206 protein-coding genes, 6 tRNA genes, 1 other RNA gene and 2 pseudogenes (1 of these 215 running past the window's edge) are annotated in these 216,587 nt (G+C 71.1%); 87 read left to right on the top strand and 128 right to left on the bottom strand.

Annotation, left to right across the window (positions count from 1 at the left end):
* On the top strand, window positions 1-994 hold the end of the coding sequence (gene acs / locus ACHAAC_RS08770; RefSeq protein WP_435715746.1) for an acetate--CoA ligase. The gene continues 998 nt to the left of window position 1, outside the view; the window shows 994 of its 1,992 coding nt (coding positions 999-1,992); its start codon lies off the left edge, out of view; it ends in the stop codon at window positions 992-994.
* Window positions 995-1,121: 127 nt separating this feature from the next.
* The gene (locus ACHAAC_RS08775) at window positions 1,122-1,538 is read left to right on the top strand and encodes a phage holin family protein (RefSeq protein WP_435715747.1); all 417 of its coding nucleotides are present in this window, start codon (window positions 1,122-1,124) and stop codon (window positions 1,536-1,538) included.
* Window positions 1,539-1,551: 13 nt separating this feature from the next.
* Here ACHAAC_RS08775 and ACHAAC_RS08780 read toward each other — a convergent pair whose 3' ends face one another.
* From ACHAAC_RS08780 to nth, 5 genes are read right to left on the bottom strand one after another with little or no spacing between them, the layout of a single operon-like run.
* Window positions 1,552-2,361 (bottom strand): hypothetical protein, encoded by an 810-nt coding sequence (locus ACHAAC_RS08780; RefSeq protein ID WP_435715748.1) that lies wholly within the window; start codon window positions 2,359-2,361, stop codon window positions 1,552-1,554.
* Window positions 2,361-3,536 (bottom strand): MarP family serine protease, encoded by a 1,176-nt coding sequence (locus tag ACHAAC_RS08785; RefSeq protein WP_435715749.1) that lies wholly within the window; start codon window positions 3,534-3,536, stop codon window positions 2,361-2,363. Before ACHAAC_RS08785 ends, ACHAAC_RS08780 begins: the two co-directional genes overlap by 1 nt.
* Entirely contained in the window at window positions 3,533-4,177 is a 645-nt protein-coding gene (locus tag ACHAAC_RS08790) for an NUDIX hydrolase (RefSeq protein WP_435715750.1), read from the bottom strand. The genes ACHAAC_RS08785 and ACHAAC_RS08790 overlap by 4 nt, the downstream gene beginning before the upstream one ends.
* The gene (locus tag ACHAAC_RS08795; protein WP_435715751.1) at window positions 4,174-4,791 is read right to left on the bottom strand and encodes a TlpA family protein disulfide reductase; all 618 of its coding nucleotides are present in this window, start codon (window positions 4,789-4,791) and stop codon (window positions 4,174-4,176) included. The genes ACHAAC_RS08790 and ACHAAC_RS08795 overlap by 4 nt, the downstream gene beginning before the upstream one ends.
* Window positions 4,788-5,531 carry an endonuclease III gene (gene nth / locus ACHAAC_RS08800; RefSeq protein ID WP_435715752.1) on the bottom strand — a complete coding sequence of 248 codons (744 nt, stop codon included), beginning with the start codon at window positions 5,529-5,531 and terminating at the stop codon, window positions 4,788-4,790. The genes ACHAAC_RS08795 and nth overlap by 4 nt, the downstream gene beginning before the upstream one ends.
* 102 nt (window positions 5,532-5,633) lie before the next feature.
* Here nth and ACHAAC_RS08805 point away from each other — a divergent pair, with 102 nt between their 5' ends.
* Window positions 5,634-6,314: a Crp/Fnr family transcriptional regulator gene (locus ACHAAC_RS08805; protein WP_435715753.1), complete on the top strand. Its 681-nt coding sequence runs from the start codon at window positions 5,634-5,636 to the stop codon at window positions 6,312-6,314.
* A gap of 12 nt (window positions 6,315-6,326) precedes the next feature.
* Here ACHAAC_RS08805 and ACHAAC_RS08810 read toward each other — a convergent pair whose 3' ends face one another.
* Genes ACHAAC_RS08810 through ACHAAC_RS08825 form a run of 4 tightly spaced genes read right to left on the bottom strand, consistent with a single transcriptional unit; the run spans window position 6,327 to window position 8,513 of the window.
* Window positions 6,327-7,088, bottom strand: coding sequence for an MBL fold metallo-hydrolase (locus ACHAAC_RS08810; RefSeq protein WP_435715754.1), 762 nt, complete (start codon window positions 7,086-7,088; stop codon window positions 6,327-6,329).
* The gene (locus ACHAAC_RS08815; protein ID WP_435715755.1) at window positions 7,085-7,903 is read right to left on the bottom strand and encodes an NUDIX hydrolase; all 819 of its coding nucleotides are present in this window, start codon (window positions 7,901-7,903) and stop codon (window positions 7,085-7,087) included. The genes ACHAAC_RS08810 and ACHAAC_RS08815 overlap by 4 nt, the downstream gene beginning before the upstream one ends.
* A complete protein-coding gene (locus ACHAAC_RS08820; RefSeq protein ID WP_435715756.1) occupies window positions 7,903-8,358 on the bottom strand; it encodes a RidA family protein in 456 nt (151 codons plus the stop codon). Before ACHAAC_RS08820 ends, ACHAAC_RS08815 begins: the two co-directional genes overlap by 1 nt.
* Window positions 8,355-8,513, bottom strand: coding sequence for a DUF4177 domain-containing protein (locus ACHAAC_RS08825; protein WP_435715757.1), 159 nt, complete (start codon window positions 8,511-8,513; stop codon window positions 8,355-8,357). The genes ACHAAC_RS08820 and ACHAAC_RS08825 overlap by 4 nt, the downstream gene beginning before the upstream one ends.
* Window positions 8,514-8,662: 149 nt before the next feature.
* On the opposite strand from ACHAAC_RS08825, the gene ACHAAC_RS08830 reads away from it, so the two are divergent.
* Window positions 8,663-9,634: an ArsA-related P-loop ATPase gene (locus ACHAAC_RS08830; protein WP_435715758.1), complete on the top strand. Its 972-nt coding sequence runs from the start codon at window positions 8,663-8,665 to the stop codon at window positions 9,632-9,634.
* Window positions 9,631-10,842 (top strand): ArsA family ATPase, encoded by a 1,212-nt coding sequence (locus ACHAAC_RS08835; protein WP_435715759.1) that lies wholly within the window; start codon window positions 9,631-9,633, stop codon window positions 10,840-10,842. Before ACHAAC_RS08830 ends, ACHAAC_RS08835 begins: the two co-directional genes overlap by 4 nt.
* A 15-nt stretch (window positions 10,843-10,857) precedes the next feature.
* On the opposite strand, the gene ACHAAC_RS08840 is transcribed toward ACHAAC_RS08835, so the two are convergent.
* Window positions 10,858-11,115: a WhiB family transcriptional regulator gene (locus ACHAAC_RS08840; RefSeq protein WP_435715760.1), complete on the bottom strand. Its 258-nt coding sequence runs from the start codon at window positions 11,113-11,115 to the stop codon at window positions 10,858-10,860.
* A 200-nt stretch (window positions 11,116-11,315) separates the two neighbouring features.
* Between ACHAAC_RS08840 and ACHAAC_RS08845 the strand changes: the two genes are divergently transcribed.
* Window positions 11,316-13,478, top strand: a complete 2,163-nt coding sequence (locus ACHAAC_RS08845) for a transglycosylase domain-containing protein (RefSeq protein WP_435715761.1) — start codon at window positions 11,316-11,318, stop codon at window positions 13,476-13,478.
* 9 nt (window positions 13,479-13,487) lie between these two features.
* On the opposite strand, the gene ACHAAC_RS08850 is transcribed toward ACHAAC_RS08845, so the two are convergent.
* Window positions 13,488-13,949 (bottom strand): GatB/YqeY domain-containing protein, encoded by a 462-nt coding sequence (locus ACHAAC_RS08850; protein ID WP_435715762.1) that lies wholly within the window; start codon window positions 13,947-13,949, stop codon window positions 13,488-13,490.
* Window positions 13,950-14,024: 75 nt separating this feature from the next.
* Here ACHAAC_RS08850 and ACHAAC_RS08855 point away from each other — a divergent pair, with 75 nt between their 5' ends.
* Both ACHAAC_RS08855 and ACHAAC_RS08860 read left to right on the top strand, forming a co-directional pair.
* Window positions 14,025-14,951, top strand: a complete 927-nt coding sequence (locus tag ACHAAC_RS08855) for a metallophosphoesterase (protein WP_435715763.1) — start codon at window positions 14,025-14,027, stop codon at window positions 14,949-14,951.
* A 12-nt stretch (window positions 14,952-14,963) separates the two neighbouring features.
* Window positions 14,964-15,037: transfer RNA gene (locus ACHAAC_RS08860), tRNA-Pro, on the top strand.
* A 106-nt stretch (window positions 15,038-15,143) separates the two neighbouring features.
* On the opposite strand, the gene ACHAAC_RS08865 is transcribed toward ACHAAC_RS08860, so the two are convergent.
* The gene (locus tag ACHAAC_RS08865; protein ID WP_435715764.1) at window positions 15,144-15,965 is read right to left on the bottom strand and encodes a hypothetical protein; all 822 of its coding nucleotides are present in this window, start codon (window positions 15,963-15,965) and stop codon (window positions 15,144-15,146) included.
* 279 nt (window positions 15,966-16,244) lie between these two features.
* Between ACHAAC_RS08865 and ACHAAC_RS08870 the strand changes: the two genes are divergently transcribed.
* Both ACHAAC_RS08870 and ACHAAC_RS08875 read left to right on the top strand, forming a co-directional pair.
* A complete protein-coding gene (locus ACHAAC_RS08870; protein WP_435715765.1) occupies window positions 16,245-16,985 on the top strand; it encodes a hypothetical protein in 741 nt (246 codons plus the stop codon).
* Window positions 16,982-18,955 (top strand): acetoacetate--CoA ligase, encoded by a 1,974-nt coding sequence (locus tag ACHAAC_RS08875; RefSeq protein ID WP_435715766.1) that lies wholly within the window; start codon window positions 16,982-16,984, stop codon window positions 18,953-18,955. The genes ACHAAC_RS08870 and ACHAAC_RS08875 overlap by 4 nt, the downstream gene beginning before the upstream one ends.
* Here ACHAAC_RS08875 and ACHAAC_RS08880 read toward each other — a convergent pair.
* The 19 genes from ACHAAC_RS08880 to ACHAAC_RS08970 all read right to left on the bottom strand — a co-directional run bounded on the left by ACHAAC_RS08880 (window position 18,936) and on the right by ACHAAC_RS08970 (window position 40,038).
* Window positions 18,936-20,324, bottom strand: coding sequence for a serine hydrolase domain-containing protein (locus ACHAAC_RS08880; protein ID WP_435715767.1), 1,389 nt, complete (start codon window positions 20,322-20,324; stop codon window positions 18,936-18,938). The two genes, ACHAAC_RS08875 and ACHAAC_RS08880, sit on opposite strands and share 20 nt — an antisense overlap.
* Window positions 20,325-20,401: 77 nt before the next feature.
* Window positions 20,402-20,860, bottom strand: coding sequence for a GNAT family N-acetyltransferase (locus ACHAAC_RS08885; RefSeq protein ID WP_435715768.1), 459 nt, complete (start codon window positions 20,858-20,860; stop codon window positions 20,402-20,404).
* Between the two features lie 10 nt (window positions 20,861-20,870).
* On the bottom strand, window positions 20,871-21,905 hold the full coding sequence (locus ACHAAC_RS08890) for an aspartate-semialdehyde dehydrogenase (protein ID WP_435715769.1): 1,035 nt from the start codon (window positions 21,903-21,905) through the stop codon (window positions 20,871-20,873).
* On the bottom strand, window positions 21,902-23,227 hold the full coding sequence (locus ACHAAC_RS08895) for an aspartate kinase (RefSeq protein ID WP_435715770.1): 1,326 nt from the start codon (window positions 23,225-23,227) through the stop codon (window positions 21,902-21,904). The genes ACHAAC_RS08890 and ACHAAC_RS08895 overlap by 4 nt, the downstream gene beginning before the upstream one ends.
* Before the next feature lie 210 nt (window positions 23,228-23,437).
* Window positions 23,438-24,541: a S1 family peptidase gene (locus tag ACHAAC_RS08900; protein WP_435715771.1), complete on the bottom strand. Its 1,104-nt coding sequence runs from the start codon at window positions 24,539-24,541 to the stop codon at window positions 23,438-23,440.
* 188 nt (window positions 24,542-24,729) lie between these two features.
* The gene (locus ACHAAC_RS08905) at window positions 24,730-25,719 is read right to left on the bottom strand and encodes a LysR family transcriptional regulator (protein ID WP_435715772.1); all 990 of its coding nucleotides are present in this window, start codon (window positions 25,717-25,719) and stop codon (window positions 24,730-24,732) included.
* Between the two features lie 88 nt (window positions 25,720-25,807).
* Window positions 25,808-26,407 (bottom strand): recombination mediator RecR, encoded by a 600-nt coding sequence (recR, locus tag ACHAAC_RS08910; RefSeq protein WP_435715773.1) that lies wholly within the window; start codon window positions 26,405-26,407, stop codon window positions 25,808-25,810.
* A 52-nt stretch (window positions 26,408-26,459) separates the two neighbouring features.
* Complete coding sequence (locus tag ACHAAC_RS08915; protein WP_435715774.1) at window positions 26,460-27,074, bottom strand: TetR/AcrR family transcriptional regulator; 615 nt, start codon at window positions 27,072-27,074, stop codon at window positions 26,460-26,462.
* Window positions 27,075-27,079: 5 nt separating this feature from the next.
* Window positions 27,080-28,873, bottom strand: coding sequence for an N-acyl-D-amino-acid deacylase family protein (locus ACHAAC_RS08920; RefSeq protein WP_435715775.1), 1,794 nt, complete (start codon window positions 28,871-28,873; stop codon window positions 27,080-27,082).
* 49 nt (window positions 28,874-28,922) lie between these two features.
* Window positions 28,923-31,574, bottom strand: coding sequence for a chorismate-binding protein (locus tag ACHAAC_RS08925; protein ID WP_435715776.1), 2,652 nt, complete (start codon window positions 31,572-31,574; stop codon window positions 28,923-28,925).
* Entirely contained in the window at window positions 31,555-33,705 is a 2,151-nt protein-coding gene (locus ACHAAC_RS08930; RefSeq protein WP_435715777.1) for a DNA polymerase III subunit gamma and tau, read from the bottom strand. Before ACHAAC_RS08930 ends, ACHAAC_RS08925 begins: the two co-directional genes overlap by 20 nt.
* Window positions 33,706-34,066: 361 nt before the next feature.
* Window positions 34,067-34,693, bottom strand: coding sequence for an LON peptidase substrate-binding domain-containing protein (locus ACHAAC_RS08935; RefSeq protein ID WP_435715778.1), 627 nt, complete (start codon window positions 34,691-34,693; stop codon window positions 34,067-34,069).
* A gap of 60 nt (window positions 34,694-34,753) precedes the next feature.
* Window positions 34,754-35,443 carry a hypothetical protein gene (locus ACHAAC_RS08940; protein ID WP_435715779.1) on the bottom strand — a complete coding sequence of 230 codons (690 nt, stop codon included), beginning with the start codon at window positions 35,441-35,443 and terminating at the stop codon, window positions 34,754-34,756.
* A 30-nt stretch (window positions 35,444-35,473) separates the two neighbouring features.
* Window positions 35,474-36,463 carry an alpha/beta hydrolase gene (locus tag ACHAAC_RS08945; RefSeq protein ID WP_435715780.1) on the bottom strand — a complete coding sequence of 330 codons (990 nt, stop codon included), beginning with the start codon at window positions 36,461-36,463 and terminating at the stop codon, window positions 35,474-35,476.
* A 219-nt stretch (window positions 36,464-36,682) separates the two neighbouring features.
* A complete protein-coding gene (locus ACHAAC_RS08950) occupies window positions 36,683-36,964 on the bottom strand; it encodes a DUF7218 family protein (protein ID WP_435715781.1) in 282 nt (93 codons plus the stop codon).
* Between the two features lie 10 nt (window positions 36,965-36,974).
* Complete coding sequence (locus ACHAAC_RS08955; RefSeq protein WP_435715782.1) at window positions 36,975-37,829, bottom strand: SDR family oxidoreductase; 855 nt, start codon at window positions 37,827-37,829, stop codon at window positions 36,975-36,977.
* Window positions 37,826-37,951 carry a hypothetical protein gene (locus ACHAAC_RS08960; protein WP_435715783.1) on the bottom strand — a complete coding sequence of 42 codons (126 nt, stop codon included), beginning with the start codon at window positions 37,949-37,951 and terminating at the stop codon, window positions 37,826-37,828. Before ACHAAC_RS08960 ends, ACHAAC_RS08955 begins: the two co-directional genes overlap by 4 nt.
* 74 nt (window positions 37,952-38,025) lie before the next feature.
* Window positions 38,026-39,522: a fused MFS/spermidine synthase gene (locus tag ACHAAC_RS08965; protein WP_435715784.1), complete on the bottom strand. Its 1,497-nt coding sequence runs from the start codon at window positions 39,520-39,522 to the stop codon at window positions 38,026-38,028.
* A gap of 45 nt (window positions 39,523-39,567) precedes the next feature.
* Window positions 39,568-40,038 (bottom strand): hypothetical protein, encoded by a 471-nt coding sequence (locus ACHAAC_RS08970; protein WP_435715785.1) that lies wholly within the window; start codon window positions 40,036-40,038, stop codon window positions 39,568-39,570.
* 86 nt (window positions 40,039-40,124) lie between these two features.
* Here ACHAAC_RS08970 and ACHAAC_RS08975 point away from each other — a divergent pair, with 86 nt between their 5' ends.
* From ACHAAC_RS08975 to ACHAAC_RS08990, 4 genes are all read left to right on the top strand, one after another.
* Window positions 40,125-40,673, top strand: a complete 549-nt coding sequence (locus ACHAAC_RS08975) for a hemerythrin domain-containing protein (RefSeq protein WP_435715786.1) — start codon at window positions 40,125-40,127, stop codon at window positions 40,671-40,673.
* A gap of 67 nt (window positions 40,674-40,740) precedes the next feature.
* Window positions 40,741-42,042: a threonine/serine ThrE exporter family protein gene (locus ACHAAC_RS08980; RefSeq protein WP_435715787.1), complete on the top strand. Its 1,302-nt coding sequence runs from the start codon at window positions 40,741-40,743 to the stop codon at window positions 42,040-42,042.
* 84 nt (window positions 42,043-42,126) lie between these two features.
* Window positions 42,127-43,281, top strand: coding sequence for an acyl-CoA dehydrogenase family protein (locus ACHAAC_RS08985; protein ID WP_435715788.1), 1,155 nt, complete (start codon window positions 42,127-42,129; stop codon window positions 43,279-43,281).
* Window positions 43,282-43,288: 7 nt separating this feature from the next.
* Entirely contained in the window at window positions 43,289-44,404 is a 1,116-nt protein-coding gene (locus ACHAAC_RS08990; protein ID WP_435715789.1) for an acyl-CoA dehydrogenase family protein, read from the top strand.
* Window positions 44,405-44,559: 155 nt separating this feature from the next.
* Here the strand turns inward: ACHAAC_RS08990 and ffs are convergent.
* Window positions 44,560-44,656: signal recognition particle sRNA small type (gene ffs, locus ACHAAC_RS08995), an RNA gene on the bottom strand.
* A 61-nt stretch (window positions 44,657-44,717) separates the two neighbouring features.
* On the opposite strand from ffs, the gene ACHAAC_RS09000 reads away from it, so the two are divergent.
* Window positions 44,718-44,802, top strand: a tRNA-Ser gene (locus ACHAAC_RS09000).
* Window positions 44,803-44,974: 172 nt separating this feature from the next.
* Here the strand turns inward: ACHAAC_RS09000 and ACHAAC_RS09005 are convergent.
* The 6 genes and pseudogenes from ACHAAC_RS09005 to ACHAAC_RS09030 all read right to left on the bottom strand — a co-directional run bounded on the left by ACHAAC_RS09005 (window position 44,975) and on the right by ACHAAC_RS09030 (window position 51,085).
* Entirely contained in the window at window positions 44,975-45,682 is a 708-nt protein-coding gene (locus tag ACHAAC_RS09005) for a DUF4396 domain-containing protein (protein ID WP_435715790.1), read from the bottom strand.
* A gap of 116 nt (window positions 45,683-45,798) precedes the next feature.
* A pseudogene (locus tag ACHAAC_RS09010) lies at window positions 45,799-46,302 on the bottom strand (DUF3152 domain-containing protein); the annotation flags it as partial.
* A gap of 241 nt (window positions 46,303-46,543) precedes the next feature.
* On the bottom strand, window positions 46,544-47,368 hold the full coding sequence (locus ACHAAC_RS09015; RefSeq protein ID WP_435715791.1) for a hypothetical protein: 825 nt from the start codon (window positions 47,366-47,368) through the stop codon (window positions 46,544-46,546).
* 53 nt (window positions 47,369-47,421) lie between these two features.
* On the bottom strand, window positions 47,422-47,961 hold the full coding sequence (locus ACHAAC_RS09020) for a DUF305 domain-containing protein (protein WP_435715792.1): 540 nt from the start codon (window positions 47,959-47,961) through the stop codon (window positions 47,422-47,424).
* Window positions 47,962-48,585: 624 nt separating this feature from the next.
* A complete protein-coding gene (locus tag ACHAAC_RS09025; protein ID WP_435715793.1) occupies window positions 48,586-48,732 on the bottom strand; it encodes a heavy-metal-associated domain-containing protein in 147 nt (48 codons plus the stop codon).
* Window positions 48,733-48,985: 253 nt separating this feature from the next.
* The gene (locus ACHAAC_RS09030) at window positions 48,986-51,085 is read right to left on the bottom strand and encodes a heavy metal translocating P-type ATPase (RefSeq protein ID WP_435715794.1); all 2,100 of its coding nucleotides are present in this window, start codon (window positions 51,083-51,085) and stop codon (window positions 48,986-48,988) included.
* A 246-nt stretch (window positions 51,086-51,331) separates the two neighbouring features.
* Between ACHAAC_RS09030 and ACHAAC_RS09035 the strand changes: the two genes are divergently transcribed.
* From ACHAAC_RS09035 to ACHAAC_RS09045, 3 genes are all read left to right on the top strand, one after another.
* Complete coding sequence (locus tag ACHAAC_RS09035; RefSeq protein WP_435715795.1) at window positions 51,332-52,570, top strand: MFS transporter; 1,239 nt, start codon at window positions 51,332-51,334, stop codon at window positions 52,568-52,570.
* Between the two features lie 133 nt (window positions 52,571-52,703).
* On the top strand, window positions 52,704-53,006 hold the full coding sequence (locus ACHAAC_RS09040) for an ArsR/SmtB family transcription factor (protein WP_435715796.1): 303 nt from the start codon (window positions 52,704-52,706) through the stop codon (window positions 53,004-53,006).
* Window positions 53,007-53,495: 489 nt separating this feature from the next.
* Window positions 53,496-53,966 carry a CAP domain-containing protein gene (locus ACHAAC_RS09045; RefSeq protein WP_435715797.1) on the top strand — a complete coding sequence of 157 codons (471 nt, stop codon included), beginning with the start codon at window positions 53,496-53,498 and terminating at the stop codon, window positions 53,964-53,966.
* Between the two features lie 5 nt (window positions 53,967-53,971).
* On the opposite strand, the gene ACHAAC_RS09050 is transcribed toward ACHAAC_RS09045, so the two are convergent.
* The 4 genes from ACHAAC_RS09050 to ACHAAC_RS09065 all read right to left on the bottom strand — a co-directional run bounded on the left by ACHAAC_RS09050 (window position 53,972) and on the right by ACHAAC_RS09065 (window position 58,323).
* The gene (locus ACHAAC_RS09050) at window positions 53,972-54,607 is read right to left on the bottom strand and encodes a LysE family translocator (RefSeq protein ID WP_435715798.1); all 636 of its coding nucleotides are present in this window, start codon (window positions 54,605-54,607) and stop codon (window positions 53,972-53,974) included.
* Window positions 54,608-54,665: 58 nt separating this feature from the next.
* Window positions 54,666-55,742 (bottom strand): SDR family oxidoreductase, encoded by a 1,077-nt coding sequence (locus tag ACHAAC_RS09055; RefSeq protein ID WP_435715799.1) that lies wholly within the window; start codon window positions 55,740-55,742, stop codon window positions 54,666-54,668.
* 129 nt (window positions 55,743-55,871) lie between these two features.
* Window positions 55,872-57,509, bottom strand: a complete 1,638-nt coding sequence (locus tag ACHAAC_RS09060; protein ID WP_435715800.1) for an acyl-CoA dehydrogenase family protein — start codon at window positions 57,507-57,509, stop codon at window positions 55,872-55,874.
* Between the two features lie 55 nt (window positions 57,510-57,564).
* Complete coding sequence (locus ACHAAC_RS09065) at window positions 57,565-58,323, bottom strand: PaaX domain-containing protein, C- domain protein (RefSeq protein ID WP_435715801.1); 759 nt, start codon at window positions 58,321-58,323, stop codon at window positions 57,565-57,567.
* A gap of 94 nt (window positions 58,324-58,417) precedes the next feature.
* Here ACHAAC_RS09065 and ACHAAC_RS09070 point away from each other — a divergent pair, with 94 nt between their 5' ends.
* Window positions 58,418-59,239, top strand: a complete 822-nt coding sequence (locus ACHAAC_RS09070) for a TrmH family RNA methyltransferase (protein WP_435715802.1) — start codon at window positions 58,418-58,420, stop codon at window positions 59,237-59,239.
* 41 nt (window positions 59,240-59,280) lie between these two features.
* On the opposite strand, the gene ACHAAC_RS09075 is transcribed toward ACHAAC_RS09070, so the two are convergent.
* Complete coding sequence (locus tag ACHAAC_RS09075) at window positions 59,281-59,607, bottom strand: histone-like nucleoid-structuring protein Lsr2 (protein ID WP_435715803.1); 327 nt, start codon at window positions 59,605-59,607, stop codon at window positions 59,281-59,283.
* 73 nt (window positions 59,608-59,680) lie between these two features.
* Entirely contained in the window at window positions 59,681-60,436 is a 756-nt protein-coding gene (locus ACHAAC_RS09080; protein WP_435715804.1) for a 2-phosphosulfolactate phosphatase, read from the bottom strand.
* A gap of 108 nt (window positions 60,437-60,544) precedes the next feature.
* On the opposite strand from ACHAAC_RS09080, the gene ACHAAC_RS09085 reads away from it, so the two are divergent.
* The 3 genes from ACHAAC_RS09085 to ACHAAC_RS09095 all read left to right on the top strand — a co-directional run bounded on the left by ACHAAC_RS09085 (window position 60,545) and on the right by ACHAAC_RS09095 (window position 62,292).
* On the top strand, window positions 60,545-60,877 hold the full coding sequence (locus ACHAAC_RS09085) for a type II toxin-antitoxin system VapB family antitoxin (RefSeq protein WP_435715805.1): 333 nt from the start codon (window positions 60,545-60,547) through the stop codon (window positions 60,875-60,877).
* On the top strand, window positions 60,874-61,401 hold the full coding sequence (locus tag ACHAAC_RS09090; protein ID WP_435715806.1) for a LytR C-terminal domain-containing protein: 528 nt from the start codon (window positions 60,874-60,876) through the stop codon (window positions 61,399-61,401). Before ACHAAC_RS09085 ends, ACHAAC_RS09090 begins: the two co-directional genes overlap by 4 nt.
* Before the next feature lie 69 nt (window positions 61,402-61,470).
* On the top strand, window positions 61,471-62,292 hold the full coding sequence (locus ACHAAC_RS09095; protein ID WP_435715807.1) for an alpha/beta hydrolase family protein: 822 nt from the start codon (window positions 61,471-61,473) through the stop codon (window positions 62,290-62,292).
* 10 nt (window positions 62,293-62,302) lie between these two features.
* Here the strand turns inward: ACHAAC_RS09095 and ACHAAC_RS09100 are convergent, their stop codons facing one another.
* The 3 genes from ACHAAC_RS09100 to aroQ form a co-directional block, all read right to left on the bottom strand.
* Complete coding sequence (locus ACHAAC_RS09100) at window positions 62,303-62,893, bottom strand: hypothetical protein (RefSeq protein WP_435715808.1); 591 nt, start codon at window positions 62,891-62,893, stop codon at window positions 62,303-62,305.
* A gap of 74 nt (window positions 62,894-62,967) precedes the next feature.
* Complete coding sequence (locus ACHAAC_RS09105) at window positions 62,968-63,336, bottom strand: hypothetical protein (RefSeq protein WP_435715809.1); 369 nt, start codon at window positions 63,334-63,336, stop codon at window positions 62,968-62,970.
* 6 nt (window positions 63,337-63,342) lie between these two features.
* The gene (gene aroQ / locus ACHAAC_RS09110; protein WP_435715810.1) at window positions 63,343-63,789 is read right to left on the bottom strand and encodes a type II 3-dehydroquinate dehydratase; all 447 of its coding nucleotides are present in this window, start codon (window positions 63,787-63,789) and stop codon (window positions 63,343-63,345) included.
* Between the two features lie 124 nt (window positions 63,790-63,913).
* On the opposite strand from aroQ, the gene ACHAAC_RS09115 reads away from it, so the two are divergent.
* Window positions 63,914-64,309 (top strand): universal stress protein, encoded by a 396-nt coding sequence (locus ACHAAC_RS09115; protein ID WP_435715811.1) that lies wholly within the window; start codon window positions 63,914-63,916, stop codon window positions 64,307-64,309.
* Here ACHAAC_RS09115 and ACHAAC_RS09120 read toward each other — a convergent pair.
* Together ACHAAC_RS09120 and ACHAAC_RS09125 are read right to left on the bottom strand one after the other, a co-directional pair.
* Window positions 64,293-64,511, bottom strand: a complete 219-nt coding sequence (locus ACHAAC_RS09120) for a hypothetical protein (protein WP_435715812.1) — start codon at window positions 64,509-64,511, stop codon at window positions 64,293-64,295. The two genes, ACHAAC_RS09115 and ACHAAC_RS09120, sit on opposite strands and share 17 nt — an antisense overlap.
* Before the next feature lie 294 nt (window positions 64,512-64,805).
* Complete coding sequence (locus ACHAAC_RS09125) at window positions 64,806-66,011, bottom strand: 4-hydroxybenzoate 3-monooxygenase (protein ID WP_435715813.1); 1,206 nt, start codon at window positions 66,009-66,011, stop codon at window positions 64,806-64,808.
* Window positions 66,012-66,141: 130 nt separating this feature from the next.
* On the opposite strand from ACHAAC_RS09125, the gene ACHAAC_RS09130 reads away from it, so the two are divergent.
* Window positions 66,142-67,602 (top strand): aldehyde dehydrogenase family protein, encoded by a 1,461-nt coding sequence (locus ACHAAC_RS09130; RefSeq protein ID WP_435715814.1) that lies wholly within the window; start codon window positions 66,142-66,144, stop codon window positions 67,600-67,602.
* 15 nt (window positions 67,603-67,617) lie between these two features.
* Here the strand turns inward: ACHAAC_RS09130 and ACHAAC_RS09135 are convergent, their stop codons facing one another.
* Window positions 67,618-68,364, bottom strand: coding sequence for an IclR family transcriptional regulator (locus ACHAAC_RS09135; RefSeq protein ID WP_435715815.1), 747 nt, complete (start codon window positions 68,362-68,364; stop codon window positions 67,618-67,620).
* A gap of 81 nt (window positions 68,365-68,445) precedes the next feature.
* On the opposite strand from ACHAAC_RS09135, the gene pcaH reads away from it, so the two are divergent.
* The 14 genes from pcaH to ACHAAC_RS09205 all read left to right on the top strand — a co-directional run bounded on the left by pcaH (window position 68,446) and on the right by ACHAAC_RS09205 (window position 82,081).
* The gene (gene pcaH / locus ACHAAC_RS09140) at window positions 68,446-69,237 is read left to right on the top strand and encodes a protocatechuate 3,4-dioxygenase subunit beta (protein WP_435715816.1); all 792 of its coding nucleotides are present in this window, start codon (window positions 68,446-68,448) and stop codon (window positions 69,235-69,237) included.
* Window positions 69,237-69,794 carry a protocatechuate 3,4-dioxygenase subunit alpha gene (gene pcaG / locus ACHAAC_RS09145; protein WP_435715817.1) on the top strand — a complete coding sequence of 186 codons (558 nt, stop codon included), beginning with the start codon at window positions 69,237-69,239 and terminating at the stop codon, window positions 69,792-69,794. The genes pcaH and pcaG overlap by 1 nt, the downstream gene beginning before the upstream one ends.
* Window positions 69,795-69,944: 150 nt before the next feature.
* Window positions 69,945-71,153: a lyase family protein gene (locus ACHAAC_RS09150; RefSeq protein WP_435715818.1), complete on the top strand. Its 1,209-nt coding sequence runs from the start codon at window positions 69,945-69,947 to the stop codon at window positions 71,151-71,153.
* Between the two features lie 175 nt (window positions 71,154-71,328).
* Entirely contained in the window at window positions 71,329-72,117 is a 789-nt protein-coding gene (locus ACHAAC_RS09155) for an alpha/beta fold hydrolase (protein WP_435715819.1), read from the top strand.
* Window positions 72,104-72,514, top strand: a complete 411-nt coding sequence (gene pcaC / locus ACHAAC_RS09160) for a 4-carboxymuconolactone decarboxylase (protein ID WP_435715820.1) — start codon at window positions 72,104-72,106, stop codon at window positions 72,512-72,514. The genes ACHAAC_RS09155 and pcaC overlap by 14 nt, the downstream gene beginning before the upstream one ends.
* 21 nt (window positions 72,515-72,535) lie before the next feature.
* Window positions 72,536-73,330: an IclR family transcriptional regulator domain-containing protein gene (locus tag ACHAAC_RS09165; protein ID WP_435715821.1), complete on the top strand. Its 795-nt coding sequence runs from the start codon at window positions 72,536-72,538 to the stop codon at window positions 73,328-73,330.
* Between the two features lie 138 nt (window positions 73,331-73,468).
* Window positions 73,469-74,653 carry a thiolase family protein gene (locus tag ACHAAC_RS09170; RefSeq protein WP_435715822.1) on the top strand — a complete coding sequence of 395 codons (1,185 nt, stop codon included), beginning with the start codon at window positions 73,469-73,471 and terminating at the stop codon, window positions 74,651-74,653.
* 85 nt (window positions 74,654-74,738) lie between these two features.
* The gene (locus tag ACHAAC_RS09175) at window positions 74,739-75,422 is read left to right on the top strand and encodes a 3-oxoacid CoA-transferase subunit A (RefSeq protein ID WP_435715823.1); all 684 of its coding nucleotides are present in this window, start codon (window positions 74,739-74,741) and stop codon (window positions 75,420-75,422) included.
* Window positions 75,419-76,060, top strand: a complete 642-nt coding sequence (locus tag ACHAAC_RS09180; protein ID WP_435715824.1) for a 3-oxoacid CoA-transferase subunit B — start codon at window positions 75,419-75,421, stop codon at window positions 76,058-76,060. Before ACHAAC_RS09175 ends, ACHAAC_RS09180 begins: the two co-directional genes overlap by 4 nt.
* Before the next feature lie 115 nt (window positions 76,061-76,175).
* Entirely contained in the window at window positions 76,176-78,611 is a 2,436-nt protein-coding gene (locus ACHAAC_RS09185) for an ATP-binding cassette domain-containing protein (protein ID WP_435715825.1), read from the top strand.
* A gap of 130 nt (window positions 78,612-78,741) precedes the next feature.
* The gene (locus ACHAAC_RS09190; RefSeq protein ID WP_435715826.1) at window positions 78,742-80,274 is read left to right on the top strand and encodes a serine/threonine-protein kinase; all 1,533 of its coding nucleotides are present in this window, start codon (window positions 78,742-78,744) and stop codon (window positions 80,272-80,274) included.
* A gap of 72 nt (window positions 80,275-80,346) precedes the next feature.
* The gene (locus ACHAAC_RS09195; protein ID WP_435715827.1) at window positions 80,347-80,877 is read left to right on the top strand and encodes a hypothetical protein; all 531 of its coding nucleotides are present in this window, start codon (window positions 80,347-80,349) and stop codon (window positions 80,875-80,877) included.
* Between the two features lie 8 nt (window positions 80,878-80,885).
* Window positions 80,886-81,533 carry a hypothetical protein gene (locus ACHAAC_RS09200; RefSeq protein ID WP_435715828.1) on the top strand — a complete coding sequence of 216 codons (648 nt, stop codon included), beginning with the start codon at window positions 80,886-80,888 and terminating at the stop codon, window positions 81,531-81,533.
* Window positions 81,534-81,670: 137 nt separating this feature from the next.
* Complete coding sequence (locus ACHAAC_RS09205; protein ID WP_435715829.1) at window positions 81,671-82,081, top strand: glyoxalase superfamily protein; 411 nt, start codon at window positions 81,671-81,673, stop codon at window positions 82,079-82,081.
* 22 nt (window positions 82,082-82,103) lie between these two features.
* Here the strand turns inward: ACHAAC_RS09205 and ACHAAC_RS09210 are convergent, their stop codons facing one another.
* Window positions 82,104-83,177 carry a hypothetical protein gene (locus tag ACHAAC_RS09210; protein WP_435715830.1) on the bottom strand — a complete coding sequence of 358 codons (1,074 nt, stop codon included), beginning with the start codon at window positions 83,175-83,177 and terminating at the stop codon, window positions 82,104-82,106.
* Between the two features lie 153 nt (window positions 83,178-83,330).
* On the opposite strand from ACHAAC_RS09210, the gene ACHAAC_RS09215 reads away from it, so the two are divergent.
* Complete coding sequence (locus ACHAAC_RS09215) at window positions 83,331-84,548, top strand: alpha/beta hydrolase fold domain-containing protein (RefSeq protein ID WP_435715831.1); 1,218 nt, start codon at window positions 83,331-83,333, stop codon at window positions 84,546-84,548.
* Between the two features lie 39 nt (window positions 84,549-84,587).
* Here the strand turns inward: ACHAAC_RS09215 and ACHAAC_RS09220 are convergent, their stop codons facing one another.
* Window positions 84,588-86,096 carry a hypothetical protein gene (locus tag ACHAAC_RS09220; RefSeq protein WP_435715832.1) on the bottom strand — a complete coding sequence of 503 codons (1,509 nt, stop codon included), beginning with the start codon at window positions 86,094-86,096 and terminating at the stop codon, window positions 84,588-84,590.
* Between the two features lie 255 nt (window positions 86,097-86,351).
* On the opposite strand from ACHAAC_RS09220, the gene ACHAAC_RS09225 reads away from it, so the two are divergent.
* Window positions 86,352-88,094 (top strand): CapA family protein, encoded by a 1,743-nt coding sequence (locus tag ACHAAC_RS09225; protein ID WP_435715833.1) that lies wholly within the window; start codon window positions 86,352-86,354, stop codon window positions 88,092-88,094.
* A gap of 136 nt (window positions 88,095-88,230) precedes the next feature.
* The gene (locus ACHAAC_RS09230) at window positions 88,231-90,267 is read left to right on the top strand and encodes a hypothetical protein (protein WP_435715834.1); all 2,037 of its coding nucleotides are present in this window, start codon (window positions 88,231-88,233) and stop codon (window positions 90,265-90,267) included.
* Between the two features lie 93 nt (window positions 90,268-90,360).
* Here ACHAAC_RS09230 and ACHAAC_RS09235 read toward each other — a convergent pair whose 3' ends face one another.
* The 4 genes from ACHAAC_RS09235 to ACHAAC_RS09250 are packed head-to-tail and all read right to left on the bottom strand — an operon-like array spanning window position 90,361 to window position 92,210.
* Window positions 90,361-90,783, bottom strand: coding sequence for a hypothetical protein (locus ACHAAC_RS09235; RefSeq protein WP_435715835.1), 423 nt, complete (start codon window positions 90,781-90,783; stop codon window positions 90,361-90,363).
* Window positions 90,784-90,811: 28 nt separating this feature from the next.
* On the bottom strand, window positions 90,812-91,210 hold the full coding sequence (locus ACHAAC_RS09240; protein WP_435715836.1) for a hypothetical protein: 399 nt from the start codon (window positions 91,208-91,210) through the stop codon (window positions 90,812-90,814).
* A 37-nt stretch (window positions 91,211-91,247) separates the two neighbouring features.
* Complete coding sequence (locus tag ACHAAC_RS09245) at window positions 91,248-91,685, bottom strand: hypothetical protein (RefSeq protein WP_435715837.1); 438 nt, start codon at window positions 91,683-91,685, stop codon at window positions 91,248-91,250.
* Between the two features lie 27 nt (window positions 91,686-91,712).
* Complete coding sequence (locus ACHAAC_RS09250) at window positions 91,713-92,210, bottom strand: hypothetical protein (protein WP_435715838.1); 498 nt, start codon at window positions 92,208-92,210, stop codon at window positions 91,713-91,715.
* Between the two features lie 278 nt (window positions 92,211-92,488).
* Between ACHAAC_RS09250 and ACHAAC_RS09255 the strand changes: the two genes are divergently transcribed.
* Window positions 92,489-92,860, top strand: coding sequence for a PH domain-containing protein (locus tag ACHAAC_RS09255; protein WP_435715839.1), 372 nt, complete (start codon window positions 92,489-92,491; stop codon window positions 92,858-92,860).
* A 224-nt stretch (window positions 92,861-93,084) separates the two neighbouring features.
* On the opposite strand, the gene ACHAAC_RS09260 is transcribed toward ACHAAC_RS09255, so the two are convergent.
* Entirely contained in the window at window positions 93,085-94,422 is a 1,338-nt protein-coding gene (locus ACHAAC_RS09260) for a hypothetical protein (protein WP_435715840.1), read from the bottom strand.
* Window positions 94,423-94,661: 239 nt separating this feature from the next.
* Complete coding sequence (locus tag ACHAAC_RS09265; RefSeq protein ID WP_435715841.1) at window positions 94,662-95,081, bottom strand: hypothetical protein; 420 nt, start codon at window positions 95,079-95,081, stop codon at window positions 94,662-94,664.
* 296 nt (window positions 95,082-95,377) lie between these two features.
* Between ACHAAC_RS09265 and ACHAAC_RS09270 the strand changes: the two genes are divergently transcribed.
* From ACHAAC_RS09270 to ACHAAC_RS09285, 4 genes are all read left to right on the top strand, one after another.
* Window positions 95,378-96,085 (top strand): excisionase family DNA-binding protein, encoded by a 708-nt coding sequence (locus ACHAAC_RS09270; protein WP_435715842.1) that lies wholly within the window; start codon window positions 95,378-95,380, stop codon window positions 96,083-96,085.
* Complete coding sequence (locus tag ACHAAC_RS09275; RefSeq protein WP_435715843.1) at window positions 96,082-96,795, top strand: hypothetical protein; 714 nt, start codon at window positions 96,082-96,084, stop codon at window positions 96,793-96,795. The genes ACHAAC_RS09270 and ACHAAC_RS09275 overlap by 4 nt, the downstream gene beginning before the upstream one ends.
* Before the next feature lie 109 nt (window positions 96,796-96,904).
* Window positions 96,905-97,099 (top strand): helix-turn-helix transcriptional regulator, encoded by a 195-nt coding sequence (locus tag ACHAAC_RS09280; protein ID WP_435715844.1) that lies wholly within the window; start codon window positions 96,905-96,907, stop codon window positions 97,097-97,099.
* 116 nt (window positions 97,100-97,215) lie between these two features.
* The gene (locus ACHAAC_RS09285; protein WP_435715845.1) at window positions 97,216-98,211 is read left to right on the top strand and encodes an Arm DNA-binding domain-containing protein; all 996 of its coding nucleotides are present in this window, start codon (window positions 97,216-97,218) and stop codon (window positions 98,209-98,211) included.
* Between the two features lie 196 nt (window positions 98,212-98,407).
* On the opposite strand, the gene ACHAAC_RS09290 is transcribed toward ACHAAC_RS09285, so the two are convergent.
* From ACHAAC_RS09290 to ACHAAC_RS09300, 3 genes are all read right to left on the bottom strand, one after another.
* Window positions 98,408-98,494: transfer RNA gene (locus ACHAAC_RS09290), tRNA-Ser, on the bottom strand.
* A gap of 37 nt (window positions 98,495-98,531) precedes the next feature.
* The gene (locus ACHAAC_RS09295; RefSeq protein ID WP_435715846.1) at window positions 98,532-99,512 is read right to left on the bottom strand and encodes a permease prefix domain 1-containing protein; all 981 of its coding nucleotides are present in this window, start codon (window positions 99,510-99,512) and stop codon (window positions 98,532-98,534) included.
* Window positions 99,513-99,535: 23 nt separating this feature from the next.
* Window positions 99,536-99,877 (bottom strand): PadR family transcriptional regulator, encoded by a 342-nt coding sequence (locus tag ACHAAC_RS09300; protein WP_435715847.1) that lies wholly within the window; start codon window positions 99,875-99,877, stop codon window positions 99,536-99,538.
* Between the two features lie 78 nt (window positions 99,878-99,955).
* On the opposite strand from ACHAAC_RS09300, the gene ACHAAC_RS09305 reads away from it, so the two are divergent.
* On the top strand, window positions 99,956-100,585 hold the full coding sequence (locus ACHAAC_RS09305; RefSeq protein WP_435715848.1) for a nucleoside/nucleotide kinase family protein: 630 nt from the start codon (window positions 99,956-99,958) through the stop codon (window positions 100,583-100,585).
* 110 nt (window positions 100,586-100,695) lie between these two features.
* Window positions 100,696-102,066, top strand: a complete 1,371-nt coding sequence (locus ACHAAC_RS09310; protein ID WP_435715849.1) for a DUF222 domain-containing protein — start codon at window positions 100,696-100,698, stop codon at window positions 102,064-102,066.
* Between the two features lie 85 nt (window positions 102,067-102,151).
* Here ACHAAC_RS09310 and ACHAAC_RS09315 read toward each other — a convergent pair whose 3' ends face one another.
* The 5 genes from ACHAAC_RS09315 to ACHAAC_RS09335 all read right to left on the bottom strand — a co-directional run bounded on the left by ACHAAC_RS09315 (window position 102,152) and on the right by ACHAAC_RS09335 (window position 106,768).
* Entirely contained in the window at window positions 102,152-103,015 is an 864-nt protein-coding gene (locus ACHAAC_RS09315) for a hypothetical protein (protein ID WP_435715850.1), read from the bottom strand.
* Entirely contained in the window at window positions 103,012-104,181 is a 1,170-nt protein-coding gene (locus ACHAAC_RS09320; protein WP_435715851.1) for a MalY/PatB family protein, read from the bottom strand. The genes ACHAAC_RS09315 and ACHAAC_RS09320 overlap by 4 nt, the downstream gene beginning before the upstream one ends.
* A gap of 76 nt (window positions 104,182-104,257) precedes the next feature.
* Window positions 104,258-104,941 carry a hypothetical protein gene (locus ACHAAC_RS09325; protein ID WP_435715852.1) on the bottom strand — a complete coding sequence of 228 codons (684 nt, stop codon included), beginning with the start codon at window positions 104,939-104,941 and terminating at the stop codon, window positions 104,258-104,260.
* A gap of 118 nt (window positions 104,942-105,059) precedes the next feature.
* On the bottom strand, window positions 105,060-105,671 hold the full coding sequence (locus ACHAAC_RS09330) for a CE1759 family FMN reductase (RefSeq protein WP_435715853.1): 612 nt from the start codon (window positions 105,669-105,671) through the stop codon (window positions 105,060-105,062).
* Complete coding sequence (locus tag ACHAAC_RS09335) at window positions 105,668-106,768, bottom strand: LLM class flavin-dependent oxidoreductase (protein WP_435715973.1); 1,101 nt, start codon at window positions 106,766-106,768, stop codon at window positions 105,668-105,670. The genes ACHAAC_RS09330 and ACHAAC_RS09335 overlap by 4 nt, the downstream gene beginning before the upstream one ends.
* A gap of 216 nt (window positions 106,769-106,984) precedes the next feature.
* Here ACHAAC_RS09335 and ACHAAC_RS09340 point away from each other — a divergent pair, with 216 nt between their 5' ends.
* Window positions 106,985-109,726 (top strand): glycosyl hydrolase family 95 catalytic domain-containing protein, encoded by a 2,742-nt coding sequence (locus ACHAAC_RS09340; protein WP_435715854.1) that lies wholly within the window; start codon window positions 106,985-106,987, stop codon window positions 109,724-109,726.
* 108 nt (window positions 109,727-109,834) lie between these two features.
* Here ACHAAC_RS09340 and ACHAAC_RS09345 read toward each other — a convergent pair whose 3' ends face one another.
* The 15 genes from ACHAAC_RS09345 to ACHAAC_RS09415 all read right to left on the bottom strand — a co-directional run bounded on the left by ACHAAC_RS09345 (window position 109,835) and on the right by ACHAAC_RS09415 (window position 122,957).
* Entirely contained in the window at window positions 109,835-110,161 is a 327-nt protein-coding gene (locus tag ACHAAC_RS09345; RefSeq protein WP_435715855.1) for a muconolactone Delta-isomerase family protein, read from the bottom strand.
* Window positions 110,158-111,150, bottom strand: a complete 993-nt coding sequence (locus tag ACHAAC_RS09350; RefSeq protein ID WP_435715856.1) for a LacI family DNA-binding transcriptional regulator — start codon at window positions 111,148-111,150, stop codon at window positions 110,158-110,160. The genes ACHAAC_RS09345 and ACHAAC_RS09350 overlap by 4 nt, the downstream gene beginning before the upstream one ends.
* A gap of 21 nt (window positions 111,151-111,171) precedes the next feature.
* Window positions 111,172-111,630, bottom strand: a complete 459-nt coding sequence (locus tag ACHAAC_RS09355) for a VOC family protein (protein ID WP_435715857.1) — start codon at window positions 111,628-111,630, stop codon at window positions 111,172-111,174.
* On the bottom strand, window positions 111,630-112,610 hold the full coding sequence (locus ACHAAC_RS09360) for an alpha-ketoacid dehydrogenase subunit beta (RefSeq protein WP_435715858.1): 981 nt from the start codon (window positions 112,608-112,610) through the stop codon (window positions 111,630-111,632). Before ACHAAC_RS09360 ends, ACHAAC_RS09355 begins: the two co-directional genes overlap by 1 nt.
* The gene (locus ACHAAC_RS09365; RefSeq protein WP_435715859.1) at window positions 112,603-113,574 is read right to left on the bottom strand and encodes a thiamine pyrophosphate-dependent dehydrogenase E1 component subunit alpha; all 972 of its coding nucleotides are present in this window, start codon (window positions 113,572-113,574) and stop codon (window positions 112,603-112,605) included. Before ACHAAC_RS09365 ends, ACHAAC_RS09360 begins: the two co-directional genes overlap by 8 nt.
* Window positions 113,571-114,956, bottom strand: a complete 1,386-nt coding sequence (locus tag ACHAAC_RS09370) for a class-II fumarase/aspartase family protein (protein ID WP_435715860.1) — start codon at window positions 114,954-114,956, stop codon at window positions 113,571-113,573. The genes ACHAAC_RS09365 and ACHAAC_RS09370 overlap by 4 nt, the downstream gene beginning before the upstream one ends.
* On the bottom strand, window positions 114,956-115,738 hold the full coding sequence (locus ACHAAC_RS09375; protein ID WP_435715861.1) for an SDR family NAD(P)-dependent oxidoreductase: 783 nt from the start codon (window positions 115,736-115,738) through the stop codon (window positions 114,956-114,958). The genes ACHAAC_RS09370 and ACHAAC_RS09375 overlap by 1 nt, the downstream gene beginning before the upstream one ends.
* On the bottom strand, window positions 115,735-116,823 hold the full coding sequence (locus tag ACHAAC_RS09380; protein WP_435715862.1) for a Gfo/Idh/MocA family protein: 1,089 nt from the start codon (window positions 116,821-116,823) through the stop codon (window positions 115,735-115,737). The genes ACHAAC_RS09375 and ACHAAC_RS09380 overlap by 4 nt, the downstream gene beginning before the upstream one ends.
* Window positions 116,820-117,683, bottom strand: coding sequence for an amidohydrolase family protein (locus ACHAAC_RS09385; protein WP_435715863.1), 864 nt, complete (start codon window positions 117,681-117,683; stop codon window positions 116,820-116,822). Before ACHAAC_RS09385 ends, ACHAAC_RS09380 begins: the two co-directional genes overlap by 4 nt.
* The gene (locus tag ACHAAC_RS09390; protein ID WP_435715864.1) at window positions 117,680-118,012 is read right to left on the bottom strand and encodes an L-rhamnose mutarotase; all 333 of its coding nucleotides are present in this window, start codon (window positions 118,010-118,012) and stop codon (window positions 117,680-117,682) included. Before ACHAAC_RS09390 ends, ACHAAC_RS09385 begins: the two co-directional genes overlap by 4 nt.
* On the bottom strand, window positions 118,009-119,283 hold the full coding sequence (locus ACHAAC_RS09395) for an ABC transporter permease (protein ID WP_435715865.1): 1,275 nt from the start codon (window positions 119,281-119,283) through the stop codon (window positions 118,009-118,011). The genes ACHAAC_RS09390 and ACHAAC_RS09395 overlap by 4 nt, the downstream gene beginning before the upstream one ends.
* The gene (locus ACHAAC_RS09400) at window positions 119,276-120,805 is read right to left on the bottom strand and encodes a sugar ABC transporter ATP-binding protein (RefSeq protein ID WP_435715866.1); all 1,530 of its coding nucleotides are present in this window, start codon (window positions 120,803-120,805) and stop codon (window positions 119,276-119,278) included. The genes ACHAAC_RS09395 and ACHAAC_RS09400 overlap by 8 nt, the downstream gene beginning before the upstream one ends.
* A gap of 64 nt (window positions 120,806-120,869) precedes the next feature.
* Window positions 120,870-121,847: a sugar ABC transporter substrate-binding protein gene (locus ACHAAC_RS09405; protein ID WP_435715867.1), complete on the bottom strand. Its 978-nt coding sequence runs from the start codon at window positions 121,845-121,847 to the stop codon at window positions 120,870-120,872.
* A gap of 202 nt (window positions 121,848-122,049) precedes the next feature.
* Window positions 122,050-122,499, bottom strand: coding sequence for a tRNA adenosine(34) deaminase TadA (tadA, locus tag ACHAAC_RS09410; RefSeq protein ID WP_435715868.1), 450 nt, complete (start codon window positions 122,497-122,499; stop codon window positions 122,050-122,052).
* On the bottom strand, window positions 122,496-122,957 hold the full coding sequence (locus tag ACHAAC_RS09415) for a tRNA adenosine deaminase-associated protein (protein WP_435715869.1): 462 nt from the start codon (window positions 122,955-122,957) through the stop codon (window positions 122,496-122,498). The genes tadA and ACHAAC_RS09415 overlap by 4 nt, the downstream gene beginning before the upstream one ends.
* A 157-nt stretch (window positions 122,958-123,114) precedes the next feature.
* Here ACHAAC_RS09415 and ACHAAC_RS09420 point away from each other — a divergent pair, with 157 nt between their 5' ends.
* The 3 genes from ACHAAC_RS09420 to ACHAAC_RS09430 all read left to right on the top strand — a co-directional run bounded on the left by ACHAAC_RS09420 (window position 123,115) and on the right by ACHAAC_RS09430 (window position 126,605).
* Window positions 123,115-124,353: an FAD-binding protein gene (locus tag ACHAAC_RS09420; protein ID WP_435715870.1), complete on the top strand. Its 1,239-nt coding sequence runs from the start codon at window positions 123,115-123,117 to the stop codon at window positions 124,351-124,353.
* A 92-nt stretch (window positions 124,354-124,445) separates the two neighbouring features.
* Window positions 124,446-125,087 (top strand): uracil phosphoribosyltransferase, encoded by a 642-nt coding sequence (gene upp / locus ACHAAC_RS09425; RefSeq protein WP_435715871.1) that lies wholly within the window; start codon window positions 124,446-124,448, stop codon window positions 125,085-125,087.
* Window positions 125,088-125,144: 57 nt separating this feature from the next.
* Entirely contained in the window at window positions 125,145-126,605 is a 1,461-nt protein-coding gene (locus tag ACHAAC_RS09430) for an MFS transporter (protein ID WP_435715872.1), read from the top strand.
* A 16-nt stretch (window positions 126,606-126,621) separates the two neighbouring features.
* Here the strand turns inward: ACHAAC_RS09430 and pntB are convergent, their stop codons facing one another.
* Together pntB and ACHAAC_RS09440 are read right to left on the bottom strand one after the other, a co-directional pair.
* Window positions 126,622-128,010, bottom strand: coding sequence for a Re/Si-specific NAD(P)(+) transhydrogenase subunit beta (gene pntB / locus ACHAAC_RS09435; protein ID WP_435715873.1), 1,389 nt, complete (start codon window positions 128,008-128,010; stop codon window positions 126,622-126,624).
* A 4-nt stretch (window positions 128,011-128,014) separates the two neighbouring features.
* On the bottom strand, window positions 128,015-129,634 hold the full coding sequence (locus tag ACHAAC_RS09440) for a Re/Si-specific NAD(P)(+) transhydrogenase subunit alpha (protein WP_435715874.1): 1,620 nt from the start codon (window positions 129,632-129,634) through the stop codon (window positions 128,015-128,017).
* Between the two features lie 212 nt (window positions 129,635-129,846).
* Between ACHAAC_RS09440 and ACHAAC_RS09445 the strand changes: the two genes are divergently transcribed.
* On the top strand, window positions 129,847-130,212 hold the full coding sequence (locus ACHAAC_RS09445) for a cupin domain-containing protein (protein WP_435715875.1): 366 nt from the start codon (window positions 129,847-129,849) through the stop codon (window positions 130,210-130,212).
* A 16-nt stretch (window positions 130,213-130,228) separates the two neighbouring features.
* Here ACHAAC_RS09445 and ACHAAC_RS09450 read toward each other — a convergent pair whose 3' ends face one another.
* Window positions 130,229-131,542 (bottom strand): hemolysin family protein, encoded by a 1,314-nt coding sequence (locus ACHAAC_RS09450; protein WP_435715876.1) that lies wholly within the window; start codon window positions 131,540-131,542, stop codon window positions 130,229-130,231.
* Between the two features lie 124 nt (window positions 131,543-131,666).
* On the opposite strand from ACHAAC_RS09450, the gene ACHAAC_RS09455 reads away from it, so the two are divergent.
* Window positions 131,667-132,566 carry an SDR family oxidoreductase gene (locus ACHAAC_RS09455; protein ID WP_435715877.1) on the top strand — a complete coding sequence of 300 codons (900 nt, stop codon included), beginning with the start codon at window positions 131,667-131,669 and terminating at the stop codon, window positions 132,564-132,566.
* A 9-nt stretch (window positions 132,567-132,575) separates the two neighbouring features.
* Here the strand turns inward: ACHAAC_RS09455 and ACHAAC_RS09460 are convergent, their stop codons facing one another.
* Window positions 132,576-133,217 carry an ACT domain-containing protein gene (locus ACHAAC_RS09460; RefSeq protein ID WP_435715878.1) on the bottom strand — a complete coding sequence of 214 codons (642 nt, stop codon included), beginning with the start codon at window positions 133,215-133,217 and terminating at the stop codon, window positions 132,576-132,578.
* A 56-nt stretch (window positions 133,218-133,273) separates the two neighbouring features.
* Here ACHAAC_RS09460 and ACHAAC_RS09465 point away from each other — a divergent pair, with 56 nt between their 5' ends.
* The 5 genes from ACHAAC_RS09465 to ACHAAC_RS09485 all read left to right on the top strand — a co-directional run bounded on the left by ACHAAC_RS09465 (window position 133,274) and on the right by ACHAAC_RS09485 (window position 137,999).
* Window positions 133,274-133,612, top strand: a complete 339-nt coding sequence (locus ACHAAC_RS09465; RefSeq protein ID WP_435715879.1) for a DUF3817 domain-containing protein — start codon at window positions 133,274-133,276, stop codon at window positions 133,610-133,612.
* Between the two features lie 19 nt (window positions 133,613-133,631).
* Window positions 133,632-134,021: a hypothetical protein gene (locus tag ACHAAC_RS09470; protein ID WP_435715880.1), complete on the top strand. Its 390-nt coding sequence runs from the start codon at window positions 133,632-133,634 to the stop codon at window positions 134,019-134,021.
* 84 nt (window positions 134,022-134,105) lie between these two features.
* Window positions 134,106-134,624 (top strand): hypothetical protein, encoded by a 519-nt coding sequence (locus tag ACHAAC_RS09475; protein WP_435715881.1) that lies wholly within the window; start codon window positions 134,106-134,108, stop codon window positions 134,622-134,624.
* A gap of 135 nt (window positions 134,625-134,759) precedes the next feature.
* On the top strand, window positions 134,760-135,599 hold the full coding sequence (locus ACHAAC_RS09480; protein ID WP_435715882.1) for a Ku protein: 840 nt from the start codon (window positions 134,760-134,762) through the stop codon (window positions 135,597-135,599).
* 3 nt (window positions 135,600-135,602) lie between these two features.
* Window positions 135,603-137,999 carry an ATP-dependent DNA ligase gene (locus ACHAAC_RS09485; protein ID WP_435715883.1) on the top strand — a complete coding sequence of 799 codons (2,397 nt, stop codon included), beginning with the start codon at window positions 135,603-135,605 and terminating at the stop codon, window positions 137,997-137,999.
* A 143-nt stretch (window positions 138,000-138,142) separates the two neighbouring features.
* On the opposite strand, the gene ACHAAC_RS09490 is transcribed toward ACHAAC_RS09485, so the two are convergent.
* From ACHAAC_RS09490 to ACHAAC_RS09500, 3 genes are read right to left on the bottom strand one after another with little or no spacing between them, the layout of a single operon-like run.
* A complete protein-coding gene (locus ACHAAC_RS09490) occupies window positions 138,143-139,579 on the bottom strand; it encodes a GntP family permease (protein WP_435715884.1) in 1,437 nt (478 codons plus the stop codon).
* A 48-nt stretch (window positions 139,580-139,627) separates the two neighbouring features.
* Window positions 139,628-140,593 carry a non-homologous end-joining DNA ligase gene (ligD, locus tag ACHAAC_RS09495; protein WP_435715885.1) on the bottom strand — a complete coding sequence of 322 codons (966 nt, stop codon included), beginning with the start codon at window positions 140,591-140,593 and terminating at the stop codon, window positions 139,628-139,630.
* A 1-nt stretch (window position 140,594) separates the two neighbouring features.
* Window positions 140,595-140,972: a LapA family protein gene (locus ACHAAC_RS09500; protein WP_435715886.1), complete on the bottom strand. Its 378-nt coding sequence runs from the start codon at window positions 140,970-140,972 to the stop codon at window positions 140,595-140,597.
* Window positions 140,973-141,180: 208 nt separating this feature from the next.
* Here ACHAAC_RS09500 and zwf point away from each other — a divergent pair, with 208 nt between their 5' ends.
* Both zwf and ACHAAC_RS09510 read left to right on the top strand, forming a co-directional pair.
* Window positions 141,181-142,605, top strand: a complete 1,425-nt coding sequence (gene zwf / locus ACHAAC_RS09505) for a glucose-6-phosphate dehydrogenase (RefSeq protein WP_435715887.1) — start codon at window positions 141,181-141,183, stop codon at window positions 142,603-142,605.
* A complete protein-coding gene (locus ACHAAC_RS09510) occupies window positions 142,598-144,406 on the top strand; it encodes a glycoside hydrolase family 15 protein (RefSeq protein ID WP_435715888.1) in 1,809 nt (602 codons plus the stop codon). The genes zwf and ACHAAC_RS09510 overlap by 8 nt, the downstream gene beginning before the upstream one ends.
* A 3-nt stretch (window positions 144,407-144,409) precedes the next feature.
* Here ACHAAC_RS09510 and ACHAAC_RS09515 read toward each other — a convergent pair whose 3' ends face one another.
* Together ACHAAC_RS09515 and ACHAAC_RS09520 are read right to left on the bottom strand one after the other, a co-directional pair.
* Window positions 144,410-146,311, bottom strand: coding sequence for a LuxR C-terminal-related transcriptional regulator (locus ACHAAC_RS09515; RefSeq protein WP_435715889.1), 1,902 nt, complete (start codon window positions 146,309-146,311; stop codon window positions 144,410-144,412).
* Between the two features lie 23 nt (window positions 146,312-146,334).
* A complete protein-coding gene (locus tag ACHAAC_RS09520) occupies window positions 146,335-147,672 on the bottom strand; it encodes an Hsp70 family protein (RefSeq protein WP_435715890.1) in 1,338 nt (445 codons plus the stop codon).
* Between the two features lie 298 nt (window positions 147,673-147,970).
* Here ACHAAC_RS09520 and ACHAAC_RS09525 point away from each other — a divergent pair, with 298 nt between their 5' ends.
* From ACHAAC_RS09525 to ACHAAC_RS09535, 3 genes are all read left to right on the top strand, one after another.
* Entirely contained in the window at window positions 147,971-150,193 is a 2,223-nt protein-coding gene (locus tag ACHAAC_RS09525; RefSeq protein ID WP_435715891.1) for an IniB N-terminal domain-containing protein, read from the top strand.
* A gap of 164 nt (window positions 150,194-150,357) precedes the next feature.
* Window positions 150,358-152,205 (top strand): dynamin family protein, encoded by a 1,848-nt coding sequence (locus tag ACHAAC_RS09530; protein WP_435715892.1) that lies wholly within the window; start codon window positions 150,358-150,360, stop codon window positions 152,203-152,205.
* Window positions 152,202-153,701: a dynamin family protein gene (locus ACHAAC_RS09535; RefSeq protein ID WP_435715893.1), complete on the top strand. Its 1,500-nt coding sequence runs from the start codon at window positions 152,202-152,204 to the stop codon at window positions 153,699-153,701. Before ACHAAC_RS09530 ends, ACHAAC_RS09535 begins: the two co-directional genes overlap by 4 nt.
* Here the strand turns inward: ACHAAC_RS09535 and ACHAAC_RS09540 are convergent.
* Window positions 153,688-154,446 (bottom strand): hypothetical protein, encoded by a 759-nt coding sequence (locus ACHAAC_RS09540; protein WP_435715894.1) that lies wholly within the window; start codon window positions 154,444-154,446, stop codon window positions 153,688-153,690. The two genes, ACHAAC_RS09535 and ACHAAC_RS09540, sit on opposite strands and share 14 nt — an antisense overlap.
* Window positions 154,443-155,213 carry a DsbA family protein gene (locus ACHAAC_RS09545; RefSeq protein ID WP_435715895.1) on the bottom strand — a complete coding sequence of 257 codons (771 nt, stop codon included), beginning with the start codon at window positions 155,211-155,213 and terminating at the stop codon, window positions 154,443-154,445. The genes ACHAAC_RS09540 and ACHAAC_RS09545 overlap by 4 nt, the downstream gene beginning before the upstream one ends.
* A gap of 128 nt (window positions 155,214-155,341) precedes the next feature.
* Between ACHAAC_RS09545 and ACHAAC_RS09550 the strand changes: the two genes are divergently transcribed.
* Window positions 155,342-155,824: a pyridoxamine 5'-phosphate oxidase family protein gene (locus ACHAAC_RS09550; protein WP_435715896.1), complete on the top strand. Its 483-nt coding sequence runs from the start codon at window positions 155,342-155,344 to the stop codon at window positions 155,822-155,824.
* A 215-nt stretch (window positions 155,825-156,039) separates the two neighbouring features.
* Here ACHAAC_RS09550 and ACHAAC_RS09555 read toward each other — a convergent pair whose 3' ends face one another.
* Complete coding sequence (locus tag ACHAAC_RS09555; RefSeq protein ID WP_435715975.1) at window positions 156,040-157,299, bottom strand: ATP-binding protein; 1,260 nt, start codon at window positions 157,297-157,299, stop codon at window positions 156,040-156,042.
* Window positions 157,300-157,510: 211 nt separating this feature from the next.
* Here ACHAAC_RS09555 and ACHAAC_RS09560 point away from each other — a divergent pair, with 211 nt between their 5' ends.
* On the top strand, window positions 157,511-158,719 hold the full coding sequence (locus ACHAAC_RS09560; protein ID WP_435715897.1) for a DUF222 domain-containing protein: 1,209 nt from the start codon (window positions 157,511-157,513) through the stop codon (window positions 158,717-158,719).
* A 14-nt stretch (window positions 158,720-158,733) separates the two neighbouring features.
* On the opposite strand, the gene ACHAAC_RS09565 is transcribed toward ACHAAC_RS09560, so the two are convergent.
* Both ACHAAC_RS09565 and ACHAAC_RS09570 read right to left on the bottom strand, forming a co-directional pair.
* Window positions 158,734-159,507, bottom strand: coding sequence for a sulfite exporter TauE/SafE family protein (locus ACHAAC_RS09565; protein WP_435715898.1), 774 nt, complete (start codon window positions 159,505-159,507; stop codon window positions 158,734-158,736).
* A gap of 27 nt (window positions 159,508-159,534) precedes the next feature.
* Window positions 159,535-161,583: an MMPL family transporter gene (locus ACHAAC_RS09570; RefSeq protein WP_435715899.1), complete on the bottom strand. Its 2,049-nt coding sequence runs from the start codon at window positions 161,581-161,583 to the stop codon at window positions 159,535-159,537.
* A 60-nt stretch (window positions 161,584-161,643) separates the two neighbouring features.
* Here ACHAAC_RS09570 and ACHAAC_RS09575 point away from each other — a divergent pair, with 60 nt between their 5' ends.
* The gene (locus ACHAAC_RS09575; RefSeq protein WP_435715900.1) at window positions 161,644-162,087 is read left to right on the top strand and encodes a MarR family winged helix-turn-helix transcriptional regulator; all 444 of its coding nucleotides are present in this window, start codon (window positions 161,644-161,646) and stop codon (window positions 162,085-162,087) included.
* A 23-nt stretch (window positions 162,088-162,110) separates the two neighbouring features.
* Here the strand turns inward: ACHAAC_RS09575 and fahA are convergent, their stop codons facing one another.
* Both fahA and ACHAAC_RS09585 read right to left on the bottom strand, forming a co-directional pair.
* Window positions 162,111-163,325, bottom strand: coding sequence for a fumarylacetoacetase (gene fahA / locus ACHAAC_RS09580; RefSeq protein ID WP_435715901.1), 1,215 nt, complete (start codon window positions 163,323-163,325; stop codon window positions 162,111-162,113).
* A complete protein-coding gene (locus ACHAAC_RS09585; protein WP_435715902.1) occupies window positions 163,322-164,533 on the bottom strand; it encodes a homogentisate 1,2-dioxygenase in 1,212 nt (403 codons plus the stop codon). The genes fahA and ACHAAC_RS09585 overlap by 4 nt, the downstream gene beginning before the upstream one ends.
* Window positions 164,534-164,639: 106 nt before the next feature.
* On the opposite strand from ACHAAC_RS09585, the gene ACHAAC_RS09590 reads away from it, so the two are divergent.
* Window positions 164,640-165,098 carry an SRPBCC family protein gene (locus tag ACHAAC_RS09590; protein ID WP_435715903.1) on the top strand — a complete coding sequence of 153 codons (459 nt, stop codon included), beginning with the start codon at window positions 164,640-164,642 and terminating at the stop codon, window positions 165,096-165,098.
* Window positions 165,099-165,237: 139 nt separating this feature from the next.
* On the opposite strand, the gene ACHAAC_RS09595 is transcribed toward ACHAAC_RS09590, so the two are convergent.
* The 3 genes from ACHAAC_RS09595 to ACHAAC_RS09605 form a co-directional block, all read right to left on the bottom strand.
* Window positions 165,238-167,376 (bottom strand): DEAD/DEAH box helicase, encoded by a 2,139-nt coding sequence (locus tag ACHAAC_RS09595; protein WP_435715904.1) that lies wholly within the window; start codon window positions 167,374-167,376, stop codon window positions 165,238-165,240.
* Between the two features lie 273 nt (window positions 167,377-167,649).
* Window positions 167,650-168,378: a TSUP family transporter gene (locus ACHAAC_RS09600; protein WP_435715905.1), complete on the bottom strand. Its 729-nt coding sequence runs from the start codon at window positions 168,376-168,378 to the stop codon at window positions 167,650-167,652.
* Between the two features lie 12 nt (window positions 168,379-168,390).
* Window positions 168,391-169,794 carry an FAD-binding oxidoreductase gene (locus ACHAAC_RS09605; RefSeq protein ID WP_435715906.1) on the bottom strand — a complete coding sequence of 468 codons (1,404 nt, stop codon included), beginning with the start codon at window positions 169,792-169,794 and terminating at the stop codon, window positions 168,391-168,393.
* A 32-nt stretch (window positions 169,795-169,826) separates the two neighbouring features.
* Between ACHAAC_RS09605 and ACHAAC_RS09610 the strand changes: the two genes are divergently transcribed.
* Window positions 169,827-170,771, top strand: coding sequence for a bile acid:sodium symporter family protein (locus ACHAAC_RS09610; RefSeq protein WP_435715907.1), 945 nt, complete (start codon window positions 169,827-169,829; stop codon window positions 170,769-170,771).
* 3 nt (window positions 170,772-170,774) lie between these two features.
* On the opposite strand, the gene ACHAAC_RS09615 is transcribed toward ACHAAC_RS09610, so the two are convergent.
* The 6 genes from ACHAAC_RS09615 to ACHAAC_RS09640 form a co-directional block, all read right to left on the bottom strand.
* Window positions 170,775-171,233 (bottom strand): hypothetical protein, encoded by a 459-nt coding sequence (locus tag ACHAAC_RS09615; RefSeq protein ID WP_435715908.1) that lies wholly within the window; start codon window positions 171,231-171,233, stop codon window positions 170,775-170,777.
* 71 nt (window positions 171,234-171,304) lie between these two features.
* Entirely contained in the window at window positions 171,305-173,104 is a 1,800-nt protein-coding gene (locus ACHAAC_RS09620) for an alpha/beta hydrolase (protein ID WP_435715909.1), read from the bottom strand.
* Window positions 173,101-173,508 (bottom strand): hypothetical protein, encoded by a 408-nt coding sequence (locus ACHAAC_RS09625; RefSeq protein ID WP_435715910.1) that lies wholly within the window; start codon window positions 173,506-173,508, stop codon window positions 173,101-173,103. The genes ACHAAC_RS09620 and ACHAAC_RS09625 overlap by 4 nt, the downstream gene beginning before the upstream one ends.
* Window positions 173,505-173,972: a hypothetical protein gene (locus tag ACHAAC_RS09630; RefSeq protein WP_435715911.1), complete on the bottom strand. Its 468-nt coding sequence runs from the start codon at window positions 173,970-173,972 to the stop codon at window positions 173,505-173,507. The genes ACHAAC_RS09625 and ACHAAC_RS09630 overlap by 4 nt, the downstream gene beginning before the upstream one ends.
* A gap of 273 nt (window positions 173,973-174,245) precedes the next feature.
* Window positions 174,246-174,869 carry a hypothetical protein gene (locus ACHAAC_RS09635; RefSeq protein ID WP_435715912.1) on the bottom strand — a complete coding sequence of 208 codons (624 nt, stop codon included), beginning with the start codon at window positions 174,867-174,869 and terminating at the stop codon, window positions 174,246-174,248.
* A 228-nt stretch (window positions 174,870-175,097) separates the two neighbouring features.
* On the bottom strand, window positions 175,098-175,343 hold the full coding sequence (locus ACHAAC_RS09640) for a hypothetical protein (RefSeq protein WP_435715913.1): 246 nt from the start codon (window positions 175,341-175,343) through the stop codon (window positions 175,098-175,100).
* Window positions 175,344-175,542: 199 nt separating this feature from the next.
* On the opposite strand from ACHAAC_RS09640, the gene ACHAAC_RS09645 reads away from it, so the two are divergent.
* Window positions 175,543-177,903: a fibronectin type III domain-containing protein gene (locus ACHAAC_RS09645; protein ID WP_435715914.1), complete on the top strand. Its 2,361-nt coding sequence runs from the start codon at window positions 175,543-175,545 to the stop codon at window positions 177,901-177,903.
* A 60-nt stretch (window positions 177,904-177,963) separates the two neighbouring features.
* On the opposite strand, the gene ACHAAC_RS09650 is transcribed toward ACHAAC_RS09645, so the two are convergent.
* Both ACHAAC_RS09650 and ACHAAC_RS09655 read right to left on the bottom strand, forming a co-directional pair.
* A tRNA-Arg gene (locus ACHAAC_RS09650) sits at window positions 177,964-178,039 on the bottom strand.
* Between the two features lie 61 nt (window positions 178,040-178,100).
* Window positions 178,101-178,676, bottom strand: coding sequence for an N-acetyltransferase family protein (locus ACHAAC_RS09655; RefSeq protein WP_435715915.1), 576 nt, complete (start codon window positions 178,674-178,676; stop codon window positions 178,101-178,103).
* 245 nt (window positions 178,677-178,921) lie between these two features.
* Between ACHAAC_RS09655 and ACHAAC_RS09660 the strand changes: the two genes are divergently transcribed.
* Window positions 178,922-180,742, top strand: a complete 1,821-nt coding sequence (locus ACHAAC_RS09660) for a phosphoenolpyruvate carboxykinase (GTP) (RefSeq protein WP_435715916.1) — start codon at window positions 178,922-178,924, stop codon at window positions 180,740-180,742.
* A 139-nt stretch (window positions 180,743-180,881) separates the two neighbouring features.
* Window positions 180,882-181,928, top strand: a complete 1,047-nt coding sequence (locus ACHAAC_RS09665) for an AbrB family transcriptional regulator (RefSeq protein ID WP_435715917.1) — start codon at window positions 180,882-180,884, stop codon at window positions 181,926-181,928.
* Window positions 181,929-182,021: 93 nt separating this feature from the next.
* Here the strand turns inward: ACHAAC_RS09665 and ACHAAC_RS09670 are convergent, their stop codons facing one another.
* Window positions 182,022-183,062: a zinc-binding dehydrogenase gene (locus tag ACHAAC_RS09670; protein ID WP_435715918.1), complete on the bottom strand. Its 1,041-nt coding sequence runs from the start codon at window positions 183,060-183,062 to the stop codon at window positions 182,022-182,024.
* 132 nt (window positions 183,063-183,194) lie between these two features.
* On the opposite strand from ACHAAC_RS09670, the gene ACHAAC_RS09675 reads away from it, so the two are divergent.
* The 3 genes from ACHAAC_RS09675 to ACHAAC_RS09685 all read left to right on the top strand — a co-directional run bounded on the left by ACHAAC_RS09675 (window position 183,195) and on the right by ACHAAC_RS09685 (window position 186,644).
* On the top strand, window positions 183,195-184,124 hold the full coding sequence (locus tag ACHAAC_RS09675; protein ID WP_435715919.1) for a helix-turn-helix transcriptional regulator: 930 nt from the start codon (window positions 183,195-183,197) through the stop codon (window positions 184,122-184,124).
* 13 nt (window positions 184,125-184,137) lie between these two features.
* Window positions 184,138-185,130: an aldo/keto reductase gene (locus ACHAAC_RS09680; protein ID WP_435715920.1), complete on the top strand. Its 993-nt coding sequence runs from the start codon at window positions 184,138-184,140 to the stop codon at window positions 185,128-185,130.
* Window positions 185,131-185,282: 152 nt separating this feature from the next.
* Complete coding sequence (locus tag ACHAAC_RS09685; protein WP_435715921.1) at window positions 185,283-186,644, top strand: DUF222 domain-containing protein; 1,362 nt, start codon at window positions 185,283-185,285, stop codon at window positions 186,642-186,644.
* Between the two features lie 65 nt (window positions 186,645-186,709).
* Here ACHAAC_RS09685 and ppc read toward each other — a convergent pair whose 3' ends face one another.
* Window positions 186,710-189,550: a phosphoenolpyruvate carboxylase gene (gene ppc / locus ACHAAC_RS09690; RefSeq protein WP_435715922.1), complete on the bottom strand. Its 2,841-nt coding sequence runs from the start codon at window positions 189,548-189,550 to the stop codon at window positions 186,710-186,712.
* A gap of 128 nt (window positions 189,551-189,678) precedes the next feature.
* Window positions 189,679-191,499 (bottom strand): phosphoenolpyruvate carboxykinase (GTP), encoded by a 1,821-nt coding sequence (locus ACHAAC_RS09695; protein WP_435715923.1) that lies wholly within the window; start codon window positions 191,497-191,499, stop codon window positions 189,679-189,681.
* A gap of 129 nt (window positions 191,500-191,628) precedes the next feature.
* Here ACHAAC_RS09695 and ACHAAC_RS09700 point away from each other — a divergent pair, with 129 nt between their 5' ends.
* A complete protein-coding gene (locus ACHAAC_RS09700; protein WP_435715924.1) occupies window positions 191,629-192,456 on the top strand; it encodes a DUF1206 domain-containing protein in 828 nt (275 codons plus the stop codon).
* Between the two features lie 50 nt (window positions 192,457-192,506).
* Here ACHAAC_RS09700 and rfbB read toward each other — a convergent pair whose 3' ends face one another.
* The 3 genes from rfbB to ACHAAC_RS09715 all read right to left on the bottom strand — a co-directional run bounded on the left by rfbB (window position 192,507) and on the right by ACHAAC_RS09715 (window position 195,961).
* Window positions 192,507-193,505, bottom strand: coding sequence for a dTDP-glucose 4,6-dehydratase (gene rfbB / locus ACHAAC_RS09705; protein WP_435715925.1), 999 nt, complete (start codon window positions 193,503-193,505; stop codon window positions 192,507-192,509).
* A gap of 53 nt (window positions 193,506-193,558) precedes the next feature.
* Window positions 193,559-194,998 carry an MFS transporter gene (locus ACHAAC_RS09710; RefSeq protein ID WP_435715926.1) on the bottom strand — a complete coding sequence of 480 codons (1,440 nt, stop codon included), beginning with the start codon at window positions 194,996-194,998 and terminating at the stop codon, window positions 193,559-193,561.
* A 174-nt stretch (window positions 194,999-195,172) separates the two neighbouring features.
* Window positions 195,173-195,961 carry an MBL fold metallo-hydrolase gene (locus ACHAAC_RS09715; protein WP_435715927.1) on the bottom strand — a complete coding sequence of 263 codons (789 nt, stop codon included), beginning with the start codon at window positions 195,959-195,961 and terminating at the stop codon, window positions 195,173-195,175.
* Window positions 195,962-196,164: 203 nt separating this feature from the next.
* Here ACHAAC_RS09715 and ACHAAC_RS09720 point away from each other — a divergent pair.
* A tRNA-Ser gene (locus ACHAAC_RS09720) sits at window positions 196,165-196,251 on the top strand.
* A 286-nt stretch (window positions 196,252-196,537) separates the two neighbouring features.
* Here ACHAAC_RS09720 and wrbA read toward each other — a convergent pair.
* From wrbA to ACHAAC_RS09750, 6 genes are all read right to left on the bottom strand, one after another.
* Window positions 196,538-197,131, bottom strand: a complete 594-nt coding sequence (gene wrbA, locus ACHAAC_RS09725) for an NAD(P)H:quinone oxidoreductase (protein ID WP_435715929.1) — start codon at window positions 197,129-197,131, stop codon at window positions 196,538-196,540.
* 109 nt (window positions 197,132-197,240) lie between these two features.
* Window positions 197,241-197,951, bottom strand: a complete 711-nt coding sequence (locus ACHAAC_RS09730; protein WP_435715930.1) for a hypothetical protein — start codon at window positions 197,949-197,951, stop codon at window positions 197,241-197,243.
* A 148-nt stretch (window positions 197,952-198,099) separates the two neighbouring features.
* Window positions 198,100-198,513: a hypothetical protein gene (locus ACHAAC_RS09735; protein ID WP_435715932.1), complete on the bottom strand. Its 414-nt coding sequence runs from the start codon at window positions 198,511-198,513 to the stop codon at window positions 198,100-198,102.
* A 1-nt stretch (window position 198,514) separates the two neighbouring features.
* Window positions 198,515-198,603, bottom strand: a tRNA-Ser gene (locus tag ACHAAC_RS09740).
* Window positions 198,604-198,693: 90 nt separating this feature from the next.
* Window positions 198,694-199,743 carry a hypothetical protein gene (locus tag ACHAAC_RS09745; protein WP_435715933.1) on the bottom strand — a complete coding sequence of 350 codons (1,050 nt, stop codon included), beginning with the start codon at window positions 199,741-199,743 and terminating at the stop codon, window positions 198,694-198,696.
* Window positions 199,740-200,522: a carbon-nitrogen hydrolase family protein gene (locus tag ACHAAC_RS09750; protein WP_435715934.1), complete on the bottom strand. Its 783-nt coding sequence runs from the start codon at window positions 200,520-200,522 to the stop codon at window positions 199,740-199,742. Before ACHAAC_RS09750 ends, ACHAAC_RS09745 begins: the two co-directional genes overlap by 4 nt.
* 103 nt (window positions 200,523-200,625) lie before the next feature.
* Here ACHAAC_RS09750 and ACHAAC_RS09755 point away from each other — a divergent pair, with 103 nt between their 5' ends.
* The gene (locus ACHAAC_RS09755; protein WP_435715935.1) at window positions 200,626-201,597 is read left to right on the top strand and encodes an NAD(P)H-quinone oxidoreductase; all 972 of its coding nucleotides are present in this window, start codon (window positions 200,626-200,628) and stop codon (window positions 201,595-201,597) included.
* Window positions 201,598-201,615: 18 nt separating this feature from the next.
* Here ACHAAC_RS09755 and ACHAAC_RS09760 read toward each other — a convergent pair whose 3' ends face one another.
* Window positions 201,616-202,647, bottom strand: coding sequence for an acyltransferase family protein (locus tag ACHAAC_RS09760; protein ID WP_435715937.1), 1,032 nt, complete (start codon window positions 202,645-202,647; stop codon window positions 201,616-201,618).
* 92 nt (window positions 202,648-202,739) lie between these two features.
* Here ACHAAC_RS09760 and ACHAAC_RS09765 point away from each other — a divergent pair, with 92 nt between their 5' ends.
* Together ACHAAC_RS09765 and ACHAAC_RS09770 are read left to right on the top strand one after the other, a co-directional pair.
* Window positions 202,740-203,237 (top strand): bacterial proteasome activator family protein, encoded by a 498-nt coding sequence (locus ACHAAC_RS09765; RefSeq protein WP_435715939.1) that lies wholly within the window; start codon window positions 202,740-202,742, stop codon window positions 203,235-203,237.
* Between the two features lie 33 nt (window positions 203,238-203,270).
* Window positions 203,271-203,825: a WhiB family transcriptional regulator gene (locus tag ACHAAC_RS09770; RefSeq protein WP_435715941.1), complete on the top strand. Its 555-nt coding sequence runs from the start codon at window positions 203,271-203,273 to the stop codon at window positions 203,823-203,825.
* A 33-nt stretch (window positions 203,826-203,858) separates the two neighbouring features.
* Here ACHAAC_RS09770 and ACHAAC_RS09775 read toward each other — a convergent pair whose 3' ends face one another.
* The 5 genes from ACHAAC_RS09775 to ACHAAC_RS09795 all read right to left on the bottom strand — a co-directional run bounded on the left by ACHAAC_RS09775 (window position 203,859) and on the right by ACHAAC_RS09795 (window position 207,519).
* The gene (locus ACHAAC_RS09775) at window positions 203,859-204,032 is read right to left on the bottom strand and encodes a hypothetical protein (RefSeq protein WP_435715943.1); all 174 of its coding nucleotides are present in this window, start codon (window positions 204,030-204,032) and stop codon (window positions 203,859-203,861) included.
* A 29-nt stretch (window positions 204,033-204,061) separates the two neighbouring features.
* Window positions 204,062-204,469 carry a YjbQ family protein gene (locus tag ACHAAC_RS09780; protein WP_435715945.1) on the bottom strand — a complete coding sequence of 136 codons (408 nt, stop codon included), beginning with the start codon at window positions 204,467-204,469 and terminating at the stop codon, window positions 204,062-204,064.
* A gap of 224 nt (window positions 204,470-204,693) precedes the next feature.
* The gene (locus tag ACHAAC_RS09785; protein ID WP_435715947.1) at window positions 204,694-205,488 is read right to left on the bottom strand and encodes an HAD family hydrolase; all 795 of its coding nucleotides are present in this window, start codon (window positions 205,486-205,488) and stop codon (window positions 204,694-204,696) included.
* Window positions 205,485-206,750 carry a serine--tRNA ligase gene (serS, locus tag ACHAAC_RS09790; RefSeq protein WP_435715949.1) on the bottom strand — a complete coding sequence of 422 codons (1,266 nt, stop codon included), beginning with the start codon at window positions 206,748-206,750 and terminating at the stop codon, window positions 205,485-205,487. Before serS ends, ACHAAC_RS09785 begins: the two co-directional genes overlap by 4 nt.
* 145 nt (window positions 206,751-206,895) lie before the next feature.
* Complete coding sequence (locus ACHAAC_RS09795; RefSeq protein ID WP_435715950.1) at window positions 206,896-207,519, bottom strand: TetR/AcrR family transcriptional regulator; 624 nt, start codon at window positions 207,517-207,519, stop codon at window positions 206,896-206,898.
* Window positions 207,520-207,626: 107 nt separating this feature from the next.
* Here ACHAAC_RS09795 and ACHAAC_RS09800 point away from each other — a divergent pair, with 107 nt between their 5' ends.
* From ACHAAC_RS09800 to ACHAAC_RS09825, 6 genes are all read left to right on the top strand, one after another.
* Window positions 207,627-208,406, top strand: a complete 780-nt coding sequence (locus ACHAAC_RS09800) for an ABC transporter ATP-binding protein (protein WP_435715952.1) — start codon at window positions 207,627-207,629, stop codon at window positions 208,404-208,406.
* Window positions 208,407-208,629: 223 nt separating this feature from the next.
* The gene (locus ACHAAC_RS09805) at window positions 208,630-209,415 is read left to right on the top strand and encodes an ABC transporter ATP-binding protein (protein ID WP_435715954.1); all 786 of its coding nucleotides are present in this window, start codon (window positions 208,630-208,632) and stop codon (window positions 209,413-209,415) included.
* On the top strand, window positions 209,412-211,265 hold the full coding sequence (locus tag ACHAAC_RS09810) for an AMP-dependent synthetase/ligase (protein WP_435715955.1): 1,854 nt from the start codon (window positions 209,412-209,414) through the stop codon (window positions 211,263-211,265). Before ACHAAC_RS09805 ends, ACHAAC_RS09810 begins: the two co-directional genes overlap by 4 nt.
* Window positions 211,262-212,158 (top strand): branched-chain amino acid ABC transporter permease, encoded by an 897-nt coding sequence (locus ACHAAC_RS09815; RefSeq protein WP_435715956.1) that lies wholly within the window; start codon window positions 211,262-211,264, stop codon window positions 212,156-212,158. The genes ACHAAC_RS09810 and ACHAAC_RS09815 overlap by 4 nt, the downstream gene beginning before the upstream one ends.
* A gap of 79 nt (window positions 212,159-212,237) precedes the next feature.
* On the top strand, window positions 212,238-213,365 hold the full coding sequence (locus ACHAAC_RS09820) for a branched-chain amino acid ABC transporter permease (RefSeq protein ID WP_435715958.1): 1,128 nt from the start codon (window positions 212,238-212,240) through the stop codon (window positions 213,363-213,365).
* Between the two features lie 88 nt (window positions 213,366-213,453).
* On the top strand, window positions 213,454-214,740 hold the full coding sequence (locus ACHAAC_RS09825) for an ABC transporter substrate-binding protein (RefSeq protein ID WP_435715960.1): 1,287 nt from the start codon (window positions 213,454-213,456) through the stop codon (window positions 214,738-214,740).
* Between the two features lie 51 nt (window positions 214,741-214,791).
* On the opposite strand, the gene ACHAAC_RS09830 is transcribed toward ACHAAC_RS09825, so the two are convergent.
* Together ACHAAC_RS09830 and ACHAAC_RS09835 are read right to left on the bottom strand one after the other, a co-directional pair.
* Window positions 214,792-215,352, bottom strand: a complete 561-nt coding sequence (locus ACHAAC_RS09830; RefSeq protein ID WP_435715962.1) for a dihydrofolate reductase family protein — start codon at window positions 215,350-215,352, stop codon at window positions 214,792-214,794.
* Between the two features lie 32 nt (window positions 215,353-215,384).
* On the bottom strand, window positions 215,385-216,317 hold the full coding sequence (locus ACHAAC_RS09835) for a DUF808 domain-containing protein (RefSeq protein ID WP_435715963.1): 933 nt from the start codon (window positions 216,315-216,317) through the stop codon (window positions 215,385-215,387).
* Between the two features lie 86 nt (window positions 216,318-216,403).
* Between ACHAAC_RS09835 and ACHAAC_RS09840 the strand changes: the two are divergent.
* Window positions 216,404-216,587, top strand: a pseudogene (locus tag ACHAAC_RS09840) (hypothetical protein); the annotation flags it as partial.

Below are 216,587 nucleotides of genomic sequence, written 5' to 3' on the forward strand. Positions count from 1 at the left end.
CTATGAGGGCACGCCCGACACGCCGGACAAGGGTCGCTGGTGGGAGATCATCGCCGACAAGGGCGTGACCCTGTTCTACACCGCCCCCACGGCGATCCGCACGAGCATGAAGTGGGGCGACGAGATCCCCGCCCGGCACGACCTCTCCTCGCTGCGCATCCTCGGCACCGTCGGTGAGTCGATCAACCCCGAGGCCTACGTCTGGTACCGCGACACCATCGGCGGCGGGTCCACGCCGATCGTCGACACCTGGTGGCAGACCGAGACCGGGGCACACATGATCACCCCGCTCCCGGGCGTCACCTCGGCCAAGCCGGGCTCGGCCATGACGGCGTTCCCGGGCATCGCGGCCGACGTCGTCGACGACGCCGGGACCCCGGTCGGCAACGGCGAGGGCGGCTACCTCGTGCTCACCGAGCCGTGGCCGGCCATGCTGCGCACGATCTGGGGCGACGACGAGCGGTTCAGGGAGACCTACTGGGCACGGTTCGAGGCCCAGGGCTACTACTTCGCCGGCGACGGCGCCAAGAAGGACGCCGACGGCGACATCTGGCTCCTCGGCCGCGTGGACGACGTCATGAACGTCTCCGGGCACCGCCTGTCCACCACCGAGATCGAGTCCGCGCTGGTCTCGCACCCCAAGGTCGCCGAGGCGGCGGTCGTGGGTGCTGCGGACGACACCACCGGCCAGGCCGTGTGCGCGTTCGTCATCCTGCGCGACAGCGCCGGGGCCAGTACCGATGAGCAGGGCGGCGAGGACGTCGTCCAGGAGCTGCGCACCCACGTCGGCAAGGAGATCGGTCCGATCGCCAAGCCGCGCAAGGTGCTCATCGTGCAGGAGCTGCCCAAGACGCGCTCGGGCAAGATCATGCGGCGCCTGCTGCGCGACGTGGCCGAGAACCGCGAGGTCGGCGACGCGTCGACGCTCGCCGACTCCTCGGTCATGGACCTCATCACCTCCGGGATGAGCGACACCAAGAACCAGGAGGACTGACCAAGATTCGTGAGCCGGTGCACCCAGCTCCGTCTTCTGGACGGCAAATGGGTGCACCGGCTCACGAATCTGGTGGGCGGCGGCGGCTCGGGAGGCACCGCTGTCGGCACCGGATAGAGTCGCGGACATGAGTCAGCAGCACGACGACCCGACCATCGGCAGGATCGTCGCGGACATCACGCGCGACCTCAACACGATCGTCCAGTACCAGGTCGACCTCGCCAAGACCGAGCTCAAGACGAGCGCCAAGGCCGGCGGGATCGGGTTGGCGATGTTCGTCGTGGCGGCCTTCCTCGGCCTGATCGTCATCATCTTCGTCTCGATCTCGCTGGCGTTCCTGGTCTCGATGACGGGACTGCACCTCGCGTGGAGCTTCCTCATCATCGCCGGTCTCTACGTCCTGCTCGCCGGGGTGCTCCTGCTCGTGGGCTACCGGCTGCTGCGCAAGGTCCGGGCGCCGCGGAAGTCGCTGGAGACCGCCAAGCAGATCCCTCCGGCGCTGCGCGGCCACGCGCCGTCCGAGCGGCTCGACGCCAGGAACTGAGCCTTCGGCCGGCTCAGCGGCTCAGGATCCGGGAGCCGAAGCCGACCAAGGTGGCGGCCCCGCCGACCACCACCGCGACGAGCAGCCACTCATCGAAGGACGTCGTGGCGCGGGCGACCAGCAGGTCCCGCATCGTGGTGCCGAGCTCGCTGTCGGTGGGCTGGCCGGACAGCAGGTCCGGTACCGCACGGTTCGTCGCCAGCATGAACGTCCCGCCGATCCCGGCGACCCCCAGGCCCCACCAGCCGAGCGCGGTCGAGCGGCGGCGGGCCAGCAGCAGCGATCCGAGGGTCGCGACCACCGCGACACCTCCGCCCAGGAGTGCGGACCCCGGCGCGTCGCGGACGGTCTCGATGGTCTCGGGCTCCACGGTCTGTGTCACCGGGACGATGATCTGCTCGGGCGTCTCGATGGAGACGGGCACGTCGTCGGCCAGCGACTCGCCCACGAGGGCGACCAGCGGCGCCACGTCCAGCACGATGCGCGGCTCGGCCCCGTCCTCGAAGGTCGCTCGGTGGGAGGCCCGCTGCGTCTCCTGCCACGCGTCGGGGAAGCTCGGGTCGTCCAGGATGCGGGTGAACGCGACGGCGACCAGCTCACGGACGACGCCTTCGCCGATCGGCAGGTCGACCGACGCCACCAGGGAGTCGGACACGCCGGTCGTGAGGGCGTCCTGCAGCTCGGTGTCGGTGGCGAAGGGAGCGGTGAAGGAGACGTAGCCGTCCTCGTCGGCGACGTGGGTGGCGACCCACGCCGTCGGCAGCGTCACGCCGATGGCGACGACGGCGACCAGCCACAGCACCGCGGAGCCGAACGTCCTCATCAGGTGCACCCGCCGGTGTCGACCGGCTGCGTCGCGCGCTGACCGTCGCCGGCGTTCTCGGCCGCCTGCTCGGCCGTCACCGCGTAACCGGTGGCACTGTCGGAGATCGAGGCGGCGAAGATGACGCCCAGGACGTCACCCTCCGGCGAGATGAGCGGTCCGCCGGAGTTGCCCGAGCGCACCAGTCCTCGGATCGAGAAGGTCTCCCGCAGCACCTCGCCCCGGTCGTAGATGTCGGGGCTGCGCAGGGTGAGCTGGTCGCGGATGCGGGCTGATCGCGCGTCGAACGGGCCGTTCTCCGGATAGCCGAGCACGGCGGCGGTCTGCCCCGGGGCCCCGGACTCGTCGAACTCCAGCGCCGGGAGCCCGAGGTCCTGCGTCGCCACCACCGCGAGGTCCAGCTCCGGGTCGAAGACCACGACCCGTCCGGAGACCCGGCGGTCGTCGATCTCCACGAACGGCTCGTCGACGCCGGCCACCACGTGGGCGTTCGTCATGACGCGACCCGGTGCGTAGACGAAGCCGGACCCCTCGATGCCCTTGCCGCACTCGGCGGCGCCCAGGATCTTCACGACGCTGCGCGAGGCCTCCTGCACGCCCGGCTCCTGCAGGGTCGCGTCGTCCGGGGGCCCCACGGCCTCGATCTGCTCGGAGTCGAACGGGTCGATGTAGCGCGGGAAGAGGTTCGCGTCCAGCACCCGGTTGAAGGCGCGCAGGGTGGACGAGGCGCGATCGGGCATGACCTGGTCGACGCTGCCGAGGATGGCCGAGTCCCGGGCCGCCGTGGACAGGTAGGGGATCGAGGTCCCGCTGACGGAGTAGCCCAGCGCCCAGGAGGCCACCAGGACCGCCACGATGCTCAACGCGCCACCGCCCACCGCGTCGACCGCCCGCGCAGGGCCGGACCGCAGCCCGCCCCGCAGGTCCGTCCCGATGTAGGTGCCCACGGCTTGGCCGATCGCGGCCGCGCCGATGACCAGGGCGAGCGCGAGCAGGGAGACCTGCAGGGAGGACTCCTCACGCGAGTCGAGCAGGCGTGGCACGAAGAAGATCGCGGCCACACCACCGACCGCGAGTCCGATGGTCGCGATGAGGTTGACCACGAACCCCTGGACGTAGCCGGAGACGGCGTACGCGCCGAGGATCAGCAGCAGGATGATGTCAAGAGAGCTCATGTGAGCTCCGGGAGGTCACGGGTGAGGGTCTCGTCCCACGGCTGCGCCCAGCCGACGCGGTCGAACAGGCGCGCCACCACACCGGCGGTGAAGCCCCACAGGGGCACCTCGGTGCCGATCTCGAACGCCGGCCCGCGCCAGCCCGACGGGTGCACGACGCTGAACCGGCGGCCGGGGTCGACGAGGTCGCTGATCGGGTGGTGGATGACGGTGCGGACCTCGGCCGGCGAGCGCGGCTCGAGCGATCGCGGCTGTCCCCAGTAGCCCAGCACGGGGGTGACGGCGAAGTTGCTGGGTGGCAGCCAGAGCCGTGGCAGCACGCCGAACACCTCGACGTCGGACGGCTCGAGACCCACCTCCTCCTCCGCCTCCCGCAGGGCGGTGGCGACGGCGTCGACGTCCTCGGGGGCGCTGGCCCCGCCGGGAAAAGAGATCTGGCCGGCGTGGTTGCGCAGCGTGACGGCTCGCTCGGTGAGCAGGAGCTCGGGGCCACGCGGGCCGTCGGCGAAGCAGATCAGCACGGCGGCGGGCCGTGCGTCCTGCGGTGGGTGGGGGAACCGCGGAGCCAGCTGCTCGGCCTCGACGGACGACGCGAGCTCGGCCAGTGGCTGCAGCCACTCCGGCAAGGTCGTGCTGGTCATGGTCGTGCTCCCAGGTGTCGTTCCACCGCGGCGGTGAGGTCGGCATAGGAACGGTAGGGCACGCGCTCCGTCGCGACCATGGTCCCCTCCTCGTCCACGAAGACCGTCTGCGGCAGTCCCGCGACCCGCAGCGGGCCCTTGGTGAGCTGGTCGGGGTCGAACAGCTGCGGGTAACGGACGCCGCTGCGCTCGGCCAGCTCCAGGGCGGCCTCCGGGTCGCCGTCGGCGACGTCGATGCCGACGACCTGCACCTCGTCCCCGAGCTCCTCGTCGAGCCGGGCCAGCAGCGGCAGCTCCTCGCGGCACGGCTTGCACCAGCTGGCCCACAGGTTGATGACCGCCGGACCCTCGATCGAGGCGAGGTCCGTGCGCTCGCCGGTGCGCAGGCAGGCCAGCGGCACCGACGGCAGGGCGTCGTCGGCCGCGCCGCCCGACGGCTCTCCGGCCGGGCACGCACGCAGGCCGACGTCCTCCGCCTGTGCGGCGAGAGCGGCGAGGTCGGCGTCGCGCTCGGACGCATCACCCCCGCCGAACGTCGGCGTGCCGCCGCCGGACGGTGCTCCGCAGCCCACCAGCAGCAGGGCCGCCGCCAGCGCCGTGGCGGCCCGCCTCACGCGCGCCCCTGCGTCGTCACGAGGGCCTCGGCGACCTCAGGGTCGGTGGGTCCCTCGCCGAACGCCGGGCACCAGTGCGCCACCGGGCACGCCCCGCACGCCGGGCGACGAGCGTGGCAGCGACGCCGACCGTGCCAGATCAGCCGGTGGCTCAGCATCGTCCAATCCCGCCGCTCGAAGAGCTCCCCGACGGCGTGCTCGGTGCGCACGGGGTCCTTCAGGGAGTCGGCGTCGATCCAGCCGAAGCGGCGGACGAGCCGGGCGAAGTGCGTGTCCACCGTGAGGCCGGGGACGTCGAAGGCGTTGCCAAGCACGACGTTGGCGGTCTTGCGGCCCACTCCGGGGAGCTTCACGAGGTCGGCGAGGCGACGCGGCACCTGCCCGTCGTGGTCGGCGACGAGTGCGGCCGAGAGCCGCAGGATGCTGTCGGTCTTGGCGCGGTAGAAGCCGGTGGAGCGGATGACCTCCTCGACCTCGGCCCGGTCGGCGCCCGCGAGAGCGCCGGCGTCCGGCCACCGACCGAAGAGCGTCGGGGTGGCCGCGTTGACGCGCCGGTCGGTGGTCTGGGCGGACAGAACGGTGGCCACGAGCAGCTCGAACGGATCCTGGAAGTCCAGCTCGCAACCGGCCTCGGGGTAGGTCTGGGCCAGCACCCGGTTGATCTTCCTGGCGCGCCGCACGAGGGCCGTCCGGGACCGGTCGGGGCGGTCCGCCGGTGCGCTCGGGACTGGACTCGACACCGGGCCAGAGTACGTGGCGGTGCGACAGGCGGCCCGGCGTGTGGAATTCTTGCGTGCGGTAGGACAGACTGTGAGCGATCTGACAACCCTCGAAGGATACCTGTGAACGACGACGACGTGCTGCGCCGAGCCCCGCTCTTCTCCGGACTCGACGACGCTGCTGCTGGCGCGCTCGACGCGTCGATGTCCACCGCGACCCTGCGCCGCGGCGAGGTGCTCTTCAACGAGGGCGACGACGGCAACCAGCTCTACGTCGTCATCGAGGGCAAGATCAAGCTCGGTCGCACCTCCCCCGACGGCCGCGAGAACCTCCTCGCGATCCTCGGGCCCGGCCAGATGTTCGGCGAGCTCTCCTTCTTCGATCCCGGTCCGCGCTCGGCCACCGCCACGGCGGTCACCGATGTGGACATCAAGGGCTTGGGCCACGATGCGCTCAGCCCGGTGATCAACGCCCACCCGGACGTGGCCCACGCTCTGCTCAACCAGCTCGCCGGTCGCCTGCGCCGCACCAACGAGGTCGTGGGTGACCTCGTGTTCTCCGACGTCCCCGGCCGCGTCGCCAAGGCCCTGCTCGACCTCGCCTCCCGCTTCGGGCGCAAGGCCGACGACGGCGTGCACGTCAACCACGACCTCACCCAGGAGGAGCTCGCCCAGCTGGTCGGCGCCTCCCGCGAGACGGTCAACAAGGCGCTGGCCGACTTCGCCTCCCGGGGCTGGCTGCGTCTGGAGCCGCGCAGCGTCGTGGTCCTGGACCTCGAGCGCCTGCAGCGCCGCGCTCGCTGACCGTCCTGCTGGCTAGCCCTGCAGGTGGTCCAGCTGGGCCTTGACGCTCAGCTCTGCCGCCGGCCACAGCACGGGGTCGACGTCGGCGTAGACCCGGCGGACCACGTCCTCGGCGCTCCGGTCACCCGCCGAGAGCGCCGCGCGCACCTGATCGAGACGCTCGTGCCGGTGGTCGATGTAGTGGTCCACGACGGCGAGCGCCTGCTGGATCACCGGCCCGTGTCCGGGCAGGATCCGAGCGACCACGCCCTCCTCGACGAGCTCACGCACCCGGGCCAAGGAGTCGAGGTAGGCCCCGAGCACGCCGTCGGGATGCGCGACGACCGTCGTGCCGCGGCCGAGGATCGTGTCCCCGCTGAGCAGGACGGGCTCGTCCACCAGGCGGAAGCACGTGGAGTCACTGGTGTGTCCCGGCGTCGCCACGACCTCCAGTCGCAGCCCGTCGACGTCGAGCACCTCGCCGTCGACGAGCGGCTCGGCGTCGCGGCAGAACTCCGGGTCGGTGGCCCGGGCGGGTGCTCCGACGAGCTCGGTGAACTCATCGATCGACTCGGTGTGGTCGGCGTGCCGGTGGGTGAAGAGCACCAGCGCCACGTCCTGCGCGGCGGCCTGCACGACGCGGAGGTGATCCGCGTGCGCCGGGCCCGGGTCGACGACGATGGTGCGGCCGGCGCCCGGCTCGCGAAGGATCCAGGTGTTGGTGCCGTCGAGGGTCATGATCCCGGGGTTCTCGGCTCGGACGAGAACGGCCCGCTCGCTCACGCTCTGGCTCACACCGGCTCCTCCTCGACGGGGTTCTCCAGGAACAGCTCGCCGTCGACCTCCACGAGCCGCGGCTCGATCGGGGTGATGGCGCGTCGCGCGGCCACCTCCAGCAGTGCGTCGACGTCGACCTCGGCCAGCTCGCGACAGGTGATCCAGGTCGGCGGCAGCATCGCGGATCCGCCCTCGCTGACCGAACGGAGCACGTCGTCCAGGGGCAGCCACGCGGCGTGGTCGGCCTCGTCGGGCAGTGAGCCGACGACCTGGCCGGGCGGCACGGCAGCGACCAGGAACCGGGTGTCGTAGCGACGGGGCTCGAAGGCCGGGGTGATCCAGTGCGCCCAGGCGCCGAGGAGGTCGGCGCGCAGCACGAGGCCGCGCGAGCCCAGCAGGTCCGCCAGGCCCGTGCGGCCCGCCTCGAGGTCGAGCCTGGCCTGCTGCGCCCAGTCCGCGGAGGCATCCGCCACGACCTCGTCAGGGCCCGGGCCGGCCAGCAGGATGCCGGACTCCTCGAAGGTCTCACGCACGGCGGCCACCACGAGGGACCTGGCGACGGCGGGCTCGCACCCGAAGCGCTCCGCCCACCACGTCTCGGGCCGGCCGACCCACGGGACGTCGTCGTGGTCGGACTCCTGCACCTTCCCGCCGGGGAAGACGTACTGCCCGGGGGCGAAGGCCATCGTGGGCTGACGTCTCAGGAGGTAGGTCTCCGGAGAGGTGCGTCCGGGGCGCAGCAGGGCGATGGTGGCGGCGTCGCGGGTCGGCGAGGCCGTGCCGTCCCCGGCCGCCGCACGCTCGGCGAGCGCCGCGGGGACCGGGATGCGCATCAGGCCAGCTCGACGACGAGCTCGACCTCGACGGGCGCGTCGAGGGGAAGGACCGGAACGCCGACGGCGCTGCGCGCATGCTTGCCGGCCTCGCCGAAGGCCCGCCCGAGCAGCTCGCTGGCTCCGTTGGCGACCGCCGGCTGCCCGGTGAAGTCAGGCGTGCTGGCGACGAACACGGTGGCCTTGACCACGCGCACGACGTCGGAGAGGTCCGCAACCGACCCGATCGCGGCGATGGCGTTGAGGGCGCACTGGCGGGCGCAGTCCTGGGCCTCCTCTGCGGAGACCTCGCCCCCGACCTTGCCGGCCACCAGCAGCTCTCCCTCACGCAGGGGGAGCTGGCCGGCGGTGAAGACGTGCTGCCCCGACCGGACCGCGGGGACGTAGTCGGCGACGGGTGCGGCGACGTCGGGCACGGTGAGGCCCAGCTCCGCCAGACGTGCCTCGACGGTCATGCCGAGACCGGCCGCTTGAAGTAGGCGACGAGGTTCTCCGGGTTCATGCCCGGCACGATCTGCACGAGCTCCCAGCCGTCGGAACCGAAGTTGTCGAGGATCTGCTTCGTCGCGTGGACGAGCACGGGCGCGGTGAGGTACTCCCATTGCTGCATGGGTCGACTCTAGGCCACCGCCCCGCTCCCCGGGGCCGGCGGTTTACCACGGTCCCTCGGCAAGCACGCACTGTTCTGTGACAGTTCACCGAGGGACCGTGGTAAACCAGCGCCGGGCGGGACGGCGCGGGTCTCGCTAGGCTCGTGGGATGAGCGAGAACCCGCCCCTGCACATCGTCAGCGGCAAGGGCGGCACCGGAAAGACCACCGTGGCGGCGGCCCTCGCCATCGCACTCGCCGAGGGCGGCCGGCGCGTGCTGCTCTGCGAGGTCGAGGGACGCCAAGGCCTCGCACAGCTCTTCGACGTCGCCCCCCTTCCGTACGAGGAGCGACGGGTCAGCGTCGGTCTGGACGGAGGCGAGGTCTACGCACTCGCCATCGATCCGGAGTCGGCCCTGCTGGAGTACCTGCAGATGTTCTACCGGCTCGGCCGCGCGGGCAGAGCTCTGGACCGCTTCGGCATCATCGACTTCGCCACCACGATCGCCCCGGGCGTGCGCGACGTGCTGCTCACCGGCAAGGTCTACGAGGCGGCCGCCCGCACCGGCGAGGGCGCGTACGACGCCATCGTCATGGATGCCCCGCCCACCGGTCGGATCACCCGGTTCCTGAACGTGAACGCCGAGGTGGCCGGGCTCGCCAAGGCCGGCCCCATCCGTCGACAGGCGGACTCGATCATGAGCATGCTGCGCTCCGGGACCACGCGGGTGCACCTCGTCTCGGTCCTGGAGGAGATGCCCGTGCAGGAGACCCTCGACGGCGTCGCCGACCTCATCGCGGCCGACCTTCCCGTCGGTCACGTCATCCTCAACCTGGTGCGGTCGCAGCTGCTCTCGGCCGGCACCCGCTCGGCGCTGGAGTCCGGCGCCCTCGTCACGGCCGACGTCGCACGTTCCCTGGGTTCCGCGGCCCTGGACCCCGCGGCGGCCGACGCTCTCCTCGAGAGCGGGCTCGCCACCGTGGAGCGCCAAGAGCTGCAGGCCGCGCAGCGTGAGGCGATCGAGGCGGCGGACCGCCCCACGGCCGAGCTTCCCTACCTCCCGGACGGGATCGACCTCGGCGCCCTGTTCGACCTCGCGCAGCGCCTGCGCGACGAGGTGCTCGTGGAGCCGGCTCGATGACCGGGCGCCCGAGCACCAGCCCGAGCGGCCGCCGACCGCGCAGCGGGGCACGCAACCGTGGTGCAGCCGCGAGAGGCGCCACGTTCGACGTCGACGCCCTGCTCGCCGACCCGGGGACGCAGATCATCGTGTGCTGCGGCTCCGGTGGCGTCGGCAAGACCACCACCTCGGCAGCGCTGGCCCTGCGCGCCGCCGAGCAGGGCCGCAACGTCTGCGTCCTGACGATCGACCCCGCCCGGCGCCTGGCCCAGGCGATGGGCCTGTCCGAGCTGGACAACACCCCCCGCCCGGTCGAGGACGTCGACACGTCTGCCGGCGGCTCGCTCGACGCCATGATGCTTGACATGAAGCGGACCTTTGACGAGGTCGTCGAGGCGCACGCCTCGCCCGAGAAGGCCCGCCAGGTCCTGGCCAACCCCTTCTACATCGCGCTGTCGAGCTCCTTCGCGGGCACCCAGGAGTACATGGCGATGGAGAAGCTCGGACAGCTGCACGCCGAGTCCGTCGCCGACCGGCGCCGGTGGGACCTCATCGTCGTCGACACCCCGCCGTCTCGCTCGGCGCTGGACTTCCTGGACGCGCCGGAACGGCTCTCCTCGCTTCTCGACGGCCGCTTCATCAAGCTGCTGCTGGCCCCGGCGAAGGGGCCCGCCCGCCTGCTCAGTGCCGGGTTCGGCGTCGTCACGAGCGCCCTCAACAAGGTGCTGGGGGCGCAGGTCCTCACCGACGTGCAGACCTTCGTCGCCGCCTTCGACACGCTCTTCGGCGGTTTCAGACAACGGGCCGAGGCCACATACGCGCTGCTGCAGGCGGGCGGCAACGCCTTCGTGGTGGTCGCCGCGCCCGAGCCCGACGCGATGCGTGAGGCGGCCTACTTCACCGAGCGGCTCGCAGGAGAGTCGATGCCGCTGGCCGGCCTGGTGGTCAACCGGGTCCACGAGTCCACCCCCGAGGGCCTCACGGCGGCCGACGCCGAGTCCGGAGCCCGGCGCCTGCGGCGCACCGACGACCCCGCCGCCGAGGCGACCGCCGAGCTGCTGGACGTGCACGCCGAGCGGGCGCGGGTGTCGGCCCGCGAGAGCGCGCTGCGACGCACCTTCGCCGCGGCCCATCCGGGCGTCGGCAGCGTCGCGGTCGCGGCACTCAGCAGCGACGTCCACGACCTCGACGGCCTGCGCCGGATCGGGGACCTGCTCACCGGGCGATGAGACCGACGTCGGGGGTCAGGCGGACTGCAGGACCGTGCGCCAGGTGGGCACGTTCGGGCGGCGACGCAGCAGGGCGCGACGTTCGCGCTCGGTCATGCCACCCCAGACGCCCCACTCGATGCGGTTGTCGAGGGCCTCGGCCAGGCACTCGGCGCGGACGGAGCAGCCGCCGCACATCTGCTTGGCCCGGTTCTGCTCCGCGCCCTTGACGAAGAGTGCGTCGGACTTGCCGCGACATGAGGCCTCAGCGGCCCAGTTCTCGTTCCACACCATGATCGAACCTCCCGAGATCCCGGTCGAGTGACCGGAGGTACATCGTTGACATGTCAACGGTAGGGTCCGCGGATGCGCACCGGCAGACTCCGTCGGTGCCACTTCCGACTAGTCACATCGGGTCACCCGCCTGGTTCGCCACGGCACGTCGAGGGCCCACGCCGGCAGCACTCCTCAGGATGTGCCCGTACTCTTGGTCCATGTCGTGGGACGCCTTCACCTCCTCAGCGCGCCGCCTCGCCCAGAAGGAGCCGAAGCATGGCTCCCGGACCTCGGTGATCGGGGCGATGGTCGTGCTCGCCGCCGGCATGGGGGTGCTCGCGGCAGTCGCTGTCGTGCCCGGCACGGCGTTCGTCGCCGCCACCGCGAGCGACGTCAGCCGCGACGCGGTGGAGCTCCCGCTCGATCTCGCCGAACAGCCGAACCCGCAGACGACCCGGCTCCTCGCCACCGACGGCAGCCTCCTGGCGTACTTCTATCAGGAGAACCGTCAGGACGTGCCCCTGGAGGACATCTCCGACAACGTCAAGGACGCCCTCATCTCCATCGAGGACAACCGGTTCTACGAGCACGGCGCGCTCGACCTCGAGGGCACGATGCGCGCCCTGGTCAACAACGCCGCGGCTGGGCAGACCCAGGGTGGCTCCACGCTCACCCAGCAGCTGGTGAAGCTGACGCTCGTGCAGCAGGCCACCACCGAGGAGCAGATGCGCGCCGCGACCGAGACGTCGGTCGCACGCAAGATCCGCGAGCTCAAGCTCGCGATCAACGTCGAGGAGAAGCTCACCAAGGACGAGATCCTCGAGCGGTACCTGAACATCGCCTACTTCGGCGACGGCGCGTACGGCATCTCCGCTGCCGCCAACCACTACTTCTCCAAGAGCCCCGACGAGCTCAACATCCGAGAGTCCGCATCACTCGCCGGACTGGTCCAGAACCCCGACGAGTTCAACCCGCGGGTCTTCCCCGAGCGCGCTCTGCAGCGCCGCAACACCGTCGTCAACGTCATGGCGGGTCAGGGCAAGATCGATCAGGAGACGGCCGACGCCCTCCTGGCCGAGAAGCTGCAGCTGGAGATCACCAGCTTCCCCAACGGCTGCGTGGAGTCCGTCGCCGCCTTCTCCTGCGACTACATCCGCCGTTACCTGCTGGAGGAAGAGGCACTCGGCGACGACGTCGAGGAGCGTCGCGCCCGCCTCGAGCGGGGCGGGCTCACCATCCAGTCCACGATCGACGTCCGGATGCAGGAGTCGATCAACGGTGCCGTGCGAAAGCGCGTCGGCGCCAAGGACGGCGCAATCGGCTCGCTGGCCCTCGTCGAGCCGGGCACGGGCAACGTGCGCGGTGTCGCCCAGTCCCGCCCGATGGGCACCGACAAGGGCGCCGGTGAGACCTTCCTGAACTTCTCGGTCCCCGGCCGCTATGGCGAGTCCGGTGGCTTCCAGGCCGGCTCGACGTTCAAGATCTTCACTACGGTGGCTGCTCTCAAGGAGGGCATCCCGGTGAACAAGTCCTACAACTCACCGCAGACGATGACGGTTCCTGCGGGCACCTTCTTCACGTGCGAGGGCCTGGGCACCTCGTCGTGGGACGTCAAGAACTCCACCGGCGCCGGCAACTTCAACATGTACACGGGCCTGCGCCAGTCGGTGAACACCTACTTCGCCCAGCTCGAGCGCGACGCCGGGCTGTGCAACACGGTGCGGGCCGCTGAGGCGATGGGCATCCAGGTGCCCGACAATGACAAGGTCGGTCCGTTCACCCTGGGCGTCACGTCCGTCAGCACGCTGGACATGGCCGCGGCATACGCCACGGCGGCCTCCGGCGGCGAGTACTGCGAGCCGCGGCCCGTCGCGGAGATCCTCGACACCAACGGCGAGGTGGTCAAGGAGTACCCCACCGAGTGCGAGCGGGTCATGAACAAGGAGCAGGCCGCCCAGGTCAACGACATCCTGCGGGGCCTGCAGCAGCCCGGGGGCTTCGGGTTCAGCAATGGCACCGGCCTCGACGTCGACTCCGCAGGCAAGACCGGCACGACCAACTCCAGCCAGGCCGTCTGGTACGTCGGGTACACTCCTGAGCTCGCAGCAGCGTCGATGATCGCCGGCGCCAACCGCCAGGGCGAGCCGCAGGGACTCGTGGGTGTGACACTGCGCGGCCAAGGAATCAGCTTCTCCCAGGCGGGAGGCAGCTCGCTGTCCGGCCCGATGTGGAAGGACGCCATGGGCACGATCCAGAACTACCTCGACGGTCGTCGCTTCGCCGCCCCGCCCCAGCAGGCGCCCGCGCGCCCCCAGGCACAGCCGAACACCGCCGGCGGGAACGATGACCCCGGTGGTGGTGGCGACGACGATGACGACTGAGGCAGGGCGTCAGGCTCCGAGCTGACGCTTCACCTCGGCCGCCACGACGCCGCCGTCGGCACGACCCTTGGTCCTGGGCTGGACCGCCCCCATGACCTTGCCCATCGCCTTCATGCCCTCCCCGCCGGCGCCGGCGGACTCGATGGCCTCCCGCACGATCTGCGCCACCTCGTCGGCGTCGAGCTGCTCGGGAAGGTACTCCGCGAGGATCTCGGCCTCTTCACGTTCCTTGGCCGCGAGCTCGTCGCGACCCGCGGAGGAGAAGGCCTCGGCGGACTCCCGTCGCTTCTTGGACTCAGACGTCAGGACGGTCAGCACGTCGTCGTCGGTGAGCTCCTTGGCCTGCTTGCCGGCGACCTCCGCGTTCGTGATCGCCGCCAGCACCATGCGCAGGGTGGACGATCGCAGCGCGTCACGCGCCTTCATGGAGGCCGTGAGGTCGGCGCGGAGTCGGTCCTTGAGCTCAGACATGGGGCCATCGTCTCACTCCCGCCGGCACGACGACGCCGTGCGGACAGACCCCGGGTCGCGCCCTAGGCTGGAGCGATGAAGCCGATCACTGCCGTGCCGCTCGGGCTGGTCGCGGCCGGGGCCGCCGGGCTGGGCTACTCCGTCCTGGAGACCCGCTGGTTCGCCCTGCGGCGCGCGACCGTCCCCGTGCTGCCGCCCGGGTCGCGCCAGCTGAAGGTCCTGCACCTGTCCGACGCGCACATGCGCCCGTCCCAGCACCGCAAGCAGGACTGGCTGCGAGGACTCGCTGCCTTGGAGCCGGATCTCGTCGTCAACACCGGCGACAACTTCGCGCACCTCGAGGCGGCGCCGGCAATCCTCGCGGCCTACGGCGACCTCCTGGACGTCCCGGGCGTGTTCGTGTTCGGCTCGAACGACTACTTCGCACCGGTGCGCAAGAATCCGGCGAAGTACCTGACCGGCGGCACCGGCACCGCCACCGAGGGTGACTGGCGGCGGCCCGCGACGCTGCCCTTCGACGCACTGCGGGCCGCGTTCACCGAGCGGGGGTGGGTCGATCTCAACAACCGCCACGGCGAGCTGACCGTCGACGGTCGTCGACTGTCCTTCGTCGGGGTCGACGACCCCCACCTGGAGCGTGACGTCCTGGACACCGCGCCAGCCGATGTCGACGCCGACCTCGCGATCGGTGTCGCCCACGCCCCGTACCTGCGCGTGCTCGATCAGTGGAACAGCCTCGGCTACCCGCTGATCCTCGCCGGCCACACCCACGGTGGGCAGCTCCGCGTGCCCGGCTTCGGCGCCCTCGTCACCAACTGCGACCTTGACCGCAAGCGTGCCCGCGGCCTGCACACCCACCGGGTGGAGGGTCACGAGCCGTCGTGGATGCACGTCTCAGCCGGCCTGGGCACCTCGCCGTACGCACCGGTGCGCTTCGCCTGCCGCCCCGAGGCCACCCTGCTCACCCTCACTGGGATAGACTCAGCAGGGTTGTCCGCCTGAGGGTGGACATTCCGGGGTGTGGCGCAGCTTGGTAGCGCGCGTCGTTCGGGACGACGAGGCCGCAGGTTCAAATCCTGTCACCCCGACGCGGTGTCCTTCGGACACGAGGAAGCTCCCGAACCCTCCAGGGTTCGGGAGCTTCCTGCATCCCGTGGCCGGCCTTCGCGACCGGTCAGCGTCTCCGCAGGACGATCAGCGACCGCCGCCGAGGAGGCCGTCGACGAGGCCGCCGAGGGCGTCATCGTCGTTGTCGTTGTCGTCGTCGCGCTCGCTCTGCTGGCTCTCGGACTTCTTCTCCTCGTTGTTCTCCGAGGACACGTTCGGGTCCGCCTCGAGGCCACCAAGGGTGCCCGAGGAGCTCGAGCTGTCGTCCCGCTCCTGGGCGGAGCTGCTGCTGGAGCTCTCCGTGCGGCTCTGCTCGTCGCGGTTCGCGTCGTGGCGCTGGTCGGTCTGCTCACGCTCGGCCTGTGCGGCCTCGCGCTCGGCGGACTGCGACTCCGAGGAGAACGACAGGCCACCCACCTCGATCGGTGCACCGGCGTCGACGCCGTTGCGAGCACTGCTGCTCTCGCTCTGCGACGACTCGCGGTCACCGTCATCCTGGCTGGACTGGCCCTGCTGGACCGACTCCAGCTGGTTCAGGACCGACAGGGTCGGGTCGATGGACGCCCCGCCGAAGGAGAACTCCTGGGCGCGCTGGTCCTCACGCTCGGACGCGGACTCCGAGGAGCTCGACTCCGAGGAGCTCGACTCCGAGGAGCTCGAACCGTCGTCTCCGCGGTTCTCGTCGACGGACCGCTCGAGCTGCTGGGCGACGCGCTCGGTGCTCTCGCTCGCGGAGCCGAAGGAGCTCTCGCCGAAGGACAAGGGAGCCCCGGCAGAGAAGTCGGAGGAGCGATCGGTGCCCTTCGAGGACTGGGAGTCGGAATCGGCCATGGCGGCAGCGCCGCCACCCAGGACGAGTGCGCCGGTGACGGCGGTGATGCTGAGGGAACGACGGATGTTCGTGTTCATGATGGTGACCTCTCGTAGACGATGTCGGTCAGACCGTCCCGCGAGCGGGACGAGGCGCCTTGGTTCGCGCCACCACCCACACTGCGTCGGTGAGAACCTCACACAACCCCTGCACCGAAAGACTCACTGCACGGTCAGGTTCGGCCGATCTTGTTCACGACTTCTTGGCACTCGGGACCCATCACCGCCCGGCTCGGTCGCGAACGGGTCGCCCCGGGAGCCGCTCGCCCGTCCTGCGGACCGGCCGCCGAGCCTCGTGTGCTGTGACACACTGGGGCAGTGAACGACGAGGATCCCCAGGCACCGGTGCCGGGGCAGCCGCGCGTCGTCAAGAAGGTCGTCAAGCGCACGGTGGTGCGCCCCGCACGACCGTCGTCGTCGGCCTCTCGCACCTCCCAGCGTCCGGGTCCCCCGACCACCCGCGCCCCCGGGACCGAGTCGCCCGCGACGCCCGGAACCTCTCGCCGTCCCGCCGTCGACCTCGGCGCCGTCCGCCAGCGCAGCCAGCAGTGGGGCCAGCGCGCCGGCCAGGCCGCAGGCGGCAGCCTGGGTCTCGTGCAGCGTGCCACGTCCGGCAGCAAGAACTTCGTGGCCGATCGCTACTGGGACGCCCGCACCTACCGGCTGCCACCCCAACCACCGGTGCGCTCGACCATCGTCGTCGGCCTGCTCCTCGGGCTGGTCGCCGTCGTCGTCGGGTGGATCTCCGGCCTGGTCTTCACCGAGCTGCGTGGCACCACGTCCGGGGGCGGACTGTGGGGCGGGCTGGTGGTCGTCGTCCTGGCCGTCCTCGCCGTCTGGGCCGGCGCGCGGCTGCTGGGTGCCTTGGGCGTCGAGAACCCTGGCACGGTCTCGGTCCTCGCCGTGATCCTGCTCCTGATCGTCGTCCTGCTGCTCTTCATCGACCTCGCGTCCGGCGCCTGGGCCTGGCTGCTCGTGCCTGCTCTCGGGGCCGGTTGCTTCGCGGTGGCCCACCTGCTCACGGACCTCGCCGCCCACGACCCGGGAGAGGTGGGGTGACGGACGTCCTGTGGCGCCCGGCCCCCGACGCACGTCCGCGGCTGCTGGACTTCGCCGAGCACGCCGCCCCCGCGGGCGCACCGACGCACGGGACCTATGAGGAGCTCTGGCGCTGGTCCATCGAGAACCTCGACGCCTTCTGGGGCTCGCTCTGGCGCTACTTCGACGTCCCGCACGACGGGGAGGCTTCACCTGCCCTGGCCGACGTCTCCATGCCCGGTGCGGTCTGGTTCCCGAACGCCCGGCTCAACTACGCCGAGGCCATGCTGCGGCTGCCGGGGCGCGCCGACGACGACGTGGTCGTGCGCGCCCGCTCCCAGTCTCGTGACGACGTCCACCTCACGGCCGCCGGGCTGCGCGACGCCGTGGCGCGGGCCCGCGCGGGCCTGGTGCGCCACGGCGTGCAGCGGGGCGACCGTGTGGCGGCCTACTCCCCCAACGTCCCCGAGACCCTGGTGCTCCTGCTCGCCTCCGCCAGCCTCGGAGCGATCTTCAGCTCGTGCGCACCGGAGTTCGGCGTCCAGAGCGTCGTCGACCGCTGGCAGCAGACCGAGCCCGTCCTCGTGCTCGCGGTCGACGGCTATCGCTACGGCACCAAGTCCGTCTCGCGCCACGAGGAGGTGGCGCGGATCGTGCAGGCGCTGCCCAGCGTCCGCACGCTCGTCTGGCTGCCGTACCTCGACCCCGAGGCGCCACCGCCCGACGGCGCGGTGACCTGGGCGGACCTGCTGGCCGAGTCCGGGCCGCTGGAGTTCGAGCGCCTCCCGTTCGCCCACCCGCTCTACGTCCTGTACTCCTCAGGCACCACCGGCCTGCCCAAGCCCATCGTGCACGGCCACGGCGGCATCACCGTCGAGCACCTGAAGTCGCTCGGTCTGCACCACGACTTCGGACCCGACGACGTCTTCCTGTGGTTCTCCACCACCGGCTGGATGATGTGGAACCTGCTGGTCTCCGGGCTGCTCGTGGGCTCCACCGTCGTCCTGTGGGACGGCAACCCGGCCCACCCCGACCTCGGTGCCCTGTGGCGCGACGTCGCGGACCTCGACGTCACCTACTTCGGGACCAGCGCACCGTTCCTGCTGCAGTGCCGCAAGGAAGGCATCGTCCCGCGCGAGCTCGCCGACCTGTCGCGGCTGCGCGGCGTCGGCTCGACGGGCGCTCCACTGCCCGCGGAGGGCTTCCGCTGGGTCTACGACACCGTCGGCGACGTCCACCTGCAGTCGGTCTCCGGCGGCACCGACGTGTGCGCCGCCTTCGTCGGCGCCGCCCCCACCGTGCCCGTGTACGCGGGCGAGATCTCCTGCCGGACGCTCGGCTCGGCCGTGGACGCCTTCGACGAGCAGGGCCGTCCCGTCGTGGGCTCCCTCGGGGAGCTAGTCATCACCCGGCCCATGCCCTCGATGCCGGTCGGCTTCTGGGGCGACACCGACGGCAGCCGCTACCGCGCGGCGTACTTCGAGGACATCGAGGGCGTCTGGCGTCACGGCGACTGGATCACGATCACCGAGCACGGGACCAGCACCATCACCGGGCGCAGCGACGCCACCCTGAACCGCGGCGGGGTACGGCTGGGCACGAGCGAGTTCTACGCCGTCGTCGAGAGCCTGGCGGAGGTGCAGGACAGCCTCGTGGTCCACCTGGAGGACGCTGTGCAGGATGGCTCGGGGGGCTCTGCCGACGGGACAGGGGCCGGCACGCTGCTGCTGTTCATCGTGCTGGCCGACGAGCACACCGATGTCGACGCGCTGCGCGCCACCGTCGCCCGCGAGCTGCGGACCCGGCTCTCGCCGCGTCACGTCCCGGACGAGCTGCACGTCGTGCCCAGGCTGCCGCGCACCCTGTCGGGCAAGAAGCTCGAGGTGCCGGTCAAGAAGATCCTGCAGGGCGTCCCGGCGGAGCAGGCCGCCACACGGGGCGCGCTGACCGATCCGTCCGCCCTGGACGTCTTCACCGACCTGGTGCGCTGACGCCGGGCGGTCGGCGCCGTGGCACGAGCAGGAGCAGTCCGACCGTCACCCAGGCCGCCACCGCCGTGGCGAGCGAGAGGGCCACGTCCGGGGCCCACGTCATGAGGGTCGGGACGCTCGTCCCCAGAAGCGTGGGCACGAGAGCCAACGCGACGACGAGCAACGCCACACCTCCGGCGGTGACCCACCGGCGCCGAGCCGCGCGCCATGCAGCGACTGCCGCGACCAGGCCGGCGAGCCCAAGGGCCACGAGCACCCACGGCGCGCCACCGAGGAAGGGATCCACCCCGCCCGGCGTCGCCCGTCCACCGTCGCCGATGGTCAGCACGTCCTCAGCGATGGACGCGAGCGCCGCGGCGCGGTCCTCGCCGTAGGCGTCGGCCAGCACGACGACGGACCGGCCGTCTGCAGGGCGGACCATGACGTGCGCGAAGAAGCCTGGGGTCGCGCCGGTGTGGTGGACCAGCTGCTCCTCGCCCTCGCCGGAGATCCGCCAGCCGAAGCCGTAGTGGTCGTCACTGGAGCGGACCCGCGGGCGGTGCAGCATCTCCAGCATCGCGGGATCCAGCAGGTCGGGTCGTCCACCCGCCTGGGCCGCCGCATAAGTCTCCAGGTCCGCGAGGGTCGAGACGACGTAGCCGTACGGCGCGCCGGACTCGTCGGTCCCGACCTCGTGGGAGCGCGGCCGCCCGAACCACCACTGGTGCCCCGGCGGCAGGCTCGCCCCGCCCTCGGCCAGGCCGGAGGTCCGATCCATGCCGAGCGGCTCCAGCAGGTCGCTCCGGAGGACCTCGCCGAACGGCCGCCCCGCGAGCGCCTCCACGAGGGACCCCAGCACCAGGTAGTTCGCCGAGCTGTAGGCGTACTGGCCCCGGGTTCCGGAGTACGAGAGATCCTGTGCCGCCCGGCGCACCGCGCCGGGCTCGTCGTCGGAGCGCTCCGACACCGCGAGTCCGTCGGTCGTCGCGTAGCCACTGGTGTGGGTCAGCAGCTGTTCCACGGTGGGCTCCCCCTGCTCGAGCCAGGGCAGGTGGTCGCCGATCGGGTCGTCCAGGTCGATGTCCCCCGCCTCGACCCTCTGCAGCACGAGGGCCGCGGTCATCGACTTGGCCACGGAACCGATGACGAAGGGGGTGTCCCGAGTCAGCGGTCGACCGTCGCCGTCGGCACCCTCGACGTCCTCGAGCAGCAGCTCGCCGTCCTCGAGGACGGCGACCGCCGTTCCCGGCACGGCCAGGCTCGACCTGACCTCGGCCAGGTAGTCGACCGTCTCGTCCTGCGTGGTCGCCGCCGCGGCCCCCGTGCCGGCCAGCAGCATCGTCACGACGACGGGCGCGAGCCATCGTCCCCGTCTTGTCCCCCGTGTCATGCCTCGACGCTAGGGATCGGTGACCAGACGGCGCGTCGGTGAGAACCCTCGGCAGACCCTGAGACGTCCCGCCGGTCTCAGGGGGTCCGGACGTGACGGCGGTAGGTGTAGGCCTGTGGCCACGGGCCCTGCTCACTCACCCAGGTCGCCGTCACCGTGCCGGTGCGCTCCCACCCCCGGTGCTCATAGAGCGCCTGGGCATCACTGTTGTGCTCCACGACGTCGAGCGCGAGCTCGACGTCGCGCTCGTCGGCCCAGGCCTCGACGGTGGCCAGCAGCGCCGACCCCGCACCGGTTCCCCGGGCATCGACCGCCACGAAGAAGCGGGTCAGGTGCCAGCAGCCCTCAGCCGGAGCCAGGGCGACATGACCCACGAGGCGGTGGTCGAGCTCGGCCACCCATGCCTCGTCCAGGCCGTCGTACAGCCAGGCAGGCGTCAGGTGCACGTCGTGCAGGGGGTAGCCGTCCTGCACGTGCACCGGCTGCAGCGCTGCCAGCAGTGCTCCGGCGTCCTCGTCGTCGCGCCGGCGGACCACGACCGGCACGTCAGACCAGCAGCTCGGCGATCTGGACGGTGTTCAGCGCCGCGCCCTTGCGCAGGTTGTCCCCGGTCACGAAGAGCACCAGGCCCTTGCCCTCCGGAGCGCTCTGGTCGGCCCGGATCCGACCGACCAGGCTCGGATCGGCACCCGCGGCCTGCAGGGGCGTCGGGACGTCGGCCAGCTGGACGCCCACGGCGTCGGCCAGCACCTCGCGGGCACGCTCGGGTGAGAGGTCACGCTCGAACTCGGCGTGGATCGACAGCGAGTGGCCGGTGAAGACGGGCACACGCACACACGTCCCGGCGACCCGGAGGTCGGGAAGGCCGAGGATCTTGCGAGACTCGTTGCGGAGCTTCTGCTCCTCGTCGGTCTCGTCGCTGCCGTCGTCCACGACGCTGCCGGCCATCGGCAGCACGTTGAAGGCGATCGGTGCGACGTACGCCTGCGGCTCGGGGAACTCGACGGCGGAGCCGTCATGGGTCAGCTCGTCGGCCCTGTCGACGACCGCCAGGGCCTGCCCGTGCAGCTCGCGGACGCCGGCGAGGCCCGACCCGGAGACCGCCTGGTAGGTGCTGACCACCAGGCGGACCAGCCCGGCCTCGTCGTGCAGCGGCTTGAGCACGGGCATGGCGGCCATCGTGGTGCAGTTGGGGTTGGCGATGATGCCGCGGCCACCCGGGCCGTCGCCTGCTGGGATGGCCTCGGGGTTCACCTCGCTCACCACGAGCGGGATGGACGGGTCCTTGCGGAAGGCCGAGGAGTTGTCGATGACGGTGACGCCGGCGTCGACGAACTTCTGCGCCAGGGCGCGGGAGGTGGAGGCTCCGGCCGAGAACAGGGCGATGTCCAGGCCCGTCGGGTCGGCGGTCGTGGCGTCCTCGATGAGGATCTCCCGGTCGCCGAAGGGCACGGTCCGGCCGGCCGAGCGGGCCGAGGCGAACAGCCTCACCTCGTCCGCCGGGAAGCTCCGCTCCACCAGGATGGACCGCATAGCGGCCCCGACCTGGCCGGTTGCGCCGACGATGCCGATGCTGGTCATCGTCCGGTCCCGCCGTAGACGACGGCCTGGACCTCGTCAGTGCCGAGGTCGAACGCCGCGTGGGCGGCGTTCACCGCTGCGTCGACCTGGCTCTCGGCCACGACGACGGAGATCCGGATCTCGGAGGTGGAGATCATCTCGATGTTGACGCCCGCCGCGGCCAGGGACTCGAAGAACGTCGCGGTGATGCCCGGTGAGGAGCGCATGCCGGCGCCGACGATGGACACCTTGCCCACGCTGTCGTCGTACTGCAGCCGCTCGAAGCCCACGCTGTCCTTGAGCCGCGCCAGCGCCGTCATGGCGGTCTGGCCGTCGGCCCGCGGCAGCGTGAAGGAGATGTCGGTGAGCGCCGTGGTGGCCGCCGAGACGTTCTGCACGATCATGTCGATGTTGATCTGCGCGTCGCCCAGCGCACGCAGGATCGAGGCCGCCTCGCCCACCTTGTCGGGCACGCCGACCACGGTGATCTTGGCCTCGCTGCGATCGTGCGCGACTCCGGAGATGATGGCTTGCTCCATCGAGGTTTCCTCACTGTTCGAGCCTGGTCCTGCATCCCTGGCCGGCTTGGTGCCGACCGTCCGGGCGGCCTCCGAGGAGACGACCCAGGTGCCCGTCTTGTCCGAGAACGACGAGCGGACGTGGATGGGCATGGCGTTGCGACGGGCGTACTCGACGCACCGCAGGTGCAGGATCTTGGCTCCGTTGGCCGCCATCTCCAGCGTCTCCTCATAGGAGATGCGCGGGATCTGGCGGGCGTTGGAGACGATGCGGGGGTCGGCGGTGAAGATGCCGTCGACGTCGGTGTAGATCTCGCAGACGTCGGCGTGCAGCGCGGCCGCGAGGGCCACGGCCGTGGTGTCGGAGCCGCCGCGACCGAGCGTCGTGATGTCCTTGGTGGTCTGGGAGACGCCCTGGAAGCCGGCGACGATCGCCACCGCGCCCTCCTGGAGAGCCTTCTCGATCCGTCCCGGCGTGACGTCGATGATCTTGGCCCGCCCGTGCTCTGAGTCGGTGATGACGCCGGCCTGCGAGCCGGTGAAGGAGCGGGCCTCCTGGCCGAGGTTGCCGATCGCCATCGCGAGCACGGCCATGCTGATCCGTTCGCCGGCGGTGAGCAGCATGTCGAGCTCGCGAGCCGGCGGCAGCGGAGAGATCTCGTTGGCGAGGTCGATCAGCTCGTCGGTGGTGTCGCCCATGGCCGAGACGACCACGACGACGTCGTGGCCGGCCTTCTTGGTCGCGACGATGCGCTGGGCGACCCGCTTGACGCTCGTGGCGTCGGCGACGGAGGAGCCCCCGTACTTCTGGACGACAATGCCCACGACGATGTCCTTGGTGGTGCGGGAGGATTGAGGCGGTGGCTCGGGCATCGTTGGCCGGCCACCCGGACATCGTACCGGCCCCGTTCCGGCGGCCTCGACCGTCGTTCCCGTCGTGGGACCTCGAGATCACGCCACCTGGGCAACGGCACGTGGCGCGGACCCCACGGCTCGCGCCATCGGGTCCGCGCCACGTGGGCGGGCAGTGCCTTGTCAGGAGGTCTTCAGCGTGAGCCCGTAGGCACTGAGGATCTCGTTGACCGGCTGGAAGTACGTCGTGCCGCCGACGCTGCAATTGCCGGAGCCCCCGGAGGTGACGCCCTGGGCTTGGTTGCCCGAGAGGGCCGAGCCGCCCGAGTCTCCCGGCTCGGCGCACGCGCTCGTGCGGATCAGGCCGGTGACGGACCCCTCGGCGTAGTTGACCGTGGCACCGCGGGCCTGGATCGTCCCGCACTGCCAGCCGGTGGTGGATCCGGAGCGGCAGATCGACGACCCGATCGGGGCGTCACTGGAGCCGCGGACGGCGACGCTGCCACCGGAGTAGTTGTTGACCGACCCGGTGATGGAGGCCGACGTCGTGACGTAGGCGTAGTCGTTGCCGGGGAAGCTCGAGCCGGCGAAGCGGCCCGACGGGGACGTCGTGCTGGTGCCCGTCGTGCCGCAGTGCCCGGCAGTGATGAACCCACCGTTGACCGCGAAGCCGATCGAGCAGCGGCCACCGCCGATGTAGTAGGCGTCGCCGCCCTGGGCGAGCGGCTGCGGCATCTCGGCGGAGCGCTCGATCGTGACGGCCTCGGCCGGCACGCCCGCATCGGCCACGAAGTCCTCTGCTGCCGCCTCGCCTCGCGTGGAGACGACCACCGAGCTGGACTCGACGTCCGCGAACCAGCTCGCGACGCTGTCCGGCGCCTCGGCCTTGGCGGCGTCGAGCTTCTCGACGTAGCCCTCCAGGTCGTCGTCGGAGCGCTCGACCTGCTGGGCCTCGGCGCCCTCGGCCCGGACCTGCTCGGCTGCGGCGCGATCGGTCACCGCGACCACGAGCGTGCCGGCCTTCTCGTCGTACCAGGACCCGGCGTGGTCGGCGCCGAGCGCGGACCGCAGTGACTCATCGGCTGCCGCGGCCTGCTTCTCGTCGGCGACGCGGTCCTTGGCCTCGGACGAGGACAGCCCGAGGTCGCGTTGCATCGCGGTGTGCATGCTGTCCGCAGGTGGCGTGGCGTCCGGTGCCGGCGCTGCGCTGGCCTGCTGGCCGGCGAGGGTGGCGATGACGGCAACCGCCGCCACCGACCCAAAGACGTTGAGCTTTCGTGTGGCCACTGTGATCTCCTTCGTCGTGGTGCCGGCTGGGGTTCACCGAGCTGGCACCAACCCGCGAGGACGACGTCACGATCGGGACCGGCGCCGTCTCCCGCACTGTTCCGGGGGTGGGTTCACCCCCGCAGCCCCCCCGAGGGGTTGGCCCGACGCTACTGCGTCGGGGAGCGGCGACGGGCATACCGGAACGGTCATACCGCGGGGGTGATGCCCGGATCCTGCTGGACGCCGAAGCCGCGATGGCGCGGCAACCACGCGGAGTACACCGAGCTGCGCTCGACGAGGTCGCGGTGGGCGCGCTTCACCGTGCCGAGCACCGCACCGGCGTGCTCGGCGGCCGCGGAGTCCGACCGCCAGCCGATCACGTGGTTCCACCGCAGCGGGACCCCGGCGAGCGGGACCGTCACCAGACCCGGCAGCACCCGGTTGGCCTGGCAGAGCGCGACGGCGGTGCCGGAGCCCACCAGGTCGACGCAGCTCGCAGCGTCGGCGACGTACAGGCTGCGGGGCGTGAATCCTTCGCGGGCGCACGCGGCTGCGAAGCACTCCTGGAAGCAGCCGTCGCCGGGCGTGGCCGCCCACTCGGCGTCGCCGAGCTCGCGCAGGGAGACCTCGTCACGATCGGCGAGCGGATGCCCCTGCGGGAGCAGGACGAAGACCGGGTCGACGGAGAACGTTCGCCACGTCAGGCCCGCCTCGCTCGGCGTGCCCGCCCCTGCGCAGACACCGATGACACCGAAGTCCAGCCGGCCGTCGGCGAGCTGGCCGGTGACCTCGTCGGCCGACCAGGAGGCCATCGTGGAGACCTTCAGCTCCTCACGCCACTGGGAGAGCCGCTGGATCAGGGGGGCGAGGATCGAGGACGTCGAGGCGCCGATGGACAGGTGCTCGGGTGCGTCCCGGCCTCGCTCGGTGTCACTGAGCCTCGTGGCGTCGTCCATCAGCCCCGACATGGCGGGCAGCAGCATCCGGGCTCGCCCGATGACCAGCTCGCCGAGGGCCGTGGGACGGACGCCGCGATGGTCGCGCTCGAACAGCGGTCCGCCGAGGGTGCGCTCGATGCGGCTGAGCTGCGCGGTGAGGGCGGGCTGCGCGACGCCCAGCTCGGCAGCCGCCTTGGTGACGCTGCCGGCCTCCGCGATGGTCGAGACGACCCTCAGGTGCCGCAGCTCGAGCTCCATCTCCCGATGGTATCCGCGGCCGCGTCGCGGCACCGCCCGAGCGCTCGTCGACGGGCGTGGACCGACGAGTCGGGAGAGGTGGCCGTCGTCAGCCGGCGATGGAGGTGCGGCCCTCGAAGGCGCGGCCGAGGGTCAGCTCGTCGGCGTACTCCAGGTCGCCACCCACCGGCAGGCCGCTGGCCAGCTTGCTGACCCGCAGGCCGAGGCTGCTGAGCATGCGGATGAGGTAGGTGGCCGTGGCCTCGCCCTCGAGGTTCGGGTCGGTGGCGATGATGACCTCGGTGACCGTGCCGTCCTGCAGGCGGCCGAGCAGCTCCTTGATGCGCAGCTGGTCCGGGCCGATGCCGGCGATCGGACTGATCGCACCGCCGAGCACGTGGTAGCGACCGCGGAACTCACGCGTCCGCTCGATCGCGACGACGTCCTTGCTCTCCTCCACGACGCACAGAACCGTGTCGTCACGACGCGGGTCCGCGCAGATGCGGCACTTCTCGTCGACCGTGACGTTGCCGCAGACCGCGCAGAAGTGCACCTTGGACTTCACGTCGACCATCACGGCCGCGAATCGCCTGACGTCCTCGGGGTCGGCGTCCAGCAGGTGGAACGCGATCCGCTGGGCGCTCTTGGGACCGATCCCGGGCAGCTGCCCGAGCTCGTCGATGAGGTCCTGGATGACGCCGTCGTACACCCGCTCAGCCTAGGGCACCGGGGCACAGTCGCAGGCCCGGCGCGCTGGCCCCTCAGGCCTCGAGGCCGCCGATGAACCGGACGAGCTGCTCCAGGCGGCGGTCCTCCTGCTCGGGGTGGGAGAGGACCCCCGCGGTGACGGCCTCGCCATCGAGCAGGTGCACCACGCTCATCAGCAGGGTGTCGAGCTCGTCCGCGGGCACCGTCGCGGCGACGGGCAGCTCACGTCCGATCGCCGCGATCTCCCGGTGGTACCGCTCGACCAGCGGCGCCAGGCCGTCGCGGAGATCGGCGTCGTGCCGGGCGGCGACCAGCAGCTCGTACCAGGCGGCGTTCATCGGGGCCCGGCACGCGCGACGCAGCAGCACGAGACACTCCTGCACCGTGACCTCGGTCGCCGCCAGGAGGCCTTCCCGGAAGTCGTCGAACTGGCGCGCCCGGACGGTGTCGGCGGCGGCGAGCACGAGGTCGAGCCGGGAGGGGAAGTGCCGAAACAGACCACCGGCGGAGACCCCCGCGCGCCGTCCCACCTCGGCCGTCGTGGTGCCGGCGTAGCCCCGCTCGGCCAGGCAGGTCACCGTGGCATCGACGAGGGCGGCGACGGTCGCCTCCCGCCGCTGGGCCTGGGTCCGTCGGACCCGGCCCACCTCGGTCCCGGACGTCGCCACGATGCTCAGCGTGCCACCGCCGCGGCCCTCGCAGCGGCCGGGGTCGGCTCGCCGGCGCGCAGGAAGCGGCCGGGCCCGACCTTCCTCCCGGAGTGCTCCACGAGCTCGCCGTCGAGCCACAGCGGCTCGCCGCCGACGACCGTCGCGGTGATCGCGGCGTCGTTGCGGTTGACCATCCGGCTCATGCCGCCGAACTCCGGCATCACGGCCTCGTGGTACTCGTCGACGCTGGCGTCGAGGCCGGTGGGGGCGATGACGACGAGGTCGGCACGATCGCCGACACGCAGGTGCCCGGCATCGATGCCGTAGACGTCGCCCAGCTCGCCGGTGAGCTTGTGCACGGCGTGCTCGATGCTCATGATCGGGCGCCCCTCACGGTGCGAGCGGTGCACGCGCTCGAGCATGCGGACCCCGAAGTTGTAGAACGCCATGTTCCGCAGGTGCGCCCCGGCGTCGGAGAACCCGATCGTGATGCCGTGCCGGATGAGCATCTTGTCCTGGATCTCGGGCCGCGCGTTGGCGATGTTCGTCTTCCAGCGCAGCTTCGTGCCGTGCTCGACGACGAGGTCGAGGTAGCAGTCGACGGCGTGCAGGCCCCGCTCGCGGGCGACGTCGCCGATGTGGCGGCCGACCAGCGAGGCGTCAGGACACTCGGTGATCTCGGCGTCGTCGAAGTCGCGGTGCCAGACGCGCGGGGAGAAGCGCTTGTCGAAGTCGCGACGGAACCAGCGGCGGTAGGCCTCGTCGGAGAGCAGCTCGTTGCGCCCCATCTCCTCGCGCAGGTGCAACGCCTCCCGACCGCTGCCGAACTCCTCGAAGACGACGAGGTCGATGCCGTCAGCCCAGACCCGGAAGGTGGTGGGCAGGTGCTGCCACACGAAGCGGCCACGGCCGACCCGGTTCGCGAGCCACGCGAGCGGGGCGAAGATGTGCTGGACCCATGGCTCGGCCTTGGTGTCGGCGGCCGCGAGCAGGGAGACGGTGAGCGGCTTGCGGAACAGGCCGGTCGAGGTGGCGAGGTAGAAGGCGACGTCGTACTTGCGGTTGAGGTTCGGGACGCCCTGGAGGACGCGACCGCGACGGCGCAGGATTCGGCTGATGCGACGGAACTCCTTCCAGCTGGCGTAGGTCGAGGGCAGGGAGCGCGAGCGGTAGCGGTCGCCGTCGAGCTTGTCCCACGGGTTCGTCATCGTGGAGATGCCCAGGAAGCCGGCGTCCAGCGCCTCCTCCAGGCGACGCTCGATCTCGACCATCTCCCCGCGCGTGGCCGACTGGCCGGGGTCCGTCGACCGGCCCAGGCCCATCACGCTGGCCCGGACGTCGGAGTGGCCGAGGAACGAGGCGACGTTGGGGCCGAGCGGCATCCGCTCGAGCGCCTCGACCCACTCGGCGGGCGTCCGCCACGTCTTGGCGTCCTCGAGAGCGGCGAGGACGTGGGCGCGGGGCAGCGCCTCGACCCGGCTGAACAGGTCGGCGACGTCCAGGGGCGTGGAGTAGACCGAGGAGAGCGAGCAGTTGCCCACCAGGACCGTGGTCACGCCGTGCCGCACGGACTCCCCGAGCCCGGGTGCCACCTGCAGCTCGGCGTCGTAGTGCGTGTGGGCGTCGACGAACCCCGGGAGGACCCAGCGGCCCTCCGCCTCGACGACGCGGCAGCCGGGGCCGATCGGCAGGTCGGGGGCGACGGCCACGACGTGCCCGTCACGCACTCCCACGTCGGCGCGCACGCCCGGCGCACCCGTGCCGTCGAAGCAGGTGCCGCCTCGCACCACCAGGTCCAGATCGTCCGGAGCATCCATGGGCGTGACCTCTCTCACAGAGGTGCCCAACATAGCGAGTGGTCGCTCGCTATGTCCAGTGATCGGTGCCGAGGAAGGTCGCGAGGACGTCGTGACCCCGGCTGGCGAGGATCGACTCGGGGTGCCACTGGACGCCCTCGACCGGGTGGGTGGTGTGTCGCAGGCCCATCACGACCCCACCGGCGGTCCGGCTGGTGACGACGAGCTCCGGTGGCAGCGTGGCCTCGTCGACGACGAGCGAGTGGTAGCGGCCCACGACCAGGGGGCTGGGCAGGCCGGTGTGCACACCGAGCCCGTCGTGGTGGACCAGTGACGGCTTGCCGTGGACGACGTCGTCGGCTCGGACCACCGCGGCCCCGTAGGCCTCCGCGATGGCCTGGTGGCCCAGGCACACGCCCAGCAGCGGCGTAGTGGGGCCGAGCCGTCGGACCGCCTCCACGCACACCCCGGCGTCGGCCGGGGTGCCCGGGCCCGGTGAGAGCACGACATGGCTGACGGCCTCGTCGGCGCACAGGGCCACGAGGGCGTCGGCGTCGATCTCGTCGTTGCGCAGCACCTGCGCCGTCGCCCCGAGCTCGCGGACGTACTGCACGAGGTTGAAGACGAAGGAGTCGTAGTTGTCCACGAAGAGCACCCGCGCCCCCGCCCGCTGAGTGTGACGTTCTGGCCCCGAACAGCGTCGAAACTGGGCCGAAACGTCCCACTCAAAGGCTCTGCTGGACAGGCGGGCGGTCAGGGGGCCGGGGGCCGGCCAGGTGCCGACGCCGTCGATCGAGCTGACCGGCACGACGCCGCGCAGTGCGTTGACGGCGAAGACCTCCGACGCATCGACGAGGTCGGAGAGCGTGAGCCGGTGCTGCAGCACTGGAACACCCTCGGCCAACAGGCGATCGACGACGGCAGTCCGTCCGGTGCCGGGCAGGATGCGCCCGTCCAGCGCAGGAGTGTGCACCCCGTCGTCGTGAACGACGAAGACGTTCGCCCGCCCGGTCTCCAGCACCGTCCCGTCGACATCGATGACCAGCACGTCGCGACCGTCCTCGCGCTCCATCGCGCGACGATCGACCCACTTGTGCGGGCCCTGGCCGCCCGGCACCACCACTGGTGCGAGCGCCCAGGACTGCGGCGTCTGGCCCAGGGGGCTCGTGCGGATGGAGATGCGCACGCCGTCCGGTCCCGGCACGGCGTCGATGCGAAGGCGGTGGAGCCCACGCAGCGCGGCGGCGCGGCGAAACAGCGCATCCTCCAGGCCGGCGCGCACCGTCTCGCCATAGATGGCGCGGACGCTCGCGTCGAGCCTGGCCACGTGCGCCTCGACGTCGATCGGACGCCCGTGTCGTACCAGCAGCGTGTCGTAGATGCCCAGGGCGACGTCGACGTGACTCGCCGTCGCCACCGCGACGGCGGCCTGCTCCGTCTCGACGGAGGCCGTGGGCTCGACGTCCCCAGCAAGCGTCCCACCGACGGCGTCGATGAGCGGCCGGGCCTTCACCAGGCACTCGACGTACTCGGCCTGCGGCGACGAGTCGGCCACGATGCCCCCGCCGACCCCGAGCCACACCCGGCCCTGCGCGACCTCGAAGGTCCGGATCGCGACGTTGAGCTCGAGCCCCGCGCCCACGCTCGCGTGCCCGATCGCCCCGGTGTAGGTCTCGCGGGCCGTCGGCTCCAGGTCCGCCGCGACCTGCATCGCCCGCACCTTGGGTGCACCGGTGACCGATCCCGGCGGGAAGGTGGCGGCCAGCAGGTCCCCGTCGCGGACGCCGGGCTCCAGGTGGCCGACGACGTCGGAGACGAGGTGCCACACGGCATGTCTCTCGAGCCGCGCGAGCGAGGGGACCCGCACGCTGCCGGGGGCGCAGACGCGGCCGAGGTCGTTGCGCATCAGGTCGACGATCATGACGTTCTCGGCGCGATCCTTGGCCGAGGCGACGAGCTCGCCGGGGTCGCTCGACAACGGTGCCGTGCCCTTGATGGGCGACGTCAGCACCTCGGTGCCGGTGCGCCGCAGGAACAGCTCCGGCGACAGGCTCGCCACCGCGCCCTCGGGGGCGTCGACGAAGGCCGCGTAGGCGGGCGACAGCGCCTCGACGCCGGCGCAGAACAGGTCCAACGGGTCCCCCATGAAGGGCGCCTCGAGCCGCGCGCAGAGGTTGACCTGAAAGATGTCCCCGGCCGCGACGTGCTCCAAGGCGCGACCCACCGCGGCGCGGTGGCCTTCTGGCCCGGGCGTCATCTCGAACGTGCCCACGGCGTGCGGCTGTGGATCCCCCGATGCGGCAAGCGCCGCGAGCACGTCCTCGTCGTCGTCACGACCCAGACCATCGCGGCACAGCGTCTCCAACCACCACACGCCGCCGGTTCGCCGCACGACGCGGTCGTAGAAGGCGATGCGGTGGTCCGGCTGCGGGACGGGACGGACAGCGGGTTCGGGGACCTGCTCGAGCCGCCGCCCCAGGCGGTGGCTCCAGACGCCGATCCACCCACCCCCGAAGCCGTGGTCCGCCGTGGCGGGGACCGGCAGGTCGAACGGGTCATCGGCCACTGCCACGGGATCGAAGGCGATCAGCGCCTCCCCGTGGTGCCAGGCACCGACCAGGCCGACGAGACGGTTCCTGCCCCGGAACCGGCGCAGGACGTCGAGCGGCGCGGCATCGAGGTCCAGCCGCCGGCGGCGGACGTCAGTCGTGGTCGATCTCATCGATCACGCGCGCCCCGAGCTCGCGGCTGAGCAGCTGCTCGGGATCGGCGCCGGCATCGACGACCGGGTCGTCGAGGTCCACGGCGGCATCGGGGTCGACCCGGTCCGGCGCCGGGCCCGTCATGGCTTCCCTGACGGCATCGGGGGCGTTGACCCCCCGAGAGGGCTCGGGGGACTCCGGCGCGGCCGCCGTCGTGCCCTGCTGGGCCGGCCCGCCGGACTCGGTCCTGGTGGCGGCGGGGGGACGCGCGGCAGACTCCTGCTGCGCCACCGACCCGCGCGGGTCGACGGAGGGGTCGACGATCGCGTCGATGCGCCAGGTGACACCGAGGACCTCGTGCAGCGCCTTCTGCACGTAGTCGGCTGACCCACTACCGACGAAGGAGTCCCGGGCGCCGGCGTTGACGAGGGCGATCGTCAGCGTGCCGTTCTCCAGACCGACGACCTGGGCGTTCTGGCTCAGCATGATCCACGTGAACCGACGCAGGTCCTTCACGACGTCGAGCACCTGCGGCCACAGTCGTCGCACGTCGGCGATGCCGAGGGCTCCGGGGTCGGCCGCCGGTGCCTCGGCTGCCGGTGTCCCAGCGGCAGGAGGCGCCTGCGTCGCCGCGGTGGCATCGGGAGTGGTGGCGCGAGGCCGGTCCTCCTCCTGGGCCGACCCGGGCTCGGCGAACGTCTGCCCGGGGGCGCTGGGGGCAGGGTCGGCGTGCTCAGGCTCCGAGGCCTCGGGGGGCACGAACGCGGGCGACTCGACGGGCGGGGCCTCTGGCTGCGGGGCGGCCGGCTCGGCATGGGGGCGAGCCGGGGCGCGTCCAGTCGCAGGCTCGGTCTCCCAGGGAGGACCGGGGTCCGGCTCGGCAGCAGGCTGGGCGACCACCGGTGCGTCGATGGGCGGCTGTGCCGATCGCTCCGGCTCGGCCGACCCCGCCGCCGGCTCCGGAGCCGCGGGGGCCGGCCCGCCCATGGAGAGCCGGCGTTCGATGCGGTCCAACCGGGAGGCGAAGCCACGCGCGCTGTGATCGGCCGAGGGCACGAGGATCCTCGCGCACATGAGCTCCAGCAGCAGCCGGGGCGCCGTGGCGCCGCGGAACTCCATCAGGGCGTCGTTGACGAGGTCCGCGGCGCGGGTCAGCTCGGAGGGACCGAAGCCGGAGGCCTGCTGCTGGAGCCGCTCGGCCCGGTCACCGGGCACCTCCAGCAGACCCGTGGTCAGGGCGTCGGGGACCGCCGTGAGGACGACGAGGTCGCGCAGGCGCTGCAGGAGGTCCTCGGCGAAGCGCCGCGGGTCCTGCCCGGACTCGATGACCTTGTCCACGACGTGGAAGACGGTGGAGCCGTCGGACGCCGCGAAGGCGTCGATGGCCTCGTCGAGCAGGCTGTCGGGGGTGTATCCCAGCAGCTGGACGGCGAGCTCGTAGGTGACTCCGGACGGTCCGGCGCCGCCGAGCAGCTGGTCCAGGACGCTGAGGGTGTCCCGCACCGACCCGGCGCCGGCGCGCACCACGAGCGGGAGGGCCGTCGGCTCGAGCTGCACGCCCTCCGCCTCGCACAGCTGCAGCAGGTAGTCGCCCAGGGTCTTGGGCGGGACGAGGCGGAACGGGTAGTGGTGCGTCCGCGACCGGATGGTCCCGATGACCTTGTCCGGCTCGGTCGTGGCGAAGATGAACTTCAGGTGCGGCGGCGGCTCCTCGACGAGCTTGAGCAGCGCGTTGAAGCCCTGCGGGGAGACCATGTGGGCCTCGTCGATGATGTACACCTTGTAGCGGCTGCTGACCGGGGCGAAGAACGCCCGCTCCCGCAGGTCTCGGGCGTCGTCGACGCCGCCGTGGCTGGCGGCGTCGATCTCGATGACGTCGACGCTGCCCGGGCCCCCGCGAGCGAGGTCGCGACAGCTCTGGCACTGACCGCACGGGTCGGCCACGGGGGCCTGCTCGCAGTTGAGGGTGCGGGCCAGGATGCGAGCGCTGGTGGTCTTGCCGCAGCCGCGCGGGCCGGAGAAGAGATAGGCGTGGTGCACCTTGTTGCCCCCGAGCGCGTGGCGCAGGGGCTCGGTGACGTGGTCCTGCCCGATGACCTCGGTGAAGGTCTCCGGCCGGTATCGGCGGTACAGCGCGAGGGGGGCATCCACACCCAGAGACTATCGACCGGGAGGGACAAGGCCCATCGGCGCCGCTCGACCACACGGATGCGCGAGGTCCCACATGGCTGCACGACCCAGGAGTCCGCCGAGAGGACCGACGCTGCCTGGGGCCGCCTGCAGCACGTGCCACAATCTGGCAGACTCTCCCACTGAGCACGGCAGCGCCTTCTGTTGCACCCTCGGCGCTGATCGTGGCTCTGCCTCGTCTACTCCCGTTGACGGGGCAGAGGCGGCGGTCCTGGGCATCGATAGTGTCCAGGACCGCCGTTCACATACTCGCCGAATGTGGCGCCGTTGGGGGCTTTTCTCGCAAGTTCGTGAGGGTCGGACCTGGAACGCTGCGCCCTTCTCAGAGGCCGTCGCGGCCCGTGCCCCAGGCCTGTCGGACCTCGGCCGCCTCGGTCGTGGCCCGCAGCACCGACGTCAGGAGCTCCTCCAGGCTGGCGGAGCGAAGCAGGCCGAGCTGGTCGAGCGGGCCCAACGGCGCCATGGCCGCCAGCTGCCACGCCGAGGCGACCGTCTCGGCCGAGAGCTCGACGTCCGCCGGCCAGGCCCCGGGACCATCCCCCCGCGCCGCGACCTCTGCGCGGACGACGGCCTCCGTCTCGGTGAGCAGCCCCTCCAGCGAGTCGTCCCAGGCGAGCAGCTCGAGGTCCTCCACCTCCGCCCGCGGGTAGGGGTCCTCAGGAAGCCACCGCGTCACCTCCACGCGCCGCGTCCCGACCGCCACGAGGCCGATGACCCCGTCCTGGGGCTCCACCTGCACCACCCGAGCCATGGTGCCCGTGCTGAACCGCTGGTCGCCGCCGCCGGACTCCAGGCCACGCTCGATGAGCACGACGCCGAGCTCGGGCACGTCACCCTGCAGGACCTCCGTGAGCATCGCGACGTAGCGCGGCTCGAAGATCCGCAGGGCCAGTGGCATGGCCGGGAACAGCACCGTCCCGAGCGGGAACATCGGCAGCGGCTCGGACACGGTCCCAGCGTGGCACCGCAGGGGTGCGCCCGCAGTCCGGCGACGGCGAGCCGGCGGTCGTCAGCGGGGGACGATGCCCGTGCGCCCCTCCCAGCTGCCGTGCTCGGCGACCGGCCGGAACCGCAGGGTCGTGAACTCGTGGTGGAAGTCGCGGCGGTCTCGCTCGGCCATCGCGTCCGCGTGGCGCCGCGGAGCGTCGGCACCGCTGCGCCCGAAGACCATGTCGGTCATGTTCTGCGTCGTCCGCCAGATCGACATCGTCGCCACCGTGTGCGGCGGGCGCATCCCGGCCAGGGCGAGCGTCGTGGCCGGGTCGTCGCGCACGAGCCGCTCCACGGGCCGGCCCCACCGGATGAAGCGGGGCACCTCGCGCCACCGCAGCCGCGCGAGGGTGAAGGCCACGGCGGGCGCCTCGGGGTCGGATCGCTCGGCCACCTCCGGCAGGTCGCCCAGCTCGTTCACCCGGCCCCAACGACGCTGGAACGCCAGCCGGACGTGCCACCCTCCGGAGAGCTGGCGGCCGAGCGGGTCGCGAGCCAGGAAGGCATCGAGCGCCGCCTCGTCGTCCCACGCGCAGAACACCGCCAGGTGTCCCAGCTGCAGACGCCCCGGAGAGACGACCGGTGCGCCCAGGCGCATGCCGGCCAGGCACTCGGCGTGGCGCAGGCCGTCGACCCGGCTCGCCGGAGCGCGGACGAGCGCGGCCGCGCCGGCTGCCGGAGTGACCCGGGCGAGGTGGAGGGAGTGCACGAGCCCAACCTAGGGACGTCGTGGTCCGCGTCAACCGGTCAGGTCGTGGAAGCGCAGCCAGGCGTCGACGGTCTCGTAGGCGAGCTTCCGGGGCCCATCGAGCGAGAGGAAGACGTCGTGCCGGGCGTCGGGGATCGGGATCGACCACACGGCGTCGCCCAGGCACCCCGACCAGCGGGCGATCTGCTTGACGTCGAGAACGGCGTCGGAGACGTCGGTACGGTCCTTCCAGGTGCGGGACAGGTGGGACTTGTCCGAGCGCAGGACCAGCGAGGGGACGCCGATGTCCAGGCCCCGGTGCAGGCGCGCGTGGCCGGCGCGCACCGCCGTGAGCCAGCCGAGCGTGACGGGGAACCCCGCGAGCGGCTTCCAGTCCAGCTCGTACTCCCACTCGCCACGCCCGGTCGCGGACAGGCTGGTGCCGTAGGCGTCGGTGGGCGGGAGGTCGAGGACCCGCAGGGGCCGGACCCGGGCGACGGCTCCGATCACCTGCGTGCCGACGCTGCGCATCCACGCCTGGCCCTGCAGGTCGAACCACGGGCTGTTCAGCACCAGGCCGGACACTCCTGCTCCCTGCGAGCCGCCGTCCTGCTCGTTCATCCGGTGCAGCCACAGCGGCAGCACCAAGCCGCCCGTGGAGTGGGCCGACAGCAGGACGGGGGCGTCGTCGCACTCCTGCCGGACGATCGCGAGGGCCCGGTCGAGCTCAGCGTCGTAGAGGGCGAGGTCGGAGACGTAGTGCGCCGTCTGGTCCGCGCGGCGCGACCTCCCGCACTTGCGCAGGTCGAGGGCATAGAAGGCGAAGCCACGGTCGGCGTAGAACTCGGCCAGCTCACGCTGGAAGAAGTAGTCGCTGAACCCATGGACGTACAGCACGGCCCGCTCCGGCGCCTTCGCGCCCGTCCACGCGCGGCGCACGATCGTCGCAACGATCTCGCCCTCGTCGTCGGGGTCGTCACCGAGGTCGATCGTCTGCTGCTCGTACCCGTCGCCGAGGACATCGGCCTGCCAGTCGCCCACGGGCAGAGGATAGCGGTCGGCACCCCGTCCACGCGGCCATCCTGAGGACCTCGCCACCCACCTGCGACCATCGCCCGGCTCCTCCCCGAGCGTGGGCGGTGAGTGGCTAGTCCTACTGGGCCATCGGCGGTGGATGACTCGTGGAACGACGGGTCATTCCGCGACCTGTCCACCGCCGGGCAGCGGGTAGCACGAGCGACCCACCGCCCAGGGGGACCGTCAGTGGTTGCGCAGCATCTCGATGAGCTCGTCCTTGGTCGCGTCCGAGTACCCCTGCAGGTCCAGCTCCTTGGCCCGGTCCTTCAGCTCCTCGACCGTCCAGTCCTCGTAGGACCCGGACTCGCCGCCACGGCTCCCCACCGTCCTCTCGCCATCACGGGCGGCAGCGTTGGAGATGCGCGCGGCCTTCTCCTTCGACGCGCCGTCCTCACGCAACGACTCGTACATGTCCGGCTTCTTCAGCGACGGGTCGTCGTCGGCATCGTTCTTTCCTGCAGGCATCTGGTCCTCCTCAGAAGATGGGCTTTCCACCGGTGACCCCGAGCACCGTCCCGGACACGTAGCCGGCCTCGGCGTCGCTCGCCAGGAAGACGAACGCCGGCGCGACCTCGGACGGCTGGCCGGCGCGGCCCAACGGGGTGTCCTCGCCGAAGCCGGCCAGGTGGTCCCCCTCCTGGGTCGCGGGCTGCAACGGGGTCCAGATCGGCCCGGGAGCGACGGCGTTGACACGGATGCCGTCCGCGCCGAGCTCGGCGGCCAGGTTGACGGTGAGGTTGTTCAGCGCCGCCTTGGTGGCGGCATAGTCCAACAGGGCGACCGACGGCTCGAAGGCCTGGATGGACGTGTTGTTGATGATCGACCCGGGCCGCTCCCGCAGGTGCGGCACGGCCGCGCGCGTCATCCAGATCGTCGCGTACAGGTTGGTCTTGAGCGTGCGGTCGATGTTCTCGTCCGTCAGCTGCTCGATGCCGGCCTCCCGCGCCATCTGGTAGCCCGCGTTGTTCACGAGGACGTCGAGTCCGCCCAAGGTCTGGACCGTCTCGGCCACGACGCGGTCGCACTCCGACCGCTCCCGCAGGTCCACCTCCATGGCGATCGCCCGGCGCCCCGCCTGCTCGACGAGCGCGACGGTCTCGTCGGCGTCCGCGCTCTCCTCGGCCTGGTACGTGAACGCGACGTCGGCACCCTCTCGGGCGTAGGCGATGGCCACGGCCCGGCCGATGCCGGAGTCGCCACCGGTGACCAGGGTGCGCATCCCGGCGAGCCGGTCGTGGCCGACGTAGCTGTCCTCGCCGTGGTCGGGCCGCGGGCGCATGGCGTCGGTCGAGCCGGGCGGCTGCTGCTCCTGCGGCTCGAACCCACTCATGCTGGTTCCGGCTCGGTCTCGGGCTCGGGGATGCTCGGGCTTCCCGGGACCTCGGGGACGTCGTTGGGGTCGTCCGGGACGATGCTCGGCTCGATGGTCGGTTCGTCGGGCGCGATGGTCATGATCGTGCTCCTCGGGTCGTCCGATGCTGTCCCTTCGACCGTGCCACGGCCTCGGTGAGCGCGCACCCCGGACGTCAGTAGCGCGGCGGCGAGGGCGTGAGGAGCTGGTCGACCGGGGCGTGGTCGTCGGTGAGGACGTCCGCGTCACCCATCCACGCCTGCAGGGACTCGCCGGAGCGTGCCTCCCAGGCGACCTCCCGGTCCTGCAGGGCAGCGCCGAGGGCAGCGGCATCGAGCGGCTCGTCGGACGCGACGGCGACGAGGTTGCCGCCGGCGCCGTCGGCACGCTCGTGCGTCTGCGTCGTCCCGAGCAGCGCCACGTGGTCGAAGACGGTCACCATCGTGCGCAGCTGGGCGCGAGCGAAGCCGAGGTCGCCGTAGTCGATGAGGTTCGCGACGTAGGTGCCCCCGGGCCGCAGCACGCGGTGCACCTGCTCGAGCGCCTCACGCGTCGTGAGGTGCCACGGGACGCTGACCCCACCGAAGGCGTCGCCGACCACCACGTCCCGCTCGCCGTCCGGGAGCCTGTCCAGCCCCAGCCGACCGTCCTCGACCCGCACCTCGAGGTCATCCCCGGTCCGCAGCCCCAGCGCGTCGCGGTCGACCTGCAGCACGCCGGCGTCGATCTCGGAGACCACGCTGGTGCTCCCGGGCCGCTGGTCCCGCAGGTAGCGCGGCAGGGTGAGGCCGCCTCCGCCGAGGTGGTAGGCGTCGACGGCCTCCTCGCCGGGGTGGCGCACGTCGATGGTGGCCGCGATCGCACGGACGTACTCGAACTCCAGCGTGGTGGGGTCGGCGAGGTCGACGTAGGAGTGCCGCAGACCGTCCAGCACGAGCGTCCGGCCCTCGGGCCGATCGGGGTCCGGCACCACCGAGGCGCAGTGGTACGTGGTCTCGACGTCGCAGCCACCCGGCGCGACGGCCGCCGTGAGCCCCCCACCGAGGACGAGCACGCCCGGCAGGATCCCGAAGCGCCAGCCACGGACCCGCACCTCGACGACGACCGCCGCCGCGACGAGCGCGATGCCCAGCCCCACCAGGATCGTGCTGACCCGCACGACCGAGATCAGCACGAAGCCGGTGACCACCGTGCCGACGATGGCCCCGACGGTGCCGATGCCGGACAGGCGGCCGACGATCGTCCCGGTCTGGCCGAGGTCGGTCAGCACCAGCTTGGTGACCATCGGGGTCACGGCCGAGAGCAGTGCACCGGGGACGAGGATCATCACCGCGGCCACGAGGAGCAGGAGACCGCCTTGCGCGTCGACGCTCCCTGCGCTGCGGACCACGAACGGCGTCGCCGCCGTGGCGACGCCGGAGACCGCCAGCAGCGGGCCGATGGCGCGACGCGGGTCGATGCGGTCCGCTGCCTGCCCGCCGGCCCACGAGCCGAGGGCGATCGCCGCGAGGGCGATGCCGATGACGGTGGTGCTCGTCTCGAGCGTCAGGCCGAGGTAGGGGGCGAGCAGCCGCAGGGCGACGAGCTCCACCACCAGGACCGCGGCCGACGAGCCGAAGACGAGCGCGGCGGCGCTGAGGTCACCGAGGGCGGGCCGGTGGTCGGTCGTCATCGTCCGATCATCGCAGGGGCGCTGCGGCCCGGCCGAGCAGTGGGATCAGGACAGGGCCCGCGTGGCTGCTTCCGCATGCAGCTCGGTGAGCCGGTCGAGCTGGCCGACGGCCTGGTCGCGCAGGCGGGTGAGCACCTCGGCGTCGAGCCCGTCGTGCTCGGCCGCGACGGCGAGCATCCCGTCGAAGCCCGACAGCTTGCCGCTCACGGCCGTCCGCAGGCCCTCGAGCTCGGTCAGGTCGGTCATCGCCGTGCGGTGCAGGAGGCTGCCGTGCGGCACCAGCCGACCGACCCGTTCCCCGACGATGCTCGCGACGCCGAGCAGGCGGTTCTCCGACGCGCCGAGGTCGTGCAGCATGACGCGCAGCCGTTCGCGCTCCTCGACGACCTCCACCAACATCTCCTGCAGCGCGGCGCGCGTGGTCGGGTCGCTCTGGCCCTGCGCGCAGCGGGCGAACAGGCGTGAGCCGCCCTCGGCGCCGGCGAGGTGGGTCTGCAGGTAGTTCTCCAGTGACATGTCTCCACTGTGCCGCGCATCGTCCGTCCCTGCGCGCTGAGCGGACCGACGTGCGGCCTGCGGCACACGGTCCTAGCGTGGTCGACATGCCGCAGGACACCACGATCGACCTGGGCCGGCCCGTCGCCGGCGACATCATCGACCTCATCCTCGACGACCACCGTCGCTTCGAGGACCTCCTGCGCCAGCTGCGCAGCAGCGAGGCCGATCGCGACGCCGTGCTCAGGGCCTTCGCCGCCCTCCACGTCGCCCACGCCGAGGCCGAGGAGTCCCACGTCTACCCACAGCTGAAGAAGCGCCGCGCCGTGGACGCCGACGAGGCCGACCACGGCGAGCACGAGCACGCCGAGGGCAACGAGGCACTCCTGGCGGTCATGGAGTGCGCGAGCACCGACACTCAGAAGTGGGCCGACGCCGTGGAGGAGCTCTCCTCGCTGGTCAACCACCACCTCGTGGAGGAGGAGCTGACCATCCTGAACCCCGCGCGCGAGGAGCTCGGGCCGCAGGTGCTCGGCTCGCTCGGCGAGGCGTTCGCCACCGAGCGCAACCGGCAGATCGACGCCGACTGCGGCCGGATCGAGAACGTCCGCCGCATCGTCACCGAGGCCGAGAAGCAGGGCCTGATCGACGACTGAGTCGCGCTTCGCGACGAGCGCCCGACCACCCCTTCGGATGCTTGCGTCCAGGCCCCACAATGTGGGGGTGAGCGACCTTCGTGACACCCAGCGCACCCTCGATCTCGCCCTGCGGATCGGGGAGCTCCTGATGTCCAACGGCGCCGGGGCGGCGGACGTCTCGGCCACGATGTCGTCGGTCTGCCACCACCTCGGCCTGCGCCAGACGCTGGTCGACGTCACCTTCACGACGCTCTCCCTGAGCCACCAGACCTCCGTCGACGACCCGGCGGTCACGATGCGACGCCACGTCAACCACCGCGAGATCGATCACGCCGACATCACCGAGGTGGACCTGCTGGTCTCCGAGCTGCTCGTGGACGGCATCAGCCGCGACGACGCGGCGAGCGAGATCGCCCGGATCTCCTCCACCGGACGCCCGCACCCACGCTGGGTCACGACCCTGGCCTGGGGAGTCACGGGTGCGGGGGTCGGGTTGCTGCTGGGCGGCGACTGGATCGTCCTGCTCGCCGCGGCCGTCGCGGCCAGCGGGATCGAGATGCTGCAGCGACAGCTGGTCAAGCGTCGCATCCCCCTGTTCTACTCCCAGATCGGCGGCGCCCTGCTCGCCACGATGATGGCGGTCGGCATCGCCGCCACGCCCGTGCCCCTGGACCCTTCACTGGTGGTCTCCGCGACGATCGTGATGCTGCTGGCCGGCCTCGGCTTCGTGGGGTCCATCCAGGACGCCCTCACGGGCTTCTACATCACCGCGAACGCCCGAGTGATGGAGGTGATGATCGCCACCATCGGGGTCATCGTCGGCGTCAGCCTGGGGCTGAGCATCGGCGGCATGCTGGGCGTGGACTTCCTGCTCGACCCGGGCACGTCAGGCCTGTCGAGGCTGCCCGAGGTGGTCGCGGGATCCGTCATCACGGCCGCCGGCTTCGCCGTGTCCACCTACTCCCCGCTGCGTGTGGTGGTCCCGATCGGGCTCATCGCGGGCGTCGCCTCGGGACTGTCGTTCGTCATGACCCAGAACGGGGTGGGTCGCGCCGCGGCGGCCGGCGTCGCCGCCATCGCGATCGGACTCGTCAGCTACGCGGTCGCCCGCGCGATCCGGGTGCCCCCACTGGTGCTCGTGGTCTCGTGCATCGTGCCGTTGCTGCCGGGCCTGTCGATCTACCGGTCGCTGTCGCTGCTCGCGAGCGAGGACACCGCCGGCATCCTGCCGATGATCACCGCCGGCGGTGTGGCGATCGCGCTGTCGGCCGGCGTGCTGCTCGGCGAGTACGTCGCCCAGCCGCTCGGCCGCGAGGCCCGGCGTCTGGAGCAGCGACTCGCGGGACCGCGCCTCGTGGGGCCCCTGCGAGCCCGTTCACGACGCTGATCCGACCTCGCCGCTGTGGCCAGCAGTGCCCGCACGGGATACGCTGCGGACTAAGCAGGCGCTTAGTCCCACCGGAGGTAGACCATGAAGCTCCGTCTCTCGGAGGAGGACGCCGCATTTCGCGAGGAGATGCGCACGTTCTTCACCACCGAGGTCCCGCAAGAGATCCGTGACACCGTCGCTGCCCGTCGAGAGCTCTCCAAGGAGCAGATCGTGCAGGCGCAGCAGGCGCTCAACGCCGCGGGCCTCGCGGTTCCCGGCTGGCCCGTGGAGTGGGGCGGCAAGGACTGGACGCCGCTGCAGCGCCACATCTGGCACGAGGAGATGCAGCTGGCCTCGGTGCCGCTGCCGCTCGCGTTCAACGCCAGCATGATCGGCCCGGTGATCGCCCAGTTCGGCTCGCAGGAGATGAAGGAGAAGTTCCTGCCCGCGACGGCGAACCTCGACATCTGGTGGTCGCAGGGCTTCTCGGAGCCGGACGCCGGCTCGGACCTCGCCTCGCTGCGCACCACCGCAGTCCGCGACGGCGAGACCTACGTCGTCAACGGGCAGAAGACCTGGACGACGCTCGGCCAGTACGGCGACTGGATCTTCACGCTCGTGCGCACCGATCCGGGCGTCAAGAAGCAGGCCGGGATCTCGATGCTGCTCATCGACATGACCTCCCCGGGGCTCACGGTCCGACCGATCGAGCTCATCGACGGCGGGGTCGAGGTCAACGAGGTCTTCTTCGAGGACGTCCGCGTCCCGGCCGAGAACCTCGTCGGCGAGGAGAACAAGGGCTGGGACTACGCCAAGTTCCTGCTGGGCAACGAGCGCGTCGGCGTCGCCCCGGTCGGCTCCACCAAGCGCGTCCTGGCCCAGGCCAAGGAGCACGCCGGCGACCGGCTCGCCGAGGACCCCCTGCTCGCCGCCCGAGTCGCCGAGCTGGAGAACGAGCTGCTGGCCCTGGAGCTCACGGCGCTGCGCGTCGTGGCGGACTCCGCCGACGGCAAGCCGCACCCGGCGTCGTCGGTCCTGAAGCTGCGCGGCACCGAGCTGCAGCAGGAGGTCAGCGAGCTGTACGTCGACCTCGCGGGTCCGGCCTCGCTCGCCTCGGGGGCCGCCGAGGGCTCCGACGTGCCCGACTGGGCCCGCGTCAGCACCCCGCAGTACCTGAACCTCCGGAAGGCGTCGATCTACGGCGGCTCCAACGAGGTGCAGCGTCAGATCATCGCCAAGACCATCCTGGGACTGTGAGGCTGCCATGGACTTCACCCTCGACTCCGAGCAGAAGGCACTGCGCGACGCCGTCCGCGGCCTGCTGACCTCGAGCTATGAATCGACAGAGACCCGCCGCGACGTCATCAAGGACGACCCCGGCTTCTCCGAGAAGGTGTGGGGCCGGCTCGCCGAGCTCGGCGCCCTGGGCCTGCCCTTCGCCGAGGAGGACGGTGGCTTCGGCGCCGGTCCCGTGGAGGTCTCGATCGTGGCCGAGGAGGTCGGCCGGACGCTGGCCCCCGAGCCGTACGTCGAGTCCGTCGTGCTGGCCGGTGGCCTCGTCGCCGCCCTGGGCACGTCCGAGCAGCGCCAGGACCTGATCGGCCGGCTCGCGGAGGGCGCGCTCGTGCTGGCCTTCGCCGACACCGAGCTCGGCGATCCGGTCACCGCGGCTGAGTCAGGCGACGGCTGGACGCTCAGCGGCGTCAAGGAGCCCGTCCTGCACGGCGCCCGCGCCGACGTCCTGCTTGTGACCGCCGACCTGCCCGACGGTGGCCGTGGGGTCTTCCTCGTCGACGGGGACGACGCGCAGCGCACCGGCTACCGCACCCACGACGGCAGCCGTGCGGCCCGCGTCGCCCTCGACGGCACGGCCGGCGTCCCGTTGGGCGAGGCCGTCGACGCGACCGACGCGATCGCCGATGCCGTGGCTCGGGCACAGGTGGCGTACGGCCACGAGGCCCTCGGCGCGATGGACTTCGCCCTGCGCGCGACGGTGGAGTACCTCAAGACCCGCAAGCAGTTCGGCGTCCCACTCAGCACCTTCCAGTCCCTGACGTTCCGCGCCGCCGACCTGTACGTGTCGATGGAGCTGGTCCGCAGCACCGTCACCTGGGCGACGATCGTTCTCGCTGACGAACCGTCACGGGCCCGCGAGGCGGCGTCGCGCGCCAAGCTGCAGGTCAGCCGCGCGGCTCGCCACATCGGCCAGGAGACCATCCAGCTGCACGGCGGCATCGGCATGACGGCGGAGTACTCGGTCGGCCACTACGTGAGCCGCCTGACCGCCATCGAGCACACGCTCGGCGCGGGCAGCGACCACCTGCGCACGCTGGCTGCCTCGATCGGGGACCACGGGGTCGTCGACCCCATCGGCGAGTGATCGGGGCTCTGCCCAGAGCGCCCGGTCCCGCGTCAGTCGGTGACTTCTCCACCCTTGGCACTCCGTCGCGGCCCTGGTCGGTGAGTTCTCCACCGTCCCAGCGCTGAGACGGTGGAGAACTCACCGCTCAACGACGGGGCCAGCTCACCCGAGCACGAAAAGACCCCTCGCGCACCCGACAGAGGTCACTGACCCTTGCTGCCTTCCGGCCCTGGGGGAGTTGGGTGATGTGTCGCCGCGCGAGGGGCTGCGCCCATCATACGGAGGGATCCCGGCTGAACCCAAGCGGGGACCGGCAGGTACGCTCGTCGGCGGAGGATTCGCATAGTGGCCTAGTGCGCTCGCTTGGAAAGCGGGTTGAGTGAAAGCTCTCAGGGGTTCGAATCCCCTATCCTCCGCCGAGAGGAGTTCTCGATACTGAACCCCTCCAGTTCTCGAAACCCCGCCCAGGACTCGTCCTGGGCGGGGTTTCTCGATTCAGACCCGTGTGCTTCTGTCGACACGTCTCTGCGAGGCTCCCTGAGACAGGAGGTCGTGGTCTTCCGCCTCGTGACGGCGGTGGGCCCTGCTTCACGCCATCGTCGCTGCGCGATTGCGCCGCGCGAGCCAGGAGACCACCGGGTAGCCGGTCACCAGGCCGAGGATGACGCCGACCTGCATCAGGAACCAGAAGGTGCCTTCGGAGGCGGGGGGCATGTACTCGTTGTAGTGGAGCAAGACCATCCAGCCGCCCATGCCGACATCGAAGGCCAGGACGGTGAGCACGGCGGCTCCTGCAGCGGCTCCGATGCCCATGCGACGTCCTCGAGAGCTCGCGGCCGACCGCTCGAACCCGAAGAGGATGAGGATCGCCAGTGCCCCGATGACCAGGATCATGACCCAGAGATCGATCCCGGCGATGGTGAGCCCGGAGGCCAGGACGAGCGGAACCCCAACCACGTGAGCCAGGGCCGAGGCCGCGCCACCCGGCAGGCCCTGCAACGTGGGCGACGCCTGCGCGCCACCGGTCGGTGCCCCATGTCCGAGCCAGCCATCTCGCTGCCGTCCGTGACGCGCGTAGAGCGGGAGCGCGAAGGGTCCCAGGTACAGGGCCGAGGAGATCCAGACGAGCTCTGAGGCAACCGTCTCGTGCCGTCTGCCGCGCCCGTAGATGTCGAGGGCGATGAGAACCGCGGAGATCAGAGCGCTGCCGATGAAGATCCACGCGACGGGCGTCATCCACCCCGGGACGTTGTTGGCCATGGTCACGATGCAGGGGTCCTGTCCGTCGAGCTCCATCTCGGGTTCATCGCAGGGGATGAGAGTGGGCCACGACAAAGGCTAGGCGCCGCCCCCTCGTTCCACACGACGACTGTCTGGCGCATGAGAGCGCGGCTTGTGCGCGCAGACGGAGGTCAGGGCCAGGGGTTCGGTTCGCACCCCTGGAGACCGAGCGTCTGCTGGAGCATGACGGGCGCGGGGCGACCGGGTGCCGGGCAGGACTCGTGACCGAATCCCAGGGCGTGTCCGACCTTGTGGTTGATGACGTAGTCGCGGTACTCGGCGAGGTCGTCGTAGTGCGGAACACCGCTGGTCCATCGAAGGGCGTTGATGACGACGTCGTTGCCGTTGCGGCACGAGACCTCCCCCCGGGTCTGCAGAGGCGCGCAGAGGAGATCCGTGGTCGCCGGACTCGCCAAGACCACCCGCAACGGGGCATCGCCGGTGCGCCGGAACGAGAAGGCCCCTCCCGCGGTCCACCCTCGCCGCTCCGAGAGCGTCGCGTCGACGGCGCTGGCGAAGTCGTTCTCGTCGATGCCGAGCCCCCCCTCGACTTCGACGCGATAGTCCACCAGACGACCGCCCTCCCCCACGCGCTCCGTCTCCCCGGAAGCCGAGGCGAAGGTCCCCGACCCAGCCGTCGGAACTGCGGTGGGCTCCGCGGACGGCGGCGGGCGGAGGTCGCAACACGAGGCCGTCGGTCGTCGGCACCGCTGGTCTTCGGCGGGCCCGTGCTCACGGCCGTGGCGTCGGACCCGGGTGCGTCATCTGACGGCTACACCGATGCCACGGCGAGGGCACAGACGAAGGCCAAGAGGGCCGTCGCAGCCCACCGCGCACCTCGGCCGCGGGCGGGGTCACGGTGACGCCCTCGGCCACTCACGACACCTTCTCCCACGACACCCCCTGGTCGTCGCTGGCGTGGATGCCGGTGGAGGTCGCCGCGTACCAGCGGCCCTCGCCCGTCTCCAGCGCTGCTGGCGTGCCGTCGAGGCGGCCACGCGTCGTCCAAGTTCGAGCGACACCGTCAGTCGAGGTCCACACCTGTCCGTCGGGTCCGACACCGACGTAGCCGAGCGCGGCTCGGTCGACGTTCACCAGTCCCGGTGCCTCGGAGAGGCTTTTGCTGCCATTCGCGTCCAGGCGTGTGAGGACCCCGTCGACGCCGGCAACCAGGACCGTCTTGCTGTCGAGGAGGATCACGTCGAGGGCATCCATCTCCGCCAGCGTGTCGAAGGTCTGCCCGCCGTCGGCGGAGATGAGGATCCTGCCGCCGACGGAGTCGTGGGCGGCGATGGTGTCACCGTCGACGTCGAGGCTGTGCAGGTCGGCCTCTCCGCCTAGGCTGACCTGTTGCCACGTCGCGCCGGCATCGGTGCTCTGGACCAGGCCCATCGGTTCGGGTAGCGATCCGCCTACGGGGTGGCCGCTGGCGACGAAGCGGTCCTCCCCGACCACGCCGAAGCCCATCAGGTCATGGGTGTTCTCGCCGACATGGCGGAGCTCACGGCCTTCGAGGACGAACAGTCCGTTGTGCGTGGCGACGTGGAGGCGCTCGTCGCCGGGATTGAGGCCGAGGCCATGGACGTGGCCGAGCACCGCCGGTGGGGCGTCGTCGGCTTGGGGCTCGGCGCAGGCGCCGAGCAGCAGGATGAGGAGCGCAGCGGTCAGGATGCTGCGAACGGAGGGTGTCGAGGTGCGCATGATGGTCGCCCGATCCACCCCCGGCCGCTCATGCGGCCGGGAGCGGTGGTCGGTCAGGATCCGAGCAGCTCGCGCATGGTCGCGATCTCGGCCGTCTGGTCTGCCTCGATCGTCTCGGCGAGGGCGACGGCGTCTGGGTTCTCGCCGTTCTCCTGCTCGGCTGCGGCCATCTCGATGGCACCTTCGTGGTGCTCGATCATCATGGTCAGGAACAGCCGGTCGAAGTCGGGACCCTGGGCATCCTCGAGGTCTGCCATCTCGTCCTCGGACATCATGCCCGGCATCGAGTCCATGTCGGACATGGAGCCCATGCCTTCGGGTGCCTCCTCACCCCACGACTCCAACCAGCTCGTCATGGTCGCGATCTCGGGCTCCTGCGCTGCCGAGATCTGCTCAGCCAGGTCGAGGACCTCGGAGCTCTCCGCCCGAGCGGGCGCCAGGGCCGCCATCTCGGTGGCCTGCTGGTGGTGGGGGATCATCTCCTGGGCGAAGGTGATGTCAGCGTCGTTGTGGTCCGCCGACGAGCCATCGCCGTCGTCGTTCGAGCAAGCGGCCAGGACGGCAGCGGCAGCGATGAGGGTCACTGCAAGCATGCGTGTGCGCATAGGTGTTCTCCTGAGGATGTGTGCTGATGGATGGAGGCGTGCCCGCGTCGCGGGGTGGGCCTGCCCTCAGCAGCGGAGAACAGCAGTGCGTTGCAGTGGTGTCAGTAGGTCACGTGGTGGCCGCGCTGATCCGATCCGGAGGCGTGTGGCGCGGGCGCGTTGCCAGAGGACGCGCCACGAACGTCCCCGCCGGCTGCGCATGAGTCCGGCGACGGAGAGCAGCAGCGCCAAGCAGGCTGCGAGCAGCGGGCCACAGTCCTGGGCCATCGACGCGAGCCCACCACCCTCTGAGTCGTGGACGGCGCCCGGGTCGTGGTGACCCGCACCGACGTCGGAGTCGCCGACAGTCGGTGCGCTGGCGGTGGCAGCGTGAGCCGCCGACGTCGGTGCAGTGTGGGAAGTGACCATCAGGCTGTGCATGGCGACGATGCCCAGGATGAGTGCAGGCGCCAGCGTCGCCAGAAGCAGGCGGGACCCCACTGACGACAGCCGGTGTGGACGGCGCGCGCTCATGCTCAAGAGCCTACCGGGGTCATCCGGCAACGGCCGTCGACGACTCTTGCTCCGCCCCCCGGTCGTGACGCTCTCGGAGGTGTTCGGGATGCACTTCGCTCATGCGAGCTGGTAGCCGGCCTCACGCACAGCCGCCTCCAGGGCATCCGCCGGGACGGGCTCATCGGAGTGGACGGTGACCGCGCCGGTCGCCAGATCGACGTCGACCTCGCGCACCCCGTCGATCTCCTGGAGCTCCTCGCTCACCGAGCTCACGCAGTGGCCACAGGTCATGCCGCTTCACGACGAGCTCACGGCGGTGGCCCTCGCCGGTGGTCCCGGTGCTGGCCTCCGTGGTGTCGGTGGTGGAGCAGCTGCAAGCAGTGCACATGGGGTGTTCCTTCCGATGGTGCGCGACGGGTGCCGCGACGAGTAGCCTGGTCAGGTGGTGGTCAGGGGTCCGGAGTCTCGGGCGGCGCGCTGACGGGGTCGCTGGTCGCGCCAGTCGGATCGGTGGTGTTCATGACTTCTCCCTGGAGGGGGCTGGTGAACTAGCGGCGTCCGGGGTGCCGCCGAGCGGGGCGGCGGCAGCCGGTGAGAGGTCGAGGCGCCGCAGCAGCTGGGCGTTGAGGGCGACGACGATCGTGGAGACCGACATCAGCACCGCGCCCACGGACATCGGCAGCACGAACCCGATCGGGGCGAGCACGCCGGCGGCGAGCGGCACGGCGGCGAGGTTGTAGCCGGCGCCCCACGCGAGGTTCTGCACGCTCTTGCGGTAGGTCGCCCGCGAGAGGTCGATCACCGAGAGCACCGAGCGGGGGTCGTCGGAGGCCAGGATGATGCCGGCCGAGGCGATGGCGACGTCGGTGCCGGCGCCGACGGCGATGCCGACGTCGGCCTGCGCGAGGGCGGGGGCGTCGTTGACGCCGTCGCCGACCATGGCGACCTTGCGTCCTTCGGCCTGCAGCTCGGCGACCTTGGCGGACTTGTCCTCGGGACGGACCCCGGCGTAGACGCGGTCGATGCCGAGCTTGGCGCCTACGGTGTTGGCCACGGCCTCGGCGTCGCCGGTGATCATGACGACCTCGACGCCGCGCTCGTGCAGCGCGCGCACCGCGGCGCGGGACTCCTCGCGCACCGCGTCGGCCAGCCGCAGCGCACCGACGACGGCCCCGTCGCGGATGACGTGCAGGATGATCGCGCCCTGGTCACGCCACGCGTCTGCAACCTCGAGCTCGGCGCCGGCGACGTCCTCGAGCAGGGCGGGCCCACCGACGCGGACGGTGTGCCCATCGACCGTGGCCGAGACGCCGATCGCAGGGGCGGATGCGAAGTCGCGCACTGCCGGCACGTGGAGGCCCCGGTCGGATGCGGCACGGACGATCGCTCTGGCGAGCGGGTGCTCGGAGTCGGCCTCGGCGGCGGCGGCCAACGTCAGCAGCCCGTCTTCGTCCAGGGAGGTGTGCTCAGCGGGTGCGACGGCGGTGACGGTCGGCTCTCCCTTGGTCAGGGTGCCGGTCTTGTCGAAGAGGACTGTGTCCACGGTGCGCATCGACTCCATCGCGAGCCGGTCCTTGACCAGCACGCCGCCACGGGCGGCGCGCTCGGTGGAGATGGAGATGACCAGCGGGATCGCCAGACCGAGGGCGTGGGGGCAGGCGATGACCAGCACCGTGATGGTGCGCACGACGCCGTTGTCGGGCTGACCCAGCAGGGCCCACACGGTGAAGGTGACGGCGGCGGAGCCGAGGGCGTACCAGAACAGCCACCCGGCGGCGGTGTCCGCGAGCCGCTGGGCACGGGAGCCCGAGGCCTGCGCGGCGGCGACCAGCTTCCCGATGCCGGCCAGCGTCGTCTCATCGCCCGTGGCGGTGACCTCCACCCGAAGCCCGGAGTCGGTGGCGACGGTGCCGGCGACCACGGCGTCACCCGGGCCGCGGCGGACGGCGACGGACTCGCCGGTGATCATCGCCTCGTCCATCGAGGCCGACCCCTCGACCACGCGACCGTCTGCCGGGACGCTGCCACCGGGCCGGACCACGACGACGTCCCCCACCTGCAGGCTGGACGGGGCGACGACGACTACCTGGTCGCCCTCGACCCGCTCGGCCTCGTCCGGCAGCAGCGCGGCCAGCGAGTCCAGGGCCGAGGTGGTGCGGGCCAGGGACCGCATCTCGATCCAGTGACCCAGCAGCATGATCACGACCAGGAGCGCCAGCTCCCACCAGAAGTCCAGGCCGTGGGCGAGCACGCCGAGGGTGGAGCCCCACGACGCCACGAAGGCCACCGTCAGCGCCAACGCGATCAGCAGCATCATTCCCGGCTGCCGGGAGCGGACCTCTGAAGCGGCGCCGGTCAGGAAGGGCCGACCGAACCAGCCGTAGAGGACCGTGCCCAGCACCGGCGACATCCATTCGAGGGCAGCGATGTCGGGCAGCTCGTAGCCGATGAGGTCGGCGAACATGCCGGAGAGCAGCACCGTCGGCACTGCCAGGACGAGCGAGCCCCAGAACAGTCGCCGGAACTGCGCCACGTGGTCACCGTGGCCACCGTGCTCGTGACCACCGTGCTCGTGACCAGACCCCTGGTCGTCTCGCCCCGTCTGGCTCTCCTGCACGGAATGCTCGTGGCTGTTCACGTCGCTGCCCACCTTCGGTCTCGCTCTTATACCCCCAGGGGGTATCTCTGGACGTTCGAATATATACCCCCATGGGGTATACGTCAACCAATCGGTGCGCCTGGCGCCGGCGATCCCATTCGCTAGCGCAGCAGGTGAGGCTCAGTCGCGCGGCGATGTGACAAGAGCGGCTCAGCGCACGGCACCTCGCAATCATGTGCGCAACTGTGCACTTATAGTGACGGAGTGACCGACCGCCGCCGACTGCTCCACGAGGACGCCTACCGGCGGTTGTTCCTCGCCCAGGTGGTGGCACTGCTCGGGACCGGCCTCCTCACGGTGGCGCTGTCGCTGCTGGCCTACGACGTCGCGCCCGGCTCGGCCGGAGCAGTCGTGGCGACGGCCCTGACCATCAAGATGGTGGCCTACGTCGCCGTCGCGCCCGCCGTGGCCGCTCTGACCTCCGGCCTGCCTCCACGGGTGGTGCTAGTGAGTGCCGACGTGGTCCGCCTGGCGGTGGCGGCGACGCTGCCATGGGTCGATGAGGTGTGGCAGGTCTACGTGCTGATCTTCGTCCTGCAGGCAGCGTCGGCGGCCTTCACGCCTGCCTACCAGGCGCTGCTGCCCGCGGTGCTGCCTCGACGCGAGGACTACACCCGGGCCCTCTCCTACTCGCGCCTGGCCTACGACCTCGAGGCCGTCGCCAGCCCGCTGCTGGCAGCCGCGGCCCTGCTGGTCGTTTCCTACCACGGTCTCTTCGTCGGCACGGCTGTCGGCTTCGCGCTGTCCGCGGTCCTCGTCCTGCGTTCAGGCCAAGGAAGGACGGTGTCGAGGGGGGACGCCGCGGCGTCATCCTTCGGCATGCGGCTGACTGAGGGCGTCAGGCTGTTCGCCGCACGCCCACAGCTCAGAGCCCTCCTGGCCCTGGACCTCGCCGCCGCGAGCGCGACCGCGACGGTCCTGGTGAACACGGTGGTGGTGACCCGCCAGGACCTCGGCCGCGGCGAGGACTCCGTCGCCGTGGCCCTGGGTGCATTCGGTGCCGGCTCGATGCTGGTCGCCCTCGCCCTGCCACGCGTGTTGGACCTTCGCAGTGAGCGTCAGGTGATGCTCACCGGAGGAGTCGCGGTCACCGCGTCCTTGACCGCCGCGGTCGCCGTCACCACCGGGTCGACGTCGTGGGCCGGCATCCTCGGCGTGTGGTTCCTCCTCGGCGCAGCCGGGTCGATGGTCCTGACCCCGGCAGGACAGGTCATCAACACCGCCGTGGAACCGGGGCAGCGGCCGGCCGCCTTCGCGGCGCACTTCTCGCTCTCGCACGCCTGCTACCTGGTCGCCTACCCCGTGGCCGGCTGGGTCGGTCAGCACGCGGGGGTGCCCACCTCGGCCGCAGTCCTCGCCGGCGTCGCCCTGCTCGCCGTCGTCGCGGCAGCGACGGCCTGGCCGCGTCCTCTGGCCGCCGAGCCTCGCTCGCCAGTCTCGTGAGTGGCTCGGCGGCTATCGTCACATCCATCCGGCGCCATGTGGCCGAAGGTCGCTCAGTCGTCGAGGAGGAGGTCGTGTGAGCAGGAGTCATTCCGTCGATGCACCCAGCCTCGACCATCCTCAGCGTCCGGACGTGGCGAGGCTGCGGCACGCTGCCGAGGTGTTCGCCATGCTCGGGGAACCGACGCGGCTCGAGCTCCTGTGGTTGATGACGGAGCAACCCCGGACGGTTGGCGAGCTGGTTGCGGCCGTGGGTGCGTCCCGCCCGTCCGTGAGCCAGCACCTGGCCAAGCTCCGACATGCCGGTGTCGTCGAGGTTGTCCGGCAGGGCCGCACCGCCACGTACTCCCTGCCTGGGGGTCACGTGGAGCGCCTCGTGCGCGAAGGCCTCAACCACGCCGACCACGTCGTGTCAGGCGAAGGACCTCACGCCTGAGAACGTCGCGGGCCGGATCCCGCCGGGGCCGGCCCTTGAGCGAAGCACACCTGCACCCGCCCACCCGGGCGTTCTCTGGCCCCTGTCATCGACACCATTGCTGCGCCGCAAGCAGGGGGTGTGATCAAACAGGGCTCCAAGGTGTGAAGCCTGATCAACAGCAAAAATTACTGATTGCTACGGCGGCAAGAAATGAGAATCGCAAACTCCTCGCCGAGACGTGGGGTGCTGTGATCGCAGCACCCACAGAACAGCCACGCAGGTGGAGCACCGCTGTAGCCGGCGGAGGTTCACCGCCGCCCCGGCAGATCACCGACCACCGCACCCAGCGGCCTCCCCCTCCCAAGAACGCCGACGCGTGACCTCAGCATCCGACAGGGCTTCCCCCACCCTGCCGGCCACGAGCTGCCCGGCCTCGCCGATCATCACCACCGAAGGCCCCGGGGAGGTGCGCCGCGGCCTCGGCTCGCCTATGGTCGGGGACATTCCATGAGCGAGGGAGACGCCATGCGCAAGACCATCATCGTGCTGCTCGGAGTCGTGCTGCTGCTGTCCGCGGCGAGCGTGACGGCCTCGGGAACCATGAACCGGATCGAGCTGAACTCGGCGAGCCTGGTGAACGACGAGCGTCGTGACGCCGGTCTGAGGACGATGACCCGGCAGGCCTGCCTGCAGAAGCATGCCGAGGTGCACGCCAAGCGGATGGCCGACTCGAACCGGCTCTACCACCGCACCGGCTCGGCGCTGCGCACCGTGATGAAGCGCTGCAAGCTGACCTCGATCGGCGAGAACATCGCCCGGGGGACCGCGATGACGTCGCCCACCGTGGTGCGGTCCTGGATGGGGTCCTCGGGGCACCGCGCGAACATCCTGAACTCGAGCTTCAACCGTATCGGCGCGGCCTACAGCAACGGTGACAATCGCCAGCGCTACTGGATCCAGCTCTACGGACGGCACTGAGCGGATCAGCGGCGCGGCGGCTCCGCGAGGGCCAGCGCGCCCCCGAGACCGACGAGCGAGACACCGGCGACCCGATCGATGACCGTGCGGGCCCGGACGTGACCGAGCAGCGCGCGGACGCCACCGACCCCGACGACGAAGACCGCCCACCAGAGCAGTCCGATGGCGATGTCGATCGCTCCGAGGACGAGCACCTGAGCGGCGACGCTGCCGCTCGCGGCCACGAACTGCGGGATGACCGCCAGGAAGAACAGCGCCGCCTTGGGGTTGAGCACGTTGGCCACGGCGGCCTGCCGGTAGACGGTGACCAGGGGCAGCTGCGCGACCGGGGCGTCGTCGCTGTGCTCCTGCCGCACGTACCGAGACTGCAGCAGGGCCTGTCCCCCGAGGTAGACCAGGTAGGCGGCACCGAGGAGCTTGAGCACCGTGAAGGCCTCGGCGCTGGCCACGAGCACGGCCGCGACTCCGAGGGCCGCGGCGGCCATGTGCACGACCAGCCCGGTCTGGACCCCGGCGGCCGCCACGACGCCCGCGCGTCGGCTCGTGGCCGCGTGGCGCATCACCACGAACCAGTCCGGGCCCGGCGTCACGTAGGCCAGGACGGCGACGCCGCAGAACGCGAGCAGCAGCTGGAGACTCATGCCTTCACGGTCCGGCCGGCCCCGCTCCTCCGCAAGCCCACGGGCGTGCGCGGAGCGCTCAGGCCGGCGGGATCAGCTCTCGCTGACGCAGCTCGGCGAAGACCCGCGCGAAGCAGTCGACCGTCGTCCGGTTCCCGTCGAATCCCGCGAGCCGACTGCGCCGCATGTCGGTGACGCACTCGATGTCGCGCCCGAGGTCACCGTCGGTGTGCCACCACGAGGCCAACGCCGACACGTCATCGACGGCCAGGTCATGACGCAGGCTCAGCGCCTTCCACTGGGCAGGTGCGTCGACCATCTGCTCCTGGAGCGGGCGCGGCCGGTCCGCGTAGCCCTCCGGCTCGACGCCGAGCATCTCGGCGATGCGGGGCCACATCCAGCGCCAGCGGAACACGTCGCCGTTGACGATGTTGTAAGAGGTGTTCGCGGCAGCCGGGTCGGTGGCCGCCCACTGCATGTGCTCGGCCAGCAGACCGGCGTCGGTCATGTCGGTGAGGCCGTCCCACTGCGTCTGCGAGCCCGGGAAGACGAACGGGCGGCCCGACTCGCGGCTGATGGCTGCCTGCACTGCGAGGGTCTGGGCCATGTTCATGGCGTTGCCGACCGCCGTCCCGATGACCGTGTGCGCGCGGTGCACGCTCCACGTGAAACCGTCCCGCTCTGCCGCGGCCCACAGCTCGTCCTCCTGCGCGTAGTAGAAGTTCGGGTGCGGCAGGCGCTCCTCGTCCTCGTGGAACGGCGTGTCCCTGACCTCGCCGGCACCGTAGGCGTCGAACGGTCCCAGGTAGTGCTTGAGCCCTGTCATGAGGGCGACGTGCCGGACGGTGCCGGACGCCCGGACGGCGTCGAGCACGTTCCTGACCAGGGCGCTGTTGACGGCGATGTTCTCCTCCTCCGTCTCGCGTCGCACCCAGGCCGTCAGGAACACGTGCGTGAAGGCCGAACCGGAGAGCGCGGCGACCGTGGCCTCGGACGACTGCAGGTCTGCGTGCACCTCCGAGACGCCGGCGATGCCGACGGACTGGCTGCGCGACAGGCCGGTGACCTGCCAGCCGTCGTCGACCAGGCTCCGGGCAAGGGCGCTGCCGGCGATGCCGGTGGCGCCCACGATGAGTGCGTGCGGGGTCGAAGTCACAGGATTTCTACCTTCCGGGAGATGGCGATGCCGCTGGGGTCCGCGAGCGCACGAGGCGCTCGATCGGCGCGCTGGGCATCTCCAGTGACAACCCACGTGGCCGGTCGAAACTTCCGCCGGCCGTCTCGTTCAGCCGGCGACCTTCGGCGTGGCACGTTCGATGATGGCCGCGGTGTCGACGCCGATGGGCAGGGTGCCGAACACGGTGCCCCAGTCGCCGGCCAGCCGGCTGCGGGTGAAGGCGTCGGCGACGGCCGGGTGGCCGTGGCGGACGAGCAGGGCCCCCTGCAGGGCCATCGCCATGTCCCCGACGACCTGGCGAGCCCGGTGCTCGATGCCCTCCGGGTCCCCCAGCGACCGCTTGAGCCGCGCGACGGCCGCGTCGAGGTGCCGGTCGGCTCCCGAGGCAGCGTCGAGCTCCTCGAGGAACGCCTGCACGGTCTGCGGCTGGCGCGCCATCGCCCGGAGCGTGTCCAGAGCGGCGACGTTGCCCGAGCCCTCCCAGATGCTCATCAGCGGGGCCTCGCGGTACAGGCGGGGCATCCCTGAGTCCTCGATGTAGCCGTTGCCGCCCAGGCACTCCAGCGCCTCCGCCGCGTGCATCGGGGCGCGCTTGCAGACGAAGTACTTGCTGACGGCCAGCGCGATACGGCGCAGGTCGGCCGCCCGCTCGTCTCCCGCATGGGCATCGTCGGTGAGGGCGCCCAGCCAGAGCGCGACGGTGGAGGACGCCTCGGCCTCCACGGCGAGGTCGGCCAGCACGTTGCGCATGAGCGGCTGGTCCACCAGCGCGGCGCCGAAGGCGGAGCGGTGCGTGGCGTGGTGCGCGGCCTGCTGGACTCCCACCCGCATCCCGGATGCCGAGCCCAGGGTGCAGTCCAGCCGGGTCATGTTGACCATCTCGATGATGGTGCGGACACCGCGGCCCTCGTCGCCGAGCCGCCATCCGTGCGCCTCGTCGTACTCGATCTCGCTGCTGGCGTTGGAGCGGTTGCCCAGCTTGTCCTTGAGCCGCTGCAGGGCGATGGCGTTGGCGGTGCCGTCGGGCAGGACGCGCGGCACCACGAAGCACGTGAGGCCTTCAGGCGCCTGTGCGAGGGTCAGCAGGACGTCGGACATCGGCGCTGACGTGAACCACTTGTGACCCGTGAGCCGGTAGCTCCCGTCGGCGGCGGGGACGGCCCGGGTGGTGTTGGCCCGCACGTCGGACCCGCCCTGCTTCTCCGTCATCGACATGCCGGCGATGAGCCCACGCTTCTCGGCTGGCGCTGCGACGGTGGGGTCGTACTCGCGGTTGCTCAGCCCCGGCTCGAAGCGCGCGGCCAGCTCGGGGTCGACCCGCAGAGCGGGCACCGCGGCGTAGGTCATCGAGATGGGGCAGACGTGCCCGGCGTCGGCCTGCATCCAGGCGCTGAGGCCGGCCGCTCGCTCCAGGTGGGCGTGGGGCGAGCTCGATGCCCACGGTGCGCCGTGCAGGCCGAAGCCCACGGCCCGCCGCATGAGTGCGTGGTAGGCCGGGTCGTACTCCACCCGGTCGATGCGATGGCCGTGGCGGTCGTGCGTGTGCAGCTGGGGGGTGTGCCGCTCGGCGAGCTCGCCCAGCTCCTGCACCTCCCGTGAGCCGGCCGCCACGCCCACGGCCCGCACGCGCTCGACCGCGTCGGCGGCGCCGTGGCGGTGGAGTGCCTCGATGTACGGCGGGTAGTCGGAGGCGTCGTGCTCGATGAGCGGCGGTGCCTGGTTGGTGACCTCGTGCGTGGGGGTCATGCATCCTCCTGGTGGTGATGGGGTCCCATCGGTGTCTGGGCAACCGAAAGAGACGTCAGACGGTTGCTGGGGCACCGACCCGGGGGTCTGCGGTGTGCAGGGCGCGGAGCTCGGTGCGGAACCCCTCGTACGTCGATCGCAGCTCGTCGGCAGGCCAGTCGGCCGGAAGCAGCTCCGGCGGCAGCCACGGGTCGGCGCGCAGGTGCCGCACGATGGCCGCGTTGGTGACGAAGCGATCGCGCAGGGACCCGGCCGGACCAGCGGCGGCCAGCAGGGCGTGGGCGCGGGTCACCCAGGACGCGGTGTCCCACAGCCGGGCGACCAGCGCCGTGTCGTCGTCGGGGCGGGAGCGCATCCGGACGACGTCGGCGTCCGGTGCGTCGATCGGTCCGGTGTGCGCGACGTTGTCCGGTCGCGTCCAGACCCCCTCGCGCAGCTCGGCCATGCGGCGCTCGGCCATGGCGCGACGCAGGTCCGCTCGGGCGGCGGCGTCGCGACCGGTGCCCGTGACCACGAGCACCGTCCACGTCCCGTCCCAGGGGCGCAGGTCCGGGTGGAGTGCAGCCTCCTGCGCCTCCTGGCGGCGCAGGTGACGAGCGGCAAGGCGGTAGACGGAGTCCCGCGTGACCAGGTCCCCCGTGGCGACCATGCGCGAGAGGGCGGCCCGGACCGTGGTGTCGACGAGCCCGAACTCCCGGCCCATGGCGACGACATCGCGGGCAGCAAGCCCGCGCTCCGGGGCACCGAGCAGCAGGCTCAGGACGACCGACCTCGCGGTCATCGTCTGGTGCCTCGGGGCTGCCTGCAGGCTCATCGCATTACATCCTCACGTCAACCGTTTTGCTATCGTAATGCTACGCCGACCTCGTCGTCCATCGTTCGTCCCGGGCTGCTGGTAGGAACAGACCGTGAGCACCCCACTTCCACGCCGCGTCGAGCGGCGCAACGCGACGTTCCAGCACTGGCAGACCCTGCTGACCAACCGCACCAAGCGGACGCGGGCCCGCGAGGTGCTCGTGCAGGGCGTCCGCCCCATCTCGATGGCCGTGCAGAACGGGCTCGAGCTGACCGCCGTGCTCGTCGACGGACGGCCCCGCCCGTCGGACTGGGCCCGCGAGCTCGCCGGCACGACGACGGCCCCCGTCGTCACCGTCGCCCCGGACCTCATGGCCGAGCTCGGCGACAAGGAGGACGCGGGACCGGAGCTGCTCGCCGTGGTGCGCATGCCTGCCGACGACCTCTCCCGGCTGCCCGCTGCGGACGATGCGGTCGTGCTCGTGCTGGACCGGCCCTCGAGCCCCGGGAACATCGGCACCCTCGTACGGTCCGCCGACGCTCTCGGTGCCCATGCCGTCGTCACGACCGGGCACGCCGCGGACGTGTGGGACCCGCGAGCGGTGCGGGCCAGCACCGGCTCGGTCTTCGCCCTGCCGGTCGTCCGGGTCGACGCCGCCAGTGACGTGCTGGCTTGGGCGCAGCGGCAACGAGACGCCGGGCACGGGGTGACCGTCGTCGGCACCGACGAGGCCGGTCAGGTGCTGCTGTCGGAGGTGCCGCTGGAGGGCGGCCTCGTGCTCGTCGTCGGCAACGAGACCCGCGGCATGAGTCGGGCCTGGGCCGAGGCCTGCGACGTGGTCGCGCGGATCCCGATGGCCGGGTCCGCGAGCTCGCTCAATGCGGCGGCATCGGGATCCATCGCCCTGTACGAGGTTGCTCGCCGCCGGCTCTGAGACCGTGCGGGCAGGTCACGTCGGTTCGACCCGCACCCGGGTCAGTGGGCGGCTTCGTACTTCTCGATGATCGACGCCGGGACCCGTCCACGCGCCGGCACGTCGAGGCCGTTCTCCGACGCCCAAGCCCGGACGGCCTTGGCGTCGGGGCCGCCAGAGGATGTCGTCGCACGCGAGCCGGCACGACCTGCTCGTCGCCCGACGGCGATGTAAGGCGCGACGGCCTTCTCGAAGGTCTCGCGCTCGGCAGCGGTGAGGTCGACCTCGTGGCCGACGCCGTCGAACACGAACCGCACCGTCGGTGAGGGGGTGTCGATCTCGTCACCACTGAGGTCGGAAAAGAACTTCTCGATCGTCTTTCTAGCCATTTCTCCAGAATAGGGCCTCGGAGTCCCATTCACTGAATTTCCGACTTTCGAAAGGGATCGTTCGATCCTCGACTCAGGGCGCCGACACGAAGCCACGGTCGCTCAGCAGGGGGACCACGCGACTCGCCCCGACCGCGGCGGCGAGGTCGACGTCGCCGGCGTGCCCGGCCACCGCGAGCTCCTGGCCGCTAGCGCACGCCAGCAGGTGCTCGCGCTCACGTCCGGCCACGAGCCGGTAGGCGTCAGCCGCCTGGGCGGCCTCGGGCGACAGGCCGGGCCACTCGTGGTCCTCCAGCGCCGCCAGCACTGCACCTGCGCCCCACAGGTCCTCCAAGGCAGGCCGCAGTGAACCGTCGGCCCAGCGCCCGCCGGCGGCGACGACGGCGACGACGGCCTCCTGCGGGTCGTGCTCGCGCGCGATCCAGCTCGCCACGGCGGCAGCGTTGCGCAAGCCTGCCGCGACGACCGTGGTGGCGACGCTCTGCAGGTCGGCGCAGAGGCCGGCTCCGTCGCGCGTGGGCAGCAGCAGCCGGTCGACGGGGTCGCTCGCGACGATGCTCGAGGGCGCCACGGTCGGCTGGTCCGTGCCCGACCCGCGATCACCGGCCAGGACGGCACCCTGCTGCGCGGCGACGGCCGCCAGGTCAGGCTCGTCCTGCGGGTGGGGCACCACGACCGTGCCCCGCTCGACGGCGAGGGTCAGTGTGGTGGTGAAGGTCAGCACGTCGACGACGACAGCAACGTCGGCCCGCTCGCCCACGACCAGACCACCCGTTCGCCCCCACTCGAAGCGGACCGAGTGACCGAGCTGCCCCAGCGCGACTGCCATGACTCCAGTGTGGACCACCGGGGCGGCCGGCCGGCCACGCTCCGGAGCGACGGTGCCGAGCCGATCGGGCTGCCACGGGTCAGCCCCCGCCCTGTCTACACTGAGGCGGTGATCTTTCGGAGGGTGGCAGACGGGCGCCCGTACCCCGACCACGGGCTGACCCAGCGGGACTGGGCCGACGTCTCCCCCACCCAGGTCCATCTGGCCGACCTCACCACCACCAAGACGCAGCTGGACCTGGCGCACCTGCTGGATGAGGACTCGACCTACTTCGGTGACCTCTTCGCCCACTGCATCGCCTGGCGTGGGGAGCTGTTCCTCGAGGACGGCCTGCACCGGGCAGTGCGCGCTGCGCTGCAGCAGCGCGGGATGCTGCACGCACGGATCCACACGATCTCCGACCGCGCGGAGGCCTCCACCGGCACCCGGAGCCGCACGTGACTCCCGCCAAGGTCCCCACGGCCGCGGTGCTCGTGGTGTGCGTGGTGATGCTCGTGGGTGGAGCGCTCGTCGGATTCCGCCTCCTCACCGCCAGTGCGGACATCGAGGCGGCCCCGACCTGCGAGGACCGGGTCTTCGCGGAGGGCGAGGCCCTCACCCCGGCCTTCGTGACGGTGGACGTCTACAACGCCAGCCGGCGCGCGGGCCTGGCCAACCGCGTCAGCATCAACCTGCAGCGACGCGGCTTCCTGCCGGGGGAGATCGGCAACAGCGACATCGAGGTCGAGTCCTCCGGCGTCACCATCGTCACCGACGACCCCGAGGACGCCCGGGTGCGGCTCGTCGCCTCACAGTTCGGGACCGTCGACTACGTCGAGCCGACCACCCCGTCCGACGGCGACATCATCGTCGTCACCGGCGACGACACGAACCAGGACCTCGCCGACGACGGCGCCGATGAGGTCACGGCCGAGAGCGAGATCAGCATGTGCGTGCCGATCATCACCGAGGTCGACGCGAGCTGAGCCCGGTGGCCCGCCCGGGACGCATCGAGTCCGTCGGCGCGCTCGCCCCGCATGGGGTTGGCTGGGACCGTGCACCGACGCGACCTGCTCCGGCTCGGCGCCGTGGTGGCTGCGGCGCCGTGGCTCGCCTCCTGCGGCGGCGACGACCGTGGCAGTGCTGCGACGATGGACCGCGTGCAGACCGTCCGCTACGGCGAGGATCCCTCGCAGCTGGCCGAGCTGACGCTGCCCGAGGCGACCCCGCGAGGTGTCGTCGTGGTGATCCATGGCGGGTTCTGGCGAGCGCAGTACGACCTCTCCCTCGGACGACCGCTCGCTGAGTCCCTGGCAGCGCAGGGGTGGGCCGCCTGGAACCTGGAGTATCGCCGGCTCGGCAACGGCGGCGGATGGCCCGAGACGTTCGACGACGTCGCGGCCGGCATCGATGCGCTCGCGGACGTCGACGGACTCGACACGGGCACCGTCGTGACCCTCGGTCACTCCGCCGGAGGGCACCTCGCCGTCTGGGCGGCGGGCCGCGACCGGACCGACCGCTGGTCCGACGTGGGCGTGCCGGTGACGGCCGCCGTCTCCCAGGCCGGCGTCATCGATCTCGGCGCTGCTGAGCGCGAGGGTCTCGGCGGCGGTGCCGTGGCTGAGCTGCTCGGCCCCGACGCGGTGCTCGCCGACGCCGACCCACGCGCCCAGGTCCCGCTCGACGTCCCGGTGCGCTGCGTGCACGGCACGGACGACCAGCTCGTCCCGATCAGCCAGTCCCGACGCTACGTCGATGCCGCCACCCAGAGCGGCGCGGACGCCGAGCTCGTGGAGGTGGACGGCGACCACTTCGTCCTGATCGACCCCTCCAGCGACGCCTGGCGACGCACGCTCGCGGTGCTCGACGAGCTCTGAGCCCGGCGCGTCAGGTCCGGGCCGCGTCGCTGCTCGGCGTCCGAGCCGGTGCCGTCAGGTGCCAGGCGAGCCAGCCCCAGCCGGCGGCGAGCATCACCATCGAGGCGGCCCCCCAGAACGGGTAGACGTGCTCCTGCCAGTGCACCCAGGCGCCGACGAGGACCAGCACACCACCGGGCAGCACGCGCCACCCGAGGGCCCGGCTCACCACACCCACGGAGAGCGCTGACGCCGCCACGAGGGCGATGCCCCCGACCAGCTCGAACTTCTGCGCCACCGGGAAGATGATCCCCAGGCCGCCGGCCTCCGCCGCCTTGATGGCGCCCCCGGCGATCCCCGCCAGGATGTCCAGCGTCGTGTAGGCCGTGGCGTAGACGTAGGCGACGATGCCCACGAGCACGCCGGCCGCCGGACTCACCCGTCGGGCGACGAGCCACGGTCCCAGGGCCACGAGCGGGAACAGGAACAGCAGGATCGTGTGCGCCATCTGCCAGTGCTCGGCGTTCTCCACCGTCAACGGCGACGGATGCATCGAGGCCACCGCCGCCACGAGGAGCGGCGGAACGGTGACGGGAACCATGAGGCGGTAGCGCGCATCCATCCCTCCACCGTAGGTCCGACCGTCGCCCCCCGCCGCCCAACCGGGCCGCCGGTTTACCACCATTCCGGGCCGGCTCAGGACTGCTCGCCGACCCACCCGCCGGTGCGGTGGTGCAGCTCGGCACACACGACGCGGTAGAACCGTTCGACCTCAGGGCCGCTGAAGCCCTGCGCCCCGGACATCGTGTCGGACCGGGCCTGGAACCACAGGGCGGCGCGGAGCAGGTCGACGCCCAGCTCGGCCCCGATCGTGTCATCGCCCTCCTCGACGGCCGCGAACACCGGACGGTAGGCCAGCACGGCGACCTGGCCCATCGAGGAGGAGAGGAAGAACCCGCCGTCGTAGGTCCCGGCGAACTCGTGCAGGTCGGCCCACGGGGCATCGGGCCCGGGGACCCGCAGTCGGCGCACGACGGCCAGCTGCTTCTTGTGCGGCGTGCCCACGGGCGGTCAGGCCTGCTCGAGGTGGGCGACGAGCTCGCGCACGGCCCGCACGTACCCCGCAGTGCCCTCCCCCACGACGGTCAGCGCCGCGATGTCGCTGACGTAGGAGTGGTGCCGGAACTCCTCGCGCGCGTGGACGTCGGAGAGATGCACCTCGGCCACGGGCAGCCCGACGCCGGTCAGGGCGTCGCGCAGGACCACCGAGGTGTGCGTGAGACCACCGGGATTGATGATGATGCCGGCGCAGTCCTCGCGGGCCTCGTGGATGGCGTCGATCAGCACGCCCTCGTGGTTGCTCTGGACCGCGCTGACGGCGTACCCGAACTCGTCGGCGGTGTACATGACCAGCTCCACGAGGTTGTCCAGCGTCTCGGTGCCATAGATCTGCGGCTCCCGGGTGCCCAGGAGGTTGAGGTTGGGTCCGTTGACGAGCAGCAGGCGGCGATCGGTCACGTCACCACGCTACCGGGAGCGCGTCGGCACCGTCCCGGCGTCCTCCTCCGGCGGGTGCACCGAAGGGAGGCCCCGTGCACCCGGTGCGGGCGTACCGTGGAGGCACACCCAGGAGAGGAGTCCCATGCCGACCATCGTCGCGGGATACGTCCAGACGCCCGAGGGCGAGGCCGCCCTGGAGTGGGCGATCGACCACGCCACCGACACCGGCGCGACGCTCGTCGTCGTCGCCACCACCGGCGCCGCGAGCGAGGTCGGCGTCTCCCAGGAGCAGGAGGTCGATGCCCTGCGGGCGCGGCTCGACGGATCCGGGGTGGCGAACGAGGTGTTCCACTTCCACGGGTCCTCCTCCGGCGCCGCGGACTCGATCCTGGACCACGTCGGCCGGGTGCGCGCCGATCTCGCGGTCATCGGCCAGCGGCGCCGGTCCCCCGTCGGCAAGCTCGTGCTCGGATCGACGTCCCAGCGGATCCTGCTGGAGGCCGACTGCCCCGTCGTCGCCGTCAAGCCGCGCCGCTGAGCGCGACGGACGGGATCGGGCGAAGGAACTCGATGGTGGAGGCGGTGGACTCGCGCAGCAGGGACACGCTGCCGATCACCACGCCGACGCTGACGCCGGCCACCATGGCGATCGAGAGTCCCAATGCCCAGCCGCGGATCGTCTCCAGCAGCGCGGTCCAGAAGGAACCCGTCCCGAGCTGGTCGACCAGGGCGGACCTCATGGCACTGAACGGCGGGAGGTACGCCTGGTTCACCAGGCCGGGCCGGGGGAGGAGCTCGAGCAGGAGCAGGAAGAGCGCGAGTCCGAGGAGTCCCCGGGCCGTGGCCCCGCCATGCCAGCGCCCGCCGACCCCCGACGGAGGTCGCCGGCCGGGGCGATCGTCGTGGCTGCCATGAATGCTCCGGATGTTCGGTGGGCGAACGCATGTGCGCTCTGTGATCAGCGACGCCATGCCACGGGTCACACGGACGCCACGAGCTTTTCACTGGATGAACACAGGATGTCGAGTGTCCACTCAGAAGCCGATCGGCAGGCCCGCGTAGTTCTCGGCCAGCCCGGCACGGGCGGCCACGCTCGAGGCGAGCCAGCGCAGCTGGGACAGCTGGAGCTGCGCGTCGAAGGGGTCGTCGCTGGTGTGCAGCATCGTGGTCATCCACCACGAGAAGTGGGTGCAGCGCCAGACGCGGCGCAGGGCGTCGTCGGAGTAGGCGTCGGCCCGGCGGGCGTCGCCCTTGCGCACCAGGTCCACCAGCGCGGGCGCGAGCACGCCGACGTCGGCGACCGCGAGGTTCAGCCCCTTCGCCCCGGTGGGCGGCACGATGTGGGCGGAGTCGCCGGCCAGGAACAGGGAGCCGTGACGCATCGGCGTCTGCACGTAGCTGCGCATCGGCAGCACGCTCTTCTCCGTGACCGGGCCGGGCGTCAGCTCCCAGCCGTCCTGGCCGTGGCCGAGCCGCGCGGCCAGCGCCTCCCAGATCCGGTCGTCGCTCCAGTCGTCCACCGGGGTCCCGTTGGGCACCTGCAGGTAGAGCCGGCTGACGCTCTCCGAGCGCATCGAGTGCATTGCGAACCCGTCGGGGTGCCACGCGTAGATGAGCTCGTCGGTGGACGGCGCGACGTCGGCGAGGATGCCGAGCCACGCGTAGGGATAGACCTTCTCCCAGGTCTGCCGGACGGCATCGGGCACGGCGGCGCGGCTCGGGCCGAAGGAGCCGTCGCACCCCGCGACGACTCGGCCCTCCACCCGCACGGGTCGCCCCTCGTGGACCAGCTCGACGGCCGGCCGCTCGCTCTCGACGTCGTGCAGCGTGACGTCGGTGCACTCGTAGAGGACCGCCTGGCCTGCGGCGGAGCGGGCGGCCACGAGGTCTTTCTGCACCTCGGTCTGGCCGTAGACCCAGACGCTGCGGCCGACGAGGTCGACGAAGTCGATGTGGTGCTTCTCCCCCGGCCACGCCAGGTAGATGCCGCGGTGCTCGTCGCCCTCGCGCTCGAGCCGCTCGGCCAGGCCGTGCTGACGCAGCAGGTCGACGGTGGAGTGCTCCAGGATGCCGGCGCGGATCCGCGCGGCGACGTACTCGGCCGAGCGGGTCTCGACGACGATCGACTCCACGCCGTCGGCGGCCAGCAGGTGCGAGAGCAGCATGCCCGCCGGACCGGCGCCGATGATGACGACGTCGGTGCGGAGGGTCTCGGTGGGAGTGGTTCGGGCAGAAGGCATGGGACATTGCACCGGCCCATCGGGATGGCGCGAAACGTCTCCTTCCGCTGGACGAAAGCGTCCCTCGATCGGTCGACGGCGGCGGGCTAGCGTCAGGATCACCCACCGCCATCCCCGCAGGAGGACCCCCGTGGCACTCATCGACCCGCAGGACTTCGACGCCAAGATCCACATCGACGGCCACTGGGCCGACGGCGGCGGTGAGCCGATCGACGTCGTCGAGCCCGCGACCGGCACCTCCCTCGGCACGATCGGCGGCGCGAGCCCCGACGACGTCACCCGCGCCACGCGGTCGGCGGTCGTCGCCCAGCGCGAGTGGGCCGCCCTGTCGCACCCCGAGCGGGCCGCCGTGCTGCACCGCGCCGCCGACCTGTGGGACCGGCACAGCGAGGAGATCATCGGCTGGAACACGCGGGAGGTCGGCGCCATCGCGCCGATGGCCGCGTTCGCCGTGAAGGTCGCTGCCGCGGAGTGCCGCGAGGCCGGCTCCCTGCCCTCCCACCCGCTCGGCGAGGTGCTCGCCAGCGAGAAGCCGCGCCTGTCCATGGCGCGGCGGGTGCCCGTCGGAGTCGTCGGTGTCATCTCGCCGTTCAACGTGCCGATCATCCTCGGCATCCGCGCGGTCGCGCCTGCGCTGGCCCTCGGCAACGCGGTGCTCCTCAAGCCGGATCCCCGCACGGCCGTCACCGGCGGCGTGACCATGGTGCGCATCTTCGAGGAGGCCGGTCTGCCCCCGGGCCTGCTCCAGCTGCTGCCCGGCGGTGCCGACGTCGGCGAGGCGATGGTGACCGAGCCCGACGTGCGGGTCGTCGCGTTCACCGGCTCGACGCAGGCCGGCCGCATCGTCGGCGAGCTCGCCGGCAGGCACCTCAAGCGCGCGCACCTCGAGCTCGGCGGCAACTCCGCCTTCCTCGTCCTCGACGACGCCGACGTGGACCGCGCCGTCAACCTGGCCACGTGGGGGTCGTTCCTGCACCAGGGCCAGATCTGCATGACCATCGGACGCCACCTCGTCCACGAGAGCCTCTACGAGCAGTACGTCGAGAAGCTCGCCGCCAAGGCCGAGTCGATGGCCGTCGGTGACCCCACCGGCCAGGTGCACCTCGGTCCAGTGATCGACGAAGGCCAGCGGGACAGGATCCTCGCCCTGATCGGCCGCAGCGTCGAGATGGGTGCGGAGCTGCGGGCGGGCGGCACGGCCGACGGACTCTTCGTCCGGCCGACGGTGCTGGCCGGGCCACCGCCGGACGCGCCCGCCTACTGCGAGGAGGTCTTCGGCCCCGTGGCCACGGTGGTCCCCTTCGCCGACGACGACGAGGCGGTGAAGCTGGCATCGGCCTCCGACTACGGTCTCTCGCTCGGGATCGTCACCGCCCAGCCCCTGCGAGGTCTGGCGCTCGCCGAGCGGATCCCCTCGGGCATCGTGCACATCAACGACCAGACCGTCGACGACGAGGCCAACAGCCCCTTCGGTGGCGTCGGCGCCTCGGGCACCGGCTCGCGCCACGGTGGGGCCGCGGCCAACATCGAGGCGTTCACCGAGACCCGGTGGATCACGATGCGGGCCGAGCCCGGGGAGTACCCGCTCTGACGGCGGCCACGGGGATCAGCGCAGGGAGCGGCCGATGCCCTGGGCGGCGACCTGAAGGGCGGCGACGAGGCGGGAGCGGTCGCGCTTGAGCGAACCGGCGACCACGCCGATCGCTGCCACCACCTCCTCGTCCCGCCACACCGGCACCGCCACGGAACACGCCCCCAACGACATCTCCTCCGTGGTGGTGGCGAAGCCGTCGCGCCGCACCCGGTCGAGCTGCTGCTGCAGCAGGCCGGGCTGCGTGATCGTGTAGCGCGTGACCCGCGCCAGCGAGCGCAGCACCTCCCACCGGACCTCCTCCGGCGCGTGGGCGAGCAGCACCTTTCCCACTCCGGTGCAGTGCATGGGGAGGGTCGAGCCGATCTGGCTGACCACCGGCACCGACGCCCGGCCGGACATCCGCTCCAGGTAGAGCACCTCGCCCCCGTCGCGGACGGCCAGGTGCACCGTCGCGCGCGTGGCGGCGTGGATGTCGTGCAGGAACGGCTCGGCGACGCGCCGCAACCCGGCCTCCACCGGCGCCAGCAGCCCCACGTCCCACAGCCGCCGGCCCACGACGTACTCACCCGACGCCGGTCGGGCGAGCGCGCCACCGGCGACCAGCTCACCCACGAGGCGGTGGGCCGTGGGCAGGGGCACCTCGGCCCGGCGAGCGATGGCGGTGAGCGTGAGCGCTCGGTGCCGCTCGTCGAAGGCACCCAGGATCGCGAGCACCCGCGAGGTCACCGAGACCCCCGGATTCGCGCTGTTGCCGGCCATCCCCGCCCCTCCATTCATTCTTCCGCCCAGCGAAACCGTACCCTTTCGCCTCGAGCCGCGGTCTCCGTACCGTCCGGCATCATGACCTCGATCGACACGAACCCGGACGCCGCCGCGGCGACCCAGGCGGACATGGACGCGGCGATGGCGGCGATCACGCAGGAGTACGAGGCGGGCGGCGTCGAGGAGACGCAGCCGCGGCTGGACTACCCGCCGTACCGCAGCAGCCTCCTGCGCCACCCCACCAAGGACCTGCACCCTGCCGACCCGGAGACCATCGAGCTGTGGTCGCCGTGCTTCGGCCGGCGCGACGTCCACCCTCTCGAGGCCGACCTGACCCTCCAGCACGGGGGGGAGCCGATCGGCGAGCGGATGGTGCTCACCGGCCGCGTGCTCGACGGCGACGGCCACCCGGTGCGCGGACAGCTCGTGGAGATCTGGCAGGCCAACGCCGGCGGCCGGTACGTCCACCAGCGTGACCAGCACCCGGCGCCGCTCGACCCGAACTTCACCGGCGTCGGCCGCTGCCTCACCGACGACGACGGCACCTACCGATTCACGACCATCAAGCCGGGACCGTACCCGTGGAAGAACCATCGCAACGCCTGGCGACCCGCGCACATCCACGCCTCGCTGTTCGGCACCGACTTCACGCAGCGCATGGTGACCCAGATGTACTTCCCCGGCGACCCGCTCTTCGCGCTCGACCCGATCTACCAGTCGATCGTCGACCCGCGCGCCCGCGAACGGCTCGTGGCCGCCTACGACCACGACGTGACCACCCACGAGTGGGCCACCGGCTACCGGTGGGACATCGTGCTGACCGGGAGCGGTCGCACCCCGCTCGAGAACGACCTGGGAGAGGACCACTGATGGCCCACCTGCCGCCCACCCCCGGCCAGACCGTGGGGCCCTTCTTCGGCTACGCCCTGCCCTTCCCCCTGGACAGCGAGCTCGTCCCCACGGGGACGCCGGGCGCCATCCGCCTGCACGGGGACGTCATCGACGGCAGCGGCAGCGCCGTGCCCGACGCCATCCTGGAGCTGTGGCAGGCCGACGCCGACGGCACCGTGCCCCAGCGGCCGGGCTCGCTGCGGCGGGACGGCTGGACGTTCACCGGGTGGGGCCGCGCCAGCACCGACGACGCCGGTCACTACTCCTTCACGACGCTGCGCCCCGGTGCCACCGAGCCCGGGCGGGCACCATTCTTCCTCGTCACCGTCTTCGGACGTGGCGTCATGAACCGGCTGTTCACCCGCGCCTACCTGCCGGAGGACACCGACGGGCTCGCGGACGACCCGCTGCTCTCCTCGGTGCCTCCCGAGCGTCGGGGCACGCTGATCGCCTCGGCCGAGCCCGCGGGCTACCGCTTCGACGTCGTCCTGCAGGGCGAGGCGGAGACGGTGTTCCTGCGGTATCCGGGACACTGACTGCGTGACTGAGCGCCAGCGAAGGAACCGAGGACACGGCCCCCAAGCACTCCCCCGCAAGCGGGAGGTGCCCCCACGCTTCGCTCCGTGCTGGGGGGGACCCCCAATGCGGGCACGATCCCACCATCGCCTCACTCGGGACGTGACCGCATGAGCGACCTCTACTGGCCCGGCGCCGAGCGTGCCGACGGGCTGCTGGACGACGCCGCTCTGCTCACGGCGATGGTCCGGGTCGAGCAGGCCTGGCTGGACGCGCTGGTCGAGACGGGTGTCGCGCCCGCGGACGCCGGGGTGACGTCGCTGGCCGAGCAGGTCGACGTTGCGGACGTCGCCGCCGTCTCGCGCGACGCCGAGGAGGGCGGCAACCCGGTCATGCCCCTCGCGGCCCTGCTGCGCGAGCGCACCGACGGCGAAGCGTCGCGCTGGCTGCATCGCGGCCTGACCAGCCAGGACGTCATGGACACGGCTCTCGTGCTGGTGCTGCGCGACGCGCTGCGTCGCGTCGACGCCGAGCTGCGCACCCAGCTGGCCACGCTGGCCGACCTCGCCGAGACGCACCGCGACGACCCGATGGTGGGCCGGACCCTCACGCAGCACGCCGTCCCGATCACCGTCGGGGTCAAGGTGGCCACCTGGATCACCCCGGTCGCCGACGCCTGGGACGAGGTCGATGCCGCCCTCGGCCGCCTCGCGCTGCAGGTCGGCGGGGCCGCGGGGACCATGGGGGCCGCCGTCGAGCTGACCGGCTCGTCGGCCGGCGCCCTCGACCTCGTGGGGCACGCGGCCAGGTCCCTCGACCTGCCGCCCACCACCCCGTGGCACACCGCCCGCTCCCTGGTGACCCGCGTCGGCGACGCCCTGGTGAGCTGCACCGACGCCTGGGGCCGCCTGGCGGCCGACGTCGCGACGCTCTCGCGGCCCGAGATCGCCGAGCTGGCCGAGGGCGCCGGCGGCAGGTCGTCGACGATGCCCCACAAGAGCAACCCGGTGCTGTCGGTGCTGCTGCGCCGCGCTGCGCTCACCACGCCCGGGCTCGGGTCGACGCTGCACCTCGCGGCGGCGACGGCCGTCGACGAACGACCCGACGGGGCCTGGCACGCCGAGTGGTCCACGCTGCAGCTGCTCGGCCGGCGCACGGTCGTCGCGGCGAGCCAGGCGACCGATCTGGTCGCCGGGCTGCAGGTCCGCACCGAGCGCATGCAGCAGAACCTCGCCGCCGCGGACGGTGTCGACGCCGAGCAGCGCTCGATGAGCGAGTTCACCGGTCGCGCGCCGGCCACCACGTACACCGGCATCGCCGGCGAGCTCACCGACACCGCGATCCGTCGGGCCCGCGGCATCGTCGAGGAGGGCTCATGAGATGGGGGCACCTCCCGCGAGCTCTGCTGGGGGCACCTCCCTGCACGGAGCGGAGCGTGGGGGCACCTCCCGCTTGCGGGGGAGTGCTTGGGGGCGTGGGGGCGCGTCAGCGAGCGACAATCCAAGGTCTCATGCGTCCGCGTTTCCACGGTGGGTCTTCACAGGACGTGGACGCATGAGCACGACGGTCGGTGGCGTCGCCCTGGGCGGCGCCACCGACGCACCCCTCCTCGTGCTCGGGCCGTCCCTCGGCACCACCGCCGCCACCCTGTGGGCCGGCGCGGCGTCGATGCTGGCCGAGCACTTCCGGGTCGTCGGCTGGGACCTTCCGGGGCATGGCGAGCAGCGCGGGGACGGGGGGCCGTTCACGATGGCCGACCTCGCCGTTGCCGTCCTCGTCCTCGCCGACGAGCTGGCCCCCGGGCAGTCCTTCCACTACGCCGGCGACTCGGTGGGCGGGTGCGTCGGCCTCCAGCTCCTGCTCGACGCACCGGAGAGAGTCCGCACCGCGACGCTGCTGTGCACCGGCGCTCGGATCGGGACGGAGGACTCGTGGAGAGAGCGCGCCGCCGTCGTGCGGGCGTCCGGGACCGCGTCGATGGTGGAGGGATCTGCCCAGCGCTGGTTCGCCCCCGGCTTCATGGAGCGCGAGCCCGCCGTCGCCTCGGCCCTGCTGCACGGCCTGCGTGAAACCGACGCCGAGGGGTACGCCCGCACGTGCGAGGCACTGGCGACCTTCGACGTCGCCGCCCGGCTGGGGGAGATCGCGACCCCGGTGCTCGCCGTCGCCGGCGCCGAGGACCAGCCCACCCCACCCGCACTGCTCGGCGATCTTGCCGAAGGCGTCGCCGACGGCAGGCTCGTCGTGCTCGACGACGTCGCCCACCTCGCGCCCGCCGAGGCACCGCACCACGTCGCCCGGCTGGTGCTCAACCACGCAGGAGGACACCGTGACGGACTCTGAGCCCCCCACCGACCGCAGCACCCGCGACGTGCACGACGCCGGCATGACCGTGCGACGCGAGGTGCTCGGCGACGCCCACGTCGACCGCGCCGTGGCCGGCACCACCGACCTCACGGCCGACTTCCAGGAGCTGATCACCCAGTACGCCTGGGGCAGCATCTGGACCCGGCCGGGTCTGGACCGCCGCAGCCGTTCCCTCATCACCCTCACGGCGCTCGTCGCCCGCGGCCACCACGAGGAGCTCGCCATGCACGTGCGCGCTGCTCGCCGCAACGGGGTCACGGTCGAGGAGATCAAGGAGCTGCTGCTCCAGACCGCCATCTACTGCGGAGTACCTGACGCCAACACTGCCTTCCGCATCGCCCAGGGTGTCCTCGCCGAGGACGAGACGGCCTGACGGCTCACTAGGATGACCCCCATGACGAGCCCCGGACCCGGCGACCAGTTCGTGCAGTCGCTCGCCCGCGGGCTCGAGGTCATCGTGGCCTTCGACGAGGACCACCCGGACATGACGCTCGCCCAGGTCTCCCAGCGCACGGGGTACAGCCGAGCCACGGCTCGTCGCTTCCTGCACACGCTCGTCGAGCTCGGCTACATGCGCACCGACGGCAAGACCTTCTCCCTCACGCCGCAGGTCCTGCGCCTGGGCACCGCCTACCTCTCCGGACTGGGCCTGCCCCAGGTCGCCCAACCCCACCTCGAGAAGCTCTCCGCCCGGCTCGGGGAGTCCACGTCCGCGGCCGTCCTGGACGGGACCGACATCGTCTACGTGGCCCGCGTCGCCAAGCGACGGATCATGAGCGTCGGCATCGCCGTGGGCACCCGCTTCCCCGCCTATGCGACCTCGATGGGGCGGGTCCTGCTCGCCTCGCTGGACGAGCAGACCCTGCAGGACCACCTGGCCCGGGCGGACCTGGTGGCGCTCACCCCTCGCACGATCCACGACCCGACGGTCCTGCGCCGGGAGATCGATCGGGTGCGTGAGCAGGGCTGGGCCCTCGTCGACCAGGAGCTGGAACGCGGCCTGACGTCGCTCGCCGCCCCCATCGTCAGGTCGGGCGGGGAGACGGTGGCGGCGCTCAACGTCTCGACCGCGACGCTCGACGAGGACTCCTCCATCGACGCCGCCCGCGGCCCGTTGCTCGAGACCGCCGCAGCGATCGGCGCGGACCTGGCGGCCCAGTCCGACGCCGGCCAGTCCGTCTCCGGCTGAGCGGGCCCGCCCGCGCCTGCACGACGCCACGGCTCGACCGGGCTTGTGAACCGCGGCGGCCTCGGCCTAGACTACGGTTGTTCGTTCGACGAACGTACGTTCGCACTACGAACTTCTGGACCGAACCGGAGGAGCCCAATGCCCGACGCCTACGTGTACGCCGCCGCACGCACGCCCTTCGGCCGCTTCGGTGGCGCGCTCGCCGGAGTCCGTCCCGACGACCTCGCCGCCACCGCCGTCACCGGGGTGCTGGCCAAGGTCCCCGACCTCGACCCCCACGCCATCGGGGACGTCGTCTGGGGCAACGCCAACGGCGCCGGCGAGGACAACCGCAACGTCGGCCGCATGGCGGTGCTGCTCGCCGGGCTGCCGGTCTCCGTGCCCGCCACGACCGTCAACCGACTCTGTGGCTCCTCCCTCGACGCCGCCATGATCGGCTCCCGCACCATCGAGTCCGGCGACGCCGCGGTCGTGCTCGCCGGTGGGGTCGAGTCGATGACCCGGGCCCCGTGGGTGCTCCCCAAGCCGTCTCGAGGCTTCCCGGCCGGCAACGTCGAGGCCGTCTCCACGACGCTGGGCTGGCGCCTGGTCAACGAGCGGATGCCCGCGGAGTGGACCGCCTCCCTGGGTGAGTGCAACGAGCAGGTGGCCGACGACCTCGACATCTCCCGCGACCGCCAGGACGCGTTCGCGGCCCGCTCCCACGCGTTGGCCGACGCCGCCTGGGACGCCGGCTTCTACGACGACCTCGTCGTCCCCGTCCCGGACACCGACCTGGTCCGGGACGAGGGCATCCGGCCCGGCACCACGGCGGAGAAGCTGTCCGGCCTCAAGCCGGTCTTCCGCAAGGACGGCACCATCAGTGCAGGCAACGCCTCACCGCTCAACGACGGGGCCTCGGCGCTCGTCATCGGATCGGGCGACGCTGCCCTCGGGCTCGACCCGCTCGCCCGGATCGCCGGACGGGGTGCTGCCGCCCTGGAGCCCCAGCGGTTCGGCCTGGCTCCGGTGGAGGCGGCGGACCGGGCACTCGAGCGCGCCGGCATCACCTGGGCCGACGTCGGCGCCGTGGAGCTCAACGAGGCCTTCGCCGTGCAGTCCCTCGCCTGCCTCGACGCCTGGAAGATCGACCCCGAGATCGTCAACACCAAGGGCGGCGCGATCGCCATCGGCCACCCGCTCGGCGCCTCCGGTGCCCGCATCCTCGGCACCCTCGCGCACGTGCTGCGGGAGCGCCGCGAGCGCTGGGGCGTCGCGGCCATCTGCATCGGCGTCGGACAAGGCCTGGCCGTCGTGCTCGAGAACACCGAGGCCGGAGCATGAGATGGGGGCACCGCCCGCGAGCTCTGCTGGGGGCACCTCCAATGCGATCACGCTCCTACGGTGGTTCTTCTGAGGACGTGATCGCATGAGCCGGACGAGCTTCCACACCGACGCGCTCGACGCCGTCGGCGGCATCGCGGACGGCGCCACCGTGCTCGTCGGCGGGTTCGGCATGGCCGGCATGCCCGTGCGGCTGATCGACGCCCTCATCGAGGCCGGCCCGACGGACCTGACGATCGTCAGCAACAACGCCGGCAACGGCGACACCGGCCTCGCGGCGCTGCTGGCCGCCAAGCGGGTGCGCAAGGTCGTCTGCTCCTTCCCTCGACAGCACGACTCCCACGTCTTCGACGGGCTGTACCGGGAGGGCGAGATCGAGCTGGAGGTCGTCCCGCAGGGCAACCTCGCCGAGCGCATGCGCGCCGCCGGCGCCGGCATCGGCGCCTTCTTCTCCCCCACCGCCGTCGGCACTGCCCTGGCCGAGGGCAAGGAGACCCGCACGCTGGAGGGTCGCGACTACGTGCTCGAGCTGCCCATCCGGGGCGACGTCGCGCTCATCGGCGCCCACCGCGCCGACCGCGTCGGCAACCTCGTCTATCGCAAGACGGCCCGCAACTTCGGTCCGGTCATGGCGACCGCGGCCGCCACGACCATCGTCGAGGTCTCAGGTGTCGTCGACGCCGGCGAGCTCGACCCCGAGACCGTGGTGACCCCAGGCATCTTCGTCGACCGCGTCCTCGACCTCTCGGCCCTGGAGGTGTCCGCATGACGACCACGACTCTCGACCGGGACCAGCTGGCCGCGCGCATCGCGCAGGACATCCCCACCGGCTCCTACGTCAACCTCGGCATCGGGCAGCCCACCCTCGTGGCCGACCACCTCGACCTGGAGTCCGGGGTCGTCCTGCACACCGAGAACGGGATGCTCGGCATGGGCCCCGCCGCCCACGGCGACGACGTGGACGTCGACCTGATGAACGCCGGGAAGATCGCGGTCACCGAGACCGACGGCTGCTCCTACTTCCACCACGCCGACTCCTTCGCGATGATGCGCGGCGGCCACCTCGACGTGTGCGTCCTCGGCGCGTTCCAGGTGAGCGCGGGCGGCGACCTCGCCAACTGGCACACCGGGACGCCCGACGCGATCCCCGCGGTGGGCGGTGCGATGGACCTGGCGATCGGCGCCAAGGACGTGCTGGTGATGATGACGCTGTTCGCGAAGGACGGCTCGAGCAAGCTGGTGCCGTCGTGCACCTATCCGCTGACGGGCGTCGGCTGCGTCAGCCGGGTCTACACCGACCACGCCGTCCTCGACCTGCGTGAGGACGGCGTCCACGTCCTCGAGACGTTCGGCTGCACCGTCGACGAGCTCCGCGAGCGCATGGACGTCGACCTCCTCGAGTCCTGAGGGTGCGCGAGGCCGCCCTGCCGCATCGCGGGCCGGCTCGCCGCCCCGGTGCTGACGCGGGTGGGCCCGGCACGCAGAGATGGCGGGGACCGACCGGCTTGGCTAGGTTGGCCCGATGCCCGGGAGCCGCGACGTCGACCTGCACGGCACCTCTCTCCCGACCGGCTCGACCGGCTGGGTCCGGGTGCGCGGCGCACGTGAGCACAACCTCGTCGAGGTCGACGTCGACCTGCCGCGCGACTGCTTCGTGGTCTTCACCGGGATCTCGGGCTCCGGCAAGTCCTCGCTCGCCTTCGGCACCGTCTTCGCGGAGTCGCAACGCAGGTACTTCGAGTCCGTCGCCCCGTACGCCCGACGCCTGATGGCGCAGGTGGGTTCGCCGGACATCGACACCATCGAGGGACTCCCTCCGGCGGTCGCACTTCAACAGGCCCGCGGGGCGGCGAGCTCGCGCTCCTCGCTGGGAACGCTGAGCTCGCTGTCGGACGTGCTGCGCCTGCTCTACAGCCGCGCCGGCACGTACCCCGACGGCGCCGAGCACCTGCCGGCGTCGGCCTTCTCGCCCAACACCGCCGACGGCGCCTGCCCCACCTGCCACGGCAGCGGCGTCTCGCGCAGCACCACCGAGGCCCTGCTCGTCCCCGACCCTGCGCTCTCGATCGACGACGGTGCGATCGGTGTCTGGTCCACCCGCGCCTGGGTGGGTCAGAACGTGCGTCGGATGGTCACGGCGATGGGGATCGACCGGCACGCCCCGTGGCACACGCTTCCGCAGGCCGAGCGCGACTGGCTGCTGTTCACCGACGAGGAACCACGGATGCTCCTCCAGGGGCACCGGCTCGGCAAGCCGAACAGCTACCACGGCACCTGGCAGTCCGCGGAGAAGTTCCTGCTGCGCAACCTGGCGCGGACGCAGTCGGCGGCCCAGCGCGAGAAGCTCGAGGTCTTCCTCGCGGAGGGTCCCTGCCCGGCGTGCCGCGGCAAGCGCTTGCGACCAGACGCTCTCGCGGTGACCTTCGCCGGGGTCGACATCGCCGACCTCTCGGCCTTGCCGCTCTCAGAGGTCTGCGCGCTGCTCGACACGGGCCTGGAGGAGCAGGCTCGCGGCACCGACCGCCATGGGGCCGCAGCAGCGTCCGCGGCCCGCTCGCTGGTGAAGGACTTCGGTGCACGCGTCGAGGCGATCATCGGGCTCGGCCTGGGCTACCTGTCGATGGATCGCTCCAGCACCGCCCTGTCTCCCGGCGAGCTCCAACGCGTCCGGCTGGCCGGCCAGCTGCGGGCCGGTCTCTTCGGCGTGCTCTACGTGCTCGACGAGCCCTCGGCGGGCCTGCACCCCGCCGACTCCGAGGCGCTGTACGCCGCACTGCGAGAGCTGGTCAGGAAGGGCAACTCGCTCTTCGTCGTCGAGCACGACCTCGCGATCGCCCGACAGGCGGACTGGGTCGTCGACGTCGGCCCTGGCGCCGGCACGCAGGGCGGGCACGTCGTGCACAGCGGCCCGCCCGAGGCTCTCCAGCAGGTGGGTGGCTCCCTCACCGCCGGGTTCATGTTCCCGACCGAGGCGGTCGGCCCTCTGCAGGCCCGCGAGCCCTCCGGCTGGCGCGAGCTCACCCACCTCTCACGCCACAACATCAACGACGTCACCGTCCGGATCCCGCTCGGTGTCATGACCGCGATCACCGGCGTCTCCGGCGCGGGCAAGTCCTCGCTGCTCACCGCCGTCACCGAGCGGCTCGAGGCCGAGAACGAGACCGCCGCGACACCCCGGCGGATCGTCGCGATCGACCAGCGCCCGATCGGCCGTTCACCACGCTCGAACCTGGCCACCTACACCGGACTGTTCGACGCGGTGCGCCGGCTCTTCGCCGGCACGGCCGGGGCCAAGGAGCGCGGGTGGGCGGCCGGCCGCTTCTCCTTCAACGTCGAGGCCGGTCGGTGCCCCACCTGCCAGGGTGAGGGGTTCATCAGCATCGAGCTCGTCTTCCTGCCGACCAGCTACTCGCCGTGCCCCACCTGCCACGGGTCGCGCTACAACCCCGAGACGCTCGAGGTCCGCTACCGCGACCGCGACGTGGGCCAGGTGCTCGCGATGACGGTCCTCGAGGCGGTCACGTTCTTCGAGGACGTGGCACCCGTGCACCGCGCGCTCACGACGCTGCTCGACGTCGGCCTGGGCTACCTGACGCTGGGGCAGCCGGCCACCGAGCTGTCCGGCGGCGAGGCACAGCGCATCAAGCTCGCCACCGAGCTGCAGCGTCCGCGACGCGAGGGGACGGTCTTCGTGCTCGACGAGCCCACCGGCGGCCTGCACCCGGTCAACGTCCGCGACCTCGTGCGGGTGCTCGGGCGCCTCACCGACGGTGGCGACACCGTGATCACCGTCGAGCACGACATGCAGGTCGTCGCCGCGGCGGACTGGGTCATCGAGCTGGGCCCGGGCGGAGGTGACCGCGGTGGCACCGTCGTCGCCTCGGCCACCCCGGCCGACCTGCTCGACGAGCCCGACAGCATCACCGCCCCCTACCTGCGTCGCTCGCTCGAGCGCTGACTGCCGCGGCCGGGACCGGTCCGAAGGGACGCCCTGCCTGCAGTCGCCTCCTCGGCGTTCGGGAGGCGCCGGACGCCCCGATGCGTACCATCGAAGGTTGAGTGTCCCCGGGCTCGCGGAAGGACGTGGCATGACACCGAAGACCATCGCCGACCGCTACGTGGTCGATCGTGCGATCGGGCACGGTGGCATGGGCACGGTCTGGCTCTGCCGTGACGACGCCCTGGGTCGCAGCGTCGCGGTGAAGGAGGTCGGCAGCATGCCGGGCGCCTCGACGTCGGACCTGGCCCGAGCCCTCCGGGAGGCACGCAGCTCCGCGGCGCTGAACCACCCCAACGTCGTGGCGATCTACGACGCCGTCGAGGACGGCGGGCACCACTGGCTCGTGATGGAGTACGTGCCGTCGCGGACCTTGTCCGAGCTGGTGGCGCAGGAGGGCGCCCTGTCGCCGGAGCGGGTCGCCCGGATCGGCGCGCAGGCCGCCGACGGCCTGTCCGCCGCCCACGAGCGCGGCACGGTGCACCGAGACGTCAAGCCCGGCAACATCCTGGTCCTGGACGACGACCGGGTGAAGATCACCGACTTCGGCATCGCCCGCACCCACGGAGACGCCCAGCTGACGCGCTCGGGCATCGTCACGGGCACGCCCGCGTACTTCGCCCCCGAGCTCGCCCAGGGAGCGGAGCCGACCGAGGCCGCTGACGTGTGGGCCCTCGGAGCGTCCCTGTACGCCGCGGTCGAGGGGCGCTTGCCCTACCCGGACAAGAGCAACGCCATCGCGATGCTCACGCAGATCGCCTCCGAACCTCCTCCTGACCCCGCGCGCGCATCGTTCCTGGCCGAGCCCATCGCGCGGATGATGGACCGCGACCCACTCACCCGCTGGACGATGGCCGACGTCGCGCACACGCTGCACCGGCTGCACGACCAGCACGCCGAGAGCTCGGGCCCCGGCACCGTCGCGTTCGTCTCCCCCTTCGCCGAGCCCACCGGTCCGCGGGCTGCGCCGGAGCCCGCCGAGCGGGTCGACGACGGTCCTGCCACCGAGATGACCGCACTGCCCACCCAGGCGACGGCCACGCCCACCCAGGAGGCGGAGCGGGTCCCCGCGCCCGCGCCGGCACCGCCTCCCGGGCCGGCGCCCGGGCCCGAAGCACGACCCGCCGCTGCGGCCCACACCGAGGACCGCACCGGCAGGCCCGGGCGCGGTGGTCGCCGACTCGCGGTCGCCGCCGTCATTCTCGCCCTGGTGGCTCTGGTCCCGGCGGGTGCCTTCCTGCTCGACAACCGCGACCGCGGGGGCGAGACTGCGGCCGAGCCCGGCAGCACCGCGCCACAGGCCGAGGAGGAGAACCCCGCTGCCGCCCCCGACCCCGAACAGTTCGTCGAGGACTACTACGCCCTGCTCCCGTCGGACACGGAGGCCGGATGGGCGCTGCTGTCCCCGAGGCTGCAGGGCGACGTGGGTGGCTACGACGTCTACACCGGGTTCTGGGCGACCATCAGCGAGGTGCGCGTCGACGGCACGAGACCTGCGGGAGACGGTCTCCTCGACGTCGACCTGACGTACACCGGCGATCGTGGCACCGAGTCCGAGACCCGTCGCCTGCGGATCGAGGAGCGCGAGGACGGCTTCCTGATCGTCGGTGACCGCCCGGTCTGAGCCGGTTGCCGCATGACGAGCGTTACACCTCGTGGGACGTGTGAACGCGTGGCAGATGGGCACGTCCCCACCATGAGCAACGACAAAGCAGAACAGGCCCGCGAAGGGCTCCTCGACAGCGTGGCCGGCAAGGCCAAGGAGGTCGCCGGCGCCGTGACCGGCAAGGACGAGCTGGTCGAGGAGGGAGGGCTCCAGCAGGCCGAGGCAAGCCACCGCAAGGAAGCCGTCGCCGACGAGGCCGTCGCCGAGGCCAAGCGCGAGGAGGCCGCGCAGGACCTGCACGAGACCACCCGCGAGGCCGACCAGCAGCAGGGCGCCGCCCGCGCCCAGGAGCAGCAGGAGAAGTCACTCGTCGAGCAGGAGCGCGCCACCGAGCGCACGGCTGCCGAGAAGGCCGCCGAGCAGCAGGCCTCCGTCGACAGCGAGGCCGCCGAGCAGCGCGCCGACGCTCTCGCGGAGTCGCGCCTGCGCGAGGCGGAGACCACCGAGGCGGAGGCCGACGCCACCGAGCAGAAGGCCGCCGCCGAGCAGGCGCGGCTCGAGCGCGAGGCCGTCGCCGCCGACATCGAGGCCGCGAAGCTGCGCGCCGAGACCGAGAAGTGAGGACCACCATGATCAGCACCGTCATCGCCCTTCCGTACGAGATCGCGCGCACCCCGCTCGCCCTCGTCGACACCACGCTCTCCAGCAGGCTGCCGGTGGCCTCCGGCCCACGCATCGTCGTGGACCGGGCGCTCGGCTCCGCGGACAGGATCGCCGGGACCGTCCTGCGCAACCGCGAGATCGCGGGCCGCGGTGCCGAGCGGGTGGAGCGCTCGGCCAAGGCGGTGGCTGCGAAGAGGCTCGAGAAGCAGGCCGCCGCACGACGTGAGCAGGCACGCGAGACGTCGGCAGCCGGTCGCGAGGAGGCGGCCCGGAAGCGCAAGGAGGCCCAGCAGCGCGCCGCGTCCGGGCTCGAGGAGGCCGACGCTGCCGAGGTGCGCGGCAAGCAGGAGGCCCGCACGAAGGCCACGAAGGCGGCCGCGACCAAGAAGAAGGCCGCCGACCAGCGCGCCGAGAGCAAGGCCGAGACCGCCGAGCAGAAGAAGAAGCGCCTCGACTCCGCCGCCGCGGCCAAGAAGAAGGCCGCCCAGCGCAAGGCCAAGGCCGAGAAGGACGACGCCCGCAAGACCCAGCAGGCCGCCGCGCAGACGCGCGACGACGCCGAGCGTCTCGAGGGCCTCGTCGAGACCAAGAAGCAGGAGCGCACGCAGGACTGAGCCGCCCCCGCGGCCCACGACGAACGACCCGTCCTCGACCGAGGGCGGGTCGTTCCTCGCGGCGGGGGTTCTGTCGGTGGTCGGCGCAAGGATGGTCTCGGAGCCGGCATCCGGTCGGCCAGGATCGAGGGACGGCCATGGACTGCAGGATCGAGCTCATCTTCATTCCCGTCACGGACGTGGATCGCGCCCGGGACTTCTACGTCGACACCGTCGGCTTCCACCTCGACATCGAGTCCCGGGTGGATGAGAACACCCGCTTCGTGCAGGTGACACCGGTCGGGTCGGCGTGCTCCATCGCGTTCGGCGAGGGCATCACCGACATGACCCCCGGCACGCAGAACGGCATCCAGGTCGTCGTCGACGACGCCGCAGCAGCGCACGCCGACCTCGTCGCCCGGGGCGTCGACGCCACCACGCCGCAGACGCTCGCCTGGGGGACGTTCACGTCCTTCAGCGATCCGGACGGCAACACCTGGACGGTCCAGGAGCTGCCGCCACCGGGCAGCTACGCCCACCTCCCCGAGCCCGAGGCCGGCTCGCGCTGAGCCGGCCCCGGCCCGCCGCGGCTCAGTCGTCGACGCCCTGTGACCGCCGCACCCACGCGCCGGCGTCGATCGGGTAGACCCAGCGGCGATCGGGCCACTCGGTGAGGCTCCAGAGCTCGTCGCGCTGCGGCCAGTAGGTGATGTCCTCCGGGCCGGTGGGCAGCACCCCCCGACGGCGCTCGAACACGTCGGGGCGGCCGACCCACAGGTCCCCCGCGTTGCCCTCGCCGTTGCTGGAGGTCAGGACCCAGGTCCCGCCCACGAGCGTGGCTCCCTGCATGCGGGGCACCTGCCGCTCGAAGGTCTCCAACGGCTCGGCGGCGCCATGCCCGCCGACGCCGAGCAGGTCGGTCTCGCGGTCCAGCGCGAAGCGGACGAGTCGGTGGCTGGCAGCGCCCTTGCGTCCGTACTCGCCGGCCACGAGATGGTCCACCTCGCCCGAGCGGTCCAGCGACATGAACGAGTACGTCATCGGTCGCACGCCCTCGTCGCTCTCGGGTCGGTAGCGGGTGAGCTGCGGCAGGACGTAGCGATAGCCCTTGGAGCGCCACCGGCTGCGCACTCGGACGACGTCGTCGAGCCGGAAGACGCGGATCCCTCGCGAGCTGCCGGCGACGAAGAGGTACCGGCCGTACCAGACGATGCCGCCGGCGTGGACGTTCACCGGTCGCAGCCGGTGGACCCCGGCCCGGCGACGTGGCTCGACCAGCAGGACGTGCCGGTAGCGAGGAGCGCCTGCGTCCAGGCCGGCGATCACCGAGACGCGCGAGCCGAGCAGGCGACCGATCACCCCGTGGGCGTACCAGCTGGTCATGACGACCGGCTGACCCTCGAAGGTCCCCCCGGCGGGATCCGGCCCGTACGCGTCGGCCGACGTCGTGATGCCCTGGGGCCACCACCGACGCGTTCGAGCGTCGCGCTCGCTCCACCGCAGGCCCGGGCCGGCGGCCCCGCCGGGCACGTCGGACGTGGTGGCGACGCGATTCAGGTCGGCCAGCACTCCCCGCAGACCGACGCGTCGAAAGCGCCCGAAGAACCGTTCCGAGAGGTGTCGATCCTCCGGCTCCGGGACCAGTCTGAACATCGGCGAGCTCACCGCGCCAGCGTACGAGGGGCGGACGACACGGGGCACCAGAGCGGTGCGAGGGCGGGCACCGGCCGGCCGCACCTCTCGTCCCACCGACTCGGGCAGCGCCCCTCGCGCAGCGGCGGTACGGTCGTGGGTCGGGGACCACCACGAGGAGATGGCGTGCGCGAGGAGATGGCCGGGCCATGGGGCCCACTGCTTGCGATCGCGAAGATCCTCGGCTGGGTGCTCCTGGTCGTCGTCACCGCCGGCCAGCTGATGGCCTGGACACCGCCCGGCTGGTGGGTGCCGGCCCTGCAGTGGGGTCCCTCCCAGTACGCCATCATCGCCGTGGGCATCGTGCGCGACGCGCTCGGCGCGTGGATCGTCCTCGCGGCGCTGCTCACGATCGGTCTGCTGGTGCTGGCGGGACCACGTCGGGGCTGGGCGACGCTTCGTCGCCCCACCGTCGCCCTCGCCACCGCATCGCTCGTGTCCGCGGTGGCCCTGACGTCGTGGCAGGTCCTCGACGCCCGTTCGGAGGGGGTCGACGTCGTGGTGGCCCCGACCCTCCCCTTCACCAACGACCTCGTCCCTGCGGACCGCGAGGTCACCGTGGGGACCGTCGACGACACCGACCTGAAGGCCGACCTGTACCTGCCCGAGGACCCGGCGCCCGAGGGCGCGCCCGTGGTGGTGCGGGTCCATGGTGGCGGATTCGACAGCGGGAGCAAGGCACCGAGCCCCTACTTCGTCCCCCTCCTCGAGCGCGGGTACGCCGTGCTCGACGTGACCTACCGGCTTGCCTCGGGGGAACGCCAGACGTGGGACACCGCCGTCGCCGACGTCGGATGTGCCCTGACCTGGATCGGCGCGACCGGCTCGGAGGCGGGCCTGGACCCCACCCGCGTGGGGATGATGGGTGAGTCGGCAGGCGGGCAGCTGGTCGTCAACGCCGGCAACATGGCCGCGGCCGGCACGCTCGACCCGTCCTGCCGCTCGCAGGGCGAGCTCCCGGAGGTGCAGGCCGTCGTCGCGGGCTACCCGGCGGTGGACGGGTCGGCCGCGTACGGGCAGTCGGCGCTGGGCAGTGCCCTCGGCGACCGCTACGTCGGCGGTCCCCCCGAGGAGCTGCCCGAGCGCTACGAGCTGACCGACTCCGCCAACCACCTGGGCCCCTCGGGCCCACCACTGCTGATCTACCAGGGCGCGGCCGATCACCTGATCCTGCCTGGTCCCGTCCGTGACCTTGCTCGGGCGTCGAGCCGGGCCGGCACCACGACGCGGTACGTCGAGCTGCCCGGCCTGGAGCACACCACCGGGGGCGGGCTCGGCACGCTGTCGTTCGGCGACCTCGTCGGGCGCGACCTCGCCACGCAGTGGTACCTCGAGCACCTCTGAGGCCGGGAGCCTGCGAGGCGTGGGCCCCCGCGGCGGCGGTCAGGACCAGACGCGCACGTAGTCGACCATCATCGTCGACACGTCGGGGGTCTGGTCCGTCGCCTCGTTGCCCGCAGCGCCGATGCCCTGCGTGATCGCGAGCATGAACGGCTGGTCGAACGGCTGGGAGCCGGTCAGGGGCGCGTTCGGGTTCCACTCGTGCTCCAGGCAGACCTCGCCACCGTAGGAGATGGTGATCCCCTCCTGCGTCCACTCCGCCACGTAGGTGTTCCACTCGCTGGGATCCAGCAGGCAGTAGTTGTTCGTCCGGCCGGTGCCGTTGGCCCCGAGCGGCGAGTCGTAGTGCAGCATCGGGATCGCCCGGTCGGGGTGGCGGGTGTAGATCTCGGCGATGTCGATCTCGCCGGACAACGGCCACAGGCCGTACTTCTGGTCGTCCTGCGGCCACATCCACAGTGCCGAGTGCAGGCCGGGGACCTTGACGTCGGGGAACTTGGCACGGAACTCGAAGCGACCGTAGGTCTGCCCGAAGGTGCCGTGGGTGCTGAGCGAGCCGGTCGTCCACCGGCTGTCGTAGTCGCCCCTGGGGCTCTCGCAGGTGAACGGCTCCTCGGACCTGCGGGTGGTGATGCTGAGGACGCCGTTGCCGACGCCGATGGTGTCCTCCTGGTCGACGAAGCACTCCCCGGCGTGCTGCCATCCCGTCGCCGACGTCAGCTGGGGGACCCAGACGTCACGGTCGAGCTCGGTTCCACGGAACTCGTCGGTGAAGGTGCACGTCCACGGCGTGCCGTCCTCCTTCAGGACCTCAGGCCCGCAGGAGGCCGGAGCGTCGGGGTCGGGCTCGGCGGCCTCCTCCTCCGCGACCTTGGCCAGGGCGTCCGCCTCGGCCCGCTCCAGCGCGAGGCCTCGAGCCTCCTCGGTGGCCTTGGCCTTGGCCTCCTCCTTGGCCTGGCTGTCGGCCTTCACGACCGCCCAGTAGTAGGCCTCCCAGAGCGTCGCGGCCGTCTCGGTGTGCTCCACCGTTGCCGAGGCCGTCACGGTGGCCTCACCCTGGCCGACGACGTCGCCGATCGTGTGGCTCTCGCGGATCGTCACCGTCTGCTCGACGGTGGCGGTGTGCGTGTACTGCTTGGGGGCGGCGGCCTCGTCGGCCTTGGCCTGTGCGTCCGCCCGGGCCCGCTCCAGCGCGATCGGCCGCGCCTCGGCGTCCGCCGTGGCCCTCGCCTCCGTGATCGCCTTCTGCTGCGCCTTCGCGTAGGCCCAGTAGTACGCCTCCCAGCTCGTCGCGGCCGTCTCGGTGTGCTCCACCGTCGCCGAGGCGGTCGCCGTCGCCTCCCCGTGACCGACGAAGCCGTCCACCGTCGCGGTCTCACGGACCGTGACCGTCTCCTCCTGGGTCCACGACGCCGTGAACGTCACGGTCGGGGCGGGCTCCGCGGCACCGCTGCTGCCGACGCCCGCGATGACGACGAGTGCCGTGGCGACGGCCACGGTGAGCACACGCGTCGTGAAGGCCGCACCGGGCCACCTGGAGGTGACGGTCATGACGGGTTCTCCCTTTCCCCTGCCTCGGCCGCAGGGCCGGAGCCGTTGTCTGCCCCTCGGCCGTCCTTCCAGACGCCGAGGAACCGTTTCTTCCTGCCTGTCGAACCTAGCGGCGGCGCGGGGTCCGTGTCCTGTGAATCTGGTTCACCGGGTCGGCGGCGCCCGTCCCGGTGAACGGCCCGAAGGCCCTCGAATCGACGCCCGCAGCACGACGTTGGGCGGCGCGCCTTGGTCCAGCGGTGGATCATGAAGGGCATGCCGGGTCGATCTCGCTTCGCTGGACCGGCGACCCTTGCCCTCGCGGCCCTCCTCTGCGCCGCGCTGACCGAGAGCCCCCGACCCGGGCCGGGGCGCAGCCCGGACCTGCTCGGCCGCGCGGACGCCGCACCCCCGCAGGACCAGTCGGCGATCCGGCTCGCCTTCGCCGGCGACGTCCACTTCGAGGGTGCCTACAGCGATGTGCCCTCCGACCCGGACGGGACCCTCGGCCCGATGTCGGACGTGCTCCGCGACGCCGACCTGTCGATGGTGAACCTGGAGTCGGCGGTCACCGAACGTGGCCGACGCACCGACAAGGAGCTGGAGGACCGGTCGAACCGGTACTGGTTCCGCACCGAGGCCGACGCGCTCGACGTGCTCGGCCGGTCGGGGGTCGACGTGGTCTCCCTGGCCAACAACCACGGGGCCGACTACGGCCTCGCCGGGGTGCGCGACAGCATCCGCGCGGGCGAGGCGAGCGACGTGGGAGTCGTCGGCATCGGCCGCAACGACCGGGAGGCCTTCGCCCCGCACCGTGCCCGCGTCAGGGACACCGACATCGCCGTGCACGCGGCCGACTCCTCCCCGCGCGAGAGTGCCGACGCCCTGTGGGCCGCCGGCGCAGGGACCGCGCCGGGCCTGGCGGCCGCACGCGGAGCGGGGACGGCACCACTGCTGGAGGCCGTCCGCGAGTCTGCCCGCACCGATGACCTCGTGGTGGTCTACCTGCACTGGGGCGAGGAGGGTAGCGCCTGCCCGACGACAGCCCAGCAGAACCTCTCCGGCGCCCTGGAACGGGCAGGCGCAGACGTCGTGGTCGGGTCCCACACCCACACCCCCGGCGGCGCCGGGACTAAGGGCGACGCCTACGTCGCCTACGGGCTCGGCAACTTCTACTGGTACCACGGGCGGGAGGCCGAGACCGGCGTGCTCGACCTCACGGTCGCAGACGGTGAGGTCGTGGGCGATGAATGGGTGCCGGCCCGCTTCCGCGAGGCCGGGGGCGCTCCGCGGCCGCTTCGCGGGGAGGATCGCGAGGACGCCGCCGAGGACTGGCAGGAGCTGCGGGACTGCACCGACCTCGCAGCCGGGCCGGGCCCGGCCGCGGAGGCTGACGCCGACACCGACACCGGGGGTGACGCCGAAGACGCCGCTCTGCCGGCCTTCGCGTCCTCCATCGAAGGGGTCGGCCCTTCCGTCCAGCGCGGCATGGTCAGTCACGACCCTGCGACCTGCCCCGTCCCGCTCGCGGACCTGCGCCACCTCACCGTCACCCACGTCGGCTTCGACGGCCGCGCCCACGAGGGTGAGCTCGTGATGAACGCCGACGTCGCGGAGGAGGTCGTCGAGGTGTTCGCGACGCTGTACGAGGACCGCTTTCCGATCGAGCGGATGCTGCTCGTCGATGAGTACGACGGCGATGACGACCGCTCCATGGCGAGCAACAACACCTCCGGGTACAACTGCCGGCCCGTGGCCGGCACGTCCCGCTGGTCCGACCACGCCTACGGACGCGCCATCGACATCAACCCGGTGCAGAATCCGTACGTCGTCGGCGGCGACGTCCGACCGGCCACCGCGCAGGACTCCGTCGACGTCGATCGCTCCGAGGGTGCCGACGCCGCGCCCGGGGTCATCGTCGACGGTGGCGTGGCACGCCGCGCGTTCGAGCGTCTCGGCTGGCAGTGGGGCGGGCTCTACCCCGATCCCGACTACCAGCACTTCAGCACGTCGGGCTGACGCGGAACGATGCTCGGCGCGAGCACACGGGTTTCTGAATCGTGGGCCCGGCCCTACGATGACGAGGAGAGACGCAGACGACCGGAAAGGCTGGGATGCGCGCTCGGGGGAAGCAGGATGCTGGGAGCGGACGACTGTGAGCGGGTCGGCCGGCCCCGCGTCGGGGGAGACGGAGGTTCGCCAGTCGCTGGCGCACCGAGTGCGTCGGGCGCGCCGCCGTGGCTTCGTGGGGCGAGCCGACCAGCTGGACCTGTTCGGGCGCGCGCTGGGTGCTGACCCCGACGCTCCACGGGTCCTGCTCGTGCACGGGGCGGGCGGCATCGGCAAGTCCGCCCTGCTGCGTCGTTTCGCCGACGACGCGCAGTCGTGTGGCCGCACGGTCGTCCTGGTCGACGGCCAGACCGTCCTCGCCTCGACCGACGCGTTCGAGCGTGAGGCCGCCAAGGTCCGCACGGCCGACCGCGCCGTGCTGCTGGTCGACGCCTTCGAGCAGTGCCAGGTGCTGGAGAGCTGGCTGCGCGAGGAGTTCCTGCCGACCCTGCCCGAGGACGTGGTGGTCGCCGTCGCCGGCCGCCTCCGACCGGAGCCGCAGTGGACCGTCGATGCCGGGTGGCGCGACCTCGCGCGGGTGGAGCACCTGGAGGACCTCCCTGCCGCGGACGCCGACGCGCTCCTCGACGAACGAGGAATCCCGCCCCGGTGCCGGGCCTCCCTCACCACGTTCGCCGGGGGGCACCCGCTGGCGCTGAGCCTCGCCGCCGAGGCCGTTGACACCGAAGGGCTCGGGGACGAGCCGTGGGAACCCTCGCGCGACGTCGTCGAGACGTTGCTCAAGCTGCTCGTCGACCAGGTGCCGTCCGCGGCGGCCGAGTACGCGCTGCAGGTCTGCGGCCACGTGCGGCACACCACGGTCGACCTCCTGCGCACGGGACTCGACGAGGAGCAGGCGATCGCCGCCTTCGACTGGTTGCGGGCCCTGCCGTACGTCACGACGGGGCCACAGGGCCTGCTTCCGCACGACCTGGTTCGCGACGTCATCGACTCCGACTTCGCGTGGCGCGATCCGTCCGGCTACGTGCAGCTGCACGAGCGGTTGTGGCGCCACCTGGCCGCCCGGACCGAGTCCGCGAGCGGTGACGCGCTGCCGGCGACGGTGTGGGAGCTGCTGTACCTCAACCGGTACAGCACCCACCCGGTGCGCGAGATGTTCACCGGCGGTCAGCGCGAGGCGCTGTTCGAGCGTCCCTACGGTCCGGAGCTGCACGACGCGGTCGTCGCCCTCGCCGTCGAGCACGAGGGACCGGAGCTGGCACGGCTGGTGGAGTACTGGCTGGACCGCCGGCCCGAGGACTTCCACGTCTACTGCCGCTCCGAGGACCGCGAGCCGGTCTCGTTCCTCGGCTGGCTGAGGATCCGCCGACCCTCGGCGGCCGAGGCCCAGGCCGATCCTGCCCTGGCGGCCGTCGCCCAGCACATGAGCGGCACCGCGCGCCTGGGCGCAGAGGACGTCGTCGGCGTGGGCCGTTTCGCCGTGCCGCGCCCGTCGCCGGACCACTACACGGTGGGTGCGGACCTGCACACCCTGCGCATCTCCGTGGAGGCACTGCAGCAGGGCAGGACCGAGACGGCGACGTACCTCGTGCTGCCTCAGGCGGAGTCGTTCGAGCCGGCGATGAACCTGTTCGGCTACCAGCCGACCGGGTCGCTCGTGGGGCCGGACGGCCTCGGTCTGTTCGTGCACGACTGGCGGGAGGTCCCTTTGTCGGCCCACCTGCAGCGCTGCCTGCCGCCCATCGGTAGCGCGGCCCCGGCCGCCTCGGCCGACGTCACGAGTGCGGCGCTGAGTCGCGACGACCACGACGCCGCCGTCAAGCAGGCCCTGCGCGACTGGCACGAGGAGGTGGCGCTCGCGGCGAACCCGCTCGGCAGCGGCGACCCCGACCGGGTCCGCTCGATCCTGCGGGACGCGGTGGCCGCGCTCGGCGAGGACCCGCGTCGCGTGAAGCACCACCGCGCGGTCCTGGCGACGTTCCTGGAACGGCCCACCACGCAGGAGGCGACCGCAGCACGGCTGGCGGTGCCGTTCAGCACCTACCGCCGGCACCTGCGTCGTGGTGTGGAGGAGGTCTGCGGCCACGCCTGGACCAACCGCCCGCTCTCGGAGGTCGCGTAGGTCACCGGCGCGAGAAACCGGGTCACCGGATGACAGGGCACACGGCTCGGCCACCGGAGGGCTCCGGTGGCCGAGCCGTACGTCCCGTCTGATTCAGCGGGCGTGGAAGGTGACGTGGTTGTCGTTGCGGTCGAAGACACCGGCGAAGGCCCAGTTGCGGTAGCCCCCGTCACCCTTGCGGACGAACTCACCCTCGCCGGTGAACTCCACCCACTTGAAGGTGCGCTTGCCGACGATCGTGACCTCGTCGCAGCCGTACTCCTGGATCTCGCCCTCCGCGACGATGCCGTCGAACTCCGCCTTCTCGGCGTGATCCGCCCGGTAGACGACGATGTTGGAGTCGTTGGCTCCGTAGTCCTGGATCTCCGTCACGGTCTTGGACAGGTCACAGGCGTCCACGAACCTCGGCTCGCCGGCCTGTGCCGCCGGGCCGGTCGCCACGGTGACGGCCGCGGTGGCGGCTCCTGCCGCGGCGAGGGCGATCCCTCGGGCGATCGTGCGCTGGTTGCTGGTCATGTCTGTTCCCTTTCCTCTCGTCCCGGTCCTACTTCTTGGAGTGGAAGACGACCTTGTTGTCGCCCTCGCGGTCGAAGGCGCCGTAGAAGGCCCAGTTGCGGTAGCCCCCGTCGCCCTTGCGGACGAACTCACCGGACTCGAAGATCGCCCAGTGGTAGTCGGCCTGGTTGTTGGTGAACTCGCACGGGGTCTTGCGCTCGCTGTCGGAGACCACGACACCCTCGAGGTTCGAGGACTCGATGGCCGAGCCCTTCCAGACGATGATGTTGTAGTCGTTGTTGGTGTCCCAGCCCTTGAGCTCGTCGACCTTGGTGCTCAGGTCGCACTCGTCGAAGGCTGCGGCGGGCTGCAGGGTCACTGCTGTCACGGCCGTGGTGGCGGCGACGGCGCCGAGTGCGCCGACGGCCAGGCGTCGGATGATGTTCATGGTGCTCTCCTCGGTTGTCGAGACGGTGCTGTCAGAATCAGGGCTGGTGGAAGCGGACGGTGTTGTCGTCGCGGTCGAACCAGCCACGGAAGGCCCAGTTGATGTAGCCGCCGTCGCCGGTGTTGGTGAACTCGCCACCCTCGGCGATCCAGAGGCCGTAGTTGACCTCGCCGTAGCGGACGTTGGCGTAGAGCTTGACGCCCTCGAGGTTCTCCTCATAACCCTGGGACAGGTTGTGCATGACGACGTTGTAGTCGCCCCCGTCGCGGTCGAAGGCCTCTTGCACGGCCTGCTCGACGAACTCGCCGCGGCCGCCCCCGGGGATGGTGGCGATCGCGCTGGCGATCTCCGGACCGTTCACTCCGTCGGACTTGTGGATGGTGACCTTGGCGTCCTCGGCCGATGCCGGCGACGCCGTCGCGAACGCCAGGCCGAGACCGGCCAGCAGGGCGATGACTGTGATGCGGATCCTCATGATGTCCTCCTCGTGGTGTCGGTGTGCTCAGGGCTGGTGGAAGTTCACGGTCATGCCGTCGCGGTCGAACCAGCCGCGGAAGGCCCAGTTGATGTAGCCGCCGTCGCCGTTGTTGGTCACGGTGCCCGACTCGAAGACGACGACCCGGAACTTCGGGTAGCCGTCCACGGAGTAGGTCGCGTCGAGCTCGACCCCCTGGAAGTCGGCGTCGTAGGGGTGGTCGGCCTTCATGACGAGCACGTTCTTGCTCTCTCCGGCCTCGTACCAGGCGCCGTTCTGGAAGGCCTGCACGAGCCCGGAGCGGTTGGCGTTCGTCTCGATCGCCGAGGAGATGGCCCGGTAGATCTTGCTCGCGAGGTCCACCGTCCCGTAGGCGACCGAGGCGGCCCCCTTCGGGAAGTTCAGGTCGGTGTCCGCGGCACTCACCGCCACCGGGGCGGGTGCGGCGGAGGCGGGCGGGATGGTTGACACGGTGGCTGCGGCCGCGAGTGCTGCGGCGGCGAGGCCGGTGCGTGCGATCTTCATGGCGTGCTCCCTTCGATGTCGGGTGCCGGCAACTGCCGACGTCTCGACCCTCCTCCGGCGAGACCGCGGTCCGCCAGAGCCGCGAGGGGGCCACCCCTGTTCACTTCTGCTCACCCCGTGAGCGGATGCTCACCGCAGCGGGTCTCGAGAAACGACTCGTCCGCCAGCCAGACACGGGGTGGCGAGACCCGATCAAACGATCTTCACGACAGCGGGACACGACGGCCCGCCGTCGACAGGATGGTGACGTCACCTCCCACCACCCCTGAGGACTCGCCATGGAAACCGCGCCGATCGCCGCCTGGACCCTGCAGAACGAGATACCCATCCCCGAGGACATCGGCCCCCTCCTCGTCCAGGGCGAGACCGCGGTCGCGGCCTTCAAGACCTTCCGTGACAGTGCCGTCTTCACCACGAAGCGCCTCATCGTCCGTGATGCTCAAGGGATCTCTGGCAAGAAGGTCGAGATCTACTCCTTGCCGTACAGCACCATCAACATGTGGTCGTCCGAGAACGCCGGCAAGCTCGACTTCAACTCCGAGATCGAGCTGTGGACGCGTGCCGGCCACATCAAGATCAAGCTGGGCAAGGGCGCCGACGTGCGACGCCTCGACAGCCTGATCGGGTGGGCCGTGCTCCTGAGCTCGTGACACTGGCCCTGAGCGAAGCAGCCCCGGCCTCGACTGTCTCCAGTCGGAGCCGGGGCTCTCTCACGGCGGTGGCGGTGGGATTTGAATCCGAAATCGGCACTTTCGGGCGTTCGGCGGCTGCTCGAAATCACTGCAATGCCAGTGATTCCGCATCACAGTGATGCAGCGAGATCACCCCGATCTGCGGTGAAGTGTGCCCAAAATGTGCCCACGGCGGAAGCGCCTTAGGTCCGCAGAGGCGGCTCGTCGTTCTTGGCCCACTCCGGCGAGGACGATCCGGAGGTGGCGTTGACCCATCCGGGTGACTTCGTCGACGGGAAGCGATTCGGCGGCATGGATCCGTCGTACTGCCACTGATCCTCAACATTCGCCGTGCCGCCCACGCCGAAGTACCACCCAGCCGGCGTTCGTCTCCAGGCGCGCCAGGCCTGCCTGTCGTTGCGAACCACCAGCTGTATGCCGTGGTCCTCCGGCAGGCCCTTCTTGGTCATGTCGCCAAGCAGGTCGAGGAGTTCCGGCCGATACCCCTCGCCACGACTTCGGTGCCACCCCATCTGCATGAAGTAGAAGTTGGTGAGCTCCCTTTTTGTGGCGTAGAACTCTCGACGATCGCGTTGTAGTCCGTCGTCGTCGACGCCCAAGACACCGGCCATCGCCGCGAGGTTCTCGTCATACACATGCAAATCCCGGTCCCGTTGCTTGACAGCCGCACGGAACTCCGTCATGACTCGGAGGGCATCCCGGAAGCCACCAGACTGCGCAAGCTCGCCTCGCCACCGTCCCGTGAACTCCGATGCCAGTCGCGTGCTGAAGCGCAGTCCCCAAACCCCTGCCATTCGCACGCGAACCTTCGGCCTCTTTCGATCATTGAAGAACGGCAACATCGTCAGAATGGTCTCGGCGTGCATGATGAACGCAAACGCGTAAACGAACGGGATCAGAGCGAACGGCAACCAGATGGACAGAATGAGACTCTTGGCGGCGTCGGACCAGGCACCACCGTCCCAGTCCGAAATGATGGTCTTGGTCGTGTAAACGAAAAGCCAAAGTCCGATAAACCCCAGAAGCCCGTTCGCCAACTTTCCAACCGGACGATGCTCTGGATTGTGCAGCGCGACGACGGCAAGCAGGCTGAGCAGGCCCACGATCGGCTGCAGGATCAGCTCAGCCCACAGCGAAAGCGATCCGAACCCGACGTAGAAAACGATCAGTGCCGATACTCCGACAGCATCTCGGACCACGTTGCCGACTAGCTTCTTTCCTTCGTTGACACTGCTGGCTCCGAACAGCAGCGGCAGCCCAACGAAGAAGACCACGATCAGTGTGTCCTTGAGCTGCCATGATTCCCATAAGTTCAGCTGCCAAGCGACGTAGACAAGGCCCGCTGCGTACGCGAAGTAGATGAGGAGCGGGACCTGGATCTTCCAAACGAAGAACGATCTGAGAACGCTGACGAGACTTGGGCCAACCTCACGTCGCAGATTCGGAACAAGTGAAAACACACCGACGAAGACGCCGAACAGAATGACGGTCGCAAGCTCACGGTTCGTAAGTTCGAACACTGGGTCTCCTGACGGCGCCCCGAACTGAAGTCGAGCGATAGATCGGGCCACGCGATCGCTCGATCAACATCGTTAGGCATGAGCGATCTGCGTCAGCAGGTTACTCAACTCCCCCGACATCAGTGGAGAGTTCGACTCATGAGACGCAGCTAGTGCGAATACATCGGTACGCATCCTCAAGACCTCCACACAAGAGGACGCCAATCCCATCGAAAGCACACCCGGCAAACTCGCCGGCGTCACCAATCTCTGCACGTCGATCCCCGCAGTGAGGCCACGCCTTCTTCGAGATTGGACGGGTTGATGCCGCGACACACGTCCACCGGCACCACCCTTGCGCTCCGCGCGAGTACGGCACTGGCCAGCTCGGCAACTCGCTCGGCGAGTTGCCGCCCCTCGAAGGTGTTGATCACTCCGTACCTGCGCGTTATATCAATCACTTGCTCGACGATCATCGTCATTAAGGTTAGGTCTTCGCCGACGGTGTTCAGACAATCGTTGGGCGTGTGAACTCGGCGAGGATCAGACGAAGACCGTCGGCGTGCGGGATCTCGACGCGCGCCACGCGCCGACATCGCCTCGACAACGTCTGACAGATCTTTGGCTTTGGGCTGCTTGTCCTTCCAGCTCTCCAGGCCGTGACGTTCTTCGTAGGCCAACTGTCGACACTGTTGAGTGCACCAACGTCGCGGACGCCCTCGCTTCTGCGACGATATCCGCGCGCCACACCGTTCACACAACCGAGGCTTGCTCGGCTCCTTCATCGTCTCTTCGTCGCTCATCGCACTCGACCTCCTGCCCCCTCAGGCCGAGACCGACGCCCACAAACCCTCCTCCACCCATTTCGTCACACACCTCTTGCATCTCCGGCCGGTTGACCGAAAGCACGCCCGCCCGCTCAACACTGATTGCCACTCCTATTGTCATTCGACAAGAGAAGTGGCAATCTAGAGAGATGTCGATCGGAGTCTCAGAAGCAGCGGAACGCCTGGGCGTGTCCCGCCAACGCGTGCTGCAGATGATCGCCGACCGGAACCTCCCGGCGGAGCGGGTCGGCCGCTCCTGGTCGATCGATGAGGTCGACCTCGCACGCCGACGTGTTCCCCTCGGCCGTCCGCTCTCACCCGAGATGGCGCGAGGCTTCCTCGAGCTGGCCGCCGGCTCCCGCCCTTCGCTGGATGCGCGGGACATCTCGCGGCTGCGGGCTCGCACGGTCCGTCTCGTCCGAGAGGTGGCCTCCGGTGCCGATCCCGCGGGCCTCTTGAGGTCATGGCTGCCCCACCGGGCCGATCGCCTCGAGAAGTCCGTCGCCGCAGCGGACCTCGACCACGCGATGGCCGACCATCGCCTCGTCGCATCCGGCGTCTCCGACCCTCGCGCGGGCATGGCGTCCCCTCGAATGGGCGAGGGCTACGTCGACGAGCAGCTGGCCGCGCCATTCTTCGCCGAGCACTTCGTCGTGGATGCTGGCTCGTCAGTCCCGGCGAACCTCATCGTCCATGTTGCACGATGTGTTCCCCCGGTCTCGCCGGTGCTGATCGCGGCCGACCTGGCTGACTACCGTGCCGGACGTGAGGACGGCCAGGCTCACGTCGTCCTGGCCGAATGGATCGAGTCCGGCGACTACGACGAGGACCTCTTGTTCGGGCGGCGGCGCCCGTGACCGTGAAGCTGCCTCCCACCACCGACTCCGTGGCCGAGTCGTGGCACGCCCTGATGGACCTGCACGAGGCGCTGACCGGGCGCTGGACTGTCGTCGGCGGGCAGATGGTCCACCTCCACTGCGCTGAACGCGAGGCGTTCCCCGTGCGGTCGACCGATGACGCCGATGCGCTTCTCGATGCCAAGTCCCACCCGTCGATCCTCGAGGACTTCACCGCCGGGCTGGTCGACGCGGGCTTCGAACCGCTCACCAGCGGCGGCGGCCATCAGCACCGCTGGAGGAAAGAGCGAGCGCAGATCGACGTGCTGATCAGCAACAAGCTCGGCGAGCGTAGGACCTACCTGACCGTCACCGGAGCGCCGACCGTGGGCACACCCGGAGCTGCGCTCGTCCTGAACCGGTCCGAGGACATCGCGGTCGAGGTCGCCGGCCGAGTCGGCACGGTTCGACGGCCCACCCTCATCGGCTCGCTCATCGCCAAGGCAGCAGCGCACACGGTCGGTGCCGGTCGGGACCGACACCGGCAGGACTTCGCCGTGCTCGCCTCGATGCTGAACGCCGGTGACCTACGCACAGCAGACCTCGCCAAGAGCGAGAAGAAGTACCTCGCCCAGATGGTCCAGGCGACCCGGGCTGACCCCGTCGCGCTCGATCTCGCACCTGACGTCCGCAGCGGCTTGGCACGGCTCGAACTGATCTTGTCGCGCTGACTCGCCGAGGTTCCCCGATGTGTTCCCCCGAAAGTTCCGGCTGGACCGGTCTCTGTGGAACGCAGGTCTGGCCTGTGTCTCTGTGAGGCCCACGACACGGAGGAATCAGATGACTGACCAAGTGATGGAACGACTGGTGGCACCAGCGGACGTCGCAGAGCTTCTCTCGGTGACCACCGGACAGCTGGCGCAGATGCGCTACCTCGGCACGGGTCCGGAGTACGTGAAGGTCGGCACCCGGGTGCGGTACGCGCTTTCAGACGTGCAGACCTGGCTCGCCGGACAGCGCCGCGTCCGTACGTGACCCTCTCCGCCCCATCCACAGACCAGGAAGCCGGCGCGGTTCTCCACAGATCGCGTTCTGAGCCTGGCGTGGCACGCGTCTTCACAGGTACCCCGAAGTGAGCGGAGGTGACCGACGTGGCGACCATCGAGGCGTACGAGACGTCCGACGGCAAGCGATACCAGGTTCGCTTCCGCACGCCCGAGCGCAAGCAGACCAAGAGGCGCAGCTTCAGGACCAAGCGCGATGCCGAGCAGTTCGCTGCCGCCGTGGAGGTCCAGAAGTACCGCGGCGAGTTCATCGCCCACCAGGCCGGCCAGGTGACCATCGGCGAGCTCGGCCCGGACTGGCTCACCCGCCAGAGCGCCCACCTCAAGCCGTCGTCCCTGCTGGCGCTCGAGGTCGGGTGGCGCGTCCACGTCGAGCCGCGCTGGCGCGATGTCCGCGTCAGCGACATCAGCCGCACCGCCATCCAGGACTGGGTCGCCGCGCTCGGCGCAGACCGGTCAGCGACGACGGTCAAGCGCGCCTACGGCGTGCTGTCGTCCATCCTCGACGATGCCGTCGCCGACCGACGCATCCTCGCCAATCCGGCCAAGGGCGTGAAGACGAAACGCAGGGCCACGCGAGGTCGCGTCTACCTCAACCACCGACAGGTCGAGTGTCTCGCACGGGAGGCCGGTGACTCTGCTGGCGTCGTCCTCGTTCTCGCCTACACCGGCATTCGGTGGGGCGAGATGATCGCGCTGCGCGTACACGACGTCGACACCACCAGACGCAGACTCTCGATCGAGCGGAACGCCGTCGAGGTCGGCACCGAGATCCACATCGGCACGCCGAAGAACCACGAGCGCCGCTCGGTCCCCTACATCCAGATGCTCGACTCACTGTTCGACCGCGTGTGCGCCGGCAAGCCGCCTGACGCGCTTCTGTTCCCCGGCGTCGATGGCAACCTGCGACGGCGCACCCGAACCGACGGCTCATCCGGCGGGTGGTTCGCCGGCGTGCACCCGCGAAGACCGGCTTTCTTTGTGTCAACCAGCCGAACTGTGTCCGTGCGGATGCGTTTCGACGGCAGCCGCCCTCCCGAGGCTTCGCGAGGTTCGGCGATGGCGGTCATCTCTGGGTCGTAGGACGCAACTAATCGGTGGTGGCGTCGGCTGTGGCATCGTCCGCGCTGGCGACCTCATTCAGATCACCCGGAGCGGCTCAATCTCATCCGCATCGTGAGAAAAGTGTGCCCAAAATGTGCCCAAGCGGGCTCACACAGGAATGCGAAGACCCCCGACTCACCTGTCATTCCAGACGAAATCGGGGGTCTTCCTCGGGCGGTGGCGGTGGGATTTGAACCCACGGTGGGTTTGACCCCACACATCATTTCGAGTGATGCACCTTCGGCCGCTCGGACACGCCACCGCCGGGAACCCTACCCGACGGCGATCGTCGCCTCGAATCAGGCCGCGACCCCCGCGCCCGGACCGGGGGCCTCCCGGCGTCGTGCTCGGAACGCCTTGGTGAAGCCGTCGATCGCGTCCCAGGCGACGGCCAGCACCAGGCCGATCGCGAGGCCGGTGCCCACGTGCCCCTCGACCTCCGCGGTCATGCCCACCGCAGCCGTGAACTCGTCCGAGAAGAGCATCTCCTGCGTCAGCAGCCAGGCCATCGGCACCACGAACGCGGCACCGAGGACGGCGTTCACCGTCGCCAGCGGGAAGCTCCAGTCCCCCATCGCGTACTTGACCCCCTCCAGCACGATGCTGAGCGCGAGGACGACCAGCAGGAACGGCAGCCAGAACGACCACAGATCCGGATCCAGCACCCTGACCTGGTCGCCGGCATCGTCGGTGACCCAGGACCGGAAGTGCTGCACGATCGTCAGCACGATGACGGCGACGTAGAACACGATCGCCAGGATCGTCTCGGTCGCGGAGACCGTGCGACGGGCCGGAAGGTCGGGGATCTGGTCGACGCTCCAGGTCGGCAGGTCCGCGTCCGACCCGTAACGGTCGATGAGCGCGAAGGCCAGGGTGGTCCAGAACGCCACTTGCATGGCGACACCGATCACGTCGCCAATCAAGGAACCGACCACGGTCCCGAACGGCTCGCCGTCCACGACCGCGAGGATGACGAGGATGGTCGCCACGACGCCCGGGACGATGATGAGCAGGCGGATGAGCAGGCGCCACCAGATGAGGAAGTAGCGCGGGCCGATGAGGACTTGGTTCAACCCCGTGTACTGCACCGCCAGGGCGTCCGGGTTGCCGAGCTCGGTGAGCACGGCGCGCTCTGCCTCCTCGACGGGCTCGCCGTTCTCGGTGCGGGCCTCGACCATGTCGGCTATGGAGGCCCGCAGCTCCGCGCCGATCTCCTCGCGCTTGCCCTGGGGCACGGTCCGCAGGGCGGCGTGGACGTACCGGTCGGCGATCTGACTCATCTCGTTCGCTTCCGCTCGCTCTCTCATGACTGCTTCCCCTCGGTCAGCATGGTGATGGACTGATGGACCGATGCGATGTCGGCCAGGAGCACCTCGAGGACGGACTCGCCGGCCGCACTCGTGCGGTAGACCTTCCGCGGGCGCGCCTCCTGCGTGTTCCACTCGCTCGCCAGGAGCCCCTGCTCCTCGAGGCGGCGCAGCAGGGGATAGAGCGTGTTGGCGTCGACGCTGAAGCCGTAGTCGCTCAAGGTCTGCAACAGCCCGTAGCCGTGACCAGGACTCTTCAGTGCGCTGAGGCTGGCCACCACCACGGTGCCGCGGCGCAACTCCTGCAGGTGGGTCCTGACCACGTCATCGGTTGTCATGCGCCACACAATACTGTGTGACACACAGTATTGTCTACTGCACAGTGATGTGTGATCGGCGCCTGCGAAGATGTCGACGTGCCGACGCCCGACCTCGACGCCCTCGCAGCCCGCGCGGCACGGCTCGCCGAGTCTCGCGACCGCATCGTCCTCGGCATCGTCGGCGCTCCCGGGTCGGGCAAGACGTCCCTGGCCACGAAGCTGGTACGCCGGCTCGACGACGCAGGAGTGCCCGCCGCGCGGGTGCCGATGGACGGCTTCCACCTCGCCGATGTGGCCCTGCGCGAGCGCGGGCTCCTCGAGCGCAAGGGCGCCGTGGAGACCTTCGACGGCCACGGCTACGTCGCCCTTCTTCACCGACTGCTGATCGAGACCCACCACGACGTGCTGGCACCGGGCTTCGAGCGGGTGATCGAGCAACCGCTCGCTGCCGCCGTCAGCGTGCCCGCGAGCGCCCGAGTCGTCGTGACGGAGGGCAACTACCTGCTCGATGCCGCGGATCCCTGGCCGCAGGCCCGCGCCCTCCTGGCGGAGGTCTGGTTCGTCGACCTCGACGAGGATCGCCGTCGCGCACGCCTCGTGGATCGGCACGTGAAGTTCGGCAAGACGCGCGAGGAGGCGCAGCGCTGGGTCGATGACGTCGACGAGCCGAACGCGCAGCGCGTCCTCGCCCGACGCACTGAGGCCGACCTCGTCGTCACGGCCTGAGCCGTTCTCGCGGCTGTCCACAGGTCCGTTTCGTCTCTCTTGAGGGTGTCGGTGGTGGGCTCTATGATGGGAACATCCACTCGATAACGGATGTTTGGAGGCAGAGCCCAATGGCCGCACCCCTGCTGGAGCAGCAGCCCGTCACCGCTGGTGACGCGGTCGCGACGCTCGCGCGGGTGCATGCCCTGCTCGATGCGCTTCCCACCCAGGTGTACTCGGGTCTGGCGGGCCGGGAGCAGCGCGAGGCGGCTGGCTCGCTGGCAAGACTCAAGGCACGCGTGACGGCGCATGAGCTGGCGGCCGTGGCCGCGGTGGAGGCTGCAGGGACCGCTCGCCGCGAGGGCGCGAGCAGCACCGGGTCCCTGTTGGCTGGTGACTTCGGCCGGGACCGTCGTGGTGCCGATGCGGTGGTGCGACAGGCCAAGCAGATCTCCACGACGCCCCAGACGCATCAGGCGATGGCCAACGGCAGGCTCTCGACCCGGCAGGTGAAGGCGATCAGCCGGGCCCTGGACCAGCTCCCCAAGACCGTCACCGCCGTCCAGCGGGAGGCGTGTGAGACGCAGCTGGTCGAGGACGCCCCTCGGATGGATCTGAAGCTGTTCGAGCGTCACGCCGACCGGGTCGTGGGCCACTTCCTCACCACCACCGAGGACGAGACCGGGGACAAGTCCGACCTCGATGCCGCGGAGAACAACCTCGTTGCGGCCCGTGAGAAGCGAGCCTGGGACAACGCGGACTTCTGGATGGGGCCGGCCGTGGACGGCTCCGTCAAGGGCGGATTCACCATCCCCGAAGCCCAAGCCGCCCAGCTCCGCGTGGCGATGGACGCCCTGTGCGCACCACAGGTCGAGATCAACAGCCCCACGCGACTCTCCCGAAGGTCAGGAGAGGTCCTCCTCGACGAGCGCCCCTCCTACCGGACGCGTCAGGGCTGGGCCTTCACCTACCTGTGCGAGCTCCTGCCGACCGAGAAGCTCCCCGAGACCAACAACCTCGGACCCATCCTGACCATCAACCTCGACCACCAGACGCTCATCGAGAAGATGAAGGTGGCGACGCTGTCGACCGGCGAGAGGATCTCCGCCGGCCAAGCCCGGCGGATGGCCTGTGAGCACCGCCTGCTTCCCGCGGTCCTCGGCGGAGAGTCACTCCCACTGGACCTGGGACGCGACAAGCGACTGTTCACGCTCCACCAGCGCCAGGGTCTCGCCCTACGCGACCGCGGATGTGTCTTTCCCGGCTGCGACAGACCACCGGGCTGGTGCGTCGCCCACCACGCCAGAAGAACGTGGGCCGACGGTGGAGGCACCGACCTCCACGACGGCGTCCTCCTCTGCCCCCACCACCACCGGATACTCCACGCCGACGGCTGGGACATCACCTTCAACACTCGCGGACACCCCGCCCTCGTCCCACCCGCCACGCTCGACCCCCGACGCCGACCCCGCCTGCACGACCGCTTCAAGCACCAGACCTGACGTCCCTGGGGAGGACTCCGTCCTCACCTCGGAACATCGTGGTCCGTCCTTGAACCACTCAGAGGGGCGCCAGTCGAGCCGACAGTCAGGATCCGGTGCCGTCGACGTGGCTTCGGTGTCGAGCACGATCCAGCGAGGCGGGGGTGCCGAGCTCGGGTCGCAACGCCCGATGGTGCAGGTACTCCTCGACCAGCGGGCGCACCATGCGCGCCGGGCTGGTCAGGTAGGCGAGCGGGATCGTGACGTCGGGTCGGCGGACGTGGTCGACCGGGTCCTGGATGTGCCAGCCCCTCCGGTCGTGGCGCGTCCCGGGGGTCCGGCGCAGCCCGAACGGCCCGTGGTCGGGCAGCAGGGCGGCATCGGCCCAGCTCACGCTCGCCACCGCGGCACCCCAGACGTGCTCGATGCCGGTCGGCGTCAGGTACAGGCCCCCGGCCGTGACGCGGCCGCGCAGGAACGGCACGGCCAGCCAGACCACGATGGCCACGAGCAGGGCCGGTGCGACGTACCCCCAGCGATGTCCTCCGGCCGCTGCGGCGACGACCTCCCCCACGGCGCAGGCGAGCAGTAGGACCACGAGACCGACCGGCCGCACCATCGATGCTCGGGACCTGCGCCACGCCAGGGCAGGCGTCCCGCTCGGGGCGTCTGTCAGCACAGGGCCGGAGTCGGAGCGGGGGTGCCACCACCATCGCGCCGCCCCCTCCGCCACGGCGAACCACGCACTCGTCGCCGCGACCCCCAGCACGAGGCTGAGCAGCGGCACGCCCATGACCATCAGCACGATCCACACCGCCGTCAGGAGCAGCCCGAACACCGCGGACCCGACCATCATCAAGGCGGCTCGCCAGGTCCGGCCCGAGTCGTTGATCTGGCGGATGATGCGCGGCCCGTGCTCAGCACCCCAGGTCGATGCGGCGGCGATCGGCCCGAGCGGCGGGATGCTCACCGGGCGACCACCCCGGCCATGCGCTCCACCGCCTCCGTGAGGATCTCCGGCGTCGTGGCGTAGTTCAGGCGCACGTGCCCGACCCCGCGCGAGGACTCACCCTGGAAGTCCAGGCCGCTGTTGAACGCGACCCGACCCCGTTCCAGGAAGGCCGCTGCAGGATCGTCGCCGAGGTCGAGGTCACGGCAGTCCAGCCAGGCCAGGTACGTCCCGGGGCCGATGTGGGGCCGGACGCCCGGGAGGTGCTCGGCCAGCAGCGAGCGCAGCAGCTGTCGGTTCTCCTCCAGGTCACCGCACAGCGCCGCGAGCCAGTCGCGCCCGTGCGTCAGCGCGGCCACGGCGCCCAGGATCCCGAGGTGGCTCGGGCCATGACTGATGACCTCCGGGATCCCGGCCTGCTCCTGCGCGGTGTCCGCCCCACCGACGATCACGGCGGCCCTTGCTCCGGCGAGGTTCCACGCCTTCGAGGCGGCCAGCACCGCGTACGCGTCGCCGGCCCCGTCCACCGAGAGGTACGGCACGAAGTCCGGCCCGGCGATCGGGGAGTGGATCTCGTCCACCACGACGCGAACGCGGTGCTCGGCGGCGAGCCGAGCCACCGCCTCCAGCTCGGCGCGGGTGTGGATCACGCCGCCCGGGTTGTGCGGGCTGCACAGCAGGTACGTGACCCGCCGCCCGCCGAAGGCTGCACGCTCGAAGGCCGAGCCGAGACCCTCGAGGTCGAGCCGGCCGTCGTCGCCGAGCGGCGCCTCCACGACCACACGGCCCGCATGCTGCACGAAGCCGAAGAACGGCGGGTAGACGGGGGGATTCACCACCACCGCGTCGCCTGCCTCGGACACGAGTCGGACGACCTCCTCGATGCCCACCATCACGTCGGCCGCCAGCGTGGTCCGCGCGGGGTCCAACCCGCCCCAGCCCCACGTCGCCTCGGAGTACGCGGCCAGCGCCTCGGCATAGCCGCCACCGTCCTGCCCGCCCAGGTCACCGGGATACCCGGTGTCGCCGGCGGTCACGGCGTCGACGAGGGCGCGCTGCACGGGCTCGGCGAGCCGGACGTCCATCTCGGCCACCCACAGGGGCAGGACGTCGGCGTCGTGGAACCGCCACTTGACGCTGGTGCGCGTCCGCAGCTCGGCCAGGGTCAGCTCGTGCAGGGGGTGCATGGGCTCAGTCTGCCCTCCCCGAGAGACGCCGTGGGGCCCGGACCGTCCTACGGCCGGGCCCCGCGGAGCGGCTCACTCAGGAGATGGTGCCGGTGCCCTCGGCCTCGATCCGCTCGTCCGAGAGCAGCTCGCCCTCGGCGTCGACCGGAGTCATCGACACGTCGAAGCTGATCGGCGAGTCCTCCTGGTACAGGAAGTTCTCCCCGATGGCGACGCTCTCGCCGGTGCCCAGCGTGTAGACCGTCGGGTCGGCCATCTGCCCCGTGGCGACACCGGACGTGTACAGACCGAGCGACTCCGTCAGCTCGGAGTCGGTGATGCCGTCCATGCCCTGCATGTAGGGCCAGTCGTCGTAGCGGGCGTCGACGGAGAAGATGGACGAGCCGAGGTCGATCGGATCGCCACCGTTGGTGAGGACGTAGTTGACGTAGACGACGTCGTCGCCCTCGTCGACGATCGGCTCGTTGTTCTCCGGGTCGACGAAGTTGCCGGTCGTGGTGGCCGTCTCCACGCTCATCTGGCGGACCTCGAGGCTCCGGTCGTCGCCGAGGTCGACCGTGGCGACGACGTCGCCGCCCTCGGCGATCGGGTTGGCCCAGGCAGGCTGGCCCTCGGCGGCGGGCTCGGCCGCCTCCTCGGTCTCCTCGGCGGCGGGGGTCTCGGTGGTGGTGGGCTCCTCCGCGTCCTCCGAGCACGCGGTGAGGCCGAGCGTGAGCAGCAGTGCTGCTCCGGCTCCGACGAGGCGCTGGTAGCGCGACATGGTGGTCCTTTCGTCCGGTACGAGTGGTCTGTTCCGGACCCTAGCGGTCCCGGAACGTACCGATCAGCACCTCGTGCCCGACGAGACGCACCTCACAGGTGCCGCGCAGTGCCCGCGATCAGGAGGAGGGACGCTGCGGGTCGGAGATGGCGAGCATCGTCTCGCTGAACAGGTCGATGTCGTCGTCCGGCCCGCGACCGGTCCCCTCGCCGGCCAGCAGGCTGGTCAGCTCGGCGACGGCACGGTCGATCCGCGACGTCAGCGCGTCCTGGCCCCCCGTGCCCCAGTCGTGCGGGGAGGCGAAGACCCCCGTCGGCACCGCCACGGCCTGCAGGTAGGCCACGAGTGGGCGCATCGCGAACTCGATGGCCAGCGAGTGCCGAGCCGTGCCCCCCGTGGCGGCCAGCAGCACCAGCTTGCCGATGAGGGCGTCGGGATCCATCGCGTCGATGAAGGACTTGAACAGGCCGCTGTAGGACGCCTTGAAGATCGGCGTCACCAGGACGACGGCGTCGGCGGCGCCGACGAGGTCAAGCACACCCTGCAGACGAGGACTCGCGAACCCGGTCAGCGTCGCGTCCACGACGTCGTGCGCCAGCGGCCGCAGCTCGACCACCTCGACGGAGGCGTCCGGCCGTGACCGCAGCACCCCCGCCCGCACCTCGTCGGCCAGCAGGCGCGTGGTCGACGGGTCACCGAGCCCGGCCGAGACGACGACCACCCGAGTCATGCGTCCACCTCGGCATCCGCGGCCACGGCGTCACGCGCAGCCACCCGCGACGCGTGCGTGGGAGCGTCGGGGATGCCGGCCGGACGTCGGGCCGCGAACTCCTCGCGCAGGGTGGGCAGGACCTCGCCGATCATGTCGATCTGCTCCAGCACCGACTTCAGCGGCAGGCCGGCGTGGTCCACGAGGAACAGCTGGCGCTGGTAGTCGCCGAAGTAGTCCGCGAAGGTGAGCGTCTTCTCGATGAACTCCTGCGGGCTTCCCACCGTGAGCGGCGTCTGCTCGGTGAAGTCCTCCAGGCTCGGGCCGTGTCCGTAGACCGGCGCGTTGTCGAAGTAGGGCCGGAACTCCTTGACGGCGTCCTGGCTGTTCTTGCGCATGAATACCTGTCCGCCCAGGCCGACGATGGCCTGCTCCGGGGTGCCGTGGCCGTGATGGGCGAAGCGCTGCCGGTAGAAGTTGATCAGCCGGATGTAGTGCTCCTTGGGCCAGAAGATGTTGTTGGCGAAGTAGCCGTCGCCGTAGAACGCGGCCAGCTCGGCCACCTCGGGCGTGCGGATGGACGCGTGCCAGACCTGCGGGGGGACCCCATCGAGCGGACGCGGCGTGGCGGTGAAGGCGCGAAGCGGCGTGCGGAAGCGACCCTCCCAGCTCACGACCTCCTCGTCCCAGAGGCGACGCAGCAGCTGGTAGTTCTCCACCGTCAGCTCCACGGCCTTCGTCGGGTCCTGGCCGAACCAGGAGTACACGGGGGCGGAGTTGCCGCGCCCGAGCATCAGGTCGACCCGGCCGTCGGACAGGTGCTGCAGGACGGCGTAGTCCTCGGCCAGCTTGACCGGGTCGTTGGTGGTGATCTGCGCGATGGCGGTGGAGAAGACGATCCGCTCGGTCTGCGCGGCCATGTAGGCCATCAGCGTGGTCGGGGAGGTCGTGACGAAGGGCGGGTTGTGCTGCTGGCCGCTGGCGAAGACGTCGAGCCCGACCTCCTCGGTCTTCCTGGCGATCTCCACGAGCGCCTTGAGGCGGGCGTTCTCGGTGGGCGTCGTGCCGTCCGTGGGATCGGGCGTGACGTCACCGACGGTGAAGATGCCGAACTGCATGCCGGTCACTGCAACCACTCCTTCGACGGGTCGATGTCCAGCATAACTAGTTCAAGATTCAACTTATTCCACGCCTTGCGTCCCGGTGTTGACTTCACGTGTCCGACGTCACAAGATAGAAGTCCATGCTGTGCTCAAACGTTTGAGCAAACGATTTCGAGCACAGACGACTCGGACAGAACGGGGACCTCGATGAGGCGCGGAAGACGAACAGCGGTGGCCATCGCCGCCGGCGCACTGGCCTGGACGCTGCTACCGGCAACGGTCAGCGCCGAGCCTGACTCCGATGGGGCCACCACCGCCTGGAGAGCGGGATCACTCGTCACGGAGACCGCCGACCTCGTCGGCCGCTCCGACCTGGTGCTGGAGAAGGCACCGTGGCGGCCGGACCAGGCCGTGCCGCTGGGAGACGGCTCGACCGGGGCGGCGGTGTGGAGCCAGGACGGCCTCACTGCTCAGCTGAACCGCGGTGACACCGTCCCCGACATGCCGTCGGCGGGACACCTGGTCATCCCTGGCCTGCACGAGATGGCCTCCGCCGACGACTACACCGGGCGCCTGTCCGCCCACGACGCCACGCTCACCCAGAGCGGCGCGGGCATCTCTGCCCGGACGTGGATGCGACCTGACTCCGACCAGCTCGTGGTCGAGGTCAGCGGCCTCGACCCCAGGGAGGAGCAGGAGGCCTTCCTCAGGCTGTGGGGCGACCGGTCCCCCGAGGCCACCGCCCGGGGTCGCGTCGCCGCACTGGCCGAGACCTTCACCGACGACCGGAACGGCCACCAGAGCGGCCAGGTCGCCGCGATGACCGTCAACGGGCGCAGCCCGAAGGCCAGCGTCGTCGACGACCGCGAGGTCAAGCTCTCCTTCCGTCCCCGCCCCGACGGCACCGCACGCATCCTCGTGGGCATCCCGGCCTGGGACGGCAAGGCGCTGGACAAGGCGATGTCGAAGGCCGTGAAGGAGCGCGGCAACACCCGCAAGGCCCACGAGAAGTGGTGGAGCTCGTTCTGGAAGCGGGCGGCGCCGATGCGCTGGGACTCCCCCGACGGCAACGCCCGGTACTTCGAGGCGATGCGCGTCCAGCAGCTGTACATGGGCGCGTCCTCCCAGCGCGGGGAGACCCCGAGGAGTCACGGTGGCGTGACCAACATCTTCAACTCCGGCCGCGACAGCGCCCACTGGTCCGTCGACGCATGGTGGCACTTCAACCTCCGGCAGCCGGTGTGGACCAACTTCGGTGCCGGCACGGCCGAGCTGAACGAGTCCTACGCGAACCTCTACCTCGACCGACTGGACGAGATCCGGGCGTGGACCCGCGAGAACTGGCCCGGCGCTGAGGGCATCTGCCTGCCCGAGTTCATCTACTACGACGGCACTGCCGAGGCCTGCCGAGCCGGCGACGAGCCGTCGCACGTGAACCGCATCCTCAGCACCGGCGCGGAGGTCTCCCACAACCTCTGGCTCCAGTACCAGCACACCGGTGACAAGAAGCTGCTCAAACGCAGCTACCCGCTCATGGCGGAGGTCGCCGAGTTCTACCTCTCGGTCCTGGAGCCGGGCGAGGACGGCCTCCTGCACCTGAACAACGTCAATGCGCTGGAGGTCCAGTGGGACACCACCGACCCCACTCCCGACGTCGCCGGGATGCGGACGATGTTCCCCATCGTCGCCGGCCTCGCGAAGGAATTCGGTGACCGCAAGCTCTCGCGCCGGCTCGACGAGGCCGTCGAGAAGCTGCCGGAGCTGCCCACCACCGAGCGCGACGGCCGCACCGCGATCGCCTGGTCCGCCACCGACGAGCCGGCCCACAACACGCAGAATCCCGAGCTCGAGGCCGTCTGGCCGTGGGGCGTCGTGGGCGCGGACGACCAGATCGCTCACGACACGTTCGTGACCCGGGCCCACGACCAGACTCGGGAGTGGGCCTCAGACCCGCAGTGGGCGGCGCGGCTGGGCCGCGCCGACGACATGGCCGACCTGCTGGAGCGCGGCACGATCGACTTTCAGGCGTTCAGCAACGGCTTCAGCGCGCACAGCCGCGGCGCCGACCCGCTGCGCGGCGGCGGGTTCTACGACGGCTGGAACGCCGTCGTCGCCTCGACCCTCCAGGACGCGGCGGTCCGCTGGGAGGACGGCGTCGTCACCGTCGGCGGCTCGCTCCCCGACGACTGGGACGTGACCGGCGCCGTGGAGGTGCCCGGCGGGCACCGAGTGAGCGTCGAGGCGACCGGCGGCTCGGTCACGCACGTGGGACTGGAGGCGGGCGGCAAGGACACGCTCACCGTCGCCAACCCATGGCCCGGTGAAGAGGTCGAGCTGGTCGACGACCGCACGGGGCGGGTCCTCGAGCGGACGTCCGACACGGCGGTCGAGGTCGAGCTGCGCAAGAGCCGGTCCTACCTGCTGCAGCGCGCCTCCGCACCGCACTCCGAGCGTGCGTTCTCCGCGCTCGGTGGCGAGCCGCTGGAGGAGGCGCTCCACCTGGGCAACAGGTCCTATGGCGTGAACTCGGGCGTGCCCCAGATCCTGAGCGACGTGGTCCGGGTGATCGAGCCCTGGGACGTCCGTCCGCTGCTGAGTGCCGAGGAGGGGACGCTGACGCACTTCGATCGAAGCTTCACGATCACGTCGCTGCCACAGCGCCTGCGAGGAACGGCCCTTGTCCGGGGCATCAACGCCGACAGCAAGGTGACCTCCGAGGAGTACCTGACCATGGAGGTCAGCGAGCCGGCCACGATCTCGGTGGCGTTCACGAACCATGGCGAGGGCACGTGGTGGCCCCGGTGGCTCGAGCGCGACGGGTGGGAGCGCACCGGCGACATCGTCACCACGACCGATCGTCCGATGGTGGTCTTCACCAAGGACGTCGAGCCGGGGACGGTGACCCTCGGGGGCAACTCCGGCGTCGAGGGGCAGGGCGGCACCACCTACCTGACCTTCGTCGGTGCCCGGTGAGGAGTCGGCACCCACGCGGCTGATCCCGTCCGGCCGGGGACCTGGCGAGACCTGGTCCCCGGCCGAACGCTGGTCAGTGGGGCGGGGGCGCGGGGAGCCCCGGCCCGCTCAGTCCCATGCCGCCGGTGCGCCGGCCGGGCGCGGGTCGTTGGGATGGCGGCCGAGAGCCGTCACCTCGACCGTCATCCACGGCCACAGCGGCAGCGTCGCGAGAATCTCGCGGAGGTCGGCCTCATCGACGGCGCACCACAGGCCGATGTTGCGCCAACCGGAGCCCGGAGGCCGCCACAGACGCAGCAGGGATCCGTTCGAGGCCAGCTCGGCGGCGCGGCGGGCCTCGGCCTCGCGCAGCCTGTCCAGCTTGTCAGCATCGACATCCACCGGGGCCGCGAGCTCGATCGCGACCAGGAACTCCGCGGTCGCGGCACCGGTCATCTCGGTGGCGGGGCCGTCGAGGCGCGGACCGTCAGCTCCATCGGCTGGGCGACGACCTCCTCGATCGGCTCGTCGGCAGCCGTCGTCGCGAGCAGATCGATCGCCCGGGAGCCGAGCTGGTGCAGCGGCATACGGACCGTCGTCAGTGCGGGCGAGACGTACTCGGCGATCTCCGCATCGTGGATCGCGATGATCGAGACCCCGTCCGGGATGCCGACACCCGCCTCTCGCAGCGCCTCCATCGCACCGAGCGCCGAGGGCAGGTTGGCGGCCACCACGGCAGTGAACGCAGGACCATGCCGCAGGGTCTCCGCCATCACTGCCTGACCGCCGGCTGCCGTGTAGTCGGCGTCCCACCGTGCGCGTGGCACCGCGAGTCCGGCGGCGCGCAGCGCGGCCTCGAACCCGGCGCGGCGCCGCTGCGCCGTGTCAGCCTGCTCCGGGCCGCCGAGGAAGACGACGTCCCGGTGACCCAGCTCGACCAGGTGGTCCACGGCCATCCGCGACGCCTGGGCGTCGTCCAGGACGACGTAACGACGCCCTCCCGCCGTCGCCCGGTTGACCAGCACGTGGGGCACGGCGAGCCGAGACATGTCCAGCATCGGTCCACCCGCCACGAGCAGTCCGTCGACCCGGCCGCCGTCGACCGCGTCGTACCAGGCCACCGGGTCCCAGCCCGAGCCCGTCGAGGTCATGACCACGCTGCCGCGTGCCGCGGCCGCCTCCTCGGCACCGGAGATGATCTGCGCGTAGACGGGGTTCGTGAAGTCTGGGATCACCAGGCCGTACGCGCCGGCGCGGGCCGACCGCAGGCTGCGGGCGATCGCGTTGGGTCGATACCCCAGGGTCGCCGCCTGCTCGCGGATCCTCTCGCGGGTCTCGTCGCGGACCCGGACGGACTCACCGCGGAGCACCCGCGAGACCAACGAGACGTCCACCTGCGCAGCCTTGGCCACGTCCGCCAGCGTGACTCTGGTTGAGCTGCCCATCCTCGCCTCCCCTCTCCGGCCTCAGGCCGGAGGCGGTTGCACCAGCTCGAGCGTGATGTCGTCCGGGTCAAGAAAGTAGCAGGTGTAGCCGCCGCGGTTGCGTCCTTCGGTGATGGCCTGCGGGGCAGATACGAAACGGACTCCCAGCCGCTCCAGCCGGGCGTGCTCGGCCACCGCATCCTCCACGCAGAAGGCCAGGTGGGAGGCACCCGGACGGTTCCGCCCCGGCTCGTACGGCTCACCGGCCGGGACCACGTACTGGACCAGCTCCAGGTCGTGGGTGGAGACGTCCCGCGGCTGCCCTGGCACGGCCAGCTGCGCGATGCGCAGCGACGCGTCGTCGAAGCCGACCAGCCGGCGCGTGTAGTCGTTGTCCTGATCCTGGCGGTGGACGAGCTTCATCCCGAGCACCCCAGCGTAGAAGTCCACCGAGAGGTCGATGTCAGCGACGGTGAAGCTGAAGTGCCACACACCCAGCATCAGCGCACCACCTCGCGCAGGGTCGTCTCGATGTCGGCGGTCTGCGGCAGCAGTGCGGCAGCGAGCTGAGGCGCGGAAGGGATCCGCGAGTCCAACAGGCCGACCCGTCGCGGCGGCACCGCCAGGCGTGCCCCGGACTCGACCACGCGGCTGACGACCTCGGCGCCGAAGCCCCCAGTGCGGGCCGCCTCGTGGACCACGACCAGGCGTCCGGTGCGGCCGACGCTCTCCAGGACCGCCTCGTCGTCGAAGGGGTTGAGCCACACCGCCTCGATGACGTCGACCCCGATCCCGTCGGCCTCCACGCGGCCGGCGGCGTCGAGGACCTTCTGCGTGATGGCACCCCACGTCACGACGGTGACGTCGTCGCCGCGGTGCGGACGGCGGTGCCCGCCGATGGGCGCGATGGGCCCGCCGGTGGTGACCTCCTGCTTGCTGCCTGCATAGAGCGTGCGGTTCTCGATGACCACCGTCGGGTCGTCGCACGCGATGGCCGAGAGCAGCACGTCGTAGGAGTCCTGCGGGGTGCGCGGCATGCAGACCCGGATGCCGGGCACGTGCAGCAGCAGGGCCTCGAGGTTCTGCGAGTGCTGCGCGCACGCCGAGGGCGCGTTGCCCTGCTGGGTGCGGATCGTCAGCGGTGCCGTGGTGCGGCCCTCCGAGACGTAGCGGACGTTCGCCGCCTGGTTCACGATCTGGTCGAACGCGACGAGGGAGAAGTCGATCCACATGATCTCGACGATGGGACGACGACCGAAGCTCGCCGCGCCCACCGCTGCCCCCAGCATCGCCGTCTCGCTGATCGGGGTGTCGAAGACGCGATCCCCGAAGCGCTTCTGCAGGCCCCGGGTCACCCCGAAGACGCCGCCCGGCTTGGCCAGGTCCTCCCCGTACAGCAGGGTCTCGGGCATCTCCTCCAGCGCGCGGGCGAGGGCGGCGTTGACGGCACCGCCGGTGTTGAGCTTGGCAATCTCAGGCATACAGGTGCTCCTTGGCGGTGGAGGGGTCGACGAAGGGGTCCGCGAGGGCGGCGTCGGCGGCGCGATCCATCTCCTCGCGGGCGCGCTGCTCGCAGCGCTCGATGGTCTGCTCGACGACGCCGGCGGCGAGCAGGCGGCGGCTCAGCGCGGCGATCGGCTCGACCTCTCGGTCCGCGTCCAGCTCACCGACCGGGCGATACTGCTCGGCGTCGCCGATGTAGTGGCCGACGATCCGCTGCGTGTGGGCCTCGATGAACGAGGGCCCGCGGCCGGCTGCGGCGGACTCGACCGACAGCTGCACCGCGGTACGGACCTGCGCGAGATCGTTGCCGTCGATGCGGACGGCCGGGATGCCGAGCGCAGTCGCCCGCTGCGACAGGTCCGTGTTCGCCACCATGTCGTTGATCGGCGTCAGCTCGGAGTACCGGTTGTTCTCGCACATGAACACGACCCCGAGGCCGAACGCGGCAGCGAAGTTCATCGCCTCGGTGACCGCGCCCTGGTTCATGGCACCGTCGCCGAAGACCGTCATCGCCACCCGCCCGCTGCCGTCGTGGCGCGCTGCGAGCGCGGCCCCCACAGCGATGGGGGCGCCTGCACCGACGATCGAGTTCTCGCCATGGAAGCCGTGCTGCGGCGCAGAGAAGTGCGCCGATCCGCCTCGACCACCGTTGACGCCGGTGACGCGGCCGAGCATCTCGGCGAAGATCTCGCGCGGCGGGACACCCCGCGCCACGGCCCAGCCGTGCCCCCGGTACGTGGCGTACAGCGCGTCCTGGGGCCGCAGACGGCTGCACGCCCCCACGGCGATGGCCTCCTGGCCATTTGCCAGGTGCACCGATCCCACCACCTCCTCGGCGAGCCGAAGGTCGCGGGTCTTCTCCTCCAGGGCGCGGATGCGCCACATCGCGGTCAAGTCGTCCAAGCCGCGTGACACGGTGCTGATCCTCGTGGGGTCGCTCATGCGAGGTCCTTCCAGGGTCGTGGGTGGGTCGTGAGCTCGTGGCGCCAGTCCTGGACCGCACACGTCGCGATGCGCTCGGCATCACCCGTGGCACTCCTGGCGTCGAGCTCGATCGTGGGCAGGTCGGGGTGCTCGGCCAGCCAGTCGGCGAGGACCGTGCGCAGCGTGGCGCCGTCGCGCCGAGCCTGCTGGGCCAGGGCGTAGACGGCGTCGTGCGCCTGCTCACGGCCCAGGTGCGGTGCCAGGGCGATCATGGCGGACTCGCTCATGATGAGTCCGCCGTCGGCGTCGAGGTTGGCGGTCATCCGGGCGGGATGGACCGCCAGGGTCCGCACCAGCTCGATCGCCAGGGACAGTGCGGAGCCGGTGTCGACGAACAACGACGGCAGCAACGACCACTCGACCTGCCACTCCCCGGCCGATCGCTCGTGACCGACCTCGGCCGCCCTGGAGAGACCGGTCAGCGTCGAGCGGGCCGACACGGCGAAGCCGATGATGGACTCGCTGAAGATGGGGTTCGCCTTCTGGGGCATGGTCGAGGAGGCACCCCGGTGATGGCCGACCGCCTCGGTCACCTCGCCGATCTCGGTGCGCGAGAGGTCGGTGACCTCGCGGGCGAGACGCGAGACGGTCGTGGCGCTGCCGACGCACACGGCCGCGACGTGGACGATGGAGTCCCGAGCCGCGTGCCACGGCACCGTGGAGTCCACGAGTCCGAGGCGCTCGGCGACCATCGTGCGAATCTTGGGGGCGCGGTCGCCCAGCGCGTCGGAGGTGCCGCCGGCGCCGAACAACGACACTCTCCGAACATCGTCACGACAGGCGAGCAGCCGCGAACGGTGGCGGGTCACCTCGGCGAGGTAGACGCCGAGCTTGGCGCCGAGGGTCGTCGGCACTGCCTGCTGCCCGTGGGTGCGGCCAGCCATGACGGTCGCCGCGTGGTCCGTCGTGTGCACGGCCAGGGCGTCACCCAGGGCGCCGAGGCGGCGCTCCAGCACGTCCATCGCGACGTCGAGCTGGAGCGCGAGCCCGCTGTCCATGATGTCCTGCGTCGTCGCGCCGAGGTGCAGACTCCCCCGGTGCTGCGGTTCCAACGCCGCGTCGAGCTGGCGGACGAGGCCGAGGATCGGGTAGCCGACGTTGCGGGCGCTTTCCCACAGGGCCTGAGCATCGACGCTCTCGGGGTCTGCGCACACCTGCTCGATGGCGGCGGCGCGCTCGGGGTCGATGATGCCGAGCCGGCCCTGGGCATGGGCCAGGGCGGACTCGACCCGCTTCCACCCGTCGATCGCGCTACCGGCCGAGAAGACACCCGCCATCTCACGGTCGCCGTAGAGCTCGGCGAGCAGGTCCAGACCGCGCGCGGGCGTGTGGTTGGTCATCAGTGCATCTCCAGTCCACCGTCGACGTTGATCGCCTGTCCGGTCACGAAGGCCGACTCCTCGCCGGCAAGAAAGGCCACGACTCGCGCGAGCTCGTCGGGCTGGCCCACGCGGCCGAGTGCCGTGCGCCCGGCGAGCTCGGCGAGGTACCGCTCGCCGGCGCCTGGCCCGAACTCCACGTCGCGGTCACGGATGATGCCGGCCCACATGTCGGTGAGGAAGACGCCCGGACAGACGGCGTTGACCCGGGCCCGGGCGCCGTAGGCGAGGGCCGCGGACTTGGTCAACGAGAGCAGGGCAGCCTTGGAGGCCGCGTAGTCCGCCGCGTCAGGACGGCCGGACCGGCCGGCCACCGAGGAGACCAGCACGATGCTGCCGGCCTCCATCAGCTCCGCGGCCCCTTGCACGGTGGCGACCACGCCACCGAGGTTCACGTCCAGCGTCCGATCCCACTGCTCGGCAGCGAGCGCAGCCAGGGGAGTGGTCCGCATGATGCCGACGGCGCTCACGAGCACGTCCAGCCGGGAGGACCCGGTCACGGCGACGGCCTTGGCCGGCAGAGACCGGCACTGCTCCCGGTCGGACAGGTCGACATCGAGGGCGTGCACGGTGGCACCGGTGGCGGAGGTCGCCTCTGACAGCTCCCGCGCAGCCCGCTCCAGACGCTCCGAGGGGAGGTCGGCCAGCACGAGTGACGTGCCGGGCCCGGCGAGCCGAAGGGCGCAGGCAAGGCCGAGCCCCCCGGCGCCGCCGGTCACCAGGACGGTCTGCCCGGCGCTCACGCTTCCACCTTCTGTGCCTCGCGGGTCTGCATCGAGGCGTAGAGAGCCTCGACGAGCGCGAGCGTGTGCAGGTTGTCGGCCGCCGCGGTGGGAGCCTCGCCGCCCTCGGCAACCGCGGCGAGGAGGCCGGCCATGGGACCGACGAACGCGTCGGGGATCCACCGCCGGGTCACGGGGTAGGGCAGCCACCCGTCGGTGGGCAGGACCCGGCTGAACAGCTCCACCGTGTCCGGTCGGCCGTGGGGGTAGTCATAGAGCAGACCGATGGTCCCGCGGATCGATCCCTCCGAGCCGTCGATGCGGAACTCCGCGCGCACGTCCCCCGCGATGTTCTCGTGGTTGACGTGCAGGACGGCGCCGACGCCGTCCGGGTAGACGAGCGTCGACATCGTCCGGGTCTCCGCCCGTGGCGCCTGGCCCGGACGGCGTCCACCGTGGCAGAAGACCCGCTCGGGGTCACCCAGGATGGAACGGATCGAGTCCAGGTAGTGGATCGAGTGGTAGCTGACCTCGAGCCGCTCTGAGGCGAGCAGCCAGGGCCACTGGGAGAAGTCGGTGGCGATGTTGGTGCGGAACTCCATGGCCGTCGGCTCGCCGATCCACCCGCGCTCGACCATGGAGCGGGCCGCGGCGATGCCCTCCTCGAAGCGCATCTGCTGGTTGACCGCGATGTGCACACCGGCCGCACGGGCCAGCTCCACCAGCTCACGACCGGTCTGCAGGTCCGGGGTGAACGGCTTCTGGCACAACAGGTGCTTTCCGGCGGCCACGGTGGCACGGACGATGTCCGGCTGCGCGTGCGCGACGACAGCGACGTCGACGACCTCGACTGACGGGTCGTCGAGCATGGCCGAGAGCGTGCTGTGCACCGTTGCGATGCCGTGCCGGGCCGCAACGTCGGCGGCTCGATCGGCGTCGAGGTCGTGGATCGCGACGACCTCGAGCCCGGCGGCGGCGTAGGCCGGCAGGTGGGCGTTGTCGACGATGGCGCCCGCGCCGACGACGCCGATGCGGCGTCGCTGCTCCGGCGCGACGGTGAGGTCGACGTCGGCAGCGACGTCAGCCCAGATCTCCGAGCCACTCATGCGGTCACCTCCTGCTGGATGCGGTAGACGTCGGCGGCTGTCCCGCCGAGGATCGAGGCGCGCTCGGGCGCCGAGAGCGGGGCGAGGAGCTCGCCCAGGACGTCCCACCACCGCGCGTAACCGTCGGCGAGGTCGCTGACCGGCCAGTCGGTCCCGAACATCAGTCGGGCGGGCCCGAACTCCTCCAGGGCGATGTCGAGTGCCGGACGCAGGTCCGCCGCCGTGTACCCGGGGCCGGCAGCGGTGTCCAGGCCGGAGAGCTTGGCGCTGACCTGCGGATGCACGGCAGCACGATGCAAGGCCTCGGCCCAACCGGCCAGGTCCCCTCTGCCCACCGGTGGCTTGGCCAGGTGGTCGATGACCAGGGGCAGCTCCGGGAACCGCTCGGCGAGCAGCGGGACCAGCTCCAGGTGCCGGGGGACGACGGCGATGACGTCGTAGGCCAGCCGGGAGCGTTCCACCAGGGCCAGGCCCCGCCCGACGTCCTCGCGCAGGAGCCAGTCAGGGTCGGGCTCGTCATGGTTCTGGTGGCGGATGCCGACGATGCGCGGGTCCTGCGCGTAGTCCTCCAGCACCGCGGCAGTCTCCCGCTCGTGCACGAGGGGCGCCCAGGCGACGATCCCCACGACCCGGTCCCAGTGGTCGGCGACGTCGACCATGGCACGTGTGTCGGCCAGTGTCCCCGCAGCTTGCACGAGCACGACGTGGTCCACCCCGCTGGCGGCGACCAGCGGCTCGGCGTCCTCGACCGCGAAGCTGCGGTGGATGGGGCCGGCCTCGGGCGTGAGCCACGAGTATTCGCCGGCCTCCAGGTCCCACAGGTGCTGGTGCGCGTCGATCACCCGGTGTCCGTCGATCATCCTGTCTCCTGCCGGCGCATCGACCACACGAGGTGCGGCGCCGCCAGCGTCGGCACCGAGTCGACCTCGGTGAAGCCCTCGACCAGGTTGACCATCCGGGCCTGCCAACGGACATCCGCCGGGTCCCCCGCAATCCGCTGGGCGGCCGCGTCGAAGTCGTCGGTGTCGACGACGTGGAGCAGGTCCCGCCCATCACGCCAGATGACCCAGTCGCGCACCCCGGCTCCGCGCAGCGCCACCAGAAGGTCCTCGGGGACCTGCCGATGCTCCTGGTCGTAGTCGGCCTCACGCCCCGGGGCGAGAACGCTGTGCAGGACTGCTGCCTTCATCGCTTGGTGTCCGAGGCGCTGACGACGAGGTCGGCCTCACGCTCGGTCTCCGGCGGCGTCGTGGAGCCACTCGTGGAGGCGTCGACCGTGCGTAGCTTCGTGCGCTGACGACGTCGGATGGCCACCGTGTACATGCCGGCCGCGACGATCAGCACCACACCCTGGATGAGGCCCTGGTAGTTCGCGCCGAGGTTGAGGATGTTGAACCCGTTGGCGAGCGTGGTGAGGATCAGCGCGCCGATGATCGACTTCGTGACGCTGCCGAGCCCGCCGAACAGGGACGTGCCACCCAGGATCGCCGCGGCGAGCGCCGTCAGCTCGAAGCCGTTGAGCGCTGTGGGGTTGATCGAGGTCAGGCGCGAGGCGTAGAGCACTCCGACGAACGCGGCCGCCGTACCGTTGAGCACGAACGCGACGACCCGGTAGCGGTCGACGGCGATGCCGGACAGCCGGGCAGCCTCGGGGTTGCCGCCGGTGGCGTAGAGACGGCGTCCGATCGTGGTGAAGCGCAACACCAGGGCCGCACCGGCGACCAGCAGCAGCAGGTAGGTGGCGCGCTGGCTGAGCTGGAGCGTCAGGACCATGACCGGCGACACGACCACGAGCAGGACACCGACGACAGCCGGCACGAGGACGTCGGCACGGTTCGTCGGCTGGTCGGCGCGGCGCGCCGACCACCACCGCCAGGCCGCCCAGAGCAGCAGCGCGAGACCGATGATCAGGTACAGATTGGGGGTCACCCACCGCGAGGAGTCCAGGGCACGCAGACCGTCGCGCGCGGCGCCCTCCTCGGCGGTGATGGTGCGGCCGTCGGTCAGGATGAGGACGACTCCTCGAACGGCGGTCATCGTTCCCAACGTCACGATGAAGGCGTTGATGCCGATGAACTGCACCACCAGCCCGTTGAACAGGCCGACGGCCGCGCCCACCAGCAGAGCGACGACGAACGCGCCCCAAAAGCCGAACGTGGGCATCAGGACCAGACAGGTCGCCGCTCCCAGAGCAGCGACGGAACCGACGGACAGGTCGAAGTTGCCCGAGATCAACACGATCGTCGTGGTGACGGCGATGATGCCGAGCAAGGCCGCTTGGTCGAGCACGTTGGAGATGTTGTCCGGGGAGACGTAGCTCGGGCGTCCGGTCATCGCGGTGGCGACGCTGAGGACGGCCACGATGACGAGGAAGGCGTAGACGACTCCCGCGTTGCCCAGCTGGAGGAAACCGGGCAGGGAACGTTCCCGCCGCACGACAGCGGTGCGTTGTTCAGGCATGGGTGACCTCTCGTGGGATGGACCCCAGCCCGTGCGCCAGGGTGATGAGTTCTTCCTCGGTGGTGTTCTCGGCCTTGACCTCGGTGACGACCCGCCCACCCCGGACCACGAGGATCCGGGTGGACACGGCGAGCAGCTCCTCGAAGTCGCTGCACGCGACCACGACGGCCTCCCCTTCCGCGGCAAGGCGGCTGACGAAGCCGAGGAGGTCGGCCTTGGCGCCGACGTCGATCCCGGCCGTGGGCTCGTCGAGCAGCCACACTCTCGTCGGTGCGTACATCCACTTGGCGAAGACGACCTTCTGGGCGTTGCCGCCGGACAGCTCGCTCGGGGTGGCGTCGGGACCGGAGGCGACGATGCCGAGCTCGTCGATGGCCCGACGTGCTCGGGCGCGCTCGTCCCGCACTCGCGGCAGGAGTCGACGCAGCGACATCCGGTCCAGGTCAGGCAGGCTGATGTTCTTCCACAGCGGCTGGTCGACGAGCAGCCCCTGCGCGACCCTGTCCTCGGGCACGTAGGCGATCCCCGCCCGCACCGCGGCGCGGGGGCTGCGCCCCACGCGTCGGCCATCGACCTCGACCACGCCGGACCGTGAGGAATCGGCACCGACGATCGCGTTGAAGATCTCCGAGCGCCCCGACCCCAGCAGACCGGCGAGGCCGACGACCTCCCCGGCGCGGACGTTGAACGAGACGTCACGGACGCCGACCTCCGCTGCCAGGTCGAGCACCTTGAGGACCGGCTCCCCGGCCTCGGTGTCGATGCCGACCCGGCGTTGGGCGGCGAGCAGCTCACGCCCGGCGATCGCCTGGATGAGCTCGGACTCGTCCAGCTCCGCGGTCGGCTGGTCGAGGATGGCGCGTCCGTCGCGCAGGACCGTCACGTGGTCGGTGATGTCGAGGATCTCGTCCAGGAAGTGCGAGATGAACACAAAGGTGGTGCCGTCAGCGGCCAGGCGGCGCACCGCGTCCAGGACGATCCGTCGCTCGGACTCCGAGAGCGAGGCGGTGGGCTCGTCCATGATGACGAGCTCCGCACCCATGGCGAGCGACTGCAGAATCGCGACCATCTGCCGCGACCCGATCGGCATCGTGCCCACCATCTGTTCGGCGTCGACCTCATAGCCCAGCCGCTCGACGAGCGCCGCGAAGCGACGCCGCATGTCGTGGGTGATCCGGTGCGGTCCGCCTTCGGAGAGAAAGACGTTCTCCAAGGCGCTGAGGGTCGGCACGAGCGGCACGTGCTGGTGGATCGTGGCCAGGCCCGACGCCACGACCTCGCCGGGGTTGCGCCAACGCACCGGCTCGCCCTTCCAGCGGATCTCGCCCGCGCTGGGGGGCTGCACACCGCTGACGCACTTGATCAGGGTGGACTTGCCGGCACCGTTCGCCCCGACCAGACCGTGGACCGAGCCGGCAGTGACCCTCAGGTCGACCCCGCGGAGCGCGCGGGTGCCGTTCGGGAAGGTCTTCGTCAGCTCGACGAGCTCCAGGACAGGGCGCGTCGTGTCTGGGCTGCTCATGTCGGTCTCCGGTCGGTCGGGGGCGGCGTCATCACTGTCGGTCAGGACGGGTTCACCGGTCGGTTCACCACTGGGGGACGCAGTCGTCGACGTTGCTCTCGTCGATCGCGGGCGTCTCGTAGGTGACGAACTGTGCAGTATCGTCCGTCTCGCCGGTCAGGTGGTCATAGATCGTCTGCATCGCGAGCTCGCCGAGATCGCGAGGCTTGAAGCACACGGTGCCGAAGATCTTGCCGTCGGCGACCCCGTCGACACCGAGCTTGGAACCGCCGATGCCCACGACCTCCGCGTCGGAACCTGCCGAGTCGACCGCGTTGGCGCAACCGACGGCCATGTCGTCGCTCTCGGCATAGAAGAGATCGATGTCCGGATCACTCGCGAGCATGTTCTGGCAGGCGGACTGTGCACCATCAGCGGTCCAGTCGCCGGGCTGGCGCGCCACGACGTCGTACTCGACGCCCGCCTCCTCGGCAGGGTCCAGGAAGCGCGCCCAGCGCAGCTCCACCTCGGCGGCCCCGGCGGCACCCTCGACGACGGCGAGCTTACCGCCATCGGGCACGGCCTTGAGAGCGAGCTCGCCGGCCGTGGCACCCGCGTCGAGCTCCTGCTGGGTGACGAGGGCCACCAGCGAGGAGTAGACGTCCTCGAGGTCGCGCTCGGTCGGATCGCCCACCTGGGACGCGACGGCAACGGTGGGGATCTCGGCCGTCTCGAGCTGGTCGGCCAGGCCGACGGCCACACCGGAGTCGACGGGCAGGAGCAGGACGCCGTCAGGCTGCTGGTTGATGAGGTCCTGGACGTCGTTGGCCTGCTTCTCGGTCTTGCCCTGCCCATCAAGCTCGACGAGCGTGACACCGAGCTCGTCGGCCTTGGCCTTGATGCCCTCACCGATCGAGGACGGGAACGGGAAGCTGAGGCCGAGGTTGGCGACGCCGACGGTGAGGTCATCATCAGTCTCGGCGGACCCACCCCCGGCCTCGCCGCAGGCGGTCAGTGCGAGGACCGCGGTGGCGAGAGCGGCCGCGGTGAGGGACTTGCGCATCTGGTGCTCCATTCGGATGAGCGGGCGGGGACCGGAGTCCGTCCCCGAGTGAGCGGGGTCTCCGTCACGCTCGAGCGTGGCGAGGGTCGTCGACGACTCATGCCTGCTCAAACGTTTGATCAAGAGAACCGTACGTGAGCCCCGTCACGAGCACAAGTGGATCCAGGAGTTTTTTCACCCGGCCCGTCGAGGCGGGCCCGGGTCAGCGGCGGTCCTCGAAGAACGCGCGGAGGAGCTCAGCGGAGTCCTCGGCCAGCACCCCCGTGGTCACCTCAGGTCGGTGGTTGAGTCGGCGGTCCCTGACGACGTCCCACAGGGAGCCGACCGCGCCGGCCTTCTCGTCCCAGGCCCCCAGCACGAGCCGGGTGACGCGTGCGCTGACCAAGGCACCGGCACACATCGTGCACGGCTCGAGCGTGACGACGAGGGTGCAGCCGTCCAGCCGCCACCCTCCACGCTGCTCGGCCGCGGCGCGCAGGGCCACCACCTCGGCGTGGCCGGCGGGGTCCGCGTCACGCTCTCGCACGTTGAACCCCTCGCCCAGGACCTCGCCCGAGGGATCCAGCACGAGCGCACCGACGGGGACGTCGCCAGAAGCCGCGGCCTCCTGCGCGAGTCGCAGGGCACGGCGCATCGCCTCGACGTCGTTCACCCGAGGATTGTCTCGTACTGCTCGCCGAAGCCGAGCTGTTGCGCCACCTCCGCGAGCGCCTCCTCCGGCCAGAGGTCGTCGTCGAGGCACAGGTCGAGCAGGTCGGCGGCCGACATGCCGAGGTCGCTGAGCACGTCGAGGGCGCCCACCGGCTCCAGGACGTCGTCGTCCTCGGCCTCCGGCAGGTCCAGCACGTCGGCGACGTCCTCGGCGAGCGACCAGACCGTCACCTCCGAAGCGTCCGACAGCAACGCCCTGGTGCTGGTGCCCGAGCGGCGCAGCAGCAGGAAGGCGTTCTCACCGGCCACCAGGCCGAGCACGCCGCAGTCCGACGGGAAACGGTCCAGGGCCCGCACGAGTCCGTCGAGGTCGGCGGTGACAGCAGGAAGGAGCTCCACGAGCTGCCACTGCCCGGAGTCGCGGTAGGCCGCGAGCGCGAGGTCGTCGTCCTGCGGCATCGGACCTCCCAGGTGTCACCCGATGGTGACAGGCGCCGTGCACCGTGACCAGAGGCGAAGCGCCAATTTCCCCGGTGTTCACGCGGGCGGACCGATCGACGATGACGCAGGAGGGCCGGCCCCGGCGGCGCGACCGTCGATGGGCGATCATCGAGGCATGAGTGAGCCCGCGGTCGCTCCACCGCGCAACTGGTCCGGGACCGTCTCCTACGGCTTCCGCGAGGCGAGCCGCCCGACCTCCCTCGACGACGTCCGACGCCTCGTGGAAACGGAAAGAGGCTTACGGGCCGTCGGGTCGGGACACAGCTTCAACGACCTGGCCGACGGGGAGCACGCGATCGTGATGGACCGCTTCACCGACGTCACCCCGGCAGCGGACCACACGGTCGTCCGCGTCGGCGGCGGGGTCACGTACGCGGACGTGGCGCTCGGGCTGCGGCCACACGGCCTGGCCCTGGCCAACCTCGCCTCGCTGCCCCACATCAGCGTCGCCGGAGCCGTCGCGACGGCCACCCACGGGTCCGGTCGCGACGCCGGGAACCTGGCCACCCACGTTCGCGCCCTGGAGCTGGTCACCGGGGCCGGCGACGTCCGCACCGTCCGACGTGGCGACGCCGACTTCGCGGGAGCCGTCGTGTCCCTCGGTGCGCTCGGCGTCGTCACGGCGCTCGAGCTCGACGTGGAGGACGAGCGACCGTGGAGCCAGACCGTCCTGCTGGGCCTCCCGGAGGACGAGATCGGCACACGGCTGGACGAGCTGCACGCTCTCGCCCGCAGCGTCAGCATCTTCACGAGGTGGGACGGATCACCGGCGCGGGTGTGGCTCAAGCGGCGCGAGGGCGACGCGGACGTCCCGCTGCCCACCGACCTGCAATCCGCGACCCGCGAGCAGCACCCGATCGATGGTCTCGACCCGGTCCACTGCACGCCCCAGCTCGGGGAGCCCGGCTGGTGGGCAGACAGGGTGCCGCACTTTCGCACCGGCTTCATGCCCAGCAGCGGGGACGAGTCGCAGTCGGAGTACCACGTCGCCCGGCACCACGGCGCGGCTGCGGTCCAGGCCCTGCGGGACGTCGGCCCTGCCATCGCGGAGGCCCTGCAGACGGCGGAGATTCGCGCCGTGGCGGGGGACGACCTGTGGCTCAGCCCGCAGCACGGGCAGGACACGTGGGCCTTCCACTTCACGTGGTTCTCCGGCGAGGGCCTGGCCGCCCGCGCCGCGGCCGTGCTGGAGGAGGCGCTGGCCCCGTTCGATGCCCGGCCGCACTGGGGCAAGCTGCACCACCACGCGCCCCGGCCGGAGAGGATCGAGGACTTCCGAGCCCTGCGCACGCGGCTCGATCCCGACGACCGGTTCGTCAACGACTGGGTGCGTCGGGTCCTGCTGACCGACTGACCCGCGCCGCGGCCACGAGTGCTCCGTCGTCGCCATGGCTGGGGCGTCGCCGGGGCCGCGACGCGGCGGCGACCGACCACTACGCTCGTCCCATGCATGTCCACGTCGCCGACCACCCGCTGATCTCCCACAAGCTCACGGTGCTGCGTGACGCGCGGACCGACTCCCCGACCTTCCGACGGCTCGCCGAGGAGCTTGTGACGCTGCTGGCCTACGAGGCCACGCGCGACGTCCGCGTCGAGCCGGTCACGGTCCGGACCCCCGTCGCCGAGGCCACGGGCGTCCGCCTCTCCAACCCCCGCCCACTCGTCGTGCCCATCCTGCGGGCCGGCCTGGGGATGCTGGAGGGCATGCAGCGCCTGCTCCCGACGGCCGAGGTCGGCTTCCTCGGGATGATCCGCAACGAGGAGACGCTGGCGGCCGAGACCTACGCCGAGCGCCTGCCCGACGACCTCACCGGCCGGCAGTGCTACGTGCTCGACCCGATGCTCGCCACCGGAGGGACGCTCGTCGACGCGATCGACTTCCTCGTGCGCCGCGGCGCCGCCCACATCACCGCCGTCACCCTGCTCGCCGCACCCGAGGGCGTCCGCCACGTCGAGGAGCAGCTGGCCGCGGTCGACGTGCCCGTCAGCCTCGTGACGGCCGGGCTCGACGAGCGTCTCGACGAGAAGGGCTACATCGTGCCCGGCCTCGGTGACGCCGGCGACCGTCTCTACGGCATCGTCGACTGATCCGACCCGGCGGCGGCACCGGCTTGCGTCCCGGGCGCCGTCCGGCAGGCTGAGCAGGTGCACCACGAGTCGATCGACCCGGCGCCTCACGGGTCCGCCCACCCCGAGGCCGTCGACGCTCCCGACCCGCGCCGTTGGCGCATCCTCGCCGTCACCCTCGTCGTGGGCTTCATGTCCCTGCTCGACGTCACGATCGTCAACGTCGCGATCCCCTCGATCCGGGCCGGCCTGGACACGTCCGCCGGCACCGTCCAGTGGGTCGTCTCCGGCTATGCGCTGACCTTCGGCCTGACGCTGGTGGCCGGCGGCCGCCTCGGCGACGCGTACGGACGTCGACGGCTGATGCTCGTCGGCCTGACCGGGTTCGCGGTCTCCAGCGCCGCCGCCGGCCTCGCGCCGAACGCCGAGCTGGTGGTCGTGGCCCGACTGGTCCAGGGCGCATCGGCCGGGTTCCTCACGCCGCAGAGCACCGGGCTCATCCAGCAGCTGTTCCGCGGGCCCGAGCGCGGCAAGGCGTTCGGCTTCTTCGGTCTGACCGTCTCCATCGCGTCCGCCGCCGGACCGCTGCTCGGCGGCCTCATCATCGGAGTGACGGGACCCGAGCTCGGTTGGCGGCTGATCTTCCTGGTGAACGTGCCCATCGCGGCGGTCGCGATGGTCGCGGTCGCACGGATGGTCCCGGGCACTGATCCGGGCGAACGGCAGCGCGAGCACATCGACGTGCCGGGCGCCCTGCTGCTGGGGCTGGCCGTCCTCTGCCTGCTCTACCCCCTCGTCAGTCTGGAGTCCGGCGCCCGGTGGCCGCTCGTGCTGCTCGTCGGGGTGCCGGCCTTCGGGTGGGCCTTCGCCGTGTGGGAGCACCGCATCCGAAGGCGCGGCCTCGCCCCGCTGCTGGACGTGGAGCTCCTGCGCAGCGTGCCCGGGTACAGCGGTGGGCTCGTGGTCGGGACGCTGTACTTCACCGGCTTCACCGGGGTCTTCCTGACGGCGTCGGTGTGGCTGCAGGAAGGCCGCGGGCTCTCGGCGCTGCAGACCGGCCTCATGCTCACCCCCTTCGCCCTCGGCGCGGCCGTCACCTCGCCGCTGGCCGGGCGGCTGGTCAGCAGGATCGGCCGCCCGATGACCGTGATCGCGCTCGTCGTGACCATGACGGGCATCGGTCTCGTCGCGCTCGTGGCGCCTGGCCGGGACGCCGACACCCTCTGGTGGGCGGTCGCCCCGTGCCTGCTGCTGGCCGGGCTGGGTGGCGGCGCCGTCGTCTCGCCGAACTTCACCCTCACGCTCGACGAGGTTCCGCCCCGCATGGGTGGCGCCGCGGGTGGGGCGCTGCAGACGGGCCAGCGCATCGGCTCGGCCCTCGGTGCGGCGATGCTCGCCACGATCTACCACGTCGTGGCCTCCGGCGAGGGAGACGACGGCCTCCGCGCTGCGCTGCTCGCGGCCCTCGCCGTGCTCAGCCTGGCCCTCGTCGCGGCGATCATCTCCTGGCGAGCGGGCCGGGCCGCGGCCACCCGCTGAGATCTCTCGTCAGCGGTCAGAGGGCCCGGAGGATGTCCTCGACCCGCTGCTTGGCGTCCCCGAAGAGCATCTGGGTGTTCTCGCGGAAGAACAGCGGGTTCTGCACGCCCGCGTAGCCCGCGGCCATGGAGCGCTTGAACACGATGACGTCGGAGGACTCCCACACGTGCAGGACGGGCATCCCGGCGATCGGACTGCTCGGGTCCTCCGCGGCGGAGGGGTTCACCGTGTCGTTGGCCCCGATGACGAGCACGACGGACGTGTCGGCGAAGTCGTCGTTGATCTCGTCCAGCTCGAGCACGATGTCGTAGGGCACCTTGGCCTCGGCCAGCAGCACGTTCATGTGACCCGGCAGGCGACCGGCGACGGGGTGGATGCCGAACCGCACGTCGACCCCACGCTCACGCAGTCGGCGGACGAGGTCGGCCACCGGGTACTGCGCCTGGGCCACGGCCATGCCGTAGCCGGGCGTGATGACCACCGACGAGGCGTTGGCGAGCAGCTCGGCCACACCCTCGGCGTCCACCTCGCGGTGCTCGCCGTACTCGGTCTCGTCACCGGCTGCCGCCTCGATGCCGAACCCGCCGGCGATGACGGAGATGAACGAGCGGTTCATGGCCTGGCACATGATGTAGGACAGGTAGGCACCGGAGGAGCCCACGAGCGCGCCGACGACGATGAGCAGGTTGTTGCTCAGCAGGAAGCCCGCGGCGGCCGCGGCCCAGCCCGAGTAGCTGTTGAGCATCGAGACGACGACGGGCATGTCGCCGCCGCCGATCGAGGCCACGAGGTGCCAGCCGAGGGCCAGCGCGACGGCCGTGACCAGCACCAGCAGCCAGATGTTCGGGTCGGCGATGAAGAGCACGGTCAGCAGGAAGAAGGCCACCAGTGCGCCGAGGTTCAGGTAGTTCTTCCCGGGCAGCACCAGCGGGGCGGACTTGATCCGCGCGGACAGCTTGAGGAAGGCCACGATCGACCCGGTGAACGTCACCGCGCCGATGAAGACCCCGACGAACACCTCGCCGTGGTGGATGCGCTCCAGGGAGAGGGTCGCGTACGGCTCGTGCTCCAGGTAGCCGTTCCAGCCCACCAGCACGGCGGCGAGTCCGACGAAGCTGTGCAGGAGGGCGATGAGCTCGGGGATGCCGGTCATCTCCACGACCCGGGCCCGCCACAGCCCGATGGAGGCGCCGATGACCATCGCACCGAACAGCAGGACGATGCCGGTGGCCGGCGCGTCCTGGACGGCCACCACGACGGTCGCGACGAGCGCGGTCACCATGCCGGCGATGCCGTACACGACGCCGGAGCGTGCCGACTCGTGCTTGGACAGTCCCGCCAGGCTCATGATGAACAGCAGGGCAGCGACGATGTAAGCCGCGTTCGCGGCAGCGGTAACACTCATGCGCTCAGCCCTTCGAGATGGTGTCTGTGGAGAACATGGCGAGCATCCGACGGGTGACGGCGAATCCGCCGAAGACGTTGATGCTCGCGATGAGGATGGCCACGAACGCAAGGATCTGGACGGTGAGGGTCTCGGTGCCGACCTGCAGGAGGGCGCCGACGATGATGATGCCCGAGATCGCGTTCGTCACCGACATCAGTGGCGTGTGCAGAGCGTGGTGCACCTTGCCGATGACGTAGTAGCCGATGACGATCGACAGCGTGAGCACGAAGAAGTGCTCGGGCAGCGGCGCCGGGGCGAACGCCGTGATGAGGAACAGTACGGCGATGCCCGCCGCGATGATCCCGTACTTGCCGCGCTGGGTGAGCTTGGGCCGGGACGGCTCCGTCTCTGCAGCGGCGGCAGGTGGCGCGGGCGGCGGCGCGGCCGACACGCTCACGGGCGGCGGCGGCCACATCGACTCGCCGTCGTGGACGACGGTGATCGAGCGCTGCACGACGTCGTCAAGGTCCAGGACGACCTGGCCGTCCTTGCCCGGCGTCAGCAGCTTGAGCAGGTTGACCAGGTTCGTGCCGTACAGCTGGGAGGCCTGGGTGGGCAGCCGACCGGCGAGATCGGTGTAGCCGATGATCGTGACGCCGTTGTCGGTGACGATCGCCTCGCCCGGGACGGATCCCTCGACGTTCCCGCCCTGGGCGGCGGCCATGTCCACCACGACGCTGCCGGCCTTCATCGACGCCACGTCGGCCGCGGTGAGCAGCCGGGGCGCCGGACGACCGGGGATGAGGGCGGTGGTGATGACGATGTCGACCTCGGCGGCCTGCTCGGAGTAGATCTCCGCCGCCCGGGCGTTGTACGCCTCCGACGTCTCCTTGGCGTAGCCGTCGCTGCCCATCTCCGAGACGACGTCGACGGGCAGGTACGCGCCGCCGATCGAGGCGACCTGGTCGGCGACCTCCGGACGGGGGTCCATGGCCCGGACGACCGCGCCGAGGCTGGAGGCGGCACCGATGGCCGCGAGCCCGGCCACGCCGGCACCGGCCACCAGGACCGTCGCCGGCGGAACCTTGCCGGCGGCCGTGACCTGCCCGGTGAAGAAGCGACCGAAGGCGTGCGCGGCCTCCACGACGGCCCGGTAGCCGGCGATGTTGGCCATCGAGCTCAGGACGTCGAGCGACTGTGCTCGCGAGATGCGGGGAACAGCATCCATCGCGAGCACGGTGATCGGGTGGCCGGTCAGCTCCTGCACCAGGTCCGGGTTCAGTCCGGGGTTGAGCAGTCCCACCAGCACGGCGCCCGGTGAGAGCAGTCCGATCTCCTCGGTGCTGGGCGCGTTGACCTTCAGGACCACGTCCGCGCCCCAGCCCTGCTCGCGCAGCACGACACCTGCCCCGGCGCCGGTGTAGGCGTCGTCGGTGAAGCTGGCCGCCTCGCCGGCGCCCTGCTCCACGTCGACGCGGTAGCCCAACGCGATCAGCTTGGTGACCGTCTGGGGGGTGGCGGCGACTCTGGACTCACCCGGCTGCGACTCCCGGACGACGCCGATGCGCGCGCCGGTCGGAGGAGTCACGGCGGGAAGCTCCGCGGTGTCCGCACCCGGCGCTGTGTGCGACTCGGTGCTCATGGTGGCGAACGTTATCCCCTCACTTGCGGACCGGCCACCCTGTGAGATCTGCGTCTCACTCGGTGGAGCGGCCCGAGGACGCTGCCGCCTGACGAGAGTGCCGTCCGCTCGGCCACTCGGCCCCGGACATGGTGGCGCGGACACCGTCGCACGTACGGTGGCACGAAGCTCAGTCCCCACGTCACGTGGCACGGCCCCCGGAAGGTGAGTCCATGGAGAAGTCGTCGCTGACCACACTGGCGCTCGAGGAGCTGGAGACCGCGCGGCAGACCTCCAGCGGGCGCAGCGCACACACGGTGCACGGCGGGCACGAGAAGGTGCTCCGCCAGACCGTCATCGCCCTCGTCGCCGGCCGTGGGTTGAACGAGCACGAGAACCCCGGCGAGGCCACCGTGCACGTGCTGCACGGGCGCGTCCGCCTCACCTGCGCGGACGTCCACGAGGAGGGCTCCCCCGGCGACCTGATCACCGTCCCGGACGCTCGGCACGCCCTCGAGGCGCTCGAGGACTCCGCCGTGCTGCTCACCGTGGCCAAGCTCGGCTACCCCGACACCAGCCGAGGCGCCCAGGCCGGGTGACGGTGCCGGGCCGGCGTCACCCGGGGGGAGTGCCTGACGATTCGGGCTCGGGCTCGTCCGGCCTGGCGAGGGGGACGACGCCGACGGTGGCGATGCGATGACCGTCGACCTCTTCGACCACGAGCAGCGCCTCGTCGCTGAAGACCTCGTCGCCGACGGCCGGGAGCCGGCCGAGCTGGGCCACCATGTACCCGGCGATGGTCTCGTACGGGCCGTCCGGCACCTCGACCCCCGTCGCCTCGGCGAAGTCCTCGATGTTGAGCCGGCCTCCGACGCTGCGCTCGACGCCCGTCGGGTCACGGTCCTCGGCCTCGGAGTCGTACTCGTCGCGGATCTCCCCCACGAGCTCCTCCACGAGGTCCTCCAACGTCACGATCCCGTCGGTGCCGCCGTACTCGTCCACCACGAGCGCGATGTGCGTGCCCTCGCGTCGCATCGACGTGATGGCCGGGAAGAGCTGGTTGGTCGACGGGAGCAGGACGATGGACCGGGCGACGTCGTCGACCTCGGCGGTCGGCGAGGCGGCGTGCAGGTCACGCAGGTGGACGAAGCCGGTGATCTGGTCCGGCCCGCCGTCGGCGATGGGGTAGCGGGAGTACGGCTCGGTGCTGACGAGACCGAGCGCCTCCCGGACGGAGGTACCCGCCTGGAGGTAGACGATGTCGCCACGGTGCTGCATGACCTCCTTCACCGAGCGCTGCGACGCCACGAACATGTCGTTGACGAACTGTCGCTCGTCCTCGCCCAGCGCCTCGTGCCCGGTCACGAGGTCGCGCAGCTCCTCCTCGCTCATCTCCTCGCTCTTGGCGGACGGGTCTCCTCCGAGCAGCCGCACGACGGCGTTCGTGGAGATCGACAGCAGCCAGATGACCGGACGCATCAGGTTCGCGAACCGGTCCAGCGGAGGGCCGACGACGATCGAGACCTGCGCCGACTTCTGCAGCGCGAACCGCTTGGGGACGAGCTCGCCGAGGACCAGCGAGAGGTAGGCGATGAACAGCGTGAGCCCGACGAGGGACACGTTGGTGGCCAGGGCCTCCGCCAGGCCGAGGTCGACCAGCAGCGGGACGAAGTCGGGGGCGAGCGTGGAGGCTCCGTAGGCCGCGGAGAGGAAGCCGGCCACCGTGACGCCGATCTGCACGGCCGCCAGGAAGCGGTTGGGGTTGCGCGCCACGGCGGCGACGCGAGCGCCCCGGGTGCTCTGCTGCTCCATCCGGGACAGCTGGCTCTCGCGCAGGGACACCAGCGCCAGCTCCGTCGCGGCGAAGACACCGCCCACCAGCACGAAGACGAGCACGAGGCCGAAGTTGAACAGGGTCTGCTGGTCCATGTCCAGATCCTAGGTGCCGCGCCGCGAGGCCTCGGACGTGGAGGAGCCGTGCATTCGGTCGGCGTTCCACCCGTGCGAGGGGACGACTCCTCGACATCTCGGATACCGACGGTATGTTGTCGTCATGACGCAACGCTTCGACGGACAGGTCCTGCTCATCACGGGGGCGGCACGCGGGATCGGGGCCGGGGTCGCACGGACGTACGTCGCCCGCGGCGGCCGCGTCGCACTGCTCGGCCTGGAGCCGGACCTGCTGGAGGCCCTGAGCGACGAGCTCGGGGCGGCCGCCTCGTGGTGGATCGCCGACGTCCGGGACGGCGCCCAGGTCACGGCCGCGGTCGACGCCGCAGCCACGCACTTCGGCCGGATCGACCACGTCCTCGCCAACGCCGGCATCGCCTCCTACGGGACAGTCCGCCAGATCGACGACGCCTCCTTCTCGCGCGTCGTCGACATCAACGTCAACGGCGTCTTTCGCACCCTCCACGCGACCATCCCGCACCTGGAGCGGACCAAGGGCTACGCACTCGTGGTCGCGTCCCTGGCCTCGTTCACGACCCTCGCCGGTCTCGCGTCCTACAACGCCAGCAAGGCCGGTGCCGAGTCGTTGGCCCTGGCCACCAAGCAGGAGGTGGCGCACCTGGGCATCGACGTCGGCGTGTGCCACCCGTCCTGGATCGACACGGACATCGTGCGCGGCGCCGAGGCCGACCTCCCCACGTTCGCCGTCATCCGGGGCAAGCTGCCCTACCCGGCCAACGCGACCACGACGCTGGAGGACTGCGTCGACGCGATCGTCGCCGGGCTGGCCAAGCGACGGGGCCGGGTCTACGTGCCGCGCGGCGTCGTGCTCGCCAACGTCCTGAAGGCCTTCACGCACTCGCCGCTCGCGTGGTGGGTCATGCGACGTCAGGCCAGGAAGTACGTGCCGAGCCTGGAGCAGGAGGTGGCCGCGCTCGGCCGGTTCCAGCACGCCCACGTGCCACTCACCGACGCCAAGCCCGCCCCCGATCCCCAGGTGTAGGGCGAGCGCTCAGGTCTGGACGGACGCCGCCAGGGCGACGATGTGGCCGAGCCGCGCGAGCTCGGAGGCCAGGAAGTCCGGACCGCCATGACGGGCCACGACCACGGCGAAGACGTGTCCGTCACCGTCCTTGGCCTGCGTCCCCGCGATGACCGTGGAGTCCCAGTCCGGCAGCGGGTCCAGCGTCTGCGGGCTCGGCAGGTCCAGCCAGGTGGTCGCCTCCGGCGGCAGGTCGGGCGCGCTGCGGGTCCGGTGCCGGGTCGTCGGTACGCCGTCGATCCGGTCCAGGGCGATCGCCCAGTCGACGCGGAACGTCTCGGGCAGGACGTCGACGAGGCGCTCGACGGCATGGTCGGGCTCGGCGGCGAACGCCTCGACGGCCTCCAGGTCCAGGCGCAGGTTCGCCCCGGCGTTGTAGCGCGAGATCCAGTGGACGCGGATGCCCTCCAGCTCGTGGCACGCCGTGATGAGCGCGTCCGGCATGACGTGGGAGGGGAGCTCGAGCAGGACGTCGTCGACGGCGACGCCGTCAGCACGGTGCTCGACGATCTCGATCGCCTCGATGTCCGCCCCGGCGGAGCCGAGCGCCGACGCCAGGGCGCCCAGCGAGCCGGGCACGTCCGGCAGCTCGACACGGAGCAGGAAGGCCATGGCCCACATACCACCACACCGGTGTTTCGGTTGCGTGACCTCGCTACCGTGAGGTCGTGAGAAACGCCTTCCGCACCGTGGCCCTCCTGGAGGCCGTGACCTGGGCGGCCCTGCTCGTCGCGATGTTCTTCAAGTGGATCGTCCAGGACGATCCGCACACCGGCATCGAGGGCGGCGTGCCCTATGCGGGCATGGTGCACGGCGTCGCCTTCATGGCGTACGGGGTCGTGACCATCGTCGCCTGGGTGCACTTCCGCTGGAGCCCGAAGGCCGGCCTCGTCGCCCTGGCCTGCGCCATCCCGCCCTTCGCGACCGTCGTGTTCGAGCGCGCGGCCGATCGTCGCGGCATGCTCGACTCCCCTGCGTCCGCCGAGGCTCCCAGCCCCGTCCGGTGACGAACACACGGTGACGACGATGACGCGGACGATGCAGCTGGTCCTCATGGCGGGCCTCAGCGCCGTCGCGCTGCTGGCTCCCCAGCTGGGTGGCGACCTCGTCGGTCAAGCCGTGCGACTGGGCTGCCCCGCTGCCGTGGCACTCCTCGCCGTGCGACGTCGACGCCACGAGGAACAGCTGGGGCGGGTGCTGGTGACTGCGGCAGGACTGGTCGCCGCGGGTCAGGTGCTCGCGATCGTCCTCGTGCGGACCTCCCTGGTGGAGTCCTCGGCCCCACTGCCGGCGTTCCTGCTGCTCTTCGGGATCCCGGTCTGCGTCATCCTGTGCCTGACGGCCCTGGTGGTGGAGCCCGCGGCTCCTGAGCACGAGGAGTCCGGGCACGACGCGTCCGAGCACGATCGCTCCTGAGCAGTGCCCCAGCGTGCGCGCGGCGGCACACTCGGTAGGGTCGGGATCGGACGACACCGACGCCATCTGCGAGGGAGCCACACCATGCCACTGAGGAAGAAGAAGACCGCCCGCGATCAGCTCGAGGAGCGTCTCGACGGTTTCCTGGGCCAGGCCGACGAGATCCGCAAGCAGCTTGCGGACCGCGCGCCCGAGGTCCGCGACGCGCTCGCCACCCGACTCGAGAACGGTGTCCACGAGGTCAAGGACCGCTGGCCCGACGTGCGCGACGACCTCCTCGACCGCGTTCCCGAGCTCACGGACGAGACCTACGACAAGCTGCCCGGCCGCGTGCAGGAGCGCCTGCCCGAGAAGGTCAAGCCCAAGAAGCGCCGCCTGCGCAAGATCGTCGGTCTCGGTCTCCTGGTCGGTGCGGCCGGCGCGGCCGTCGCCGTCCTGCGGGGCAAGCAGACGCCGCCCCCGCCGCCGCCCAGCTACCCCGCTCCGGCCCCGGCTCCGACGCCCCGGCCCACCGCAGCCACCCCGAAGGCGGCACCGCCGGCGGCCGGGCCCAACGGGACCGCTGAGGAGAAGCCGACCGGCGAGCCCAAGCCCAAGGCCTGAGACTCGGCCTGGCCCGGAGCGGCCACACGTCAGGGCCCCCGTCGCACCGCGGCGGGGGCCCTGGACGTTCCGGGGCGCCCAGGGTCGTCGGCCGTAGTCGTGGCGCGTTCTGTTCCAGTGAGGAACACTGAGGCCATGCGGACCATCTGGAAGGGCTCGATCAGCTTCGGCCTGGTCAACGTGCCGGTGCGCGTCTACAGCGCCACGCAGAGCCACGACGTCTCGTTGCACCAGGTGCACTCCAGCGACGGCGGCCGGATCCGCTACCAGCGCAAGTGCGAGGTGTGCGGCGAGGTCGTGGCCTTCGAGGACATCACCAAGGCCTACGACGACGGCTCGAGCACCGTCGTGCTGACCTCGGAGGAGCTTGCCTCGCTGCCCGCCGAGCACGACAAGGAGATCGAGGTCGTCGAGTTCGTCCCCGCCAAGCAGATCGACCCGATCCGGCTGGACAAGGCCTACTACCTCGAGCCCGAGGGTGCCGCGCTGAAGCCGTACACGCTGCTGCGCCGGGCGCTGGAGGACAGCGACCGCAGCGCCGTCGTCCGCTTCGCGCTGCGCCAGAAGACCCGCCTCGCCGTGCTGCGGGTGCGCGACAAGACGTTGCTGCTGCAGACGATGCTGTGGGACGACGAGATCCGCGAGGCCGAGTTCGACGTCCTGGACAAGGTCCCGCGGATCAGTGCCAAGGAGCGTGAGATGGCCTCGCAGCTCGTCGACTCCCTGGCGGGTGAGTTCGACCCGTCCGCATTCACCGACGACTACCAGGAGCAGCTGCGCACGCTCGTGGAGGCCAAGCTCGAGCAGGGCGACACCCTCGACACGTCGGCCACCTTCGGCGAGAAGGACGACGACGGGGAGAAGGCCGAGGTCGTCGACCTCATGGAGGCGCTGCAGCGCAGCGTCGAGCGCAGCAAGAAGAAGCGGTCCGGGACGGGGTCCTCGGGGGGCGCGAAGGCCCGCAAGAAGGCCTGACCGGTGGCCCGCTCGTCGGGCGAGACGGTGACGATCGACGGCCACCGCCTGCGCCTCACCAACCCGGACAAGGTGATGTACCCGGAGACGGGCACGACCAAGGCCGAGGTGATCTCCTACTACGTCCAGGTGGCGCCGTACCTCCTGCCGCACGTCCGGGACCGGGCCGCCACGCGCAAGCGCTGGGTGGAGGGGGTCGGCGGCGAGGTGTTCTTCGAGAAGAACCTGCCCGACTCCGCCCCGTCGTGGCTGCGTCGCGCCTCGCTGCAGCACAAGAGCCGTCGGACCAGCTACGTCGTGATCGACTCGGTCGCGACGCTGGCCTGGCTCGGCCAGGTGGCGGCGCTGGAGATCCACGTGCCGCAGTGGCGGGTCGGGTCCCGCGGCGAGCACCTGCCACCGGACCGCTTCGTGCTCGACCTCGACCCGGGGCCGGGCGCCGGCCTGCCCGAGTGTGTCGAGGTGGCGCACGCCGCCCGCGAGCTGCTGGAGGGCCTGGGCCTGGAGGCCTTTCCCGTGACCAGCGGCAGCAAGGGCCTGCACCTGTACGCCGGGCTGCCGGGCGACCGTGACGCCGAGTACGTCAACGCCTTCGCCAAGCAGTTCGCCCAGGCGCTGGAGGGCGAGCTGCCCGACCTCGTCGTCAGCACGCAGAGGAAGAGCGAACGCGCCGGGAAGGTGTTGGCCGACTGGAGCCAGAACAACGCGAACAAGACCACGATCGCGCCGTACTCGCTGCGCGGGCGCGACCAGCCGACCGTCGCCGTGCCCCGCACGTGGGAGGAGCTGGACGACCCCGACCTGCGCCAGCTGACGATGGCGGAGGTGCTGGTCCGCGTCGCCGAGCTCGGGGACCCGATGGCCTCCATCGGCGCCGACGCTGCCGACGCCGAGGCACCGGCGGTGGACCAGCTCACCCTGTACCGCTCCAAGCGTGACGGCACCAAGACGCCCGAGCCGGTGCCCCAGGCGGCACCCAAGACAGGTGAGGACCGGATCTTCGTCATCCAGGAGCACCACGCCAGCCGGTTGCACTGGGACTTCCGGCTCGAGCGCGACGGCGTCCTGGTCTCCTGGGCCCTGCCCAAGGGTCCGCCCACCGACCCGCGGAAGAACCACCTCGCCGTGCCCACCGAGGACCACCCGCTGGAGTACGGCACCTTCGAGGGCAGCATCCCGCGGGGTGAGTACGGTGCCGGCGAGGTGACGATCTGGGACAGCGGCACCTACGTCGCCGAGAAGTGGCGCGACGACGAGGTGATCGCGACGCTGACGGGCCGGGCCGACGGGGGGCTGGGTGGCACGGCGAAGTTCGCCCTCATCCGGACCGGGGAGAGCTGGCTGATCCACCGGATGGAGCTGCCCGATGAGTCGCTGCCCGCAGAACCGGACACCGCGGAGCCGGCCCGGACCGGCCCGGAGCCGAGCCGCCGCGAGAAGCCGCCCAGCATCGCCCCGATGCTCGCCACCGCCGGCACCGCCCTGGACCTCGACGACGCGTCGCGGTGGGCCTTTGAGATGAAGTGGGACGGCGTGCGCGTCGTGGCGATCTGCGACGACGCCGACGTCACCCTCTACGGTCGCAGCGGACGCGAGACCACGCAGACCTACCCCGAGGTGGTCGAGGAGCTGGCCGGGCTCCACCTCGAGGACACGGTGCTCGACGGCGAGGTCGTCGCGCTCGACGGCTCCGGGGCGCCCTCGTTCTCCTTGCTCCAGGAGAGGATGGGACTGACCAAGCCCGGCGAGGTGCGTGCCGCTCGCCGTCGGGTGCCGGTGCGCCTGATGGCCTTCGACGTGCTGCGGGTGGCGGGCACCGGCACGGCGAACTTGCCCTACGAGCAGCGCCGCGAGCTGCTGCGCTCGCTGGATCTCGGCGGCGACGTCGTCGAGGTGCCGGAGGCCTTCGACGGCTCCCTGGACGAGGCGATGGCCTCCAGCCGTGAGCTCAGGCTCGAGGGCGTGGTCGCCAAGAAGCTCGGCAGCCGTTACCGGACGGGGAAGCGCACCCAGGTCTGGCGCAAGCTCAAGCACTCACGCATGGCCGAGGTGGTCGTCGTGGGATGGCGTCCCGGGCAGGGTGGGCGCGCGGGTGGCATCGGGTCGCTCCTGGTCGCCGTCCCCGGCCCCGACGGCGAGCTCGTCTACGCCGGGCGGGTCGGGACGGGCTTCACCGCGAAGGTGCTCGACGACCTCGGCGCGCGACTCGCGCGGATCGAGCGCAAGACCTCCCCCGTCGAGACGCCGGCCGACGTCGCCAGGCAGGCGCGGTGGGTGACGCCGCGACTCATCGGCGAGGTGGCGTACGGGGAGTGGACCGGCTCAGGGCACCTGCGCCACCCGGTCTGGCGCGGCCTGCGCCCGGACAAGACCCTCGACGACCTCGAGAGCCCGGAGTGAGTCCTCACCGTGCGTCAGCTGCACGAGTTTCCTCGATCTGCACGGGAAGCAACCCGTGCAGACGAAAGATCTCCGTGCAGCTGTGCTGATTCCCATGTGGACATGGGAATCAGGGGGCCGGTGGGGCGGCTGGCCCGCGCGCCTCAGACCACGAAGCCCAGCACGAGCACCATCGGCAGCGAGACCAGGGCACCGAGCGACGTGGCCAGCGTCAGCGTCTTCAGGGCGCCCTGGGTGGACAGGCCCAGCAGGCTCTTGAACATCCAGAAGAAGTTGCTGTTGACGTGCAGGGCGAACATCGCGCCCGAGGCGATGGCGAGCCCCACGACGACGGGGTCGACGCCCGTCGAGCCGACGACCGGGGCGATCACGCCGGCCGCGGCGATGGCGCCCACCGAGACCGAGCCGATCGCGAAGTGCAGGACCGCTGCGATGGCCCAGGCCAGCAGGACCGTGACGGCCACGGCCGTCCCGGGTGTGGCCGTGAAGAGGTCCGCCAGGGTGGTCTCGAGGCCGGTCGCCCCGATCACCGCGCCGAGCGAGCCGCCGATACCGGTGATGAGCAGGATCTCGCCGGTCGTGCGGAACCCGGAGGAGAGGGCGTCACCGGTCGAGTCGGTCCCCAGGGTGCCCCGGCACAGGCCGAAGGCGATCAGCAGGCCGATGAAGAGGGCGATGTTGGCGTCGCCGAGGAAGGCGATCACGGCCGGCACGTCACCGGCCAGATCCGTGAAGGCGCCGGTGGCGATCAGCACCAGCGGGACCAGGATGGGGGCGAGGCGCACGATCAGCGGCAGCCGGCGTGCCCGCTCGGGGACCGCGTCGACCTCCTCGTCGGGATCGGTCGACGCGGCACCGCTCGCACCCCCCGAGGTCCCCGCCGCACGAGCCTCGCCGGCCGCCAGGTGGGCCTCGTGGCGGGCGTGGTCGGGGTGCTCGACCTCGTCAGGATCGACGTCCTTGGCCGCGTTCCACAGGCCGGCCTTGAGCATGAGGCGGAACAGCAGCGTGGTGATCAGCGCGGTGGCCAGACCGATGGGTGCACCGAGCACGAGGTAGCGGCCCAGGGAGACGTCCAGCAGGCCCACGACCGAGATCGCCGCCAGGCCGGGCACCACGAACACGTAGCCGGAGAAGATGCCGATGCCGATCGCGCCGGCGAGCCAGGGCAGGCCGTGCCGTCGATCCACCACCGGGGCCGCCTGCCGGGCCATCGGCGAGGCCAGGACCACCTGCACGTCGACGTAGATCGACGGGAAGATCATGGCCAGTGCGGCAGACATCGCATACGGCAGCCGTCGGCCCACCCGGCGGGCGATCAGCGCCACCACGTCGGCGAAGGTCCCGGTGGCCTGCAGCAGGGAGCCGATGAGGACGCCGAACCCGATCAGCAGCCCGACCTCGGCCATGATGTCGCCGAAGCCACCGGTGATGGCCTCCACGGTCTCGGTCAGTCCGACGCCCGCCGCAAGGCCGAGGTAGAGCGAGGAGACGATCAGCGAGATCACCGGGTCGACCTTGAACCGGATGATCAGCACGATCGCGAGGATGATGGCAACGGCTGCGTGGAGGGCATCCATGCCCGGCAGCCTAGACCTTCTTGTGACGACAGCCACAACCCGTCCCCGTCACTGCACGGGCGGGACCTCGAGGTCGTCGCGGTCGGCCCACTCCAGCAGCACAGCCGGGTCGAAGACCGCGTCGTCGATCCCGGCGTGCAGGTCGCCGAGCTCCGCCAGCCGCGCGGGCACCGTCTCGAGCGTGAAGTCGCGTGGGTCCAGGTCGTCGACCTCCTCCCAGCGCACCGGGGTCGAGACCCGGCCGTCGGGGAACCCCCGCACGGAGTACGCCGCGGCGATGGTGTGGTCGCGGGCGTTCTGGTTGTAGTCGACGAAGAGCTGGGCCGGATCACGGTCCTTGCGCCACCACGCGGTGGTCACGTCCGCGGGGGAGCGTCGCTCCACCTCGCGCGCGAAGGCGAGCGCCGCCCTGCGCACGTCGGCGAACCCGTGGTCGGGCGGGATGCGGACGTAGACGTGCAGGCCGCTTCCCCCGGACGTCTTGGGAAAACCGGTCGCCCCGAGCTCGTCGAGGACCTCGTGCACGACCCCGGCGACGCGCTGCACCGTCGCGAAGTCGCACTCGGGACCGGGGTCGAGGTCGATGCGCCACTCGTCGGGCTTCTCGACGTCGTCTCGACGGCTGTTCCACGGGTGGAGCTCGACGGTCGACATCTGCACCGCCCAGATGACGTGGGCGACCTCGGTGACGCAGAGCTCGTCGGCGGTGCGGTCGTAGCGTGGGAAGTGCACCCGGACGGTCTCGATCCACGGCGGGGCACCGGCCGGGACACGCTTCTGGTGCACCTTGGGGCCGGCCAGGCCCTTGGGGAAGCGGTGCAGCATGCAGGGCCGTCCGTGCAGCGCGTTCACCAGCGCCGGGCCCACGGCGAGGTAGTACTCGACGAGGTCGAGCTTGGTCCAGCCCCGCTCCGGGAAGTAGACGCGGTCGGGGTTGGTCACCCGGACCAGGCGCGGCTCTCCGGACCCCCACGTGGGGTCGTCGACCTCGACCTCGACCGCGGGGGAACCCACGTCACTCCGAGCGGCGCTTCTCGTTCCTGGTGAGCGCGCGGCGCAGCTGCAGGATGCGGATGGACCCCGGGATCGCCACGATCAGGATGCCGACGACGGCAGCGAGCAGGATCGCGACGCCGGTGGGCAGCGACGCCTCCCAGCCGAACAGCTGGATCATGACGTCGTCGGAGTTCTGGATGATGAAGATCAGGATCAGGATCGACAGGATCGCCGCGACGATGAGGCCGAGGTACAGCGCGCTGCTGCGGCTGCCCTTGACGTGGCCGGAGTCGTCGAAGCCGGAGGCACGGCGGGGCGCCGCAGCGGGCTCACGGCCGGGAGCCGGGTCGGGCTCGCGGCGCGGCGGGGTCTCGGGGCCGGGATCGTTCGTGCTCACGGATCCCACTCAAGCACCGATCTCGCGCCGGTGCACCATGGCCGCGCCGGTCCGAGAGCCACGCTTCGCCGACGGGGCGGTCGGGCAGGTACCACCATCACCCCTGTCGCAGATCAGTCGAGGATCGCGGACGTCAGCGGCGAGCGGTTCCCGATGTGCGGACCTACGCTGGTCGACGCGCCCCGTCCCGACCGCCATCAGGAGCCGCATGTTCGAGCACGAGCCCCTCCCCCCACACGTCTTCGTCCTCTTCGGGGCCACCGGGGACCTGGCACGGCGCAAGCTGCTCCCCGGGCTCTACCGGCTCGCGGCAGCGGGGCGCATGCCGCAGGACTACGCCATCATCGGCTCGGGACGGCATTCGCCAGGCACCGACGACGAGTTCCGCGACCGGGTCAGGGCGGGCCTCGAGGACGTCGTGGACGAGATCGACCCGGACCTGCTCGACGACGTCGTCTCCCGCGTGAGCTTCCAGACCTCCGACGCCGAGGACGGCACCGACCTCGCCGATGCCGTGCAGCGCGCCGAGGCCGGACTCGGTGACGCCGTCCGCCGCCTGCTCTACCTCTCCGTCCCCCCAGCTGCCATGGAGCCGATGATCGGCATGCTCGGCGACACCGGCCTGGCCGACGGCGCACGCATCGTCATCGAGAAGCCGTTCGGCAGCGACCTGGACTCCTCCCGGTCGCTCGATGCGACGCTCAAGGACGTCACGGACGAGGACCACGTCTTCCGCATCGACCACTTCCTCGGCAAGGAGGCGGTCCAGAACATCGTCGCGCTGCGCTTCGCCAACCAGCTGGTGGAGCCCGCCTGGAACCGTGACCACCTCGTCTCCGTGCAGATCGACGTGCCGGAGGAGCTGGACGTCGCCGGACGCGGGAGCTTCTACGAGGCCACCGGCTGCCTGCGCGACATGATCTCCACGCACCTGTGCCAGGTTCTCGGGTTCGTGGCGATGGAGCCGCCGGTCCGGCTCGACGCGACGAGCCTGCGCAACGAGAAGTCCAAGGTCTTCACGGCGATGCGACCGCTGGACCCCGAGCGTGTGGTCTTCGGCCAGTACGAGGGCTACACCGAGGAGGACGACGTCGCCGACGACTCCGCGGTGGAGACGTTCGTGGCCCTGGAGGTCTTCATCGACACCGAGCGCTGGCAGGACGTCCCGTTCCTGCTCCGGACCGGCAAGGCCCTGGGAGGCACCCGCCGCACCATCACGCTCACCTTCCGGACCCCGCCCACCGGACGGTTCGGGGATGAGCCGGTCGAGCCCGACGAGCTCGTGCTCGAGCTCACCGACTCACCGCGGATGAGCGTCGACCTGCAGGCCAAGCGTCCGGGACCGACGATGGAGCTCACCACCTCCAGCCTGCACCTGGACCTCGCCGAGGATGCCGAGGGCGACGTCCCGCTCGAGGCCTACGAGCGGCTCCTGCTCGACGTGATGCGGGGCGACCAGACGCTCTTCACACGCTCCGACGAGGTCGACCGGCTCTGGCAGGTCGTGGCACCGGTGCTGGAGTCGCCGCCACCGGTGCGCCGCTACCCGCGGGGCTCGTGGGGACCGCAGGAGGCGCTCGAGCTCGCCGGCCCACGGGGTTGGCGACTGCCCGACGAGGGCACCGATGCCTGAGGCCGACGCGCGCTCGCAGCCCATCGCCGACCACGGTCTCATCGGCGACCTGCGCACCGCCGCGGTCGTCGGCACCGACGGGACCATCGACTGGTACTGCCCCGGCCGGTTCGACTCCCCGAGTGTCTTCGCGACGCTGCTGGACCCGGACATCGGCGGAGCGTGGCGCATCGAGGTGGAGGGGACCGTCCGGACGCAGCAGTTCTACTTCCCCGACACGGCCATCCTCGCGACGCGCTTCCTGACGGCCACGGGCGTGGTCGAGGTGCACGACTTCATGCCGATCGTGAAGGCGGCCGACGCCGATCACCGGCCGCGGCTGGTGCGCCGCGTCCAGGTCGTGAGGGGTCGCGCGAGCGTGCAGACCCGCGTCGCCGCTCGACCGGACTACGCCCGGGCGACCCCGGAGGTCGAGGAGCAGGAGGACGGTGTGGTCATCTCCGCCGACGACCTGCGGCTCGGCCTCACGGCGACGGTCGATCTCACCGTCGAGGGCGACGACGTCACGGCCACCGCCGAGCTCTCCAGCGGGGAGTCGGCCCTGTTCGTGCTCGAGACGCTGGGCCCCGACGCCCCCCTCACGGCGTGCGGCGAGGACACCGCGACGCTCTTCGACCAGACGTCGAGGTTCTGGCGAGGCTGGCTCTCGCAGTCGTCGTACCGCGGCCGCTGGCGCGAGAGCGTCAACCGGTCGGCCATCACGCTCAAGCTGCTCACCCACGAGCCGAGCGGGGCCGTGGTCGCCGCCCCCACCACGAGCCTGCCCGAGGAGGTCGGTGGCGAGCGCAACTGGGACTACCGCTACGTCTGGGTCCGCGACGCCGCCTTCACGTTGTACGCCCTGCTCCGACTGGGCTTCACCGAGGAGGCCAACGCCTTCGTGCGGTGGCTCTCCGAGCGCCTCGGCGACGACCGCGACGGCGAGCTCGGTCCCCTGCGCGTCCTGTACGACATCGACGGGGGCACGCCGGAGGAGGAGATCGAGCTGACGCACCTGCGCGGACATCTCGACTCCACGCCGGTGCGCGTCGGCAACGCGGCCGTCGGCCAGCTCCAGCTGGACATCTACGGCGAGCTGATCGACTCCGTCTACCTGTTCAACAAGTACGGCGCCGGCATCAGCCACGACGCCTGGGAGGACCTGCGGCGGGTGCTGGACTGGCTCCTGGAGCACTGGGACGACCCGGACGCCGGCATGTGGGAGATCCGCAGCGGCACCCGCGCCCACACGACCTCACGCCTCATGGTGTGGGTCGCCATCGAGCGGATGATCCGCATGGCCCGCCAGCGTGGGCTGCCGGGCGACGTGGGTCACTGGTCGTCGGTGCGCGACGAGGTCCACGCGCGCATCATGGAGCGCTCGTGGAACCCCGAGCTGCAGGCCTTCACCCAGGAGGAGGACGGTGAGGCGCTCGACGCCGGTGTCCTGCTGATGCCGATGGTCAAGTTCTGCTCCCCGGCCGATCCACGCTTCGTCTCCACGCTCGAGGCGATCGAGCACCGGCTCGTCGCCGACAGCCTCGTCTTCCGCTACGACCCCGAGAAGGCCTCCGACGGGCTGGACGGCGAGGAGGGCACGTTCTCGCTGTGCTCGTTCTGGTACGTCGAGGCGTTGACGCGCGTCGGTCGACACCACGATGCCGAGGTGGCACTGGAGAAGATGTTCACCTACGCCAACCACCTCGGCCTGTACGCCGAGCAGATCGGCGCCACCGGAGAGCAGCTCGGCAACTTCCCGCAGGCGTTCACCCATCTCGCCCTCATCAGCGCGGCCATCAACCTCGACCGCGAGCTCGGCTGAGGGTCAGGACCCGGTGTCGATCTGTTCAACGACCTCGCGCAGCATCGTCAGCAGCTCGCCCCGGCTCGAGGCCCCGAGACGACGGCGCATGCGCGCCACGTGGTGCTCCACGGTCTTGGGCGAGATGAAGAGCCGCTCGCCGATCGCTCGGTAGCCGTGCCCGGCCAGCACGAGGCGGGCAACGTCCAGCTCGCGGTCGGTGAGCACGGAGGAGTCCGCGGCCTCGCGCACCCGGCGCCGGCTGTCGCCCGCCTCCACCCGTCGCGCGAGGTGCATCAGCGAGAGCGACGCCTCCCTGTCGCGGCCTCGGGCGGCGGCCTGACCGGCGAGACGTGACGCGTCCCAGACGTGACCGACCTCCGCGAGAGCCGTGACCGCCTCCTCCACCGAGTCCATGTCCGCCTCGTTGCGCAGGATCTGCAGCCAGGTCTGGCCGGCCTTGGCCAGCGCCGCCGCGTAGGTGCTGACGTCGGCTGCCTTCACCAGGGCTTCCGCGTGCGGCACCAGGGCGGCAGGACTCTGGGCCAGGAAGGCCGCCTGGACGCCGGACCAGTGCAGCGTCGCGGTCCAGGTGGGCGGATGCCCGAGCCGATCCAGCAGCTCCATCGCGCTGCGCAGCATCGGTCGCACCCGCTCCCCGTCGCCCAGCCGCGCCGCGACGACCACCATCTCGCTGAGCGGCAGCAGGTCGAACAGGTCGACGCGCAGCCCGAGGATGTGGCCTCGGATCTCCCGCCAGGCCGCGCTCGTCGCCGGCAGGTCGCTGCGGCGGCGGGCGATCCCGGCTCGCAGTCCCATCAGCAGCAGGGTGTCGCGCTCGGAGAGGTCCGCCTCGGAGCCGACGGACTCGATGCGCGACTCCGCCTCGTCGAGGTGACCCCGGACCATGAGCGTCCATGCCGAGAGCAGAAGGTGTCGCCGGCGGCCGGGCTCGCCGCCGAGTCCCGCGTGCAGGGCGCGGTCGAGGACCACGTCGGCCGCGGCCGGCTCGCCGCGACTGATCGCGACGATCGATGCCAGCGCCGCGGGGGTGTCCGGCATGAGCGCCGCCGCACCGGAGGGCGCGAGGGCCGACGCGGAGCGCGCCAGCAGGTCCAGCGACTCCTCTCCGGAGCCCTCGACGCTCAGGAGCAGCCCGTCGGCCAGGTCTGCCAGCCCGGCAGCGTAGTTGGTCGGGTCGTCCGTCCCCATCGCCTCGCGCCACGCGCGCGCGCCGGAGACGTCACCGAGGCCGATGCTCGTCATCACGGCCCAGGCCCCGGCGTCACCGATGTGGTCCGGCCCCACGTGCCGGTACAGCGCCCCGGCCCGCTCGAGACGGTCGCACTGTGCGTGGACGGACGCCGCGAGCAGGGCAGCGCGCCGCGTGACCGAACGCGTCGACGACGTCCCGAGCAGGTCGTCGGTGATCGAGAGCACGACGTCACTGTGCCCGCAGGAGGCCGCGACCTCGGCCCGGAGCAGGAGCAGGGCCTCGTCGTCATGGCCGAGGGCACGGCCGACGTCGGCCAGCGACGTGTGCAGCACCGACCCACCCGGGGCCTCGTTGACGGCGCGCAGGAGCAACGACAGGAGCCGGGGGTCACGGCACCCCGACTCGGCGAGCGAGCGCAGCACCCCCGGTCGCACGGAGGCGGTGTCACCCTCGAGCTCATTCAGGACGCGGTCCTGGATCTCCTGCAGCTCCTGGGGGGCTGCCTGCGCGAGGGCACTCCCGGTGTCGACGGTCCGTGGGACCGCGTCGTGGACCCGCAGTGCCCCTGCCTCCACCAAGGCATCGACGTCACAGAGCACGGCCTCCTCCGAACGGCCCAGCCAGTGCGCCAGCTCGGCCGTGCTGGCCGGGTTGCTCACGGCGACGTGGACCAGCAGGCGGCGGCGCTCGGCCGCCTCGCGACCCGTCACGGCCTGTCCTCCGACCGCGGTGGTCATCGTCCGCCGGCGATGGCCGCCGCCGGGTCGGCGATCGGCACATCGCTTCCTGGTTCGTCGATCTGGACGGCCGAGACGTCGGCCGGAACCACCATGGCGTCCATGTGCGAGCCCGCTGGCAGCGCAGCAGGGGAGCCGGGGACGTCCACCCGCCTCTGCGACACCATCACGCTCTCCTGGCCGGCCGCCGCGCCATCGCCGCCGGCTCGCTCGGGACCGTCGGTGTCGGAGGTCGCGCTCCCACCGACCGGCAGTGCCGCGAGGGCCGGAGTGACCAGCTCGTGCTCACCGTCCTTGCGCCGACGTCCACGCTCTCGTCGTCGGCCGGCCGGCAGGGCCGCCTGCGGGGCCTTGCGACGCCAGGTCTTCCTGGGCGTCGGCTGCACCGGGGCCACGGCGCGGGTCGCGGCACCGCGGGCCACGACCTCCACCGGGGCGTCCGCGACCACCACCTCCAGGCCCAGGTCGGCGGAGAGCCGTTGACTGACCAGCGGCATGGCCGCGAGGCCGCCCACGAGCAGCACTCCCTCGACGCGCCCCGGGTACTGGTCGACTGCGGTGGCCACCATCCGGATGACGGACTCCGCCCAGGGGGCGGCGAGCTCCTCCAGCTCGCTGCGCACCAGACGAAGCCGGCGGTCGGCCCCTGGCAGCTCGGGCTGCACGGACTCCACGGCGCCGAGGGACAGCGCCTCACGGACGCCGCGGCACTGGTCGAGTGCCTTGCGGGCCGCCAGGACGGTCTCGGGGTCCTCGCGATCCACGGCGACACCGAGGTCGGCCAGGCCTCCCACCAGGTGGTGGAGGACGGCACCGTCCAGCCGGTCCCCGCCCTCGACGTGGACCAGCGCCGGGCTGGGAACGGCCGACGGTCGCTCGGTGCACCGCTCCACGATCACCACGCTCGCCACCTCGGCGCCCAGGTCGACGACCGCGACGGTGTCGGGCAGGCTGCCCCCGGCGGCCCGGTGGCCCAGGACGCCTGCCTCGCCGTCGTTGATGAGGAGCACGTCCCCCAGGCCGGCGGCGTCCAGCGCCCCTCCCACCCAGCCGAGCGCTCTCGGCGTCCACCAGCCCGGGACAGCCACGGCGGCCGGAGCCGTCGATCCGCCCCGGCCGTCGCCGGAGCGATGGGCTCGCACGGCGTCGGCCACCACTCCGGCGAACACCTCGTGCGCCTGCCGCAGGGCGAAGCCGTTCTCGCTCAGCAGCACGCACGGGACGTCGTCCCCGACCCGGCAGACGAGCTCGGGGGGTGCTTGGTGGGGTCTGCTCTCGACGCCGGCTTCATGGCTCAGCGTCACGGTGGTGGAACCGACATCGATCCCGATCATTCTCGCTCCATCCCTTGGGGGGTGCACCTGCTGGTGCTCCCCCGATGGCGCGTCCCGCTCCCCACTGGCCGCATCGTCGAATCCGACGGTAGCCCTGCACCATCGCCCGCGCTGGACAACCGCGGAAACTCGATCCCCTCCCCCATCCCCTAGTCACCCTGACCCGGCAGGGTTCCGCGTGCCCCGGGACCGCGGGGAATTCAGGGGGCTGCGCCCCGTTGGCCGGGTCGGCCGGCAGACCTAGCGTGAAGTCGTTCCCGTCGAGACTCGGCGAGACCGTGAACCTAGGAGTACTCCCATGGAGACCAACCTGCTGACCTTCCTCCTCGACCTCTTCGGGGACGGCGCCAAGGCCGAGGCCTTCGCCGCGGACGGCGAGGGCGCTCTTGCCGCCGCCGGCCTGTCCGACATCTCCTGCGCCGACGTCGACGCCCTGACCCCCCTGATCGCCGACTTCGCCCCGGGTGCCGTCATGGTCTCCGGCGGTGGTGGTGGCGGTGCCGGCGGTGGTGGTGGCGGTGGCGGTCACCCCGTCGACATGATCCAGCAGCTCGTCCACAACGTCGCCATCGGCAGCTACGAGGCCAACGGCTTCAAGCAGAACATCTGGGCCGAGGGTGACGTGAGCCAGGCCTTCGCCGGCCAGGGCGGCCTCGCCGTCAACGGCGACTTCCTCCCCGAGGACCCGGTGATCGTCGGTGACGGCAACGTGGTGGCCTCCGACTTCGCCGACGCCGCCGGTCGAGACCTCATCCAGAACAACGGCGACGGCACCCTGACCCTGGGTGGCGACACCATCCAGAACAACGGCGACGGCAACATGGCCCTCGGCGGCGACCAGACGGTCGCCCAGGACGACGGCGTGATCGCGGGCGATGACGTGGCCCAGGACGGCGGGGTCAACGCCGGCGGCGACGTGGCCCAGGACGACGCTGCCCAGGTCGGCGGGAACCAGAACAACGACGACAACACCGGAAACTACGTCGGTGGCAACCAGAACAACGACGAGAACACCGGCAACCAGAACGGCGACATCGTCGGCGGGAACAACGTCGAGGACGGCGACCTCGTCGGCGGCGACAACTACGAGCCGCTGGGCAACACCGGCGGCATCGGCAACAACAACTCCGACAACTCCATCGAGGACTCCGGCAACACCGAGATCGAGGACTCCTACAACCAGGACAACGACGGCATCGACGTCGAGGACAACTCAGGTGGATTCGGCAACGACGAGTCGGTCGACGTCGACGTCGAGGTCGGTGACATCGGCTCGGGCAACACCGACATCGACGACTCCGGCAACGACAACAGCTCCAACGACATCAACGGCGACATCACCGGCGGCGACAACGTCGAGCAGGGTGACAGCGTCGGTGGGAACAACAACGAAGCCCCCAACACCGGCAACGACAACTCCACCGAGGTCGAGGTCGGAGACGTCACCATCGACTCCGGCAACACCGACGTCGACATCGACGACTCCGGCAACGACAACTCCTCCAACGACATCAACGGTGACATCACCGGTGGCAACAACAACGAGGCCCCCAACACCGGCAACGACAACTCCGACAACTCCGAGGTCGACGACTCCGTCGACATCGAGGTCGGCGACGTCAACCTCGGGTCGAACAACGACAGCTCCTCCAACGACGACAACTCCTCCAACGACATCAACGGTGACATCACCGGTGGGAACAACAACGAGGCCGGCAACACCGGCAACGACAACTCCACCGAGGTCGAGGTCGGCGACGTCGCTCTCGGTTCCGGCAACACCACCAACACCGATGAGTCCCTCACCGTGGGCGACGTCGGCTCCGGCAACACCGAGGTCGACATCGACGACTCCGGCAACGACAACTCCGACAACCGGGACCAGTCCGACAACTCCATCGACGACGACTCCATCGGCGGCGACAACTTCGAGACCGGCGGCAACAACGGCGGCATCGGAAACGCCGACAACCGCAACTCGGGCAACGACTCCAGCAGCACCGTCGCCCTCAGCGAGACGCTGAACGAGGACAACTCGGTGAGCGTCGGCACCTTGGCGGTCGACCTGTCGGAGGACAACTCGATCGGCGGCGACAGCAACCCCGCCGCGACGGCCGTGGGCACCACGACGGTCAACGACAACTCCGTCGGTGACACGACGACCGTCAATGACAACTCCGCCGGCGACACCACGAACGTTGACGACGACTCGATCGGCGGCGACAACTTCGAGACCGGCTCCAACACGGGCGGCATCGGCAACACCGTCGTGGAGGCACCGGCACCGGCACCGGCACCGGCACCGGAGCCGGTTGTTGCGGAGACGCAGTCGTCCTCGGCTCCGGCCTCCTCGTCGGACGGTGGCTTCTACGAGGGTGACTCGGGCGGCTCCGGCGGCGGTGGCTACGGCTACGAGTCCGATGCCGGTAGCGGCTACACGGCCGACGTCGAAGGTGGCGACTCCTCCTACGGCGGCGATGCCGGTGGTGGCGACTACAGCGACTTCGGGTACGACGGCTGACGCCGATGTCGAGGTAGACGGTCCGTGACCGTCAGGACCGCCCCGGGCACCCGCCCGGGGCGGTCCTTCGTCGGTGAACCCGTGGTGAGGTTTCTGCGAATCGGCCGTGCGAGCGACATCTGTGTGTCACGATCGCAGTCGACGCTCACCCCGGAGGAACCCCCGTGCCACACTCCACCGCCGTGGCGCTCGACCTGGACCGGATCACCAACCGGATCCACACCCTGGCCGTCCAGAGCGGCCGGGCCGAGCTCGCCACCCGACTCGACGGAGCTGCCGCTCTGCTCGCGGACACCTCGGTGCGCGTGGTCGTGGTGGGCCAGTTCAAGCAGGGCAAGAGCGCGCTCGTCAACGCGTTGGTCTCCACGCCCGTGTGTCCCGTCGACGACGTCCTGGCCACGTCCGTCCCCACGGTCATCCGCTGGGGCGAGCGGCCGCGCGCGGAGCTGGTCACCGAGGTCGGCCCGGACCACGCGCCGGTCCGCACCGAGATCGATCCCCGCACCCTGCGCCAGCACGTCACCGAGCTGGCGGCCGAGGCCGGCAGGCTGGGGGCGCTGCGCGCCGAGGTCAGCCTGCCGCGGGAGGTCCTCGCCGACGGCCTGACCCTCGTCGACACCCCCGGCGTCGGCAGTGCCCAGGGCCAGGCCTCCACGACCCTCACGCTGCTCCCCCAGGCCGACGCGGCGATCATGCTCACCGACGCGACCCAGGAGCTGACCGACCCCGAGCTCGGGTTCCTGCGCCAGGCCATCTCGCTGTGCCCGCGCGTGACCTGCGTGATCAGCAAGATCGACCTGCAGCACCAGTGGCGCGACATCGCCGAGGCGGACCACGAGCACCTCCGCGCGGCCGACATCGACATCCCCGTGCTGGCCACCTCCGCCCTCCTGCACGACCTGGCCGACCGCGAGGACGACAGCGCCCTGGCCCGGGAGTCGCGCATCGGTGCCCTGGAGACCCACCTGCGCGAGACCGTCCGCGTCGACGTCCTCGCCGAGCGCCACAAGGCCGTGGTCGAGGACATCTGCTCGGTGGGCGAGCACCTGGCGATGGTGCTGCAGGCCGAGCTCAGCACGGTGGGCGATCCCGCCGGTGGCCATCGCGTCGTGCACGACCTGGAGCAGGCCAAGGAGGCCGCCGATGCGCTCACACGCCGCTCGGCACGCTGGCAGCAGACGCTGTCCGACGGCGCCCTGGAGCTCGTCTCCGACGTCGAGTTCGACCTGCGCGACCGGCTCCGGGCGGTGGGCCGCGAGGCCGAGCAGCTCATCGACGAGTGCGACCCCGGCGAGGTGTGGGACGACTTCGGCCGATGGCTCTCGGACTCCGTCGCCCAGGCCGTCTCCGACAACTTCGTGTGGACCCACCAGCGCAGCGAGCACCTTGCCACGGTGGTCTCGCAGCACTTCTCCGTCGACGGCCAGGCCGCGGTCCCGGACCTCTCGCTGTCCGGCGGCACGGATGGCATCCTGCGCTCGATCAGTGGGCTGGAGCTCGTGCAGTCCGGCCGGTTGTCCTTCGGTCAGAAGATCTTCATCGGGATGAAGGGCTCCTACGGCGGCATCCTGATGTTCGGCCTCATGACCAGCCTGGCCGGCATGGCGCTGGTCAACCCCCTCTCAGTGGCCGCTGGCCTGCTGATGGGGGGATTCGCCTACCGCCAGGACTCCGCGCAGCGTCTCGAGCGTCGCCGCAGCGAGGCCAAGACGTCCGTCCGCCGCCTCGTCGACGAGGCGATCTTCCAGGTCGGCAAGGAGTCTCGCGACCGCATGAACCGGATCAAGCGGGTCCTGCGCGACCACTTCACCTCCGTCGCGGAGGACCTCAAGCGCTCGCTGCAGGAGTCGGTCCGCGTCGCCAAGGACGGCGTGGGACTGCCCCAGGACGAGCGGGCCCGCCGGGCCATCGTGCTCTCGCGCGAGCTGGACGAGATCAACGGCCTGTGCGACGAAGCACTGGCCCTGACCGAGGTCGCGCCCGTCGCACCTCCCGAGCTGAGGTCGGCATGAAGGCACCCCTGGACTCCGCCCGCGCCGTGGTCACCGCGGCGCGAGCCGTGTACGCATCGGACCCCGCGGCGCTGAGCGAGCTCGACGAGCTCGAGGCCCGGCTCGACCAGCCGTTGCGGGTCGCGCTGGTCGGGTCGGTCAAGGCCGGCAAGTCCACGCTCCTCAACGGCCTGCTGTGCGAGCGCATCGCACCGACGGACGCCCGCGAGTGCACCCGCATCGTCACCTGGTACCGCCAGGGGCCGACGCCGTCGGTACGGGCCCAGCACGTCGACGGCGGGTCGACGACCCTGCCGGCGAAGCGCCACCACGACCGGCTCGAGCTCGACCTGCAGGGCCTGTCCGCCGACGAGCTGGACCGCCTGGAGGTGACGTGGCCCGCGCCCGGCCTGACCGGCATCACCCTGATCGACACCCCCGGCACCTCCTCGATCTCCCACGAGGTCTCCGCCCAGACCGACTCGTTCCTCCTGCCCGAGCAGGGCGCCGCGGGGGCGGACGCCATCGTCTACCTGCTGCGCTCCCTGCACGAGTCCGACGTCCGCCTCCTGCGTGCACTGCACGAGCGCACCCGGCACGGCAACGCGGCCGTGGGTGCCGTCGCCGTGCTGTCACGGGCCGACGAGCTCGGCGCGGGCCGGCTCACCGCGATGGTCTCCATCAACCGCGCGGTCGAGCGCCTGCGGAACCACCCCTCCCTGGAAGGTGTCTGCGAGACGGTCGTCCCGGTCGCCGGTCTCATGGGCCTGGGTGCCACGACCCTGCGCCAGTCCGACTTCACGGTCTTTCGGAGCCTGGCCGGACGCGATCGCGACGAGACCCGCAAGCTCCTCATCAGTGCCGAGCGGTTCATCACCACCGACAACGCGACGCTGCCCTCGGAGAAGGTGCGGGCCGACCTCGTCGACCGCTTCGGCATCTACGGCATCCGGCTGGCCCTGGCCGTCGTGCGCGGCGGAGTCAGCGACGCCACCGAGCTGTCGACCGAGCTCGTGCGCCGCAGCGGCCTGGAGGAGCTGCGCCGCGTCCTCGACGTCAACTTCGCACAGCGCCAGCCCGAGCTGAAGGCACACTCGATCGTCCTCGCCGTGCACCGCCTCGTGCGGGGACGGCCCGTGCCGGGCTCGGCCGACCTGCTCGTCATGGCCGACGACCACCTGGCCGACGCCCACGCCTTCCGGGAGATGCAGCTGCTGGGTCGGATCGTCGCAGGGCGGGTCGGCCTGGGCGCCGACCATGTCCGCGAGCTCGAACGGATCGTGGGTGGCCGCGGAGCCTCGCCTCACGACCGGCTCGGGATCAGTCCCGACGACATCACCCCCGAGGGGCTCGTCGAGCGGGCCGTCGAGCACCTGCGTCGCTGGCGCGAGCTGTGCGAGAACCCGCTGCTGGACCCTGAGACCCTCGACGCGTGCCGCGTCGCCCAGCGCAGCTGCGAGGCGATCGTGGCGGCCGCGGTGGAGGGATCGCCGGAGCGGGTCTCTACTCCCGCTTGACGTCGTCCTCGCGACGCGCCTCCAGGGAGAGCAGTCCCTCGTGGGACGCCAGCTCGCGCTGGTCCTCGTCCACGGAGTCGCCCTCCTCGGCATCGCTGGTGCGGCGCTGGTGCAGGGGTCGGCGACCGGCGGCGGCCGGGGTCATCTCGTCGCCCGGGGCAGGCGGTACCAGCGGCGCACGGCCGGTCCGCTCGGTCTGGCGCAGCCACGCCGCCACCGGCCGACGGGTGATGAGGACAGCAGCCGCGACCAGGCACACGATGTTGACCACGCTGAGCACGTCGTCGACCAGGCCGCCGGCGCGGATCGCCCAGCTGATGACGGCCACCGGGAGGTAGAGCACCGCCACCGTCACGAAGGTGGTCCGCGAGGGCAGGCTGCGGCGCACCGCGGCCGACCTGATGCTCAGGACCTGCGCCAGCGAGAGCAGGGCGCCGAGGCCCGCAGCGGCACCCACCAGCACCCAGACGGCCCGGCGGACCTGCTTGTCGGAGTACTCATCGGCCTCCTCCGGCAGGCCGGCCACGAGGTCCGCCCGCACCTGCACGTGGTCCAGTCCGGCGAGGGCGGTGACGGCGACGAAGGCCAACGCGGCGACCAGCACCAGCGCCAGCGCGATCAGCACGTGCTGAGGCCGTGGCAGCGGAGTGGGCTCGGGCAGGCTCGTGCGGAACGACGGCCGCGACGGCGCCTGGCGGCGGCCCTCGTCCCACGACGGGCCGTCGCCCGGGTCACGGTCGCTCACGACGCCCCCTCGATCGCGACCTCGAGCTCCTCCGGGCCGGGGATGGTCTCCTTCCCGTCGACGCTCTTGACGATGTCCGACCCGCCGATGCGGACGGTCGGGGTGGTGCTGACGTCCCCGTCGCGACCCTCCTCCAGCGCCTTCTCGACCCACGGCTCGAAGGTCCGGTCCGCCACGCAGTCGACCACGTCGTCGGCCCCCGCAGCCTTCGCGAGCTGGCGCAGACGCTTGTCGCTCAGTCCGTCGGTGCCCTCCTTCGGCTGGTGCTTGAGCAGGAAGTCGTGCATCTCCGCGTAGGCGGCGACGCCCTCCGCGTCAGCGACGCAGGCCGCCGCGTTGGCCGCGCGCTGCGCGTACTCGTCGGTGGAGGCCTCGAGCAGGAACGCGAACGGGTGGTAGGTGATGCTGATGGCACCGTCCTCGACCTGCTCGCGCAGGAAGTCACCGGATCGCTCGTCGAAGGACTTGCAGGACGAGCACAGGAAGTCCTCGTACAGCTTGACCTCGACGGGGTCGCCCTCGACCTCGTCCTCGTCGGTCGCCAGCTCGGGCGTGAGCGTGAAGCCGTAGTCGTCCGTGGCGTGCGCGGGGGCGGCGATGTCGTCGTCCTCGCCGGCCTGGGTCTGGTACCAGCCGGCGGCGCCGATCCCTGCGACGGCGACCAGCACCGCGAGGATCGTGGTGACGGCGCGACGACGGTCCGATCGCCGATGGCCCTGACGGATACCTTCCGCCAACGCCTGCCGCTCCCGAGATCTGTCGTCCATGGCACTCCCTGCCGCTCACTGACCTCGCCCACTGTATGCCTCTGGACCCCCGTCGTCAGCGAATCCACGGAGCTCGCGGTCGGTGCTCCCGACGTGCGGCGACGCCCACCTGGGCGTTGACTGGAGCCATGAGCAACCCATCACCGGAGTCCACGTTCGTCGAGCTCCTCGACGGCCTGCACATCGCCATGTTCACCACCCGCGGCACCGACGGGACACTGCGCAGCATCCCGATGGCCCGCCAGGAGGTCGATGCCTCCGCGGAGCTGTGGTTCATCACCGCTCGCGACACCGAGCACGTCCGTGACGTCCGGACTGATCCGAACGTCCTGCTGACCTTCGCCGGTGGCGGCACGTGGGTCGCCCTCACCGGCAAGGCCGCTGTGGTGGACGACCTCGACAAGCTCAAGGAGCTGTGGAGCACGTTCGCCGAGGCGTGGCTCCCCGAGGGTCCCGAGGGCGAGAACTCCGCCCTCATCCGCGTCGACGTCGACACGGCGGAGTACTGGGACTCGCCCGGCGGCCGGACCGCCTCCGTGCTGAGCCTGGTCAAGAGCAAGCTCACCGGCGAGACCTACGACTCCACGCACGACACCATCCATCCCGGCTGAGAGCATCGTGCGGCCGCTGGTCGTCACGCGGAACATGACCCTGGACGATCAGCGGCCGGAAGTCTGTCCGTGGTGGTTCGTCGCTGGCCCGTCTGATCGACAACCGTCGACCGTCGACCGCTCAGGGTCACCAGGTCGAAGCGCCCACTGAGACGCGGGGCGCCGTTCGCACGCAATGCGTCGGGTGTCGGAGTGTCGGGGATCTGACCGAGGAGCTAGGGGCCGAGAGTTCCGATGGGCAGCACACTCACGCCGTCGGGTCGGCTGTAGGCGAAACCTGTGGTGGTGATGACACCCAGTGCCGCTGGCGGTCCCGCCTTGCTCTGATCAACTTTCTTCGCGAACGACAGCAGGGTGGCGGCTGCCCGATCGCTGTCGGCTGGGTTCATCTGCACCTCGAAGGCGCCCCATCGACCGTCGGGCAGGGTGACGACGACGTCGACCTCGTTCTGATTCTGGTCTCTCCAGTGGTGGACCTCCCCGCCTAGGCTCTGCGCATAGATGCGGACGTCACGCACCACTAGATTCTCGAAGAAGAATCCGGTGGCGTTGAAGTCTTGTTGGAGCTGGTTGGGTCCTTGACCGAGGGCTGCGATCGCCAGGGATGGGTCGACGAAGTACCGGGTAGGTGATGATTGCAGGGGGGTGGCTGAACGCATGTGCGGCGCCCAGGCTGGCGCGTCTTCCGTCAACCGCAGTCGGGTGAGGGAATCGAGGTATCCGTCGATGGTGGGCCGCGCCACCGGGCCCTCTGCCCCACCAACATCCCTGGCCAGCGCAGTGACCGTAGCGGAGGTGCCGACGTTGCGAGCCAGCGAGCTGACCAGTCGACGGATGTTCCCCGGATCCCTTTTCCTCGCACCGAGTTCTTGAATGTCGACCATGACGATCTGGTTGAGGTAGTCGCGGAGCCACCTCGCGGCGTCGTGGGTATCGGCGTCGATCAGCGCCGGCCAACCGCCGATGCACATGCGGTCGACGATGTCCGAGACAGTCAGTCCGGAGTCATGCGCGGTGACCTTGTCGCCGGCCAGGATCCCCTTCAAGGATGCGTGTCCGGTGGAGTGCCCAGACTCCATCAGCGACATGGGCCGCATCTGGATGATTGCTATCCGGCCAGCGCCGGAGTGCCGATTGACGTCCTCGCGGGGAGTGGCCGACCCGGTGAGGATGTACAGCCCTTTCATGGGCGCGCGGTCATCGACGGCACGGCGTACTTGGTCCCATAGGCTGGGAACAATCTGCCACTCGTCAAAGAGCACCGGGGCCGGACTGTCGAGCAGAAGGTCGGGGGCGACGCCGGCTGCATCGCGAGCCGCCGGGTCGACATCGAACCGGTAGCTGGTGGTGGCCTTCTGCGTGGCTGACTCGGTCTTCCCACACGCCTTTGGTCCTTCGATGAGTACCGCGCCGATCGAGCTCAGCCGTTCAGCAAGTTCGGTGTCCAGTACCCGTGTCCGATAGCCGCCTCCCATCGCCACTACTGCCTCCGTGCCTCGCCTCGATCGAGACGGCTGGGGCCATCCTTGAGTATGCAAAAACCATAACACTAAGTTGACAGAATCCATACTCTCGAGTGAGCGAAATCCATACACCCATCCTGCGCGGAGATTGAGATCTCCGTGCCTCGCCTCGGCGCATCGGGCGGCAGAAGTTTGTGTCAGTGGTCGCCAGTATGTTTGATTTATGGACATCGCAGGAGTCACCGAGGTCGGTCAGCTGACCGCGCTGGTGCGCTCTCGCGCGCAGGCCGAGGCTGGTGAGTGGGAGGCGATGGTGGCCTTCCGTGACGCTGAGCAGGCCCGGATCGATGCGCTGGAGTCGCCGCTGCGGCGGCTGGCCGAGCGGGCCGGGGTGGTGCTGGAGATCGCCCAGTCGATGGGCCTGTCCGAGGCCCAGGTGCATCACCGGCTGGCGGTCGCAGACCGGGTTCGGGAACGGGCACCGCACGCGTGGCTGGCCTTTCAGGCGGGCCGGATCGATGCCGCCCGGGTGCGAGAGGTCGCCTCGGCGTTGGATCGTCTCGAACGGGCTGAGTCCTGGCTGCGGCTGGACGGCTCGGTCATCGCCTACGCCACCACCCACACCGTCGCCGAGCTCCGGGTCTGGCTCAAGCGATTCGTCCTGCGAGTCGAGGCCGACCTCGCCCTGGAGCGCTCCGAGAAGGCCCGCAAGGATCGACACGTCGAAGTCGTGCACGTGGAAGACTCCATGGCCTGGATCAACGCCTACCTCCCCTCCCACGTCGCCGCAGCCATCCAGAAGCGCCTCGTCCGCGAGGCCAAGGCACTCGGCGCAGACGACCCACGCACCAAGCCCCAGCGGATGGCCGACCTCCTCGCCTCCTGGACCACCACCTCAGAGTCGACCGAGACCACACTGGTCTCCGACATCGCCGTCACCATCGAGGCGGACGTCCTCACTGGCCTGCGCGACGGGTTCGCCGCCTCCGCCGACGGTTCCTGGGCCGTCCCCGCCTCCTGGATCCTCGACGAAGCACTCACCGGAACCGCGTTCTGGCATCGGATCCTCATCGACCCCATCAGCGAGGACATCCTCGCCCACCAGTACGTCGGGCGCTTCGCGCCCCAGCTCCTCGCGAAGGCCATTCAGTTCCGCGACGGAGTCTGTCGTGCCCCGGGATGTCGGGTGCCGGCCGAACACTGCGACCTCGACCATCGAGAACCCTGGCCCACCGGGGCCACCACTGCAGAGAACGTCTGGGTCTTGTGCCGCAGACACCACGCCATGAAGGGACACCAGGTCCTGCAGTGGGTTCTGCCCTCCGGACAAGCGGTCGCCGCCGGCAGCACCGAACATCGCCCCAAAACGGCGGAGGCTTCACCCGCCGAGCACCGGCTCGCGCACCTCGTGGTCCACCACCCACCGCGATGAGCTGCCGCTCATGGTCACCAGATGAGGCCACCCGCGATGCGCACGGTGAAGGCCGCGACGACCACGAGGAACACGGCCCGGATGAAGCGGCTGCCGCGAGAGACCGCCGTGCGTGCACCCAGGTAGCCCCCGGCGATGTTGGCCACGGCCAGCACCGCCGCGACCTCCCATGCCACCGCTCCCTGCGGGATGAAGACGAGCAGCGCGGCCAGGTTGGTCATCAGGTTGGCCACCTTGGCCCGCGCGCTGCCGTCGAGGAAGCCGTACCCGAGCAGGCCGACGAGCGCGAAGACCAGGAACGATCCCGTCCCGGGGCCGAGCGCACCGTCGTAGAAGCCGATCACCAGGCCGATGCCCATCACCGCGAGGACGTGGTGGTGGCCGGCGAACCGCAGCCGGCTCACGCGGCCGAGCTCCGGTCGGGCGATCGTGTAGGCGCCCACGGCCACGAGCACCACCAGGATGATGGGGTCGAAGGCCTCGCGCGGGATGAACGAGGCCACCACCGCGCCGAGCGCGGATCCCGCGAACGCCGAGAGGGCGAGGGGCACCACCGTCCGACGGTCCAGCCGGATGCGTCGGGCGTAGGTGATGCTCGAGGTCGTCGTCCCGGCGATCGACCCGGCCTTGTTGGTGGCGAGCAGCTGCACCGGCGCCGCGTGCGGGAAGGCGATCATCAGGGCCGGGAGCTGCACCAGGCCGCCGCCGCCGACGACGGCATCGGTCCACCCGGCGAGGAACGCCGCGAGGCCGACGAGCACCAGGATCGTCGTGGACGGATCGTCCATCGTCGCCTCCCCGATCGTGTGGACGGCTCAGCCTAGGCGGTGTCGGTGGTGCATCCTCGACGGCCACCAGAACCGGTCGCCGAGCAGCGCCACCAGGGCGGGGACGAGGATGCTGCGCACCACCGTCGTGTCGAGGAGGACGCCGAACCCGACGATCACGCCCACCTGCGTCAGCACCAGCAGCGGGAGGACTCCCAGCACGGCGAAGACCGCCGCCAGCAGGATGCCGGCACTGGTGATGACGCCGCCGGTCACCGCCAGCGCGTCCACGATGCCGCGGCGGGTGTCGCCGTGCGCGAGCACCTCCTCGCGCGCTCGGGTGGTGAGGAAGATGTTGTAGTCCACGCCCAGCGCGACGAGGAAGATGAACGCCAGGAGCGGGACGCTGAGGTCCATCGCCGGGAAGCCGAGCCAGTGCTCGAACACGAGCCAGCCGATGCCGAGGGCGGACACGTAGGACAACACCGTCGTGCTCGTGAGGACGAGGGCCGCCACGATCGAGCGCAGGAGCAGCAGGAGCACGGCGAGCACGATCGCGAGGACGACGGGGATGAGCAGCGTGCGATCCTCCTGCGCCGTGGTGCGCGAGTCGAGGTCCTCGGCCACCTCGCCGCCCACGAGCGCCTCCGGGTCGACGTCGTCCAGGGCGGTGCGGAGCTCCTCGACCGCGGCCAGACTCTCCACGCTGCCGGTCTGCTCCGCGAGCACCACCTCGACCTCGGCCACGCCGGAGGTGTCGTCGCTGCCGGCCACGCGCGCAGACTCGGCCCCGGCATCCTCGGCCACCGTGACGACGTCCTCGGCCGCGTCGATGCTCGTCGCGACCCGCGTCGGGGACGAGAAGCCTGCTGGGAAGGACTCGGCGAGCCGCTCCTGGGCCACGACGGACTCCGGGGCGTCGCGGAACTGCTCGGTCTGGGCCAGTCCGGTCTGCAGCCCGAGAGCAGCGGCGGCCATCGCGGCGAGCACGACCGTGCTCACCAGGGCCACGGGCACCGGCCGCGCGACGACGCGACGGCCCAGCCGCGCCCACGCCCCGTCTCGGCTCGGGTCGGCCTGCCCGGCGCGCGGCACGAAGGGCCAGAACAACCACCGCCCGGGCAGGACCATCGCCGAGGGGAGCACCAGCAGCGCGAACGCGACGGCGACGGCGAGCCCGATCGCGCCCACGAAGCCGATGCCCTGCACGAAGGGTGCGTCAGCCAGCCCGAGGGCCAGCAGCGCCAGGATCACCGTGCCCGAGCTCGCCAGGATCGCCGGGCCGGCGGAGGACACGGCTCGCCGCATCGCCTCGTGGCGCCCCTCGTGGCGGCGCAGCTCCTCGCGGTAGCGCGCGATCAGCAGGAGCGCGTAGTTGGTGCCGGCGCCGAAGACGAGGACGGACGTGATGCCGGTGATGGCTCCGTCGACTCCCACGCCGCTGGCCGCCGAGAACGTGTCGGCCGCCGCGAGCGCCGTGCGGTCCGCCACGCCGACCACCGAGAGGGGCACCAGCCACAGCCACGGGCTGCGGTAGGTGAACAGCAGCAGCAGCGCCACGACCGAGGCGGTCACCACGAGCAGGCGGACGTCCGCCCCCTCGAAGACGGCGCCGAGGTCGGCCTGGAAGGCCGGAGGCCCGGTCACCTCGGCGCGCAGGCCCTCGGGCAGCTCCGCCGCCGAGACGTCGCGGACGTCCTCCACGAGTGCCGCGTTCTCGTCGTCGCTCGTGTCCTGCGGCAGGGGCACGACGAGCAGGGCCGCCGTCCCGTCGTCGGCGGGGACGGGACCGACGACCTCGCCCGTGGCCAGGTCCGCAAGGCGCTCGCGCACCTGCTCGGCCGCACCGAGGTCGTCCGGGCGCAGCGCGTCCTCCCGCGAGAGGACCACGATCGCCGGGACGTCCTCCGCGGAGTCCAGGCCCTGCAGCGCGTCTGCCGCCTGCGCGGACTCAGCCGTGGACGGCAGGTTCGAGGCGGTGTCGTCACTCGTGCTCGGCTCCGGCGCCAGGACCAGCGCGAGCCCGGCCACCACGATGGCCAGGAGCACGACGAGCCAGGAGCGGCGCGGCCCCACGAGCGCCGCAGGAGCCCTCATCACTGAAGAAGTACTTCGATGCTGGAATGATTCCACGATCGAAATAGTAGGCTGGCCCCCGTGCGACGGCAAACCGACGAGATCGTCGACCTCCTGCGGCAGCTCACCGCGCAGACCGACCGCTGGGTGGACGTCCGGGGGCAGCGCCACGGCGTCCACCGGACCCACCTGCACGCCCTGGCGCACCTCATGGAGGCCGAGCGCACCGGACGGGCGATGTCACCGGGGGAGCTCGCCGACGCCCTGCGCCTGAGCGCCCCGGCCACCACGGCGCTCGTCGACCGTCTGGTCGACGCCGGTCACGCCGAGCGCAGCCGCCACCCGGTCGACCGGCGCCGCACGGTGCTGCTGGTGACCGACGCGGCCCGCACCACGGGATCGGCGATCTTCGCACCACTGGGTCAGCAGCTCGGTGCCGTCGCGGCGAGCCTGCCACCGGATGAGCGCGAGGTGGTCGCGCGCTTCCTGACCGCGGCCGTCGCCGCCATCGATCCCGACGCCTGACCCACCCTGGGACAGGGCGCTGCTCAACGAGCCGGCAGGACCCGTCCGACCACCTCTCCGAGACCCACCACCGCTCCGCCCGGGCCCGGAGCCGTGGCCGTGATGGTGACGACGTCACCGTCGTCCAGGTACCCGCGGGTGCTTCCGTCGCCAAGCTGGAGGGGACGGGTCCCGCCCCACGTCAGCTCCAGCAGGCAGCCGCGCTCGTCATCGCCCGGTCCGCTCACCGTGCCGGTCGCGAAGACGTCACCGGGCCTGACGGTGGCGCCACCGACCGTCAGGTGCGCCAGCTGCTGGGCCGCCGTCCAGTAGGTCGAGGCCAAGGGCGGTCGCGACACGACCTCGTCGTTGATCCGCACCTCCAGCAGCACGTCCAGTCCCCACGGCTCCGCCCCGGAGTCATCGAGGTAGGCCGGCGGGGCCGGCTCGCGTGGTGGCGGTGCGACACGGGCCTCGTCCAGGGCCTCCAGCGGGAGGACCCAGGCGGACAGCGTCGTTGCGAACGACTTGCCGAGGAACGGGCCGAGGGGCACGTACTCCCAGGCCTGGACGTCACGGGCGGACCAGTCGTTGAGCAGGCAGACCCCGAAGACGTGCACACCAGCGTCCTCCAGTGCGACCGGCGTCCCCGCGGACGTCGCGCCACCGAGCACGAAGGCCACCTCGGCCTCGAGATCGAGCTGGGTCGAGGGTCCGACGACGACGCCGTCCGCCGCCCGCACCTGGCCATGCGGGCGCACCACGTCGGTGCCGGAGACCACGACCGTCCCGGAGCGGCCGTGGTACCCGATGGGCAGGCTCCGCCACTGCGGTGGGAGGTCGGGGGCGGCGGGCCGGAAGATCTGGCCGACCCGGCTCGCGTGGTGCTCGCTGGAGTAGAAGTCGACGTAGTCCGCCACGGTGAACGGCAGCCGCAGCGTGACGTCGGCCAGCGGGTGCAGGTGGGGCTCCACCTCGGCGCGGAAGCCCGGGTCGGACAGCCGGCCCTGCACGAAGGACCGGACCGCGCGCCACGTCGTCGGGTCGGCGGCGAGCAGGGCGTCGAGCGTGCCGTCCTCCAGCAACGGACCGAGACCGGCCTCCCCCGCGGTGAGCCCGGTGAGGTCCAGCACCAGGTCACCGATGCGCACCCCCACCCGCGGTTCGTCGCTCCCGTCCCGCACGAAGGAGCCGTAGGGCAGGGCTGCGGGCCCGAACGGATCCTCGTCGGCGACGTCGACCCAGGTCTGTGGCCTCATGTGGTCGGCCCGCGTCCGGACCACGACCACGCGTAGCGTCCGTCGTCGCAGGCCAGGCCGCCCTCGCCCAGCTCCAGCGGCCGGAAGGTGTCCACCATGACGGCCAGCTCGTCGAAGAACTCCGCACCGAGGCTGCGCTCGATTGCCCCCGGCTGCGGGCCGTGGGAGTGGCCACCGGGATGCACCGTGATCGAGCCCTGGCCAACGCCCGAGCCCTTGCGGGCCTCGTAGTCGCCCCCGACGTAGAACATGATCTCGTCGGAGTCGACGTTGGAGTGGTAGTACGGCACCGGCACCGCGAGAGGGTGGTAGTCGACCTTGCGCGGGACGAAGTTGCAGACGACGAAGTTCGGCCCCTCGAAGACCTGGTGGGCCGGTGGCGGCTGGTGTACGCGGCCGGTGATCGGCTCGAAGTCCGCGATGTTGAGCACGTAGGGGTAGAGGCAGCCGTCCCAGCCGACGACGTCGAAGGGGTGCTCGGGCACCACGTGGACGGTGCCGCTGAGCCCGCCGGGACCGGGGCCGCGGTGCTTGACGTACACCTCGACGTCGCCGCCCTGCACCACCCGCGGGTCGGTCGGGCCCCGCAGGTCACGCTCGCAGTACGGGGCGTGCTCCAGCAGCTGGCCGTAGCGCGAGAGGTACCGCTTGGGCGGCGCGACGTGGCCGGACGCCTCGATGGCGTAGAGCCGCAGCGGCACGTCGGCGGTCGCGTCGGGCACCCAGCGGTGGGTCGTCGAGCGCGGGATGATCGCGTAGTCGCCCTCGCCCACGGTCAGGTCACCGAAGACCGTCTCCACGACTCCCGCCCCGGACTCGACGTACACGCACTCATCACCCGTGGCGTTGCGGTACAGCGGAGAGGGGGCGCCGGCCACGACGTAGGAGAGCCGGACGTCGGCGTTGCCGAGCACGAGGCGCCGGCCGCGCACGGCGTCGACGTCGCGCCAGCCCTCACCCTCGAACAGCGCGTGCAGCGCCAGGTGGCGCGGCACGAGGGGCGCGTTGGGCTGCGTCGACTGGTCCGGCAGCTCCCAGGGCCGGGCGTCGACGATCGCCGAGGGCACTCCCACGTGGTACAGCAGCGAGGAGTCCGACGAGAAGCCCTCCTCGCCCATCAGCTCCTCGCGGTACAGCTCGCCGGACTCGCTGCGGTGCTGCGTGTGCCTCTTGGGCGGGACGGAGCCGGCGGAGCGGTAGTGGGCCATGGGAGCCTCCTCAGCGACGATGATCCTCATCTCATCCTCTCGCCGGCTGGAGCAGATGGCCAGTTCCGGCCTGCGGGTCGTCGCGGACGGGCCTAGGGTCGAGCACATGTTCGCGCACCAGCGCACGATCACGGCACCGGTTCCGCGCCGGTGGGTGTGGGCGGCGCTGGCGGACCCTCGCCACCTCGCCTCGTGGGGCCCGATCGATCGCTGCGAGGTCGACCACGTCGACGTGCTCCGGCCCGGGCTCGAGGTCAGCTGCGTCGTCGAGCTGCTCGGCCGACCGGTCGGGGCCACGCTGTGCGTGCTGGAGGTGGAGCCGCAGCGCTATCTCGGGCTGCGCCTGGAGATGCTGGCCGCCACCGTCTATGAGTGCCTCACTCTCACTCCGGACGGATCCACCTCCACCCACGTGGACCTCGAGCTGGACGTCATGACGCCCTTGCCGAGCGACGCGATCCATCAGTGGGTGGATCAGCACGCGGAGGAGATGACGGCTGGGCTGACACAGTTCCTGCACCTGGAGTCGGCGGCGATCGGCCGCCCGTCCTCGCCTCCGGTGTGACGCGGACCACTCCGGAAGGTTGAGATTTCCACCATCATCTCGGGGTGAAGCATGTACGCTGGGAGACGTAACCCCGCATGGTTCACCCCCCGAGATCATGCGGGGTTTCTTCTTGCCCTGACGTGTGTGGCTCGCCGCGTCAGGCCCGCTCGGTCAGTGCCGAGCGCAGCAGTGCCGCCAACGCCTTCACCTGGACGTCGTGGTCGGCCCCCAGCTCCTCGTCGGAGCCGTCGAGGGCACGGGCCGCGAGCCCGGCCTTGCTGTCGATGAGCTCGACGATCGTGGAGTCGATCGTCTGCGCCGCGATGATGCGCCACGCCGTCACGGGCTCCTCCTGCCCGATGCGGTGCACGCGGTCGATGGCCTGCATCTGCTCGGCGTCGGTCCACGACAGCTCAGCGAGCACGACGTTGGAGGCCACCTGCAGGTTGAGGCCCACGCCCGCGGCGCTCAGCGAGCACACGACCACGCCGACGTCGGGATCGTTCACGAAGCCGTCGATCGCCTTCTGCCGGGCCGCCGGGGTCTGGTCACCACGGATGGACGTGGAGCGGATCCCCCGCTTGGCGAAGGTCGCCTCGGCCGCATCCATGACGTCGACGTGCTTGGCGAAGAAGACGACCTTGCCGACGCTGCGGGCCAGCTGGGCCGTGTAGTCGGCGGCGAGCCCGGCCTTGGCGCGGCCGATGCGGCGCACCATCGTGAAGACGTTCTCCCCGGTCTTCTCGGTGGTCTCGTCACGCTCCCACGCTGCGACCTTGCCGATGAGGTCCTCATCGATGGCGTCGACCGCGTGGCCGGCCTCACGGCGAGCCTCGGCGGCGCGCTCGTAGCGCGAGACCAGCCGCCGGGCCAGGTCCCGCTCCGCCTCGCGGATCGAGCGGCCCTCGTCGTCGTCGAGCTCCACCGGGATGTCCGCGATGCGCCGCGCCGGGATGTCGGAGGCGACGTCGACCTTGCGACGCCGCACGATGCCCAGGTCGATGACGCTCTGTCGGGCGGCCGGGTAGAAGCCACCGTCCAGCGGGGTCAGCCCGGTCTCCTCCAGCCTGCCCATCAGTGCCGGGCCGGGCTTCTTGGCGTCGATCCAGCCGAGGAAGCGCCAGATGGCGCGGAAGTCCTCGATGTCGTTGATGAGGGGCGTGCCCGTGAGCGCCATGAGCAGCGGGCGGGGGTGACGGGTGCGGATCTGCTCGGAGAGCGCGAGCACGTGGCGGGAGCGCTGGGACGAGGCGTTCTTGATGAAGTGCGCCTCGTCGAGCACCATGCCACGGAACCCGAAGTGCCCCAGCCAGCCGACGTGCCGGTCGAGCACCTCGTAGTTGACCACCACGATGTCGGCGAAGCCGTCGATGTTGTGGCCATCGCCGTGGATGACGGTGACAGGCCGGTGCGGCGTCCAGAGCTCGGCCTCACGGGCCCAGTTGGTCTTGACGACGTTGGGCACGACCACCAGCAGCGGGAAGGCCCCGGCAGCCTCGGCGGCGAGCAGCGCCTGGGCGGTCTTGCCCAGCCCCGGCTCGTCGGCGAGCAGGAAGGTGCGATGCCCGGCAGCGGCCCCCTCGACGACCTCGGCCTGGTGCTTCATGAGCTCCGGACCCTTGCCGATCTGCAGCGACGCGGGCTCGGGCAGGCCCATCGAGGCCACGGCGCCGTCGGAGGCCCGCTCGAAGGAGGACAGCAGCGGACCGATGAGCTCCCACGTGGAGAGCCGGCGAGTCTGCGGCTCGCGGCGCTCGTCGACGGCGGAGAAGTCCGGGGCGAGGAAGGGGTTGGCGAGCTGGCGGGAGACGACGGCCTGCGGGATGACGCGGCGGTCGACGGGGGCGGCCGGCGCCTGGTCGTCCGCAGGGGCCTCGGGCTCGGGAGCGGGGACGACGCCCGCGGCGGTGAGCATCTCGCGCTTGAGCAGGCTGCTCTCGTCGGAGACGACCGCGTCGGGCTCGAGGAGGGTGAAGAGCGTGGAGTCTCGCGCGGCGGACTGCGCCAGGATCGTGGCGATGCCGTCGAGCCGCTTGAGCTGCTCGCCGCGCTGGTTGTCGTTCAGCTCGGGATCGGCCTTCACCCGCGTGCGCTCCTCGCGCACCAGCAGGCCGACGGCCTGGAAGCGCGAACGCGTCGACATGGGGACGGGACCGCGACGGACGGCGTTCTCGATCTCGCGGACCGCTCGGGCGAGCACGGGCAGCAGGCCCTCGTCGTCGACCCGACGCTGGGACCGTCGGTTGCGCGGTGCGGTGCGCGTGGCGCCGGACTGGCGCTGGCCTCGGTTGGCCACAGGCTCCTCCTCTGGAGTGCGCGCATGCCTTGGGAAGAAGCCGGTCGACGGGCCGGGTGCCCGCTCCGTCGCGCCACGATCGGTGTAAACGTCGACGCGGGACGCACGGTGCCGTGAGGGTGCAGAACTGCTGACCCCGGGTGCATCGCTGCGACCGTCATGCGTGCCGGCTGGTGAGCACGGTCTTCGACGAGTCACCCGGCGAAGGAACCAGCGCTACCAGCGCGAGCCCAGTCTAGCGGGACTCGGCTCCGAGAGCGAGCGGCGCATCACTCACCCGAGGATCGAGCGCACCAGCAGGACCACGGCGGAGGTGCCGCACACCACGAGCACCGCCGGACGGATGACGCTCGGCGCCACCGCGCGTCGCACCGGTCCGCTCAGCAGGGACCCGAGCAGGAGCACCGGGAGCAGGCACGCGGCGACGACCAGCTGGTCGAGCCGCAGCTCACCGGCGATGCCCAGCCCGACGAGGCTGATCGCCGAGCCGACGAGGAAGTAGACCGCCAGCGTCGTCCGGATCTGTCGTGGCGGGCGGTGCTGGTAGAGCAGGGCCACCGGAGGTCCACCGATGGAGCTCGCGGTTCCCGTGACGCCCCCGATGAACCCCGCGACGCTGAGCGTGCCGCGGGTGATCGGGATGACGACGGTGCGGGCGGTCAGGACCGTTGCCGCGAGGACGATGAGTCCGACGCCGATCCCCAGGCCTCTCTCGTCCACGGACGCGACCACCCAGACACCGAGGACCGTGCCGAGCACCCGCGGCACCACCGTCCACCCGAGGCCGCGCCAGTCGATGTCCTCCCGCTCACGCGCGAGGGTCACCAACGGGAAGGTCGTGGCCAGGATCAGCATCACGCCCGGCATGAGCTGTGGGGCGGCGAGCGTGATGACGGGTGCGGCGGTCAGCCCGAGGCCGATGCCCACCACCGACTGCACGAGCGAGCCGACCAGCACGCCCGTCGCGATCGCCACGAACGCCACCACCCCGAGGTCTGCCACCGGCCCAGAGTCTCAGCCCCGGGACCCCGGACCTGCCTCGGGTCGACGATCAGGCCCGTCGAACAGGTTTCCCGGATTCAGCATCCCGGCGGGGTCGAGCGCAGCGCGGAGGGCGCGATGGACGTCCATCGACGTCTCCCCGAGCTCGCGCTGCAGCCAGTCACGCTTGAGCCGGCCCACGCCGTGCTCGCCGGTGATGGTGCCGCCCAGGTCCAGGGCGCGGGCGGTGATGCTCTCGAAGGCCCGGGTGGCAGCGGCCCGGCTCGCCGGATCCGCCTCGTCGAAGACGATTGTCGGGTGCATGTTGCCGTCCCCGGCGTGGCCGAACACCCCGATCGTCAGTCCGACGTCAGCGGCGACCTCCTCGACGTGGGCCAGGAGGTCGACGACGCGGCCCCGCGGGACGCACACGTCGTCCAGCAGCCAGTCGCCCTGGCGCTCCAGCGCTGGCAGGGCGAGGCGCCGCGCCTCCATCAGGCGGGCGCCCTCCTCGGGGTCGTCCCCGACCGCGACGTCGAGGGCGTCGGCCGTCGCGCAGATCGAGGCGACGGTCGCCAGCGCATCCCCTGCGTCGGGTCCGTCGCTCTGCACCAGGAGCATCGCGGCGACGTCCCCGTCGAAGCCCATGCGGGTGAGGTCGTCCACCGCCGTGAGCGTCGTGCGGTCCATGATCTCCACTGCCGAGACGTCGACCCCCGACGTCGTCACGGCAGTGACGGCTCGGCCGGCGGCGACGAGGCTGCCGAAGGTCGCCACCATCGTCAGCGGCGCTCGCGGTGCCGGCAGCAGCCGCAGCGTGATCTCGGTAATCACTCCGAGGGTGCCCTCGGAGCCGACGAACAGGCTGGTGAGGTCGTAGCCGGCAACGCCCTTGGCCGTGCGGCGACCCGTCCGCAGCACGCGGCCGTCGGCCAGGACCACCTCCAGGCCGAGGACGAAGTCCCCGGTGACGCCGTACTTGACGCAGCACAGCCCCCCGGCGTCGGTGGCGACGTTTCCGCCGATCGTGGAGAAGGCGACGCTGCCCGGGTCCGGCGGGTAGAAGAGCCCGTGCTCGGCAGCGGCCGCTCGCAGGTCACCCGTCACGACACCGGGCTGGACCACGGCGAGGCGCTCGTCGGGGTCGATCGACAGGATCGAGGCCATCCGGTGCGTGCTCAGGACCACCGCTCCCTCCGGTCCGTTCGCGGCTCCGCTCAGCCCGCTGCCGGCCCCGCGGGGCACCACCGACCAACCACGTCGACCGGCGACGCGCAGGCAGTCGGCCACGGCCGCGGTGTCAGGGGGTGCGAGGACGACGCCGGGCGTGGCGCGCTCGGTGAGCCGGGACTCGTCGTGCGCGTGCGAGGCCAGCACGTCGGCGTCGTCCGGGAGCAGGCTGTGCGCGAGCTCGTCGGCGTCTCGGGCCGGGTTCATCCGGTCAGTATCGCCTGCCTACGGTGACTCCCATGGACGCACGAGTCATCGGGGAGAAGGCGGGGACCTGGTTCCCGCTCGTCGTGCTGGCAGCAGGGGCGGTCGCGGTGTGGCAGCCCGAGCCGTTCACGGGCCTCGGCCCGGCGGTGCCGTGGCTGCTCGCGGCGATCATGCTCGGGATGGGCATGACCCTGCGTCCGAGCGACCTGGGTGCCGCGATCACGCGCCCGGCGGCGCTCGCGGTGGGTGTCGCGGCGCAGTTCGTCGTGATGCCCCTGGTCGGCCTCGCGCTCGCCAAGGCCTTCGACCTGTCGCCCGCCCTGGCCGTCGGGGTCATCCTCGTCGGGTCCGCCCCGGGCGGCACCGCGTCCAACGTCATGGTCTACCTCGCCAAGGGCGACACCGCACTGTCGGTCGCGATGACGACCGTCTCGACGCTGCTCGCGCCCCTGCTCACGCCCCTGCTCGTGCTGTGGCTCGCGGGCGACTACCTGCCGGTGGACACCCGCGGACTGCTCGTCTCGATCCTGCAGATCGTGCTGGCGCCGATCGCGATCGGCGTCCTCCTGCGGCTGTTCCTACCCGGGGTGGTCGAGCGGCTGCTGGACGTCATGCCGCTCGTCTCCGTCCTGGGCATCACCCTCGTCGTGCTGGCCGTGGTCGCCGGCAGCGCGGACACCGTCCTGTCCGCCGGGCTGCTGGTGGCCGTCGTCGTGGTGCTGCACAACGGCGTCGGCCTGCTGCTCGGCTATCTCGCGGCCCGGGCCGTGGGGCTGGACGAGTCGGCCCGCCGAGCCGTCTCGATCGAGGTCGGCATGCAGAACTCCGGCCTCGCCGCCGGACTGGCAGCGGTGCACTTCAGCCCGGCCGCGGCGCTGCCGGCCGCGCTCTTCTCGGTGTGGCACAACGTCTCCGGCTCTCTGCTCGCCAGCTGGTGGTCGCGCCGACCCGCCCCCGAGACCACCCCGAAGCCCTGAGCGCTACCGCCCGGCTCCCTCGGGCAGCTCCAGGCACCCGGTCCGGACCGACACCGAGACCGCGACGACGTCGGGGTTCGCCGACGGCGTGATGATCTCGACGCTGCCGCGGACGACGACGCCGTCGTCGCCCACCTCGGTCTGCACGGAGACCCAGTCCTCGGCCGTGCGCTCGGGCTGCCACCCGCGATCGTCGAACGCGGCGACGACCCGGTCGACGACGTCCCCCGGCTCTGCGCCAGGGACGAGGAAGCTCCCACCGACGTCGAGCCGCTTGAACCGGGCCGGGTAGAGCTCGTCACACGTCCCGTAGCCGGCGCTGCTGCCCCCGCGCAGCTCCTCTGCGTCGACCGCACCTCGTGCGGCCTCGACGATCTCGGCGAAGAACTCATCGACGGCCTCACGCGTCTCGTCGACGCTCGCCTCGTCGGAGATCGTCGTGTAGTCGGGGGGCTTCACCACGTCACCACAGCCTGTCGTCGTCGCGGCGAGCAGGAGCAGCACTGCTACCACCCCTCGTGAACGCATCGCCCTCACCCTATGCCGGCGCGCCGGTTGAACCAGTCGACCAAGCCGTTCCGCGCGTCCTCGCCGGCCTGCCTCAGCCACCAGGCCTCGTTCGACTCGGTCCGAGGGTCGTGACGCTCCACGTCGCCACCGTGGCCCGCCACGACCTTGGCGATGTTGGCGAGGGAGGCCGAGTCCTGGGTGCCGCGGCCCTCGTCCTCCATCGTCTCCTTGTCGTCGAAGTAGGACGTGTGGTTCTCCGCGCCCCGCTCGAAGCCGGACGGGGAGAGGGTGAACTCGCCCTGCTCGTCGACCCGGAACCGGACCCCACCGAAGCCCTCCGACGCCGGATCCACGCCGAGCGAGACATCCTGCTCGGTCCCCAGACGAGTCACGAAGTCCTCGTCCGACGCGCCGATGTAGACGTTCCCGGTGAGGTGGTCGGCCGTCGGGTTCGCATCGCCGGCGCCGGGGCTGCCCACCAGGACGACGTCGTCGGCGTCCATCCCGTCGCCGGCGGCGATGCCGGTGGTGACCGAGCCGTAGCTGTGACCGACGACGGTGACGTGGGCGCGCGGGTCCTGCTGCTCACCATCGCCGCGATAGGTCTCGCGCAGACCGTCGACGAAGTGCGAGAGGTTGGTGGCTCCACGGTCGGCAGCGCCCTCGCCGGCCACACCCAGACCGTCGACCACTCCGTCGACCGAGCCGGAGAAGTCGGGCGCGTCGTAGCCGAGGTAGGCGATGGAGGCGACGGTGCCGTCGCTCTGCCGGGCCGCCGCCTCGCGCACGGTGGCGGCGTCGCCCGCGACGCCGTCGAAGTTGTTCATGGTGCTGCCGAGCCCCGGGATGTTGACAGAGACGTGGTCGGCGGTCTCGGGGTTGCCGAACGCGACGGCGGCGTGGCCGTCACCGTCGGCAGCTTCGGGGTCGAAGATCATGAGGTGGGCGGGGACGGGGTCGCCGTTGGCGTCGATCTGGTCCTCGGCCGCGCCCAGGGCCTGGTACATCTCGCTCGTCTTGTCCAGGAGGTCGGCGTCGCCGTCGGAGAGCTCCTCCCCGTCCTCCTGCTGCTGTCGGAGCTGGTTGTGCAGCGCGCTGAGACCGGCCCGGTTGGCCTCGTCCCGGTCGGCGACGGGGATGCCGTCGAGGTTGCCGATCAGCCCGGGGTGGGCCATCTTCAGGGCCTCGCGGGCCTGGGGGCTCAACGAGATCCACCACGTGTGCACGGCGTGGGGATCGTCCGCGATGCCCTCGACGTGCTGGACGAGGCCGGGCACGTCGGGGGAGTCGGCCGAGAGGGCCACGGCCTCGGCGGTGGTGTCGGCCGAGCGCAGCGTCGTGATCAATCGGTCCTCGGCGTCGGTCACGTCCTGCCGCCAAGTCTCGACGTCGGTGTCGAAGGTCGTGACCTCGACGTTGTGGCGGCTGATGTCGCCGCCGAGCGCGGAGTCGTCGTCAGCGTCCTCGTCGGCTGCCCGGGCCTCGAGCTCCGTGGCGCGGGTCTGCAGGGTGTGGCGGCGGGTCTCGAGGTCGGTGCGCGCGGTGCGCAGGGCGTCCATCCGGTCGCAGAAGACGTCGAGCGCGGCGAGGCCGACGCGCAGCGCGGCGGTCGCCGACTCCAGATCGCGGGCCGTGCCGGTCATCGCGTGCTGGAAGATCTCCGCGGGGTCACCCTCGAAGCCCTCGGGCGCGGAGCTGGCCCGCATCACCTCAGAGGCGTCCGACATGACGACGCCGCAGGTCCGCACGCCCGACGCGACCGACCGTGCTCCCGGCTGGGGCGTGAGCTCGGGGACCTGGCTCGGACGTCGGACGGGCGTCACGGGATCGGGCCCTGCGTCGGGTCGGGTGCGGGGCCGGGGTCGTCGGTCGGGAAGTCCGGTACGCCGTCGATGGTGGGCCGCACCGCGTTGTACCGCTCGTCCCACGGGAGGATGGCGCGCAGGTCGTCCGCCGCCGCACCGTCCAGCTGCACGACGCTCGTGGTGAATCCCGCGAGACCGTCCGCCCGGCCCTGCGCGGCATCGGCGTGGTTCTGGACCTCGGTCAGCCACGTCGTGAGGTAGGTCCGGGCCACGGGACCGACCCGGTCGCCGAGGTCGTCGACGGCGTTGGAGGCGTCGGTGAGGCGTTTGTGGCCGCCGCGCAGCTGCTCGGACTGGTCGTCCCACTCGTCCCGCACCGACTGGATGACCGACAGCATGATCGCGAAGGTCTGACCACTCACGTCGGACGCCCGGGGAGCTGCAGCGGTGCGCTGGTGACCGTCACGACGACGTGATCGCGCTCCACCGCGACGTCAACGTGCATCCGGCCCCCGTCGGCGACCATCCAGGGCTTCGGTGCGTCGATGGGCCGCAGCTGCCAGCCCCACTGGAGGATCGCGGCCCCCACGGCGGCGAAGGCGGCAGCAGCGTCCTCCTCGTCGTCACGCTCCACTCGCACGCGGGTGCGGTGGGTGTGCAGACCCTCCCGGGTGCGTTGCCAGCGGTCCCAGGTGCGGGTGGCTGCGAGGTCGGCCGCGGTGAGCAGGTCAGCGGCCGTGGTGGCCGTGGCCTCGGCGCTGGTCTCGATCGTCAGCTGGTCGGCGACGGGCCGCTCGTCCGGCTCGATCGGCGGCAGGACGACGAGGTCGACGTCGGGCTGCAGCTCGCGGAGCCGGTCGAAGAAGCGATCCCCCGTGCTCGTCACGGCCAACCCCCGTTCACCCGTCGGTGACATCACCGCGACCATAGCCGTCCTCGCGCCAGGCGACCAGATCCTGCCGGCGACATGGTGCGGCGCCCCCACCCCGAGCCGTGAGCGCGCGGTAGAGGCGCCGACTTCATCGCCTCCGGCAAGACTCGCCGCTGGTGGCTCTCCTGCTGCGTGAGCCGAGCGGCCGAACCAGCGGCTGCTCCTGTTCTACCCAGTTGCGGCCTGTCCCGCACCTCGAATGCGGCCGAGCGAAACCGGCAGGGTGGGTCAGTGGCGCGCAGCCCGGTCGACGCGGTGGTGGTACCGGTGGCCGAGGATGCCGCCGAGGATGGCGAACAGGAGCGTCACCGCGATGACGACGACCGCCGCGATGATGGCTCCCCAGCTCAACTGATCGGTCGAGACCGGGATCCGCGGCAGGTCGACCCGCTCGAGCACGTTGTAGTCCGAGCCGAAGATCGCTCCCAGGGCGACGGCGAGGATCGTGACCAGGAGGCCGACGATCCACACGCCCACGCCCTGTCGCACCCCGTCGAAGCGAGACATGCGACCGGCGACGTAGCCGCCCGCGAAGTAGGCGAGGGCCAGGATCACCAGGAGAACGATCGCGCTGGAGAGGGCGATCGTGCCGGCCTCGCGCTCCGCGTCGGACTGTGTGACATCGATGGAGGATCCGACGCCGGCCAGGACCGCACCGACGGTGCCGGCCAGGAGGACCGCCATGCCGATCGCCACGATCCAGCCGAAGAAGGCGGCGCCCAGGTTGAGCCCGCCGAACTTCTCACGCGCCCGTGCCTCGTCGGCGACGACCGGCTCGCCGTGGTCGCGCGGCGCAGGCCCGCGGCCCCTGGCCCCCTCGTCGGCCTCACCTCGAGCTGACCGGCGGCCCACCGGTTCACTCCTGTCGGCAGGTGCTCCATCGCGCGGGTTCTCTGAGTGCCTGACCATGATGTGCTCCTCGATCGGGCTGACGGCGGTCGGCCGTCAGGATGATGGTGCAAACGGTTGGTGGATGTGATGTACCCGGGTCGCACCGCGCCGAAACATCACGGGGGTCGTGGCGCGAACCCGGGGTCGTCGAGCACCATCTCCGACCTCAGCTCGATGGATCCGAACGGCTCAGGCACCGCCGAGCGGGGTCTCGCGGAAGGTCGTCGGTCGTCCGGCGTGCACGTCCTCGGCGTAGGAGCGGAGCCACTCCTGGTCACCGACCGCCATGAAGACGCTGAAGGTGGCTCGCGCCAGATCCTCGACCTCGCCCACGTCCATCCCCTCGGCCTCGACGCGGACAGCGGCATCGGCCTCGGCCAGCTGGGCGGCCACGGCGTTGGTCGCGGCGCTGCTGGTGTCACCGTCGGAGGTCATGTCGCCCACGCTAGACCCTGCAGGCGGCATCGTGACCCATGGCTCGATACGGCGCGCTCGTGAGCGGGCGTCGGGCACCGTCCTGCGCCGACTGTTCACCGACAGGCAGTCGCCACGCCATCGTCGCGTCACCCCGGAACATCCACGCTCCCTAGCCTGCGAGAGCCCTGATTCCATCGACGAAGGACACCGCGAAGACATGACCGTCATTCCCCGACGACGTCGGCTCACAGCGATCGGGACGGCGCTGGCCTTCAGCGCCACCGCCGCCCTCACCGCCGTCGCCGCGACCTCCGCCCACGCCGCTGACCCCATCCCGCTCGTCTCCAGCGGGGACACCGAGTGGCGCTACCTCGATGACAACACCGATCCAGCGGCCGGCACCGACGCCCGCACCAGCTGGACGACCACCGACTTCGACGACGCCGCCTGGCAGACCGGAACCGGCAGCTTCGGCGCCCTGCGCGGCGAGCTGGCACCGCTCAACGGCGGCTTCCTTCCGGACGTGCTGCTGAACCAGTACATCGACGGCGATGGTGCCCCGAACGTCCCGGCCTTCTTCTTCCGTACCGAGGTCGAGCTCTCCGCCGCGGACCTGGACCAGGACCTGGACCTGCGCGGCTCGGTCCGATACGACGACGCCGCGACGGTCTACGTCAACGGCACCCGCGTAGCAGGCTTCCACGACGAGGCGATCACCGAGAACATGCAGTACGGCGGCTCGAACCAGTCCACGCCCAACCTGGGGGAGATCGCTGTGCCCTCCGACGTCCTGACCGAGGGGTCGAACGTCATTGCGGTCGAGATCCACCAAGGGCGCGAGACCAGCTCCGACGTCTACTTCGACATGCCGTCGTTGCAGCTCGAGCCGACGCCGCCCCCGTCCGGCCCGTCGTCGGTGCTGCTCGGCGTCGGCACGGACGAAACCGAGCGCAACCTGTCGTGGTTCAGCGACACCGGTCAGGCAGAGGTGGTGCAGATCGCCCCCAGTGCCGGCCTGGTGGACGGCGGACTGCCCGAGACGGCCACCACCATCGAGGCCACCGAGACCGGTCCGTCGCTGGACGGGATCAACGCCTACTCCCACGCCACCCTCAGCAACCTGGAGCCCGAGACCGCCTACACGTACCGCGTCGGCAGCGAGACGGGCTGGTCGGATCTTCGTACGTTCAGCACGCACGGCACCGACCTCGAGCACGAGTTCACGCTCATGGGTGACCCGCAGGTCGGCTCGTCCGGCAACGTGGTGCGAGACGGTGAGGGCTGGGCAGCCGCGTTGACGGCTGCCGACGAGCTCTACCCCGACTCCCAGTTCGTGCTGTCGGCCGGTGACCAGGTCGAGAACGCCGGGAGCGTCGAGCAGTACCGCACCTTCCTGGCGCCCGAGCAGATGTCGACCCAGGCCACCGCCATGACGTTGGGCAACCACGACATCGGTTCGCCACTGTTCGGCCAGCACTTCAACCTCCCCAACGTCACGGAGGCTGACTCCGCAGGTGGCAGCTACTGGTTCAAGCACAACGGCGTGCTGCACCTGAACATCAACTCCAACTCCAACGATTTCGCGGCGCACGAGCGGTTCCTGCGGGAGGCGATCGAGGCCGAGGGTGACGACGCCGCGTGGACGGTCCTGACCTTCCACCACGGACTGTTCAGCGTGGGTCCGCACTCGATCAGCGGCAGCGTGGCCAAGCGCGAGGGTCTGGCACCGATCATCAGCAGCCTGGACATCGACCTCGTGCTGGCCGGGCACGACCACAGCTATGCGCGGTCGCACCTGATGGACGGGACGACACCCATCGTGGGTGAGACCGAGGCCAACGACGACGGCGTGGAGGTGCTGCGTCCCGAGGACGGCGAGGTGCTGTACATCACCGCCAACTCCTCCTCGGGCAGCAAGTACTACTCGATCGCCAACCCGCTCGCGAGCTACGCCAGCGTCATCGACCAGAGCCGTACACCCACCGTGGCGAGCGTCGAGGTGGAACAGTGCTCGATCACCACCACGTCCCAGCGGACCGACAACGACGAGGTCATCGACGCGGTCGAGCTGTTCAAGGACGAGGGCGCACCCGCCCTCACCCTCCCCGAGAGCGACGAGGTCACGGTCAACGACGACTTCGACCCGATGTCGGGCGTCGGCATCGACGACGCCTGCGACCCCGCCCTCACGGCCGAGGACGTGACCGTCGACGGCGAGGTGGACACCGGCACGGCCGGCACCTACTCGCTGACCTACGCGGTGACCGACGCCTCGGGCAACCAGGTGGAGGCCGAGCGCACGGTCGTGGTCGTCGAGGGCTCGGACGACGACTCGGGCTCCCCGCAGGACCCGGACCCCGATCCGGGCACCCCGGGTGACGCCTCGCCCACCGACGGGTCGTCGCAGGACTCGACCGGTGCCGTCGACGGCGTCGGGGGGTCGGCGACCCAGGCGGGCGTCGACCGGGTGCTCCCGGCGACCGGTGCGCAGATCACCAAGATGCTCGTCTCGCTGGGCGCGCTCCTGCTGCTCGCCGGAGCGGTGACGGTCGTGCTCGCGCGACGTCGCACCGCCTGACGGCGCTCCGGTCCGACGACGAAGGCCGGGTCACAGCGTGCGCTGTGACCCGGCCTTCCGTGGTGCGCCCGGAGGTATTCGAAACCCCAACCTTCTGATCCGTAGTCAGATGCTCTATCCGTTGAGCTACGGGCGCATGCCCCGAAGGGCAGGAACGAGTCTAACCCGCAGGCTCCGAAGCGGTGAAATCGGGGCGATCAGGCCAGTACGCGGCGCATGACCAGGCGCGGCATCTTCGACGCGACGGCATCGGTCTGCCCGATCACCTCGAAGCCGACCTTCTCGAACATCGACCGAGTGCCGACGAACGCCATCGTGAGGTCCATGCGGCCGTCGGGGTCGACGGGGTGGGCCTCCACCGCGGGTGCACCGTGGGCAGCAGCGTGCTGCACCGCTCCCTCGAGCAACCGGGTGGTGACGCCCTGCTTGCGGTGTCCGCCGCGCACCACGACGCAGATGATGCTCCAGACCGCGACGTCGTCGACCGGGCGGATGAGCGCGCTCTTGACGAGCCGCGGGATGTCCGAGCGTGGGCTGATGCTGCACCAGCCGACGGGTATGCCGTCGCGATACGTGACGACGCCCGGCGGGTGCTCGCGCTCGCAGAGGCGCCGCGCCGCCTGCTCCCTGCTGCCCTCGCCCAGCTCGGTGATCTGTGGCGCCGTCAACCGGTGTGACAGGCACCAGCAGTGCGTCTCGCGCCGGTTGGGGTTGACGACGTCGGCGAAGTCCTCGAACCGGTCCGGCGTCACGGGGTGGGTCTCCCAGGTCATGGGCCCAGCGTGGCACCTCGCCCCGACACTTCCCCCTCGAGCTCGCGCCATGCGCCCGGCCACCTGTGACTCATCCCACCCGCCCTGGACTCCCCCCACGCCATCTCAGCCCTTACTCTCGGAGGACCGCCCGGCTCTGCCGGGCGGTTGCCAGTTTTCAACCATCAGCTGTCCGCGACCTCACGGCGTCGCGGAAGTGCGAACCGATGCGCTCGGTCCGCGATGCGCGAGAGGGACACCGCCACATGCCCACTGACCAGACCAGCTCGACCTACCGCACGACCCACAGCGGCCTCCAGGCCTGGGTCGACGAGGTGGCCGCACTGACCACCCCCAGCCGGATCCACTGGGTGGAGGGCACTCCCCAGGAGTGGACCACCCTCACCGACGAGCTGGTCGAGGCCGGCACCTTCGTCCGTCTGGACGACGCCAAGAAGCCGAACTCCTTCTGGTGTGCGTCGGACCCCTCCGACGTCGCCCGCGTCGAGGACCGGACCTACATCTGCAGCGTGGACGAGGCCGACTCCGGCCCCACGAACAACTGGATGGCGCCGGACGACATGAAGGCGCTCATGAGGGGCCTGTACGAGGGCTGCATGCAGGGCCGCACGATGTACGTCATCCCCTTCGTCATGGGCCACCTGGAGTCCGAGCACCCGATGTTCGGCGTCGAGATCACCGACTCGCCCTACGTCGTCGCCTCGATGACGGTGATGGCCCGTGTGGGCAACGCCGTGCGCGACAAGATCGAGGAGCTGCAGGCCGACTACGTGCCCGCGCTGCACTCGATCGGCGCGCCGCTGCAGCCGGACGAGGCCGATGTGCCGTGGCCGTGCAACGACACCAAGTACATCGTGCACTTCCCCGAGGACCGGATGATCTGGAGCTTCGGCTCCGGCTACGGCGGCAACGCCCTGCTCGGCAAGAAGTGCTACTCGCTGCGCATCGCCTCGGCGATGGGCCGCGACCAGGGCTGGATGGCCGAGCACATGCTCATCCTCAAGCTCACGAGTCCCGAGGGCGTCGTCAAGTACATCGCCGCCGGGTTCCCGTCCGCGTGCGGCAAGACCAACCTCGCGATGGTCGAGCCGACCGTCCCGGGCTGGAAGGTCGAGACGATCGGCGACGACATCGCCTGGATCCGCGTCGGCGCCGACGGCCGCCTGTACGCCGTCAACCCCGAGTTCGGCCTGTTCGGCGTCGCGCCGGGCACCGGCTGGAACACCAACGCCAACGCCATGCGCACCATCGAGCAGGGCAACAGCGTCTTCACGAACGTCGCCCTGACCGATGACGGCGACGTCTGGTGGGAGGGCATGACCGACGAGCCGCCCGCCCACCTGACCGACTGGAAGGGTCGCGACTGGACGCCGGACTCCGCCGAGCCGTCCAGCCACCCGAACAGCCGGTTCTGCACCCCGATCAAGCAGTGCCCGACGCTGGCGCCGGAGTACGACGACCCGAACGGCGTCCCGCTCGACGCGATCCTGTTCGGCGGACGCCGCAAGACCACGATCCCGCTGGTCACCGAGGCGCGCGACTGGACGCACGGAACCTTCATGGGTGCCACGCTCAGCTCGGAGACGACGGCCGCGGCCACCGGCGCCGTGGGCGTCGTGCGTCGTGACCCGATGGCGATGCTGCCGTTCATCGGCTACGACGCCGGTGACTACTTCAGTCACTGGATCAACATGGCCAAGAACAACGACGAGTCCAAGTTCCCGAAGATCTTCTACGTGAACTGGTTCCGTCGCGACGAGGACGGCGGCTTCCTGTGGCCGGGCTTCGGTGAGAACAGCCGGATCCTGAAGTACGTCATCGACCGTGTCGAGGGCAAGGTCGAGGCTGCCGAGACGGCGATCGGCCTGGTGCCTGCCCCTGACGCCATCGACACCGACGGACTGGACGTCACCGAGGAGCAGCTCGCTGCGGCCCTCGCCGTCGACCCGGATGAGTGGAAGGAAGAGATCCCGCAGATCAACGAGTGGTTCGAGAAGTTCGGCGACACCCTGCCGGCCGTGCTCTGGACCGAGCTCGACGGGCTCAAGGCACGCCTGGAGGCCTGAACCCAGCGCCCGACGACGCCCCCGGACCTCGTGTCCGGGGGCGTCGTCGTCTCCGGCCCCGGGCCCGGCCACCGGTGCTCGGCCGCGAGAATGTCGGGTGACCGGGGCACGCCAGGCCGTGGTGGACAGGAGGCCGAGGGTGAGGGACGCACTGGGACGCCTCGTCCTGCTGGCCGTCGCCGTCGCGGTGGCCGTCGGCCTGCTCGGCCTCGTGGGTGCGCCGACGCCGTCGCTGTTCGGTGGCCTGGTGGGCGCTGCTGTCGTCGCGCTCACCCTGCCCCGGCCGCCGTCGCTGCACCCGCTGGTGGGCCGCAGCGGGCAGGCCGTCATCGGCCTGGTGGTCGCGGTCGAGGTCGACCTCGAGGCCCTCGGGTCGCTCGGCTCCTCGTGGCCGGCCGTCATCGCCGTCATCGGCCTGACGCTGGTCGCGTCGATCGGCCTGGGCCAGCTGCTGCGCCGCGACGGCGTCTCGGCGACGACCGCGACCTTCGCGTCCGTGGCCGGCGGGGCGTCGTCGATGACGGCGCTCGCGCAGGACGCCGGCGCCGACCAGCGGATCGTCGCCGTGGTGCAGTACGTCCGCGTGCTCGTCATCCTGCTGACACTCCCGCTCGTCGTGAGCCAGGTCTTCGACACCGATACCGGCACGGAGCCCGCCCCGGCCCTGCTGGCGATGCCGGCCTGGGTCGACGTGGCGCTCGTCCTCGTGGTCTGCGTCGGCGGGCCGTTGCTCGGTAAGCTGCTGCGGATCCCCTCGCCGGCGCTGCTCGGTGCGCTCGTCGTGGGCGTGGGCGTGGGTGCCACCGGACCGCTCGACGAGGCCGTCGTCCCACCGCTGGTGCAGGCTGCCGGCTTCGTGGTCATCGGCGTGCAGGCCGGCATCGGCTTCACCCGCCAGACGCTCGCGCTGCTCCGCGGCATCGTCGTCACGGTGCTCGTCAGCATCGTGCTGCTGATCGTCTTCTGCGCCGCCCTCGCCCTGCCCCTGGCCGAGGCCACGGGGGTGAGCAGGCTCGACGCCTACCTCGCCACCTCACCGGGCGGCCTGCCCGTCGTGCTCGCCACCGCCACCGGAACCGGCGGCGACCTCACCTTCATCTCCGCCGTGCAGCTGCTCCGGCTGCTCGCCATCATCCTCACGCTCCCCCTCGCCACGGCGTGGGTCCGACGACGACGCAGGCGCTGATCATCAAGCCCGATCGCGTCGATGGGTAGTGCCGCGCGTCTGCCGGTCTGTCGGCCGTGAGTCGCGCGGTCCTCCACCCTGGTCCTGATCCGCTCATGAGTGGACCAGGACCTTCAGGGCCTCGCGGTCGTCCATCGCGCGGTAACCCTCGGCCACCTCGTCCAGGCCCACGGTGCGGTCGAAGACCCGGCCGGGGTCGACGGAGCCGTCCAGGACGGCCGGCAGGAGATGCTCGATGTAGGCGCGCGCCGGGGCGGGGCCGCCGGTCAGCGTGACGTTGCCACCGAAGAGGCTGCCGAAGCCGACGGGCGCGTCCTCGTACTGCGGGACGCCCACGCGGCTGATGGTGCCGCCGGGACGGACGACGCCGACGGCCTGCTCGTAGGCCGGCATGTGACCGACGGCCTCGAGCACCTTGGTGGCGCCGTGGCCGCCGGTGAGCTCGCGCACCGCGGCGATGCCCTCCTCGCCGCGCTCGGCGACGACGTCGGTCGCGCCGTACTCGCGGCCCAGGTCGGTACGGGCCTCATGACGCCCCATCAGGATGATCTGCTCAGCACCGAGCTGCTTGGCGGACAGGACGGCAAGCAGGCCCACCGCGCCGTCTCCGATGACGGCGACCGTATCGCGCCTGGTGACCTTCGCCTGGTGGGCGGCGTGCCAGCCGGTCCCGTAGACGTCGGACAGGGTGAGCAGCGAGGGCAGGAGCGGTGAGTCCTCGCCGATGCCGGGGACCTTGACCAGGGTGCCGTCGGCCTGCGGGGCGCGGATGGCCTCGGCCTGGGCGCCACCGACACCGCCGGTCCCCCAGAATCCGCCGTGCTCGCACGACGTCTGCAGGCCCTCACGGCAGAACTGGCAGGTGCCCTCGGAGAAGGCGAAGGGGGCGATGACGAAGTCGCCCTTGGCCAGCGAGGAGACGTCGGAGCCGACGTCCTCGACCACGCCGATGAACTCATGGCCCATCGGCACGCCGTCGGCATCGGCCTGCATGGATTGGTACGGGTGCAGGTCCGAGCCGCAGACGCAGGATCGGACGACGCGCACCAGCGCGTCGGTGGACTCCTGCAGCGTGGCGTCGGGGATCTCGTGGACGCGGACGTCGCCGGCGCCGTGCATGAAGGTCGCTCGCATGGGGGGTCCTTTCGGAGGAGCGGAGGTGGTCGATCATCAGTGAACGCCTCCCGTGCGTCCCGTGGGAGTGTCTGCTCTTCCGGGTAATGCCAGTGCCTCCCACGTCGAGCACTGGGTTCGTACTGTGAAGGCATGGACCAGGACGCTCGCGCCGAGCACCGCAGGCAGGTGAAGGACTTCCTCACCTCCCGCCGTGCCCGCATCACGCCCGACCAGGCCGGTCTGCCCGCCTACGGCGGGAACCGCCGCGTCACGGGCTTGCGACGTGAGGAGGTGTCGATGCTCGCCGGGATGTCGATCGACTACTACGTCCGGATGGAACGCGGAGACCTCTCCGGCGCCTCCGACGGCGTCCTCGACTCCTTGGCCACGGCCCTGCAGCTCGACGAGGCCGAGCGCGACCACCTCTTCGCCCTGGCCCGTACCGCCGGGCCGTCCAAGACCCGGCCCCGAACGGCGGCCAAGGCCGTGCGCCCGGCCGTCCAGCAGGTGCTCGACGCGATGTCCGAGGCTCCGGCCTGGGTGCGCAACGGCCGCCACGACATCGTCGCCATGAATCCGCTCGCCGCGGCCCTGTACTCCCCCGTCCTGGAGTCACCGGTCGCCGGTCCCTCCGGTCGCCGGCCGGCAAACACCACGCGCTTCGTCTACCTCGACCCCGCCGCCCGCGACTTCTTCGTCGACTACGACCGGATCGCCAACGACGCCGCCGCCATGCTGCGCCTGGAGGCGGGCCGCACCCCCCACGACCGGCAGCTCATCGCCCTCGTCGGCGAGCTCTCGACCCAGAGCGAGCTGTTTCGCCAGCGGTGGGCCTCGCAGGACGTGAAGTTCCACCGCAGTGGCCGCAAGCGCCTGCACCATCCCGTGGTCGGTCAGCTCGACCTCGACTTCGAGGCCATGGGCCTGCCGTCGGAGCCAGAGCTCTTCCTCAACGTCTACACCGCCCCGGCCGGCACCCCCACAGCTGACGCCCTGCGCATGCTCGCCAGCTGGGCCGCCAGCCAGGACGCCGAGACCGACTCCAAGCGGCTCGACACCGCTTCCCCCGAGCTCGACTGAAGGAGAGACCATCATGATCATGCGAACACTCGGCACCACCGGGCTCCAGGTCTCATCGCTCGGGCTGGGGTGCATGGGCATCAGCCAGGGCTTCGGCCCGTCACCCGACCGACCCGCGATGGTCGACTTCCTGCGCGAGGCCGTCGCCCACGGCGTCACGCTCTTCGACACCGCCGAGGTCTACGGACCGTTCGTCAACGAGGAGATCGTCGGCGAGGCGCTCGAGCCGCTGCGTGACCAGGTGGCTCTCGCCACCAAGTTCGGTTTCGCCTTCGATGACGCCGGGCGGCAGACCGGGATCTCCAGCCGACCGGAGGACATCCGAGCGGCGGTCGAGGGGTCACTGCGTCGCCTGCGGACCGAGGCGATCGACCTGCTGTACCAGCACCGAGTCGACCCGGACGTGCCGATCGAGGACGTCGCCGGCACGGTCAAGGAGCTCATCGACGCCGGCAAGGTCCACCACTTCGGGCTCTCCGAGGCCGGACCCACCACGATCCGTCGCGCCCACGCCGTGCAGCCGGTGACGGCCCTGCAGAGCGAGTACTCGCTCTTCTGGCGCGAGCCGGAGGAGTCCGTCCTGCCGACGCTCGAGGAGCTCGGCATCGGGCTCGTGCCCTTCAGCCCGCTTGGCCGCGGCCTGCTGACCGGGAAGCTGACGCGGGACTCGACCTTCGGCGAGGGCGACATCCGCGCCACCATGCCACGCTTCGCGCCGGAGGCGCTGGCGGCGAACCTCGACCTCGTGGACCTCGTCACCGCCACGGCCGATCGCAAGGGCGTCACCCCCGGCCAGGTCGCTCTGGCCTGGCTGCTCGCGCAGCAGCCGTGGATCGTTCCCATCCCCGGCACCCGCAGGATCGAGCGCCTGGACGAGAACCTCGGTGCAGCCGATCTTGACCTCTCCAAGGAGGAGGCCGCCGAGCTCACCGCCGCGTCCGACAGCGTCGCCGTCGTCGGTGACCGCTACCCCGAGGCGATGCAAGCGATGATCGACCGGACCTGAACCCGAGCGACTCTTCGTCGAGGACGGGCGGGCGGCAAGAGTTCACGGCCTCACTTCCCTCCGCTCTCGTCCACAGGTGGTCTCGTGGCGGGGGACGGTGTCGGTGGGGTTGTCTATGATGGGAACATCCACTCGATAAAAAGATGGGTCCGATGTCAGCACCCTCGCTGGAGCAGCAGCCCGTCACCACCGGCGGTGACGTGGTCGCGACGCTCGCGCGGGTGCATGCCCTGCTCGACACACTGCCGACCCAGGCCTACGCGGACCTGGCCGGTCGAGAGCAGCGCGACGCTGCCGGGTCACTGGCGAGGTTGAAGGCCCGGGCGACGGCCCACGAGCTCGCGGCGGTCGCGGCCGTGGAAGCGTCCGGCGCGGCACGGCGGCAGGGAGCCTCCTCGACCGGCTCACTGCTGGCGGGTGACTTCGGGGGCGACCGTCGCGGATCGGACGCGGTGGTGCGTGAGTCCAAGCGAGTGCAGACCATCCCCCAGACGCATGAGGCGATGGCCGAAGGACGCCTGTCGGCCCGGCAGGGCAAGTCCATCGGCCGAGCACTCGGTCAGCTCCCCACGACCATCACCGCGACCCAGCGGGAAGCCTGCGAGACGCAGCTGGTCCAGGACGCCCCCACCATGGACGTCAGACGCTTCGAGCGCCACGCCGACCGGATCGTCGGTGGGTTCCTGACCGAGACCGACGACGATACGGCGTTGGACGCGGCCGAGAACGACCTCGTCGAGCAACGCGAACGACGCGCCTGGGCAGCGGCGGACTTCTGGATCGGTCCGGCGGTCGATGGCCTGGTCAAGGGAGGGTTCACCATCCCGGAGGCCCAGGCTGCACAGCTCCGCGTCGCGATGGATGCGCTGTGTGCGCCCCAGGTCGAGATCACCAGCCCCACCACCCTGTCCCGCAGGACCGGAGACGTGCTGCTGGACGAACGACCCTCCTACCGGCGCCGCCAGGGCTGGGCATTCACCTATCTATGCGAGCTCCTGCCCACCCAGAAGCTGCCCGAGACAAACCGCCTCGGCCCCATCCTCACCATCAACCTCGACCACGAGACCCTCCTCGACCGGCTCAAGGTCGCGACGCTGTCCACCGGAGAGCGCCTCTCCGCCGCACAGGCCCGCCGGATGGCCTGCGAGCACCGCCTCCTGCCAGCCGTGCTCGGTGGCGAGTCACTCCCACTCGATCTCGGCCGCGATCGAAGACTCTTCACCCTGCACCAGCGTCGAGCCATCGAGGTCCGCGACAAGGGTTGCGTCTTCCCCGGCTGCGACCGGGCACCGGGTTGGACCGTCATCCACCACGCCCGCAGACGCTGGGCCGACGGAGGGACCACCGACCTGAACGACGGGGTCATGCTCTGCCCCCACCACCACCGGATACTCCACTCCGACGGCTGGGACATCACCTTCACCCCACGAGGCCACGCCGCCCTCGTCCCACCACCATCGATCGACCGCGAACGACGACCCCGCCTGCACGACCGCTTCCACGACACCACCTGACACGCCCGGGGAGAGCTCTACCCGGAGCTCGTCGCCCGACGCGCTGTGGCGGACGAGTGCATGGCTCAGCCCGTGTTGCGCAAGCCCGCGGCGATGCCGTTGATGGTCAGCAGGAGGGCGCGCTGCAGGTCGGGGTCGGGCTCGTCGTCCGTGGTCGCCCGGGTGCGCTCCAGGAGCGAGACCTGCAGGGCGTGCAGCGGGGCAAGGTAGGTGTCGCGCAGGGTGAGGGTCTGCCGCAGCACCGGCGCCGACTCCAGCAGTGAACCCTGCCCGGTGACCCGGAGGACCTGCTCGACCGTGCGGGCGTGCTCCTCACGGATCTGGCCGAAGAGGTGCTGCGCGTCGTCGGGCACGAGCGTCCCGACGTACTCCGCCGCGATGTCCAGGTCCGTCTTGGCCAAGGTCATCTCGACGTTGGACAGGAAGGTGCGGAAGAACGCCCAGGACCCGTACATCTCCTTGAGGAGGTCCTCGCGGCCGTCGTCGAGCGCGGCCGCCAGCCCGGAGCCGACGCCGAACCAGCCGGGCAGGATCATCCGTGACTGCGTCCAGCCGAAGACCCACGGGATGGCACGCAGGTCATCGAGTCCACCGGCGCCCCCAGGACGCTTGGCCGGGCGGGAGCCGATGTTCATCTTGCCGAGCTCGTCCACCGGCGTCGCCGCGACGAAGAACGGCACCAGGGCGTCGTCGCGCACGAGGCCGCGGTAGGTGGTCTGACCGTGGGAGGCGACGAGGTCCATCGTGCCGTTCCAGCCGTCGAGCATGTCCTGCGGCAGCAACGACGTGCGGTGCAGCGCGGACGCCTCGAGCACGGCCGCCAGGGCGCTCTCCAGGTTGTGGCGGCCGAGGCCGGGCAGGGCGTACTTGTCGGAGATGACCTCGCCCTGCTCGGTGATCTTGATCGGTCCGTCGAGGCTGCCGTAGGGCTGGGACATGATCGCCTCGGCCGTCGGTCCACCACCGCGGCCCACCGAGCCGCCGCGTCCGTGGAAGAGCCGCAGGGTCACGCCGTGCTCGCGGGCGATGTCGCGCAGGGCGCGCTGCGCCCGGTGGATCTGCCACTGCGAGGCGGCGATCCCGGCGTCCTTGGAGGAGTCGGAGTAGCCGAGCATGATCTCCTGCACGTCGCCCCTGGCCGCGACGACGCGACGGTACGTCGGGTCGCTCAGCAGCGCCTCCAGCAGCGGGCCGGCGGCCTCCAGCTCTGCGACGGTCTCGAACAGCGGTGCGAAGCCCAGCCGGGCCCACGCCCGGTCGTCGTCGCCGCTGACGTCGAGGAGCCCGACCTCCCGGGCCAGGACGACGACGGCGAAGAGGTCGTCGACGTCGTGGGTCATCGACACGATGTAGGTCTCGATGACGTCAGGGCCGTAGGTGTCCAGCGCCTGGCGGATCGTCCGCATGAGCCCGAGGGATGCGTCCGCCGCCTCACCGAGTCGCTCGGTGCCGGAGCCGGTGAGCGGACGGCGCGCCGACATCTCGCGCGAGAGCAGGGCGATCCGCCCGGGGCGCTCGAGCTTCTCGTACGGCGTCTCCAGCTCACCGGTGCGCGCGTACAGGTCGGCCAGGGCGTCGTGGTGCTTGTCGCTGTGCTCGCGGACGTCCATCGTGGCGAGCCCGGCCCGGAAGGCGACGGCCGCGCGGATGAGCCGCAGCACGGCGCCGTTGCCGGTGAGCTCGCCCGTGGCGTCGGCGCCGGCGAGCATCGAGTCCCGCACGAGGGTGAGGTCCCGCAGCAGCTCGTCGAACCCGACGTAGTCGCGGCCCGGCTCGTGCGGGGTGTCGGCGACGAGGCGGTCACGGGTGCGCTGCAGCCGCACGCGGACGAAGCTGAGCTTGAGCCGGTAGGGCTCCTCGGCGTTGAGGCGCCGGATGGCCTCCCACGTGATGGGCAGCGCCTCGGCGTCCTCCTCCAGGCTGGCCTGCAGCTCCGGCGTGGGGGTGACGACGCGGGTCGTCGCGGTCATCTCGGTGAGCAGCTCGTCCACCATGTCGATGAGCTGCTCGAGTCCGGCGACGTGCTGCAGCTGCTGGATCTCCAGCGTGACCGCGGGTGTGACGTTGGGGTTGCCGTCACGGTCGCCCCCGGCCCAGGTGCCGAACCGCAGCGGACGGGCCGCGGCGGGCAGCTCGACGCCGATGTCCCGCAGCTGGCGGTCGAGCTCCTCCAGCAGGTCCGGCGCCACCTCCGAGGCGATGGAGCGCAGGTAGTAGACGGCTGTGCGGGCCTCGTCCTGCGGCTCGGGGCGGACGACGCGCAGCTCGTCGGTCTGCCACAACAGGTCGACGAGCTCGGCCAAGCGTCGCTCGTCGCCGCGGGACTGGGCGGCGAGCCGTCCTGGGTCCTGCGTCACAGCGATGGTCTCAGCGACCTTGCGGAGCAGCCGCATCACCGAGCGCCGGCTGGCCTCGGTGGGGTGGGCGGTGAAGACCGGCCGGTACTCCAGCCGCTCCAGCACGCCGTCGAGCGTCTCGCGGTCCAGGTCGCCCGCGTCCAGCGCCTCCTTGATGCGGCCGATCGTCCGAGCGAGTGGACCGTCCTCGTCGGCGGTCAGCTCGCGCCAACGATGCAGCTGCTCGGCGATGTTGGCCAGCTGGAAGTAGGCCGCGAACGCGCGCGCCAGGACCACGGCAGTGTCCGGGTCGACGTCGGCCAGGAGGGCGTGCAGCTCCGCGTCGTCGGGCTGGCGGGCCAGCCGGCGCACCTGCTCGACCAGCTCGAGCAGGTCCGGCCCCTCGTGCCGCTGCAGTGCCTCGCCCAGCAGCGTGCCCAGCTGGCGCACCGACGCACGCAGCGCGGTGTGCTGCTCATCGGACGCGACGCCCTGCGCGAACAGGGAGGCGTCGGGCTCTCGGCGGTCGGAGGCGAGGATCTGCTCGGGCGTGCGCTGGCGAGAGGGCATGAGGCCAGTCTGCCGGGCCCGCGTTGCGGACGTGTGACGTGGCGTCGAGCCAACCCAAGAGGGACGTTCGAGGTGACGCGCAGGGCCGACAGGGTCTGCCGACGCGGCGCGGGACGGTCGGACGCCGCTCAGAGGCTCTCGACGTCGGCGGCCACCCGGCGGTGCGCCTCCCAGATCTCCTCGGGCAGACCCTCGAACTGCTGCAGGTGGGCCTCGCGGAAGCCGATCTCCTGCCGCCAGCGCTCGCCGTCCAGGGAGAGCACGGTGTCGAGGTCGTCGGAGTCGATCACGAGGCCCTCCAGGTTGAGCTCCTCGCGGGTGGGCAGGATGCCGACGGCGGTCTCGCGACCGGTCACCTCACCGGCGCGCAGCTGCATGAGCCACACGAGCGGGCGCAGGTTCTCGCGGTAGCCGGGCCACAGGAAGCGGCCGTCGTCGCCGCGCTGGAACCAGTTCACGTGGGCAAAGATCGGCGCCGTCGTGGCACGGCCGATGACCTCCAGCCAGTGCCGGGCGTAGTCCGCCTCGTCGTAGGACATGAACGGGCGCATCGACATCGGGTCGTAGCGCAGCACGCCCTCCAGGCCGTCGGCGGCGGCGGTGGCCTCGGCGCCGAGCGTCAGCCCGTCGTACACGCCCTCGGCGACGTCGTGGATGGCGCGGATGAGCGGCTCGCGGTCGCGGGTGCGACCGCCGAAGATGATGCCGTGGATCTCGACCCCGGCCGGGTCCTCGAAGTCCTCGGCGACGTTGGGCACGTTCTCCAGCGTCGTGGTGAAGCGGCTGTTGGGGTGCGCCCACGGTGCGTCGGCCTCGTCGGCGGGCCGGTCGGCGATGTGGTCGCCCTTCCAGTCCGTCCAGCCGTCCAGGTCCGTCGGCTTGTCCGACAGGCCCTCCCACCAGACGTCCTGCGTCTTCTCGTTGTACGCGACGTTGGTGAAGATCGTGCCCGTCCCGGGCGCCATCGAGTCGATCGCGGTCGGGTTGGTGGCGATGTTGGTGTCCTTGGCGACGCCGAAGACCCCGTTCTCGGGGTTCATGCCGTAGAGCTTGCCGTCGTCGCCGACCCACAACCACGCGATGTCGTCGCCGTAGAAGGAGACGTGGTACCTCTCGCCCATCGCGTCGGGGGCCAGCGTCATGGCCAGGTTGGTCTTGCCGGACGCGGAGGGGAAGCCGCCACAGATGTTGTGCTTCTCGCCGGTCTGCTTGTCGGTGATCGAGAGCAGCATGAACTGCTCCACGAGGAAGCCGTTCCGCCAGCCGTCGTAGGAGCCCTGGCGCAGGCCGTGGGCGATCTTGCCGAGCAGCGCGTTGCCGCCGTAGGAGGACCCGAAGTGCAAGATGGTGCGCTCGTCGGCCACGGTCACGAAGTAGCGCTGGTCCTCCGGCGTCCCCTGGCCGAGGTTCTCCAGGTCGCCGGTGACGTGCACGGCCTTGACGAAGGAGTCCCCGAGGTCGTTGACGTACTCGACGCCAACGCGGGACATCCGGATCATCTGCAGCACGACGTTGCGGTTGTCGGTGAGCTCGACGCCCGCGGCGAGCTTCTCCAGCGGGGAGCCCTTCGGCGCCATCAGGTAGGGAATGACGTACATCGTCTTGCCCTGCGAGGAGCCGGTCATCAGGTCGATGAGCTTGGGCTTCATCTCCGCGGCGGGGCGCCAGTTGTTGTAGACGCCCTTGTCGCCCTCGTCGTTGGTGGCGACGATGGTCCGCTCCTCGGCCCGCGCGGTGTCCTTGTGGTAGCTGCGGGAGTAGTAGCGGCCCTCCCCCGCGGGCAGGAGCTCTCCGGCCTCGAGCGACTCGGCCACCAGCCGTGGGTCGTCCGAGGCGTTGACGACCTCGACCCGCTCCGCCCCGGTCACGCCCGCCCAGTGCTCGACGTACTCGCGCACGTGCGGGTTGGTCACTCCTGCTGCATCGAGTGCTGCTGCCACGTCTGACATGGGATCGATCCTCTCGTTGCCCGGTCGGTGGCTGCACGCTACCCGGGTTGACGATTTCTTCAACTTTCGCCTGCACGATGGGAAAAGTGCCGGCGAGCCCTCACGTCGGTCAGGTCCTACGCTGGACCGATGGCGGACATGGCGGACAAGGCCGACGACGTGGGCCGAAAGGTCGACCACAGCGACGGCCTGGACCACGCCGTCCGCTTCGGCATGGTGGTCTTCGGCCTGGTGCACCTGGTCATCGCCTGGCTGGCGCTGCGGCTGTCCTTCGGCAACGGCTCGCAGGAGGCCAGCGGGACGGGTGCGCTGCGTGAGCTGGCGCAGCAACCCTTCGGTGCCGTGCTGCTGTGGCTGGTGGCCGCGGGCATGACGCTGCTGGTGGTGTGGCGGCTGCTCGAGGCCGCGGTGTCCCACCGCCACGACGACGGCGTGACGCTGTGGCGCGAGCGGGCCGTCGACGTGTTGTCAGCCGTGATCTACGGCGCGATCGCGGTCAGCGCGGTCAGCGTGGTCACGGGCTCCGGCTCCGGCGGTGGCTCCTCGACCGAGGACACGATGAGCGCGAAGGTCATGCAGTGGCCGGGCGGTCAGTGGCTCGTGGCCGCGGTCGGGCTGGGGATCATCGGCTACGGAGCGACGCTGGTGGTCCGCGGCCTCGGTGAGAGCGTCACCGAGTACCTGCAGACGCAGGGACAGACTGGTGTCGACGGCCGCTCCTACGTGCTGCTCGGCAGGGTCGGCCACGTCGCCAAGGGTGTCGTCATCGGGCTCGTGGGCGGCCTGTTCGTGTTCGCCGGCCTCACCCACGACCCGAGCGACTCCGGTGGTCTCGACGAGGCCCTCACCACGGTGCTGGGCCAGCCGTTCGGCCCCTACCTGCTGGCGACGATGGCGCTGGGCATCGCCGCCTACGGCGTGTTCTGCTTCGCCTGCGCCAGGCACCTCGACCGCTGAGCACCTTCTGCTCGATCCGAGGCTGGTCCTCGGTCCCGGCGCGGAATCCCTCAGCGACCTTCCCGCTCGTACTCCTGCTCGACCGTCGCCTTGTGCGGGCGCCACCACGCCTCGTGCTCGCGGTACCAGGTGATCGTCTCGGACAGGCCTGCCTCGAGGTCGGTGTGCTGCGGGCGCCAGCCGAGCTCGTGGCGCAGCCGGGTGGCGTCGATGGCGTACCGGACGTCGTGACCCGGGCGGTCCCGGACGTGGTCGAACGCGTCGGCCGACTGCCCCATCAGCTGCAGGACCATGGCGAGCACCTCACGGTTGCTGTGCTCGCCGTCGGCGCCGACGAGGTACGTCTCTCCGATCCGGCCGGCCTCGATGATGCGCAGCACCGCCGCGCTGTGGTCCTCGACGTGGATCCAGTCCCGGACGTGGGCGCCGCTCCCGTACAGGCGGGGCCGCCGGCCGTCGAGGATGTTGGTGACCTGGCGGGGGATGAGCTTCTCGACGTGCTGGCGCGGACCGTAGGTGTTGGAGCAGCTGCTGAGCGTCGCGCGCAGACCGAAGGACCGCACCCAGGCCCGGACGAGGTGGTCGGCGCTCGCCTTGCTGGCGGCGTAGGGGCTCGATGGCCGGTAGGGCGAGGCCTCGGTGAAGCGGGTCGGGTCGTCGAGGGCGAGGTCGCCGAAGACCTCGTCGGTGGAGACGTGGTGCAGGCGGACGTCGTGACGACGGCACGCCTCCAGCACGACGGCGGTGCCCACGATGTTGGTGTCCACGAAGGGACGCGGGTCCCGCAGCGCTGCGTCGTTGTGCGACTCCGCGGCGCAGTGGACCACGACGTCCTGGCCGGCCACGAGCTCATCGACCACGGCCACGTCGCACACGTCGCCGCGGACGAACCGCAGGCGCTCGTCGGGGACGCCGGTCAGGGAGTCACGGTTCCCGGCACCGGTGAGCTTGTCGAGCACGGTGACGACGGCATCGGTGTGGGCGATGAGGTGGTGCACCAGGCCCGAGCCGATGAAGCCCGCCCCGCCCGTGACCAGCACCGCTCGCATGTCGTGAGGCTACCGACCCCACGAGCGTCGGTGCGGACCAAGGGACCGGAGGATCAGCGCGAGGCGGCGGGGATGGCCGCGAGCCCGGCGTCGTCGGCGGAGTCCAACCCGGAACCGCTGCAGGTGCGGATCTCCGGGATCCGGGTCGCGGCGACCGTCGCGAGGAGCATGCCTGCGGCGAGCACCAGGAAGCCCGCCGTGTAGCCCACCTCCAGCGGGAGGCCCGTCGACCCGACCTGGGCCGTGACGACACCCGCCATCACGGCCGAGCCGATCGAGCCGCCGATCGTGCGGATGTTGGCGTTCATCCCGCTGGCCACCCCGGTCTGGTGCGCCGGGACGGAGGCGATCACGACGTTCGCGAGGCTGGAGAAGACCAGACCGCCGCCGACGCCCTGGATCGTCGTGGCGACGTAGAGCTGCCAGGTGGCGTCGTGGAACAGGGCCATGGAGCAGAACGCCACGGCGTTCAGGAGCGTGCCGGTGACGATGACCGAGCGGGCACCGAACCGGCGGATGAACCGGGCGGTGAGGAAGCCGACGCAGAAGCTCGCCGCGGCCGAGGGCAGCAGGAGGCGACCGGACTCGGTGATGCTGGCGCCGAACCCATAACCCGCGGACGGGGGCGTCTGCAGGAACTGCGGCAGGAAGCCGAACCCCGCGAACATGCCGAACCCGACACCGGCAGCCACGACGTTGGTGGTCCACACGCCGCGCAGCCGCATCATGCGCATGTCGATCAGGGGGACGGGGACGTGCAGCTCCACCCACACCCACAGTGCGGCGAGGGCGGCCGCGGCCGCAAGCAGGCCGAGGACCGGCAGGGACGCCCAGCCCCAGACGTTGCCCTCGCTGACGGCCAGCAGCAGGCACACCAGCCAGCCCGAGAGCAGCAGCGCGGGGGTGACGGGGATCCGTCCGGGGGTGAGGACGGGTGACTCCGGCACGAGCAGGGCGGCACCCAGGGCCGCGACGGCGGTGACGATCATCGGGAGCAGGAACAGCCAGGCGTAGCCCAGGCCGGCGACGATCGGGCCGCCGAGGACGATGCCCACGCCGAAGCCCACGGCCGCGAGGGAGGCGATGATGCTGAGGGCGCCGCTGCGGCGGTCGTCGTCGAACTCGTCGCGGATGATCCCGAAGGACAGCGGCAGCACGCCGCCGCCGGCGCCCTGGACCACGCGAGCCACGATCAGCCAGCCGATCGACGGGGCCAGCGCGGCCATCAGGGAGCCCACGGAGAGTGCGCACAGGGTCAGCACCATCATCCGCCGCTTGCCGACGGCGTCACCGATCCGTCCGAGCAAGGGCGTGCAGATGGAGGCGGAGAGCAGGTAGGCCGTGAGGACCCAGGTCGTGGTCGTCTGGTCGGAGTCGTACCGCTCCTGGATCAGCGAGAGCACCGGGATGATGAGTGACTGCAGCAGCGTGAACGAGGTGACGGCGAGCGTGAGGACGGCGAAGGTGACCGCCTGACGAGCGCGCGACGACACGGACCGGCCTGCCTTCCATGGACGGAAGCCGTCCACCCGGGGGCGACGGCGAGAGAAAAAGGTTGCGGCGAGCAACCTCGCCAGCCTACCGGACCGTCCCGCCCAGGGCCTCCTCGTCGGCTGTCGCCTCGCTCACGTGGCCACGGATGCGGACGGCACGTGGTGGAAGGCAGCTCAGGTGCCCACCAGCTCGCCGGTGATGCGGGCGTCGTGTGCCGGCACGACCGTCACGCCCGGCATCTGGTCCAGCCGGCGCAGCGTGCGGTGGTTGCGGCTGATGGCGCGCTGGTCCCGCCCGACGACCCGCTCGAAGGAGCGGAGCGGCAGTCGGCGCGACAACGGCAGCCCGCCCGGCGTGGCGTCGGTGTAGCAGCTGGCGTCGAAGACGGCGTCGCCCGCGTGGACGATCGTGCCGCCATCGGCGTCGACGGCCACGGCGGCGTGACCGCGGGAGTGGCCGGGCATCGGCACCAGGGCGATGCCGGGCAGCACCTCGTGCGCGGTGAGTCCGTAGCGCCACTCGTCGCCGCGACCGTCGTGGGTGCGCACCACCGGCTGGTGGGCCAGCTGTCCGGTGCGGTAGCGGGCCTTGTCCAGCACGTCGGGCGAGGTGACGGCTGCGGCGTGCTCGTAGGCCGTCATGTGGATCGTGGCGGCCGGGAAGTCGGCGATGCCACCCACGTGGTCGAGGTCGAGGTGCGTGAGGACGACGTGGGTAACCTCCTCGGCGTGGTGGCCGCGAGCCTGCAGCTGACGCAGGGCCGTGTGGGCCTCGTCGCGCACGGGTCGCAGCAGGTGACGCATGGGGCCGAGGCGGTCACGGGGATCGGCCAGGTCGGCCGTGCCGAAGCCGCTGTCGACGAGCACGAGCCCCATGTCGGTGTGGCAGAGCAGGACGTGGGCGGGGATGGCCGGCATGCCGGGTGGGGTCATCAGTCCGCAGCTGAGGTGCTCAACGCGCATGCCTGCATCCTCGCGCATCCGCCGCGGTGGTGTGCGGGCCTTGGCGCGTCCGAGGGTCGTTCGGCGTGGCCGCCGGCGGTGCTCGCTGGGTTGGAGTGGGCGGCGCGTGGGCGCGGTCCGGAGGTGGCGGACCGCCCGATTCGTCGGTGGTGAGGTGTTCTCGCTATCCTGTTCCGGTTGCCGGTCGCCACGGCCGGCAGCGGGGAGATGTCGCATAGTGGCCTAGTGCGCCCGCCTGCTAAGCGGGTTGAGGTTCAAACCTCTCGAGGGTTCAAATCCCTCCATCTCCGCCCCCCGCTGTAGGAGCCAAGAACACGGCACCACAGCAAGAGCCACGCTAGTTGCCGATCGCCGGTGCCGGGCGGAGCTCGCTCCGCCCGCAGGAGGTGACCGGTGCCGGGCGGAGCTCGCTCCGCCCTCACGGGGTGACGCTCGCCGAACCACGCCGTGGGCTGACCGCACAGCCGACCTACGCCTCAACCATCGAGGCCGCTCAGCCAACGTGGTCTCGATACCCCCCTGCAGAGCTCGCGTCGCACGCGCTCCTGCCCCGTCGGTCAGGGGCGACGACTCGGCTCAGCCGGCGAGCTTCTCTCCCACGCGAATGGCGCGCTCCACGAGGTGGTCCAGGGCAGCCAGGTCGTCGCCGTCGAGCTCGGTGGACTCGCCGGTCACCTTGCCGACGCCGTAGGGGTTGCCGTCGGTGAACTTCAGCTGGTCGGTGTAGCCCGGGGGCACGATGATGCCGCCGAAGTGCGCGAACGTCGTGTGCATGGCCAGCAGGGTGGACTCCTGGCCGCCGTGCTTGGTCTGCGATGACGTGAAGGCGGTGTAGACCTTGTCGGCGAGCCTGCCCTGGCCCCACAGCGGGCCGAGGGTGTCGATGAAGCCCTGCAGCTGGCTGGTCACGTGGCCGTAGCGCGTGGGGGAGCCGAAGACCGCGACGTCGGCCCAGTCCAGGTCGTCGGGCTCGGCGACCGGGCGGTCGGCGATGTCCGCCTGGTGGTTCTTCCAGGCCTCCTGGGACTGCACGACCTCCTGCGGCGCGGTCTCGCGGACGTGCCGCAGGCGCACCTGGGCCCCGGTCTTCTCGGCCGCAGCGGCCACCCGCTCGGCCATGGTGTGCGTCGTGCCGTACGAGGAGTAGTAGATGATCGCCACGTTGGTCATGGTGGTCCTCCTTGGTCGTCGGTCAGGTCGCGTCACGGCCGTGCTCGCGCACCGGACATGACGTCTTCAGGCTTGCACGGCCCGACCGGCCCCGCAGTGCTCGTCGGATCTACGCGTGCGGGGCGCTCTGCCGGTCCGGTGCCTGCACGAGAGCGCGCGAACCGGGGTGGGCCGGGTCGATGCCGTGCCCGATCCACGCGATGAACGCCACGACGATCGCGACGGACGTCATCGCCTCGCCCATCTGCTCCACGAGCGTGACGGGCAGCCACCACGAGGACTCTCGGCCCACCAGGTTCTGGATGGCGTCGGCGCCCACGCCGAAGAACACGCCGGTCGCGAGGATCAGGACGAGGGCCGTGTGCACCCCGCGTGTGGCCGGCCGGGCCACGGCCGTCCCGGCGAGCGCGATGGCGAGACAGACGGACCCGACCGCCGCGAACGCGAGCAGCTCCGAGAGCGTCGGCATGCCGGGGAACAGCTCCGTGGCCAGGCGTCGCGCCAGGAGCTCGTGGAACTCCTCGGCGTCGTCGTAGAGCAGCAGGGCGAGGATCACGGCCCACACGAGCAAGGACCATGCGCGCTCCCGCACCGAGAGGGCGATCGCCAGCAGCATGCCCCAGAACCACATCGCCCAGCCGAACAGCGAGAGCATCCCGGCCTCGAGCCAGATGTCCCAGATTCCCCGGTCGCCCCAGTGCCACGCGGACAACGGGTGCATCGCGAACAGGCCGGCGACCGTGACGGTGAGCAGCACGGCGACCGCCGCGACTGCACCGTCGGTGCGCAGGATCCGGGCCACCTGCCGGAGGTGATTCATCGGCATGCCGAGCCGCCGGGAGGGCGCAGTCTGGTGCAGGTGGGGCACACGGCTCCGTTCGGGGTCGTCGGGTGCGGAGAGCCGCCAGCCTAGGGCACCGCGTTAAGGAAATTCTCATCATCGCGGCGGCCCGCGGTCGTTCCTGCGATCAGGCGTCTCCGCCGCCTCCGGGCTCCCAGCGCTGGTACCCGTGCGCGGTGTTCATCCGGTCGTAGACCTCCCGCACCATCTCCTGGGCCCGACGCCCCAAGGGGGCCAGGCCGACGCGGTGGCTGGGACCGTTGTCCGCGCGGAGCAGGAGTGCCCCGTCCTCCAGGGCGACGTTCTCGACGTCGAGCCACCGCACCCGGACCCGACGACCGCGCAGGCCGTGCTCGTCGAGCCGGACCACGACGGGTGGGCGCGCCACGACGTAGCCGGCGACCAGCAGCAGCAGGACGACGAGGACCGCCAGCAACGCCGACGTCAGCAGGAAGCCGAGGAAGGCCAGCACCGCCGCGGCGATGACGAGGGCTCCGGTCATCACGGCGGCGTGTCCGCGGTCGAGGCGGTAGATGCTCACGCAGAGGGGGCGGGATTCGAACCCGCGGCTGACATTTCTGCCAGCGACCGCTTTCAAGGCGGTTCCGATCGGCCGCTCCGGCACCCCTCCACGCCACGTCGCTGAGCGGCGCGGCGTCCGCCCATGATCTCACCTCGACCCCGAGCCGGCCGTGAGGGCCCCGTGGCCGAGCGGGTGCGGCTACTTCAGCGGCGCGAGACGGCCGGGCTCCACGCGACGCTCCTGCACCATGGCGCGCGAGCGACGGGAGCGCTGTCGCAGGGCCACGTGGCGCAGGGCCAGGCCCACGGCGACGCCCAGGACGATGGAGTAGACGGTGGAGAGCGCGATGTAGGAGGGGTACGCGCCCGGGGAGACGAGCGAGGTCGTCATGACCCCGGTGCCGAGGACGGCGAAGACGAGGACCCACCAGCCCTCACGGCGCTGGGACCGCAGCGAGATGCCCACGATGAGCGCGGGGAACCCGATGAACACCTCCACGGGGCGTGGCACCCCGCGGAAGGTCTGGCGCATCCAGATGACCAGGTCGGTCAGCCCCTCCACCAGCATCTGCGAGCCGTGCGTGCGCACGAAGCTGGAGTAGGCGAGCAGGAGCAGCAGCACCCCGGCCACACCGAGCAGGATGGTGAGGTTCTGGCGACCGAGGCCGTGCAGCCCCGCCCCCAGGTTCCAGACGATCGCGATGGCCAGGGCCAGTGCCACGGCCAGCACGAAGAGGTTGAACCGTTGGTAGTTCACCGGCGCGTTCCAGGCGGCGACCGCGATGGTTCCGCTGCCGGCGACGCTGATGGCGATGAAGAACTCGCGCAGGACCGCCGGAACGGTCTCCGCAGGCTTGGTGACCACGACGGCCCACGTCGCAGCCAGCACCGCGGTGCCGATCGCGGCGGCCGAGATGAGCAGGCTGGCCTGGGTCGCGATGGCCGCGATCCCCAGCACCGTCGCCGCGACGGACCAGATGCGCATGTGCCCGCCGGCGCGGTGGGTGAGCCCGAGGCTGAAGACGACGAGCAGCATGGCGGCCGAGGGACGCACGAGCCATTGCGGTGCGTCGACGGCGACCAGGGACGTCCCGGCACCGATGGTCGCGAGCACCCACAGCACGAACACGGCCACCATGGCGGTGCGCGCGGAGTCGGGGGAGCCCAGACGCGGAGCGCGTGTGGGCACGTCGTAGTCGGCCGGGACGTTCGTGTCGAGTCGACGGCGGCCGGGCTGGTGGGCGCTCACGATCGGCCCATCCGGCGGTTGTCCAAGGACGGGTTGACGCGCCGCGCCCGGGTCACCGCGTCGGGATCGATCTCCACCGTCACCAGGTCTTCCTCGTCGGATCCCCCCTCACCCACGACAGTACCGAGTGGATCGACCACGAGGGAGTGCCCCGTGTACCGCTCGCCGCCCTGGGCCGCGGCGGCAACGTGCACGACGTCCTCCAGCGCCCTGGCGGTCAGCAGCGTGCGCCAGTGGTGCAGCTTGCCCTCGCCGGCCACCCAGGCGGCCGGCACGACGAACAGCTCTGCGCCGGCATCGACGAGGGCGCGGCCCAGCTCGGGGAAGCGCAGGTCGTAGCAGGTCATCAATCCGGTGCAGGTGCCGGCGACGTCGATGGTGACCGGCTCGAGATCACCCCCGCGCAGCCGATCGGACTCGCGGTACCCGAAGGAGTCGTAGAGGTGGATCTTGCGGTAGGTGGCCTGCAGCGCGCCGTCCGGGCCGGCGACGACGAGCGTGTTGTAGGGGACGTCGTCGGTGCGCTCGAACATGCCCGCGACGACCGTGGCTCCGAGCCGTCGGGCGTGGGCGGTGACGTCGGCGACGAAGGGGCCGTCCAGGGGCTCGGCGTGGCGGGCGAGGTCGTGGTCGGGGGAGCCGAAGTCATGCATCGTCGCCTCCGGGAGCACGACGAGGTCCGCCGCGCCGGGAGCAAGGGCGTCGAGACGATCACTCACGAGGCGGCGGTTCTGGCTCGAGTCGATCGTCGACGCGAGCTGCACGAGGGCCACACGCATCCGTCCATTCTGGCAGGGCCGGTCTGAGAGCGGCCTGAGGCCACCGGCGGTGTGACGGGGCTCCCACCCGGCGGTCATCGCTGCGTGCCCTAGCCTCGAGACCATGCGTGCCGTGCTCGTGAGCTCCCCCGGTGACATCGATGCGCTCGAGGTGGTGGACCACCCTGCGCCCGAGGCGGGTGAGGGGGAGGTGCTGGTCGACGTCCGCGCCGCCGGGGTCAACCGTGCCGACCTGCTGCAGCGCCAGGGCCTGTACGACCCGCCGCCGGGGGCCACCCCCGTGCCGGGCCTGGAGTGCTCGGGCGTCGTGTCGGCGCTCGGTCCCGGCGTCGAAGGTGTCGCTGTCGGTGACGAGGCCGTGTGCCTGCTCAGCGGTGGCGGCTACGCCGAGCAGGTCGCCGTGCCGGTCGGCCAGCTGGCGCCGGTCCCGGCCGGCGTCGACCTCGTGGAGGCCGCGGGCCTCATGGAGGTCGCCGCGACGGTGTGGTCCAACGTCTTCATGACGGCGCGGCTCTCCGAGGGCGAGACGCTGCTCGTCCACGGGGGCGGCAGCGGCATCGGCACCATGGCGATCCAGGTGGCCAAGGCCCGCGGCGCCAGGGTCGTGGTGACGGTGGGCTCGCCGGAGAAGGCGGCCTTCTGCCGCCAGCTCGGCGCCGACCTGACGATCGACTACAAGGAGCAGGACTACGTCGAGGTGCTCAAGGGCGAGAAGATCCGCCCCGACGTCATCCTCGACATCATCGGAGGCAAGTACCTCCCCGGGAACGTCGCCGCGCTCGCCACCGGCGGCCGACTCGTGGTCATCGGGATGCAGGGCGGCGCCAAGGGCGAGCTCAACCTCGGGCAGCTGCTCACCAAGCGCGCGAGCGTCACCGCCACATCTCTGCGGGCCCGACCGCTGGAGGAGAAGGCCGAGATCGTCGCGGGCGTGGTCGAGCACGTGTGGCCGCTCGTCGAGGCCGGAACCGTGCGGCCGATCATCGACCGGACCGTCCCCCTGGCCGACGTCCGCGAGGCCCACCGGGTGCTGGAGGAGTCCAGCCACACCGGCAAGGTGCTGCTGACGCTCTGAGCTCCACCCCTCGGGGCGTCAGGACGGGCTGCTCGCGCGAGCGCGATGTCCGGGCACGACCACGTCGGCGACCGTCGTGGCGGTGGTCCGGACGGCCCGGTCGAAGATCGGCATCGCCAGCACGGCCAGCACGAGTCCGGAGATCGCGAAGGCCGCCACCGTGGCGGTGACCGCACCGAGCCCGGCCCGCTCGAAGACACCCTGGGCGACGAACACCACCGGGATGTGCAGCGCGTAGACGGCCAGGCTGTGCCGGCCCAGCAACGCCGCATGGCCCGGGCCCCGCTGGACCAGCGAGAGCACGGCCCACGAGCAGATGGCCGCGGCGCCCAGGCAGGAGAGGCGCACCGCGAGGGCCAGCACCGTCGGCTCGCCCATCGAGGCCGCGTTGTCCGCACCCCGGAACCACCGTGGGTCCAGGCCCGAGGCGACGACGAGACCGGTGATGGCGATGAGCACCGTGACGGCGGGGAGCATCGTGGCCGGCCCGGCACCGGCGGTGCGTTGCAGCATCCGAGCGCCATAGAGGTGCCCGGCGACGAAGAACGGCCAGTAGCAGAGGGCCCGTGACCAGGCGAGCAGGTCTCCGTCGTCGACCGGGATGGTGACGGCCACGACCGACGTCGCCACCGCCACGGGCAGGGCCGCGTGGCCCAGCCGCTGCACGAGCGGGAGCGACGCGATCCACCAGCCCATCGCCAGCAGGAACCACAGCCCGTACACCGGATGGACGAGGGACTCCGGGGTCAGCGAGCCGCCCCGCGCCAGGAGGTAGGCGACCTGCAGGATGCCGTAAAGCGCCACCATCTGCACGATCCGGTGCGTCATGTTCCGCGCCCTCGCCACGACGCCCGCGAGCAGCACGAACAGGGGCATGTGGAACAGGTAGAGGAACGTCAGCATGCTGCGCTGAGGCTCCTCGTACCAGCCGGAGTACAGGCCGTCGGGGGGTGCGCCGCCGGAGGTCTCGAGGAAGTGCCCGATGACGACTCCCGCGATCAGGACACCCTTGAGGACGTCGAGTCGACGGTCGCGCGTGGTGGAGGGCATCTGCACGACGTCACCAGATGCCGACCCGGTTTTCAAGGGCTGTGCCTCAACTGCCGCGTGGCGTGTGAGGGACCTCTCGTAGTCTGGCCGGCATGAGCCACACCCCTCAGGAACCGACCGTCCCCGGGCAGGACCTGGCCGCCGCGAGCGGCGGCAAGCTCTCGGACCTGGTGGAGCAGCCCGCCAAGGTGATGCGGATCGGCAGCATGATCCGCCAGCTGCTGGAGGAGGTGAAGTCGGCGCCGCTGGACGACGCCAGCAGGGCCCGCCTGCGCGAGATCCACGAACAGTCGATCACCGAGCTGGAGGACGGGCTCGCCCCCGAGCTCACCGACGAGCTGCGGCGGCTCAGCCTGCCCTTCGACGCGGAGTCACCGAGCGACGCGGAGCTGCGCATCGCCCAGGCCCAGCTGGTGGGCTGGCTCGAGGGACTGTTCCACGGCATCCAGGCGGCGCTCTACGCGCAGCAGGTCCAGGCACAGGCCCAGTTCCAGAACATGCGGCTCGCGCTGCCGGCCCCCGGGGACGGTCCGCATGACGATTCGACTACTTCCCCCGAACCCCCCTCGGCGGGCGGGATGTACCTCTAGAGTTGCGGCCACGCGCGACAGGGAGGGAGCCCCATGACGATCGCGATCGAGACGCCGGTACCCCCGTGCGCTCATCAGCCGGAGCTGTTCGAGGACGTCGCCGCCGTGGCCAGCACCACGTCGGGCAGTGGGACGGTCGCAGCCGTCCAGGAACGCCTCGCGGTGGCCCACCGCAGCTGCGCCGGGTGTCCGATGCTCGTGGACTGCCTGTACCGGGCGGTCGTGGAGGTCGACGTCTCGGGCTTCGTGGCCTGCACCACCGAGGCCGATCGCGCCACGATCCGCCGCCAGCTCGGCATCGAGGTCACGCAACCGACCCTCGCCCCGTACGGCACGACGCGCCTGGGCAACGGGCCGGTGAGTCACGAGATGGTGGTGGCGGTCCGGCACGCGCACCCCAAGGACACGTGCCAGCAGCTGGCCGAGCGGTTGGGCTGCTCGACGTCCACCATCAAGCGGCACCTGCGCCGCGCGCGCGAGGAGGCCACCCGCGTCGAGCAGGTCTCGACCCTTCCCCAGCGACGCACGCCCTCGATCGAGGAGGTCCTCGACGCGTTCGACGCGCTCGAGACCAGCCAGTTCGCCTAGGGAACAGTCGGCGACGCCTGGCGAGGCGGTCCGTCACCGCCGCCGCGCGTGCCAGTCGAGGTGAGCCTGCTGCGTCTCGTAGGCGACGACCGCGCCGCACACCTCGCAGGCGGGAAGCCGGACTCCTCGTGAGCTGAGCTCGTACCCGGCGAGCACCGTCGCCGCGTCCATGCCGAGGAACTCCCGGAGCGTGGTGATGACTGACATGTCACCACCATGCCATCGGTGGCGCGGGATCAGGTGGACGGCAGGAAGCTGAGCCGGACGGTGCGGTCGGGGTTGTCGACGTTGGTGTCGACCAGGCACACCGACTGCCAGGTGCCCAGCGCGAGCCGGCCGGCCAGCACCGGCACCGTCATCGAGGGCGCGAGGTGCGCCGGGACGACGTGGTCGCGGCCGTGGCCCGGCGTGCCGTGCTGGTGCACCCACCGGTCGTCGCGCGGGAGCAGCTCGTCGAGCGAGGCGAGCAGGTCGTCGTCGCTGCCGACGCCGGTCTCGATGATCGCGATCCCCGCCGTGGCGTGGGGCACGAAGACGTGCAGCAGGCCGTCGGCCTCCGAGCGCACGAAGCGGGCGCACTCGGCGGTCATGTCGTGCACGACGGCGGTGCCGCCGGTGTGGACGTCGAACGTCTCGCTGCGCATGCCGCCATCGTGGCACGCACCCGGCCCCCGCAGGCTCCCCGACCCGATCACATCCGTGCAGCGAGAAGCTCATGTGCCCGAGCTCGGGCGAACCCAGAGAGGGCGGACCAACGTCAGCTCCGGCGGTGCAGGAAGGCAGCCGTGGACCCCGAGCAAAACTCGACCCGGTCACATCCGCGCAGCGAGAAGCTCATGTGCCCGAGCTCGCTGAGCACGTCACCGAGTCATGGCAACCACCGGCGGAGCTCGGTGGCGAGGCCGTCGTCGGTGACCGTGCCGGTGACGTCGTCGGCGACGGCCTTGAGCTCGTCGGACGCCTGGCCCATCGCCACGCCGCGGCCGGCCCACTGCAGCATGTCGTAGTCGTTCATCCCGTCACCGACGGCGAGCACCTCCTCGCGAGCGATGCCGAGGCGTCCGCACACGACCTCCAGGCCGGAAGCCTTGGAGACGCCCTCCGGGGCGATGTCGAGCCAGGCGGTGTAGCCGATGTTGTAGTTGACCTCCGTCAGGCCCAGGCCGTGGACGAGGTCGCCGAACGTGTCGACGTCCTTCTTGGGGGCACGGATGATGACCCGCGTCACCGGCTCGGCCACGAGCGAGTCGACGTCCTCGATGTTCACCGACCCGCTGATCTCCCACTCCGGGAACGGTGCGTTCGCGCGGTAGCCGACCCCGACCTCCTCCACGGCCACGAGCGCGTCCGGCACGTGCTCGAGCACGCGACGCACCGCCTCGGAGGCGTCGAAGGTGACGGTGTGGACGACGTCGACCGGGTGGAAGGTGTGCACCACGGCCCCGTTGCTGGCCACGGCGGTGCCCGCGGTGAGGTCGAGCTTCTGCGCGGCGTCGAGCACCCCGGGGATGGCCCGACCGGTGGAGATGACGATCTCCACGCCGGAGTCGGCGAGCTCCAGCACCGCGTCACGGACGACGCTGGTCATCTGGTTCTCCCAGTCGACGAGCGTGCCGTCGACGTCGAGGGCCGCGAGGCGGGGCCGGAAGTCGCCCCTGCTCATGCGATCGGCTCCAGGATCTCGCCGAGGTACGGGTGCAGCACGGCGGGCAGGCGCACCGATCCGTCGGCCTGCTGCCCGTTCTCCAGCAGGGCGATGATCGTGCGGGGCATGGCGCACAGGGTCCCGTTCAAGGTCGCGGCGGCGACGGTCCCCTCATCGGTCCGCAGGCGGGTGTCGAGCCGACGTGCCTGGAACTGGGTGCAGTTGGACGCCGAGGAGACCTCGCGGTACCTGCCCTGGGTGGGGATCCAGGCCTCGCAGTCGAACTTGCGGATGGCTGAGAGCCCGAGGTCGCCGGTGGCCACGTCGATGACGCGGTAGGGCAGCTCGAGGTCGTCGAGCCACTGCTTCTCCCAGCCGAGCAGCCGCTCGTGCTCGGCATGGGACTCCTCGAGCGTGGTGTAGACGAACATCTCGACCTTGTCGAACCAGTGCACCCGGAAGATGCCGCGCGTGTCCTTGCCGTAGGAGCCGGCCTCACGGCGGTAGCAGGGGCTGAAGGCGACGTACCGCTTCGGGACGTCACCCTCCAGGATCTCGTCGGAGTGATAGGCGGCCAGCGCGACCTCGGAGGTGCCGACGAGGTAGAGGTCGTCCTTCTCCAGGTGATAGACGTCGTCCGCCGCCTGCCCGAGGAAGCCCGTGCCCTCCATGGCCCTCGGCTTGACGAGCGCAGGGGTGATCATCGGCGTGAAGCCCCACTCGGCCGCCCGGCTCATCGCCAGCTGCGTGAGCGCCAGCTCCAGCTGGGCACCGACACCGGTGAGGAAGTAGAAGCGCGAGCCGCTGACCTTGACGCCTCGCTCGACGTCGAACGCACCGAGCTTCTTGCCGAGGTCGAGGTGGTCGAGCGGCTCGAAGCCCTCGGCCGCGAAGTCACGCGGTGTTCCGGCCGTCTCCAGCACGACGAAGTCGTCCTCGCCGCCCTGCGGTGCGTCGGGTGAGGTGGGGTTGGGCAGGGCCTTCAGGAGCTTCTCGAAGCGCGCTCCCGACTCGGCCTGCTCCGACTCGGCCGTCTTGACCAAGGCGCTGAGCTCCTTGGTCTGTGCCAGAAGGGCCTGCTTCTCCTCGCCCTGTGCCTTCGGGATGAGCTTGCCGAGATTCTTCTGCTCCGAGCGGGCCCGCTCGAACGTCGCGATGGCCGTGCGGCGCGCCTCGTCGGCGGCGACGAGCTCGTCGACCAGCTCGGGAGACTCCCCACGCCTCCGCTGTGCCTCGCGCAGTGACTCGGGATCGTCTCGCAGCAGCCGGGCGTCAATCACCTCGCCAGCCTAACCGGACGCGCTCGCACCCCTGGGCGGTGACCTGCCGTCCTGTCCCCGGGATCGGTGACCTGGTCGTCCTACACACGGGGCGGCGGTGGGTGAGTGGCGGAATCGGCCGCCCATCCACCACTGACTCACCGCCTCAGCCGGGGGGCGGGCCCAGGATCGCCGTGACGGCGCGGATCATCGCCGCGAGCGCCGCGTCGACCGGGCGGTCCAGGTCGTCACGCAGCAGCGACCACGCGTTCCAGCTCGTCGCCGCCACGACGGCGTCGAAGACCACGGCCCTGTCGGGGACGGCCTCCAGCTCGGCGTCGAACGTCCTCGCGACGTCGTCGAGGACCCGCTGCACGTGACCACGTCGGCTCTCGCGCAGGGTCGGGGAGTCCACCTCCATGAGGACGGCCGCTCGTGCCGCGGGGGAGATGTTCTCCAGCCGCCGTGCCCGCTCGGCGCAGAAGAGCTCGATGCGCTGGGGCAGCGAGAGCTCGGGATCGATCGAGGACCGCAGCTCGTCGTCGACCTCGAACCAGTAGTCCGTCGTGGCCTGCAGCAAGCCCTCCATGTCCCCGAACGCCGCCCACAGCGTCCGCACCGAGACACCCGCCTCCTCCGCGATCTGGGCCGCCCGCGGCCGGACGTCACCACCGCGCAGCAGCGCCGTGTGGGCCGCGACGATGGCGCGTTGCGTCCTCAGGCGCCGCTCCACCCGGCCGTCGGTCTGCGACCGGCTCAGGCTGCGGTGGCCGTGACCCGTGTTGCTCATGACCCCATCATCGTCCTCACCATCTATCTTCACTCGTAGTGACAATTGCTTGTGACCCAGATCATGCACTACGTTCCGGTGCACCGGCCATCGACGAAGGGACTCCAGTGCTGTCGGTCAAGAACGTGGAGGTCGTCTACAACGACGTCATCCTCGTCCTGCGCGGCGTCAGCCTGCAGGTCCCCCGCGGTTCCATCGTCGCGCTCCTGGGAGCCAACGGTGCCGGCAAGACGACGCTGCTGCGCGCCCTCTCCGGCCTGCTCGACGTCCACGACGGTTCGATCACCAAGGGTGAGATCACCCTCGACGACAAGCCGATCCACGGCCTCGACGCGCCCAAGATCGTGGCGGCCGGACTCGGCCAGGTGCTCGAGGGGCGTCGGGTCTTCGGCGAGTTCACCGTGGAGGAGAATCTCCGCGTCGGCGGCCACACGCGCTCGGGTGGACTGACCGGGGCCATCGACGAGGTCTACGACCTGTTCCCCATCCTGAGCGACCGTCGTCGCAAGGTCGCCGGCTACCTCTCCGGCGGCGAGCAGCAGATGCTCGCGATGGGACGCGCGCTCGTCGCCCAGCCCACCTACCTCCTGCTCGACGAGCCCAGCCTCGGCCTGGCGCCCCGGATCGTGCAGCAGATCAAGGACATCATCGTCGAGATCAACCGCCGCGGCACCACCGTGCTGCTGGTGGAGCAGAACGCCACGATGGCGCTGTCCATCGCCCAGCACGGCTACGTGATGGAGCACGGCAAGATCGTCATGGACAAGCCGGCCGCCGAGCTGCTCGCCGACGACGACATCCGCGACTTCTACCTCGGCCGCGGCGAGCTGGCCGCCTCCTACCGCGACGTCAAGCACTACAAGCGTCGGAAGCGTTGGTTGTCATGACCAACTGCACCGCCAGACTCGCTGGACACATCGACTTCTCGCGCTCCGGACATGACCAACTCGGCGTGCACGCGGACTCTCCTGCCTCGAGAGCCACCGCCGTGGGGAACCCGAACCCGTCGGTGACCCGGGAGCACAGCGGTCCCTCATCTCCCGTCGGTGGGAACCCGAGCCTGACCGTGAACCGGTGTCGCAGCGCATCCCTCAACCCAGGAGGAGCGTCATGAGTGAGCCCGTGGTCAGCCTGCGGGGGGTCGAGCTCGGCTTCGCCGGCGTCAAGGCGCTGCAGGGCGTGGACCTCGACGTCCATCCCGGTGAGCTGTTCGCCGTCATCGGCCCCAACGGGGCCGGCAAGACGTCGATCTTCAACGTCCTGTCCGGCGTCTACCAGCCACAGTCAGGCAGCGTGCAGTTCCTCGGTCGCGACATCACCGGCATGCGCCCGCACCGCATCGCCGGCCTGGGCATGGCCCGCACGTTCCAGAACATCGAGCTCTTCGAGAACCTCGACGTCGTCGACAACCTGATGCTCGGCCGCCACGCCCACCTGGGCTACGGCTGGCCCTCGGCCATCGCCCGGATCGGCAAGGCCCAGCGCGGCGAGGTCCGCAACCGGCGCCGCGTCGAGGAGATCATCGACTTCCTGGAGATCGAGGCCTACCGGATGCTGCCCGTGGGGATGCTGCCGTACGGCGTGCAGAAGCGGATCGAGCTCGGTCGGGCGCTCGCGATGGACCCCCAGCTGCTCCTGCTCGACGAGCCCGTCGCCGGGATGAACAGCGAGGAGACCGAGGACATGGCGCGCTTCATCCTCGACGTCCGCAGCGAGCTGGGCATCGCGATGATCCTCGTCGAGCACGACATGGGCCTGGTGATGGACCTCGCCGACCGCGTCATGGCGATGGACTTCGGCAAGCCCATCACCACCGGCGTGCCTGCCGACGTCCAGGACCATCCCGAGGTCATCCGCGCCTACCTCGGCGTCGGGGACGAGGAGGAGAGCGCATGACGACGCTGCCCCAGCGCATCCGCGACCGCGCGAGCGCCACCCCGACCCAGGTCGCCATGCGCGAGAAGAACCTGGGCCTGTGGGAGGAGATCACCTGGGCCGACTACTGGGAGCAGTCCACCCTCGTCGGCCACGCGCTGCTCTCCCTCGGCGTCGGCGTCGGCGATCGCGTCGCCGTGCACAGCGAGAACCGGCGCGAGTGGCTCTTCGCCGACATCGGCATCACCGCGATCCGCGCCGCCACCGTGGGCCTGTACCCGACCAACCCGGCACCCGAGGTTCTGCACGTGCTGCGTGACTCGGGCTCGTCGGTGCTCATCGCCGAGGACCAGGAACAGGTCGACAAGGCGCTGGAGGTCACGGACGACCTGCCGGGCCTGCAGCACATCGTCTACCTGGACCCGCGAGGCATCACCGGCCGCTACGACGACGACCGGCTGATGTCGTGGGAGGACTTCCTGGCCCGGGGTACCTCCCACCGCGACCAGGAGCCGGGGGCCGTCGAGGCCCTGCTGGAATCCGCGACGCCCGACGACCTCGCGACGCTCGTCTACACCTCGGGCACGACCGGGCCCCCCAAGGGCGCGATGCTCTCGATGGGCAACATCGAGTTCGTCATCGGGCACCTGAAGGAGCAGGGGGCGTTCGTCACCCCCGCTGCCAGCGAGAAGGACCTCGCGGTCAGCTACCTGCCGCTGTGCCACGTCGCGGAGCGCCTCTTCACCGTCTGGTTCAACGCCGCCTCCGGCGTGCAGGTGAACTTCGCGGAGTCCATCGACACCGTGCAGCAGGCGCTGCGCGAGATCCAGCCGACGATGCTCTTCGGCGTCCCCCGCATCTGGGAGAAGATCGTCGCCGGCGTCCACATCCGCATGAGCGGTGCCTCACGCCTCAAGCGGACCAACTTCGCACTCTGGATGAAGGTGTCGCACTGGATCGGCCGCACGCTCGTGGCCAACCAGGGCAAGCACACGCTCGCGACCCGCGCGGCCTACGCCGTCGGGTGGGTCTTCCTGTACCGGCCGCTGCGCGAGCGACTCGGGCTGTCCCGGGTCCGCTACGCCGCGTCGGGCGCCGCGCCCATCTCGCCCGAGGTGCTGGAGTTCTTCATGGGCCTGGGCCTGCCGATGCACGAGGTCTACGGGATGACCGAGAACAGCGCCATCGCGACGGCCAACATGAGCGGCCGGGTCCGCGTCGGCACCGTCGGCGAGCCCCAGGAGGGCATCGAGCTGCGCATCGACGAGGAGACCGGCGAGATCCTCACCCGCCACGCCGGCACGTTCGTCGGCTACTGGAACAACCCCGAGGCCACCGCGTCGACCATCGACGCCGACGGCTGGCTGCACACCGGCGACGTCGGTGAGTGGGTCGACGGGACGCACGTGCGCATCACCGACCGGCTCAAGGACATCATCATCACCGCCGGCGGCAAGAACATCTCCCCGAGCGAGATCGAGAACAGCCTCAAGGCCTCGCCCTACGTCAAGGAGGCCCTCGTCATCGGCGACCGCCGCAAGTACCTGACCGCGCTCATCGGCATCGAGCTCGACACCGTCGGCAACTGGGCGCAGAAGCGTCGTCTGGGCTTCACCACGTACCGCGACCTCGCCGAGAAGCCGGAGGTGCGCGAGCTCGTCCAGGGCGTGGTCGACGAGACCAACGCCAGGTTCGCCGCCGTGGAGACCATCAAGTCCTTCGCGCTCATCCCCAAGGAGCTGGACCACGACGAGGGCGAGCTCACCGCCACCCAGAAGGTGCGGCGCTCGGCCGTCACCGCCCAGTTCGAGGACGTCATCGAGTCCATGTACAGCACCACGTCGACCGGATCGGGGGGCAGCAGCTCATGAGCGACGTCCCCCAGGCCCTCGTCAACGGCTTCGGCCAGGGCTCCATCTACGCCCTGCTCGCGCTCGGCTACGTGATGATCTACAAGGCCACCAAGGTCATCAGCTTCGCCCAGCCCGCACTGATGACCGTGGGCGGTCTCTTCACCTTCCACTTCACCCGTGAGCTGGGCCTGCCCTTCTGGGTCGGCATGGGCCTGGCGATCATCTGCGGCGCTCTCGTGGGCATGCTCGTGGAGCGCCTGGCCCTGCGGCCGATGGTCGGCAAGCCGGTGTTCACCCTGGCGATCATCACCATCGGCATCGACATCGTGCTGCGCATCCTCGCCAACCGCTACATCGGCTCGCAGTCGCGGATCGTGGAGTACCCGGGCGGCAGCGAGCGCTACACGGTCCTGGGCATGTCCATCTCGCACCAGCGGGTCGGGCTCATCGCGGTCACGGCTGTCACGGTCGTCGCCCTGGCCCTGTTCTTCCGCTACTCCCGGGCCGGCCTCGCGATGCGGGCCACCGCCATCGACCAGGAGACCGCGCTCGCACAGGGCATCCGCGTCGGCGCGATCTTCGCCCTCGCCTGGGCCATCGCCGGCGGCCTGGCAGCCATCGCCGGGACCTTCGTCGCCGCGGGAGCCGCCGGCATGGACCAGAACACCTGGACGATCGCCCTCAAGGCGCTCCCGGCCATCATCATCGGCGGTCTCGACAGCGTCCCGGGTGCTGTCGTCGGTGGCCTGCTCGTGGGCATCACCGAGGCGCTCACCGCGACGTTCCAGCCGACGCTCGCACCGTGGCTGGGCACCAACTTCGCGCTGGTCGTGCCCTACGCCCTGATGTTCGTGGTGCTGCTGGTCAGACCCTATGGACTCTTCGGGACGAGAGAGGTGGAACGCGTATGAGCGAGCGCCAGCGAGCGAACAATCCAGATCACCTCATGCGACCACGGCCCTACAGTGGTTCTTCTCAGGGCGTGATCGCATGAGCGCGACGTTGCGCAGGCGCCCGATGGCGCGCACCGCCTACGGCCAGGACATGGCGCTGGTCAACACCGGCGCCAAGCGGATCGCCCTCGGGACGATCCTCCTCGCCGCGATCGCCGTGCCGTTCGGAGCCCAGGACGACATCCTGCTCATCCTGACGCTGGGCATGATCGCCGCCGTCGGCGCCATCGGGCTCAACCTCGTCACCGGCTACGCCGGACAGGTCTCGCTCGGGCACGCCTTCTTCATCGGGCTCGGCGCCTACACCGGTGCGATCCTCGGCGGGAGCCCGGACGGTCCGGTGACCGGCTACGGGCTGCCGATGTGGATCTGGCTGCCGGCGGCGGGCGTCGTCGCCGCCGTGGCCGGGCTCCTGGTGGGGCCCATCGCCGTCCGGCTGCGCGGGCTCTACCTCGCGATCGTGACGCTCGGCCTGGTCTTCATCGGCGACCACGTCTTCCGCAACGCCCGAGAGCTCACCGGTGGCTCGGGCGTCGGGCGGCGCGGCCCCGCGCTGGAGCTGTTCGGCATCGACTTCACCACGAGCGGCGTGTGGCTCGGGATGGAGCTCTCGCGCAACCAGAAGCAGTTCTTCCTCGCGCTGGCCTTCCTCGTCCTGTTCGCCGTCATCGGACGCAACATCGCTCGCTCAGGGGTCGGGCGGGCGTTCTCGGCCATCCGGGACCGCGACGTCGCGGCCGCCGTGATCGGGGTCGACCTCACCAAGTACAAGGTGATGGCCTTCGCGATGAGCTCGTTCTTCGCCGGCGTCGCGGGGGCCCTGTACTACGCGGTGGTGGGCGTCTTCGAACCCGCTGCGTTCGGGCTGCTGCTGAGCATCCAGTACCTCGCGATGATCCTGATCGGCGGCGTGGCGACGATCTCCGGAGCGATCATGGGTGCGCTGTTCATCACCGCCCTGCCCCGCATCGCCACCGAGGTCGCCCACATCCTGCCTGGGATCAGTGACTCCGCCGGCGGCGGCGGCCTGCTCACGGTGTTCCAGCTCGAGCAGATCCTCTATGGCGCACTCATCGTCGGATTCCTCGTCTTCGAGCCTCGGGGCCTGTTCGGCATCTGGTTGCGAATACGCAACTACTGGAAGGGGTGGCCCTTCTCCTACTGACCCGCCCCCGTCCGTCCACCCGAGCCGGGCACCCCTGGTGCCCACCCCTGCGGCACGAGCCCGTGCCCGTTCCACCGAAAGGAAGACCATGACCATCTCCAAGAACCTGGTGCGTGCCGGCGTGGGAGCCGCCGTCGTGGCACTCGTGCTCACCGGCTGCCGGGGATCCAGCGACGGCGACGCCGCCGCCGAGGGCATCTCCGACGAGCCCTGCCCGAGCGCCGTCAACGAGGACAACGGCTGCATCTACCTCGGCGCGATCTCCGACCTCACCAAGGGCCCGTTCGCCCCACTGGCGGTGCCGATCACCGACGCCCAGAAGGCGTTCTGGCAGCGCGTCAACGAGGACGGCGGCGTCGGTGGCTACGACGTCAACATCGAGGACAACATCGAGGACGCCGAGTACAACCCCGAGCTGCACAACCGCAAGTACCAGGAGATCCGTGAGGACATCCTGGCCCTCGGTCAGACCCTCGGCTCCTCCCAGACGCTCGCGATCCTGGACGACATGAAGTCCGACGACGTCATCGGCGTCCCGGCGTCGTGGAACTCCGCGTGGGAGTTCGAAGACCAGATCCTCGAGAGCGGTGCCAACTACTGCTTCGAGGCCATGAACGGCGTCGACTGGGCGCTGGAGAACCGCGACGGCATCGAGAAGGTTGCCGCGGTGGGCTACGACAACGACTACGGCGGAGACGCCGCAGCCGGGGTCGAGGCGGCTGCGCAGGAGAACGACCTGGAGTACGTCGAGATCAAGGCGCCCCCAGGCCAGGACCAGCAGGCCGAGACCGTCGCGTCCGTCCTGCGGGAGGAGCCCGACCTCGTGGTCATCACGACCGGACCGGCCGAGATGGCTGCCGTCGTGGGTGGCACGGCCGCGGAGGGCTTCGAGGGGCAGTTCGTCGGCTCCAGCCCGACGTGGAACCCGGCTCTGCTGGACTCCGCAGCTGCTCCGGCGTTGGAGGCGCTCTTCGCCCATGCCGGCCCCTGGGGTCCGTTCGGCACCGACACGCCGGGCCACGAGGCCATGCGTGAGGCGGTCGGGGACGTGACGCCGAACGACGGCTACACCTCCGGCTGGGCCTGGAGCTATCCGATGCTCGCGGCGCTGGAGCAGGCCGCCGAGAACGGTGAGATCACGCGCGAGTCGCTCGTCGAGGCTGCCGGAAACCTGGAGTCGGTGGACTACGAGGGCATGCTGCCCGAGGAGGCCGGCCGGACGACCGGCGAGCCCGCCGAGTCGGCGTACCGGTCGAGCGTCATCAGCACCGTCGACACCGATGCTCCGACGGGCATGTCACTGGAGCAGGACCTGACCACGGGTCCGACGGCCGAGGGGTACGACTTCTCCGAGCCGTGCTTCAGCCTGCAGTGACCTGAACGGCGACAGGGCCCGGTGAGCTTCGGCTCGCCGGGCCCTTCGTCGTCAGTCCAGCTTGTAGGTCTGCCAGACGACGCCGTTGTCGAAGGTGCGGGTGCCGGTGGCGGTCATCGGCCGCGTCGCACCGCCGGCCACGAGCGGGATGCCGTCGCCCAGCAGGACCGGGCTGATCTTGAGCACCAGCTCGTCGATCTCCGGCAGGAGGGTCGCGGCGAGCTTCCCCCCGCCGCACAGCCAGATGTCGCGCCCGTCCTCGGCCTTGAGCTCACGGATCCGTGCGACGGGGTCGGTGCGGACCAGCTCGATCGCGGGGGCCACGTCGGGCAGGCTCCGGGAGAAGACCACATGTCTCAGGTGCGGGTAGGCGTCGGGAATACCGGCGTCCAGGCCGATCTGGTGGGTGGCGCGGCCCTCCAGGACGGTGTCGAAGCGGCCCACGCCGCTGAGCCCCATCGCCTCGCGCGCCATGACGGGCAGCGTCTCGGGCAGCTCGGCGACGATGGCGTCGAGGTGCGGGCCCTGCATCGCGAAGGCGTCGAAGCCGCCGTCGACGTCGGCGATGAATCCGTCAACGCTGGTGGCGACGTAGTAGACGAGCGAACGCATGCCGGGCTCCGATCGGGTGAGGTCGGGTCGGGTCAGTGGGCGCGACGGCTGGGGAGGAGGTGGAGCGCGGCGACGACGACGGCTCCCACCACGATGCCGAAGACCGCCGAGAGCGCCGTGTTGGTCAGCCAGGCGACGAGCCCGGTCAGGACGCCGACCGTCTCGGCCACCGCCTCCTCGGCATGGTGCACGAGGTCGTAGGGCAGTGCGACGCCGAGGTCGTCCAGGCCGACCAGGAGGATGTGGCCGCCCACCCACAGCATCGCTGCGACGCCCACGATGGTGAGCGCCAGGAGCACGACCGGCATGGCGCGCACGAGAGCCGTGCCGATCCACTGCGCTGCTGCTGAAGGTCTGGCCGCGAGGGCCATCCCGGCGTCGTCGGCCTTGACGATGAGGGCCACGACGCCGTACACGAGGGCCGTGATGCCCAGCGCGACGACGACGAGGATGATCGCGCGGGACCAGAAGCCCTCGTCGGCGACCTCGTTGAGGGAGATGACCATGATCTCCGCGGACAGGATGAAGTCGGTGCGCACGGCCCCCCGGACGACCTCGTCCTCACGTTCGGGCCCCGACGTCGTGGTCGGCTCAGCAGCCTTCTCGTGCCCGGCGACCTTCTCCCAGACCTTCTCGGCTCCCTCGAAGCACAGGTACGCACCGCCGAGCATCAGCAACGGGGTGAGGATCCAGGGGACGAACTGGCTGAGCAGCAGCAGCGCCGGGACGATGAAGACCAGCTTGTTGCGGATCGACCCCGTGGCGATGCGACGGATGATGGAGAGCTCGCGCTCGGGGGCCAGGCCCTGCACGTAGCGCGGGGTCACGGCCGCGTCGTCGACGATGACACCCGCCGCCTTCGCGCTCGCTCGGCCGGCCGCGGCCGTCACGTCGTCGACCGAGGCCGCGGCGAGCCGCGTCAGGGCCGCCACGTCATCGAGCAGTGCCACCAGTCCGCCGGCCATGTGCAGGTCCCCTCGTCGTCGCTGCGATCAGGATAGGCACGCGGGCCCGGCGGCGGGCCCCATGATTCCCAGGGCGGGTCCGCAGCGTGGATGCAACACCTGATGATGTGAAGGTGTTGATGATGGTTGATAGTCGGTTTTCGCCGCGGATGCGGTTGGATCTGCAGCAGCGGATGTGGGATGTGTGGCTTTCGGGCCGGGAAATGGATGTCGCGGGGGCTGCGGTCGGCCTCGATCGCAAGTCGGTGTTCAACCGGGTCAGTCAGGCCG

This window comes from Aeromicrobium sp. CF4.19 (genome assembly GCF_051262555.1).
GTDB lineage: Bacteria > Actinomycetota > Actinomycetes > Propionibacteriales > Nocardioidaceae > Aeromicrobium.

Excerpts from the sequence above, each read along its gene's own strand:
- ACHAAC_RS08775 (WP_435715747.1), top strand. The coding sequence starts at position 1,122 with ATGAGTCAGCAGCACGACGACCCGACCATCGGCAGGATCGTCGCGGAC.
- ACHAAC_RS08780 (WP_435715748.1), bottom strand. The coding sequence starts at position 2,361 with ATGAGGACGTTCGGCTCCGCGGTGCTGTGGCTGGTCGCCGTCGTCGCC.
- ACHAAC_RS08785 (WP_435715749.1), bottom strand. The coding sequence starts at position 3,536 with ATGAGCTCTCTTGACATCATCCTGCTGCTGATCCTCGGCGCGTACGCC.
- ACHAAC_RS08790 (WP_435715750.1), bottom strand. The coding sequence starts at position 4,177 with ATGACCAGCACGACCTTGCCGGAGTGGCTGCAGCCACTGGCCGAGCTC.
- ACHAAC_RS08815 (WP_435715755.1), bottom strand. The coding sequence starts at position 7,903 with ATGCGCATCCCGGTCCCCGCGGCGCTCGCCGAGCGTGCGGCGGCCGGG.
- ACHAAC_RS08820 (WP_435715756.1), bottom strand. The coding sequence starts at position 8,358 with ATGACCGTCGAGGCACGTCTGGCGGAGCTGGGCCTCACCGTGCCCGAC.
- ACHAAC_RS08825 (WP_435715757.1), bottom strand. The coding sequence starts at position 8,513 with ATGCAGCAATGGGAGTACCTCACCGCGCCCGTGCTCGTCCACGCGACG.
- ACHAAC_RS08830 (WP_435715758.1), top strand. The coding sequence starts at position 8,663 with ATGAGCGAGAACCCGCCCCTGCACATCGTCAGCGGCAAGGGCGGCACC.
- ACHAAC_RS08835 (WP_435715759.1), top strand. The coding sequence starts at position 9,631 with ATGACCGGGCGCCCGAGCACCAGCCCGAGCGGCCGCCGACCGCGCAGC.
- ACHAAC_RS08840 (WP_435715760.1), bottom strand. The coding sequence starts at position 11,115 with ATGGTGTGGAACGAGAACTGGGCCGCTGAGGCCTCATGTCGCGGCAAG.
- ACHAAC_RS08845 (WP_435715761.1), top strand. The coding sequence starts at position 11,316 with ATGTCGTGGGACGCCTTCACCTCCTCAGCGCGCCGCCTCGCCCAGAAG.
- ACHAAC_RS08850 (WP_435715762.1), bottom strand. The coding sequence starts at position 13,949 with ATGTCTGAGCTCAAGGACCGACTCCGCGCCGACCTCACGGCCTCCATG.
- ACHAAC_RS08855 (WP_435715763.1), top strand. The coding sequence starts at position 14,025 with ATGAAGCCGATCACTGCCGTGCCGCTCGGGCTGGTCGCGGCCGGGGCC.
- ACHAAC_RS08865 (WP_435715764.1), bottom strand. The coding sequence starts at position 15,965 with ATGAACACGAACATCCGTCGTTCCCTCAGCATCACCGCCGTCACCGGC.
- ACHAAC_RS08880 (WP_435715767.1), bottom strand. The coding sequence starts at position 20,324 with ATGACACGGGGGACAAGACGGGGACGATGGCTCGCGCCCGTCGTCGTG.
- ACHAAC_RS08890 (WP_435715769.1), bottom strand. The coding sequence starts at position 21,905 with ATGACCAGCATCGGCATCGTCGGCGCAACCGGCCAGGTCGGGGCCGCT.
- ACHAAC_RS08905 (WP_435715772.1), bottom strand. The coding sequence starts at position 25,719 with ATGGAGCTCGAGCTGCGGCACCTGAGGGTCGTCTCGACCATCGCGGAG.
- ACHAAC_RS08920 (WP_435715775.1), bottom strand. The coding sequence starts at position 28,873 with ATGGATGCTCCGGACGATCTGGACCTGGTGGTGCGAGGCGGCACCTGC.
- ACHAAC_RS08925 (WP_435715776.1), bottom strand. The coding sequence starts at position 31,574 with ATGAGATCGACCACGACTGACGTCCGCCGCCGGCGGCTGGACCTCGAT.
- ACHAAC_RS08950 (WP_435715781.1), bottom strand. The coding sequence starts at position 36,964 with ATGCCTGCAGGAAAGAACGATGCCGACGACGACCCGTCGCTGAAGAAG.
- ACHAAC_RS08955 (WP_435715782.1), bottom strand. The coding sequence starts at position 37,829 with ATGAGTGGGTTCGAGCCGCAGGAGCAGCAGCCGCCCGGCTCGACCGAC.
- ACHAAC_RS08960 (WP_435715783.1), bottom strand. The coding sequence starts at position 37,951 with ATGACCATCGCGCCCGACGAACCGACCATCGAGCCGAGCATCGTCCCG.
- ACHAAC_RS08965 (WP_435715784.1), bottom strand. The coding sequence starts at position 39,522 with ATGACGACCGACCACCGGCCCGCCCTCGGTGACCTCAGCGCCGCCGCG.
- ACHAAC_RS08970 (WP_435715785.1), bottom strand. The coding sequence starts at position 40,038 with ATGTCACTGGAGAACTACCTGCAGACCCACCTCGCCGGCGCCGAGGGC.
- ACHAAC_RS08975 (WP_435715786.1), top strand. The coding sequence starts at position 40,125 with ATGCCGCAGGACACCACGATCGACCTGGGCCGGCCCGTCGCCGGCGAC.
- ACHAAC_RS08985 (WP_435715788.1), top strand. The coding sequence starts at position 42,127 with ATGAAGCTCCGTCTCTCGGAGGAGGACGCCGCATTTCGCGAGGAGATG.
- ACHAAC_RS08990 (WP_435715789.1), top strand. The coding sequence starts at position 43,289 with ATGGACTTCACCCTCGACTCCGAGCAGAAGGCACTGCGCGACGCCGTC.
- ACHAAC_RS09005 (WP_435715790.1), bottom strand. The coding sequence starts at position 45,682 with ATGGAGCTCGACGGACAGGACCCCTGCATCGTGACCATGGCCAACAAC.
- ACHAAC_RS09015 (WP_435715791.1), bottom strand. The coding sequence starts at position 47,368 with ATGCGCACCTCGACACCCTCCGTTCGCAGCATCCTGACCGCTGCGCTC.
- ACHAAC_RS09020 (WP_435715792.1), bottom strand. The coding sequence starts at position 47,961 with ATGCTTGCAGTGACCCTCATCGCTGCCGCTGCCGTCCTGGCCGCTTGC.
- ACHAAC_RS09045 (WP_435715797.1), top strand. The coding sequence starts at position 53,496 with ATGAGCGAGGGAGACGCCATGCGCAAGACCATCATCGTGCTGCTCGGA.
- ACHAAC_RS09050 (WP_435715798.1), bottom strand. The coding sequence starts at position 54,607 with ATGAGTCTCCAGCTGCTGCTCGCGTTCTGCGGCGTCGCCGTCCTGGCC.
- ACHAAC_RS09060 (WP_435715800.1), bottom strand. The coding sequence starts at position 57,509 with ATGACCCCCACGCACGAGGTCACCAACCAGGCACCGCCGCTCATCGAG.
- ACHAAC_RS09065 (WP_435715801.1), bottom strand. The coding sequence starts at position 58,323 with ATGAGCCTGCAGGCAGCCCCGAGGCACCAGACGATGACCGCGAGGTCG.
- ACHAAC_RS09075 (WP_435715803.1), bottom strand. The coding sequence starts at position 59,607 with ATGGCTAGAAAGACGATCGAGAAGTTCTTTTCCGACCTCAGTGGTGAC.
- ACHAAC_RS09080 (WP_435715804.1), bottom strand. The coding sequence starts at position 60,436 with ATGGCAGTCGCGCTGGGGCAGCTCGGTCACTCGGTCCGCTTCGAGTGG.
- ACHAAC_RS09100 (WP_435715808.1), bottom strand. The coding sequence starts at position 62,893 with ATGGATGCGCGCTACCGCCTCATGGTTCCCGTCACCGTTCCGCCGCTC.
- ACHAAC_RS09115 (WP_435715811.1), top strand. The coding sequence starts at position 63,914 with ATGCCGACCATCGTCGCGGGATACGTCCAGACGCCCGAGGGCGAGGCC.
- ACHAAC_RS09120 (WP_435715812.1), bottom strand. The coding sequence starts at position 64,511 with ATGAGGTCCGCCCTGGTCGACCAGCTCGGGACGGGTTCCTTCTGGACC.
- ACHAAC_RS09125 (WP_435715813.1), bottom strand. The coding sequence starts at position 66,011 with ATGCCTTCTGCCCGAACCACTCCCACCGAGACCCTCCGCACCGACGTC.
- ACHAAC_RS09135 (WP_435715815.1), bottom strand. The coding sequence starts at position 68,364 with ATGGCCGGCAACAGCGCGAATCCGGGGGTCTCGGTGACCTCGCGGGTG.
- pcaH (WP_435715816.1), top strand. The coding sequence starts at position 68,446 with ATGACCTCGATCGACACGAACCCGGACGCCGCCGCGGCGACCCAGGCG.
- pcaG (WP_435715817.1), top strand. The coding sequence starts at position 69,237 with ATGGCCCACCTGCCGCCCACCCCCGGCCAGACCGTGGGGCCCTTCTTC.
- ACHAAC_RS09150 (WP_435715818.1), top strand. The coding sequence starts at position 69,945 with ATGAGCGACCTCTACTGGCCCGGCGCCGAGCGTGCCGACGGGCTGCTG.
- ACHAAC_RS09155 (WP_435715819.1), top strand. The coding sequence starts at position 71,329 with ATGAGCACGACGGTCGGTGGCGTCGCCCTGGGCGGCGCCACCGACGCA.
- ACHAAC_RS09165 (WP_435715821.1), top strand. The coding sequence starts at position 72,536 with ATGACGAGCCCCGGACCCGGCGACCAGTTCGTGCAGTCGCTCGCCCGC.
- ACHAAC_RS09170 (WP_435715822.1), top strand. The coding sequence starts at position 73,469 with ATGCCCGACGCCTACGTGTACGCCGCCGCACGCACGCCCTTCGGCCGC.
- ACHAAC_RS09175 (WP_435715823.1), top strand. The coding sequence starts at position 74,739 with ATGAGCCGGACGAGCTTCCACACCGACGCGCTCGACGCCGTCGGCGGC.
- ACHAAC_RS09180 (WP_435715824.1), top strand. The coding sequence starts at position 75,419 with ATGACGACCACGACTCTCGACCGGGACCAGCTGGCCGCGCGCATCGCG.
- ACHAAC_RS09185 (WP_435715825.1), top strand. The coding sequence starts at position 76,176 with ATGCCCGGGAGCCGCGACGTCGACCTGCACGGCACCTCTCTCCCGACC.
- ACHAAC_RS09190 (WP_435715826.1), top strand. The coding sequence starts at position 78,742 with ATGACACCGAAGACCATCGCCGACCGCTACGTGGTCGATCGTGCGATC.
- ACHAAC_RS09195 (WP_435715827.1), top strand. The coding sequence starts at position 80,347 with ATGAGCAACGACAAAGCAGAACAGGCCCGCGAAGGGCTCCTCGACAGC.
- ACHAAC_RS09200 (WP_435715828.1), top strand. The coding sequence starts at position 80,886 with ATGATCAGCACCGTCATCGCCCTTCCGTACGAGATCGCGCGCACCCCG.
- ACHAAC_RS09205 (WP_435715829.1), top strand. The coding sequence starts at position 81,671 with ATGGACTGCAGGATCGAGCTCATCTTCATTCCCGTCACGGACGTGGAT.
- ACHAAC_RS09220 (WP_435715832.1), bottom strand. The coding sequence starts at position 86,096 with ATGACCGTCACCTCCAGGTGGCCCGGTGCGGCCTTCACGACGCGTGTG.
- ACHAAC_RS09225 (WP_435715833.1), top strand. The coding sequence starts at position 86,352 with ATGCCGGGTCGATCTCGCTTCGCTGGACCGGCGACCCTTGCCCTCGCG.
- ACHAAC_RS09235 (WP_435715835.1), bottom strand. The coding sequence starts at position 90,783 with ATGACCAGCAACCAGCGCACGATCGCCCGAGGGATCGCCCTCGCCGCG.
- ACHAAC_RS09240 (WP_435715836.1), bottom strand. The coding sequence starts at position 91,210 with ATGAACATCATCCGACGCCTGGCCGTCGGCGCACTCGGCGCCGTCGCC.
- ACHAAC_RS09245 (WP_435715837.1), bottom strand. The coding sequence starts at position 91,685 with ATGAGGATCCGCATCACAGTCATCGCCCTGCTGGCCGGTCTCGGCCTG.
- ACHAAC_RS09250 (WP_435715838.1), bottom strand. The coding sequence starts at position 92,210 with ATGAAGATCGCACGCACCGGCCTCGCCGCCGCAGCACTCGCGGCCGCA.
- ACHAAC_RS09255 (WP_435715839.1), top strand. The coding sequence starts at position 92,489 with ATGGAAACCGCGCCGATCGCCGCCTGGACCCTGCAGAACGAGATACCC.
- ACHAAC_RS09270 (WP_435715842.1), top strand. The coding sequence starts at position 95,378 with ATGTCGATCGGAGTCTCAGAAGCAGCGGAACGCCTGGGCGTGTCCCGC.
- ACHAAC_RS09280 (WP_435715844.1), top strand. The coding sequence starts at position 96,905 with ATGACTGACCAAGTGATGGAACGACTGGTGGCACCAGCGGACGTCGCA.
- ACHAAC_RS09295 (WP_435715846.1), bottom strand. The coding sequence starts at position 99,512 with ATGAGTCAGATCGCCGACCGGTACGTCCACGCCGCCCTGCGGACCGTG.
- ACHAAC_RS09300 (WP_435715847.1), bottom strand. The coding sequence starts at position 99,877 with ATGACAACCGATGACGTGGTCAGGACCCACCTGCAGGAGTTGCGCCGC.
- ACHAAC_RS09310 (WP_435715849.1), top strand. The coding sequence starts at position 100,696 with ATGGCCGCACCCCTGCTGGAGCAGCAGCCCGTCACCGCTGGTGACGCG.
- ACHAAC_RS09320 (WP_435715851.1), bottom strand. The coding sequence starts at position 104,181 with ATGCACCCCCTGCACGAGCTGACCCTGGCCGAGCTGCGGACGCGCACC.
- ACHAAC_RS09325 (WP_435715852.1), bottom strand. The coding sequence starts at position 104,941 with ATGTCGCGCTACCAGCGCCTCGTCGGAGCCGGAGCAGCACTGCTGCTC.
- ACHAAC_RS09330 (WP_435715853.1), bottom strand. The coding sequence starts at position 105,671 with ATGACTCGGGTGGTCGTCGTCTCGGCCGGGCTCGGTGACCCGTCGACC.
- ACHAAC_RS09335 (WP_435715973.1), bottom strand. The coding sequence starts at position 106,768 with ATGCAGTTCGGCATCTTCACCGTCGGTGACGTCACGCCCGATCCCACG.
- ACHAAC_RS09345 (WP_435715855.1), bottom strand. The coding sequence starts at position 110,161 with ATGACCGGTGCCGCGACCGCGGAGTTCCTGGTCGCGATCGAGCTCGCG.
- ACHAAC_RS09350 (WP_435715856.1), bottom strand. The coding sequence starts at position 111,150 with ATGGGCAGCTCAACCAGAGTCACGCTGGCGGACGTGGCCAAGGCTGCG.
- ACHAAC_RS09355 (WP_435715857.1), bottom strand. The coding sequence starts at position 111,630 with ATGCTGGGTGTGTGGCACTTCAGCTTCACCGTCGCTGACATCGACCTC.
- ACHAAC_RS09360 (WP_435715858.1), bottom strand. The coding sequence starts at position 112,610 with ATGCCTGAGATTGCCAAGCTCAACACCGGCGGTGCCGTCAACGCCGCC.
- ACHAAC_RS09365 (WP_435715859.1), bottom strand. The coding sequence starts at position 113,574 with ATGAGCGACCCCACGAGGATCAGCACCGTGTCACGCGGCTTGGACGAC.
- ACHAAC_RS09370 (WP_435715860.1), bottom strand. The coding sequence starts at position 114,956 with ATGACCAACCACACGCCCGCGCGCGGTCTGGACCTGCTCGCCGAGCTC.
- ACHAAC_RS09380 (WP_435715862.1), bottom strand. The coding sequence starts at position 116,823 with ATGAGTGGCTCGGAGATCTGGGCTGACGTCGCTGCCGACGTCGACCTC.
- ACHAAC_RS09385 (WP_435715863.1), bottom strand. The coding sequence starts at position 117,683 with ATGATCGACGGACACCGGGTGATCGACGCGCACCAGCACCTGTGGGAC.
- ACHAAC_RS09390 (WP_435715864.1), bottom strand. The coding sequence starts at position 118,012 with ATGAAGGCAGCAGTCCTGCACAGCGTTCTCGCCCCGGGGCGTGAGGCC.
- ACHAAC_RS09395 (WP_435715865.1), bottom strand. The coding sequence starts at position 119,283 with ATGCCTGAACAACGCACCGCTGTCGTGCGGCGGGAACGTTCCCTGCCC.
- ACHAAC_RS09400 (WP_435715866.1), bottom strand. The coding sequence starts at position 120,805 with ATGAGCAGCCCAGACACGACGCGCCCTGTCCTGGAGCTCGTCGAGCTG.
- ACHAAC_RS09405 (WP_435715867.1), bottom strand. The coding sequence starts at position 121,847 with ATGCGCAAGTCCCTCACCGCGGCCGCTCTCGCCACCGCGGTCCTCGCA.
- ACHAAC_RS09415 (WP_435715869.1), bottom strand. The coding sequence starts at position 122,957 with ATGCCGCAGGACGACGACCTCGCGCTCGCGGCCTACCGCGACTCCGGG.
- ACHAAC_RS09420 (WP_435715870.1), top strand. The coding sequence starts at position 123,115 with ATGAGTGAGCCCGCGGTCGCTCCACCGCGCAACTGGTCCGGGACCGTC.
- upp (WP_435715871.1), top strand. The coding sequence starts at position 124,446 with ATGCATGTCCACGTCGCCGACCACCCGCTGATCTCCCACAAGCTCACG.
- pntB (WP_435715873.1), bottom strand. The coding sequence starts at position 128,010 with ATGAGTGTTACCGCTGCCGCGAACGCGGCTTACATCGTCGCTGCCCTG.
- ACHAAC_RS09440 (WP_435715874.1), bottom strand. The coding sequence starts at position 129,634 with ATGAGCACCGAGTCGCACACAGCGCCGGGTGCGGACACCGCGGAGCTT.
- ACHAAC_RS09445 (WP_435715875.1), top strand. The coding sequence starts at position 129,847 with ATGGAGAAGTCGTCGCTGACCACACTGGCGCTCGAGGAGCTGGAGACC.
- ACHAAC_RS09450 (WP_435715876.1), bottom strand. The coding sequence starts at position 131,542 with ATGGACCAGCAGACCCTGTTCAACTTCGGCCTCGTGCTCGTCTTCGTG.
- ACHAAC_RS09455 (WP_435715877.1), top strand. The coding sequence starts at position 131,667 with ATGACGCAACGCTTCGACGGACAGGTCCTGCTCATCACGGGGGCGGCA.
- ACHAAC_RS09460 (WP_435715878.1), bottom strand. The coding sequence starts at position 133,217 with ATGGCCTTCCTGCTCCGTGTCGAGCTGCCGGACGTGCCCGGCTCGCTG.
- ACHAAC_RS09470 (WP_435715880.1), top strand. The coding sequence starts at position 133,632 with ATGACGCGGACGATGCAGCTGGTCCTCATGGCGGGCCTCAGCGCCGTC.
- ACHAAC_RS09475 (WP_435715881.1), top strand. The coding sequence starts at position 134,106 with ATGCCACTGAGGAAGAAGAAGACCGCCCGCGATCAGCTCGAGGAGCGT.
- ACHAAC_RS09480 (WP_435715882.1), top strand. The coding sequence starts at position 134,760 with ATGCGGACCATCTGGAAGGGCTCGATCAGCTTCGGCCTGGTCAACGTG.
- ACHAAC_RS09490 (WP_435715884.1), bottom strand. The coding sequence starts at position 139,579 with ATGGATGCCCTCCACGCAGCCGTTGCCATCATCCTCGCGATCGTGCTG.
- zwf (WP_435715887.1), top strand. The coding sequence starts at position 141,181 with ATGTTCGAGCACGAGCCCCTCCCCCCACACGTCTTCGTCCTCTTCGGG.
- ACHAAC_RS09510 (WP_435715888.1), top strand. The coding sequence starts at position 142,598 with ATGCCTGAGGCCGACGCGCGCTCGCAGCCCATCGCCGACCACGGTCTC.
- ACHAAC_RS09520 (WP_435715890.1), bottom strand. The coding sequence starts at position 147,672 with ATGATCGGGATCGATGTCGGTTCCACCACCGTGACGCTGAGCCATGAA.
- ACHAAC_RS09525 (WP_435715891.1), top strand. The coding sequence starts at position 147,971 with ATGGAGACCAACCTGCTGACCTTCCTCCTCGACCTCTTCGGGGACGGC.
- ACHAAC_RS09535 (WP_435715893.1), top strand. The coding sequence starts at position 152,202 with ATGAAGGCACCCCTGGACTCCGCCCGCGCCGTGGTCACCGCGGCGCGA.
- ACHAAC_RS09545 (WP_435715895.1), bottom strand. The coding sequence starts at position 155,213 with ATGGACGACAGATCTCGGGAGCGGCAGGCGTTGGCGGAAGGTATCCGT.
- ACHAAC_RS09550 (WP_435715896.1), top strand. The coding sequence starts at position 155,342 with ATGAGCAACCCATCACCGGAGTCCACGTTCGTCGAGCTCCTCGACGGC.
- ACHAAC_RS09555 (WP_435715975.1), bottom strand. The coding sequence starts at position 157,299 with ATGGGAGGCGGCTATCGGACACGGGTACTGGACACCGAACTTGCTGAA.
- ACHAAC_RS09560 (WP_435715897.1), top strand. The coding sequence starts at position 157,511 with ATGGACATCGCAGGAGTCACCGAGGTCGGTCAGCTGACCGCGCTGGTG.
- ACHAAC_RS09565 (WP_435715898.1), bottom strand. The coding sequence starts at position 159,507 with ATGGACGATCCGTCCACGACGATCCTGGTGCTCGTCGGCCTCGCGGCG.
- ACHAAC_RS09570 (WP_435715899.1), bottom strand. The coding sequence starts at position 161,583 with ATGAGGGCTCCTGCGGCGCTCGTGGGGCCGCGCCGCTCCTGGCTCGTC.
- fahA (WP_435715901.1), bottom strand. The coding sequence starts at position 163,325 with ATGAGGCCACAGACCTGGGTCGACGTCGCCGACGAGGATCCGTTCGGG.
- ACHAAC_RS09585 (WP_435715902.1), bottom strand. The coding sequence starts at position 164,533 with ATGGCCCACTACCGCTCCGCCGGCTCCGTCCCGCCCAAGAGGCACACG.
- ACHAAC_RS09590 (WP_435715903.1), top strand. The coding sequence starts at position 164,640 with ATGTTCGCGCACCAGCGCACGATCACGGCACCGGTTCCGCGCCGGTGG.
- ACHAAC_RS09605 (WP_435715906.1), bottom strand. The coding sequence starts at position 169,794 with ATGAACCCGGCCCGAGACGCCGACGAGCTCGCGCACAGCCTGCTCCCG.
- ACHAAC_RS09610 (WP_435715907.1), top strand. The coding sequence starts at position 169,827 with ATGGACGCACGAGTCATCGGGGAGAAGGCGGGGACCTGGTTCCCGCTC.
- ACHAAC_RS09640 (WP_435715913.1), bottom strand. The coding sequence starts at position 175,343 with ATGACCTCCGACGGTGACACCAGCAGCGCCGCGACCAACGCCGTGGCC.
- ACHAAC_RS09645 (WP_435715914.1), top strand. The coding sequence starts at position 175,543 with ATGACCGTCATTCCCCGACGACGTCGGCTCACAGCGATCGGGACGGCG.
- ACHAAC_RS09655 (WP_435715915.1), bottom strand. The coding sequence starts at position 178,676 with ATGACCTGGGAGACCCACCCCGTGACGCCGGACCGGTTCGAGGACTTC.
- ACHAAC_RS09660 (WP_435715916.1), top strand. The coding sequence starts at position 178,922 with ATGCCCACTGACCAGACCAGCTCGACCTACCGCACGACCCACAGCGGC.
- ACHAAC_RS09670 (WP_435715918.1), bottom strand. The coding sequence starts at position 183,062 with ATGCGAGCGACCTTCATGCACGGCGCCGGCGACGTCCGCGTCCACGAG.
- ACHAAC_RS09675 (WP_435715919.1), top strand. The coding sequence starts at position 183,195 with ATGGACCAGGACGCTCGCGCCGAGCACCGCAGGCAGGTGAAGGACTTC.
- ACHAAC_RS09680 (WP_435715920.1), top strand. The coding sequence starts at position 184,138 with ATGATCATGCGAACACTCGGCACCACCGGGCTCCAGGTCTCATCGCTC.
- ACHAAC_RS09685 (WP_435715921.1), top strand. The coding sequence starts at position 185,283 with ATGTCAGCACCCTCGCTGGAGCAGCAGCCCGTCACCACCGGCGGTGAC.
- ppc (WP_435715922.1), bottom strand. The coding sequence starts at position 189,550 with ATGCCCTCTCGCCAGCGCACGCCCGAGCAGATCCTCGCCTCCGACCGC.
- ACHAAC_RS09695 (WP_435715923.1), bottom strand. The coding sequence starts at position 191,499 with ATGTCAGACGTGGCAGCAGCACTCGATGCAGCAGGAGTGACCAACCCG.
- ACHAAC_RS09700 (WP_435715924.1), top strand. The coding sequence starts at position 191,629 with ATGGCGGACATGGCGGACAAGGCCGACGACGTGGGCCGAAAGGTCGAC.
- rfbB (WP_435715925.1), bottom strand. The coding sequence starts at position 193,505 with ATGCGAGCGGTGCTGGTCACGGGCGGGGCGGGCTTCATCGGCTCGGGC.
- ACHAAC_RS09715 (WP_435715927.1), bottom strand. The coding sequence starts at position 195,961 with ATGCGCGTTGAGCACCTCAGCTGCGGACTGATGACCCCACCCGGCATG.
- wrbA (WP_435715929.1), bottom strand. The coding sequence starts at position 197,131 with ATGACCAACGTGGCGATCATCTACTACTCCTCGTACGGCACGACGCAC.
- ACHAAC_RS09730 (WP_435715930.1), bottom strand. The coding sequence starts at position 197,951 with ATGAATCACCTCCGGCAGGTGGCCCGGATCCTGCGCACCGACGGTGCA.
- ACHAAC_RS09750 (WP_435715934.1), bottom strand. The coding sequence starts at position 200,522 with ATGCGTGTGGCCCTCGTGCAGCTCGCGTCGACGATCGACTCGAGCCAG.
- ACHAAC_RS09755 (WP_435715935.1), top strand. The coding sequence starts at position 200,626 with ATGCGTGCCGTGCTCGTGAGCTCCCCCGGTGACATCGATGCGCTCGAG.
- ACHAAC_RS09760 (WP_435715937.1), bottom strand. The coding sequence starts at position 202,647 with ATGCCCTCCACCACGCGCGACCGTCGACTCGACGTCCTCAAGGGTGTC.
- ACHAAC_RS09765 (WP_435715939.1), top strand. The coding sequence starts at position 202,740 with ATGAGCCACACCCCTCAGGAACCGACCGTCCCCGGGCAGGACCTGGCC.
- ACHAAC_RS09770 (WP_435715941.1), top strand. The coding sequence starts at position 203,271 with ATGACGATCGCGATCGAGACGCCGGTACCCCCGTGCGCTCATCAGCCG.
- ACHAAC_RS09775 (WP_435715943.1), bottom strand. The coding sequence starts at position 204,032 with ATGTCAGTCATCACCACGCTCCGGGAGTTCCTCGGCATGGACGCGGCG.
- ACHAAC_RS09780 (WP_435715945.1), bottom strand. The coding sequence starts at position 204,469 with ATGCGCAGCGAGACGTTCGACGTCCACACCGGCGGCACCGCCGTCGTG.
- ACHAAC_RS09785 (WP_435715947.1), bottom strand. The coding sequence starts at position 205,488 with ATGAGCAGGGGCGACTTCCGGCCCCGCCTCGCGGCCCTCGACGTCGAC.
- ACHAAC_RS09795 (WP_435715950.1), bottom strand. The coding sequence starts at position 207,519 with ATGAGCAACACGGGTCACGGCCACCGCAGCCTGAGCCGGTCGCAGACC.
- ACHAAC_RS09805 (WP_435715954.1), top strand. The coding sequence starts at position 208,630 with ATGAGTGAGCCCGTGGTCAGCCTGCGGGGGGTCGAGCTCGGCTTCGCC.
- ACHAAC_RS09810 (WP_435715955.1), top strand. The coding sequence starts at position 209,412 with ATGACGACGCTGCCCCAGCGCATCCGCGACCGCGCGAGCGCCACCCCG.
- ACHAAC_RS09815 (WP_435715956.1), top strand. The coding sequence starts at position 211,262 with ATGAGCGACGTCCCCCAGGCCCTCGTCAACGGCTTCGGCCAGGGCTCC.
- ACHAAC_RS09820 (WP_435715958.1), top strand. The coding sequence starts at position 212,238 with ATGAGCGCGACGTTGCGCAGGCGCCCGATGGCGCGCACCGCCTACGGC.
- ACHAAC_RS09825 (WP_435715960.1), top strand. The coding sequence starts at position 213,454 with ATGACCATCTCCAAGAACCTGGTGCGTGCCGGCGTGGGAGCCGCCGTC.
- ACHAAC_RS09830 (WP_435715962.1), bottom strand. The coding sequence starts at position 215,352 with ATGCGTTCGCTCGTCTACTACGTCGCCACCAGCGTTGACGGATTCATC.
- ACHAAC_RS09835 (WP_435715963.1), bottom strand. The coding sequence starts at position 216,317 with ATGGCCGGCGGACTGGTGGCACTGCTCGATGACGTGGCGGCCCTGACG.